Raw genomic sequence first — 182615 nt, 5'->3', positions numbered from 1 at the left:
CCGACATAACCGCCGTCCCACTGCGACCCCAGGGCGAAGGTCGCCGCTAAGCCGGCGCTTTCGCCGCTTGTCGAGGCGGCCGTGGTCATGACGGTGAGCGCTTCGGCGCCCACGGCGGCCGATGATGCCACTTCCCCGTCGGCCAATGTCGCTGCCGTGCTGCCGGCGGCCGCATCGACCGCAGCCGCCGGCCCGACCCCACTGGTACCCGCGCTCACGATGCGATGCACGTTGCCCTGCGCTTCCAGCGCCATCCGGTGCAGGCTCGAGGCGTTGCCGAACTCGGCACTCGCGAGCGACTGTGCGCCTCCGTTCAAGGCACGAACGAAGCGGGCGTGGAAAGCGGCCACCTCGCCGCTCACCGATTGATATTCCGCCGCGTACGAATTGAACAGACCAGCAATGGCCGTAGACACCTCATCGACGCCAGTCGCGAGAATCTCGGTAGTCAACGTTGCTGCCGCCGCGTTCGCGGCGCTGAGCGCCGAGCCGATCCCCGCGATGTTCTCCGCCGCCGCCGTCAGCGCTGAGGGTGTGGCGATGACATAGGACATACGCAATCCTCCGTTAGCTGTTATAACGAAACAATCTCGGTTCAATAACAAGATGGTTCGGAACGGTATCACGGTACGATAACGAAATTATCACTCGAACATTAAGAAAACTATCACGGAATTATCACGTAAGAGTTATACTGTAATTGGTCTCTTAGAGAACGCGCCCACGACGGGACAACGCGATGGGCAGTGTGAGTGCCGCGGTTACTTGCCGTAGCGGCGGTTGCGCATGCTGTAGTCGCGCAACGCGCGCAGGAAATCGACGCGGCGGAACGCCGGCCAGTGCGCCTCGGTGAACCACATCTCCGAATAGGCGCTCTGCCACAGCAGGAAGCCGGACAGCCGCTGCTCCCCCGAGGTTCGGATCACCAGGTCGGGATCCGGTTGTCCAGAGGTGTAGAGGTTCTCGGAGATCCCTTCGACGGTCACCGCCTCGATGAGTTCCTCGGCGGTGGCCCCGTTGGCCAGCTGCTTGCTCAGCAGCGCGCGGACCGCGCCGACGATCTCCTGGCGGCCGCCGTAGCCCACCGCGACGTTGACGTGGAACGACGCGTTCTGCGGCGTGGAATCCACCGCGTCACGCAACCGGCGAGCCGGCGCCTCACCCAGTAACTCCAAGTCGCCGACGGTCCGGACGCTCCAGTGGTTGGCCGGCGCACAGATTTCTTCCACCACGTCGGTGATGATCTCGATCAGCGCCGCCAGTTCTTCGGGATCGCGCTGCAGGTTCTCGGTGGAGAGCAGGTAGACGGTGGTCATCTCGATGCCGGCGTCCTGGCACCACCGCAACATCTCGGCGATCTTGGCCGCGCCCATCCGATAGCCGACGCTGACGTCTTCGTACCCCAGGCTCCGGGCCCACCGCCGGTTCCCGTCACACAACACCGCGATATGGCGCGGGAGTTCCGACCGCGAGGCGGCCAGACCCTGCCGCAACCGCAGCTCGTACAGCCGGTACAACGGCTCTTTGATCCGCGGCGGGATGATCTCCACGAAGATCCACAGTACTGTGACCGGCACCAAATTCCGGCTGCCTTTACCGGCAATATCACGCCGCGCCTGACGGGCTCCTCTCAGGTGATCCCGCTAACCTTGAACAGGTAGATCATCACCGAACCGACAAGGCGGGGCACAACGACAGATGAGCAGCGAGACCAGCACGCTCACCAGCACGGAACCTGAATGGGACGGTCCATCACCGGCCAACGCCGCCCACCACATCGTCGAGGGCGTCGCCAAAGTCTTGAACAAGCCGCGCTTCCGCGGCTGGATTCACGTGTACTCCGCGGCCGCCGCGGTTTTCGCGGGCGCTTCGCTGGTCGCGGTGTCCTGGGCGGTGGACTCCACCAAGGCCGGGCTGGCGACCATGCTCTACACGTTCGCCACCATCATCATGTTCACCGTCAGTGCCACCTATCACCGGGTCAACTGGAAGTCGGCCACCGCCCGGATGTGGATGAAGCGGGCGGATCACTCGATGATCTTCATCTTCATCGCCGGCAGCTACACGCCCTTCGCGTTGCTGGCCCTGCCCGGGCATGACGGCCACGTGGTCCTGGCGATCGTGTGGGGCGGCGCGCTGGCCGGGGTCACGCTCAAGATGCTGTGGCCGACCGCGCCGCGTTGGGTTGGTGTGCCGCTGTACATCCTGCTGGGCTGGGTCGCGGTCTGGTACACCGGGACGATTCTGCACAACGCCGGAGTTGCGGCGATGGTGTTGCTGTTTGTCGGTGGCGCTCTCTACAGCATCGGCGGTGTTCTCTACGCGCTGAAGTGGCCCGACCCGTGGCCGTCGACATTCGGGTATCACGAGTTCTTCCACGCGTGCACCGCAGTCGCGGCGATCTGCCACTACATCGCGATGTGGTTCGTCGTCTTCTGACCGACCGGCGCCGCCTAGAGTTGCGTGACGTCAGCCGATGACCAGTAAGCCTTCATCGCGGTGACTTTTCCGTCGGCGCCGAAAGCCATTGTCTCGATGGGCTCGATACGCATCTTGTTGCCGCCGGCGGTGATCGTCAACCGGAAGTGGAATGCCGCTTCGTGACCCGAGACGCGCAGCGTCACCAATTCGCATTCACGCTCGACGCCGGTGACGGAGGCATAGAAGCCGCGGATGGCGCGGGTGCCGATATGGACCTCGCCGCCGACCGGGTCTTCCAGAGTCGCGTCGTCGGCGTAGAAAGCCGCCAAATCGTCGGCGCTGCCGTCGGCAACCGTGGCTATGTAGCGGTTGACCGTGTCGGTGATCGCTTGAGTCCTGTCGGGGCTGTTCGGCATGTCAGGCACGCTACTACCCGGGGTCAGCCAGGGCGGTGGCGAGCTGATCGGCGCTGATCACGGGCAGGTCGCAGCGCCTGCCCCGGCAGACATAGGCGGCGTCCGCACCGGCCACCCGATCCCGTCCGGCCAGCAGCGCCGACGAGTCGACTGCGCCGCCGACGACGATCGCCCCGCCCGGTGCGAGCCGACGGGCTTCGGCCAGCAACGGCGAGGTCGGGCCCTGGCACGCGACCGCGATCTGCAGCGGCCCGCGCACCGCCGCCTCGGCCACTGCCAGCCAATGCCCGGCCGACCGGGGTGCGCGCGCGAGCAGCACCGAGTGCGCGGCCAGCGTGGAGCCGACCACCTCGAGATACCGCTCGGCCCGGTCTCCCTGCACCAGGTGGGCGGCGGTGAGCAGCGCCTCGGCGATCGACGATGCACCCGAGGGCGTGGCACCGTCCAGGGGGTCGGCCGGCCGCACCACTAGTTGCTCCGCATCGTCGGCGGTGTCGAACCACCGGCCGGGACGCTGCGGGTCGCCGAAATGCCGGACCGCGGTGTCCAGCAAGTCCGTCGCAGCGGCCAGCCAGGCTTCGTCCGGCTCGAGTTGATACAAGGCCAGCAGCCCGGTGGCCAGCATCGCGTAATCCTCCAGAATCGCCGCGCTGTCCCCTATCACCCCGCCGAGACTGGCACGCCGCAGGCGCCCGTCGACGACATGCAGGTTCAGCAGCGCGGTGGCGCAGCGCCGCGCGGCCTGCGCCAACTCTGGATCGCGCAGAGCCACACTGGCTTCGGCCAACGCGGTGATCGCCAGACCGTTCCAGGCAGTGACCACCTTGTCGTCGCGGCCCGGCTGCGCCCGGGTGAGCCGGGCCACCAGCAACGCAGCTCTGATCCGTTCCAGTCGTTGCGGGTCATCGGGGTCGCTGAGCAACTGCAGAACCGATGTCCCGTGCTCGAAGGTGCCCGTCGCGGTAACCCCGAAAACCGTTGCAGCCCAACGTCCGTCGTCGGCACCCAGCAGTTCGGTCAGCTGGGCCTGCGTCCAGACGTAGGTGGATCCCTCACGGCCGTCGGCATCGGCATCCAGCGACGACGTGAACATGTCACCGTCGGCCAGGTCGTCGAGCAGAAATCGCGCGGTCTGGGCAGTGACCCGACGGGCCAGCGGATCCCCGGTCCGGCGGGCCCAGTGCGCATAGAAGCGCAACAACAATGCGTTGTCGTACAGCATCTTCTCGAAATGCGGTACCACCCAGGCGTTGTCGACGCTGTAACGGGCGAAGCCACCGGCGAGTTGGTCGTAGATGCCGCCCCGGGCCATCGCACTGCCGGTATGCGAGGCGGCCCGCAACGCTCCGGATGATCCGGTGCGCTCGTAGTTGCGCAGCAGAGCTTCCAGCAACGCCGACGGTGGAAACTTCGGAGCGGTCCCGAATCCGCCGTGCACCGTGTCCCGATCGCGCAACACGGCGGCGACGGCGTCGTCGCATAATTCCGGTGCGACCTCCGGCCCCGCGCCCGGCAGCGCGGTCACCATCGACCGCAACTCGCCGGCGATGTGGTCCGAGGCGGCCTCGACCTCGTCACGGCGCGCCGTCCAGGTCTCCTGGATAGCCGAAAGTAATTGCAGGAAGACGTCTTTCGGGTAGTACGTGCCGCAGAAGAAGGGCCGCCCGTCGGGGGTGAGGAAACACGTCATCGGCCAGCCGCCCTGCCCGGTCAGCGCGACGGTGGCGTTCATATACACCGCGTCGATGTCGGGACGCTCCTCGCGATCGACCTTGACGCAGACGAAGCCTGCATTCATCACGGCCGCCACCGCGGCGTCCTCGAAGGACTCATGGGCCATCACGTGGCACCAGTGACAGGCGGCGTAGCCGATCGACAGCAGCACCGGCACATCGCGCGCGGCGGCGTCGGCGAGTGCCTGCTCGCTCCACTGCTGCCAGTGCACCGGGTTGTCGGCGTGCTGGCGCAGATACGGGCTGGCGGCCTCGCCGAGGTTGTTCGCGCCCGGCGGATCAGCCGGGCCCTCAGTGCTTTTCTCAGTCTTTTTCAAAGTCTTTTTCAAGGTCTTTTTTAAAGGCCGAGCCCGGAGGTCGAGCAGATCCGTTGTTGTCGGTGTCGGCTGCCGGGTGCTCGAGTGTGCCCACGGTCCCTTCGTCGGCGGCCTGATCGGGCTCGGGGTGCTGGGGATCGAATGATTCGGGCACCTTTTTCAGCTGCCTGTTCATCGACCGGACCAGGAACACCGTGGCGATGACGAGCAACACGACCACCACCAGCCCGAGGGGACTGGCCTTGCCGAAGTCGGGGCCGTTGTTCTTGGTCCCGCCCTCAGCAATCACGCTGAGCAGAAAGTGATTCACCGTTCCTCGATCCCCTCGAACAGATCGGTCTCGGGCAGCCGAGCCGGTACCCGCGAGCGGGCCAACTCGAACTCCTCGGTCGGCCAGAGCCGCTCCTGCCACGACAGGGGGGCGGCGAAGAACTCGGCATTCGGGTCAATCTGCGTGGCGTGGGCGATCAGTGCGTCGTCGCGCCGGCCGAAATACGCGGAGCACTCGACCCGGGTGGTCACCCGCTTCTCGAAGTGGTCGTGTTGGGGCAGCCAGTGCTCGAGCCACTTGCCGAACGGACCTTCCTGCCCGTGTTTGGCGAACTCGTCCTGCAGCAGCTGCATCCTCGCCCGCAGAAACCCGTGCACGTAGTACAGCTTGGACACCGCCCACGGCTCGCCGGCGCCGGGGAACCGGCGGTAGTCGCCGGCCGCTTCGTATGCGCTCACCGACACCTCATGGCAGCGGATGTGGTCGGGGTGCGGATAGCCGCCGTTCTCGTCGTAGGTGATCATCACGTGCGGCTTGAACTCCCGCACGACGCGCACCAGCGCTTCGGTGGATTCCTCCAGCGGCACCAGGGCAAAGCATCCTTCGGGCAGCGGCGGGGGCGGGTCGCCCTTGGGCAGACCCGAGTCGACGAAACCCAGCCAGTGGTGTTCGACGCCGAGAATCTCGGCTGCCTTGGCCATCTCGTCCCGCCGGATCTCATGGATGTGGCCGTGCACGTCCGGCAGGTCCATCGCCGGGTTGAGGATTTCGCCGCGCTCACCACCGGTCAACGTCACCACCATCACGCGATGACCCTCGTCGGCGTACCGCGCCAGCGTCGCGGCACCCTTGCTGGATTCGTCGTCGGGGTGGGCATGCACCGCCATCAACCGCAGTTTGCTCACGTGCTCCCTTGTGTTCGTTATTCCGGGTCCGTCTGTTGGCCGCCCACCGACCTTGTCGAGTGCCCCCTATACTTCCAGTTCTCCTGTACCCCACAACTCCCCAGGGCATGACTGAGCACTTCACCGAAGGTTCCTTCGCACGGCCCGAAGCACGCTACGGCCGCAATCGGCTGACCGGGAAATCGCGGCGCCGGGTGCTTGTCGGCCTGACGGTGCTGGTCGTGGCGGTGGGCGTCGGCATCGCCATCGCGGGTTACCGGCAGCTCGGCTCCGGACCGGTCAAGGGCACCCTGGCCGGATACCGGGTGATCGACGACGAAACGGCTTCAGTGACGATCAGCGTGCACCGCTCCGACCCGTCCCGTCCGGTGGCCTGCATCGTGCGAGTCAAGGGCAAGGACGGCAGCGAGTCGGGGCGGCGCGAGGTGCTCGTGCCCCCGGCCGACCAGGACACCGTGCAGGTGACGACGACGGTGAAATCGAGCAAGCCGCCGGCGATGGCGGACGTATACGGTTGCGGCACAGACGTGCCGGCCTACCTGCGGTCCCCGTAACCGCGCGTAAAACGCCGAACAGCGGATATGTCAGTCATTCGCCGTTTGCGCAGTGGTAACATAGGTCGATGCACGGTCCTGCTTGGGACCGTGTATTGCTGCATTAGAGGCCGTGAGAAGAACGGAGTGGCAGCACCCGGGGTGGGGACCCGCAGAAGCCTGACCAATCCTGCTGCACGCGACCACCGAACTACGCGAATACGCGGAACAACAAGTACAAGGAGCGCCACGAGATGACGGACACTCAGGTGACCTGGTTGACCCAGGAGTCACATGACCGACTCAAGGCCGAGCTCGACCAGTTGATCGCGAATCGTCCGGTCATCGCCGCCGAGATCAACGACCGCCGCGAAGAAGGCGACCTGCGCGAGAACGGCGGGTATCACGCCGCCCGCGAGGAGCAGGGCCAGCAAGAAGCCCGTATTCGCCAGCTGCAGGATCTGCTGAACAACGCCAAGGTCGGTGAAGCGCCCAAGCAGTCTGGCATCGCGCTGCCGGGTTCGGTGGTGAAGGTCTACTACAACGGCGACAAGGACGACACCGAAACCTTCCTGATCGCAACCCGTCAGGAAGGCGTCAACGACGGGAAACTCGAGGTCTACTCGCCCAATTCACCGTTGGGTGGTGCGCTGATCGACGCCAAGGTCGGCGAGACCCGCAGCTACAAGGTGCCCAACGGCAACACGGTCTCCGTCACGTTGGTCAGCGCGGAGCCGTACCACTCCTGACCTTCCGGTGCGGCGCGCCGCGCGACCGTGAATCGTGCGACGCGTGTGCGGCGCGTCGCGTCGCCTAATTCACACTCGAGCCGGAGGGCCGAGGGCCAGAGGGCCGCGCGCCGGAACGTCAGGCCAGCGCCTGCTCCAGGTCGGCCAGCAGGTCGTCGACATCCTCGATTCCGACCGACAACCGCACCAGGTCGTCAGGGACCTCCAACTGTGACCCGGCGGTGGAGGCGTGCGTCATAGCGCTGGGGTGCTCGATCAGCGATTCCACCCCGCCCAGCGACTCGGCCAGGATGAAGACGCGGGTCTGGGCGCACAGTTTCTCGGCGGCCGCGCGGCCGCCGCGCATCCGCACCGAGACCATGCCGCCGAAGCCGCGCATCTGCCGCGCCGCGATCTCGTGCCCGGGGTGGCCGGGCAGCCCCGGATACAGCACGGCGCTCACCGCCTGATGGCCGGCCAGGAACTCCGCCACCGCTGCGGCGTTCTCGCTGTGCCGCTGCATCCGCAGCACCAGGGTCTTGAGGCCACGAAGGGTGAGGTAGGCGTCGAACGGCCCGGGCACCGCGCCCGCGCCGTTCTGCAGAAAGGCGAAAGCCTGATCCAGTTCTTCGTCACCGGTGACTAGTGCGCCGCCGACGACGTCGGAGTGACCGCCGATGTACTTGGTGGTCGAGTGCAGCACCACGTCCGCACCCAGGGTCAACGGCTGCTGCAGAGCGGGCGAGGCAAAGGTGTTGTCCACCAACACTTTTGCTGAACTATCCGCGCCCAGCTGGGCGATTCCGCTGATATCGGCGATCGACAGCAACGGGTTGGTGGGCGTCTCGACCCAGATCAACCGGGTGCGGGGGGTGATCGCCTCGCGCACCGCGTCGAGGTCCGAAAGCGCCACCGGGGTGTAGTCGACGCCCCATTGGGTGAAGACCTTGTCGATCAGTCTGAAGGTGCCGCCGTAAGCGTCGTCGGGGATGACGACATGGTCGCCCGGGCGCAGCATGGCCCGCAGGGCGCAGTCGCTGGCGGCCATGCCGGAACTGAATGCCCGGCCATATCCGCCGTCCTCGACCGCCGCCAGCGAGGCCTCCAGGGCGGATCGGGTCGGGTTGCCGGTGCGGGCGTATTCGAATCCGCCGCGCAGACCGCCGACGCCGTCCTGCGCAAATGTGCTGCTGGCATAGATCGGGGTGTTCACGGCGCCGGTGGCCGGGTCCGGACGGTAGCCGGCGTGGATGGCTCTGGTGGCCAGCCCGGTGAATGTGTGGTCGTCGCTCATCGACCGCAAGCCTAATCACCGCAATAACGAACGCCACCCCGGCCGCACGACCGGGGTGGCATCTGTCAGCTCAGAGCGGCAGGCACACCGTCGTCATGATCTTGTCGGCCAGCGTCTGGCGTTTGCTGTCCCACAGCGGAAACAGGAATCCGACATAGCAGATGATCGCGTCCACGAAGTGCGCGAGCTGCCGGACCAGCGACATGCCGAAGCCGAGCGGCTCGCCGGTGACCTCGCTGACCACCTTGAACTTCACGATCGACTTGCCGATGCTCGACCCGGTGGTGCCCTGGCGGTAGCCGTAATTCCAGATCACGTAGGCCAGCACCAGCAGCGACGCCAGCCCTTGGGCCAGCACGCCGATGATCGAGCCCTGGGTATAGCAGTACTGCGCGACGTCGTACTGGTTGACGCTGGTGACGCACGACTCCTCTTGGGTGAGCATGTCGATCACCTGGGCGATGCCGAGGACGACGAAGATCGGCGCGTAGTCGATCAGGAACGCCAGCACGCGGGTCAGCCACGGCGTGTAGGACTCGGTCGGCAACTCCCGGACGGCCGGTCCCGGCGGCGGGGGCGCGTAACCGCCGGCCGACGGAGGTGGCGGCGGGTAGCCGCCGGCCGGTGGCGGCGGAGGAGGCGGCGGCGGTGCGGAGCCACCGACGGATCGCGCAAAGTCACCGCTGCCGCCCGGTGCGGGCGGAGGAGACGGCGGAAGATGCCCACCGGAGGGCGCGGCACCGGAGGAACCGGGCGGCGGGGGCGGCGGTGGGTAGGACCCGCCGGGCGGCGGCTGATCGGTCATTGGGCTACCTCCAGTGGCGACTTTTGCTGAACTAAGCGGGATACAGTACCGCAGCGCCGAGAGCCAGGTCACAGCACTAGCGTCGTCGCGTCCCCTCGGAAAGGAAGCCGAGCAGGTCGTAGCGGGTGATCACGCCGACGGGTTTGCCTTCCTCGACCACCATCAACGCGTCCTGGTCGCGCAGCGCCTTCCCGGCCACGCTGACCATCTCCCCGGCCCCGATCAACCGCAACGGCGGGCTCATGTGCTGCTTGACCGCGTCGGCCAGCTTCGCGCGCCCCTCGAACACCGCGGACAGCAGTTCTCGCTCCGAGACACTGCCGGCGACCTCCCCGGCCATCACCGGCGGCTCGGCTCCGACGACCGGCATCTGCGACACCCCATACTCGCGCAGGATTCCGATGGCGTCGCGCACCGTCTCCGCCGGGTGAGTGTGCACGAGGTCGGGCAACGCACCGGACTTGCGGCGCAGTACATCACCCACCGTGGACTCTTCGGCCGAGCCGTCCAACCGGCTACGCAGGAATCCGTAGGACGACATCCAGGCGTCGTTGAAGATCTTCGCCATGTAGCCGCGGCCGCCGTCGGGCAGCAGGACGACGATCAGTGCGTCCGGGCCGGCCTGCTCGGCCACCTTCAACGCGGCGACGACGGCCATCCCGCACGACCCGCCGACCAGCATCGCCTCCTCGCGCGCCAGCCGCCTGGTCATGTCGAAGGAGTCGGAGTCCGAGACGGCGATGATCTCGTCGGGCACCGTCGGGTCGTAGGCCGCCGGCCAGAAGTCCTCGCCGACGCCCTCGACCAGGTAGGGCCGACCGGTGCCACCGGAGTACACCGAACCTTCCGGGTCCGCGCCGATGATGCGCACCCGGCCGTCGGAGACCTCCTTGAGGTAGCGGCCCGCGCCGGTGATCGTCCCGCCGGTGCCAATGCCGGCCACGAAGTGGGTGACCTTGCCGTCGGTGTCCTGCCAGATCTCGGGTCCGGTGCTCGCGTAGTGACTGGCCGGGCCCTCGGGGTTGGAGTACTGATCGGGTTTCCAGGCGCCGTCGATCTCGCGAACCAGCCGGTCGGAGACGCTGTAGTAGCTGTCCGGGTCCTCGGGCGGTACGGCGGTCGGGCAGACGACGACCTCGGCGCCGTACGCCCGCAGCACATTCCGCTTGTCTTCGCCGACCTTGTCTGGGCATACGAACACGCATTTGTAGCCGCGGCGCTGGGCAACCAGGGCGAGTCCGACGCCGGTGTTTCCGGAGGTCGGTTCCACGATCGTGCCCCCAGGCCGCAGCGCCCCGCTGGCCTCCGCGGCGTCGATCATCCGCTCGGCGATCCGGTCCTTGGCGCTGCCGCCGGGGTTGAGGTACTCCACCTTGGCGGCCACGATGCCGGCCCCGTCGGGGACGACGGAGTTCAACCTAACCAGTGGTGTGCCGCCGATGAGTTCACTGAGGTGCTGCGCGATCCGCATGCGCCTATCGTCGCAGGCGGTATCCGACGGCGCACAACCACTTCGCCCGGGTTTACCCGGTGGCCTCGCGGATGTACTCGCCGATCTGGCGCAGCGAGCGGACCGCCTCGGGCAGCAGGGGTCCGGCGACCTGGAAGTCGTGCACCTGGCCCGGCCAGACCCGCACCTCCGCCGGTACGCCGGCCGCCGCCAGCCGGCTCGCCGCCAGCTGCGCGTCGTGCAACAACACCTCGGACCCGGACACGTGAATCAGGGTCCGCGGCAGACCCGGCTCGATGTGGTCAAGTGGCTCGTAAATCTCCTCCGGCTTACCGTTCACGATGTTTTTCGCGGCACAGCTAGCAACCAAAGCACCGAGAGCATCAAAGGCGCGCGAGGGGAACATTGCGTCCGTTTTTATATTCGGATGCGCTTGCTTGTCTTCCTTTGCCAGCTGCAGCAGCGGCGAGATGGCGACAAGCGCCGCAGGCTCCTCGCCTTCGCGCAGGAGTCGCTGCGCGAGAGACAGGGCGAGGTACCCGCCGGCGGAGTCGCCCGCCACCACGATCTGGTCTGGCTCATAACCCAGCAGTCGCAGCCAGCGGTACCCGTCGTGGCAATCGTCGAGTGCCATACCGATCGAATGCTTGGGCATCAGCCGGTAGTTGACGACGAGAACGGGTGCGTCAGCAAACTTTGACAGGGACTCGACCAACCGGCCGTGGGAGTTTGCTCCACAAGTCAGGAAGGCCCCGCCGTGCAGGTAGAGCACCACGCGCCGGGTGCCGTCGGCCGGCAGCACGCCCGCCGCCCGAACCAGTTGAGCCGACGCTTTCGGCAAGGCAACCTCGGCCCTGACGGTGCTGGTCGCCGGCAACAGAACGCGCGCGGCATGGTCGATCAGACCCCACGGCCACGGAAGATGCGGAACATAGCTGCCAGCCGCCAAAACCGGCCGGATTGTCACGCGAGACGCCAGCGTAGCTACCCTTGCCGCCAGGCTGGGACCCGCCTCGACGACCTCGACTGGAGCACCGTCGCTGATCGCAAACCTGCGAGCTTCGAGTCTACGAGCCTTCAGCGCGTCGCGTGGGCGAATGGCGACTCTGGGAGAGCCGGATACTTTACCGGGTGCAGTCATGCTCAACACTTCCTACGCCGTTGTAGTCCGATACAGCATGCGACGAAGAAGCTGAGCAGTTCGTTCAGCCGCTCTCGCAAACTTAGCTTGACAGTCCTTTACCCACTAAACTTCCAACTAATCTGTTTCGATACCACATCTGTTTCACACCGTAACCGGTTTGTTTGTCAGCTACCCGCGAAATGAACGCAACCGTCCTAAACTGATATCCGTGGGCGTGCATGTGCCGCGGCGTTCGACGATCGCTTTGGCCACAGCGGGTGCACTCGCCTCGACGGGCTCGGCCTATCTGGGCGCACGCAACCTGCTGGTTGGTCAGGCGATGCATGTGCGCACGGTGATACCCAAGTCCTGGGATCCCCCGCCCCGCGCAGACGGCGTCTACACCCGCGGCGGCGGCCAGGTCCAGCGCTGGCGGTACGGGACATCGTTCGATCTACACCTGATGATTTTCGGCGACTCGACGGCGACCGGCTACGGATGCGCCACCGCCGAGGAAGTGCCGGGCGTGGTCATCGCCCGCAGGCTCGCCGAGGAGACCGGTCTACGCATCAGGCTGAGCACCAAGGCCATCGTCGGCGCCACGTCGAAAGGTGTCCTGGGCCAGGTCGACGCGATGTTCGTGGCCGGGCCACCACCAGACGCGGCAGTGATCATCATCGGCGCCAACGACATCACCGCGCTGAACGGGATCGGACCGTCCGCGCAGCGACTGGGGACGTCGGTGCGCAAACTGCGCAACCGGGGCGCGGTCGTGGTGGTCGGTACCTGCCCCGACTTCGGGCTGATCACCGCTATTCCACAGCCGCTGCGTTCCGTGGCGCGTACCCGTGGCCTCCAACTCGCCCGCGCACAGGCTGCGGCGGTGAAGGCGGCCGGCGGTGTGCCGGTGCCGCTGGCGCATCTGCTGGCGCCCAAGTTCCGCGAGATGCCAGAGCTGATGTTCTCCTCCGATCGCTACCATCCCTCGGCGGCCGGTTATGCCGAAGCGGCCGAACAGTTGCTGCTGGCCATGCGTGCAGCGCTGAGCGCCAAGATTCCCACGCTGGCAGGTCCTCCCGCACTACCGGCAATCACCAATCACAGCCGGCGGACCATCGTGTCGAGGTTGTGGTCGCGCCCTGCGCAGCCCCACGCGACCGCCGCAGCCGCCTCCGGTTGAGGGCGCGTTAGGCTCGGCTTCGCAAACCCAATCGAGGAGTCGTCATGCCGGAAGCCGTCATCGTTTCAACTGCCCGCTCGCCGATCGGCCGCGCCATGAAGGGGTCGCTGATCAGCATGCGGCCCGACGATCTGGCCGCGCAGATGGTTCGCGCCGCGCTCGACAAGGTGCCCGCGCTCAACCCTCATCAGATCGACGACCTGATCATGGGCTGCGGCCAGCCCGGCGGTGAGTCCGGCTTCAACATCGCACGCGTGGTCGCCGTTGCGCTCGGCTACGACTTCCTGCCGGGGACGACAGTCAACCGTTACTGCTCGTCGTCGCTGCAGACCACCCGCATGGCGTTCCACGCGATCAAGGCCGGCGAGGGCGACGTCTTCGTCTCTGCGGGCGTGGAGACGGTGTCCCGGTTCGGCAAGGGCAATGCCGACGGCTGGCCGGACACCAAGAACCCGTTGTACGACGCCGCGCAGGAGCGCACCAACACCGCCGCCGCAGGCGGCGACGAGTGGCATGACCCGCGCGCCGACGGCAACGTCCCCGACATCTACATTGCGATGGGCCAGACCGCCGAGAACGTCGCACTGCTGACCGGCATTTCCCGGGAAGACCAGGACCACTGGGGGGTGCGCAGCCAGAATCGGGCCGAAGAGGCCATCAAGAGTGGCTTCTTCGAACGCGAGATCTCCCCGGTCACCCTTCCCGACGGCAGCATCGTCAGCACCGATGACGGCCCGCGGGCCGGCACCACCTACGAGAAGATCAGCGAGCTCAAGCCGGTCTTCCGGCCCAACGGCACGGTGACCGCGGGCAATGCCTGCCCGTTGAACGACGGTGCCGCGGCGGTGGTGATCACCAGCGACGTCAAGGCCAAGGAGTTGGGCCTAAAACCACTGGCGCGCATCGTGTCCACCGGCGTCAGCGGTCTCTCGCCGGAGATCATGGGGCTGGGCCCGATCGAGGCGACCAAGCAGGCACTGGCCCGCGCCGGAATGTCGGTGGGCGACATCGACCTGTTCGAGATCAACGAGGCCTTCGCGGTTCAGGTGCTGGGCTCGGCCCGGGAGCTGGGAATCGACGAAGACAAGCTGAATGTCTCCGGCGGCGCGATCGCGCTGGGGCACCCGTTCGGTATGACCGGCGCCCGGATCACCGCGACGCTGCTCAACAACCTGACCACCCATGACAAGACCTTCGGCCTGGAAACCATGTGTGTCGGCGGCGGCCAGGGCATGGCGATGGTGATCGAGCGGCTCAACTAGGCGTTTTGGCGTTGAGCCTGCGTTGACGGCGGCGGCCACTCGCACTTTGTCGCCGACACCGCAGAGCCAACAGCGGTGTCGGTGCCGGCCGTCACATGTCGGCGTGAACAGCGCGTGGCAGCCCTTTATCGGCAGTGAGGCGCTGGCCGACGGCGTCCTGACCCGGCATGAGCTGCGCACGTACTACCGCGCGATCATGCCGAACGTCTACCTGGACAAGCGGGCCGACCCGACGCTGCGACAGCGCACGCCGGCAGCGTGGCTATGGTCGCGGCGACAGGCGGTGATCGCCCCCGCAACCCCCACAAAGGAAAAGCCGGCACACCAGAGGCGTGCCGGCTTGCCCGTCTTGGGGATTAGTCGTTCTGCAGATAACTCAGCAGACGCAGGATCTCCAGGTAGAGCCAGACCAACGTGACGGTGAGGCCGAGGGCGATTCCCCAGGCGGCCTTCTCCGGCGCGCCCGCGCGAATCATCTGATCGGCCGCATCGAAGTCGATGAGGAAGCTGAAGGCTGCGATACCGATGCACACCAGGGAGAAGATGATCCCGATGGGGCCGGCACTGCGCAGGCCCAGACCCTCACCGCCACCGACGTTGAACATCGCCAGGACGAAGTTGCCCAGCATCAGCACCAGCACGCCGAACATGGCAGCGATCAACATCCGGGTGAACTTGGGGGTGACTCGGATGGCGCCGGTCTTGTAGACGACGAGCATGCCGAAGAACACACCCAGCGTGCCCAGTACCGCCTCCCCGATGAGCATGCCGGCATTCGCCGAACCCACCGAGAAGTTGGCCAGCATGAACGAGATGGCACCGAGGAACAAACCCTCGAGGGCGGCGTAGCTGAGCACGATCGCCGGGTTGTCCTGCTTGCGCCCGAACGTGGCGATGAGCACCAGCGCCAGTCCACCGAAGGCGCCGACCATGGTCAGCGGCATCGCCAGCTTGAGGTTGGTCGCGACCAGGAAGTAGGAGACGATGGCCGTGGTCGACAGCATGGCCAGCGTCAGGCCGGTCTTGGTGACGACATCGTCGATGGTCAGCGGACGCGAGACGCGAGCGTCACGACCCTGCTGGTAGGGGGCGTAGGGGTCGGCAGGGTAACCGGCCTGTACGCCGGGGCCGAATTGCGCGTATCCGCCCGCCTGCTTGGGCAGGGAACGAAATACCGGGTTGCTTGTCTCCCGCACCGTCGGATCCTCTCTCAAATTGCTATGGCTTCGAACGTGCGAACAACCGGTCAACGAGTGGTGGTCCGCCCGAGTTCCCAGCGGAGCTGCTGTTTTGTAGTCACTCCGGAACTCCTGTAGCTCGCCCGGATCACCTTAAACCTTAGACCCGGGAAGATCGGCGAGCGAGTCACGATCTAGATTGCTCGTCAAACTCATGGCCACGCTGAAGTGAACGGGTTCGTGAGCGGATTGCGGCGAGGGGAGACCAACGGATGACTGAGGCCGTCACCGGGGAATCCGACGAAGTCCTGACCCGCGTGGTCGACGGCGTCGGCTACGTGACCCTCAACCGGCCCAGGGCGATCAATTCGCTGAACCAGACGATGGTGGACTTGCTCAGCACCGTGCTCATCAGGTGGGGACGCGACGACGCGGTGCGTGCGGTGGTACTGACCGGGGCTGGGGAACGGGGACTGTGCGCCGGGGGCGACGTGGTGGCCGTCTACCACAGCGCGCGCAAGGACGGGGTCGACGCGCGGCGCTTCTGGCGTGACGAGTACCTGATGAACGGGTTGATCGGCCGGTTCGCCAAGCCCTACGTGGCAGTGATGGACGGCATCGTGATGGGCGGTGGCGTCGGCGTGAGCGCGCACGCCAACACCCGGGTGGTGACCGACACCTCCAAAGTCGCGATGCCCGAGGTCGGTATCGGGTTCATCCCGGACGTCGGCGGCGCCTACCTGCTGTCGCGCGCCCCGGGCAAGCTGGGCCTGCACGCCGCGCTCACCGGAGCGCCGTTCAGCGGCGCCGACGCCATCGCGCTGGGCTTCGCCGATCATTACGTGCCACACGGCGAACTCGACGCCTTCACCGCGGCGGTCGCCGCCCATGGCGTCGAAGGCGCGCTGGCCAGACACGCTATCGAACCACCACCGAGCGAGCTTGCCGCACAACGAGAGTGGATCGACGAGTGCTACGCGGCCGGCAGCGTCGTCGATATCGTTGCCGCGCTGCGCGGCCATGACAACGAAGCCGCCCACGACGCCGCCAAGCTGATCGGCACCCGTTCGCCCATCGCGCTGTCGGTCACTTTCGAGGCCGTGCGGCGCGCCGCTGAGCTCGAAACACTGGAAGATGTTCTGGTGCAAGACTATCGGGTGTCGTCGGCTTCGCTGCGCTCACACGATCTGGTGGAAGGCATCCGCGCGCAACTCGTCGACAAGGACCGCAGTCCGAAGTGGTCGCCCCCATCACTGGCCGAGGTCGCGGTCGCCGACGTCGCAGCGTATTTCGCGCCGGTCGACGACGACCTACAGTTCTAGGGACGCCGGAAAGGGAATAACCATGGCGTACGAAACGATTCTGCTGGAACGCGAGGAGCGGGTCGGCATCATCACACTGAACCGGCCCAAGGCGCTGAACGCGCTCAACAGCCAGGTGATGAGCGAAGTCACAAGTGCCGCTTCCGAATTGGATAACGACCCGGACATCGGGGCAATCATCATCACCGGTTCGACCAAGGCCTTCGCGGCCGGCGCCGACATCAAGGAGATGGCCGGGCTGACGTTCGCCGACGCTTTCGGCGCTGATTTCTTCGCCGCCTGGGGCAAGCTGGCCGCCGTACGCACCCCGACGATCGCTGCGGTTGCCGGATACGCCCTCGGCGGCGGCTGCGAGCTCGCGATGATGTGCGACCTGCTGATCGCCGCCGACACCGCGAAGTTCGGCCAGCCGGAGATCAAGCTCGGCGTGATTCCGGGGATGGGTGGCTCGCAACGGCTGACCCGGGCCATCGGCAAAGCCAAGGCGATGGACCTCATCCTGACCGGACGCACCATCGACGCGGCGGAGGCCGAACGCAGCGGCCTGGTCTCCCGGGTGGTACCGGCCGACGACTTGCTGACCGAGGCCAAGGCCGTCGCGACCACCATCTCGCAGATGTCGCTGCCGTCCGCGCAGATGGCCAAGGAAGCCGTCAACCGGGCCTTCGAATCGACGCTGGCCGAAGGACTGCTCTACGAGCGCCGGTTGTTCCACTCGACGTTCGCCACCGACGACCAGTCCGAGGGCATGGCGGCATTCATCGCGAAACGCCCACCCGACTTCACCCACCGATGACCACATCCGCGACGAGCGCGATCGGCGAACAACCGGACAGCGACAGCGACAGCGTCGCCGCCGTAGCAGAGGCCCCCTGGTGGCACCGGTATCGAGGCCGCTGGTGGGTCCGCCACTACACCTACACCGGAACCACGGTTGGCCTGATCTTCGTGTGGTTGTCGCTGACGCCGTCGCTGTTGCCTCGCGGTCCCCTGTTCCAGGGAGTGGTCAGTGGCTGTTCCGGCGCCATCGGGTACGGCCTGGGCGTGTTCTCCGTATGGCTCGTGCGGTACATGCGCTCGCAGAACACCAGTCCGCCGGCACCGCCGTGGGCCTGGCCGCCGCTGCTGGTGGTGGGCGCCATCGGTGTCGTTGTCATGGCGATCCGGTTCCACGTCTGGCAGGACAAGGTGCGCGACCTGATGGGCGTGGAGCACCTGGAGTGGTACGACTACCCGCTCACCGCGGCCTTGTCTATGGTCGTCCTGTTCTCGCTGGTGGAGTTCGGCCAGCTGATTCGGCGGCTGGTGATCGTGCTGGTGTCGCAGGTTGACCGCATCGCACCGTTCCGGGTCTCGGCGACCATCGTGGTGGTCGGCCTGACGGTACTGACGATCACCCTGCTCAACGGTGTCGTGCTCAAGTTCGCGATGCGATCCATGAACGGCAGTTTCGCCGCGGTCAACAACGAGATGGATCCAGACACCCGCGCGCCGCAAACCAGACTCCGCTCGGGCGGTCCGGAATCGCTGGTGTCCTGGGAGTCGCTGGGGCATCAGGGCCGGATCTTCGTCGAAGGCGGACCTTCGGTCAGCAGACTGACCAAGTTCAACGGAACCCCCGCCACCGAGCCGATCCGGGCCTACGCCGGCCTGAAATCAGCGGAAGACTTGGATGCGACGGCCGACCTGGCCGCACGCGAGCTGCTGCGCACCGGCGGACTGCAACGCGCGGTCGTCGCCGTGGCGACGACCACCGGAACCGGCTGGATCAACGAGGCCGAAGCGTCGGCGCTGGAGTACATGTACAACGGCAACACCGCGATCGTGAGCATGCAGTATTCGTTCCTGCCCAGCTGGCTGTCATTCCTGGTCGACAAGGAGAACGCCCGGCACGCCGGGCAGGCGCTGTTCGAGGCCGTCGACAAGCTGATCCGCCGGATGCCGGAGTTCAAGCGTCCCAAGCTCGTCGTCTTCGGCGAGAGCCTGGGATCGTTCGGCGGTGAGGCGCCGTTCATGAGCATCAACAATGTGCTCGCCCGCACCGACGGTGCCTTGTTCAGCGGGCCGACATTCAACAACACCATCTGGACCCAGCTCACCGCGAACCGCGACCAGGGCTCGCCGGAATGGTTGCCCATCTACGATGACGGGCGCAATGTCCGATTCGTCGCCCGCGCGGAGAATCTGGACCGCCCCAAAGCGGAGTGGGGCCGGCCGAGGGTGGTTTATCTGCAGCACGCCTCCGACCCGATCGCCTGGTGGACACCCGACCTGATCTTCAGCCGGCCCGACTGGCTACGCGAGAAGCGGGGCTATGACGTGGTGCCCGATATGCGCTGGTTTCCGCTAGTGACATTCCTGCAGGTGTCGGCCGACATGGCGGTTGCCGTCGACGTCCCGGACGGGCATGGTCACCGCTACGTCGCCAACTGCGCCGACGGATGGGCTGCGGTGCTGTCTCCGCCGGGCTGGACGCCGGACAAGACGGCCAAGCTGCGGCCGCTGTTGCATGCCGATTCGACGGCGGGCACCTCGGGATAACGCCTGCCGGAAGATTTGACGGAAACGCAAACTCCTCAGCCGACGTTGTGATCCACTTTTTCACACATCGGGTGTTGCGCACGCCGGTCGGGCCGACGGCGCGGTTGGGAGGTTGGTCCCATGTCATTCGTCTTCACGGTGCCGGATCTGGTGACACGGGCGGCGTCGGACGTGGCCGGTCTCGGTTCAACGCTCGGCGACGCCAATACCGCTGCTGCCGCCTCGACGACCCGCCTGCTCGCTGCGGCCGAAGATGAGGTGTCGGCGGCGATCGCGGCGCTGTTTTCCGCACATGGCCAGGGTTATCAGGCACTGAGTACTCATGCGGCCACGGTGCATGCCGAGTTCGTGCAAGCCTTGGCTGCCGGCGCGCAGGCGTACACCGGGGCCGAAGCCGCCAACGCGTCGCCGCTGAATCTGCTGCTCGATGCGATCAACGGCCCGGTGCAGACGCTGACGGGACGCCCGCTGATCGGCAATGGCGCCAACGGCGCTCCCGGCACGGGCCAGAACGGCGCTCCGGGTGGTTGGCTGTTGGGCGATGGCGGCTCCGGCGGATCCGGGGCGCCAGGTCTTGCTGGGGGCGCCGGAGGCGCCGCGGGTTTGCTGGGCTCCGGCGGCTCAGGCGGAGCCGGCGGCAGTTCGTCGACCGGCAGCGGTGGCGCCGGCGGGGCCGGCGGGGCCGGCGGATGGCTGTCGGGCAACAGCGGAGTCGGCGGCGCGGGCGGAGCCAGCACGATCGTCGGCGGCATAGGCGGCGCCGGCGGCGCGGGCGGTGCCGGCGGGCTGCTGGGCAGCGGCGGATTGGGGGGGGCCGGCGGGCACGGCGCTAGCGCCGGTGGTGCCGGTGGGGCCGGCGGAACCGCCGGCTTGCTGGCCGGCTTGGTCGGTGGGGGTGGCGGTCACGGTGGCACGGGCGGCGATGGCGGCCCCGGGGGTATCGGTGGAGTCGGCGGCAACGCCGGGCCTCTGTTCGGTCCGGGCGGCTCCGGCGGAACAGGCGGCGGCGGTGGCGGCACCGGCGGGGCCGGCGGTAACGCGGGGCTCCTGTATGGGGCGGGCGGCGCGGGCGGCGCGGGCGGCGTCGGTAACAGCGGCGGCATTGGGGGCGCCGGTGGCAATGCCGGTCTGTTCTTCTCCAACGGCGGTGCCGGTGGGGCGGGCGGATACGGGGTAACCGGCAACGGAGGCGCGGGCGGTGCCGGCGGGAACGCCGGATGGCTCGGCGACGGGGGCATCGGTGGGGCCGGCGGCTCCGGCGGAATCAGGGGCGTCAGCATCCCACCCACGGGCGTCGGTGGCGTGGGCGGGACCGGCGGCAAAGCCGGCGTGTTGTTCGGCAACGGTGGTGCCGGCGGTGCTGGTGGGGCAGGCGCGACGGCCGGTGGTCTCGGTGGTAACGGCGGCAGCAGCGTGCTGATCGGCAACGGGGGCAACGGTGGGATCGGCGGCGCGGCCCCGACATCCGGCGGCACTGGCGTCGGCGGAATCAGTGGGGCGCTGCTGGGTCTGGACGGATTCAACGCCCCGGCGAGCACTTCGCCGCTGCACAACCTGCAGCAACAGGCGCTCAATGCCATCAACGCGCCTATTCAGGCCGCGACCGGACGCCCGCTGATCGCAAACGGCGTGCCGGGAGCGGCAGGCAGCGGCACCGCGGGCACACCCGGCGGATGGCTACTCGGTGACGGCGGGGCAGGCGGGTCCGGCGCATCAACCGGGCTGAATGGCGGCGCAGGGGGCAGCGGTGGAGCCGCCGGGCTGTGGGGCGCGGGCGGGTCCGGCGGAGCCGGAGGCCTGGGGGCACCCGGTGGCCCGAACGGTGGATCCGGCGGGGCCGGCGGCGCTGGAGGGACCGGTGGGCTGCTTTCGGGTAACGGCGGCAGCGGCGGAATCGGTGGAACCGGCGGCCTGACCCCAGCCGGTACTGGTGGTGTGGGCGGAGCAGGAGGCGCCGGCGGAGCCGGCGGGTTACTCGGCGCCGGAGGAACCGGTGGCGGTGGCGGAGGCGGCGGGATCGCTGGAAACGCAGCGAGCACCGGCGGCGCGGGCGGCGCCGGCGGAGCCGGTGGCACTGGCGGCATGCTCGGCGGACTTGTGGGCGCCGGCGGCGGTGACGGCGGAGTTGGCGGGCTCGGCGGGCCCACCACCTTTGGCGGGGCCAGCGGTGTCGGAGGCGCCGGCGGAAACGGTGGCGACGCCGGCATGCTCGGCGGTCCCGGCGGATCCGGCGGATCCGGCGGGCAAGGCGGACCGGGTGGAGCCGCCAACGGGGGCACCGGCGGAGCCGGCGGCAACGGCGGAACCCTGTTCGGCAGCGGCGGTGTCGGCGGTAATGGCGGCACGTCAAGCAAAGGCGTCGGTGGCACGGGCGGTCATGGCGGCAATTCCGGCCTGTTGTTCTCCAGCGCGGGCGCCGGCGGTTTCGGCGGTACCAGCGTGAATGGCAACGGCGGGGCGGGCGGAACCGGCGGCAATGCCGGCTGGCTCGGCTGCGGCGGCTCCGGCGGCGCCGGCGGTATCGGCCCCAACGGCAACGGCGGCGCCGGAGGCGACGGCGGGACCGGCGGGCAGGTGCTCGGGACGGGTGGCACCGGTGGCGCCGGCGAAGACGGCGACCCGGCCGCCGGGAAAGGTGGGGCGGGTGGTCTAGGCGGGACCACCGTGCTGATCGGTACGGGTGGCAACGGCGGAAACGGCGGGACAGCCAACACCAAAGGCAGTCCCGGAGTCGGGGGTGCCGGCGGACTACTGCTGGGCCAGAACGGCTTCAACGGGTTGACGTAACGCGATCGGCCCGCACCGCGACGCCTTCAGTCAGATGCGCACGGGCCCGGTGTTTTGCAGTATCCGGTTCGTCTCGCCCAACACCCCGGCAGCGACCATCGCGTGATAGCCACCCACCACGTCTTTCGCGCGGCGCAACCCGAGATCCAGCAGCGCGGCCGCGGCCAGGCTGGAGGTGTAACCCTCCGAACAGAGGATCACCCATTCCACGTCGTCGCCGACGGCTTGCGGAAGCCGGGCGTCACTGGTCGGGTCGCAACGCCATTCCAGGACGTTGCGCTCGATCACCAACGCGCCGGGCACTTCTCCTTCGCGGGCACGCTGCGCCGCCGGTCTGATATCGACCAGCACGGCTCCCCGCCGCAGCGCCTCGGGCACCTGCGCTGCGGGCAATCGGTCATAACGCGAGCGGGCCGCCTCCAGGATCCGGTCGATTCTGCTCATCAGGGCCCCTCGGGTTGGTCGGTCAACTCGGTGCGCTGGCGGCGGAGTGTGTTTCGTTCGGTGACGTCGTAGTAGGACATCGCGGTCAATGGCGGTGAGTAGGCGTGCACGCTCAGGGTCGGCTGCACCGGGGCCGGCGAGGCGGCGGAAGCCGGTCGCGGCGCCCACACCACGTCGTGCACCCAGCCCAGCGGGAACCCGGCCTGGTCGCCGGCGTCGAGCCGGCGGCGACGCAATCGTCTTCCATCCCATCGGAATTCGTTGAGCGAACCGGACAGGACGGTCAGCGCGCCGAGCGAGCCGCCATGGTCGTGCAGTTCGGTGGCGTGCCCGGGAACCCAGCTGATCAGCCAGATATCGAGTTCCTCGTCACCGTGGATGCGGGTGAACCAGCGTTGCGTCTCGGGCACGCCGCCGACTGGCAGCAGGTGGTCGCACCGCCCGCTGAGGACGTCGTCCGCGGCTTGATCGGTGGCGTGCAGCAGATCGGGCACCCGCAGCCGGGTAGGTCCAGAGCTTGGGATGGCCGGCGCGGCGGAAAGCGTGGGGTACGGACGGGCAAACGCAGTAGGCACGGGAAGAACTCCAGGGTGTGAAACGGACAGGGCGAGCGGCGGCGCGTCAGGGCCGACAACACTCGCAGAATCCGAACCGTTCCATCACGACGACAGTGTTGCATAGATTGAGACTGTGCGCGGACGCCGACAGTGGGGAGTGCTGCTGAGCGCAGTGGCTTGTCTGTCCGCGCTAGCCGCCTGCTCACACGGCGGCGACAGCGGCAAGCCCGCTTCCTCGCCGGCCCGTTCGTCGACCGCCACCAGTTCGCTGCCGCCTGGCGCCATCGGCGTCTCCCCCGGCGGTGTGACCACCCGGGTCGATGCGCCCGCGGAGTCGACAGAGGAAGAGTATTTCCAGGCCTGCCATGCCGCGAAGGTGTGGATGGACGAGCACGGTGGTGCCGGCGAAACGCAGATTGAGCCGTACCTGGGGATGGTTCAGACCTCGGCGTCGGGCGTTGCGGGCAGCTGGAACAAGCGGTGGGCGGAGCTGGGGCCGCAGCGGCAGGCGGCGGTGATCGTCGCGGCGCAGGCGGCCGGCCGGGGCGAATGCGGTTGACGATCCACCCCATCACCGCGGATTGAAATCACCGGTACACAAAACTGTCAGCCGGTCCCGGCGGGTGAGCTCCCGGCAAGCAGAATGAGGGGATGTCCGGACCCATCCCCCTTCGCCCCCGCGACACCTCCCGCACCCGCGTCGCGTTGGCGCTGGGCAGCGGCGGCGCCCGCGGTTACGCCCATATCGGCGTCATTCAGGAGGTGCAGGAGCGGGGTTATGAAATCGTCGGCATCGCCGGATCCTCGATGGGCGCCCTGGTGGGCGGGGTGCACGCGGCCGGCCGCCTGGACGAGCTCGCCGAGTGGGCCAAGTCGCTCACCCAGCGCACGATCCTCCGGTTGCTCGACCCCTCGCTCACCGCGGCCGGAGTGTTGCGGGCGGAGAAGATTCTGGACGCGGTGCGCGAAATCCTCGGGCCGGTCACCATCGAGCAACTGGCGGTCCCCTACACCGCGGTTGCCACCGATCTGCTGGCCGGCAAGTCGGTGTGGTTCCAGCGAGGCCCGCTGGACGAGGCAATTCGCGCCTCCATCGCGATCCCCGGCATCATTGCCCCGCACGAGATGGGCGGGCGCCTGCTCGCCGACGGCGGCATCCTCGACCCGCTGCCGATGGCGCCGCTCGCGGCGATCAACGCCAACCTGACCATCGCCGTCAGCCTCAACGGCAGCGAACCAGGGGCCACCCGCGACGCCGAACCGGGCATGACCGCCGAGTGGGTGAACCGCATGATGCGCAGTACCACCGCGTTGCTGGACACCAATGCGGCGAAGTCGCTGCTGGATCGGCCGACGGCGCGCGCCGTCCTGAGCCGGTTCGGCGCGTCGATTCCGGAGTTGGACAGCTGGTCAAGCTCCTCCGATGTGGACGGCCTTGGAGGAGCACCGGAGGTGCCGAAGCTCGGCAGCTTCGAGGTGATGAACCGGACGATCGACATTGCCCAGTCGGCGCTGGCGCGCCACACGCTGGCGGCTTATCCGCCCGACCTGATGATCGAGGTGCCGCGCACCACTTGCCGCAGTCTGGAATTTCACCGCGCGGTCGAGGTGATCGCCGTCGGCCGCTCCCTTGCGACACGCGCCCTGGACGCCTTTGAGAATGGCGACACCGACGAGTCGCAGCCACCCGCGATCGAGGGCTGAACATTCCGTTCCGAGTCCCCGCGATCAGACCCCGAGAAAGCGAGCGACGGCCTCGGCTTCCCGACGGCCCTGCGCACGCCCGGCCTTCGCCGAGCCGATGCGACATCGGGGATCGAGCGGATTGACACCGAACGCCGCGACCGATTCCTCGTCGGCGAACACGCTGAACGTTTCACCTGCGAACGCCGCGATCTCGTCGGCAGGCCCGGGGCCGAACGGCGACGGCGTGTCGGCGCCCGCGGGTACCAGCACCACGGCCACGTCGCAGTCACCCGCAACGTCGACGTTGACCGCACTGTGCACGCCGCCGTCCATGTAGCGCCGTCCCCCGATCGTCACCGGCGGCCACGCACCCGGCACCGCGCAACTGGCGGCCACCGCATCGACCAGCCCCACTCCGGAATCGCGGTCGAAAACCACCACGTCGCCTGTCGCCGTGTCGATTGCCACGACCCGCAGGGCGCGGTCCGACCATTCGTGCGAGGGCAGGCGTTGCGCGATCACCGCGCGGCGCACGGGTTCCGCGACGGTCTCGGTGGCCAGTGCCACCGCACCGATTCGCTGTAGCCGCCCCCTGGTCTTGTCGAAGCCCGCGGTGCGCGGTTCGCGCAGCGCGTCCAGGAACAGCTCGGTGATCGCCGCTATGTCGACCCCGGGATCGATCTCAGCGGAGGCCGTCGCGACCTGCCGGTCGAACAGCGCCGCCAGGGAGTGGCCGCTGCTGATCTGGGCCGCGACCGTCGAGCCGGCAGATGTGCCGACCAGTACGTCTGATTCCACCAGCAACCGGGCCGCGACCGGCGACACATCGGCGATGCCACGCAGAATGCCTGTCTCCCAAGCGATTCCCGCGACCCCCCCGCCGGCCAGGACAAGCGCTCGTCTGGACGTCGTCATGGCTGGTTACTCTGCCAGGACCCGGCCTGCCTCACCGCGGACGGTGCCGGGTACCGGGCAGGGCATGTTGTGCTCGGAAGACCGGCTGACTCAGATCGTCCCGGCGTATCAGATGCCGGGGTGGGCCGGAAAGCGCCACGGTGCGGTGGATGTCCAGGTCCGCGTCCACGTAGACCAACTCACCAGGCTCGAGCAGGAGCCAGCGCGGGTCGTCGTCCATCGGTTCGGTGGCGAACACCACCGAGGACCGTTGGGCCAGTGTCTGGCACCGCGCGTGGATTCTGCTGGTGGTCATGTCGAACTCGGGCATCCCATCCACCCGCCGGTCCAACATGAATAGCTGATGGGTGTCCGGATAACGCAGTGCCCACATCTGGGTGCCCATGCTCAGCAGAATGTTGACCGCATAGACGGGCACGTGCTCGGCGAGCCAGTTGACTGCGTCCACGACGCCTGCCGACACGTCGCCTGCCCGGGCGCGGACACAGGCGGTGATGAGCGCGAAAATCCGCTCGGAATCGGTCTGGCCCAGCACCAGGTCGCGGGTTCCGAATTGGCGGAGCTTGTCGTCGAGGACGTCGAGGCCCTCGATCATCCCGTTGTGCGCGAAGATCCGGCCGTCCTGCAGAAACGGGTGGGTGTTGCGCACATCGAGCGAGCCCGTCGTCGCGTAGCGGACGTGGCCGACGAAGGTCGTGCCGTCCAGCCGATGGGCGTCCGTGGCGAACTCGGCGTCCTGCCAGGCCGCTATCGGCTCCTTGTGCAGCTGCGGCCGGCCTCGTTCATCGAAGACCCCGACACCGGTGCCGTCGGGGTTCTTGCGGCTCTGCTGTGCAAGGCTGTCCGGCGCGTCCAGCAACCAGAATGTTGCGGTGACGACTTCCGTCCCGGCATGCAAGCCGAATAGTCGACACATGGTCCAGCTCAGTCGGTCACCAGTTGCGCGGACAGTTTTTCCAGGACCACGCGCGCGTAGCCCTTCCACATCTTGGCGAACACGGGAAGCAAGGGCGCCGATGCCGACGACTTGGGGTGCAAGGTCCACTGCCAGCTCACCCGGGTCCCGGTGCCCGCCGGCGTGAACGACCAGATGCCGTCGACCGAGCGGACCAGCGTGGCCAGCGCTCCGCTGATGTCGGAGAGCGTGTAGCCGAATGAGCGCGGCGGGTCGACACTCGTCAGCGTCTCGCGAACGCGCCCGCCGCCGACCATCAGAAGTGTCCGGGTCTGGCCGGGGGCATCCCAGCCTCCCGTCTGATCCCGCACTTCCTTGATCGGAGGGATGATGCCGTACCACTGCGCACAGATGACCGGCAGCGATATCGGCAGCGTGCGGGCGAAGGCGTCTTCGACCGCGACGGGTATTGCGCGCGACTGCTCGACGACAACGGAATTTGCCATGGTTATCCTTTCGGGCGTTTCACCGCGACAGCCCGGGCGCAGCCCGGCCGGTGATGAGCGGCAGGTCGAAGAAGGTCTGGATACCCGCCGGCGCGGCGCAGGTCGCCGGGACAGCGTTGACGCAGTGCGCCGCGGTCGCCACGATGCCGGGGTTGCTGACGAGCCCGGCCGCCACGCTGTCCGGCTGCCATCCCTTGATGGTGGCGAAGGAGTTCGGGTTGCCCCGCACCTCGATCTCGTAACGCTCCCCCGCCGGGCCGAAAGACCAAGGGGGATCGAGGTTTTCCTCCCCCATCAGCCAGTTGACGGTGATCTGGACGACCGGGGTGTCACCGACGAGCGCCTCCCAGTGGAAGCGGCGCCCGGCCACCTGCCCTGACTCGATCACCCCGATCGGTGAGTCGATGGGTGCGGTCGCCACGGCCACCTCTTGCGTCGGACGGATCTCGGGGTTGGCGGCGAAGCCCAACTTGTCGACGCACAGCCGCACCGACTGGAAGAAACCTCCGTTCAGCAACTTCTGCATCGGCCCGGTGAGCGCGCTGTCCGGCGTGCCGCCGAAACCCATCACATAGCGCAGCACGTCCGGTGCGCCGTAGCTGCGTAGATCCGAGAACTCTTCGGCGCGAACGAAAGTGACGCCGGTGGACATGACCGACAGCAGTAGCGGGAACAGCTCCGTGGCCGCCCCGGGTCCGATGCCGGCTCCGTGCAGCGTGGCGTTGCCGGCCTGCGCGGCAACCTCGAGTGGAGCGGCCTCCTTGCCGGTCGGATAGAACCAGCCGAGCGGCGTGACGACGTTCTTGCCCGAGCGCAGCAGGGCGGCGACCTCCTCGACGCTGGGCAGCAAGGGCGCGTAGATCACCGCGTCGGCGTCCAGTGTCAGGATGTCGTCGATCTTGTCGGTAGCGGTGACGCCCAACGCCGATGAGCCGATGAGCTCGCCCACGTCCTTGCCGCTCTTGGCCGCCGTATGCACCCAACACCCGACGAGGTCGAGTTCTGGATGCTCTAGGACCCCTTTGATCGCGGCCACGCCGACCGATCCGGTTGCCCACTGCACCACCCGCAGGCTCATGGTGGTCCCCTCTCTCCCGCGAACAGACACAAACTCGCCCATTTATGCGCTCGGTAGTGCGAGTTTGCGACTGCTCGCGCCTATTCGTGTGCTTCTACGACGTCGTAGTCGCCGTCGGTGTAACGGGACCGGATGGTCTTCTTGTCGTACTTGCCGACGCTGGTGCGCGGGACCTCGTCGGCAAACGCCCAACGTTCGGGCAACCACCACCGAACAACTTTGTCGGACAAGAATTTCCGTAGCGCACCCGCGTCCAGGTCAGCCCCCTCCCGGGCGACGACGACCGCCAGCGGCCGTTCCTGCCAGCGCTCGTCGGGCACCCCGACGACGGCGGCCTCGACCACGTCGGGATGGCCGATCAGGCAGTTCTCCAACTCCACCGAGGAGATCCACTCCCCACCGGACTTGATGACGTCCTTGGCGCGGTCGGTCAACGTGATGAAGCCCTGTTCGTCGATGCGGCCGACGTCACCGGTGCGTAACCAGCCGGAGTCGAACTTGGACTCGTCGTGTCCGCGGTAGTAGGAACCCGTGATCCACGGCCCGCGCACTTCCACCTCGCCCACGGCTTTGCCGTCGTTGGGCAGCACCTTGCCCTCGTCGTCGACGATCCTGGTCTCCACCCCACAGACCGGTTGCCCCTGGGTCACCCGAAACGCCCAGTGCTGTTCGTCCGGGGTGCCCGGCGGCGGCCAGGCCATGGTGGCCAGCGGCGAGGTCTCCGTCATCCCCCACAGTTGCCGGATCTGGACGCCGTGTCGGTCCTCGAAGATGCGCATCAGCGATTCCGGAACGGCCGAGCCGCCACAGGCGACCATCTTCAGCGAAGACATGTCATGGCCGGGTTCCTTTTCCAGGTAGTGCATCACGTCGTTCCAGATGGTGGGCACCGCGCCGGCCCGGGTGGGACGCAGTGTCTCCACCATGTGGATCAGCGACCGGGCGTCCAGATGGCGGTCGGGTAGCACCAGGTCGGCGCCGGCCATCAATGCCGCGTACGGCAGGCCCCAGGCGTTGGCGTGGAACATCGGCACGATCGGTAGCACCCGGTCGCTGGAACCCACCCCGATACCGTTGACGGTGCAGGCCGCCATGGAGTGCAGGAAGCTCGAACGGTGGCTGTAGACAACGCCTTTGGGGTTGCCGGTGGTGCCGCTGGTGTAGCACATGGCGGCCGCTGAGTTCTCCTCGATTGCCGGCCAGTCGAATTCGGTCGACTCGCCGTCGATCAATTCGTGATAGCGCAGCACCGTCTTGCCGGCGTCCTGCAGCGCCCCGAAATCACCCTCGCCGACCGCGATCACGGTGTGCACGGTCTCGAGTTCGGGCAGCACCGGTCCGAGCAGCTTGGCCAGCGACACGTCGACCAGCACCACCTGGTCCTCGGCTTCATTGGCCACATAGGCGATCTGGTGAGGAAACAACCGGATGTTGAGGGTATGCAGCACTGCACCCATCGAGGGGACCGCCAGATAGGTCGCCAGGTGCTCGGCGTTGTTCCACATGAAGGTGGCGACCCGCTGGTCGCCGGTGACACCCAGGCCGCGTAGGGCATTGGCCAACCGGGCCGCCTGTTGACCCAGTTCGCGATAGCTGATGCGCCGGTAGCGGTCGCCGGTAGCCGTGATGACCTCGCGCTGCCCGTGCACACCGCAGCCGTGCCGCATTATCGCGGTGATCGTCAGCGGAAAGTCCTGCATTGTGCTGTACATCGATGTACCGCCTCACGCGTCTCGGCGCAGCACCGCCTGTCATTCCCCGTGGGCGAATGCTATCGCCGCCCCGAGCGGGAGGGAACGTCGGGCCGATGAGGTTCCGCGGTTAGACGAGTGCGGCGTCGTACTGCAGCAGATCGGGCACGAAGAGGTCCACCGAGCGCCTGCTTTCCAATGCGGCTTGCTCGTTGCGCGATGTGGTGCCGGCGCTGACCGGTGTCACCGCGACGCAGCCGGAATAGTCGGCGATGTATAGGTATCTGCCATCGGGGCTCTCAATCACGCAGGACGGTTGGCTCGCCGCATCGACGGCGTCGATGACGTCCTGGGTGAGCGTGCACAGCATGGTGACGCTGTCGTCGCTGACCAGGTAGGCCCGCTCACCGTCACCGCTGAGGGTGAGCCTGGTGACCAGCCCGGTGACCTCGGCGATCTTGCGGGTCCCGCTGATCTTGTTGGTGCGCGTGTCGACGACGTCGATCACCGCGGACTCGGGGCCGCTGCTGGCGACGAAAACAAGGCGGCCGTTGGGGCTGACGGCGACATCGCGGACGGGCAGCCCGATCTCGACGGTGCCGATCACGGCCGGGCGGGCGCTCTGGCGCGTCGCCTTGGCCGCCGACTTGGCGTTCTTGCGCCGCCAGCGTGAGCGTCCTGCGGACTCTTCCGGCGCCAGACCGGTGTCGATGACGACCAGCTGGCCGCCGGCGGGTCCGTTGACGCCGACATATAGGCGACCACCATCCGGACTGACCCGCAGGCACTCGGTGGTGGTCCCGGCGGCGGTGGCCAGCTCAACAACGTCGGTCACCTGCACCTGCCCGGAGGTGACCTTCAGGGCGGCCACGTCAGCACCTCGCGCACCGTTTCGGCTGACGTAGACGTGCTCGCCGTCCGAACTCACGGCCAGGTCGCTGACGCTGAGCGCCACCCGATGGGACGCGACGACGGTGTGGGTCGACAGGTCGATGACCTGGATCGCGTCGGAGGCCGGGGCCACGGTGCTGACGTAGGCATGATCGCGGCCGTCCAGGGCGATGGCGAATGGCTCCTCGACGCCCGCGATGGTGTCGACGACGCGGCAGGTCTGCATGTCGATGACCGAGACGGTGTCGCTGCCGTAGTTGGTCACGAGCAATCGGCGGCCGTCCGCGCTGGCCGCGATGCCGCTGATGGGGCCGTTCTTCACCGGTATCTGGATAGCCACCGGGCGCGCCTCGAACTCGCTGAACTCGGGAACATCCCGGCCCTCCACCTTGGTTTCGAAGCTCATGCTGGCACCGCCTTCGTTTGGTCGTCCGACTTTCCGGATAGGTGACAGCGTCACGCAACTGTGTGCGACCCTGACATCCGTCTCTGACATCTGACTAAGTGCAAATCCGCACCAAAAAGCGCTGATTCGACATGCTCGACAGCCATTCTAGCCGTGCAATTCATATCGAAAAGATTTCAATTTCGCGGGTGTTACCCACATCACGCGGAGACCTCAGTATACGCTCAGGATGTCGTTGAGCAATATGACACCATAGGCTGTATGGCAACTGCCGGAAGCGCTCTGAACAGTAACTATATCCGCCTCTGTTAACGATTTTCCGGCTGGCATCGAAAACCCCGAGATGAGAATTTCTTATTATTCGAGCCGCAACGAGGCGAATATCACATCGTCGATCACCGCGTGTCGCCGTGATTTATTTCGCAGATCTGTCCAGAGCGCCCGTTCCGATTTCTTCGCGGGCAATTCCGCCGCAGCGACGACCGGCGCTATGCGCCGGTGGCCGGATGGGTCTGGTCGCCGGCCGTCTCGGCGCCCGTCAGGGCCTGGCTGAGGACGCGCAGGATATCCCGGTCGGCCGGCGAGTAGTAGACGAATGTCCCTTCCCGGCGGGTCTTCACCAATCCGGCCAGACGCAGCTTAGCCAGATGCTGGCTGACCACGGTCGGCGCCACCTGGGCCAGATCGGCCAGGCACGCCACCGACGTCTCACCCTGCAACAACGCCCATAGGACCTTGACCCGGGTGGGGTCGCTCAGCATTCGGAAGGTTTCCGCCGCACGGGTCACCTGCTCCTCAGAAGGCATCGAGAAGCCGGCGATCGACGTATGCACGACTCCGATCATACCGGTGACCTGTGCAATTACGCATTCATCTGCTATCGCAGTTGCATATATTCACATACACGCAGCTATAGTGGCGACGTGCCTGCAACCGTGGTCCGCAACGCTCCCAGCGCGGCCGAACGGACGGCCGCCCGGCGCGGCCCCGCGGCCCTGCCTGAAGTCCGGTGGGCGCTCGTCGCCGGGGGGCTCTTCGCGGTCGGCTCGGCAGCCCTCCTCGCCGGTGCACCCGGTTGGCTCTTCTGGGGCCTGTATCTGGCCTGCTATGGCGCCGGCGGGTGGCAGCCGGGGGCTGCCGGCCTGCAGGCGCTGCGCCACAAGGTGTTGGACGTCGACCTGCTGATGGTTCTGGCGGCGGTCGGGGCTGCGGCCATCGGTCAGGTCTTCGACGGCGCTCTGCTGATAGTCATTTTCGCCACCTCCGGCGCGCTGGAGGCCGTGGCGACCCGCCGTACCGCGGACTCGGTGCGCGGACTGCTCGGGCTGGCACCCGAAACCGCCACGCGCGTCAACGACTCCGGCATTGAGGAAACGGTGGCCACGGCAAAGTTGACCGTCAACGACGTGCTGCTGATCCGGCCCGGCGAGCGGATCGGCGGCGACGGTGTGGTGCTCGAGGGTGCCAGCGAAGTCGATCAGGCCGGCATCACCGGGGAACCGTTGCCCGCCGACAAGACGGTTGGAGATGACGTCTTCGCCGGCACGTTCAACGGCACCGGCACCTTACGGGTGCGGGTCAGCCGGCCAAGTGCCGATACCGTGATCAGCCGCATTGCCGCCATGGTGGCCGAGGCCAGCGCGAGCAAGGCCCGCACCCAACTGTTCATCGAGAAGGTCGAGCAGCGCTACTCGGTGCTGATGGTCGCCACCACCGTCGCTTTGCTGGTAATTCCCCTGCTGGCGGGCGCCGAGCTGAGATCGGCGCTGCTGCGCGCGATGACGTTCATGATCGTGGCCTCACCGTGCGCGTTGGTGCTGTCCACCATGCCGCCGCTGTTGGCCGCGATCGCCAATGCCGGTCGCCACGGTGTGCTGGTCAAGTCCGCCGTGGTCCTCGAGAAACTCGCCGGCGTCACCCATGTTGCGTTCGACAAGACCGGCACTTTGACCAGGGGCACGCCGCAACTCACTCATATCCACGCCCAGGACGGGTGGACGGACACGGCGCTGCTGACGCTGGCCGCGTCGGCGGAGAACCCCTCCGAGCACCCCTTGGCCCGGGCCATCGTGGCCGCGGCCCGCCAAGCAGGTGTCGCGCTACAGCCGGCGGCCGAGTTCGCGTCCCGACCGGGACGGGGAATCCGCGCCCGCGTCGGCGACGACCTGGTCGAAGTGGGCAGCCCGGCGCACCTCGGCGATCGCCTCGACCGGATTGTGCAGCAGTGCGAACAGGCCGGTCACACCGCGGTGACCGTGGTGGTCAACGGCGCACCTGCCGGCGTGCTCGGGCTGACCGATCTCCCGCGCGACGAGGCCCCCGCCGCCGTCGCGGACCTCGAATGTCGAACCCGCACAAAACCTTTACTGCTGACCGGCGACAACCCCCGCGCCGCGGCGCGGCTCGCCGCCGAGGTCCGGATCACCGATGTCCACGCCCGGCTGCTGCCCGGAGACAAGGTCGACGTGGTGCGCGGCTTGGCGGCGGACGGGGCCAGGGTCTTGTTCGTCGGCGACGGTGTCAACGACGCACCCGCCATGGCCGCCGCCCATGTTTCGATCGCCATGGGCCGTTGCGGGTCCGACCTTGCCCTCGAGACGTCCGACGCGGTGATCACCGGTGACGACCTGGCGGCGCTGCCGAACCTCGTCGCGCTGGCCCGCCGGGCCCGGCGGGGGGTGGTCGCCAACCTGGTGATCGCCGCGGCGTTCATCGTCGCTCTGGTCACCTGGGATCTGGTGGGTCATCTTCCACTGCCTCTGGGAGTGGCGGGCCATGAAGGATCCACTGTCCTAGTCGGCCTCAACGGCCTGCGACTACTGCGGGCGAGCGCCTGGCGGGGCCGGCTCAACTGAATTGCGTACGCGGGCGAATCAGCGTGACGCCGTCAACGATAATGTCGAGTTTCTCGTTGTAAAACGCCACCAGGCCGGCGATCTGGGCGACGGCCGGCAGCGGATAGTGATAGGTCCACGCCAGATCGGGATGCACCGTCTGGCCGGCCCGCACCGACCAGTAACCCGAGGTCACTCCCTTGTAGGGGCACAGCGTCCGGGTCGCTGTGACTTCGAGATGCTCGAAGGCGACATCGGCAGGGTCGATGTAATACCTTGTGGGCAAACCTGTTTCGAAAAGCAGCACCGGTGACCGGGTATCGGCCAGCGCAACGCCGTCCAATTCCACCCGGACATGCCGGTGGGAGCGCAGCGCGTCGACCCGCGAGTAGGGATTTCGCGGGTGACCGTAGATCTGCTCGTCCTCTTCCAACCAGCGCAACGGATCCCAGTCGAATCGCACCAAACCCGCAACGGGGCTGCCGCTCTCGGCATCGAATACCCGCACGGCCGACGGGTAGGTCTGGTCCGCGCCCACCAGCGAGTGCAGCCGCGACGGCCCGAGCTGCACCCGCTGCGGATGGTTCTCGTCACGTAGGAATTCGCGGCGCACATCGCCCAGGGGAACGTAATAGGCCGGGTAGTAGGGGAATTCCCACACGTAGCGCGCCGCGGTGGTGTCGAAGACCAGTTCGGGACCGAGGTAGCCGCGCACCCGCCGCGGTGCGGGCTCGACCCGTCCCCGCGCCGCTGCCATCTGCGGATAATCGTGTTCAGTGCTCATGTCACTCCTACTGATCCCGGGAGTCCACCGCAGCAGTGCGCTCGCCGCACCGTTTCAGCTTGCCACTCTCGCGAGTACTGTCGAGCCGTGGCGGTTCGGCGAGAGAGCCCGACGCGCGGGCGGCGGCTGCGACTGGGCGAGGCTCTGGTCGAGCGCTTCGCCATGAGCAAGGTCGGCTACCAGTTCATGCGACACGCGGCTCCGCGGATCGACAAGGTGCTGATACCGCGGACCAGGGGCCGTTTGAGCACCGCAGGAATCGACAAGATCGGACTCGTCACCAGTACCGGAGCAAAGTCGGGGCAGCCGCGCACACACCCGTTGGCGCTGATCCCACACCCTGAGGGGTTGTTGGCCATCGGATCGAATTACGGGCGGCCGCAGCATCCAGCCTGGAGCGCTAACCTGCTGGCACATCCGGAGTGCACGGTCGAATTCACCGGTCCGTCAAAGCACTACCGGGCGGAGCTGCTCACCGGAGCCGCCCGGGACGCGGCCTGGGCCGGCGCCGTCGACTATTACGCCGGGTTCGAGGCCTACCGCACCAGCTGTGCGCCTCGGGAGATCAGGGTTTTCCTGCTGCGGCCCGTCGGCTAGGCGTCCTCAGCCGACTTTGATGGCGACCGTCATCTGCTCCGTCTTGGCGGGCAGCCGGTCGGTGTCGACCACCAGGATCTCGCCGCTGTCCTGGGATCCGTTGGGCGTGATCTTGGGCTTGAGCCGAAACGGTGGGGTGTCCGAAGCCAGTCCGGCCAGTCCGAAATCGCTGTCGTTGGCCAATATCAGCGTCTTGCCGCCATCGCGGGTGGCTAGGCCCTCAATCTTGTTGTGCCCGTAGAAGTCACCCTTGGGTGACAGCGAACGCAGCAACGCCGACACGTCCAGTTGCAGCGTCTTGGCGGCCGCCGTGATCCCGGCGGCCTTGAGCCTGGCCGTCGCGTCGGCGTCGGTGGCAACGCCGACGAAGGTCTCCAGCGGCATCTTGTTGATCTGCAAACCGCCGGCTTCGGCTTCATAGGTGGCACCGGGCACCGTTGAGCTCGGCCCGACATCGGTGGCCGCGGCGATGTCGGCGAGGTAGATCTTGGCGTCGCCATCCGGCGGGCTCTTGCTGTTTCGCTCGTCCACCAGGAACGTGGTGGCGCTCAGCGCGGTGATGTCGGAAATGCCGACCTTCGATTCCTGTGGATTGGCCAACGGGTACACGTATTCGTGCATGATGCTGCGGTTCACCAGGTTGACGGTCACGATGCGAGTGAACGGGACGGACCTGGCCGGGCCCGCCAGCCCCGGGGTCTGCAGCGCAGACTGCATGATCGCCACCAACGTGTTGCCGTCGGGCGTGATCGTCAGCCCCTCCAGGCCCTGATTGGGGCCACGCAGCGCAAGCTCGCGCGGCAGGGTGCCGTCGTACGGCGAAAGGCGTTCCAGTTCTTTGCCGTTGGCGTCGAAATGAATGATGTACGGACCGTACTCGTCGGACACCCAGAAGTTGCCGTCGAGCGTTGCGACCAGGCCCTCGGGATCCAGACCGTAATCCGAAGGCGGCAGCGGCGTGCCGTTCAGGTCGACCAGTGATTCACCGGTAGTCGCGTGCGGGTCGACGAGTCCCTCGAACGGATGGCCGTCCGGTCCCTGCAGCGTGATGGTCCGCTCCACCGTTGCTATGCCGTCGGCGAGCTTGAGCTTGGCGATGTTGGGGTGGTACTCGGGCACTGGGAGCACCTTTTCATTCGGTGCGCGGCCGTCCACGTTGGGGCCCCGGTCGGTCAGCCCGTAGATCTCGTCGCTGCTGCCGGGCACCGCGGCGATGCCGGATCCATGGGCGCTCGCCTTGATCTCCGCGCCGCCCATGGTTGCCAGGGGAAGCTGATCCTCGGAGTAGAGCTTGACGGCACGACTCACGGTGACCGGCAGTTCGTCACTGCCGCGAAAGCCGGCGTCGGGGGTGTAGACGACGGCTCCATTGGCCCCGTAGCTGAGCTTGCCGTGCGCGGGCTTTCCGAACGCGACCGGGGTGATGCCGCCGGTGGCGGCCAGCATCCGGTCCGGCGTGATCCTGAGCGGTTTGCCGGCCGACGCACTGAACTCGCCCTTGCCCGAGGCCGCGGGCAGCGACGGCTTGGCGCTGGACGCACAGCCCGCAACCGTGACCAGCACCGTGGCGAACACGGCGACGGTTCTGGTGGTGTATGCCATCCGCATTACTTAACAGCCCAAGTTGACATGCTGGTGTATACCAAACGAGCGCCGTTAATGCTTCTTGTCCCTCACCTTGTAGGTCGACGGCCACGATTTGCGCGAGTCGTCGCCGGTCAGCGGCGTACCCATGCCGCCCACCTTCACGCTGTAGGCTTCCTTGCCCGGCCCGACTTCGCGGTTGGCGTGCTCCTGAGCCAGGTAATACAGCTCGTCGATCGTGGCCTCGTCGTAGGCGACGAAGGAAGTCTCACGCGCGACGTCGTCGATGCCCGTGAGCATCCGGTCCGGCAGCAAGCGCGATGCCAGCGCCGCCGCGCCGAGCAGGGAGAACGGAACGACCCAGTAGCAGACGAACGACAGCGGGGTCTTGGTGTCCAGGATCGTGGCATTACCCTGCACCATCGGCGGGATGGCCGACGAGATCGTCATCCCGGCGAAGGCACCGACCCAGATCCAGGTCAATACCGTGGTGACGCGCCGGAACAGGTCGGTCTTGACGACGTCGGGCGGCTGCTCGGCGGCCGCGAACTCCCGCACGAACGGCTTGCCGATCAGCACCCCCACCAGCGCCACCAGGAATATCCCCAGGTTGCTGAGCGGCTGTATCCAGCGCGCCATGAACGCGTCACTGAGCGCGAAGGTCAACACCGTCAGCACCACAAACGTTGCGACAGCACCGATTTCCAGCGTCCGTCCCGGTTTGTCGGTGGTACGCCCGACGGCGTACACGGCAACGGCCATCAGCAGCGCGATCGATACGGCCGTCGCGAACGGGACGTTACCGACCAACACCCAGTAGACGATCCACGGCGCAAAGCCAAAAAGCATGCCCACGGGGGGTCAGTCTAGGTTCGGCTCACAGCGGGGCGGGGGGCGGATCAGTTGCGGTACCGATTTCTGGTCGGCGTCGGCCAGTCGTTGCCCGTTTCACCCATGCAGCCGACGATCATCGGCGACGGTCCGTTGTGCGCAACCTGTTTGCCGTCTGCCATTACCCGGCATTCGATGGTGGCACCCGACTCGAGAGTCGTCACCGTCACGCCGGCCATCACCACTGTCGGGCCGACGGTCACCTCGGTCGACCACGGCAGCGATACCTCTTGGATTTCCTCGTTGTTGTTCGTCCCGGTGTAGGACACACGCGCCGTCTTGGCCGTGCCCTCCACCTGATACGTCATCGTGACCGTCCGGTTCTGCCCCTTGTGCGAGGCCTTCATGACAACCACCACGGTGAACCCCAGTATCACGACGGCCAATAGGGCGACGCCTCCAACGATCCAGGGCCACAGCGGCTTCCGTTTGGGGGGCCCCGAGTATCCGTAGGGCGGCGGAGGATATCCCGGTGGCGGGTAGTTGTACATGATGGCTTCCCGAATCGATCGGCTGCGGCTACCCGTCCATAACACCAGGTTTTGCGGCTGTTGACCTGCGGTTGAGCAGATCAGTACTGCCGATAGCGGCGCGCCACGTGCTCCTGGCGGATCTCGATCTGCTCGGCGCGCTCGTCGGCGCTGACCGTTGCGGTGCCCGACGGCAATCTGCGTCGAAGGTCGGCCAGGGCGATCTTGTGCACCGCTGTGGTTGGCATCCGTTGCGGCGGTTTCGGGTAGGTCCAGCGCACGGTGAGAAAACCGGTGTGGTGGCCCACGGTGTCCAGCCAGTTCGGCACGCCCGGGTCGGTGTGCGCGATCACATAGCGCCGCACTCCGTCCGGGTCGGCTACCGTCTGGAAGCCGTTGAGGCTGGTGACGTGGTTGGCGTAATCCAGAGATTCGCCCCAGACGTTGGACAGGTGAAAGCCCAGATAGGCCGGTTCCACGGGTACACCGACCTCCACCAGGAGGGCCTCGTCCTCGTCGAGTTCGAAGACGCCGCCGGAGTAGACGTTGGTGTTCTGGCCGCCGCCGGATGCGAGATTGGCCGCCGCGGGCTCATTGAGCGCGTTGTGCGGCATGAAGGTGACGCCGTCGCCGTTCTTGTCGCCGTTGGACTCCAGCACGATGTCGTAGAACTCGTTCCAGAAGCGCATCTGGTGCTCCACGAGTGCGCCGACGCGCCGGACGGCGGTAGCGGTGCTGTCGGGATCGACGGGCGCGGGGTGCATGCCGCGGCGGCCGATCTGCACGATGCGCAGCTCAGGGGACACCTCGTTGGCCCAATCACCGAACAGCACCCGCACGATCAGGTACTGGGCGCTGTCCTCGCCGTCTTTCGCGGTGGCGATAAAATTGCCGGTGTGATCCGCGGGACGCTCTGGTGCGCAAAGGATTTCGAACCGCCCATCAGGATCGACGGCCAGATCGGTGCTGTCCAGCAGGCCGGTCACCACCCGCCCGCCGGGCGCCAACTCCATCAGGCTGCCGGTGTCGCCGGCATAGATGCTGTGCGCTTCGAACACGATGTACTGTGGCGCCACCGGACCGTTCACCCGGTCGCCGCCACCCCAGTGCCGATGGTCCGCGACGCGGCCCGTCACCCGGTAACTCTTGGTGCCGTCGATCCGCGCCGACAGATACAGCGCGTCGGCGTTGTCGATGGTGGCCTTGTCCTGCGGCTGGATTGCGCGCCGGAAGTACGGGAAGTCGGGGTCTTCCAGACACGCGCGTTCGATCGAGCTGAACAGGAACCCGAGCAGATAACGATGCCCCTCGGCCAACCCCTGCTCGGTCGGCGGCGGCGCGTGCAACGCCGGCGAATCGACGTAGTCGCGGGCCCGGTTCAGCGCGTCGATCATCTCCGTCCAGGCCGCCCGCAACGCCGCCCCAGTCTGTTCAGTTGACATTTATCCTGCCTTTTTCCTCGGCGTCCCAGCCGAATTCGTCGAAATACCGGGCCAGCCGCGTCTTGATCAGCGCGGGGTCCAGACCGAACTCGCCGAGACTGTAGCGGTGCGCCGTCTCGTGTCCGTGCCGGCGTCCGGCGGCTTCGAATTCGGCGGCCGCCTCGGGTCCCAGGTGGAGTCCCAGCTCGTCGTAGATGCGCCGCATCGTGCTGGTGGGAGCCGCCACCAGTTCGCGGTAATCGACCACGCAGGAGCGCACTTCGGGATGCGCGGCCAGCACGTCCAGCGGATGCGTGTAGGAGTGGATGGACTGGTCGGCGAGCACCTGCAGCGATTGATCGATAAGCCGTTCATCGCGGCCACGCAGGCGCCACTCGGTCTGCAACATCTTCAGCAGGCTCGGGATCGTCTCGTACGGATTACGCATCGGGACAATGAATCTCGCGTCGGGAAACGTCTCGATCAGGGCCTCGACCCGGCCGCAGAAGGTGGGGTTCTTGCTCAGATGGGTGCCGCCGCCGTTCAGCGCCAGTTGCCGGCGCACACACTCCCGGTAGAACGCCATGAGGCGCCGGCGCTTACGCGCGGGCCATCGATCCACGTGGTAGAAGTCGAGCTCGCCCATGTAGGGGAACATCACGATCCAGAACCCCGAACTCAGTGACCAGGTCAGGAAGAAGTCGTCTTCCTCGGGAACGAAGAAGCCGGTCTTGTGCATGTCGTCGGTCTCGGCGAACATCTTCTCTTCGGCGGCGTCGAGCCGGCGGCGCAGCGGTTTGCCGAACCTGGCATCAATACGCAGGATCAGGCGCAGTAGTCGTTTCTGCAGCAGCGACGGAAAGAACAGCTCGTACATCAACGCGTAGCTGAATTGCGGGTCGGCGGCCATCAGCCGGTGCAGGTATGTGGTGCCACTGCGGGCGTGTCCGACGCTGAATGTCGGCGCCCGGACTTCGGTGCGCCGCAATGACGGAAAGAGCACCGGGTCAAGTGCGAAGCAGATCGCATGCAGTGCCGCAACCGCCGGCACGGCGATCAGGAACGTCAGATACCGCTTGCGCGGCGTCGCCGGATCGTCGCGGAGCAACCGCAGCATGGTGGCGAAGTTGGACCAGTCGAAATAGAAGCGCGACCCGAGCATGAAATTCCCTCACCCGCATGACCTTTAGCCGGAGCGTAGGCCGATGTATTTGACATTGTCAAATACTTCTGAGTTAGGGTGCAGGCATGCAGGTGTTCGCCGCGATGGCCCCGGAGCTGCCGCTTTCTGAGGTCGGCGGATACGTCCGCGGGGTCGAACAGCTGGGTTTCGACGGCGTCCACATCGCCGAGACGATCCACGACTCACTGACCGTGGCCGCACTGGCGGCTGAGCACACCACCCGCCTGATCATCCGCACCGCGGTGACACTGGCTTTCGTCCGCAGCCCCACGCTGACCGCCTACTGCGCATGGGATCTGGCACAGCTGTCGGGCGGTCGTTTCGAATTGGGCCTGGGCAGCCAGATCAGACAGAACATCGAAGACCGGTTCGGCATGCCGTGGTCGGAGCCGCAACCGCGGATGCGCGAGTACGTCGAGGCATTACAGGCATTGTTCGCGGCCTTCGGCAGTGGCGGGGCGGTGAACTACACCGGCCAGACGTACCGGCTGACCCGGCTGCAGCCGTACTTCAACCCTGGACCCAGCGACATGGCGCCGCCACCCATTTGGCTGGGCGCGGTCAATGCGGGCATGTGCGAGTTGGCCGGCCGGTCGGCGCACGGCGTGGTCACCCATTCCACCAATTCGGATCCCGCTTACCTGCGCGACGTCGTGAAGCCGGCGCTACAACGCGGCGCCGCAGCGGCCGGCCGCAGCGGCGGCCCGTTGCTCGTCGTGTCGACGGCGATCGCCACCGGCGGCACCGACAACGAGGTGGACGCCGAGTGGGAAAGGCAACGCCGAATGCTCGCCTTCCTGCTCTCGACGCCCGCCTACGCCGGCGCGCTGAACAGGCGGGGCTGGACGTCGCTGCCGGATCGGCTGCGCGCCCTGACCCGTAGCCGACACTGGGATGAGCTACCCGGCGTCCTCGATGACACCATCCTGGACACGCTGGTGGTCCGCGGTCGCTATGACCAACTCCCGCAGTTACTTTGGGACAGGTACGGCGACATCGCCGACGGCGTGGTGCTGCCACCACCCACCGGCGCAGGCGAGCAACCACTGGCGCGTTGCATCCGGGAACTGCGCCAGGATCCGCGGTCAGTCGATTGACGTCACCGTGGTGTCGGCCAGGAAACGGGCCAGCAGCCGGTCGAACTGACGTAGGTCGGCGGCCGACCACTGCGCCAGGGCCCGCCGCAGGTGTTCACGTCGCACTTCCTGCAGAGCGCGCGCGGCCCGCTCACCGGCCGTCGTGGCATGCACCATCGTCTTACGCGCATCGGCTGGATCCGGTTGCCTGGCGACCATTCCGTCGTCCAGCAGGCTCTGCACCCGCCGAGCGGCCATGCCGAGATCCATGTGCGCCAGGCGGGCCAGCTGACCCATCGGCAACGGGCCCTCGTCAGCAAGCACCCGCAGCAACACGTACGACGGCTGCGACAGCTCGACGGCGGCGGCGCCGGCCTGGCGCTTGAACATCGCCCGGCTACCGCTCAGGCGCATGATCCGGGCCATGGTCGCACTGATCGAATCGAGCGTGTCGCGCTTACCTGCGGTGGCCACATCGCCACTTTACTTGACTAAGTCAAGCAAAGTGATTCCAAGAGCGCTGCGGTGAAGGGCCTTTGGAGAACGGACCAGCGCCTCAGCGCGAGTAGATGCAGTGCGCCGAGCCGCCGACCGGCTGTTCGGCCACCACGTGGCCGCCGACCGTGATGCGGCAGCCGGGGCTGGTGGTACCCGACCCGACGACCACGACCTGGAACAAGGTGACGTCCGGACCAGCCTGGATCGTCCGGCTCCACGGCAACGGCGCGTTGTACACGCGGTCGATCGCCGGGTCCGTGTCGATCGTCGTGGCGGTGCCCGTCCCCAACGCCTCGAAGATCACGGTGCTCGAGTCGGCGGAGGCCGGCGGAGCGGCCAGCCCGGACAGCGCGGTGATCGCCAGCGCCGAGAGAGTGGCTCGGGTGACAGGCTTCATTAGACCCCCATAGATTGGCACGGGTATTGATCGCCACATGTCACCGACCGCGAACCTTTACGAGCTGGCGTCTCCCTTTTCGATGGGACACCAATAGCCAGAACGGCGCGGATTCAAACCACAGATACGGCTGGCCGCTAGGCGACTGAGACGATGCGGGCGACCACCTTGCCACCACGGCTGACCTCGATGGTCTGCCCCGCCGCAACCCGATCGATGTAGCGGCCCGCGCGGTTTCGCAACTCGTCGAGCTCGATCGGCCGGCCCGCGTCTGCCGGAACCTCAGCCGAATCGCCGATTGCCGTTATCCGCGCCAGGATCCGGCCGCCGCGAACAACGTAGAGCGTCTCGCCGGACGCGACTCGATCGAAACACCGCCCGGCGCGCGTGCGCAGTTCGTCCAGCCCGACCCAAGACGGTTCCGCCGCGTCCACCGACCGGGCCGGGATCGGCGCCACCCGCCAGTCCCCGACCGGCTGGATCTGCGCCACCAACTTGCCGCGGCGCACCACATCGAGCGTCTCTCCGCCGGCAACCCGTTCGAGGTACGTGCAGGCATCACTCCGGAGTTGGCCCAGGCCAATGACTTCCGGCATTTTGCTCCGATCCTCACGCGCGACCGGCGCGGCTGCGGGTCACCGCCTCCATTATATGACTGTACGTGCGGTCAGTGTCAATCACTGGTGCGGGGAGAGCATGTCCCGCCACCCGTCGTCCCCGGTCCGGGTGGAGTTCTCGACGCTGTACCTGACGCCGTCGGGCCCGACGAGTTCCCCGCGCTGTGGGCTGTAGACGGCTACCGGCGGTTCATTTCCGGTGTAGACGCACGGGTTTGGCTGTTGGCCGTTGCACACCACCGTGCCCGTGCCCGGACGCGACAGCGGGTCGCTGACCGGTGGCGGCGTGCCGGGCACCCGGTCGGCCGGCGCCGGGTTCATGCCGTTGTTGACCGACGGCGCCGGGATCACCTGCCCCGGCTTGACCGGTTGGTCGCAACGGGCCGCGGCGGCCGGACAGGTCAGGATCTGGTTCGGGTCGCCGTACCAGGGGTTGGTGCCCAGGGGCTCGTACGGTTTGGAGTCGCGGCATTCGCGCGGCGTCGCGGCTCGTTTGCCGGGGACATCCACACACGGCAGGTTTCGTGCTCCGCGCACGGCGTTGGACGGAGTGTCCTGCGGGATCTTGCAATACGTCCCGGACGGCATCGGCGACAGGCTGGTATCCGCCGGAGACCGCCACTGCGGTGCCGGGAGGAAGCCCGTCAGACACGGCGGCGGCTGGTTGATCGTCAGGTGAGTGCCGAGCGAGGCGAAGCCCGGGAAAGCCGCCGTCACGGTCTGGCCTTCCGAAGCACCCTGCGGATAGGCGACCAGCAGTTGCTCGACGCCTTTGTGATAGCGCTTGAGCATTTCCAGCACGATCTCCAGATTCGCCAGCGTCTGCGGCAGCGACTCGCGCACGTCGTTGAACACCGCGTTAACCAGATCAGCGGTCGGGGTCGCCTGGGTCAGAATGCTTTGCACGTGCTGGTCGTTCGCGTCGGACTGGGCGGCCAGGACGTCCAGATTGCGCGACCAACGCCGGATCGCGTCACCCGAGTTGACCTGGCTGTCGATCAGCGGCCCGGAATTCTGAATGATGTCGTCGATATCGGTGATATTGGCTTTGAAGTCGCCGGCGATCGCTTGCGTCGCATCGACGAGCCGCTGTAGCGCCGGGCCCAATCCGCCTACGGCTTGCGCTGTTTCGTCGAGTAACGCCGGGATCTTGCCTGCGGGCAAGGCGGCCAGGCCCCGGTTGGCGGCATCCAGCGCCGGGCCGATCTCGGTTGGGACGTTGCCGTTGGTGATGGTCTGCCCGGGTGAGAAGTACTTGCCGGGGTTACCCGCGGACACCAGGTCCAGGTACTGTTCGCCGACCGCCGACATGGAGTGGACGTTCGCCGACGAGTCGATCGGGATCTTGAAGCGCTCGGAGATGCTCATCGTGACCATCGCGCCCTTCTCGGTGGGCTCGACGGAGGTGACCGTGCCGATGGTCTGGCCGCGATAGGTCACATTGGCCGTCCGGTACAGACCACCCGACGTCGGCAGGGTGGCGTGCAGGGTGTACTGACCGATCCCGACCGCGGTGGGAATCCGTAAGTAATACCACCCCAACGCGATTGCGGTGAACGCACTCAGCAGGACGAACAGGAGGATCTGGCGCCAGATGAAGCGGGTCAGCATTGCCGGTCCGCCCTCTCCACCAGTGGGCCGCCGGGCACATCGTTGGGGTTCGGCGTGTACCGGACGTCAGGAATCATCGTTTCCGGATCGCGCCCCCACGATTGCTCGAGCGCGCGCAGCGCGCCGGAGAACCCGGTCCCGGTGAGCACCGCATTGTCGACGGCGCTCATGGTCAGGTCGAGCGTCAGCGACAGGTTGAAGTAGTCGCCGCGGAAGGCCTTCGGCACCGAGTCGAGGTCGAACGGACGGACCAGCATCAGCTTGAGCGCACGGACCAGATACGGTGCGGCACGACCGAATTCGCGCAACGGGCACTGCAGCGCAACGAGATCTTGATGGAAGTCCCCCAGCGCCGGGGACAGGTACTGGTTGGCCACTCCGCCGAGCCGTCCTACCGAGTCGACCGCATTGATCAGCAAATTCTGCTTGTCGGCGAAATGTTTGAGCAACGGCGGGAATTCGGTCAGCACCCGGTCAATGACTTCCGAGCGCCCACCGACATATCGCAACAGCCGGTTGCTGGAATCGATTGCATGGGTGATGTCGTCGCGTTGCTCGTCGAGTCGGGCGGTGAACGTGTCCAGCCTTCCGAGGAAGCCGCGGATCTGGTCAGCCCGTCCGTGCAAGATGTTGTAGACCTCGTTCTGCAGGACTTCGATGTTCGGGATTCCGCCGCCTCGCAGGATCATGGCCAGACTGGCCAGCGTCTGCTCCGTCGTGGGGTAGGTCGACGAATTCTTGAGCGGAATGGTGTCCCCCGGTCGCAGCGGCTCGGGCGACGGGTCGGGTGGCGCGGTCAGCTCCAAGTGCTGCGAACCCAACAGGCTGGTCTGCCCGATCTTGGCGGTCGCGTTTCTGGGTAGCTTGACGGCCTTGTCCAGCCGAAGCGTCAGGGTGGCGACCCAGTTCTTCAGTGCGATCGCGCGCACCGTGCCGACGAAGACATCGGCCACCCGGATCCGGCTGTTGGTGTTGAGTGCCAGCGTATCGGCCATCTGCACGTAGACCGTGTAGGAGCCGGCACCCGTGCCGGGTCCGCCCGGCATCGGAATATTGGCCACCCCATGCCATTTCGAGCATGACGTCAGCGCCAGGGCAGTCACCGAGATCGCCAGCAGCTGCCGGGCCCGGTGCCGGATGCGGGCGCCTACCGCATTCACGAGCCCGCTCCTGTCGCGACGGCGGCCTCCGCGGGCAGCGGTGGCCCGGGGAGCGCGGGCGTCGGCGCGACCGGACCGGGGACCACCCCGGGCGCAGGTGGCGGCGGCGGGATCGGTACCTGCGGTGCCTGCAGACCGATGGGTGGCACAACCGGGTACTCGTCGTATGCGTTCGGCGGCCCCGGCGGGGTCTGCAATCCCGATTGCGGGGGTGCGATATCCGCTCCGCCCATCAGCTCGGCCAGGGATTCCGGTGTCAACAGGCCCCCCGTGATCGGTCCAACCTGGATGCCCTGCATGCCCGGCGCGACCACCCAGCCGGGTTGGGTGTTGCGGTGCGACAGCGGGGTGTCCGGTACCCAGATCCCCGGCACCGTCGTGTCTTTGTACCCGTTCGGCGGCTGCAACCGTGGCTCGGAGTAGGCGACCTGTTTGGGAAGCACCTCTGCCGTGCTGAACAGGTTCAGCCCGATCGGTAGGTAGTTGAACTTGATGGCATCGAGAACGGGCGCCAGGTATTGCGCACACAGCTCGGCCGAATCCTGGTAGCCCAACCGGCTACCGGCCTGAATCATGCTGCACATGAACTGCATTGGGTTCGCGAAGTTCGGTATCGCCGGAATGGACATGACCGCGCCGTGTGCCGGGTGGTAGATCTGACTGAGGTTCGTCTCCAGCGTCGGCAAGACGTGCAGGGCAGTTTCCAGACCATTCAACGGCTCGGGTTGAACCAGCGTGGTGGTCAAGGTGGCGAGGTTGTCGATGTCGTGGGTGAGCACTTCGCGGTTCTTGATCAGGAATGGGCGCAATGTGGTGAGCAGACCGTCGAATTGCTGCAGCGCATCGGCAAGCGCGCGGTCCGACCCGGTCAGCTTGTCGGTAAAGGTCGCCAGGTTGGTGTTCAGTGCGACGAACTGCTTGTCGTCCTTGTGCAGCGCGTTGACGAAGAGCGCGAGACTGCGCACCACCGCGAAGAAGTCGCCGCGGCCCTCGTTCAGGGCGGTCAGTGCCCGCGACAGGCTGTCCAGCGTGGTGTTGATCTGCTTACCCTTGCCTGCCAGCCCATCGGCGACGGACTCGACAAGGTCACCAAAGGGACCCTTTGGCTGTTGCGGTGTGGGACCGAGCTTGTCGATGACGTTGGCCACGCCGGCGCGGAGTTCGTCCCACTCCGTCGGCACCTGCGTGCGCTCGATCGGAATCACGGCGTTATCGCCCATCACGGGCCCGCCTTTATAGGGCGGTTCCAACTGAATGCTGCGCGATGCCACCAGGGTTGGGTTCACGATCACGGCGGAGGCGTTGGCGGGAACCTTGTACTTGTTGGCGTAGTGAAACGTCACCTTCATCTTGTCGCCGGCCGGCTCGATGGAGTCGATCGAGCCGACGCGGACGCCCATGATCTGGACCTTGTCGCCGGAATAGAGCGCGATCGCCGATGGCAGGTAGGCAACCACGGTGTTGTTGCTCATCTTCTGATACAGCTGCCAACCGAAGTACCCCGCGACCAGAGCCACGGTAACGGCCAGCGCGGTGATGGCCCTTCGGCCCCAGAGCCTGCGGGCAGCGACATTGGTGCTCAACTCTGACCTCCCGTCGTGCCCTCGGTGCGCGCTCCCGGCGGCGCGTTGGGCGGCAACGGGACCGGTGTGCCAGGCACGTCCGGCGGCGCCTCGCCCGGCCGCCCGGCGATCGGGATTCCCGGCGAAGGTGGCAGCCCGTTCGGGTTGGGCGGCGATGTCTGTACGTCAAGGGGGGCCGGGAAGCTGCCACCGAACGGTCCCGTGTCGACTCCCATGCACGGCAACGGATTCCACGGCCGCGGCAACGCGTCAGGGGCGGGGGTGTACGAACACGCCGTTCCCGGTGGGACGGCCGGTCCGGGGTGTTCCGGGGTGCCTTCCAGCACCTGGGGTGCGGGCGGCGGCGCGCCATTGGGGAACCGGGTGCCGTTGGGGTCGGGGAAGCGGAAGGCGGGCAGGCCGGCGCTGCGCCAGAACTCCTCCGGGTCCAATCCACGTTTCTTGAACGCGGCGTCGACAAACGGCTGCAGCATCCAGTACGGCAGCAGGTTGGACAGGACGATCTTGAAGAACGGTCCAGACGCAACCGACTCGCCCAGCCCTGCCGCGAATTGGCTTACAAAGGTCAGGGTTTGGGCGAGGTCGTCCTTGCGTTCGACCAGCACGTCGCTGAGAATACGCAGCTGCTCCAGTGCCGAATTCAGATTCGGGTTGTCGTTGATGAATCCCTTGATCTGTGCTGCGACTCCCGAAATGTTCTGCAGCAGAGTGTCGATCGCCTGACCGCGTTCGTTGAACGCCACCAGCAGTGTCTTGGCGTTGACCAACAACCGGTTGATCTGCTCACTGCGGTCACCGAGCACGCTGGCCACCTGGTTGGCCTGAGCGAGCAGGTGCTTGATCGCGTCGTCGCGTTTGCCGATGGTGTCGGAGAATTTTGCCACTCCGTCGAGAGCGGCACTCAGGTGCGGGTAGGTCTGATCGATTGTCTGCGACAGGACATTCAACGACTGTTTGACGGTGTCGATATCCCAACCGGTGGCCGCCCTGGTGATGTCGAAATTGGCGTCGTAGAGCTGATACGGCGTGGTGCCCTGGCTCAGCGGCAGCACGCCCCCGGGCCGCAATGCCCTGGCTCCCCGCGGCTCGATCTCGAGCACCTTCTTACCGAGGATGGTGTCCGTCTTGATCGCCAGCCGGCTTTCGGTGCCAATTGTGTTGCCGCCGATGGAGAATTTGACCAGAACACGGTCTCCGTCGACCTCAATGCCCTCCACCTTCCCGACAGGGACTCCGGTGATGCGGACCTTATCGTTCTTGTTCAACTGACCCGAGTCGGTGAACTCCCCGTAGAAGGCCGGCGCGGCAAACATCATCGGAACGCTGGTGAAACTCTGACCGACGAGGACGACGAGCAGCAACACGCCGACGCCCATCAGGCCGACGCGATTGCGGTTGAATTCGGTCAGTGTCCTCATGACGGAATGATCCTCATTGCGGCGTGCACCTACCTGTGGGCTGTTGCCAGATCCTGACCGTGCGGACCGGTCCGCCGCCTTGCAATCCGTTCCACCTGATCGAGAGGTCGCAGACGTAGAAGTTCACCCAGTCGCCGTAGAGACCGATGCTGCGTCCGATCAGGTTCAGAGCGGTCGGCGTCTTGTGGATGAGGTCACTGAGCTGTTCACGCTGATCGATGAGCGGCTGCTGGAAGGCCTGCAGGTAGTTGATCTCCTTGTGCAGCAGCATGCGGTTGTCCCCGAGTAGCTCGGCCACCGTGCCCGCGGCGTTGCTGATGTTGGCAAGTCCGGCGGCCAGCGAATCGGCGTGATTCTGCAACCCGGTGATCAATCGTTCGAAGCTGTCGATGGTTTCGTCGAACTCCTTGCGATGTCTGACCGTGGTGTCCAGCACGATGTTCAGGTTCTTGACCACCTCACCGATCGCCTGGTCACGTTCGGCGATGTGCGCGGTGAGTTGTGCGGTGTGGTCGAGGATGTCGTTGATGGTTCCGCCCTGGCCCTGGAAGACGGTGATGATGGCGGAGGCGATGCTGTTGACCTTGTCCGGTTCGAGAGCTTTGAACAGCGGCTTGAATCCACCGATCAGGGCGTCCAGGTCCAGCGCCGGTGAGGTCCGCGACCGCGGGATGAATCCCCCGGCCGGCAATACCCGATCGGCGCCGTCGCCCATGCCACGCTTGAGCTCGACGAAGCGATTGCCGAGTAGGTCGAGATAGCGGATTTGCGCAGTCGTCGACTGGTACAGCTGTACCGAGCGGTCGACCTCTAAGTCAACCATGACCCGGGTGCCGCCATCGACCAGCCGCACCGCTTTGACCTTGCCGACCTCCACTCCGGAGGCGCGCACGAACTGGCCGTCCTTCAGGCCGCTGCCGTTGCTGAACTCCGCTGAATACTGGTTGGTGCTGGTGAAGCGCATTTGGGCGAAGACCACGACGATCGACACGACGATCAGGGACAACACCAATGAAACGATGCCGAGTTTGATTGCGCTGCTTAGAGTTTTCATGGGTTGATCGTGTTGTCCCCGACTTGGCGGCCCCACACGTACTCCAGCGCGTACGGCGAACCGGTGTCTAAGTGGTTGTACGGCGCGAGACTGGCGCCGGTGTCCACCACCAGGCTCGGCGCCGGCCAGAAGTCATGGTTGATCGGCTGCCAGCAGCCCGGTGCGCCGCCCGGGCCTCCGCGAGCGTTCACCCGCGGCAGGTTTTCCGGATAGGTATAGGGATTGGGCGCACCACCCACCAGCCCGGCGGCCTGCAGCAGGCCTTGGGTGAGCAACGTGCCGGTGAGCCCGGGTAGTGTCAGGATGCCACCCAGCCCGGACGTCAGTTCGCTCATGGTCTGCAGGCTGTAACCGTTGCCGCCACCGGTCGTCGCATAAGCCAGGGGTTCCTCGTCACTGTAATTGCGGATGGTGCAGAAGATTTCGGGACTGTAGGTGTCGAACAGCTGGGCCGTGGGCAGCAGATCGGAAATGCCGCGCTGCAGATAGGGTCCGCCGCGGTCGAAGATGTCCGCTCCGGTGTTGCCCAGCCCGGCCGCGGCGAGCAGTGCCGAGTCGAGTTCGGCCTCCTGCCGGTGCAGCGTGCGCGCGGTGACCACGGCGTGGTTCAGCGCGTCGAAGAGATCCGGCGCGGCGCTGTTATAGGTGTCGGCCAGCGCGGCGATCTGCTGAATGTCATACCTTATCTGCGGCATTCGCGGATTGATGTCGTCAAGGATGGCGTTGCCGTTGATGATCGACTGCCCGAACTTGTCGCCCAGCCCGGTCAAGGCCTGCGCCGCCGCGGCCAGCGTCAGGTTCAACTTGACCGGATCGATCTTCTCCGAGATCGAGGTAATGGTCTCGAACAGCGTGTTGAACTCGGTGGTCACCGACCTCGCGTCGATCACTTGCTCCGATGAGATACGCTGCGGTGTAGGGTTTTTCGGTGATGACAGGGCAACATACTTGTTGCCGAAGACGGTGGTCGCCTTGATATTGGCGTCCACATTCGCCGGGATCAGCCGGAGGTAGTCCGGATCGACGTCCATGACGAACTTGGCCACCGGGACACCGTCGCGCTGGATCTCGGTAATGCTGGACACCCGGCCGATCTCCACCCCGTTGTAGGTGACCTTCGATCCCGGGTCCATCACCAGACCCGCCCTGGGGGCCACCAGCGTCAGGGGCGTCTTCGGCGTCAGCCGCCCCCGAAACTCAAGCCACACGAACGTCAAAACCACCGCGGCGACCAGCAGGAACGCCACGGCCGCAGTCTTGTATGGCGGGATGCGCGGGGGGTTCTCTTTCACCGGGTTTGTCATGGCGGCTACACGGTGAGGTTGAAGTTGGGGTTTTTGCCGTAGACCGCCATCGCGGTCAGGACGACCACGACAACGATGGTGATCAACGACAGTCGCATTGACCGCCCGACCGCTTCGCCGACGCCGACCGGACCGCCGTGGGCGGTGTAGCCGTAGTAAGAGTGGGTGGTCATCACGACCACGGCGACGAGAATCACTTCTGCGAACGACCAGCCCACGTCATTGAGGCGCAGGAACGTGTGAAAATAGTGGTTGTACGTGCCGGCGGATTGCCCGTAGAGGACAACGGTTGTCAGTTGCGCGGACAGGAATGCCAGGGTGATCGCCAACCCGTAGAGCGGAATGATGACGACCAGACCTGCCACCACTCGGGTGGACACCAGGTAGGGGATCGATCTGATGCTCATCACCTCCAGCGCGTCGATCTCTTCGCTGATGCGCATCGCGCCCAGTTCGGCGGTGGCGCCGGCACCGACCGTGGCGGCCAGGGCCTGTCCGGCGGCCACCGGCGCCACAAACCGCACGTTGACCATTGCCGCCAGAAATCCCGTGAACGCCTCGACCCCAATGTTGCCCAGCGACGCGAAGCCCTGGATGGCGACCAGTGAGCCTGCGGACAGGGTGATGAACCCGACGATGGCGGCGGTGCCTCCGACCACGGCCATCGCACCGGTGCCCATCCCCATCTGGGCTACCAGCCGCACCAACTCTTTGGGGTAGCGGCGCACTGCAAAGGGAATCTGCCCGATTGCGGTCACCGCGAACCAGATCATCTGCCCGATCACGAGAAGCGCCTTGACCGGCGCCTCCCCGTATCGACCTAGGTTGGCTCGTGGAGGCCTGAGATGAGTTGTGGCAGTGGCCATGTCAGCGCCCCGTCCCGAATCTGACGCCGATCGTGGTCAGCGCGGCGTTGACGGCGAAAAGCGCGATGAAACACAGCACCACGGTCTCGTTGACGGCGGTGCCCAGACCCTTGGACCCGCCGCGGACGATCAACCCGCGATAACACCCGACGAGGCCGGCGATCAGTCCGAACGTGGCCGCCTTGATATTGGCGATCACCACTTCGGGCAGACCCGTGAGGGCAGTCAGGGTGGAGAGATAGGCACCGCTCGAGACGTTCTGCAGGTACACGCTGAACAGGTAGCCCCCGCCCAGTCCGACGGCGATCACCAGGCCGTTGAGCAGCACGGCGACGATCGTCGAGGCAACGACGCGGGGCAGCACCAGCCGGTGGATCGGGTCGATGCCGAGGACTTCGAGCGCATCGATCTCCTCCCGGATGGTGCGCGCACCGAGGTCGGCGCAGATGGCGGTGCCCCCGGCACCGGCGACCACCAGCACCGTCACGATCGGGCCGAGCTGGGTGACCGCGCCGATCCCCGCGCCGGCCCCGGAGACGTCGGCTGCGCCGAACTCGGCCAGCAGGACGTTCAGCGTGAAGATCAGCAGCACGGTTTCGGGGATGGACACCGCAATGGTGGGCAGCAGCGACACCCGCATCAGAAACCAGCCGATCCAGATGAACTCGCGCCACTCGAACGGCCGCTTCAGGGCTTTGGCGGTCAGCACACACATCTTGAAGAAACCGCCGGCCACCTCGGTGCCCGGGCGGATCTTGCTGCCCACTCTGCCGGCCATGGTGTGCGAGGTAGTCATCGGCGAGAACTCCGTTGCGGTGCGGGGTGCGGTGACGTCGAGCGCCCAGCACAGGGGTCCGAGCCGGATCGGCAATAGCGGTATACATTGCAGCGCAACAGCTTCACCCGTGGATCGCCCTGTCGTCGCCGGTCGTTCGTGCGGCCCGGGTGCAACACGTAATGGTGCCGACCGGAAGCTCCGGTCCGCGCCCTTCGGCTCCATGCCGCCCACGATTGCGCCACGCGGCCACTATGGCATCAGACCGTACGTGCAGTCAACATATCCGGGAAGTGCCGTTGTTTCCGGCCCTTTGCGTCCACCGTCGGCGCAGCTCGGCTTTCGCGCGACTAATGCTGTTGAACAGGCAGTTTGGCGCGACCAATGGCGATTCGGGGATGGGTCGACCTCATGGCGGGGGCACACGGATCTACGCAGTGGAACTATACGTACAGTCAATCGTGATGCTCGACGGCGGCGCCACGGCCACAGCCGGTGTCCACTACCAGGAATCGGCTAGCACCAAAACCGTTCGAGCATGCAGGTTTCGGCGCTAGCAGGTCAGTTCCGGCCGCTGGTGACCACGGTCAGGCATTCCCGCACCACCGAAACGACGTCCGCGGACGGGCTCGCCCACTTGCTCAGTCCCAGTCGGTCCAGCAGGAGGCCGCCGAGGAACACATCCACGAAGGCGGCCCCCACCCGTTCCGGCGTCCGCGAGTCGTTGGGGTCGAACCACACCCACATCCACTCCAGCGATCCCCACAGTTGTAGCGCCGCCAAATCGACATCGACACTTCGGAATACGCCGCATTCCACCCCGTTGCGGATTTCGTCGATGGTGAGCGCCTGCAGTTGGTGGCGCAACTTGCGCACCTGCTGCATCGCCGGGTCCTCGGACAGCTGAAGCACCTCGCGCTGGCTCGCCACGGTCGCGTCGCGGGCCATCACCTGCAGCAGTGCGGAGGTGAAAATGATTGCGGCGATGCGTTCGTGCGGCGCGGACACGCGATCCCACACCATCCGCAAGATGTCGAGCTGGTTCTGTAGGTGGGTTTCTTCCAGCTCCCGCAGCATCTGCGCTTTGGTCCCGAAGTGATGAACGATGGTGCCCTTGGACATGCCCAGCTCATCGGCAATGTCGCCGATATTCGTTCTCTCGTAACCACGTTCGGCAACGTAGCGGACAAATGCGTCGAGGATCTCGCCGCGCCTGCCGGGCGATCTGGGCATTTAACACCTTCGGCTTAGACTAACCGTACGAACGGTCTATCATAACCATCGCCCGCTGAACATCCCCCAAACGACATCCTCGCCCGAATGAACTTTGGCGCGTGAACCGGCGCGCGCGCACCGCGCGACCGCACGGGCCGTCGGCCGCGACTAACGCTGGCAGTTCCGCTGGAACTGCCGGATCACAAGGCCTGCAGGGGCCTACTGCGGTTGGTGGTGTCCGGCGCGGTGACGACATACATGTTGGCACCGGGCGCCGCCTTGACTTCGCCGGTGGTGTACATGGTCATGAGTTCTCTGCCATCGGTATCGGCAACGCACACATAGGTATCGGTCTCTGGGTCGTAGTCGAAGCTGTCCCAGGCCAGCAGGAACGCGACGCAATTTCCGTCGCGGTCCGCGATGACAAGCTTGTGCGCGCCTGATTTCTTCAGTAGATCGGCATCCTGCGCGCGCCGTTGAGAGACCCCGTTCTTGTGCATCGGTACGCTGTTCAACATCTGTGTGCTCCCTTAGCCAGGTTGTCTCCGTCTGGCCCGGGCGTTGCACAAATCCCGACCTGGCGGTATATCGGACACTACCTCTGCGCACCTGGCGCTACCAGGGCATTATGGCCCTGGTAGAGGGGCCGTTGGTTGTAGCGGGCTTTAGCCGCCGTCAGCTCTTTGCCTCTCCGCGTCCGGTCCCGGGTTCGTGTGACGGCCCGACACCGCCGGCGGACGGCTGCGACTCACTGCTCTGCTCGGCGGGCTGCTCGTCGGCCGGGGACTTCGTCGGGCCCCCTGGCGTCCGGGCGGGGCTGGGTGATTTGTAGTCCGAGTCGGCGAGTGGTCCTTGAGCCCCACCGGCTGCACCGCCCGCCTGTTCGCTTCGCTGGCGCCCCTCGTAGGGAGGGATGGCGCTCCCGGTGTCCTGCGGAGCCAATTCCCCGGTGCCGCCGTGCACGTCGGCTGCGGTCGGGTCGCTCATCGGCGGGTTGGCGTCTTCGTCAACGGTTCCCACCGGGCGCTCGCCCCCGCCGGGTTCAGGCACACCTGTGTCACGAACGCCGCTGCGCAGTTCCGGGTCATCGAAGCGCTGCAGCCGGGTGCTTTGCGACTCTGATGTCTGAACCGGCCATGATTCCATCTCCTCGGGATGCCTCGTCGAACGGAAGCATCTAGCAGCGAATACCCGGCAAAGATCAGCGAAAAACGACCGCATGCGCATTTGCCGCGTTCAGGATCGGCACTCAATCCGAGGACTTGTCGGACTCCTTCGAGCCGTCGTCATCCTTATCGTCGTCATCGTCATCGTCGTCGTCGTCATCGGTGTTCTCGTGGTTGCCCGACTCTCTGGCCTCGTCGAGCTTGTCGGCGTACTTCGTCAACAGTCCGGCCAGTTGACGAGCTTCTTCGGGCGCCAAGGCGTCGTCGAACAATTGCTCATCGTTCTCCGATACACGCTCCACATAAACCGCGTCGTTCTCGATGCCGACATCCCACCGGCCCCCCTCTTGCTGAACCATCTGATGCCCCTCCGATCGTCGCCGATTCCAGCCGCGGCGCACCCGCGCTACAAGCTCCTTTACCCACTTCTCCGGCCGGGCAGTCGCCGATGTCCAGGTTGCGCCCCACCAGGGCGGCACATCCTCGAAGAACGTCGCGCACAGCGCAGACTCCGGGGCTACCCGGGCGGCGCCGCAGCCGCCGCGTCCTGCAGCACCTGCTGCAACTTGTCGAGCGGATCGCCCTCAGTCGGATCCAGCCGACGTGGCGGGATCTCCTGCCCGTCGGGTGTCACCGCGACCGGCAGCGGAAGCGGCGCCGGGGCCGGTGGGGGCGGTGCGGGCGGCGGGGCCGGCGGAGCCGCCGGCGGCCCGGCGTTCAGCGCATTCCGCTTGTCCACCAGGCGTTTTGCAGCGTCGCGACGGATGGCCTGCCGCTCGGAGTCCGGATCGCTGTTGCCCGCGAAGCAGTCCTGCGGCGCCTCGGCGACGACGGTCAGCGCGCTTGCATATCGCTCATCGGCCCGCGACCGGTCACCTTGCGCCGCGGCGCGGTCCCCCTGGTTTTCGCGGACCAGTTCGAGATTGACCCGCACCGGGCAGGAGGCGGCGCCATGGGTGTTGGCGAGCGCGGCGGTGAAATCCGCGTCGGCCTCTTCCAGCCGGCCCTCGAGCACGGCGCCGGTGCCTGCGGCGAACGGCGCCTTCTCCGGCTCCACCACGTTGGCCACGCCCAGCACCGCCGCGGCCGACCGCACGGCATTGCCGTCGCCGCGGGCGAAGGCTGCGACCGCCGAATTTCCCTCGGCGACAACCGATATCAGCTTGACCGCGGCCAGCAGCGCGACCAGGGTCAGCGGGGCCGAGTAGATCAGCAGCCGCCGTCGCAGCCGCAGCCGTTGCGGTCGCGGCGTCATGGCAGGTCCCGTCTGATGAGACGGCCGCGTCGGAACTCGCGGACCGAAAGGTAGATCTCGATGATCAGCAGGCCCGCCGCAAGCAGCGCGGGCAGCCAGTAGAGCTCGACAGGCTGGCCGACCTGCGCCCGGTTACCGGCGCCGCCGGGCCGGTCGGGCAGGTCCAATTGCAAGGGCTGACCGGGTTCTCGGTGCCGGTAGGGCACGCCCAGCTGCCCGGCCACCTTCCGCAGTTCGGCTTCGTTGATCGCGTCGACGCGTCCGTACCCCAGCACCTCGCCGCCGTCCACCGGCCCGACGTTGAAGTCGCCCTGCGGAACTCGCGACCCGGGCGCGCCGGACCCGAAGTACAACAGCACATTTCGAGTACCGGGATACTGCTGGGCAGCTTGCATGAGCTGATATCGCAGCACATTGTTCGCGGCGCCGGCATCGACGTCGAGTGCCGCATCCGGACCGCGGCGGGGCGAATCCAGCGCTGCGATGGTGGGACGCAGACTCCAGACGTCGTCGGACAGCGGCCAACTCAGCGTGGCCCGGGAGGCGAAGGCGACCAGCGCGTATCGCGCCACCGGGTACTGCTTGATCAACGCCGCGATGTCGTCGCGCATCCCGGCGATCCGCGATTGGCCGGCGCCGTAGTCCTCCGCACCCGAATCCACCGACCGGTCCACCACCAGAAAGACGTTGAGGTTCGCACCGGCCGCCGGTGTTGTCCCACCGCGGGGCTTGTCGTCGCGAAGTCCAGGACGGGTGGAGGCGGCGATCACCAGCAGCACCGCCAGGGTGACGCCACTCCAGCGCAGCACGGCGCGGGCACGCCGGCCACCTACTGGCGGTGACGACAGCAGCACCTGACGCAGCGCGACCAGGCGCGCGAGGACCAGCGCGCCGGCGACGACGGCGAGGATCGGCCAGGGCAGCACGGGCTGGAACGTCATCGGCGCAACCCCATCAGCGCCACCGAAAGCACGGTCGCCGACATCAACGCGATCGCCAGCGGCACTACCGGTACATCCGTGGAATCCGCTTTGGCGGCGGTGCCGTCCGCCAGGCGCACCGACCGGGTGTGCGTGCGAATGTCCTGTAGTGCAGCGGTAACCGATCCCGATCCCGGCACCAGGTACCGGCCTCCGGTCTGCTCGGTGAGGGCCAGCAACGAACCGCTCTTCGGGGACGGCGCCGTGTCGACCACATTGAGTTGTACCCCGGCGCGCCCGGCCAGCTCCCGCACGCTGCCGCCGGTGAACAGCGCGGCACGCTGATCCCCCGGCGGACGAAGATCCGAGGGCCCCAGATAAATCACCGAACGCCGGTGTTCGCCCCGTTCCTCGAAGTGCGGAAACCCCGAAATACACAGCGCCAGTATGTCTTCCACGCTTACCGCGTAGTCCGTATACGGCACCGCCGGAGCAAAGGACGCCGACTGCAATCGAGGCGCGCGGGCGAACTCACCAAATCGCGCCGCAGCGTACTGGTGATCGCGCGTCAGCGGCACCAAGCGGCGGTTCACCGACGTCAGACCGATACGCTGCGTCGGCGGCGACGAACCGGCCTGTTGCGCAAAGTAGTCGAGCAGATCGACCGTCGCGCGGTCCGGCAGCGGCTGCCCGACGCACAACATGATGTCCTCGGGGGATGCGGCGCCGAACTCTTCGCCGACCGCACTCGGGCGCGAGGCCGCCCACGTGGCCGCGCCGAACATGACCGTGAGTACCAGCAGGGTCACCACTGTCGACAGCGAACGCAGCCGGGCCACCTTGGCGTATTCGGGCAACCGGGTCAGCCGTGCGATGTTCGCCAGCGGCCGCAGCCGCCGGCGGGCGGCGGTCATCGGCAGCACCGCGGCCAGCACCACGGCGGCCACAAAAGAGCCGGATCCGACGGCCGCGACCGGCCACCACGTCAGGTCCACGAGCGGATCAACTTCTGCGCCATGGGACTCACGTCACCGACGGCCACGCTCGTCTCCGCATTGAACTGACCGTCGTCGAGCAGCGTCAGCAGGGGCGCGGCCGCACCGAGCTGACCCTCGGCCAGGGCGCCGAGATGCAGGTACTGGGCCTTCACACCGGTCGCCTGATTCAGGAAGCTGCGTACCGTCCGGCCGATCGCCGCACAGGCCGCCGGCGTGGACAACCGCCCGGCGCGGTGTTCCTCGGCGACGCGCTGCACGCGCCGGGCGAAGCGGTCGCGGATCACCCGAGCGTGCACCCGCCGCACGACGGGGATACGGCGTAACCGGTCCGATGGCAGCGTCCACACCAGAACACCTGCGTACCAGCCGATGACGGCGAGCACGAGTAGCACGGTCCACGCCGGCCACCAGGATGAGTAGGGCTGCGGACCGAACACGTGGTGCAGGAGGTCATCCGGCACGACCGGCCGCCTCGCTCAGTCCGACGAGTTCGCGCCGGATGTGGTCGCTGCCGGCGATCGTCGCGTGGGGGATCGCGCGACGGGTCAGGAACTTCGCCAGGCGATCGCGGCGGGCCTGCTCGGCGCGGCGGTAGGCCGCGACGACCCGCGGGCCCAGGTCGGCACCGTTGAGGACGAAACGCCCGGTGGCCACGTCGTACCCGTCGGTGTTGTCGGGCCCCACCGCCGGCATGTCCGACACCATCGCCCACAGCAGGTCGTGGCGACCGCGTAACCGGGCGAGCACCCCGCTGAGGCCTTCCTCGACGTCGGGTTCGTCCGAGACCACGACGATCAACATGCTGTGGCGGTAATGCGTTGCGACGTAATCGAGTTGGGCGGTGACGTCACTGGCGCCCGGGTCGGTCAGGGTGTGCTGGTACCAACGGTGCAGCAGTCCCTCGACGTGCGTCTCGCCGCGGCGCTGCGGAACGTTCACCGACCCTCGGCTGTCACCGAAGACCATGCCGATCTGATCGGAGCGCCGCAGGCCGATCAACCCCACCGCGCCCATGACGTGTGCGGCGACGTCGCGCTTGTATTCACCGCTGGGCGCGAGCGCGGACATGTTGCGGCCGGAATCGGCGACGAGCAGGATCTTGTGATGCTTCTCCGAGACGAACCGTTTGATCAGCACGCTGCCCGAGCGGGCAGAGGCCTTCCAGTCGATATCGCGGACGTCGTCGCCGGGCACGTAGGGGCGCAGGTCGTCGAATTCCATGCTGCGCGTATGCGATAACGCATAGCGGCCGCCGTCGAGCAGGCCGCGGGTATCGGTGCCGAAGTGCGCTTTGGCCCGGTTGAGGTGCTTGCCCATGAGACCCTGCCGGCACTCAGGGGACCCTGACGGCCCGCAGCGCGGCGTCGATCACCGTCTCGGGAGTGACGTTGGCGCTGGCCGCTTCGAACCCGAGGATCAGCCGGTGCCGCAGCACCCGGTGCGCGAGCTTGGCGATGTCCTCGGGAAGCACGTGGGCACGCCCGGATAGCACCGCCCGGGCGCGCGCGGCCTTGCAGAACGCGATGGTGGCGCGGGGGCTGGCACCGTACTCGACCAGCCGCGCGACCTGCTTGGGCAATGTCCGCGCCGGATGGCGGGTCACGTCCACCAATTGGCTGGCGTAGAGCATCAGAGCCCGGTCCATGTAGACGTGGCGCACCACGTCCTGCAGGCGCAACACGTCCTCCAGACTCACCACTGGGGCGGTGGGCTTAGCTGTGTCGTAGACGCCGGCGTCGATCCGGGCCATCACTTCCACTTCTTCATCGGGAGAGGGATAGGGCACGATCTCCTTGAGCAGGAAGCGGTCGGTCTGCGCCTCCGACAGCGGATACGTGCCCTCCTGGTCGACGGGATTCTGGGTGGCGATGACCAGGAACGGCTCGGCGAGCGGGTGCACCTGCCCGGCGATGGTGGTCTGGCGCTCCTCCATCGCCTCGAGCATCGCGCTCTGGGTCTTCGCACTCGACCGGTTGATCTCGTCGAGCAGCACGACGTTGGCGTGCACCGGACCGAGCTGGGTGACGAACGAGTTGGTCGCCGAGTCGTAGATCTGGGTGCCGATGATGTCGCTGGGCAGCAGGTCCGGGGTGCACTGGATGCGTTGGAAGCGCCCGTGGATCGACTCGGCGAGTACCTTGGCGGCCGTGGTCTTGGCCAGCCCCGGCACGCTTTCGAGCAGGATGTGGCCGCCGGCGAGCAAGCCGATCAGCAGCGACTCGCGCAGGTCGCGCTGCCCGACGATCTTGGCTTCGAAGGCCGCGGAAATGGCGTCGACCATCCGCCGGATGCCATCGAGGTCACGCTGGTCCGGTTGTCTGTGTGCTGTAGTCATATGCCCCGGGGGGATACCCGGGCGGTGAGTTTCCACACGTGCACCCAAGCACGGGTGCCCGCGCCCAGTCATCCGGGTGTCGCCGTCCGCCAGAGTCCAAAGGTCCCACACATTCGAGGTCCAAGGACGGCAGCGGTGTGACAGCACCATCCATATCGTGGGACTAATGATGGCCGAGTGGTCCGGCGGCGACCAACACGAGTTCTCGGCGGTTCCCGGGGGCGACGTCACGGCCTTGCCCGACTTGCTGCACGGCCGGCCCCGGGCGGGGGCCGACCGCGACCGCCGGCCGGTTTATGTCGACCTGCTGCCACCCTGCAACTCGGGATGCCCGGCCGGGGAGAACATCCAGGCCTGGCTCGCCCATGCCCGCGCCGGACGCCACGAGCAAGCATGGCATCAGCTGGTCGCCGACAACCCGTTCGCCGCGATCCACGGGCGGGTCTGCTACCACCCGTGCGAATCAGTCTGCAACAGAGCACATCTCGACTCGGCCGTCTCCATTCACGCGGTCGAGCGATTCCTCGGCGACAGCGCTCGCGAGCACGGATGGCGGTTCGAGCCGGCTCCGCCGCCCACCGGCAAGCGTGTCCTCGTCGTCGGCGCCGGCCCCAGCGGACTTTCCGCCGCCTACCATCTGACCCGGCTCGGTCATCACGTGGAGGTGCGCGACGCCGGCGCCGAACCGGGCGGAATGATGCGCTACGGAATCCCGGACTACCGCTTGCCCCGCGACGTGCTGGACGCCGAGATCGAACGGATCGCCGCGCTCGGGGTCCAGATGACATGCGGGCACCGGGTCGAAGACCTCTCCGCCGAGCGCGCGGCCGGAGGATTCGACGCCGTTTTCGTCGCCGTCGGCGCCCACCTGGCCAAACGGGTCGACATCCCGGCCACCGACGCAAAGACACTGCTGGACGCGGTGTCCTTCCTGCGTGGCGTCGCCTCCGGCGAACGACCCGACCTCGGCCGCCGCGTCGCCGTCTACGGGGGCGGCGACACCGCGGTGGACGCCGCCCGTGTCGCTCGCCGGTTAGGCGCCGAAGACGCCGTCATCATCTACCGTCGCACCGCCGACCAGATGCCGGCACACGAACACGAGGTCGAAGAGGCCGAACGCGAGGGTGTGCGGATCAACTGGCTGCGCACCATCACGGCGTTCGACGGACCCGAGTTGCAGGTGGAGCTGATGCGCTTGGACGACAACGGGCGCCCGGTGCCCACGGGCCGATTCGAGACGCTCGCCGCCGACACCGTGATCATGGCGCTGGGGCAGGAGACCGAATCGGCGTTCATGCGCAGCCTGCCCGGCGCGGAGTTCGACGACGACGGTTCCGTGCGGGTGTCCTCGTCACTGATGACCGGCTCCCCCGGCGTGTTCGCCGGCGGCGACATGGTGCCCGGCGAACGCACCGTGACCGTCGGCGTCGGTCACGGCAGGAAGGCGGCCCACCAGATCGACGCATGGCTGCGCGGCGGATCCGGACAGCGAGCGCCGAAGCATCCCGTCGCCGATTTCGATCAGCTGCACCTGTGGTACTTCGGCGACGCATCCCGGCGTGCGGAGCCGGAGCTCGCTCCCGAGCAACGCGTCCGCGGATTCGACGAAGTGGTCGGCGGCTTGTCGGCGCGGGCCGCCACGTTCGAGGCCGGCCGGTGCTTGTCGTGCGGCAACTGCTTCGAGTGCGACGGCTGTCTGGGGGCGTGTCCTGAGGATGCGGTGATCAAGCTCGGACCCGGCCAACGCTACCGCTTCGACTACGACCGGTGCACCGGCTGCGCGACCTGTTACGAGCAGTGCCCGGTGCACGCCATCGAGATGGTCCCGGAGCCCTGATGGCACGCTCGACGGTGGACGGCAACGAAGCGGCGGCATCGGTCGCCTACCGGCTCAACGAAGTGTGCTGCATCTACCCGATTACCCCGTCCTCGCCGATGGCCGAGTTGGCCGACGACTGGTCCAACCGACGGCGGACCAACGTCTGGGGCGCGGTGCCGACGGTGGTGGAGATGCAGAGCGAAGGCGGTGCGGCCGGCGCGCTGCACGGCGCCCTGCAAGGGGGCGCGTTGGCCACCACCTTCACCGCGTCGCAGGGCCTGTTGTTGATGATTCCGAACATGTACAAGATCGCCGGTGAACTGACCGCGGCGGTCATCCATGTCGCCGCGCGATCGATTGCCGCGCAGGGACTTTCGATCTTCGGCGACCATCAGGACGTGATGGCGGTGCGCCAGACCGGCTTCGCCCTGCTGTCGTCGGCGTCGGTGCAGGAAGCTCACGACCTGGCCCTGATCGCGCAAGCGGCGACGCTACGCACCCGGGTGCCCTTCGTGCATTTCTTCGACGGCTTCCGCACCTCCCACGAGCTGAACACCATCGAAACGCTGACCGACGACGACCTGCGGGCGCTGGTCCCCTACGAGTTGGTGCTGGCCCACCGCGACCGTGCGTTGTCGCCGGACCGGCCGTTCATTCGTGGCACCGCCCAAAATCCGGACATCTACTTTCAGGCGCGCGAGACCGTCAACCCGTTCTATGCCCGGGTGCCCGAAGTCGTCGACCAACTGCTGGCCGAACTCGGCGAGCGCACCGGCCGGCGGATGCGCACCGTCGAGTACACCGGACACCCGCAAGCCGAACGGGTCCTGGTGCTGATGGGATCGGGCGGCCAGACCGCAGCCGAAACCGTGGCCGCCCTGACCGAGCGTGGCGAGCGCGTCGGGGTGATCCAAATCCGTTTGTACCGGCCGTTTCCGGTCAAGACGCTGCTGTCGGCGCTGCCACCGACCGTCCGGGCGGTCGCGGTGCTGGACCGCACGAAGGAACCCGGGTCACTCGGCGAGCCGCTGTATCTGGATGTCGTCGCCGCCCTCTCGGAGGCCTACACCTGCGGTGAGCGCTCGACACTGCCGCTGGTATGCGGCGGGCGCTACGGGCTGTCGTCCAAGGAGTTCACGCCGGGAATGGTGGCCGGTGTCCTCGCCGAACTGGACCGCGAGCGACCGCGCACCCGTTTCACCGTCGGCATCGACGACGACGTCAGCGGCACCAGCATCGACTACGACCCGCAATTCGACATCGAGTCGCCCGCCGTCACCAGTGCCGTGTTCTTCGGCATGGGTTCGGACGGCACCGTCGGGGCCAACAAGAACACCATCAAGATCCTCAACTCCCAGGACGACATCTACGCGCAGGGATACTTCGTCTACGACTCCAAAAAGTCCGGTTCACAAACCGTTTCGCACCTGCGGTTCGGCCCGGAGCCGATTCGCGCGCCATATCTGGTGCAGCGGGCATCCTTCGTCGGCTGCCACCAGCAGCGGTTCCTCGACCAAGTCGACGTGCTGGCTCGCGCCGCCGAGGGCGCCGCGCTGCTGCTCAACAGCTCGCGCCCACACCAGCGGGTGTGGGACAGCCTGCCCGCACCGGTGCAGCAGCAGATCATCGACAAACACATCCGACTCTTTGTCGTCGACGCCGGCAAGATCGCCCGGGCGGCCGGGCTGGCCGGCCGGATCAACGTCATCCTGCAAACCTGCTTCTTCGCGATCGCCGACGTGCTGCCCATCGACACCGCGATCAGCAAGATCAACGATGCCGTCGCCAAATCCTATGCGGGACAGGGCGCTGACGTCGTAGCCCGTGAAGTCGACGCTGTCTCCCGCGCCGTCGCGGGACTGCACCGGGTCGAGGTGCCCGATACCGTCAGCTCTATCCGAGGGCTCCCTGCGCCGGTACCTTCCGGCGCGCCGGAGTTCGTGCGCACGGTGACCGCGGAGATGATCGCCGGGCGCGGCGATGCCCTACCGGTGAGCGCGCTGCCGGTGGACGGCAGCTATCCCAGCGGCACCGCGGCCTACGAGAAACGCAACGTCTCCGAGCTCGTCGCGGTGTGGGACCCAGATACCTGCATCCAATGCGGCAACTGCTCATTTGTCTGCCCGCACAGCGTCATTCGTACCACCTTTTACGATCGGGACCGGCTGACTGACGCGCCGCCGACGTTCGCCTCAGCCCCCCTGGAGGCAGTCGGCCTGCCCGACACCCGCTACACGTTGCAGGTCTACGCCGAGGACTGCACCGGGTGCAACCTGTGTGTGGAAGCGTGCCCGGCTGTGTTACCGGGCACGCCGATCACCAAGGCGATCAACCTGGCGCCGCGTGAACCGCTGGTCGCCGCCGCTCGGGAGAACGTCGCGTTCTTCGAAACGCTGCCGCTGCCGAACCGGTCGATGGTGGACTTCGGGACGGTGCGCGGCGCACAGTTCCTGCAGCCGCTGTTCGAGTTTCCCGGCGCCTGCGCGGGTTGCGGAGAAACCCCCTACTTGAAGTTGTTGTCCCAGCTGTTCGGTGACCGGTTGATGATCGCCAACGCGACCGGCTGCTCGTCGATATACGGGGGCAATCTGCCCACCACCCCCTGGACCACCAACGCCGAGGGCCGCGGACCCGCCTGGTCCAATTCGCTGTTCGAGGACAACGCCGAGTTCGGCCTGGGCATGCGGCTGGCCGCCGACGCCCACCTGAAGCAGGTTCGGGAACGGCTGGCCGAGCAGCGGGACGCCGTGGGTGCCGATCTGGTGGACGCCATCCTGAGCGCGCCGCAGCAGCGGGAATCAGAGTTGCACGCGCAGCGGCAGCGGGTGGCGGAGCTGGCCGGGCGGCTGGATCGTCTGGCACCGGCAGTTGGCGACGAATTGCGCAGCGTGATCGACCATTTGGTCCGCCGCAGCGTGTGGATCGTCGGGGGTGACGGCTGGGCCTACGACATCGGCGCGGGTGGCCTCGACCACGTCCTTGCCAGCGGCTCCAATGTCAACGTCCTGGTGCTTGACACCGAGGTCTATTCGAACACCGGCGGCCAGATGTCGAAAAGCACACCGCTGGGTGCGGTAGCCAAATTCGCCGCCGGCGGCAAGACGATGCCTCGCAAAGATCTCGCGCTGCAGGCGATCTCGTACGGCAACGTATACGTCTCCCGAGTCGCGTTCGGTGCCGACCCGCAGCAGACGTTGCTGGCCTTCCGAGAGGCCGAGGCATACGACGGCCCGTCGCTGGTGATCGCCTACAGCCATTGCATCGCGCACGGCTTCGAGCTGCGCAACGGGCTTGACCAGCAATACCGGGCGGTGGCCAGCGGGCACTGGCCGTTGATCCGGTACAACCCGGTATTGCGGGCCGCCGGCCGGCCTCCGTTCCTGCTGGATTCCCACCGCCCCCGCGTCACCCTCGGCGACTATCGCAACCGCGAGCTGCGCTACCGCAGCCTGCTCAACTCCGATCCGGACGAGGCCGAACGGCTGCTCGCGCTGGCCCAGGAGTCGGTCGATCAGCGGTGGGAGCTGTACGAGGACATGGCTTCTCGCCCCCCACACCGATTCGCGTCCAACACCAGGGAGGGCTGATGGACCTTTCCACGCACTACCTGGGAATGACATTGCGCAATCCGCTGGTGGCCTCGGCCTCGCCGTTGAGCCAAACACTGCACGGCGTGCGCGAACTCGCCGACGCCGGTGTGGGCGCGGTGGTGCTGTATTCGCTCTTCGAGGAACAGTTGCGGCGCGAAGCCGAGCACAACGAATTGATGGCCGCCCAGGGCAGCGAGACCTACCCCGAGTCCATCACCTACTTCCCGGCAACCGTCGACTCCGGTGCCCCCGGCCAGCGCTACCTGCGCCTGATCGAACGTGCCGCGGCCCAGGTCGACATCCCCGTGATCGGCAGCCTCAACGCGTCGACAGCCGGCAACTGGGCGCGCTACGCGAGTTCCATGCAGAATGCCGGCGCGTCGGCGATCGAACTCAACATCTACTATCTTCCCGGCGACACCGGCATGGACGCGACCGCCGTAGAGCAGCGTCACCTCGAGGTGCTGGCCGAGGTCAAAAGCGCGACAACGGTTCCTGTCGCCGTCAAACTCAGCCCCTACTTCAGTGCGACGGCCGACGTGGCGCACCGGCTGGATGCCGCGGGTGCAGACGGACTGGTGTTGTTCAACAGGTTCCTGCAGCCCGATATCGACCCCGAGACACTCAGCATGGTGCGCGGTGTCGCGCTGTCCACACCCGGTGACACCCGCTTGCCGCTGAACTGGATCGCGTTGCTGCACCGGCGGGTCCGCTGTTCGCTTGCGGCGAGCACCGGCGTCGAGCGCGCCGCCGATGTGGCCAAGTATCTGCTTGTGGGAGCGGACATAGTCCAGTCCGCGTCGGCGCTGCTGCGGCACGGTCCCAGGTACGCGGCCACGCTGTTGCAGGAATTGTCTGACTGGATGAACCGCAAGGGGTTTGAGTCGATCAATGACTTCAAGGGGCTGCTGGCGGCCCCCGAAGACACGGACTCCGAGGCTCGGGAACGTGCCGACTACGTCTGGGCAGTCCGCAAGGCCAACAGCGGTTTCTATGAAACTAAGTGAAATGGAGCAATAGATCATGAGCGGTTTCCACTACATTCGCTTCTTCGAAGAGATCGGCATCGAGGATGTGCCGCTTGTCGGGGGCAAGAACGCGTCGCTGGGTGAGATGTTCCAGCAGCTGTCGAACCAGGGCGTCCGCGTCCCGCATGGCTTCGCCATCACGGCCCAGGCCTATAGGCACGTGCTGGACACCGCAGGCGCCTGGGACGCGTTGCACGCCGAACTCGATGGACTCGACCCCGACGACGTCGCCGCGCTGGCCCGTAAAGGCAAACGCGCCCGTGAAATCGTCTATGGCGCAGGACTTCCCGACGATCTGGCAGCCGAGATCGTGGGCGCGTATCGCAAGCTGCAGGAAGAATATGGTGAGGACGTCAGCCTGGCGGTGCGCAGCTCAGCGACCGCTGAGGACCTGCCGACCGCGAGTTTCGCCGGCCAGCAGGAGACCTTCCTCAACATCACCGGTTCGGAAAGCCTGCTCGACGCCTGCCGGCGTTGCTTTGCCAGCCTGTTCACCGACCGGGCCATCCACTACCGCATCGACCAGGGCTTCGACCAGTTCATGGTCTCGCTGTCGATCGGCGTGATGAAGATGGTGCGCTCCGACCTGGCCTCCTCGGGCGTGATGTTCACCATCGACACGGAGTCGGGCTTCAACGACGTGGTGTTCATCACGGGCGCATACGGGCTCGGCGAGAACGTGGTTCAGGGCGCCGTCGACCCCGACGAATTCTACGTCCACAAACCGACGTACCTGGCCGGCCACCGCACCGTGCTGCGCCGCCTGATCGGAGACAAGGCCGTCAAGATGATCTTCGTCGAGGGCGGAACCAAACTGACGACCCGCAACGTCCCGACGCCCAAGGCCGATCGGACCCGCTTCTGCGTCACCGATGAGGACGTTCTCGAATTGGCCGGATACGCGTGCACCATCGAGCAGCACTACGGGCGGCCGATGGACATCGAGTGGGCCAAAGACGGTCTGGACGGAAAGCTTTACATCGTCCAGGCGCGACCCGAGACGGTGGCCTCCCAGCGCAACCTGACGACCGTGGAGAGCTACGTCCTGGAAGGCAAAGGCGAGGTGCTCACCGAGGGCCGCTCGGTCGGTGAGAAGGTGGCGTCGGGCGTCGCGAAGCTGATGGAGCACCTCGATCACCTGTCGGACTTCCAACCCGGTCAGGTGCTGGTCGCCGACATCACCACCCCGGACTGGGAGCCGGTCATGAAGACCGCGGCCGCCATCGTCACCAACCGCGGCGGCCGGACCTGCCACGCGGCGATCATCGCGCGCGAACTCGGCATCCCGGCCGTGGTCGGCACAGGAAACGCGACCACCAGCGTGCCGGATGGCCAGCCCGTCACGGTGTCATGCGTTGAAGGCGACACCGGTCGCGTGTACCGCGGCAAGGTGGCCTTCCATGTCGACAGCACAGAAGTGTCGGACCTGCAGCGGCCGCGCACCCAGATCATGCTCAACCTCGGCAACCCCGATCTGGCGTTCAAGACCACGTTCTTGCCGAATGACGGTGTGGGACTGGCCAGGATGGAGTTCATCGTCAGCGAATACATCAAAGTGCACCCGCTGGCCCTGCTTCATCCCGACAAGGTGGACGACGTGGAGGCACGCCGGACGATCGATCGGCTCACCCGCGGCTATGCAGACGGCGGCGAGTACTTCGTGCAGCGCCTGTCGGAAGGGATCGGCACCATCGCCGCCGCATTCTGGCCCAAGCCGGTCGTGGTGCGGATGTCGGACTTCAAGACGAACGAGTACGCCAGCCTGATCGGCGGTAGCGGCTTCGAGCCGACCGAGAGCAACCCGATGATCGGCTTCCGCGGCGCCTCGCGCTACGCGCACCCCGCTTACGCGGAGGGCTTCGCGCTGGAGTGCCGTGCGATGAAGCGGGTCCGCGACGAGATGGGGCTGTCCAACGTCATCATCATGCTTCCGTTCGTGCGCCGAGTGGCCGAGGCGGACCTGGTGCTCAAGACGATGGCCGAATACGGCCTGGAGCGCGGCCAGAACGGGCTCAAGGTGTACGCCATGTGCGAGATTCCCAACAACGTCATCCTGATCGACGAGTTCGCCAAACGCTTCGACGGCTTCTCCATCGGTTCCAACGACCTGACTCAGCTCACCCTGGGCGTCGACCGCGACAGCGAGATCGTGGCCTTCGACTACGACGAACGCGATGAGGGCGTCAAAGAGATGATTCGGTTGGCCATCGAGGGCTGTCGCCGCAACGGCATCCACTCCGGATTGTGCGGGCAGGCGCCCTCGGACTACCCGGATATGGCCGAATTCCTGGTCCGCGCCGGTATCGACTCGATCAGCCTGAATCCGGATGTCGTGGTGAAGACCACGCGCCAGATCCTCGAGCTGGAACAACCGGCGGTTCAGTCGGGATAGTCATGTGGTCCGCTATCGCCGGAGCGGGGTCGGCCGGCACGCGGCGACCGCGCCCGTTCAGCGCCGCGCTTCCTCATTGCTGGCGTTCTCGGCGCCGATAACGGGCAGTTGCGGCGCGCCCTGGCCACCCGAGACCTGCGGTCAGGCCAAGGGCATGTTGATAAAGCTATTCGACATCGACGCCGCGGGTGCGTTCGATCTGCTGACCAAGCTGTCACAGGACGCCAACATCCGGCTCGAGTTCATCGCCCGCAAGTTGATCGAGGCAGACCATCCGCCGAATCGGCCCTGAGTGCGCAGGGCGTTGCCGGCGGTTGATCACCCGCGCGCCGGGTATCCCAGACGGTGGCTCCACAGCGCGTTGCCGCGCTGCCGCCCGACCTCTGGAGATGCATGCGAATCTCGCCGCCGCGTGAAGTATTCGCCGCTGCCATGGTTGCCGTCCTGGTGCTAGCCGGGTGTTCGACCAACTCGCCGCAACGCCAATCGGCTCCCACCGCCGGACCTGCGCCGCCCGCACCGGCCTCGGGCACGCTGGTGTCCGTCGCGGTCGGCGTCCCGGCCGGCCTGGCCCAGGCGCCGCTCGACCGACCGCGCCAGGCACTGATTCCCGATGGCTGGACGATCTCGACGTGGGCGCGAATTCCGAAGGCGCGCTTGGAAACATGGACACCCGACGGCGCCCTGCTGGTGTCGGTCCCCAGCAGCGGGCAGATCGTCAAGCTGACACCCAAGCCCGGCGCGGCGCCGCAACAGTCGACGTTGCTCGGCGATCTCGACCAACCCCACGGCATGGCGTTCGCGGGCTCGACCTTGTACGTCGCCGAGAGCGACCAGATCGATGCCTACGACTACGCCGGCGGAAGGGCCGTCAACGGCCGGACCGTGGCGGCCGGGCTGCCCGACGCGCGCAGCCCCGAGCTGCACGGCGCCTACGCCCATGCGCTGAAGAGCGTGGCCGTCGGGCCCGACGATGCGGTGTACTTCTCCATCGGCTCGACCGGCAACATTTCGCCGCAGGACCGCACCGCGACACCGCCCAGGGCGACGATCATGCGCATCCCGCCCGGCGGCGGGCCGGCACAGCCGTTCGCAACCGGCGTGCGCAACGGAACCGGTCTCGCCGTCGCGCCAGACGGCTCGGTGTGGACGGCGGTCAACAACCGCGACAATGCCCCAGACCCGGAGGGCAGAGTCGACGTCGAGTACGTCAACGACCATCCGCCGGAGTCATTGGCAAGGCTCACGCCCGGGCGCGACTTGGGCTGGCCCTACTGCAATCCCGACGGTGGACCCGCACAATTGCCGTTCATCCGCGACATGTCGACCAACAAGGACGGGTCTGCGCTGGACTGCGCGACCCTGGCGCCGGTCGAGCAGAGCATGGGTGCGCACTCAGCGCCGCTGGGTCTGGCGTTCACCACCGGTGTGCTGCCGCCGCCCTATGCGGACGGCGCCCTGGTCGGCATCCACGGTTCGTGGAACCGCAAGCCGCCCCGCGCACCAGAGGTGTCGTTCTTCGCTTGGCGGGACGGCACTCTCGGCGATCAGCAGACTCTGGTCGGTGGATTCCAAGCCGACGACGGATCCCGCTGGGGCCGTCCGGTCGCCGCCGTGGTCGCCCCGGATGGCGCGGTGTACGTCACCGACGACGACGCCGGCGCCGTCTACCGGGTGGCCCCGCCGGGGCGCTAGCGCTTGCCGCTTTCGGGGAGTAGACCCGTGCTGCAAACTGCGCCCGTGCGCCGAAAAGGGTTGAGGTGTCGAAACGGGTCACCATTGCGGAGCACCTGCAGGTCGGCGAGAGCTTTTTCGAGTGCGTCTTGAGTCCGTTGTTTGACGGCGATTTCCCACTCGTCGGTTCGGAGACCGGAGGGCGGAGTGGTTTCTATCGGCGGCCCGAAGCGCAAATACATCCGCTGAGGTCGAGGAATGAACGTGGGTCCCAGTCCTCGAACCAGCGGTATGCCCACACCGGTCACGCCGTGCACACGTTCGCCGATGATCCGGCTCATTCGCTCCCAACCGCTGTCGCGTTCGACCAGGCTGAGATAGACGTCGTCGCCACCTACCAGTCCCACCGGAACTATCGGATAGTCGTGTGCGACGGCCAGACGGGCGAACCCGCTGCGGCCTTCCCAGCGCAGCTGATACTCCTCGCCTTTGAACTTCAACATGTCCCGGCCGCCACCGGGAAAGACGAGCAGGGTCTCGCCGTGGCGCATCAGCTCGGCGGCGGTGTCTTGATCACCGACCACAGCCCCGGCCGCCTGCAGCACATCTCGGGCCAGACCGCTGACGTCTGCGAGCGACCGGGTGGCCAGACCTCGCACCCGCACACCGAGCCGGCGATGCACGAAGTAAGGGACCAGGACGACTTCGGCCAAGCCGGATGACGTGTGGTTACCGACGAGAAGGAATCGCCCGTCGGCAGGCAAGTTCTCCATTCCGTCGACATAAATGCGACAGAAATCGACCACTGGGTCGAGCCGGTCGGCGACGGCGAAAATCACCTTTCGCAGCGCACGTACCCGGCTGGATTCGTCGATGAGGGACTCGAGATCCGCAGTGCGCGTGATCGTTTCCATCGCAATCTCCTTCGACTCGCACCGCCGATCGGTGGGCCAGGCGCGCGGCCCCGATGCGGGGGTACCGAACAAACTGACCAATTTGGTCGTTTGGTCAGTCTGGCTGAGCGTCCAGCTATAGTCAACCGCGTGAGCGCTTCCCTGGAGGGACTGCCCGAGCGACGCTCGGCGAAGGCGGCGAGGTTGCTTGCAGCGGCCGGCGAACTGCTCGTAGGCCGCGGCGCCAGAGGTTTCTCGGTCGCCGACGTCGCCGCACGTGCCCAGGTCGGCAAGGGAACCGTCTACCTGTACTGGCCGACGAAGGAAGACCTGCTCATCGGCCTCATCGGGCGCGGTTTTCTGGGCCTCCTGGACGACTTGATCAGCCGGATCGAAGCGGATCCCGACCTGGCCCGTCCGTCGCGCTTCTGCCCGGCGATGCTTCAGATCGCGACCAGTCAGCCTCTCCTTGCGGCATTGCAGCGCCATGACCAGCACCTCCTCGGCATACTGGCCGACCATCCCCGCACGGTGGCCCTGCGTGAGGCGCTCGGGCCGAGTGCCGTACTGCACGCCGTTCTTCCCATCTGGCGCCGTCACCGCCTGGCCCGCGACGACTGGGACGCAACCGACCAAGCCTTCGCCCTACATGCACTGATCACCGGCACCGCGCTGTCGCTGATCGGCCCCGGGGGCACGGCGGTGCCCTCCGACGACCCCATGGTGGTGTTGGGCGCAGCGGTCACGGCTCTGCTGGGAGCAGAGAAGGCCAATCAGAAGGAGATTCGCGCCGCCGCCGCCGATATCGTCGGCTTTCTGCGCGAGGGGCAGGCTGCCGCGCTGGGGCTGATAGGCCCGCCGAAGTGACCACCGGTCCTCGCCGGCCCGGCCGCTGAACTGCTGCTTGCTTGTGCCCGAGTCGGACTCGAAACGACACTTGGCGGATTTGAAGACGGGCGGGCCGCTTCCGGCGACCACTCGAAACGACTTGTCAATACGCGCATATTGTCTGCAACACAACGTTTTTGAGCGTTCCCGCTCCGACTCCGGTACGGGGGGTTGGGCGCGGTAGAAGCAGTTGGCTAGCGGCGCCGACCGCCGAGGCCTCGGGTGTCGACACCGAAGAAGTGCCCTTAATGGAATCTCAAGTCATCCGGATTGCGAAGAATGGCGTTCTGCCCCCGCTGGACTTCGGCGTCGCGATGTCGATGGCCTGTGCGGGTGGCGCTGGTCGCGGGTTGTGGTGATGGTGTCCAGCTAGACCTCAACGCGAGCGCCCATGATGACCGTCCATTCGAGAGGCAGGCTGAAATACTCGGCCGCGTCGGCTGTGATGTACGAGGTCGCGATGAACAGGCGCTTGCGCCATGCCGCCATGGTCGGCGCGGCACCCTTCAACAGCTCGAGCTTCGACAGGAAATACGACGCGGTGTCCAGGTCGATCCGGCCTTCTGTTCGCTTCGGGTCGAGCAGGCGAAGCGCGTTGGGCACGTTCGGGGTTTCCATGTAGCCGAACTTGGCCTCCACGTGGATGACTCCGTCTCCGGCGTACCCGAGGGGGTCGATGACGATCCGGTCAGCGTCCGCGACGCGTGGCACCGGCATTGTTTCGATGGACATGATGACGACGTGCTCGTGGATGACGCGGTTGTGCTCGACGTTGGCGCGCAACGCCAGCGGCGCAGTTTCCTTACGCTGGCCGGCAATCCGCTCGCCGAGACGCCACGAGTGGTCATCGACGCGGCGCGGTGCGATGAGCTGGCTGGCGACGTGCTGACACACGGCCGACTGAATCTGGTCGGTCTGCACTGCCGGCTCGGTGACACGCCCTCCGCGGCCGTGCCCGATGTCGTCGTCGCTGCAATCGCGCAGATGGCGCAGCTGAGCCATGAGCACGGCGTCCTTCTGTCACGTCTGAGCCTGGGCAAGGTCGCCGTGTCGGGGGGCCACGGCGACCCTCTCGCCATTCGCCGACTCGCTGAGGCGATCGACGACGCCGTCGAAGAAGGGTGCATCGGGTTCCGGTATCCGCGGCCGGCCCTGACCGTGTCGCCGCATCCCTCGGCGATCCCGGCGTCCTAGATCGTGAGCTGGCGGCGCCACCACAGGTGCGGCCCGGAGGAGATCGGGATCAAACCCGCCGCGATTCCGCCGTTCGGCAGGCGACGCCGGGGCAGGAGGCCCGCCGCGCAATTCACGGCCTTCGGCCACACTCAACAGCTCGCGAACGGTGATGGTGCAGGTGTCGACATCGACCTTTCGTCGCGACGAGCCTCTGCAGCGCCACGCGTCGGGTACGTCTCGCGCCGCGCTCGCAGCTGCCCGTAGGTAGGCCGAAGTCGTCGCGAGTCGACTCGCGCCATGCAACCGCGTACGTGCGAATCGGCTTGCCGTTGCGCTTCTGCTTGGTCTCGTGGGCTCGTACGTAGGCCATGTGGTCGTCGCTCCTCGCAAACTAGTGAATGGAAAATTTGTGCACACTACGCGGGGAGGGCAGCCCGCAGCGACACCCCTGTTTCCGGTATGGCCCCTCCTGACGCAGCCTCCAATTCAGCTGCAGCCGTAGCACTTTGATAGATGCGGCGAACCGTCGATGCTTGCTATGTCGGCCGGCCAGCAGGGCTGAGGATCGCCTCAGTCTCCAAGGCCCATTCAATGCGGCCGAAGCTCAGACCCGCGTTGCGTTCGAGCACGATGCGCCGCACCACGCCAGCCGTCGCAAGCCGTGGTCGGCCAATGCGCTCGCCGCGCGCCTCCTTGGCGGCAAGGCCTGCCTTGGTGCGCTCGCTGATGAGTTCGCGTTCGTACTCAGCGAAGTTGACGAGAGTCCGCGCCATCATGCGGCCCGCTGCGGTCGACAGGTCCAGGTTGATGTCGAGCACGACCAGCGACCAACCTGCGCTGGTGCTGCGTTGATTATGTTGGCGGCGTGGACGACTGAGCGGGCCAGACCTGTCGAGCTTCGCCACAATCAGGCCGTCGCCCTGGCCCGACGCCAGCAGCGTAGCGGCTGTCGGCCTGCTCGTCGGTGCTCACGCGCCAGCAGCCGAAGAACAGCCCGTTATCGGTCGACCCCATGTCGTTCGGAGTGGGGCGTAACCGGTCGTCTGGGCGAGGTGCTCTGGTCAAGCTCGCTCACGCAAGGGCCTACCGGCCCTACCGCGTTGTCCGGAGGACGGTTACAGTTCCGCGCACCTCGACGCGGGTCGAAGCTTTCGCCGCCCGGGGTGGAAGGGAGTTCGTCAGTATGCCGAGACGCCTGAGGTGTGGACGCATTCCGGGTGATGGCGTCGCCGCCGCCTCCCGCATCGGCCGCGCCGGCCGGTGGACGTTGGTACTCGCCGCATCGGCGCTGGCGGCCTGCAGTTCGTCAAACGAACCGACGCCGACGGCGGGCAGAGCGACGCCCACCCCGGGGTCAACTGCTCAAGCCCCGAGCAGCAAACGACCGGTCCCCTTGTTCTACACGAAAGCAGGCTCGCTGTACGTGAGCGAACCCGCCGGCGCCCCTGGCCGCAAACTGACCGACGGACCGGCAGACGCGCAACCGGCGCCCTCCCCCGACCTCGCGCACGTGGCATTCGTCCGGAAGACAACAGCCTCCGACTATGGCGGTGAGCTGTGGGTGCTCGACCTTTCGCCGCAACTGACACCCCTAGCGCCACCCCGGCGACTGGTGGACCCCGCCGGCCTTCCGCATGGCAGCGGCAGCCTTCCCCCAATGCTCGCCAGGCCCCGTTGGTCGCCGACCGGACAACATGTGGCCTTCGTCGACAACCCGACTGATGGGGCGGTAGAGGGAGGAATCCTGCTCGTCGCAACGGCCAACACAGGAGCAATCGCGCCCAGACCGCAGGCTGCATCCGAATTTGGCACCGCCTGGGCACCGTTCGCCGAACCCGCCTTCGCGTGGGCACCCGACGGCAGCCACATCGCCTGGTTGGACGAACGCAGCGACGTCAGGCCGACGAATGTCAACGCCCTGGCCGTCGGCGGCGAATCCATCCCTGTCGCCACCGGCACGAACGCCTCCTCGGTGATCTACGCGAGGGATGGCCGGACGATACTGTTCACCAACGGGGACACCTCAGATCCGGTCATGATCCCCAAGAACCCCTTCACCCTTCGCGCTGGTGGCGTCTACTCGGTCGCAGCCTCCGTGGAAACCGGTGCGACGCCGGCCGCCCCCACTCCGCTGTCCACCGCGCAGGGTTGGTCCTACCGCGACATAACGATCCTGGACTCCGGTGCGTTGGCCTTCACGGCGCAACAAGTCGGGCGATATGCCCCTTCTTCGAAGGTGATTCAGGTGCTCGACAAGGGTTCGACACTGCCGCGCACGACGGTCACCGACGTTCCGACCAAGTCGATTTGCCAGAGCACCCCACGCGGCGGAGGGGTTTGTTACGCCGGCCCAGAACCGGCGTGGGGTGCCGGCAACGTCCTTGCCTACCTGGATAATTCGCCGGAAACGCACCTGATCTTCACCGATGTCGAGGGGCGTGACCCAAAGCGGGTCGACAGCGGAGTGGACAGCTTTGCATTCCCGCCCATTCCCTGACGATCGGCAAAGCTTGCCGCCCCGTTGAACTCAACACAATCGGTCCCTTCGTGCCGGAAAAAGGGTCCTTAAGCCCTATCGGCGGCACAAATCGCGTCCTTATCGTCAGCGGTCGAGTAGTTACGGAAAGGCGGCCGCGGTTGTCGGGATCAGTATTCAGAGCCTTCGTCAGCACCGTGGTCGGGGTGACCGCGCTACAGCTCGCAGGCTGCACCAGTGTCAACCGTGGGGCCGCGCCAGCGGGGGCGCCCGAGTCACACAGCACACGTTTCGTTTCGACGACACCTTCTTCCGCGCAAGGCAGTCGGACGAGCTTGCCCGACCACTTCGAGATGCAGAACGGCGATCTGGTTTCCGACTGCCGTATCAACGCGGATTCCGTCACCTGCAGCGAAACTCTCAAGAACCTCAAGCCAACCCAGTCGTATACCGGCACGATGACCGGGACGGTGACCGGAATGACGGTGACCGGATCCGCCAGGTCGTACGCGACCTACCCAGACCCGCAGAGTCCCGAATGCACCGGCACCACCGAAATGACCGGACCCATCACCTATACCTTCCGCCCCGACGGAACGCTTTCGGCGCGTTGGGGCCCCTTCCAGCGGACAATCACCAACAGTTGTTTCACGTCACAGCCGGAACCCAATTCGGGTGAGGACCCGAACCGCGAACCGATATCTGAGTGGACCGCCACGTGGGCGCAGATCAAGTAGGTGCCCGAAGGATGAACGAGGCTGTTCGCCGTCGACTTCATCTTCTCGTCGCGGTCTGCGTGGCGCTGTCCGCGGTCGGCTGCACAATAGGCGACCAACACGGTCCTGGCGCCACGACGACCACGGGGTCACACCCACAACTCACCCGGTCGAATCTGCCCTACAACGACACCCCGAACGTCTCGGCGGCCGATGAGCAACGTTTCATCAACGGCACCAACTCTTTTGGGTTGGAGGTCTTCCGCCGAGTCACGGCAGATAGCAACAAGAATGTCGTTTTGTCTCCGCTGAGCCTCAGCGTCGCGATGTCGATGGCCTACGCGGGTGCCGCCGGTGACACCGCAGCCCAGATGAAATCCGTTCTGCACAACCAGTTCGGCGACGACACCTATTTCCGCGCGGTCAATCAGCTGCTGATCGCTCTGCGCTCCCGCAGCCGGGGTGGAATTTTCGCGGGTGATCCCCGCAGCATCGAGCTGTCACTGGTGGACGCCGCCTTTATGGCACGCGAGCTCACGATCCGCCCTCGATTCCTCGACATCCTCTCGACGCAGTACAACGCTGGAACACACGAGGCCGACTTCAAAGGCAACCCCGAGGGCGAGCGGCTCAACATCAACAAATTCGCCAGTGCGGCGACCAAGGACTTGATCACGGATCTGATCCCGAGAGTGGATCCCCCGCTCATTGACGAGAACTCTCGCGCTGTTCTGGTCAACGCCGCCTACCTCAAGGCAAGCTGGCGAAAGTCCTTCGACGCGAAGTTGACCGCCGATGGCGCCTTCCGCATCGCACCAGGGTCACCGGTCACCGTGCCGTTAATGCATGACCCGTTGCGGTCGATGGGCTACTTCGCCGGTCCGGATTTCCAGGCCGTGACGCTGCCATATATCGGCGACGATCTCAAGATGATGATCATCCTGCCGACCGAGGGCCGGCTGAAGGCGGTCCGCAATAGCCTGGACGAGATCTGGATTCGCAACGTTCTGGGCTCGCTCACAGATAGTTACGTCGACTTCAGCATGCCCAAGTTCCGGGTCACCTGGGGCAGCGAGGTCTTCGACCGAACGCTGATCGACATGGGCATGCCCACCGCGTTCGACGGCCAACGGGCCGACTTCTCCAACATGAGTGATGAGCGCCTCGCGATCTCCTCGGTCGTTCAGAAGGCGTACCTGGGGGTCGACGAACTGGGAACGGTAGCGGCGGCCACATCGGCGTTCACCGGCGGAGGAATGGGCCCAACACCCGAGACGATCGCCGTGGATATCGATCATCCGTTCCTGTTCGCCATAGTCGACAAGACGGGGGCCGTCTTGTTCACCGGACAGGTGACCGATCCTCGCTGATCACATCCGGGCGGTCGTCCCGCATGCCCTACCGATGCTCCAGTGGCCCAGTCGAACTCGAACCCACACTGAACGGCCTCACGCCGGGAAACCGCGGGTCACGTTCAGATGACCTTGGTCTCTATTCACCCCAAAGATCGATGCTTACCTTCGGCCTTTGTGACGGATCGTTTCTGTTTCGCCTGCGGTACTCCGCACCGGCCCGACGCACCCGTTCGGCCAACTGCAGTTCGCGGCCCTTTACACCACACCGTTCCCTGCTGGCAGCGGGCAGCTCCAGACGTTCTGGACGGTGTCCGGCGGCCGGATCGTCCCATCCGGCACTGGGCCCTAGGAACCTTCGCCATGCTGGGCACTCATCTCGTTCGCACCCGAGTCGGTTGTGGTCGTCGCCGCCATAAGCCCGCGCCGGGCGCCAGTCTGGCCGTTGCCATGGTGGTGCTCGCAAGTTGCACTCATGGCGGGAACGATCAACCCTCAACCACGACGAGCCGACAATTCACCCACCCCAGTGGCGCCGATGAGGTGGTGATCGAAGTCTCCCGCGGGGGCGGACTCGCGCCGCCCGTCGTGCGCGTCGGTGACTCGCTGCCCCGCGTGTGGATCTCTGGGGATGGCCACTACCTCCAGCAGGTCGCCCCGGAGACCGACACCCCGGCGCTGGTCAGACTGGAGGAACGCCGAATACCCGAAGCCACCCTGCAGAACCTGCTCACCGAGGCGAACAACGCCGGACTACTCGTCGACTCAACGGATTTCGGCAATCCTAGAATCTTCGATGCCGTCAACACCCGTCTTCTCGTCGTCACCGACGGTAAGCGACACGACGTGCTCGTACGCGCACTGGGGTATCCCGTCGCCGACCTCGACGCCGCCACCGTCGCCGCACGCGAGCGCGTCTCGCGCCTCATCGACCTGCTCGAGCATCCGGAGGGCGTCGCAGGTGCCGGCGCTCCGCGCACCTACACACCGACGGCAGTGGCGGTGTGGGTGCTCGGACCGGCAGCGGCCTCAACGGCCGCTCCCGCAGCAACGTGGCCGCTCGGCGACCTGGCCACGGTCGGCACGCCGACGGATTGGCCCGCTCCCGCGGCCCGGTGCCTTGTTGTGGCTGGCGACGACCTTCACGCCGTGGACGCCGCGGCGGCTGGGATGAGCCGGAGCGCGCCGTGGCGTTCCGGAAATGGTCTGTGGCAGATCGCAATGCGGCCGCTGCTGCCGAACGAACACACCTGCGCCGACGTCGGCAAGTAGGTGGGAACTGAGCTGCTTATGTCGTGCCCCCAGTCGGACTCGAACCGATTTCGAGCAGCTGGTGACCGTGTCCGAATGTCACTTAGCTGCGAAAATGCATCAGCGCAGATCACTGCATTTATCTGTAACTGTGGGCAGATTGTGGGCATGCGGTGGGCACATGTGGCGAAGAGCGGAGCGGCCCGGCTGAGCCGGGCGCTCATTCGTCGTTAGGGTCCTCGGTGGGGAATTTCAGCACACCGTCTTTGAGGCCCTTCATCATGACAAACGGCTTCATCAGCGGATCCCTGAATCGATAGCGGGTCTTTCGCCCATCCCCACGGGTGTCGAGAATGTAAAGAGGAGCGTCCGCGAACCGCTTTAGATGGCCTAAGTAGCTCGGTGTTGTCCTCGGCCGTCCAGAGAGGTCAGACAACGGCCCACTTATATCGACTGGCGCAAAAAAGCCTAATTCATCAATATCTGCCAAGGCACAGGCAAGTAGTGTCATTTCGAATCCAGCCGGCTTCGCCGAAGTCACAGCGTCCGTATATGCAACCTTGATGCTGTGCGCAGCCTCCTCAGTCGCCCTGACCAACGCTTCGAACACGTCCAATCGATCGACTCGGAACTTGTGATTCCTCAAAGCTAGTTCACCAATCGAACCCGCGAGCAGATGCGTGTAGTACGGAAAGCCTTGCGACAGCCTGACGATTGCCGACACAGCGCGTGGCTCCAGCGCGATTTCTACCCCGCTCAGCTCGGCGAACCGCTGGAATCCTCCAACGACGATGTCGGCCAACTCCTCCGGACTCATCCTTGGCATGTAGACCTGGCGCAGGCACCGATCGATCGAGGCGTGCCCCGCAAGCAACCCGGCGACGTTATCCGCGACGCCCACAATGAAGACCGTGGCCTTCACTAAGTCGTCGGACAACAGCTTGATCAGATCGGCGAACAGGACCGTGTCCTCCCAAGCGCCGATGCGGTCGAACTCGTCGAGGATTACAACAAGGGGCACGGAGTTGGCGACAACTCTGAGTGCACGAGCAACGACGTCAGGAGTGACGCTGTCACTCATTTCTATGATGTCCTCGTACTTGTCGACAGCAATCTCAAGGCTGGCCGCGACGCTCTGCTGCGCAAGGTCAACAAATGACTGCAGATGAGGTGTCAGCTTTTTCCAAACAGAGGCAAAGTTGTCCTCGTTACCGCAGGCCACGCGCGCAGCGATACCCGTACGGGCCGACGCTTGTTGAAACGCGTCGCGGGCCATATATGCGAGCGAAGTCTTTCCGACTCCTCGCTCCCCGTAGACGATTACATGCTGCCCAACTTGCTGAACGGCACTGACGACGCGACCGAGTTCCGCCGTGCGGCCCTTGAACATCGCGCGATCCTCTGTAGGCGCGGAGGGGCGGAAGATGGTATGCAGGATTGCTTCCAGGGCGGCGAGTGAGAGCGCGTCGTCTCCAAAAGGGAGTGTCACTCAACTATTCGACCATGCCCGTCGAATCTGCTTCAACTAATCGGCCACTAGTTTCAACTAGCGATCATCTACAGGCGGCGTCCTCCAACAAACGACCGCGCCCAGAATCGGATGTTCAAGTCAACCGCCTCGCGTCATCCGCGGTGCCGGTTCATACCGATCGCGGCAAGCGCATAGACATCAGCCGCGCAAAACAACTGGCTTTCGGAGGTTGCGGTCGAGGACGACGGGGCAGTTTCTGGCGCGCAGTGAGTGACGGATTGTCACTCACTTATCCCGCTCCGGCGCGTGGGGCACGGGGCTGACGGCGCAGTTCCCTAATATCGTTGCGGTGGCTGCCGAACGGACTCTCTTCGTCTTCTTGGATGAGTCCGGCGACATGATCTTTTCAGACAAGGGCAGTGATCATTTCGTACTGTCGGCGGTCTACACCGAGACGCCCTGCCATTCCGCGGCAGGACTGCAGGACCTGAAGTACGAGCTGCTCTCTGCTGGCAGCCGGGACCTGGAATTCCATGCAACCGAGAACAGCAGGGGAACCCGCCTGCGTGTAGCAGAGCAGATCCGGAGAATGCCGAATATCAAGGTCCATACCCTGTGGATCGATAAGCGCTACACCGCCCCCGCTCTTCAGGACCCTGTTGCGCTGTTCGCTCTGTTCGGGCGGGCGATGGGCAAGTGGATCGCGACCGTCGTCGCAAAAAACCATGACCAAGTCGTCATGGTGTTCGACTCAGTGCTGACCGGCAGGCAACAGGACGGATTCAAGGCTGCCGTAAAGCCGCAGCTCAAGCAGCTTTCGGTACCGTTTCGGCTCGTTTTTCACCCGGTGAAGTCAGACTTAAACGGTCAGATTGCTGACTACTTCTCGTGGGCCTGGTTCCGCCACATCGAAAGGGGCGATCCAGGGCCACGGAGTACCCTCACCGGCATCCCGTGGACAGAATTTCACCTGTTCCGGAACGGGCACACCCAGTACTGGAAAAAGTGACCACCCCGCCTACCTTGCGGAAAGCCCAGGGGCTCTTATCGGCGGGGTGGAACGTTTGATAAAAGGCTACCTCGCTAGCCGCACCTGCGCAGTGATCCATGTCACAGCGTATATCGTGTCTCACCAGAAAACTTGCTCTGAGCTGCACCTTCCCTGATCCTCCCTGCCAACTCCATAGCTCGATGACACCGGTCATTGCTCGGCAAATTTCTGCTTCAATTTAATTGCTGCACAACACAATTCGCGCATACCCCCACTATTTCCGTTGTCTCCCAACAGTTTTCGGCCGATCGCGGCTCAAATGAGGGGGGGTATACGACCCGTTCGGACCGTGTTTTTTTTATTTCCGCAGGTAGATAGATCGGGGGCGAGCGCTCGTCTCCCTTTGACTGTTTGCTAGAAAAACCATAACCGCAGGTCAGAGCCTATTTTAGCGTTAGCCACATTTGCGCAGGTCACGATAGGGGTGGGGGGTACCCCGAGGGTGTGGCCCGCCGCCGCGCATAGGGTAGGGGGGTACCCATCCATGCGACCATTCTTGACCCTCGGCCGCGCCATTCTTCCGGGTAATTCCGAGCAGGCAATTCGCGCGATTAATGCAAATTCGCCATTCTTTAATTACGTCATTCGGGTAACCGTAAGTCCGAGCGTACATGCCGGCCCTGGCTGCCCCCGTGTCCGCAGTCTCCCGCTCGTCGGCGGGCAGGTCTACCATGCCCACATGGCCGACCGGGACTCGGCGGATGATGACACTGCCGTGCGCGATGGGGACGTGGAGACGACGGTAGTGCCGGACGTCGCGCCGACAGAGGCGGCAGAGCTGGCGTGGTCGTCCGACGCCGAGGCTGTGGTGAGCAGCGAGAGCGAGATGGCAAGACCGCTGCCAGTCGCTCTGCGCTGGCTGTTGATCGTCGTCGCAGTCGGAGTTGTTGGTGTGGCCGGTGTTCTCGTCGGCCGTCAAACCGTGACAGCCTCAGCGCCAGTCACTGTCACGGTTACGCCCTCACCGATCGTCCCGGCCCCCACACCGGCGCCGACATCGAGAACGATGACCGCAGCCGAAGCCGATGACACCTTCCTGTCGGTGGCCAAGCATGCTGGCTTGATCATTGTGGAGCCGGCAGTAGCGATTGCCAGCGCCCGGAACTCGTGCAACTTCCTCCGCCAGGGACACACAGCGGAGGAACTCTATAACGCGTCGCGAGACCAGAATCCGACGTGGAGCCCGAAGCAGATCACGGGATATGTGGATGCAGTGATAATCGCCTACTGCCCGGAATTGGCGTACCGGGGTTACGGCTAGAACGATGACCGAGACCCGCCAGCAGCGCTGGATGGTCCAGGCTTCTCCTGGCTGGCTACGGGCACGACGTGCGCAATCATCGTCCTGGGGGTTGGGCACCAAGATTGCGCCGACCGCGACCAATCCGTTGGGGCCGGCCGCGCGGAGAGCGCCGTGTCAGAGATCTCCCCGCGCGACCGGCAGCTCATCCCCCGATCCATCCATCCGGAACTGGGCGCCAACCTGTTGGCGGTTCACCGTCGAGCGGGTCCCAACGCTGGATGACCCTGTGCTCATCGACGCACGTCACGTGGGCCGGCAGGTCGGGAGCAGGCCGCAGCGGATCAGACGCGGCACGCAGTTGAGCGCCGAGCGCGAGCAGGGCGGACCAGCGGCCCGTGCCATGTTCGCGCTGGGCCTCGCCGGGCACGACGAACGCGGTGACCAGCCTGCGCAGGTGCGCCCGGCGCGGATCGACGCAGAGCGTGAATTGCAGCCGGTCGCTGGCCCACTTGGCGGTGTTGGGCTCTGCTCCGCACAGCCTGGCAGCGGCGGCCAGGGTGATCGCCCGATGGTCCAACTCGGTTTCGTCGCTGCCGTTGAACGCCTTCACCGCGGCGTCGAACGCCTTGGCCGCGGCCGTGTATGCCTTTTCCGCTGGCCATAAGCGGTTCAGCTCGTGGTACACCCGGTCGGCCAACTGCTGCCGCAACTCGGCGTCGGCCGCCCCGGTAGCGGCCAGCTCGGCCAGCGCCGCGGCCCGCAGACCAGGAAGATCCCCGGCCCCAGATGTGATGTGCTGCAGCACCATGTCTAGGTGCGGTGTCGCCAGGTCGATGAAGGCGGCCCAGCGCTGGCGCACAGCCGACCATTGCGCGGGCGGGGTAAACACCGTCTCCACCGCGGCGGCGTCGGCCAGGTGGGCGGGCAACGGATCGCGGCGTCGGACCTCCAGATCGCTGAAACCGATCCAGCCAGGAATTGTGCTCATGTGCGTTGCCCTTCCAAGTGTTCCGTGACGGCGCTCTCTGGGATGAGCCACCGGCCACCTTCGCGCCTGCCGTCAAGCTGGCCGGCCCTACGTCGGGCGTGCCGCTCGGTCCATCCCGTTCGATCCGCTACCTGCCTTGTACTAAGCCAAGTTTCGCCTTCGGCCCGCGCAGCGGCGTCCGACTGCGGACCCGCGGACATCGCCTGAGCCAGAGCCACTTCCAGCGCCGACCACTCGGCCGGCACCGGCAGGTGCTCGCGGCGGCGCCGGCCGATGATGTGCTGGATCGCCAGCAGGGCGTGACGCAGGTAGTCGCCGTGCACGACCACTGCGGCACCGAGCACCACGGGGCCGGGCGATGTCACTGCGCACTCCGGTTTGATTTGCTGAGCCTAGTGGTCGGCAAACAGGAGTAGGTGGTGGTGCCGTTGTGCACAACGACGCCAGGCATGGGCCTGGTGGCTTCCTTGGCCACCGCTGGGCGCTCCGGCGCGTCCACGCATTCATCGCAGAGCTGCCCCTTGGCCACGAGCGGGAGGCTGACGTAGCAACGCTGGCAAACGCCTGGACGGGCTGGCGTCACGGGTTCCTCGCTTGTCGGGGTGATCGACGAGTGTGGTTCTTCGGCATTAGGTCCGTGGGTGTGTGAGCTGCGAACATTCGCCTGGACAATGTCTCCGGGTAGTTCACCCTGAACAAGCGGTTCACCATCTCTGAGCTGCGAATATTGGCCCTGAACTAGTTGTTCAACATGACCGGTTTGCTCAGGAGAGCTAGGTACACCCTGTACTTGGGGTACACCCTCTTTGAACTGCGGATATATGCCCTGTACCGGGGGTACACCCTGTACTTCTCTGTTGAGCCGGTACCGGGTGCCGCGGTCGACATGGATCTCGGCGATCAACCCCTCTGCGACTAGCTCTGCAGTGGCCGCCCCGAAGTGGTCTCGCAAATCCGCCTTGAGCTTCGAGCGGAGCTGATTGGCGGCCAACTCGGTGTCCCGCCCAAGCCAGCGGATCACTGCCGACTTCGCGCGCTGCAGCTTGTGATCGGAGACAAACTCCTCCCCGCGGGCACGCGCCATTGCCCGATCACGAATCTTTGCTCGATCCGCTTTCTGGGCCTCGGTAACGACCCACTCACGAGTCCGATCGGAGACCCCCATCACCGTCGCCGACATCTCCCAGTCCGCCTGGGAGACCACCGAGCGGTGATGCATGATCGCCAGCAGTGCGGCTACCTTGCAGCGGGTCAGCATCCAGTGCCCGTCCAGCGGATCGGCGTCTCCGCGCTGGCGGGCGATGTGGGCGGCGATGACGGTCTGCGTGATCTCGGGCGGTCCGTAGACGATCTCGACCACACCATCCGCGGCGGGCTTCCACAGCGGCAACCCCGTCTCCAGCGGCGCGGGATCTGGTGATTTGGTATCCGGCATCTCCGGGTCGGTGGTCGGTGACCACAGAAATCGCTGCGGGGTGCCGCCGGTGGTGTCATTGAAGATGACCCCGGTGTGACCGGGCTGCGCCCCGACCGACAGACAGCACCGGTAGGAGTGGGCCGGCACGATCCGACTGGTCGCCTTCGAGGCATTGGACTGGCCGAGTTGTTCGCCCATCGCCATCGACTTGAGCTGAGCGAGCAGGATAGAGCCCTGGCGCGCCGCGATCCCCGACAGCGTGTCGATCTCTGGGATGTTGAATATCGCCGCGGTCAACGCCTCGTTGTCCTCGTCGGGCTTGTCGGGCCGCTTAAAGGCGGCGGCGATGCCCTCACCGCTACCTATGGGCAGCTCGACTATCGACGCCGGCCAGGCCATCCGCCCGACCTTGTCACTGATGCCTTTGCCGCCGCCGGAGGCGCTGACGAAAGCCACCAACAGGTTGAGGCTGGCACGGCCGCCGATGACGCCGGGGAGCTGGACGTGCGGGCCGACACTGGCCGCGACCCGGAGCAGCACGGCGAAAAACACCGCCCATGGCGCTGCGTACCGAGCCCTGGCCCACCGGTAGATCTTCGCGAGCTGATCGCTTCCGGATTCAAGGAAGAACTGCTCGGTGTCGATCACGCTGACCTCCGGGGTATGTAGACCTCGCGGTGGCGGCCGATGGATCGCGCGGTGGTCGACCAGTCTGCCGATCCTGCAATGGCTTTCGATGCTTCGGCGCGCTGCTCTTGGGCGGTTTCGATCCGCAAAACTTGGTGTTCGCCGTCGATCGCTACAGCCAACAGCTTCCGTGGGTCACCGTCGGCAAGCGCGCACCACGAGGGTGTACCGGAGGCAGGTATCGGACCGTAGTTCGCCTGGGCTACAACGGCTTCAAGGAACTGGTGTACCGGCCACCAGGCGCGTTGTTGGGAGCGTGGAGCACCGGCCCGCTGGGGGCCGGCCTCCTTTGCGTTCGACGGTTCGGTCATCTACACAACCCCCTGGGTCGGCCAGCCAACCTGCCGTTGACCACGGCATAATCCAGCGTGGCGGCGTGGATTTCAGCCTCGGCGTATTCCTCCGCGGTCTGGCACCGATCACACAGCAACCCGGTGATCAGGCCGAACTCCACGACAACGTTCCAGTTCTCCATCGCGGCCAAGCTGCGGGCACGGCGGCCACAGCGGTCGCAGGGACGGAACCGTGCCCTCACCACGCACCCTCGATCTCGGCGACGGCCGATAGCAGATCGGCTGCCAGCTGCTGCGCCTCAACAAGCGTGAGTTGCACATCCACGTCAACGCTGAGGTGGCCGTTTTCGGTGGGCCGGTAGAGGTTCAACTTGACGGTGGGCAGCGCGTGCCACTCGCGGAACGCATAAACGGTGATACCCGGCGCGGCAAACAGCTCGTCGTCTTGCAGCGGCAGCGCTGGTGCGCCGTCCTCAAGGCCAAGGATGACCTTGCGCTGCGGCCCCCAACAGTTTTGATCGCCGCGGAGGGCGTAATGGGGGTGGCCGTCGCCGTCGGTGCACCACGGGGCGCACCGGATACTTTCCGGGCAGTCCTGCGCGTGGCCGCCGATACCAGAGCAGCACGTGCGGGTGGTGCTGTCGACCGGGAACTCTGCGGCCTGGTCGTCGGGGGTAGTGGGTTGTACATTGGACACGAACTATTTCCTTTCGCTTACTGAGGTGGAGGGACGGTTCCGAAGGCCTTCGGTTGGCAGACCGGGGGCCTTCAACATTTCTGTGTGGTCGTCTTCGACCAGGCCGCGATCATCGAGCGCATCTCGGTCGGCCTGGGACAGGTGGGGATGACTCATTAGGCGGCATCACCGCCAACTCGGTTGTCCGCCAGGAACTTCAGGACGTCCTCGCGAAGGTAGCGGACCCTTCCGCCAATTTTTACGTAGGGAACGCCCCGACGCCGGTAGCGATCCTGGGCCAGAGCCTCGGCGGTGGTCTGGAATACCACCGCGACCTGCTCGGGCTTTGCGATATGCGGCAGAACGTGCGTCGGCACCGTCTCTCCCATCTCGTCAATCAGGGGCGCCGCCCCGATATCAGGAATTTGCTTCGACACTGGTCGTAACCTCCAATGATAGTAGGTCTACCTCTAACAAATAGAGGTCTGGTATCAATCTTTATCACCCGACATCACGATGCGCAAGAGTTGCTTGCGCGCCTTCATCTTTTAGAGGTACAAAAGTCCCGTGGCGGGCAGGAAGCTAGAGCTGGGTGCAGTTGGCCGCATGGTCTCGGAGAATGTGCGGGCGCTCCGTCAGGCGGCGGGCCTCAACTACACCGAAGTGTCGAGCCGCCTCGTCAAATACGGCCGTGATATCCCAGCGTTGGCAGTCAGACGAATCGAGGAGGGCAACCGTCGCGTAGATGTCGATGATCTCGTGGCTTTGGCTCTGGCACTTGAAGTTTCGCCGATTACCTTACTAATGCCAGGCATGCCCGGCGCAGATGACCCAGGAACGACGGTCGCGGCGCCGCGGGCAGATGGTCTTTCCGCGGGCCGATGGTGGCTTTGGCTCAAGGCGGATGCGGCGCTCCCTGGATACGCGCATCCACAGAGGAGATTCTTTGTGGACGCTCGGCCTGAATGGGACCCGGGACCCGGCGACGCCAGGCTATGGATGGAGGGTAACGTCAATGGCGACGATTGAGCGCTACGAAACCGCCTCTGGAGCAATGCGATACAGAGTCCGTTACCGGACTCCCGATCGTCGCCAGACGGACAAGCGTGGTTTCAAGACGAAGCGTGACGCTGAGGCCTTCGCGCACACGGTCGAGGTCACGAAGATGCGGGGTGAGTACATTGCGCCTGCGCTCGGCAGGATCACAGTCGGCGAGCTGGGGCCGGGCTGGCTGTCGCGCCAGGAGGGCGTGACGAAGCCGTCGGCGTATCACTCGGTCGAGTCGGCATGGCGGGTACACGTGAAGCCGCGATGGTCGACAACCCAGATCGTCGACATCACCTACTCGGAAGTGCAGGCTTGGATCACAGAGCTGGCGACGCGACGCAAGGCCACGGTGGTGATCACCGTCTACTCAGTGCTGGCCCGAATCCTGGACGACGCCGTACGGGACCGCCGGCTCGCGGCCAATCCGGCGCGCGGCGTCAAACTCCCCGTGCGCGCCAGGCGCAAGAACATCTACCTGACCGCCGAGCAGCTGCACGCTCTCGCAGTGGAATCCGGGCGGTACCGCTCGCTAGTGCTGTTACTCGGCACGGCCGGCCTGAGGTGGGGTGAGGCGGCTGCACTGCGGGTGCGCGACGTCGATTTCCTCAAGCGCAAGATCGTTCTACACGAGAACGCGGTCAGCGTCGGCAGCAAGGTCCACGTCGGTACCCTCAAGTCCGGCAAGAACCGAACCATCGCGTTGCCTGCGTTCGTCGTCGTCGAGCTGGCGCAGACATGCGAAGGCAAGGAGCGTGACGAACTCCTGTGGCCGGCGCGGGCCGGCGGCTACCTCGGACCACCGTCCTCCCACGACTCCTGGCTGTCCGGTGCAGTCGATCGCTGCCGCAAGACGGACAAGACCTTCCCCCGGATTACAGCGCACGCGTTACGTCACACCGCGGCCTCGTTGGCCATCTCGTCGGGCGCCAATGTGAAGGTCGTTCAGCGCATGTTGGGGCACGCGTCGGCGGCCATGACGCTGGACGTGTATGCCGATCTTTTCGACGACGACCTCACTGCAGTTGCCAGCAAGTTAGACGAAAGTGTGGGCAAACTGTGGGCAATACCGGCCAGAGACGCCAAGTAGCAAACCAAAAAATCGCATCTACCAGCGCGTATTTCTGTGCAGCTTCTGTGCCCCCAGTCGGACTCGAACCGACACTTGGCGGATTTTAAGTCCGCTGCCTCTGCCAATTGGGCTATGGGGGCCCGGCGGCGAATCTAGCGTGCGGATGCCGCGGTCGTCGCCGCTGTACACCCCTAAGACGCTAACGTGCGCCCGCGACGCGATTTGACTAGGATCGCGCGCCTCGCGCCGGGGTGGTGTACCACCCCCCAAGGGTCAGATGACGCGGCCGTATCGCCCGCCAAAAGATCGTTAATACTGCGCGCGCCCGTGTTAAGAAGCCGTAAACGTCCGTCACCAGCGGTCTTTCGGCTACGACTGTGGAGCCGAGCATGGTTAGCGTTACGCCAACGCACAGGGGCCGGTACGGAAACACACAGGTTCGACCCGGGGAGTCAAGGTCGACACCTTTTCACAGGTAAGGAGCAACAAATGTCATTTCTGACAGCAGTGCCCGCAGAGTTGTCCGCAGCGGCGGCGCAACTCGGAGCGATCGGCAGTGCACTCGCGGCGCAGAACGCAGGTGCTGCTGCCCCGACCACCGCGATCGCACCCGCTGCCGCCGACCAGGTCTCGATCCTGCAGTCCGGCATCTTCACCGCGTACGGCGCGCTGTACCAGCAGATCGCCGCCGAAGCCCAGGCCATGCAGGAGCAATTCGTGCAGACCCTGGGGCTCAGCAGCGGTACCTACGAACAGTCCGAGGCCGCGAACGCTGCTGCGGCCGTGCTGGCTGACGGGGGTTCGGCCACGGCGGCCGCAACGGCGGCCCCGTCCCCGGTTGACAACTTCATCACCACGGTTGCGACGCTGTTGGGTGGCCCGCTTACCAGTGTTGGCGGCCAACCGTTCAGCCTTTCGGGCAACAGTGCCAACATCACCAGCTTCCAGATCGGTAACTTCGGCTCCGCGACCTCGAACCTGCTCGGTCTGACAAGCGGTGGCCTGTTCCCCGAGGGCTTCGGTGTCCCCGAAGAGATCGCTGCCGACGCGGCGATCGAAGGTGCGGCGATCGAGGGCGGGCTGACCGGCGCCGGCGCCGCCGTGGGCCCGGTGGCAGCCGGAGTCGGCACCTCTACTCTGGTCGGCTCGATGTCGGTCCCGCCGAGCTGGGCCGCCGGCACGACTCTGGTTTCCAGCACCACCCCGGCGCTCTCCGGCGCCGGCATCTCGGCGGCCCCGGCGGCCGCAGCCGGCGGCATCTACCCGGGCGTCCCCGGGCTTGCTTCGGCCGCACGCAACAGCGCGGGCTTCGGCGCACCGCGGTACGGCGTGAAGCCCATCGTCATGCCCAAGCTGACCGCCGTCTAAGCCACCCAAGCCACAGCGATCACCAACAAGCCAAGAGAAACGGGATAAGAATATGTCTTACGCAGCTTTCCCCCCCGAGATCAACTCCGGGCTCATGTACAGCGGGGCGGGCGCAGGACCGTTCATGGCCGCAGCGGCAGCCTGGAACAACCTCGCCTCGGAGCTGAGCACCACTGCGGCGCAGTACGAATCGATCATCACGTCACTGACCACGGAGCAGTGGACCGGTGCCGGGTCGGCGTCGGCGGCCGCAGCGGCTCAGCCTTACGTGGGCTGGTTGACGAGCACCGCGGCGGCCGCTGAACAGGCCGGTATCCAGGCCGCTGCATCCGCGGCCGCCTACGAGGCGGCGTTCACCGCGACGGTGCCCCCGCCGGTGATCGCGGCCAACAGGGCTTTGCTGGCCGCGCTTGTCGCCACCAACTTCCTGGGCATCAACACGCCCGCGATCATGGCGACCGAGGCCCAGTACATGGAGATGTGGGTCCAAGACGTCGTGGCGATGACCACCTACCAGGCCAGCGCCACGGCTGCCGCGGTACTGGAGCCGATCCTCCCGGCAACTCCCACCGCCAATCCCGGTGCCGCCGGTCTGCAAAGCGCTGCCGTTGCGGCGGCAGCCGCCGAAGGACCTGCCGCGTCGTTGGGCGACATCGTCAGCGGACTCCAAACGGAGCTGGGCAACCTCGCCCTGGGGACCTCATCAATCGGCACCGGCTTGTTCGAGGCCCTGCCGGTGCCGGTGCAGGAACTGCTCACCGCGCTGGACGGCTTCATAGGAACGCCGCTGATCTTCAACGGCATCCAGCAGGTCGGTGTCACGGCCGCGTGGTTCGTCTTTGCCGCCATCCCCAACGCGATCTTCGCCGGTCACACCATTGACGCCAACATCGCGGCGGCGGCCGCGGAGGCGGCGATCCCGGCCGCAATCGGGGCCGAAGGAGCTGCCGCGGGCCTGGCCGGCGAGGTGGGAGCCGCGGGCGCGGCGGCCAGCCTGGGCGAGGCGTCTCTCGTCGGCAGCCTGTCGGTGCCGTCCAGCTGGGCCGGTGCCCTCCCGGCGGCGGAGGCCGCCGCGGGAACCGCTGCGGCCGGCAGCGGCTGGACCGTCCCCGAGGAAGCCGCGGCACCGGGCATGATGGCCGGAATGCCGGGCATGGCCGCGGCTGCCAAGGGCGCCGGCGCCGCCGCCGGCCCGCGGTACGGGTTCCGGCCGATTGTCATGCCCAAGCAGGTCGTTGTGTGACGCAAGGAAAAAGGGGACAAGTCACTCGTTTTGGCCAGCAATCAGCCGCCAGGCCGTAGTCTCTAGCCCTGGACGGCAAGCAAGCACGATCGCAAGAGTTTTATCCGACACTTCGAGATAGGAGTTCAATCATGGCAACACGTTTCATGACCGACCCGCACGCGATGCGCGACATGGCGGGCCGTTTCGAGACCCACGCCCAGACCGTCGAGGACGAGGCCCGTCGCATGTGGGCTTCCTCGCAGAACATCTCCGGCGCCGGCTGGAGCGGTCTGGCCTCGGCCACCTCGCTGGACACCATGGGCCAGATGAACACCGCCTTCCGCAACATCGTGAACATGCTGCACGGCGTTCGCGACGGGCTGATCCGCGACGCGAACAACTACGAGCAGCAAGAGCAGGCCTCCCAGCAGATCCTCAGCAGCTAGCCCTACAGACCCGAATCAGGAGAAAACCGATATGACCATTAACTACCAGTTCGGGGATGTCGACGCCCACGGCGCACTCATCCGCGCGCAGGCCGCCAACCTCGAAGCCGAGCACCAGGCCATCGTCCGCGATGTGCTGGCTGCCGGCGACTTCTGGGGCGGCGCCGGCTCGGTGGCTTGCCAGGAGTTCATCGCCCAGTTGGGCCGCAACTTCCAGGTGATCTACGAGCAGGCCAACTCTCACGGCCAGAAGGTCCAGAGCGCCGGCAACAACATGGCGCAGACCGACAGCGCCGTCGGGTCCAGCTGGGCCTGAGCTGGGCCTGAATCGAGGCCTGAATCAACGACGTGGCCGCACACCATCCGGTGTGCGGCCACGTTGTTTTTCCGGTGCCCCACACCATGTGCCGATATTTGCCGGCGGCGCCGTCTCGGCCCCGAGTGCGACGCCGGACCGGCCGGTGCGCGAGGTATCGCCGGTGCGGCCGGACTGCCCGAATAGTCCACGCTGATGCGAATCGACCGCCCGCCGCCGTCGCTGTCGCGGCAAGCGGCAATGTTTCGACTGCATCGATCCTCCGGGCGCCGGTCATCCGAGCGCGCAACCTGCCGGCGCACGTCGAATTGACCGCGCCCATGCAGCAGGTCCAATAAATAAGCTGCACCACAACTGTTTTGACGGCGTTAAGCAGGTCGTGCCGCGGACGCCCGGCCGTGCCCGGCCGGTTCTGACCGGTGGTCGATTTCAGTCCTCCACTATCGTTGCATTTGAGAAGTCTATGAAGACTGTGACAGCTATATGTGCGATTGAAAGAATGAACGAATATGACTGCAATGCAGGGATACGCGCGTAGCCAACGTCCGCGACAGGCCATTTTAGGCCAGCTCCCCCGGATTAACCGGGCTGACGGTTCACCGATCCGAGTGTTGCTGGTCGACGACGAACCCGCCTTGACCAACCTGGTCAAGATGGCGCTGCACTACGAGGGTTGGGACGTCGAGATCGCCCACAACGGGCGCGAGGCCATCGCCAAGTTCGACAGCATCAATCCCGACGTGCTGGTGCTGGACATCATGCTGCCCGACGTGGACGGCCTGCAGATCCTGCAGCGGGTCCGGGAAGCCGAGTCGTACACGCCCACCCTGTTCCTCACCGCGCGCGACTCGGTGATGGACCGGGTCACCGGCCTCACCGCCGGCGCCGACGATTACATGACCAAGCCGTTCAGCCTCGAGGAGCTGGTTGCGCGATTGCGGGGGCTGCTGCGCCGTTCCAGCCATCTCGCCCCGCCCGCCGACGAGTCGCTCAAAGTGGGCGATCTCAAGTTGGACGCGGCCAGCCGCGAAGTCACCCGCGGCGGCACGCCGATATCGCTGTCGTCGACCGAGTTTGAACTGCTCCGGTTCTTGATGCGCAATCCACGGCGGGCGCTCAGCCGCACCGAGATCCTGGACCGGGTGTGGAACTACGACTTCGCCGGCCGCACCAGCATCGTCGACTTGTACATTTCCTATTTGAGAAAGAAGATCGACGCCGACCGAGAGCCGATGATCCACACCGTCCGTGGCATCGGGTACATGCTCCGACCACCGGAATGAGCCTGGGATGACCGGGGACCGCCACGTTCCGCGGTGGCTCCCCCGTTCGCTGCGCCGTCAGCTGTTACTGGGCGTTTTGTCTGTGGTGACGCTCGTTCTCGTCGCCGTCGGCGTCGTCTCCGTGCTGACCCTACGCAGCTATGTCACCGCGATGAACGACGCCGAGGTCGCCGAGTCGATGCACGCCTTCACCCACGCGTACGCCAGATACCGCAACGGTGAGCACACCTCGGTCCACAACACCATTCCGCCGATCTCCCAGGCGCTGCTGGAGTTCACCGGGCAGACGCCCGGAAACCTGATCGCGGTGGTCCGGGACGGCAAAGTCGTCGGTTCGGCAGTGTTCTCCGAAGACCAACCGAAGCCCGCACCGCCGGACGTCATCCGTGCGATCGAAGCGCAATCGTGGACTGACGGGCCGTCCCGAATCGAGAGCCTGGGCAGCCTCGGGCCGCACCAGGTCGACAGCCGCACCGCCGGATCCGACCGGCTGGTGGTCGGGGTTTCGCTGAGCATTGCCGACCGGATCATCGCCACCAAACAGTTCACCACCACGGCGCTGATCGCATCGGCGCTGGTGATCACCGCCGCACTGACGGCCTGGGTGGTGGGCTACGCCCTCCGCCCGCTCAGCCGGGTCGCGGCGACCGCTGCCGAAGTCGCCGCCATGCCACTGGCCGACGACGACCACCAGATCAGTGTTCGGGTCCGGCCGGAGGACACCGACCCGGACAATGAGGTCGGAATCGTCGGGCACACTCTGAACAAATTGCTCGACAACGTCGACAGCGCGCTGGCACATCGCGTCGAATCCGATTTGCGGATGCGGCAATTCATCACCGACGCCAGTCACGAACTGCGCACGCCGTTGGCAGCCATTCAGGGTTACGCCGAGCTGACCCGTCAGGACAGTTCGGCGCTGCCACCCACCACCGAATACGCCCTGGCGCGCATCGAATCCGAGGCGCGCCGCATGGCTTCGCTGGTCGACGAGCTGCTGCTGCTGTCCCGCCTGGGCGAAGGGCAGGACCTGCAGGCCGAAGACCTGGACTTCACCAATCTGGTGGTGAACGCGGTCAATGACGCGGCGGTCGCGGCCCCGACGCACAACTGGGCCAAAAATCTGCCCGAGCAGCCGGTGTGGGTCAACGGGGACCATGCCCGGCTGCATCAAGCCGTGAGCAACCTGCTCACCAACGCCTGGGTGCACACCTATCCGGACGTCACGGTCACGACAGGCATGACCTGTCATTACGTCAGTCCGCCCGACGGCCTGAAGGCCCCATACGTGGAGTTGACGGTCGCCGACGACGGTCCGGACATCGACCCCGACGTCCTGCCTCACCTCTTCGAGAGGTTCGTGCGCGCCGACAAGGCGAGGTCCAATGGTGCGGGCCACGGGCTGGGTCTGGCGATCGTCAACTCGATCGTCAAAGCCCACGGCGGCACAGTGTCCGCGGAATCCGCGAATGGGGAGACGGTCTTTCGGGTGCGGATCCCGATGATCGAACGGCCGCGCGCAAGCCCTCTCAGCCCGGAGGACCGCTGACTCACGAGCGTGACCACTCGTCCAAACGGCCGTAAGCCTCCCACCACACCGCCGAATGTTCAGCCACGGAGATGGCACCAGCCACCAGCCGGCGGTCGGCATCGGTGAGCATGTCGACCAACGCTCGCCATTGCGTATAGCGGCACAGCTCATGCACGTCACCGGTTCCGGGCATGAGCACGACCGTCATCGACCGCACTGGGACGCGCACAGGGCCACCCCCGACGAACAGCAGCGCGCCAATCGCCAGGTAGACAAATGATGCTGACACCAACACGGTGCCGGCTGACGCCAGCGAATCGCCGAGCACCATTTCGGCCAGCAACATGAGCGCTGCGCCGCCGATAGGCCAGCCTTGCCACAACCGGGCCAGAGTCCGATCCGCAGGACGGGTCCCGGGTGGGTAGACGGTCAATCGATAACGCCGGACGCCATACTGGCTGACCACGGCATCGAAAGATCCCCAGGGAGGCGGTGCCGCATCTTCTTTATCGAGCTGCGGCTGAACGGGTTCGATGACTCGGTGTCGCGTCTTCTGCATCGTGTTGGTGTACGCCGGTCCGACGACGGGCACCCGGTCTCAAACGGCATCTATACGCCGCAGCCGCAGATTTTTGCGAAACTTTTCCGTCTGGCCGCCCCAGCAGCCCGGTTCGCATCGTCTCTTCCATGACCCCCGTGCCCTTGGCGCCGGCGCCGACGCCATCAACCATTAGAGCGCGCGTCAAGAAACCGTAAAGGTGCCCGGCGGTGGCGTTAGGAAACCGTCAACCGTAGGTCCGTTCGGCCGGGGCCGGCCCTAGTTTTCAAGCTGGCTTTGTCCACCGAGGCTGCGCTGTGCCTCCTCGATGGGCTCTTGACGAAACGAATGCCCGAACGGAGTTCACCATGAGCGTGCTGGCATACATCGCCCTGACTGTGGCGGTGTTCGCCCTGCTCGGCCTGACGCAGAAGCTGGTCGAGCGGTTGTGAGCCAAAACATCGTCGGCTTGGTGCTGGCCGCCCTTATCGCGTTGTTCCTGGTCGGCGCGCTGCTGTTTCCGGAGAGGTTCTAGTGAGCACGACCGCGGCGGGGATCGTATTCCTCGCGGCTCTGGTGGCCGCACTGGTACTGGTGCACGCCCCCTTGGGCGACTATATGTACCGGGTCTACTCCACCGAGAAAGACTCGCGCGTCGAGGCGCTCATCTACCGCCTGATCGGTGTGGACGCACGGGCGGAACAGACGTGGGGCGCCTACGCGCGCAGCGTCCTGGCGTTCTCCTCGATCAGCATCCTGTTGCTGTTCGGGCTGCAGCTAGCGCAGGGCAAATTGCCGTTGCATCTGCATGATCCGGCCACGAAAATGACGCCTGCGCTGGCGTGGAACACCGCGGTCAGCTTCACCACCAACACCAACTGGCAGGCCTACTCCGGCGAAACCACGCAGGGCCATCTGGTGCAGATGGCCGGGCTGGCGGTGCAGAACTTCGTCTCGGCGGCCGTCGGCATGGCGGTGGCCATCGCGTTGGTGCGCGGCTTCGCCCGGAAACGGACGGGCGAGCTGGGCAACTTCTGGGTGGATCTGGTGCGCGGCACGTTGCGCATTCTGTTGCCCATCGCGGTCGCCGGGGCCGTCGTGCTCGTGGCAGGCGGGGCGATCCAGAACTTTCACCTGCACGACCAGGTGGTCTCCACGCTGGGCGGCGCCAAGCAAACGATCACCGGCGGCCCGGTCGCCAGCCAAGAGGTCATCAAAGAGCTGGGCACCAACGGCGGCGGGTTCTACAACGCGAACTCCGCGCACCCGTTCGAGAACCCGACCGGGTGGACCAACTGGCTGGAGATCTTTCTGATGACCGTGATCAGCTTCTCGCTGCCCCGCACGTTCGGGCGCATGGTGGGCAACAAGAAGCAGGGCTACGCGATCGCAGCGGTCATGGCGACGCTGGCCGGCATCAGCGTGTCGTTGATGATGTGGTTCCAACTGCAGCATCACGGCACCGTGCCGACTGCGCTCGGCGCGTCGGCCGAAGGTGTCGAGCAGCGCTTCGGGGTGGCTGACTCGGCGGTGTTCGCCGATGCCACCACGCTGACCTCCACCGGTGCCGTCGACTCGTTCCACGACTCTTACACCAGCCTCGGCGGGATGATGACGTTGTTCAACATGCAGCTCGGCGAGGTCGCGCCGGGCGGTACCGGCTCGGGACTCTACGGCATGCTGATCTTGGCGGTGATCACCGTCTTCGTCGCCGGGCTGATGGTTGGGCGCACCCCGGAATATCTGGGCAAGAAGCTCAATCCCCGCGAAATCAAGCTTGCCGCAAGCTATTTCCTGGTGACGCCGCTGATCGTGCTGACCGGCACCGCGATCGCCATGGCGCTGCCGGGCGAGCGCGCCGGGATGCTCAACAGCGGCCCGCACGGGCTGTCGGAGGTGCTGTACGCCTTCACCTCGGCGGCCAACAACAACGGCTCTGCCTTCGCCGGGCTCAGCGTCAATACCGATTGGTACAACACCGCTTTGGGGCTCGCCATGGTCTTTGGCAGGTTCCTGCCCATCATCCTGGTGCTGGCGCTGGCCGGCTCGCTGGCCAGACAAGGCGGCACGCCGGAATCGGTGGGCACCCTGCCCACCCATCGGCCACAGTTCGTCGGGATGGTCGCCGGTGTCACCCTGATCCTCGTTGCACTCTCTTTCCTGCCCATGCTCGCGCTTGGGCCACTCGCCGAAGGAATTCACTGATGACCGCGACTCGTAAGCGGCTCGCAGGTGGCTTGCTTGATCCGAGCATGTTGTGGAAGTCGGTTCCGCAGGCGCTGGCCAAACTCGATCCGCGCACGCTGTGGCGCAACCCGGTGATGTTCATCGTCGAAATCGGCGCCATCTGGGCGACCGTACTCGCGATCGCCGACCCGAGCTGGTTCGCCTGGTTGATCGTGGTCTGGCTGTGGCTGACGGTGCTGTTCGCCAACCTCGCCGAGGCGGTGGCCGAAGGCCGCGGCAAGGCCCAGGCCGAAACGCTGCGCAAGGCCAAGACCCAGACCCTGGCACGGCGCCTCAAGAGTTGGGCACCCGGCGCGCCACACGTCGAGGAAGAAGTCGCCGCCCCGCTGCTGCAACAGGGCGACATTGTGGTGATCGAGGCCGGGCAGGTGATACCGGGTGACGGTGACGTTGTGGAAGGCATTGCCTCCGTGGATGAGTCGGCGATCACCGGCGAGTCGGCACCGGTGATCCGGGAGTCGGGTGGCGACCGCTCTGCGGTCACCGGCGGCACCACCGTGCTGAGCGACCGGATCGTTGTGAGAATCACCCAGAAGCCCGGCGAAAGCTTCATCGACCGGATGATCGCGCTCGTCGAGGGCGCAAACCGGCAGAAGACACCCAACGAGATCGCGCTGAACATCCTGCTGGCCGCGTTGACGATCATCTTCGTGTTCGCTGTCGCGACCCTGCAGCCGCTGGCGATCTACTCGAAGCTGAACAATCCCGGTGTGCCGGATACTCAGGCGCTCAACGGAAGTGGTGTGACCGGCATCGTGATGGTGTCGCTGCTGGTATGCCTGATTCCCACCACCATCGGCGCGCTGCTGTCGGCCATCGGGATCGCAGGCATGGACCGGCTGGTGCAGCGCAACGTGCTGGCGATGTCCGGGCGTGCGGTCGAAGCCGCGGGCGACGTCAACACGCTGCTGCTGGACAAGACCGGCACGATCACCCTGGGCAACCGGCAAGCCGCCGCCTTCATCCCGGTCGACGGAGTCGCGGCTGCCGACTTGGCCGACGCCGCACAGTTGTCCAGCCTCGCCGACGAAACACCGGAGGGCCGCTCGGTGGTTGTGTTCGCCAAGGAACATTTCGGGTTGCGGGCACGCACGCCGGGCGAACTCGCGCACGCCCAGTGGGTGCCCTTCTCCGCCACGACGCGCATGTCGGGTGTCGACGTCGACGACCACCAGTTGCGCAAGGGCGCGGCGAGTTCGGTCGCGGAATGGGTGCGCGCACAGGGCGGCAAGGTGCCCGGCCAGCTCGGCGTGATCGTCGACGGCGTCTCCGCCGGTGGCGGCACGCCCCTGGTCGTCGGAGAGTGTCGTAACGGCGAGGCGGCCGTCCTGGGTGTCATCCACCTCAAGGACGTCGTCAAGCAGGGCATGCGCGAGCGGTTCGACGAGATGCGCCGGATGGGTATCCGGACCGTCATGATCACCGGCGACAACCCGTTGACCGCCAAGGCGATCGCCGACGAGGCCGGTGTCGACGACTTCCTTGCCGAAGCCACGCCCGAGGACAAGCTGGCGTTGATCAAACGCGAGCAGGCAGGCGGCAAACTGGTCGCGATGACCGGTGACGGCACCAACGACGCGCCGGCGCTGGCGCAGGCCGACGTAGGTGTGGCGATGAACACCGGCACATCTGCCGCCAAAGAGGCCGGGAACATGGTCGACCTCGACTCCGACCCCACCAAGCTGATCGAGATCGTCGAAATCGGCAAGCAGCTGTTGATCACCCGCGGCGCGTTGACCACTTTCTCCATCGCCAACGACATCGCCAAGTACTTCGCCATCATTCCGGCGATGTTCGTGACGCTGTTTCCGGGGCTAGACCTGTTGAACATCATGCGCTTGCACAGCCCGGAGTCGGCGATCCTGTCCGCGGTGATCTTCAACGCGATCATTATCGTCCTGCTGATCCCGTTGTCGTTGCGGGGCGTGCGCTATACCCCCAGCAGCGCGTCAAAACTGTTGAGCCGCAATCTCTATCGGTACGGACTGGGCGGCATCGTAGCTCCCTTCATCGGGATCAAGCTGATCGACCTGATCGTCCAATTCATCCCGGGGGTGTCCTGACATGAAGTTCTCCAACTTTCTCCGCATCCACTGGGCCGCGCTACGCGCGCTGCTGGTGCTCACCGCAGTCACCGGATTGGCCTATCCACTGGCGATCTGGCTGATCGCTCAGCTGCCGGGACTGCGCGACAAGGCCGAGGGATCGATCATCACCAACGACGGCAGGCCGGTCGGCAGCCGGCTTATCGGTCAAACGTTCACCGATTCACGCGGCAATCCGTTGCCGCAGTACTTCCAGAGCCGTCCCTCGGCGGGCAATTACGATCCGCTCTTGACGGGTGCGAGCAACCTCGGCCCGGAAAGCATGGCCTTGCTGAATCAGGTGTGTTCGCGCAGCGTCGCCGTGGCCAAACTGGAAGGCCTGCGACAAGAGGACGGGTTGCGCCCGTTCTGCACCGGTGGCGGCGTCGGCGCCGTGCTGTCTGTGATCGGCCCGCGCGATGCCCGCGGCGCCGTCGTCCACCCCACCCGGGTCATCAGCGTCAACGAGCCGTGCCAGACCACGGCGACGCCGTTTCTGGTCAGCTACGAGGGAGTTCGGGTGGAGTGTGCCACCGAAGGCGAGGACTACTCGATGGGTCAGATCGTGCCGATCCGCGGCGCGGCGCCGGCCGTCCCGGTCGTTCCGGCCGACGCCGTGACCGCCAGCGGCAGCGGGCTGGACCCGCACATTTCGGTTGCCTACGCCGACCTCCAGGTGGCGCGGGTGGCCAGGGTCCGGCGCGTCGGCCCCGATCAGATTCGCGCCGTGCTGGCGCAGTATCGCACCGATCGCGCTTTGGGCGTCGTCGGTGAGCCGTGCGTCAACGTGCTGGAACTCAACCTGGAACTCGACCACCGCTACCCGGTCACCGGGTAGGGCCACGGAGGGATGATGGTTGACGTGACCGACGTCAACCCTGCGGATTACCGCACCAAGCGCGGGGAGTTGCGCATCTACCTCGGCGCGGCACCCGGTGTGGGCAAGACCTACGCGATGCTCGGCGAGGCGCACCGGCGCTTGGAGCGCGGCACCGATGTCGTGGCGGCCGTGGTCGAGACCCACGGCCGAGCGAGAACGGCCGACCTGTTGGCCGGCATCGAGATCATTGCCCCACGATTCATCGAGTATCGCGGCGGCACCTTCCCCGAACTCGACGTTCCCGCGGTGCTGGCACGCCATCCGCAAGTGGTGTTGGTCGACGAGCTCGCCCACACCAACACGCCGGGCAGCAAGAACGCCAAGCGCTGGCAGGATGTCGAGGAGTTGCTCGATGCCGGCATCACGGTGATCTCCACGGTGAACATTCAGCATCTGGAGAGCCTCAATGACGTCGTCGCACAGATCACCGGCATCGAGCAGATGGAGACGATACCTGATTCGATCGTCCGCCAGGCGTCACAGGTCGAGCTCATCGACATCACCCCCGAAGCACTGCGCCGCAGGCTATCCCATGGCAACGTCTACGCACCGGAACGGATCGATGCGGCGCTGTCCAACTACTTCCGACGCGGAAACCTCACGGCGCTCAGGGAATTGGCATTGCTCTGGCTGGCCGACCAGGTGGACACGGCACTGGCCAAGTACCGCGCGGAGAACAAGATCACCGCGATGTGGGAGGCCCGTGAACGCGTCGTGGTAGCCGTTACCGGTGGTCCCGAGTCGGAGACGTTGGTGCGCAGGGCGTCTCGGATCGCCTCGAAATCCACTGCCGAGCTGATGGTCGTTCACGTTGTGCGCGGTGACGGACTCGCAGGCCTGTCGGAGAGCCGGATGGCCAAGATCCGCGACCTGGCGAACAGCCTCGATGCCTCGCTGCATACGGTTGTCGGTGACGATGTGCCCAGCGCGCTCCTGGATTTCGCCCGCGAGATGAACGCGACCCAGCTGGTGATCGGCACCTCACGGCGTCCGCGCTGGGCGCGGATCTTCGACGAGGGCATCGGTCTGGCCATCGTGGAGCATTCCGGCAAGATCGACGTCCACATGGTCACCCACGAGGAATCCAAGCGCGGCATTCGCACCGCATCGATATCGCGTCGCGAGCGGCGCGTTGTGTCGTGGCTCGCCGCGGTGCTCGTGCCATCGCTGATCTGCGGGGCCACGGTGGGGTGGCTGGACCGGTTCCTGGACAACGGTGGCGAAAGCGCCCTGTTCTTCGTCGGAGTGTTGCTGGTGGGTCTGCTGGGAGGCGTTGCACCGGCGGTGCTTTCGGCTGTGCTGTCCGGGCTGCTGCTCAACTACTTCCTGATCACTCCGCGGCACAGCTTCACCATCGCCGAGCCCAACAGCGCGGTCACCGAGCTGGTGTTGCTGATGATCGCGGTAGCCGTGGCGGTGCTGGTCGACGGGGCGGCCAAGCGCTCACGGGAAGCCCGGCGCGCAGCCCAGGAGGCCGAGCTGTTGACCCTGTTCGCCGGATCGGTGCTGCGCGGCGCCGACCTGGAAACCCTGTTGGAGCGGGTACGCGAGACATACTCGCAGCGTGCGGTCAGCATGTTGCGCGAGCAGACCGTCGACGGGCGCAGCCGCAGCCACGTCGTCGCGTCGGTGGGCAAAGAGGCTTGCACCACGGTCGATTCCGCGGATACCGCGATCGAGGTGGGTGACGACGAGTTCTGGATGTTGTTGGGCGGACGGCGGCTATCCGCCCGGGACCGCCGCGTGCTGCACGCGGTGGCGACACAGGCCGCGGGTCTGATCAGGCAAGGCGAACTGGCCGAAGAAGCCGGCCGCACCGAGGCGATCGTGCGGGCCGACGAGCTGCGCCGGTCGTTGCTTTCGGCGGTCAGCCACGATCTGCGAACTCCGTTGGCGGCGGCCAAGGTAGCGGTGTCGAGCCTGCGCGCCGGCGACGTCGCCTTCTCCCCGGAGGACACCGCCGAGCTGCTGGCCACCATCGAGGAATCCATCGACTCGTTGACGGCTTTGGTGGGCAATCTGCTGGATTCGTCGCGGCTGGCCGCGGGCGTGGTCCACCCCCAGTTGCAGCGGGTGTACTTGGAGGAAGCGGTACAGCGCGCGCTGATCAGTATCGGCACCGGAGCCACCGGGTTCTACCGGTCCGCGATCGACCGCGTCAAGGTCGATGTCGGCGACGCGGTGGTGATGGCCGACGCCGGCCTGCTGGAACGGGTGCTGGCCAACCTGATAGACAACGCGCTGCGTTATGCGCCCGAGTCGGTGGTCCGGGTGAATGCGGGCCGGGTCGGCAATCGGGTGCTGATCAACGTCATCGACGAGGGCCCGGGAATTCCACACGGAGCCGAGGAGCAGCTCTTCGAGGCCTTCCAGCGCCTCGGCGATCACGACAACACCACTGGCGTCGGCTTGGGGATGTCGGTGGCTCGAGGCTTCGTCGAGGCTATGGGCGGCACCATCCAGGCCGCTGACACACCGGGCAAGGGGCTCACGGTGGTGGTGGAATTGGCTGCGCCGCAGGAGAACTCATGACCCGGGTATTGGTGATCGACGACGAACCGCACATCCTGCGAGCACTGAAGATCAACCTCACCGTGCGAGGGTACGAGGTGGTCACCGCCTCGACCGGTGCGGGAGCGTTGCGCGCGGCCGCCGAGCATCCCCCCGACGTGGTGATACTCGACCTCGGCCTGCCCGACATCTCCGGCATCGACGTACTTGCGGGTTTGCGCGGATGGCTGTCCGCACCGGTGATCGTGTTGTCGGCTCGCAGCGATTCGTCGGACAAGGTGGAGGCCCTGGATGCCGGCGCCGACGACTATGTGACCAAACCATTTGGTATGGAAGAGTTTCTGGCCCGGCTGCGGGCGGCAGTGCGCCGCAACACGGCGTCCTCCGAGATCGACCAGCCGGTGATCGAGACCGATGCGTTCACCATCGATCTGGCGGCCAAGAAGGTGATCAAGGAAGGGGCGGAAGTGCATCTGACGCCGACCGAGTGGGGCATGCTCGAGGTACTGGCCCGCAATCGCGGCAAGCTGGTCGGCCGGGAGGAGCTGCTCAAGGAGGTGTGGGGTCCCGGGTATGCGACCGAAACCCATTATCTCCGCGTCTATTTGGCGCAGCTGCGGCGCAAGCTCGAGGACGACCCTTCGCACCCACGGCATTTGCTGACCGAATCAGGTATGGGTTACCGCTTCGAGGCGTGAGTCACAGCTTTCACCAGTCTCTGGCCAGCACCCTATGGTGGATTCGGCGCTCGGTCGGCCGGGCGCAGGACAGGTGCGGCACTGACGGAGCCCATGTGGTCACGCGATCGACAACACGATCCCGTCCAAGATGTCGTGTTCACTGACGATCAACTCCGAAATCCCGGCCTGCGAACTCAGTTCGCGCGCCAGTTCCTGAACCACGATCGCACCGCCACCGATCACGTCGACGCGGCCCTCATGCATCGGCCCCAGTGCGGCCCGCTCGGCCCGGGTCATGCGGATCAGCCGCTCACACACCGCCATCAAGTCATCCAGCGGCACCCGCGAAAGGTGAATTGCCGCGGCGTCATACGCCGACATGTCGTGCGCCAGCGCCGACAGGGTGGTCATTGTTCCGGCCAATCCGACCCAGGTCCGGGCCCCCGCTAGCGGAACCTCGCGCAGCGCGACGTCCAGGCGTTCCCGCACCACTGCCCGTGCCGCGGCAACCTCATGCAAGGAGGGCGGGTCGGAGTGCAGACATCGCTCGGTCAAGCGGACACAACCGATATCGGCCGAGTAGCTGGCCACGACCTCGTTCGCGGCCTTGCCGAGCACGATCTCGGTCGACCCGCCGCCGAGGTCGACCACCACAAAAGGCGCTCCGGCATTGTCCAGCTCGCCGACGGCCCCGCGGAAGGACAGCGAAGCCTCCTCAGCGCCGGTAATCACCTCGGCGACCGATCCCGGGATCACCGCTCCCAGCACATCAGCCGTCATCGCAAAGAAGACGTCGCGATTGGCCGCGTCCCGGGTCGCCGACGTGGCGACCATCCGTACCCGCGAGACACCATGCACCCCAAGCAGTTCGGCGTAGTCGACCAGGGCTGCCCGGGTTCGGGCGATCGCCTCCGGCACGAACTCACCGGTTGCGTCGACACCCTGACCCAACCGTACGATCCGCATCTCCCGATGCACATCGCGCAGCCACTCCCCCTCGATATCAGCGATCAGCAACCGAATCGAGTTGGTACCACAGTCTATACCCGCGAGACGAGTCAAAGCCATTGCCTCCCAACCAAAGCCGCTACCGGACCTGGCTCAGCGACCAGCAGCGCCAGCGCCTCGTCACCGAGCGGATTTACTCCGGGCCCCTTGGCCAAGGAGTGCGCGATCAGTACGTGCAGGCACTTGACCCGGTCTGGCATGCCGCCCCCGGAGAAGGTGGTACCCAGCGGTTCGATGGCGTCACGCTCGGCCAGATACGACTCGTGCGCGCGACGGTAGGCCGTGGCCAAATCCGGCTCCCGGACCAACCTTTCGGTCATCTCACGCATCAGCCCCGTTGTCTCCAATCGGCTCGCGGCCACGGTGAGCACCGGATGCGTCAGGTAGTACAGCGTCGGAAACGGAGTGCCGTCGGGCAGTTTCGGCGCGGTCTTCACCACCCCGGGTTCCCCGTTGAGGCATCGATAGGCGACGTCCAGCACCCCGCGGGGCTCCCGGCCCAGCTGGCGCGCCACCGCCTCCAGGTCGGCAGGGTCAACCACCGGGCGATGTCGGGTTGGGCGGCGACGTCCCTTGCGGCGGCTGCTCGGGTGCAGGGCTGGCCGAGGGCGGTAGGTGCGGCGCGTCGGCGATGGTGTGCCAGAGCGAGGTGTACCAGGGTTCGTTCTTGGCAGCAGCGCCCACCTCGGCTCCGGGCTGCGGGGTGACCGCCGCGCCGGGCGGCAACTGGACCTGGAAAGGAATATCCCCCGGTTTGACGAAACCAAGGCGCTCACGCGCCTGCGCGGCGATGTACGCCGGGTCAGCCAGCTGGCCCTTCCGCTGCTCCAATTCGGCGATCTGGCCGCGCAGCGCTGCCTCGGTCGCCGACAGTTGCGCCATCTCGGTGCGCTGGGAGAAATAGGTGCGCACCGGCCCGGCGATGGTCAGGGTCAGCACGCAAACCACCGCGGCCAGGATCGCGGCCCGCCGCGCGGTGAACCCCAGCCGCTGATCCGACCGTTGGTCAACGGATTCGGTGAACGACCGCTTGATGGGGTCGACGACATGCTCCTGCAACGAGCCCGTGGACCGGCTTTCGTCGGGCGTCGTCTGTGCGGGCTTGGAAACAGGTTTTGCGACGGGCTTGGACGAAGTGGAGCGTCGCGCCCGAGACGAGTCGCCCGGCTTCCCCGGCCGTGATGCCGGGGACCGACGTTTCGGATCGGGCTTGGGGGACAACTACTTCGGGTCCACCGCGAAGCGTGGGAACGCCAGGTCGCCGGCGTAGCGGGCCGCATCGCCCAGCGCCTCTTCGATCCGCAGCAGCTGGTTGTACTTAGCGACACGCTCGCTTCGCGCGGGCGCACCCGTCTTGATCTGGCCGCAGCCGACCGCGACCGCCAGATCGGCGATGGTGGTGTCCTCCGTCTCGCCGCTGCGGTGGCTCATCATCGTGCGGTACCCGCTGTGGTGCGCCAGGGCGACCGCGTCGAGCGTCTCGGTCAACGTTCCGATCTGATTCACCTTGACCAGCAGGGCGTTTGCGATGCCGCGTTCGATGCCTTCCTCGAGCCGCTCGGGGTTGGTGACGAACAGGTCGTCGCCGACGATCTGTACCCGATCGCCGATGGCGGCGGTCAATGCGGCCCAGCCGTCCCAGTCGTCTTCGGACAGCGGGTCTTCGATCGACACCAGCGGGTAGGCGCCGAGCAGGCCGGCGTAGAACTCCGTCATCTCCTCGGCGGTGCGGGTCGAGCCCTCGAAGCTGTATCCGGTGCCGTCGGTGTAGAACTCGGTGGCTGCCACGTCGAGGGCCAGCGCGACGTCGACACCCAACTTGAAACCGGCCGACTCGACGGCCCGGCTGATCAGATCCAGAGCCGCGGTGGTGCCGGCCACATCGGGGGCGAAGCCGCCCTCGTCGCCCAGCCCGGTCGATAGCCCTTCCTTCTTCAAGACCGCCTTGAGCGCGTGGTACACCTCCGCGCCCCAGCGCAGCGACTCGCTGAAACTCGGCGCGCCGATCGGCGCCACCATGAACTCCTGGACGTCCACACCGGTGTCGGCATGCGCGCCGCCGTTGACGATGTTCATCATCGGTACCGGCAGGATGTGCGCGTTCGGTCCGCCGAGGTACCGAAACAGCGGCAACGCCGCCGAATCCGCGGCCGCCTTGGCAACGGCCAGCGACACACCCAGGATCGCGTTGGCGCCCAGTCGCGACTTGTCCGGTGTGCCGTCGAGGTCCACCAGCGCCTGATCGACCAATCGCTGGTCGTCGGCGTTGAGCCCGATGACTGCGGGCCCGATCTCGTCGAGGACGGCCTGAACCGCCTTCTTCACCCCTTTGCCGCCGTACCGCTCGCCGCCGTCGCGCAGTTCAACCGCCTCGTGTTCGCCGGTCGATGCGCCCGAAGGCACCGCGGCGCGAGCGAAGGTTCCATCGATCAGCGCGACCTCGACCTCGATGGTCGGGTTGCCGCGGGAATCAAGGATCTCGCGAGCTCCGACCTGCTCGATAATCGGCACAGGGTTCTCCTTTGCGCTCTGGCTCCGTTCAGGCCCCGGCAGCAGCCTAAAGCCTTGGTCAGCGATCCATCTTTCTACAGCGGATGACCCGCCGCATAGGCGGTCGCCCAGTCCCGCACCGCCCGCGCGTACACCCCGGAGTTGTTGTAAGCCCGCAGCGCCGTGATCCAGCCGCGCGGCGTCGACAAATCCTTTCCGCGCCAACACAAATAGCCCGCGGCCGAGAGTGCGGCGTCGTCGATGTTGTCCGGGCTGGCGGTGCCGTCGTTGTTGGCGTCGACGCCGTACAGCCGCCATGTCTCGGAAATGAACTGCATCGGGCCCATCGCGCGCTCCACACCGTTGTCACCGTCGAGCAGGCCGCCGTCGTTGTCCACGATGCGCACGGTGTCACCGCTACCGTCGAGACGGACCCCGCGAATCGGGGGCCGGACGTCGCCGTTGGGGGCGATCGTCGCGCCCCGATAAGTGCCGTTATGGCTCTCCACCTGGCCGATGCCCGCCAGCGTCGTCCAGGCGATATGGCACTTCGGGTTCTCCACCTCGGCAACGCGTGCGGCGTAGGCATAGGCCTCCAGCGCGATGACCGGCATCTCCAGCGCGGGGGCCCGCTGCTGCGCCCACTCCCGCAACTGGTCGGCCGGTCGGCCAAGGGCGTGGGTATCCACCGGCGGCACCGGATCCCCCGCGGGCGGTGGCACGCCCTCCGGGATGAAGAGGCTGAGTTGCCAGGTGCAACTTGACGCCAACAGCATCGCGGTCGCCCCTATCACGGCGACCGCGCGCAACCAGCGTCTCGGCGACACAAACTCTCCCTGTCGATCTCCCTATCGGGGCCCCTCACCCGTTCCGGCCAACGCCATCGTCCCACGGGTTCGGTTCCTACCCCGCTCGCCGAGCCGTCCAGCACACAGATCCGCTTAGACTATTAGCCGAATAGCTGCAGCTTCTTCGAGTTGTTGAAATCGTGGCTAAAACGCTCAGCGGCGTCCCTTGCGCTTCTTCGGGCGCGACTTGGTGAACCCGGGCAGGTCCTCGGCGGCCTGGGATTCCTCCTCGAAGTCCCCCTCCGGCAAACTCGACTCGCCGGACGGCCAGTGTGCGCGCCACTCCTCCTCGGTGACGAAGCCCAACGGCGTCATATCGAGTTCTTCGGCGACGCTGTCACCGCGGCGGGTGGCGGCGATCGCCTTCTCGACACCGCGGACCAGTTCGACGAAGTCCAATACGGCTGCGCGCAGCGTGTTTTCCGCATCGATGTCGGCCGACAGCGTGATCGTGGTGAGCTCTTCGGGAATGAACTCGTCGGGCAGGCCGGCTTGGCGCACACGTTGAATCACCTTCTGAGCCAGCGCCAAAGCCGGCTGACCCGTGTGCACGTCGTCGAGCACCGAATTCCGCGACTTCTGCAACCGCTCCGAAGCCTTGGCCTCCTCCCACTGGGCCAGCTGATCCTGCAGCGAAATCGATTCGCCAGCAAGCACTCCCGGCACCCGGTTGCCGAGTTTTCGCATCAGCGCGTCGGCGACGTCGTCAATGGTGAACGGAAGCAGCGCCGCGTCTTCGGCAATGCGGGCGTGGAACAGCACCTGAAGCAACAGGTCGCCGAGCTCTTCGCGCAGTTGCTCGACATTGCCGCTGTGCACCGCGTCCAGCAGCTCATAGGTCTCCTCCAGCAGGTACCGGCGCAGCGAGTCATGAGTCTGTTCGCTCTCCCACGGGCCCGCGGTGCGCAGCTTGTCCATCATGGCGACGGCGTCGATCAATCGCTCGCCGCGCTGACGCTCCGGCGCCGCGATCAGCCGCGCACCAGCGGCCAGCCGGGCGGTGACGGCGGGATGGTTGGGATCCGACGACAACAACACCGGCGCATCTTCACCGGTGTGAGCCGGATGGGCGTCAGGCAGCGACCAGGGCACCGCAATCGGCATCTCCTCGGTGTACTGCACCGGCCCGGACAGCAACTCGATGGCCTCCACCGGCACCAGGGCCGGTCGTCGAGGATCGACCAGGACGACAATCATCGGGCCCGTCGCTCCTTCACCGGCGTGTTCGTCATACCAACATCTTGCTGCGGTTTCCCAGCCAGCGCAGTCACCAGATCGGCAACCATCTGCACCAGTTCGACGTCGCGGATGTGCCCGGCGCCGATACCGCCAGCGCGCGGGATGGGAACCTGCACCGTCGACGTCGTCGCCCGGTAGCGGCCGCCCGGGTACATCCGCGCCAGGCGAACCTGTGCGGAGTCCGGCAACGTCAACGGCGAAAGTCGCACCGAAGTCGCCGAAGCGGTGCTGACCTCGGTGATCCCGGAGGCCTTGCACAGCAACCGCAGCCGCGCCACGGCCACCAGCCGTTCGGCAGGCTCGGGCAGCGGACCGTACCGGTCGATCAGCTCTTCAATAACGGCGGCGATGTCGCTGTCGGAAGTGGCGGCGGCCAGCCGGCGGTAACCCTCCAACCGAAGCCGGTCGCTGGCGATGTAGTCCGGCGGCAGGTGCGCATCGACCGGCAGGTCGATGCGCACGTCCTTCGGCTCCTCCGGCGTGGTCACCGTCTGACCGTCCGCCGCGGCCCGGTAGGCCTCCACGGCCTCACCGACCAGCCGTACGTACAGATCGAACCCGACCCCGGCGACGTGCCCGGATTGCTCGACACCGAGCACGTTGCCGGCGCCGCGGATCTCGAGGTCCTTGAGCGCCACCGCCATGCCGGCCCCCAGCTCGTTGTTCTGGGCGATTGTCGCCAACCGGTCGTAGGCCGTCTCGGTCAGCGGCGCGTTCTGCGGGTAGAGGAAGTAGGCGTAGCCGCGCTCGCGGCTGCGGCCCACCCGGCCACGCAACTGATGCAGCTGGGAGAGGCCGAAGGTGTCAGCCCGTTCCACGATCAGCGTGTTGGCGTTGGAGATGTCCAGGCCGGTTTCCACGATCGTGGTGCAGACCAGGATGTCGTATTCGCGGTTCCAGAACCCCTGGACGGTTCGCTCCAGCAGTTCTTCGGGCATCTGTCCGTGTGCCACGACCACGCGGGCTTCGGGAACGAGCTCACGGACGTGGGCGGCCGCACGGTCGATCGAGCTGACCCGGTTGTGCACGTAGAAGGCCTGCCCGTCGCGCAGCAATTCGCGTCGCAGGGCGGCGGCGATCTGCTTGTCGTCGTGCGGGCCGACATAGGTCAGCACCGGGTAGCGTTCTTCGGGCGGGGTCAGGATCGTCGACATCTCGCGGATACCGGCCAGACTCATCTCCAGGGTGCGCGGTATCGGGGTGGCGCTCATGGTCAGCACGTCGACGTGGCTGCGCAGCGCCTTGATGTGTTCCTTGTGCTCGACCCCGAAGCGCTGTTCCTCGTCGACGATCACCAAGCCGAGGTCTTTCCAGCGCACCCCGGTCTGCAGCAGCCGGTGGGTGCCGATCACGATGTCGACCGATCCGTCGGCCATGCCCTCGATCACCTTGCGGGACTCCGCCGGATCGGTGAACCGGGACAAGCCCTTCACCGTCACCGGGAAGCCGGCCATCCGGTCGGTGAAAGTCTGCAGATGCTGGTCCGCCAGCAGCGTGGTCGGCACCAGCACGGCCACCTGCTTGCCGTCCTGCACCGCCTTGAACGCTGCCCGCACCCCGATCTCGGTCTTGCCGTAGCCGACGTCGCCGCAGATCACCCGGTCCATCGGGACCGGCTTCTCCATGTCCGACTTGACCTCGGTGATCGCGGTGAGCTGATCGATGGTCTCGGTGAAGCCGAATGCGTCCTCCATCTCAGCCTGCCAGGGCGTGTCGGGCGCGAAGGCATGTCCCGGGCTGGCCTGCCGTTTCGCGTACAACGCCACCAGCTCACCGGCGATCTCGCGCACGGCGCGGCGGGCCTTGGTCTTGGTGTTGGTCCAGTCGCTGCCGCCGAGTTTGCTCAGTGCCGGCGCTTGGCCTCCGACATAGCGTGACAACTGGTCCAGGGAGTCCATCGGCACATACAGCTTGTCTGTGTTCTGGCCGCCGCTGCCCCTTTTTGACGAGGCGTATTCCAGCACCAGGTACTCGCGGCGCGCGCCGCCGACCGTGCGTTCCACCATCTCCACAAACCGGCCGATGCCGTGCTGGTCGTGGACCATCAGGTCACCGGCGGTCAGCGCCAGCGGGTCGACGGTGTTGCGCCGCTTGGCCGCCAGCCGCTTGCCCTCGCCGGCGGCGGCCCGGCTGCCCGTGAGGTCGGCCTCGGTGATGACCACCAGGTTGGCACCCGGGACGACGACGCCTTCGTGCAGCGGACCGCGCAAGACGCCGACGACGCCGGGCTTGAGCGTCTGGCCCGGGTCCACCATGCCGGCGGGGATATCGGATTCGGCCAGTCGCTCGACCATGCGATGCGCGGTTCCGGTGCCGGGAGCCACCATGGCCGCGTATCCGCTGGTCGCCACGTGCGCGCGCAGCATCGCGAAGATGCCGTCTATGTCGTGTTGGTGCCCCCGCGCGGACGGGGCAGATCGGATCTCGAGTTCGACCGCCGACTCGTCGGAAAGCTGACTCAGCGTCCACCACGGATGCCCGGCCCCGCGGGCCGCCTCCCGCACCTCGTCGAGTTCGGCGAAGCCCGACCCGCCCAGTTGTTCGACGTCGACCGGGGCGTCGGTGCCCAGTGCCGCGACCGACCATGACGCTTCCAGGAACTCCCGGCCGGTCTTGATCAGGTCGGCGGCGCGGGTGCGCACCTTCTCCGGGTCGCAGACCAGCACCGGAGTTCCCTGGGCCAGCTGATCGGTGAGCAGCGCGTGGTCGTCCGGGCGGAGCACCGGCAACAGCGCCTCCATACCCTCGACCGGGATCCCCTCGGCCAACTTGGCCAGCATGTCGATGATGCTGCCGGTGACCGTGTTCTCGGATGCGGGATGCTGCCCGGCCAGTTCGGCCGCGCGGGCCCGGACATCCTCGGTGAGCAGCAGTTCGCGGCAGGCGACCGCGAGCAGCCTGTCGACATGGATCTCGGGAATAGAGCGCTGGTCGGCGACCGAGAACATCCGCATCTCGGTGACCTCGTCGCCCCAGAACTCGACCCGGACCGGATGCTCGGCGGTAGGGGCGAAGACGTCCAGGATGCCACCGCGCACGGCGAACTCGCCGCGCCGTCCGACCATGTCGACCCTGGTGTATGCGAGCTCGACGAGCCGCTTGACCACGTCCTCGAACGGCACTTCGTCGCCGACGGCGAGAGTCAGCGGTTCCTGCAGGCCGAGTTGTGGTGCCATGGGTTGCAGCAGGGAGCGGACCGCCGTTACCACGACCCGCAGCGGCGGCCCCAGCCGACTGTCGTCGGGATGGGCCAGCCGGCGCAGCACCATCATCCGAGTCCCGACGGTGTCGATGCCGGGCGAGAGCCGCTCGTGCGGCAGCGTTTCCCAGGACGGAAAGACCGCCGCCGCGTCGCCGAAGACGCCGCGCAGTTCGCTGGTCAGGTCGTCGGCTTCCCGCCCGGTCGCGGTGACCACCAACAACGCCCCATGCCGGGCCAACGCACTGGCCACGAAAAGGCGCGCGCCGGCAGGTCCGACCAGCGGCAATTCTTCGGGTCGATCGGAGGCACGCTCGATGAGCTGTTGAAATGTCGGCGCAGTGAGCGCCAATTCGACGAGCCCCGCGATCGGGGTGTCTGGGCTCGCAGTCCCCGGTGCGGTCATGGTGTGCCCCATTCTAGGGCGGGCAAAGTCGGCGATTCCCACCCCGGCTGGTGAGTTACCTCCCACCGGAAGTCGCCATTCGACCCTGCGCCCAGGGCGCTACCTACTCGAACTTTCGCGCCCAGACGCAGAGTCAACGGGCTGACGGACCGAGCTACCAGGGCATCGTCGCCCACGAGTAGAAGGCGCCGGTGCCGACGTCGTGGACGCCGTAGGAGTCCCAGTAGTAGTCGTGGCACACATTGCCGTCCCACGGCACCGGCCGGCCCGCCGGGTTGGGGTCACCGGGGCACCAGGTGGTGCAGGCCTGCAAACGCGGGCAGTTGCCCTGGTCGGCGTGGGCCGGCGGCGAAAGGGTCAAGCCCAGTGAAACCAGCAGGGTGATCGCGAGGCCGGTCAGACCAGTGGACAGCGCGGCAAACAGGGAACGCATTGATCAGCCTTTCGTTCGGGTTGATACACAAGTGCACACGGCTCGGGCTGCTACCAATCACAACAGCAGGCGCTTGCGAAGTTCTTGCATGCGTGCGCACCTACTCGTCCCGTAGCTGCGGATCGGCCTCCAGGTGGGTCAGGCCGTTCCACATCAGATTGACCAGGTGCGCGGCGACCACTTCCTTCTTCGGCTCCCGCGTGTCCAGCCACCACTGGGCCGTCATCGACACCGAGCCCACCAGCGCCTGGGCGTACAGCGGCGCCAGGTCGGGATCCAGTCCGCGGCGCGCAAAATCCCCGGCGAGGATCGAGCTGACCTGGCTGACGGCATCGTTGAGCAGGCTGGAATACGTGCCGGAGCTGATCGCGGCCGGCGAGTCGCGGATCATGATTCGGAACCCGTCGGTTCGCTCTTCGACGTAGGTGAGCAGGGCCAACGCCACCCGCTCCACCCGCACCCGGGACCGGTTGTTGGTCAGAGACGAGGTGATGCCGTCCAGCAGCGCCGACATCTCCCGGTCCACCACGACCGCGTACAACCCCTCCTTGCCGCCGAAATGCTCGTAGACGACGGGTTTGGACACGCTGGCGCGCTGGGCGATCTCCTCGATCGAGGTGCCCTCGTAGCCCCGTTCGGCAAACAGCGATCGGGCAATGCCGATGAGTTGGCGCCGGCGCTCGCTGCCGGTCATTCGGGCGCGCGGCGTGCGTGCTTCCTTGTCCGGGCCCTTATCCGGTTCAGCCACGTGCTCAGGGTATAGGGGTGTAGCCAGTGTGCACTGATGGATCTGCGGGTGCGTGCACGGCGGTGAAATCGCTATTGGGGCCGCAGTGGGCGCACAGCCAGCGCAGTAGACGCACACTCCACGCGGCAGACTAAAGTCTCAGGAGCAATCCGTCGTGGTGTAATCGGCAGCACCTCTGATTTTGGTTCAGATAGTTCAGGTTCGAGTCCTGGCGACGGAGCTTCGCTCATATGCCGCTGAAGCCGCTTTTTGCCGCGAGCGTGCCCTAAATGCCACTCTTAACGGCGTGTCGGCGTGCAGGTGCGCACGCTCGCCAGGCGAAACTTGAGGAGAGTTGATGAGTTCTCGTGGTGACACCGCGGTTCTGGTCCTCGCGGCCGGGCCCGGCACCCGGATGAGGTCGGACACGCCCAAGGTGCTGCACTCCCTCGGCGGGCGCAGCATGTTGTCGCACTCCCTCCACGCGATGACCAAGCTCGCGCCTCAACATCTCGTCGTTGTGCTGGGCCATGACCACCAGCGCATCTCGCCACTGGTCGCCGAACTGGCCGAGGATCTGGGCCGGACCATCGACGTCGCATTGCAGGACAAGCCCAGGGGCACCGGTGACGCGGTGTTGTGCGGCCTGTCCGCTCTGCCGGCGGACTACGCCGGCATCGTCGTCGTCGCGGCGGGCGACACCCCGCTGCTGGACGCCGATACTCTTGCCGACCTGATCGCCACACACAGCGCCGCCGGGCAGGGTCAGGGAGCCGCCGTCACCGTGCTCACCACCACGCTTGACGATCCGCACGGGTACGGCCGCATCCTGCGCACCCAGGACAACGAGGTCATGGCGATCGTCGAGCAGACCGACGCGACGCCCTCCCAGCGCGGGATCCGTGAGGTCAACACCGGCGTCTATGCCTTCGACGTCGGCCCACTCCGGTCCGCGCTGAGCAGATTGAGCTCCAACAACGCCCAGCAGGAGCTCTATCTCACCGACGTCGTCGCGATCCTGCGCCGCGACGGCCACACCGTCAGCGCCCAGCACATCGAAGACAGCGCCGTGGTTGCCGGCGTCAACAACCGGGTCCAGCTCGCCGAGCTGGGCGCCGAACTCAACCGCCGGATCGTGGCCACCCACCAACTGGCCGGTGTCACCGTGATCGACCCCGCATCGACCTGGATCGACGTGGACGTGACGATCGGTCGTGACACCGTCATCCACCCGGGCACTCAGCTGCTGGGCCGCACCCGCATCGGCGCTCACTGCGGGGTCGGGCCCGACACCACCCTGACCGACGTCAGCGTCGGTGACAACGCCACCATCTGCCGTACCCACGGCACGTCGGCGACCATCGGCGACGGCGCCACCGTCGGACCCTTCACATTCCTGCGGCCCGGAACCGTTCTCGGTGCACAGGGCAAACTCGGCGCCTTCGTGGAAACCAAGAACGCCACCATCGGCAGCGGAAGCAAGGTGCCGCACTTGAGCTACGTCGGCGACGCCGACATCGGCGAACACAGCAACATCGGCGCGTCCAGCGTGTTCGTCAACTACGACGGCACCACCAAGAGCCGCACCACCATCGGCTCGCATGTACGCACCGGCTCGGACACCATGTTCGTCGCCCCGGTGACCGTCGGCGACGGCGCCTACACCGGCGCCGGAACCGTGGTGCGCGAGGACGTCCCACCGGGTGCGCTGGCGGTGTCGGCCGGCCCGCAGCGCAACATCGAGAACTGGGTTCAGCGCAAGCGGCCGGGCACCCCCTCCGCGGAGGCCGCTGATCGCGCCACCCGCAACCTCGAAGCCGATGAGACACCGTGATTTCGTTTCTCGGTAACCCCGCTACGATGAGGCGTTCCTTTACTTTCGATCCCGACACGGCGAGGGCAGCCCGGTGAGCCACGACTGGACCGATAACCGCAAAAATCTGATGCTCTTCAGCGGCCGGGCCCACCCGGAACTGGCCGAGCAGGTAGCCAAAGAACTCGACGTCCACGTCACCGCGCAGACGGCGCGCGACTTCGCCAACGGCGAGATCTTCGTGCGCTTCCAGGAATCGGTCCGCGGCTGCGATGCGTTCGTGCTGCAGTCATGCCCGATGCCGGTGAACCAGTGGCTGATGGAACAGCTGATCATGATCGACGCGCTCAAGCGGGGTAGCGCCAAGCGGATCACCGCGGTCATGCCGTTCTACCCGTATGCCCGCCAGGACAAGAAGCACCGCGGCCGCGAGCCGATCTCGGCACGTCTGGTCGCCGACCTGCTCAAGACCGCCGGTGCGGACCGGATCGTGACCGTCGACCTGCACACCGATCAGATCCAGGGCTTTTTCGACGGACCCGTGGACCACATGCGGGGGCAGAACCTGTTGACCGGCTACATCCGGGACAACTATCCCGACAGCAACATGGTCGTGGTCTCCCCCGACTCCGGACGGGTGCGCATCGCCGAGAAGTGGGCCGACGCGCTGGGCGGCGTGCCGCTGGCCTTCATCCACAAGACCCGCGACCCGCGGGTGCCCAACCAGGTGGTGTCCAACCGCGTGGTCGGTGAGGTGCAGGGACGCACCTGTGTGCTGATCGACGACATGATCGATACCGGCGGCACCATCGCCGGGGCAGTCAAGCTGTTGCACAACGACGGCGCCAAGGACGTGATAATCGCGGCCACCCACGGAGTGCTGTCCGACCCGGCGGCCGAGCGCCTGGCGGGTTGCGGTGCGCGCGAGGTGATCGTGACCAACACCCTGCCCATCGGTGAGGAGAAGCGATTCCCGCAGCTCACCGTTCTGTCCATTGCGCCGCTGCTGGCCAGCACCATCCGTGCCGTCTTCGAGAACGGCTCCGTCACGGGACTGTTCGACGGAGACGCCTAGATGACGGGTACCGGGGGCAAGACCGTCATCTATCACAACCCCAAGTGCAGCACGTCGCGCAAGACGCTGGAGTTGTTGCGGGACAACGGTTTTGAACCAGAGGTGGTCCAGTATTTGAAGACACCACCAGCGCGGGACGAGTTGGTGCACATGATCAGGGATGCGGGCATCGAGGTGCGTGCGGCGGTGCGCAAACGCGAACCGCTCTACGCTGAACTCGACCTCGCCGATGCCGGCGACGACGAACTGCTGAATGCCATGGTTGACCACCCCATCCTGATCGAGCGGCCCTTCGTGATCACACCGAAGGGCACCAGGCTGGCCCGTCCGATCGACGCCGTGCGCGAGATCCTGTGACGGCCAAGACGATACGTGTCTGCGCGGCTGCCATGGTGGGGGCCGCGCTGACATGGTCGACGGCCGCCTGCGGACCCAAGACCGCCGACTACCAGTCGATCTGGACCACGCCGTCGACGGCCAACACCTCACCCACGCCCGCCGAACCTCTGGTCCCGCTGTCGAAGTATCTGGAGAACGAAGGCGTGCTCGGCGACGCGGTACTGCCGACGGACCTGACCGACCTGGTCGTCTCGATCCCCACACCGCCAGGCTGGAAACCGCGCGCCGTCGACTCCAAGAGCGCAACGAAAGCGGTGATGATCTCCAAGGGCGACAGCTATCCGGCGGCCATGCTGATGGTGTTCAAGCTGCGGGGAGACTTCAATCCTGCCGAGGCGATCAAGCACGCCAACGCCGACCTTCCGGACAGCTTCCACCAGTTGGACGCCTCCACTGCCGACTACAACGGCTTCCCGTCGTCCATGGTCCAGGGCACCTATGAACTCAAGGGTGCCCGGATGCGCAGTTGGAACCGAGTCGTCATCCCCACCGCGGCGCCGCCGGGCAACCAGCGGTACCTGGTGCAGCTGATCATCACGAGCCTGGCCGAACAGGCCGTCTCGGAGAGCAACGACGTGGAGGCGATCATCCGCGGATTCGTGGTGGCCAAGAAGTAGCCGCGCCGCCGTGTCGCACCGAGGCGGGAGTCGGACGGCCTGCGTCAGCTACGCCAGGAACCGCCGAAACGATCGGTCGACTCCGCGACGCGACTGAGCACGACGTCCACGGTCTGGGCGTGCGGCGCGTCGGTGAAGACTTCGGCGAGTGCGCCGATTGCGTTGCCGACCAACGGTTCCCAGTTCGCCGCCCAGCCCAGGATCACGTCCTTGTTGACGGCCCGACCGGCAACTGCGTACTTCGCCAGCGCAGCGCTCCATGCTTGGCTGCGGGTGGTGTCCACACGGGACTCTTGCAGCAGCGCTGCCGTGAGGCCGTCACCGTTCGCCGCGGCGAGGCTTGCCAGCGCCTCCTTGAACAGGGCATCCAGGGCCGGCTTCACCACCAGGTTCAGCGCGACGAACGCCTCGCCCCAGTCATAAGCCAGCAGCAACCGCTCCAGCGCTTCCCGCGCCGGTTGCCATACCTCGTCGAACTCCCAGACCCGTCGCGTGGTTTCGGAGTTGGCGAGTTCGGCTCCGTGCTGCAGCGACAGCGACTTGGCGCGGTAGGCGATCCACTGCAGTGCACGCAGTTCGTCGGCCGCCTGAAAGAAGGCCGCGTTGGTGATGTAAGCGCTGGGGGCCAGCTGGCCTAGGTAGAGCGCGGAGAGTTGCAGCACGTGGTGCACGAAGCGAGCCGGCACATAGATCCGTCCCAACACCGCCACCCAGGAAGGATCCAGACCGGCATCGTGGTCGAGCGCCTCGTAATGGTCGACGACGCCCTCGGCATACACCTCACGATCGTGCTGCAAAGCGACGTAACGGCGATAGTTCAGCGCGGCGGGATCGCGGAAGCCCTCCCAGTCGTCGGTCTGCAGCGGCGAGCCTTCACGGTGTTTGAGGTACCACTGGTTGATGGCGCTGTGTGGGTCGAGATCGAACGGGGCAGGTTGGCGGTTGTAGTGGTAATGGAAGCGACCGGTCACCACCTCGTACTCGGTGGGCTTGCGACGTGTGTCGCCCAGTACGCTCCAGGTCTTCAGCCGGCGCGGTGCCGCGGTGGTCATGGTCAGTCCTCCCGTTCCAGGTACCAATGCAATTCGTTGTCTCCGACATAGCGCATCCGGCCGGCAAAGCCCGCAATGGCGGGCTCCAGGGAGGCCAGTGGAATAGGTTCTCCCGCAGCATCTTCCAGACTGGTCCGGGTCACTCGAAGAAACCACGGCGCGTGTATCCGCACATAACCCGCCTGGTCGTCAACGGTGACGTCGGCGTCGGGATTGTCGACGGCGATGGCCTCGGTCAAGGCGCTGACGATGTCGGGGTCGAACCCGCGCACGATGGGCCCGACCAGCTTGCCGTCGGCGGCGGTCATGCGTCGTCTCCGACCAGTACGGCGATCTGATCGGCCTCCCGGCGGACCTGGTAGCTGCGTAGCCGGCAGGTGTCGGGGTTGACTCCGGCGCCGGTGGCCAGGTCGAATTCCCAGCTGTGCGCGGAGCAGGTCAGCACCTGGTCGACGACTTCGCCGTCGGCCAGCGGGAATCCGGCGTGCGGGCAACTGCCGTCGTAGGCCCGTATCTCCCCATTTCGCAAGTGCGCCAACAGGATCGGCTGGTCACCGGCATAAAACTCCCCGACCTCGCCCTCCCACAGTTCGTCTATGGTGGCGACCGGCGTCCAGACAGTGACGCTAGGCATAGTAGGCCTCCACATGATCGAGCGGCCCCACTCCCGAGGCACCGATCAGCGCACCTGGGTCGAGGGCGATGCCGTTGTGGCGCAGCCGGATCGGTGCGTCGCGTTGGGCGACGCGGCGGCCCACCACGTGGTGGGCGATTTGTTGCCCGACCGATTCGACGGTGTCGCCGTCGTCGACGGGAATGAGCAGTTCGAGGATGTCGCCCTCGAACAGCGCGGTCAGCGGTAGCAATGCCATGATGATCTCCTAGCGCTTCTCGGCCCAGGCGTAGTTGTCGGCGTCCTGCCCCTGCTCTTCGGCAGGCAACCCGAAGTACTCCAAGACGGTGCCGAGGTCAGGCGGGCTGATCTCACCCGAGAGCACGCGGTCGATCAGCGACTGGTGGCCGGCGAAGCGCTCCGGGCGCTGGGTGAAGATCCACTTGCACGGCTCAGAGCAGAACAGATATCGGCGGCCGTTGTGTTCGTGGCTCAGCGGCGCAGGGTCGGTGTGCGCGCCGACGATGACGCCGGCGGCACGAACGATCGGCAGCTGGCAAAGATTGCAGGTGATCGGCAGCGTTTCCGGCAGCGTCGCAGCGATGTCACCGTTGCGGACGTTCTCGGTGATGACATCCCAGTGCCGCCCGAAATCGCGGTTCCAGCCGGGGTATTTCTCTTCCAGCCAGAGACGTTCTTCGGGTGACACCCCGGCGTCGGGGTTCCACCACACGGTGGGCCGGTAGTTCCACACCCCGAGATGAATCGCGTGGTGGTACCACGTCAGCTCGTTGATGAATTCTTCCCAGTACCAGGGATGTTCGAGCCCGAAGTCGCGGAACTGGTCGGCGAACTGGGTGACCACCCAGTCTTCGATGAACTCCTTGAAGCTCATCCGACGACTCTCCAGCGGGGTGTAATAGTCCATCGACAGACCGGTCAACAGCGCGAATATCCGCCAGGACCGCCAGAACATGTGATCGATGAGGAACTGTCCCCACTCCTTCTCCCCGTTCTCGATGAGCACCTTGATGGTCGGCTCACCTTGCTGGGCATGCCGGGCCTCGTCCGTTTGAATCGAAGAGATGAGCGCGCCGAATTCGAGGTCGCCGACGTCGATGGCGTCCGCGGCCATGCCCAGGAACTGCAGATTGGTGAAACCGGTTTCCAGCGTGAAGGTCAACTGCAGCGCGATCGAGGTCGCATCGTTGGCCACGAACATGTCGTCGAACAAATAGCGCACTGCCAGCACGATCCAGTTGTTGGTGTGGAACGCCTTGAGCGCCCAGTCGCCCCGGGGTTCCTTGTCGAGCAGACCGTACGGGAAGAACGCTTGGATCTGACCGTGCCGGACCTCGTCGAGGGTGCCGAAGGTAGCGGTATTGCGCCACGCGGCGGACCGGCCGAACCGTCCCATCCGAGCCTCCCCGATCGAAGCGAGGTACTCGGGCATGGTGATCGCGCCGTAGTGAGCGACGATGACGGATCTCCAACCAGGGTCCAACTGCGAGAACAGCTTTGAACGTCCAATGGTGTTCTTCAGGGAATAGGTGGTGGTGTCCTTGGTGACCTGGTTGTGCACGTATTCGCGGTAGCCGATCTTGTACGGCTCGTCCCACTTCAGCCAGGCTTCGGTGGAGACGCGGTGGGATCCCGACAGTTCTTCCGGGAACACCTCGTCCTCGGTGACGTAACGAAAGTTCCAGTTGGTGTCGCGGGCCAGGTCATACCAGTCACTGCGAGAAAGTTTGGGCATGGCGTATTCCTGATCGGTCGTGGAGCCGGTCGTGGGCTGCCGGCTCGACGGTGTGCGCATCTGCGCTGATGCTCCCCTGCAGTGTGGGAGAATTACCGAGGAATCCTAACTATTAGGATCACGTTGATTTTCTGTCGCAGGCTTGGGTTGGCGGCGGCAGTACCATCCAGCGAGGTGGCCCAGCGAGCAGACGCCAGGAGACGAAGGTGACAATGGCCCCGCCGCGGGGAGGCGGCTTCGGCCGCGCCGCAATCACGGAAGAAGCGGTCCGCTGAGAGCCGACGGGGATCGCCATCCCAGCCTGGACGCGAAGATCGTCGCGGCCCTCGACCGCGTCGGCGGCGCCTTGCAGGTGCTGTCCCGCAGGGTTGCGGAAGCACATGACCTGTCGAGCACCCAGATGCGGGTACTGGGCTGGCTACATACGGGTCCGCCGCCACAGGCCCGAAGCAGCGTGCTCGCAAGGGAACTCGACGTCGCCGATCCAACAATCAGTGATGCGATCGGCGCGCTGATCCGCAAAGGCCTGGTCGAACGTCGCCGCGATCCCGCCGACGGCCGAAGCCATCATCTGATACTCACTGCGGCAGGCAGGGCTCTTGCCCCCAGCGTTTACCGATGGAGCGCACGGGCCGAGATCGCGATCTCGAAGATGGAGCGCGAGGAAGGTGAACGCGTGTTGGACGGCCTGCTGCACATTTTGGCCAGGTTGCATGCGGCCGAGCTGCTTCCGGTGACCAGAGCCTGCACCACCTGTGTGTTGTTAGAGGTCACCGCAGCCGAGCCGAGGGCCTACCGCTGCGGCTACTACGGACTTCCCATGCAGACGTCAGACCTGCGGGTGGACTGCGCGGACCATCTGGCCGCCGACGGGTGATCGTTCGGATCAGTTGCGCTGCAACACTTCCTGCAACAGCTGCACCCGTACGATTCGCGGTGAGATGACAGCCGCGCGCCAATATCCTTGTTGCCCAATTCCTTCAGCCGCCAGGCGCGCCACGTCGAGTTCCGTCGGCGTCAAAGACGCGCAGCGTCCAGGTCACCACAGGCCAGTGCGGCCTCGGCGAACGGGGTGATACCGCCGCTGTTCGACGGTTGTTGGGCCGGCCTACCTAGAGTGGTCGACCATGGGCAACTGGACAGCGGCCGACCTACCCTCATTCGCCGGCCGCACCGTCGTCGTCACCGGCGCCAACAGTGGGCTCGGTGAGGTGACGGCCCGCGAGCTGGCTGGCCGCGGCGCCAAGGTCATCATGGCCGTTCGAAACACCGCCAAGGGCGAGAATGCGGCGCGGAAGATCAGTGGACTGGTGGAGGTCCGCGCACTCGAACTGCAGGACCTGTCGTCCGTCCGGCAGTTCGCCGACACGGTCGACCGCGCCGACATCCTGATCAACAACGCCGGCGTCATGGCCGTCCCCTACGCGGTGACCGCCGACGGATTCGAGAGTCAGATCGGCACCAATCATCTCGGCCACTTCGCGTTGACCAACCTGTTGCTGCCCCGGCTGTCCGACCGGGTGGTGACGGTGTCCTCGATGGCGCACTGGCCGGGCCGGATCGACCTGGCCGACATTAACCACCAGACCCGCCGCTACTCGCCGTTTCTCGCCTACAGCCAGTCCAAATTGGCCAACCTGCTGTTCACCAGCGAGCTGCAACGACGCCTCGACGCGGTCGGTTCGCCGCTGCGCGCCCTGGCCGCTCACCCTGGCTACTCGCGCACCAACCTGCAGGGCGCCTCCGGGCACAAACTCAGCGATGCCGTGATGTCGACAGCCACCCGCATCGTCGCGACTGATGCTGACTACGGGGCCCGGCAAACGTTGTACGCCGCGTCCGCGGACCTGCCCGGAGACAGCTTCGTCGGCCCCCGCTTCGGCTACCTTGGCCGGACGCAGCCGATCGCCCGAAGCCGGCGGGCCCGCGATATGCAGGCCGCCGGCGCGCTGTGGGAATTATCGGAGCAGCTCACCGGCACCGAATTTCCGCTCTGAGCCGCCGGTGCGATACCCTGACTCGGCGTCACGGCGAGGGTGGCTGGCCACAGGACCAGCACCGTTATCGACGGAGACCGGCATTCTGTCGCGATCCCTGGCCGTGCCCTACACACAGGAGCGACAACATGGCTAAAGCTGCAGTCAACCAACTGACCGCCACGGTGCGTACCGAGACCGGCAAGGGCGCATCCCGCCGGGCCCGCCGCGAAGGCAAGATTCCCGCCGTCCTCTACGGCCACGGCGCCGACCCGCAACACCTCGAGTTGCCCGGGCATGACTTCGCGGCAGTGCTGCGCCACTCGGGCACCAACGCCGTGCTCACCCTGAACATCGCCGGCAAGGAACAATTCGCGCTGACCAAAGCGCTGGAGATCCACCCGATCCGCCGCACCATCCAGCACGCCGACCTGCTTGTCGTGAAGCGCGGGGAAAAGGTCACCGTCGAGGTGAGCGTTGTGATCGAGGGCGAGGCCGGACCCGACACCCTGGTCACCCAGGAGACCAACGCGATCGAGGTCGAGGCCGAGGCACTGTCGATTCCCGAGCAGTTGACCGTGTCCATCGAGGGCGCCGCCGCCGGCACCCAGTTCACCGCCGGCCAGGTCGAGCTGCCTCGCGGCACCACCCTGGTCTCCGACCCCGAACTGCTCGTGGTCAACGTGGTGCAGGCGCCGACGGCCGAGGACCTCGCCGAAGAGGGTGCCGGCGAGGAAGGCGAGGCCGCCACAGACGAGGGCGAAGCCGGCGAGGAGGCCGGCGAGGCCTCCGACGAGTCCGAGTAGCGCAACATGGCCGAACCCCTTCTGGTGGTCGGCCTGGGCAACCCGGGCGAGAACTACGCCCGCACCCGGCACAACGTCGGGTTCATGGTTGCCGACCTCCTCGCCGCCCGGCTGGGTGCGAAGTTCAAGGCGCACAAGCGTTCCGGCGCCGAGATAAGCACCGGCCGGTTGAGCGGGCGCTCGGTGGTGCTGGCCAAGCCACGCTGCTACATGAACGAGTCGGGGCGCCAGGTCGGGCCACTGGCCAAGTTCTATTCGGTGCCGCCGGCCGACATCGTGGTGCTGCACGACGAACTCGACCTCGACTTCGGGCGCATCCGGCTCAAGCTGGGCGGCGGCGAAGGTGGTCACAACGGGTTGCGCTCGGTGGCTGCCGCCCTGGGCACCAAGGAGTTTCAGCGCGTCCGGATCGGTATCGGCCGTCCGCCCGGGCGCAAAGATCCTGCGGCCTTCGTGCTCGAGCCCTTCAATGCCACCGAGCGCGCGGAGGTGCCGACCATCTGCGAGCAGGCGGCCGACGCCACCGAATTGCTCCTCGAACTGGGCCTCGAGCCCGCGCAGAATCGCGTGCACGCGTGGTAGGCCCTCCCCCACCCGGTCCGTGACCCCGGCCCGGATGCGCAGAATGGGAGATATGCGGTGCTCCGTATACCCGTCGTTGGCGACCGCGCTGTTGCTGGCGACAGCGGGTTGTGCGCCACCGCCGACCCCACCGGCGGCCCGGCTCTCCGATCTGTGCTCGACGCTGCCGGTCGCTGACGTTCAGGCCACCTACCGGCGCCTGACACCCACGATGTGGGTGACAAAGCGTCTGGACGACTCCAAGTTCCACACGGCAGGCATGGCGTCGTGTCATTACGGCCCCAAGGACGACCTAGGCGGCGTCGCACTGAGCGTTCCGATCGGCGGGCCGGTTGCCGAAGTCGCGGACCTCATCGGCGGCAGCCGCGCCCGTGTCCAAGAGGTCGCCGTCGATTCCGAGAGAGCGTTCTTTCTGCGCTCGGAGTCGGAGGCGGTGTCGGCGATTGCCGTGGATCACGGCTCGACGCAGTTCGTCGTCACCTGGACACCACTGCTGGGTGCACCGAACGAGATGGCCACCCAACAACAGGTGATCGCCCTGGCCAAGACCGTGGCCAACCAGCTACCGACGGATTTCGTTCTGCCCCAACAGGACATCGCCGCCGAGTGCGCCGGTGTGCAGGCCGCCGAGCAGATCGTGGGCGGACAAGTGTTGATGGCACGCGGGAGCGCCGACGGCGACACACTGCATTGCGACTACCTCGGTCGCACAGGCATTCTCAGAGCGAGCGCCACCAGGGAAGCGGACCGATTCGTCGATGACCAGCTTCGGATTCTGCGGGGCAGCCCGCAGCACCTCATCGACCCGCCGGTCGACGACAACGTCGCGCTGATGGTGCTCAGCGGCAGCAGCATGTACCTCGAGGGCTATCTGACCGGTTGCTGCTCGCTGAGATTCGAACACCGGGCCATCAACGACACACTGGACTACAGCGGCGAATTCACCGCGGCCCAGCGTCAGTTGGTCACCACCTTCGTCGCGGCGGCGCGCAACTGGTCACGCCGCCATTGACGCCGCGTGCCTCTACCCGCGCGCCCGCCCCTACCCACGCGCCCGCCCCTACCCGCGCGCCCGCCCCTACCCGCGCGAGCAGACACAAAATCGCGTGATCAAGGCAACAAAACGTGCGATTTTGCGTCTGCTCGCGCTACTAGTGCAAGCGCTACTAGTGCTCGCGCTACTAGTGCAAGCGCTACTGGTGCAAGCGCTACTACTGCTTGCCGGCCGCGGCATCGACTGTGGCGCGGATGGTCTCGGACATTTTCTTCCCCGAGTCGGCAAGGGCCGGATCGACCGCGGCGAACTCCGGCGCCGGATCGAAATAGCTGATGTGAGCCGGGCCGCCGCGGCCGTTCACCCATACGTGCACGCGCACCGGAACCACCGCACCGATCGCCTGGGTGGTGCCGAAAAGCGTCTTGCCCAGCTGTGGATCACCCAGGAAGAAACTGTGCGCGTGTTGCGATTGCAGGCCGATCGCCTTCAGCCTCGACTCCTCGTTCAAGTCGCCGAGGACGACCAGGCCGTGCTTGTCGGCGGCATCGTGCAGGGCGCCGATCGTCGCCTCGAACTCACCGCTCGCGGTGAGGGTGACCAAGTTTGTTTCGACTGTGGTCGTGGTGGCCGGACCGCCGGCGGCGCCTTCGGCGATGGTACGGATTGCTTGCGACATCTGCTGTCCGGCATCGCTGAGCGCCGGATCGATGGCGGTGAACTCCGATGCCGGATCGAGATAACTGATGTGGGCCGGTCCCTGAACGTCGACCCAGACATGCAACCGGACCGGAACCACAACCCCGATGGCGTTGGTGGCCTCGAAGAACGTCTTGCCCAGCTGCGGGTTGCCGACGAACAAACTGGCCGCGCCTGGCAACTGCAGCCCGTCCGCGGCCAGCTCGGCGTCCTGGTTCACCTCGCCGACGATCATCATGCCGCGGTCGGCGGCCGCCTTGTTCAACGCATCGACCGTTGCCTCGAAGTCCCGGTTAGCGACGTAGCTGAAGTACTTCGTCGAGACGCGGCGGGTCCCGTCTAGCGGTCCGGAACTCGTCGGTGCCGCGGTGGGATCCATGCTGCGGCCGTCGTGGCAACCGGCAAGCGTGGCGGCCCCGATACACACACCCACGACGACCTGCGCCAAAAACGCTCGCGATGCCAACAACATCGGTGCTGCTCCCTTGACTCGACGGATCGACGTCCCATGAGAATTCACCATGACCGGCTTAGTTCTCAATAGCTGTCGGCCATGTCCTCCGTCGCGAGCAGGAGCTAGGTGACCAGGGTGACCGAATTCGACCGACGCAGCTTGCCCGACGGCGTCTTGGGAATGGTGCCGGGTCCCAGGACGACGACGTTGCGGGGCCGTACGTCGACCTCCTTGACGACCTCGTGTGCCACCTGGTGCTCAATGCGGCGCACTTCGGCCGGGTCCTCGAAAGCGTTCGACTCGACGGCGACGGCGAACGACTCGCGGGAATGCCCGGCGTCCAGCCGCACTGCCACCGCACAGCCCGGGCGGACACCCTCGACGCGCCCCGCGGCCCGCTCGATGTCGGTCGGGTAGATGTTGCGGCCGGCCATGATGATGACGTCCTTGACCCGTCCGCAGACCACGACGTGGCCCTCGTCGGTCAGGTAGCCGAGGTCGCCGGTGTCATACCAGCCATGCTCGTCCTGAGCCGGGATGAAGCCACCCATCGTGATGTAGCCCGGCGTGAGCGACTCGCCACGCAGCTCGATGACACCGACGCCGCGGGCCGCCATCACGTTGCCGTTCTCGTCGACGACGCGGGCCTCGAGATCCTTCAGCAGCGGCCCGAGTGTGGCCAGCCGGCGGGTATTGCCCTTGGTGGCGGGCACGGCCCGGCGCAGCGCGGCCATCAGGTCGGCGTCGACCTCATCGACAACCAGACCCGAGTTGCACTTGGAGAAGGACACGGCCAGGGTGGTCTCGGCCATGCCGTAGGCCGGCAGGATCGCCGACGACCGCAGGCCGAACGGCTTCCCCGCGTCCAGCAGGTCCTCGACGTCGGCGGGCTCGACAGGCTCAGCGCCGGACAGGGCGAAGCGCAGCGTCGACAGGTCGAAGTCGCCCGGCTTGGCGTTGCGGCGCAACCGCTTGGCCAGCAGCGCGTAAGCGAAGTTGGGCGCCGCGGTCATGGTGCCCTTGTACTTGTCGATGAGCTTGGCCCACAGCAGCGTGTCGCGCAGGAAGTCCATCGGCGTGACCTTCACCAGCTCGGCGCCGAAGTACATCGGAATGGTGAGGAAGCCGACCATGCCCATGTCGTGGAAGCAGGGCAGCCAACTGACCATCACGTCCTTGTCGACGTCGTACTCGGCGCCGATGAACATCGCCTCGGCATTGGAGTAGATGTTGCGGTGGGTGATCTGGACGGCTTTCGGGGATCCGGTGGATCCGGAGGTCAACTGCATCAGCGCCAGGTCGTCCTCACCGACCTCGATCGGGTCGATCGGCTCCGAGGCCAGCAGGTCGGCGACGGTGAGGACTTTGATGCCCTTCTCCTGCAGCACCGGGATGGCCACCGTGAAGGGCTCAGAGACGATGACGGCCTTCGCCTCGATCATGCCGATGACGGTCATCGTGTCCTCGGCCCACACGGCCAGGTCGGTGCGCGGGGTGGGCTGGTGCAACATGGTCAGGCTGGCCCCGCGCATCCAGAGGCCCTGGGCTGTCGGGGCGATCTCGACCGGGTAGCCCGCCAGAACGCCGACGGCGTCGCCGAGACCGACACCGGCGGCGGCAAGGCCACCCGCGATGCGCCGGGCGCGCTCGTGGACCTCGCCCCAGGTGTGCCGAACAGGTTCGTGGGGTTCACCGGTGACCATGCCCGTCGTCGCGGTGCGGGCATTGCGGAACATCTTCTCGGTAAACCTGCTCACGCAAACCTCCTCGGTACTAGCGCTGTCCCCAAGGTCCGAACATTCATGTTGCACTCGCCACATCACGCTCAGAGGCAGGCGCGCGCACACGTTGGACAGCGTTTAGGTCTCGATTTAGTGGAGAGGTGCGACCCGACTCTGGGCTACCGGTACTCGCCACCGCGGCTTATCTTAAGCAACTCTTAAGTAACTGCCAAACCCTTGCGCCATTTGAGTTCGATGTCACAGTCGGGTTGGCCGCGGCCCCGGATTCAGGCGCCGGGAGTCGCGGGCGCCGGCACCACCCGCGCACCTGGCACCGGTCCGGTGGCGACGCGAACGGTACGGCATACGCCCGCCCCGGACAGCTGGGTCCCGACATCAACTGCAGACTCCGCCGAGTCGCACAGAAACGCACACGTCGGACCCGAACCGGACACGATGCCGGCCAGCGCGCCCGCCTCCACCCCGGCCCGCAGGGCCCGCCGCAACGCGGGGTCCAGGCTCACCGCGGCGGCTTGCATCTCGTTGCCCAGCAGCGGCGCCAGCTGCTTGGGGTCGCCGGACGCCAGGGCGGCCAGCACCGGCCCCGGCTCCTCGAGGCGGGGCGGATCACCGACGTCGCGGAGCCGGTCCAATTCGGCATACACCGCCGGGGTCAGCAATCCGCTGTCGGCGAAGGCCAGCACCCAGTGAAACGTGTTCCGGGACAGCACCGTAGCCAGTTCCTCGCCGCGGCCGGTCCCCAGCGCGGTGCCGCCGTGCAGCGCGAACGGCACGTCGCTGCCCAGCTGCGCGGCCAGCAGCCGCAGGTCACGCCGCGGCAGGTTGAGTTCCCACAGGGAGTTCATCGCCACCAACACCGCCGCCGCGTCGGCGCTGCCGCCCGCCATGCCGCCGGCCAGCGGAATCGACTTGTCGATCAGGATCGACACGTCGGGCGCGCGGCCCACGTGATCGGCCATCAGCTCAGCGGCCCGCCAGGCGAGGTTGCGTTCATCGGTGGGCAGCTTGTCGGCACCCTCGCCGACGTGCTCCAGCGAGAGCACATCAGCGTTGCGGACCGTCACCTCGTCGAACAGCGACACGGCGTGGAACACCGTCGTCAGCTCGTGGTAGCCGTCCTCGCGGCGGTCACCGACGGCAAGGTAGAGGTTTACCTTTCCCGGCACCCGAACGGTGGTAGACCCGGTGGGCACCCATAGCTCGGCGGTGTTGCCGTCAGATGCGGACACCGCAGCAGACTATCGCTGCCGACCACCGACCACACGCAGCGGCACCGTGCCGGCCGGCCTCAGCCGGTGGACGCAGCCGCGGAATCCGGCGGTGCGCCGGTACCGAGGTCCCGTTCGCCGGACCGCTGCAGCAGCCGGACGAAGTCCTCGATCGAGAGCGTCTCGCCCCGACGGGAGGGGTCGATACTGGCCGCCAGCAGCCGATTGGCGGACTCGTTGCCGGATCCGGCCCACTCCACGAACGCGTTGCGGGACGTCTTGCGCCGCTGCGCGAAAGCGATGTCGACCAGCTCGAAGACCTGCGTGCGGAAAGCATTGCCGGTGGGCCAGGGCGACGTCTCGTAGCGGTCGATGCGCACCAGCCCGGAGTGGACGCGCGGAATAGGCCAGAACACCGTCGGCGACACCGTCCCGCAGCGGCGCACCCGGCCGTAGAAGTTCGCCTTGACGCTGGGCACCCCGTATTCCTTGCCGCCCGGCACGGCGGCGAGCCGTTCGGCGACCTCGGCCTGCACCATCACGGTCACGGTACGAATGGAGGCGAATTCGGCCAGCAGATGCAACAGCGCGGGAACCGCGACGTTGTATGGCAGGTTGGCCACCACCGCGGTCGGCTGGACGGCCAGGTCTTCGCTGCGCAGTGTCAGGACATCGCGATTCAGCACGGTCAGCCGCTGGGCTTCGCTGTCGGAGTGCTCGGCCACCGTCTGCGGCAGGCGGTCGGCCAGTACCGGGTCGATCTCAACGGCCGCCACGGTCGCGCCGCGGTCCAGCAGCGCCAGCGTCAGCGATCCAAGCCCCGGCCCGACCTCGAGGACGACGTCGGACTTGCCCACTCCGGAAACCGTGACTATCCGGCGTACCGTGTTGGCGTCGTGCACGAAGTTCTGGCCAAACGATTTCCGCGGGCGGAAATCAAGCTCCCTGGCCAAACGCCGGATTTCGGTGCGTCCCAGCAACCGAATCGTCAGTGCGCACCTACTCGTCCACTGCACACCGGCCAGGCGCCCCAGCCCTGACGTTGCCGGGTCACTTCGGCGATAGCGATCTGCTCCTCGCGGGTGGCCATGTCGGCGCGGGGCGCATAGCGCAGCCCGCCGTTGGCTTCCCAGGTGCCCTGGTCGAACTGCACGCCGCCGTAGAAACCGTTTCCGGTGTTGATCGCCCAGTTTCCACCGGCCTCGCAGCCTGCCAGCGAGTCCCAGACGGTTCCGTCACTGACCGGCGGCACCTCGGTGCCCGGTTTCGCGCCGACCCGCACCACGGCTTCGCGCGGTGGGGTCACCACCACGTTCGCGATCGGGAGCCGGCCGGTCTCCACGCCGTTGATCTCGGCCACGGAGAAGATCACGTCCTGGGTGCCTGGGCTGCCGGGATCTTCCACAACCTCGCGGCTCATGTTCATCTCGGGGTCCTCGATGCGGCGCGCGGGGGGCGGCAGCGGCATCCGCTCGGTGACCCGTTCGATGCGGTTGCGGGTGACCTGGATCTGCATGCCCTCGCTGATCGGTGTCGTCGGCGCCGGGAAGACCTGATCGCTGTCCTGCAGCGGTGCCCCGGCTGCGCTGAGTAGCGCGGCGACATTCGGTGCCGGCAGGTGCACGGTACGGACCACTCCGCCGTCGTCGATCTGCACAGTCTTGGCGCTGACGACCGGCAGGGCCATGCCTGCCAGCGGAACGCGACTGGCGCGCGACGCGGCAGCGGGGGCGGTGTCGGTCATGGCCAGCTGCGCCAGCGCCTCGTCCACGGTCGATGCCGTAGTCCACACCTGCCGGGAATTCTGGCCGTCCAGCGTGATCTCCAGCGGCCTGCTGCGCCGCAGCACGATGGTTGCCGCGTCACCGACCGCGACGTCACCGGCAGGGTACAAATCATCGCGTGCCTCGACGGCGAACCCGTTCTCTCGGACGATGTCGATCACCCGCGACCTCATGGTCTGCACCCGAATGGAGGTGCCGTCCACGGTCAACGTAACGGTCTTGGATGCCGAGACGGCGTATCCGCCGGCGCCGGCCAACACCAACAACAAGGCGCCAACCAGAAGGCGCAACGCAGGCGATTCGGTCCGATGAAGTTTAGTAAGCAAATTCAATGTCAATCCCTGCATATCCCATGTCTGTTCCGACCTACAACGAGCCTTACGCAGCAACAACGCAGCAAAAGTTCCGAGACGAGCCACCGACCATATTCAGCTGAAATGACAAATGGGCCCCAGAGGCCCACCCGTTCGATCACAAGACGGTAACGGGCGGACCATTGCAGGGCAACTCCTGCGCGCCCAGGTCGGGATTCTTCCGCGCCTAAATCTTCGGGGGCGGATCCAGTCGATAGGCCCGGCGAGCATTGCTGGTAGTGATTTCCGCTAATTCTTCCGGCCGGCGATTCAGCAGCTCAGCGAGGGCGCGAACGGTGTAAGGCAGGCAATAGGACTCGTTTGCCGCGCCCCGGTACGGGTGCGGAGTCAGAAAAGGTGCGTCAGTTTCGACCAATATCTGCCCCAGCGGAATCAGCGGAACGGCTTCGCGCAGGTGGCGGGCGTTTCGGAAGCTGACGGTGCCCGACAGGCTCAGCAACCATCCCGCCGAAGAGCAGGTGCGAGCCATCTCACTGTCCGACGAAAAACAGTGGAAGATCACAGTCTCGGGAGCACCCTCGGCTCGCAGGACGTCCAGCACCTCCCGGTCCGCCTCGCGGTTATGGATCATCAACGGCTTACCGATCCGCTTGGCGAGGTCGATATGCCAGGCGAAGGCCTCGCGCTGCACGTCCGGCGGGGCGCAACCGTCGAGCCGGCCGGGCCAATACATGTCCATGCCCGTCTCGCCGACCGCCACCACCCGGGGGTGGGCCGCGAGTTCTTCGATCCGGGCGCGGGCGACCCCGGTCAGCGCGTTGGTGCGCGTCGGGTGCAGTGCCACCGCCCCGTAGACCCGGGGATCCCACTCGACAGCCTGGGTCACCCAGTGCGCCGATTGCATGTCATCGGCGATGGTGACGACGGCGGTCACCCCGACCGCGGCGGCACGGTCGACCAGGGCGCGAACCCCGTCCGCGTCGGAGACGCCGCAGGCGTCGAGATGGGTGTGCGCGTCGACCAACGGCGTAAGCGGCTCCGGCGCGGGCGGTGCTTTTCGTATGGCGCTCACCCGCCCACGATATGCACACGCGGGCTACGGACCCGCCCGATTAGGGTGGAGCCGCAATGAACCAACACCAGGACGAGCAGAAGCCGTACTACGTCACGACCGCGATCGCCTATCCCAACGGCGCACCACACATGGGTCACGCGTACGAATACATCGCGACCGATGCGATCGCCCGCTTCAAGCGGCTCGACGGTTTCGACGTGCGCTTCCTGACCGGGACCGACGAACACGGCCTCAAGGTCGCCCAGGCGGCCGCGGCGGTGGGCTTACCGACCGCCGAGTTGGCCCGGAGCAATTCCGATGTGTTTCAACGCATGCAGGAGAAGCTCAACATCTCCTTCGACCGGTTCATCCGGACCACCGACCCCGACCACCACGAGGCGTCCCAAGAGATTTGGCGCCGCATGGAGGCGACCGGCGACATCTACCTCGACAACTACGCGGGCTGGTACTCGGTGCGCGACGAGCGGTTCTTCGTCGAGTCGGAGACTCGACTGCTCGAGGACGGCAGCCGGATCGCGGTCGAGACCGGGACCCCGGTGACCTGGACCGAGGAGCAGACCTACTTCTTCCGGCTGTCGGCGTATGCCGACAAGCTGCTGGCCCACTACGAAGCGCATCCCGAGTTCATTGCGCCGGAGACCCGCCGCAACGAGGTGATCAGCTTCGTCTCCGGCGGGCTGGACAATCTGTCGATATCTCGCACCTCGTTCGACTGGGGCGTGCAGGTACCCGAGCAACCCGACCACATCATGTACGTCTGGGTCGATGCGCTGACCAACTATCTGACCGGGGCCGGCTATCCCGACACCGGCTCGGAGTTGTTCCGTCGCTACTGGCCCGCCGACTTGCACATGATCGGCAAGGACATCATCAGATTCCACGCCGTGTACTGGCCGGCCTTCCTGATGTCCGCCGGAATCGATTTGCCGCGAAGGGTTTTCGCGCACGGCTTTCTGCACAACCGGGGCGAGAAGATGAGCAAGTCGGTGGGCAACATCGTCGACCCGGTGGCACTGGTCGACACCTTCGGGGTGGACCAGGTTCGCTACTTCCTGTTGCGCGAGATCCCTTTCGGGCAAGACGGCAGTTACAGCGACGAGTCGATCGTCACGCGGATCAATACCGACCTGGCCAACGAGCTGGGAAATCTGGCGCAGCGGTCGCTGTCGATGGTCGCCAAGAACCTGGGCGGGGTGGTGCCCGAGCCCGGGAAGTTCGTCGACGCGGACCTCGAGTTGCTGGTGACGGCCGACGGACTACTGGATCGCGTGCGTGGCCATTTCGATTCGCAGGCAATGCATCTGGCACTGGAAGCGATCTGGTTGATGCTCGGCGATGCGAACAGGTACTTCTCCGCACAGCAACCGTGGGTGTTGCGCAAGGGCGAGTCGGAGGCAGACCAGGACCGGTTCCGGACCACGCTCTACGTGACGTGCGAGGTGGTTCGTATCGCGGCGTTGCTGGTGAGTCCCGTCATGCCGGATTCGGCGGGCAAGATGCTGGACCTGCTCGGGCAATCCGGTGAGCAGCGGACGTTCGCCGCCGTCGGGGTTCGGCTGGTGCCTGGCACGGCGTTGCCGACACCGTCCGGAGTGTTCCCGCGGTATCAGCACCCCGAAGCCGAGTGAGCGGAACGAAGTGACGGGAACGAGGCGAGCATCCCAACCCGAAGCCGAGTGAGCGGAACGAAGTGACGGGAACGAGGCGAGCATCCCAACCCGAAGCCGAGTGAGCGGAACGAAGTGACGGGGCCACATCACGAAGCTGGATTCGGGTTTTGGTGGCTAGCGGTGTGAGGCTGCGCTCATCAATGGGCCATAATCGGCAAGTGGAGCGAAGACGGAATCGGCAACCCAGCCAATCGCCGATGACCACCTTGAAGCAATTGCCTGCATTGGTGGTGCTCGAGCGCATCCCGGTTCCCGTCCTGGCCATCGCAGACGATGGCAGCATTTTGTTCACCAACACCGCGTTCGCACAGATGGTGGGTTGCGATCCGGAAGAGGTGCTGGCGCTTCGTTTCCACGAGATCTTCCACCAGGCACCGGAGTCGGAATCCTCGTTGCTCTCGTTCGTCCACGCCCTGGCCAACATGGTGGTCGAGCTGGCCCACAAAGACGGCTCGGTGGTGCGCGCGTTGATGAGCAGATCGGCGGTCAGGCGCGCCGACGACAAATTTGCTCTCGCGGCTTTCCAGGACCTCACCGAGCAGCTGTGGGAAGAAGAGCGCTAGCGACGAAGGCGATGGACGACCGGGCTTTTTTGAATTCAATTAGACTAGCCGTCTAGCTATAGGACATTCTCGATACTTGCAGTATGGTTTTTCGGGTGATAAGGACTCGCAACGACTTGGAGTCGTACCTCGAGGCGGACTTGCATGCTCAAGGACTTGAGCGCTGGCGGCATCGCTACCGGATCATGCACCGCGCGCCGTACTTCCAGCGCATGCTGCGCAAGACTGAGTATTGGACGAACACAGCCCGGACGCCGGCCGGCCGACTCGTCGCGGCATACCTGCGACTACGGCTGAAGTTTCTGGGAGAGAAACTCGGCTTCGGTATCCCGCTCAACGCATTCGGGCCCGGGCTATCCGTCGCTCATGTGGGCTGGGTACACGTACACCACCGGGCCAAGATCGGTGCCAACTGCCGTATCCACCAAGGGGTGACGATCGGCGAAGGTCGGCCGGGCGAGTACCCCACCATCGGCGACGACGTCTTCATCTATCCGGGTGCCATGGTGCTGGGCGCCGACGTGGGCAGCTGCGTGGGCATCTTCGCGGGCGCAGTGGTGACCAAAGCAGTGCCCGACGACGTCGACGTCGCCGGCGTTCCGGCCCGAATCGTCAAGGACCGCCGGCACAGAGCCGTCAGCGCATAGCAGCCTAGGTGCTCTCTGCAACGTTCGACGCTGCACCGGCCGGCGCGCTGGGCCGGGCGTGGCGCAGGGTTTCGCGGGCAAGAAACTGCCGGAAGTAGGGCAACGATGCATCTGCCGCGACGCCCGGGAGCACCATCAGCCATATCTGACTCAATTGGGCATTGAGCTGGTCGAGCATGCCTTCACTTTGACGACTTCGCGCCATCGCGAAGGAGAACAACCGGGTTCCGAACAACGCGCCGACGATCGACTCGGCGAGCGACTCCGGGTCGACGTCTTCGCGCAGATCGCCCTCGGCAATGCCCTCACGCGCCTGCGCCGCCATCTCTGCCAGCCAGGCCGAACAGCAGCGCGCAACCGCATCATTGAAACCACTCAGGGCCCCGATGAGATGCTCGGCCGCTCGCGCCGTCTTGTCCATGCTCAGCACGTTGGCGACCGCGAAGGTGCCATGGATCATGTTCTCCAGGGCGGGCGACGCCGACCCACAGACATTGCGAAAAGCGCCGACGATGATCTCGCCGCCTTCGTCGATAATGTCCGACGCGAGAGCCTCTTTGGAATCGAAGTGATGGTAGAGGGCGCCCTTGGTCATTCCGGTTCGCTCGATGATGGTGCCCCACCCGGCAGCCGAGTAGCCGACCTCACCGAAAACGTCGATAGCCGCGTCCAGTATCTTTCGCCGAGTTACCTCAGAGCGAACCTGGCGCGCCATCGACCATGCCTCCCCAGTGATGTCAATCCGGTTCAGGCTCCGGACCTCGGCGCCTTGTTCTTGCTGGTCAGCGGGATAAGCCTAGCAGTAGCCGGGACATATCCCTCAGCTCGTGCGTGCCATCCTGCCGCGGCGAGTCAACCAACACTCGCCTGGGCGGGGGCGGCCTTGATTGCCAGCGCAGTACGCCTCCGAAGGAACTGCGCGAAGTAGTCGGTCCGGTCCGGTTGCAGGACAGCCGCCAGGATGAGCACCCAATTCCTTTCCAGGTCGAGCAGGAAACTCCGCGGGTCGTCCAGGTCACTGGTTTGCCGTAACCCCAGATACATCGACACGATCAACCGCCCGATGTCGCGTGGCTCCCATCGTGGTGCCATGTCGCCTTCGGCGATCCCACGTTCGGCCACGCTGGCCAGGGCGTCGATCCAGCCACCCAGCAGATTGGCCTGCAGTCCCTCGGTGCGTCCCACCGACTCGATGAGGTGCAGTGCGGCCCTGGCCACGTCCTTCGAGATGTCCTGCACCGCAATCAGATAGCAGAAGTCGATCAGGGTTTCCAGACCGGAGAGATGGCGCGACAGCAGCTCTTCCACGGCTGCCCGGCCGCCGGAGGTGTGTTGTTCGATGATGGCGACCGCGAGGGCGTGCTTGGAACGGAAGTGGAAGTACATCGCGCCCTTGGTCAGCTCGGCCTCGGCGAGGATGTCGTCCAGCCCGACGTCGTGGTAGGCGCGCCGGGCGAATTGGTGGGCTGCGGCCCGCAAAATTTGTTGCCGCGTGCTGTCCGCTCGTCCGTCGGCCGATTCAGTCGACATCTAGCCGAGGGACTCTTCTGGGCGTGCCGAATGGTGGCCAGCAGCGTTGAACACAGCGATCACCTTCACCATTGCGATGCCTTCCTCCACCGGGTGGCCAGTCCATCGGGCGGTGAGCCGTCCACCGGGGGTGTGTCTCAGGCGGCACTTGGACGCCACCTGTGAGGTTATCAAGTTCCCGTCGACCTGCAGCGTTCCACGCCCGACACGACTGCAACAGAGGCGAAGTAATACTCCGAGACGGTTTCTCACTATTTACGCGTTCAAAAAGTATGTAGAATGGGTACATACCGATCTGCGGGTTTGTGGGGGGCTGCAATCGGGTCTGGACATCCAGTTCGAGCCCAGTGTGATGACCGCATCCCTCACCTCCGCTGCACAGTCGATCGTCCGCGTAAGGAGAGCCATATGTCGTTCGTCAGCACGCAGCCGGGAGCCATGGCTGCCGCAGCCAGCACCTTGCAGGGCATCGGCTACTCCGTCGGGGCGGTGAGCGCAGGGTCGGCGGAACCGACGACCGCTGTCGCTCCGGCCGCCGCGGACGAAGTGTCAACGCTGACGGCGGTGCAGTTCGCCGCTCATGGCCGGCTTTACCAGGCAGTGAACGCGCAGGCTGCCGCTATCCACCAGATGTTCGTCGACGTCATGCAGGCAAGTGCCGAGTCGTATGCCGTCACCGAAGCGGCCAACGCGGCTGCGGCCGGCTGACGCAGGGGGGTATGAACAGTGGATTTCGGCGCACTACCACCGGAGATCAATTCCGCGCGGATGTACACCGGCGCAGGGGCGGGGCCGCTCATCACGGCGTCCGTCGCCTGGGATGAACTCGCTGCGGAACTGGCGGCAGCCGCGTCCGCCTACTCGTCGGTGATCACCGGCCTGACCAGCGGGCCCTGGCTCGGTCCGGCAGCGCTGGCCGCCGCCGCAGCCGCCGCGCCGTACGCGGCATGGATGGGCGCGACGTCAGCGCAGGCGCAGCAGGCCGCCGGGCAGGCCAGGGCCGCAGTCGGCGCCTACGAAGCCGCGTACGCGATGACAGTCCCCCCAGCGGTGATCGCCGCCAACCGGGCGCTGCTCGCAGCACTGGTCGCGACCAACTTCTTCGGCCAGAACTCGCCCGCAATCGCGGCCACCGAGGCGCACTACAGCGAGATGTGGGCGCAGGACGCCGCAGCCATGTACGGCTATGCGGCCGGTTCGGCGTCGGCCTCGGCGCTCACGCCGTTCGAAGCGCCGCCGCAGATCACCGACCCGGCCGGAGCTGCGGCGCAGGCCACCGCGGTCTCCGAGGCTACCGGCGAGGCCGCTGCGACGCAGTCGACGCTGGCCTCACTGGTCAGCGCCGTGCCGGGCACGCTGCAGGGCATGGCGACGCCCGCCTCGCTCGGGACCGCCGGGCCGGCCGCCGCCGGCATGGTCCCGGTTGGCACTTCCAGCGGTGAGATCGCCAACTACATGAACATCGCCGTCATGCCTCTGTTTGCGCTGAGCAGCCTGTTGGGCATTGCCCAGACGATGCAGGGCATGGCCGCGACGGCCGCCACCCAGGTAGGCGAGGCGGCAGTCGAAGCGGCTGAAGCGGCCGCCGGCGCGGCCGCCGCGGGTGCAGAAGCGGCGGGCGGCGCCGCCGTGGGCGCAATGGGCCAGGCGGCCAGCCTGGGATCACTGTCGGTGCCGCCGGCATGGACCAGCGTGATCCCGACCGCGCACCTCACCGGCATCAGTTCAGCCCTGCCGGGCGCTACTTCCGGCGCTGCGGGCAATCTGCCGCCCAGTTTGTTGGGCGGGATGCCGAGAGGGGCGGCGGCCCCTGGCCCGGCGGCGGGGCCACGTTACGGGCTGGTTCCCACGGTGATGGCACAGCCCCCGTCCGCCGGGTACGGCGCGTGATGCGACGCAAGGTACGCGAGCTTCGCGACATGAGACCAGCTGTCCGATTCGTCAGCCCACTAGGGCAGTTAGGTTTCACATGCGCTTCATTTGGTAACTATTAGTTCACACTATGCGCCGATCCCATCCGATTAGTATGTAATAATGAAGGTCGGCAGGTGAAGGGGTCTCGATAACCGACACCGGTCGGAGGACCACGGCGACGAGAGTTTGCGCAGGGGAACCGCACGCTACTCGGCCGCAGTCCTACACAACCTGAAGGGGGCAGGAAAAATGAAGGTCGTACTGTTCTGCGGCGGTTACGGCATGCGGATGCGCAGCGCCGCCGGTGATCTCATCCCCAAACCGCTTCAGATGGTTGGGCCGCGACCGCTGCTGTGGCACGTGATGCGCTACTACGCGCACTACGGTCACACCGAGTTCATCCTGTGCCTCGGCTACGGCCAGTCGCTGGTCAAAGAGTTCTTCGTCAACTATCGCGAAACGGAGTCCAACGACTTCGTGATGCGAGGCGGCCAGGTGGAACTGCTGGACTCGGACATGTCGAACTGGACCATCACCTTCGTCGACACCGGCCTCGAGTCGCCGATCGGCGAGCGACTGCGCCGGGTCCGCAAGTACCTGGGTGACGACGAATACTTCCTCGCCAACTACGCCGACGTGCTGACCGATGCGCCCCTGGACACCATGATCGAACGGTTCCACGCGAGCCGGGCGGCAGCGTCGATGCTCGTCGTACCACCGCAGTCGTCGTTCCACTGTGTTGACGTCAGCACTGGCGGAGACATCAAAGAGATTGCCCCGATCGCCAAGTTCCCGATCTGGGTCAACGGCGGATACTTCGTGTTGCGTCAGGACGTGATCGACCTGATTCCCGAGAACGGCGATCTGGTAGGCGACGCCTGCATGACACTGGCCGGCACGGGACGGTTGCTGGGCTACCAGCACGACGGCTTCTGGAAGCCGGCCGACACGTTCAAGGAGCGCGCCGAACTCGACGCCGACTACAACCGCGGGATCCGCCCGTGGGCGGTTTGGGAGGCCTCAGCCGGTTTGGCGGAAGCGTCCGCATGATTCCGCTGACTGTCGGCGGCGTCCGCTCCGTCGCAGTGCTCGGCGCCCACTGCGACGACATCGTCATCGGCGCCGGGGCCACCTTGATGCAGCTCGAACGCAACAACCCGGGCCTCGTGATTCACGCCCTTGTTTTCACCGGTGCGGGCACCGTGCGCGAGATCGAGGAGAAGAGCGCCTTCGCAGCGTTCTTCCCGCAGGCCGACGTGCGCTTGACGGTGGCCGACCTACCCGACGGGCACCTTCCCGAACACTGGGGCTCGGTCAAGGGACACCTCGCCGAGTTCCGGCGCAGCTGCGACCCGGATCTGGTACTGGGTCCCCAGCGCAACGACTATCACCAGGATCACCGCCTGCTGGCAGAGCTGATCCCCACCGAGTTCCGGGCCCACCTCGTGCTCGGCTACGAAATCCTCAAGTGGGAGTCCGACCTGCCGAATCCCACTGTCTACGTTCCGGTTACGGCTGACGTCGCGGCCCATAAGGTACGGCTCCTGGCGGAGTGCTACCCGTCGCAGGCTGGACGGGACTGGTTCGACGACGAGACCTTCCTCGGTTTGATGCGGGTCCGCGGCGTGCAGAGCCGGACTCGCTACGCCGAGGGCTTCGTGATGGAGAAGGCCGTGCTGAGTCCGGGGATATCCAGATGAACGCCTTAGCAGCGAATTTCGCGCCTTCGGAGAACCGCCGTCGCCGGTCACACCGCCACGTCCGCCACGTCCGCCCGAGCGGAAAGCAGACGGGGTAAGCGCGATCATGGTCCAGAACACGCAGGCACCCGTGCGCATGGTGGTCAGCGGAAACATCGTCGAGCGCTGCGAGATCCAGGACGTGCTGTCGATCGTCGACTCACACCTGCGCTCATCCTCCGGTCGCGGTTTGGCGTTGGGTTCAGTGAACCTGGACCACCTGCACCACTTCCGCGTCGCCGGTTCCGCGCCCGGCGGGCTGGTGGAATGGCTGTTGCTGGCCGACGGCATGCCGATCGCCTGGCGCGGCAGATTGCTTACCGCACGACCGTGGCCGCGCGTCACCGGGGCCGACTTGCTACCGGCCGTGCTCGCGCTGGCAGAGGCGAACGGCCGGCGGGTCGGCTTCTTCGGCGGCAGCCCACAGACGCACCGACTGCTGGCCGAACACCTGCGGTCACACTATCCGGACCTGGTGATCTCCGGCATGTGGGCGCCCTTCCCCGACGACATCGAATCACGTTCGCAAGCCTTGTGTTCCGCGATCCGAACGGCGCGCACCGACCTCTTGATCGTCAGCCTGGGCAAACCACGCCAGGAGCACTGGGTGGACGAGCACGGACATGCCACCGGCGCCCGCGTCTTCCTGCCCTTCGGCGGTGCCATCGACTTCCTGGCCGGCCGGACCAGCCGTGCTCCGCACTGGATGCAGCGGTCGGGGCTGGAATGGCTGTACCGGTTGACCCGGGAACCGCGCCGACTCGCTCGGCGCTACCTGCTGCAGGGTCCCGTCTCACTACTGCGTGCCGCACGTGCCCAGCTCATCTGCTATCCCGGCATCCACTACGTCGGCACATCCGCCCAAGAATGCGGTGAAATGTCCGGCGCGCCAACCGAAGCGATGTCGGCATGACCGAGGTAACGGCCAGTGCGACCGCCACGTTGCACGCGAAGACCGGCCCTTCGCGCCTCACCGCACTGCCCGCCCCGGTTTCGCACCCGAGCATGGTTCCGCGCTGGCAACAACAGTATTCGGCACGGCTTCGAATCACCGACTCGCTGATCGTTTGCGCGGCAATAATGCTCGCGCAGTTCGTCCGATTCGGTGACTCACCGAACATGTCGGGTTACCCGGGCCCGGTGATGACGCTGTTCTCCTGCCTGTTCGCCCTGCTGTGGCTCACCTCGATCTCGGTGTTTCACACCCGGTCTCCCAGGATCATCGGCGCCGGAATCGACGAGTACCGGCGGCTGGCCAGCGCGTCGTTCTCGGTCTTCGGCATCATCGCGATGGCCACGTTGCTGGCCAAGATCGACCTGGCCCGCGGCTACTTGGCGGTCGCGCTTCCGGTGGGCACTCTCGGTCTGGTGGGCAGCCGCAATTTGTGGCGCAAGTACGTGTGGCGCAAGCGCGCCATGGGCCAATACCAGACCATGGTGCTGGCGATCGGCGACCGCCCCGGAGTCACGCACCTTGCCTACGAACTGATCCGCAACCCGAAAGAGGGTTACGTCGTTGTCGGAGTGTGCATTCCGGGTTACGGTCCACCGCGCGACGAAATGCTCCAAGTGCGGGGGCGGGAGATTCCGGTACTCGGTGACGAGAGCAGCGCCGTCGCGGCAGTCGGCAAGTGCGGCGCCGACACCGTGGCGGTGACCCGCACCGAACATTTCGGAGTGCACGGGATCCGCGACCTGATGTGGCAGCTGGAGACGATGGACGTGGACCTCGTCGTGTCGCCGGGCGTGATGGATGTCGCGGGCGCCCGGCTGACCGTGCGGCCCATAGCGGGATTCCCCCTGCTACACGTCGAGAAGCCGCAGTACGAGGGAACCAAGCGCCTGCAGAAGCGCGCCTTCGACTTCTGCTTCGCGCTGGCCGCGTTGCTGGTGACCGCACCGCTGCTCGTTGCCGCCGCCGCAGCGATCAAATTGACCGGCAAAGGCCCAGTCTTCTACCGTGCCGAACGCATCGGCTTGGACGGCAAGCCCTTCACCATGCTGAAGTTTCGCACCATGGTCGACGGCGCCGACCAGCTGATCGAGCGCCTGCTGCCGCTCAATCAGGGTGCCGGCGGACTGCTTTTCAAGATCCATCAGGACCCGCGCGTGACATCCGTGGGCAAGATTCTGCGCCGGTACAGCATCGACGAACTTCCGCAGTTCATCAACGTCCTCAAGCGCGACATGAGCGTCGTGGGCCCACGGCCACCACTGCGCCGGGAAGTGGAGAACTACGACGGCGAAGTCATGCGGCGGCTGCTGGTGAAGCCCGGCGTCACCGGCCTCTGGCAGGTAAGCGGCCGATCAGACCTGTCCTGGGAGGACTCGATCCGACTCGATCTCTCGTATGTCGACAACTGGTCGATGGCCGGCGACCTGGTGATCATCGCCAGGACCCTCAAGGCCGTACTGGCCAGCGACGGAGCCTACTGATGCGGGACGGCACGGTGATCGAGCCGCCGGCACGGGACTCGACGGACCCGCCGCACGTACTTCCGTCGCGGATCGCGCACGCGTTCTCGGTCCAGTTGATCTGCCGAGTCCTGGGGATGCTGGCTTCGGTGGTGTCGGTGTCGATGACTGCCCGCTATCTGGGTCCCGGCCGGTACGGCCAGTTGATGGTCGCGGTCGCCTTCGTCGGGATGTGGACCGCCATGACCGACCTGGGCATCAATACGGTGATCGTGCGCCGCGTCACCTCCGGCCGAGGTGCGCTGGAGCGTCTGGTGCGCGTCAATAGCGGTCTGTCCCTTGTGTATTGCGTTCCGCTGGCGGCGCTGGCCGCCGTCACCGGCTGGCTGATTTACCGCGACGCCGACGTGCGCGTCATGCTGGTGGTGTTGTCCGGGCAACTGCTGATGCTGACGGTGCGCACCCGGTTCGAGCCGGTATTCCTGTCGACCGTGCGGTTCTCCGCGGTGGCGGTGTCCGATGTCGCCGGTCGCCTCGGCACGTTGGGGATGGTCAGCTGGCTGGTGGCAACGCACGCGAGCATCATCTGGTTCGCGGTCGTGCAGCTCGTACCTCCGTTGGTGCAACTGACGATTCAGGGTGCCGCCGCACGCCGGCACGTCTCGCTGCGCCCGGTGTTCTCCACCCGGGAATCCATCGACCTGCTGCGCGAGAGCCTGCCGCTGATGGGCGTGGCCGTGGTCGGAATCCTGTACTGGCGCGCCGACGGAGTCATGCTGTCGCTGTTGAACACTCATGCCGAGGTCGGCGTCTACGGGCTGGCCTACACCGTGGCCTTCAACACCGAGGCGCTGTCCATCTTCTTCCAGAAGTCGACGCTGTCGACTGCCACCGGGCTGTACTCGCGTGACGTCGGCGCCTATGTCGCATTCTTGCGTCGCAGCGTCGAATTGATGAGCTTCCTGGCGTTTCCGGTCGCCGTCGTCGGTACGTTGCTGGCGGGTCCCCTCATCGAATTGTTCGGCGACTCAGCCTTTGTCAGTCGCGGAGCGCCGACCCTGGCGTTACTGCTCATCGCCGCCTCGTTGCGGTTTGTGACCGGCACCCTCGGACAAGGCCTGTTCGCCTGCCACGAACAGCGATTCTTCTTCCGCTTGTCTGTCGCCGCGCTTGCCCTCAACGTGCTGCTCAATCTCTGCCTGGACGGCCGATTCGGAGCCGTCGGTGCCGGCATCTCGCTGGTGTGCACGGAGCTGATCGGGTTGAGGTTCGCAAGCTGGCGCCTGGGCAGGCACTGCGGATACCGCACACCGGTGCGCTTCCTGCTCCACCTGCTGATCCCGACGTCGGCCAGCGCCCTGGTGGCACTGCTGCTTTCGGGCCAACACGTGGTGATCACGCTCGGCGCCGCCGCGGCGACGTATCTGGCCGTCAACATCGTGGCCGGTCCCGTCAACTGGTCGACCCTGACCTCGCTCTTCCGGACAAAGGTAACGGCATGACTACCCACTTGGACCGCGCCCACACAAATCGCCCGACGGATGCGCTGCGGCCGCACCGCCCGTTGTCCGCGCTGATCGTGACCTACAAGAGTCACGAGCTGCTGGAACAGTGCCTGGCCAGCGTCGCCGAGCACGCACCGGAGCTACCGGTGTACGTCTACGAGAACAGTGGTGACGATTACCCGGGCCGCGAGGAGTTGGCCGCACGTCACCCCGACGTGCACTGGGTGCTGGGTCCGGTGAATCTCGGCTTCGGAGCGGCCTTCAACGCGTTGGCCAAGCACACGCCCGACGACACCGACTTCTTGCTGCTCAACGCCGATACCAGGCTGACGGGGCCGCTGACCCGGACCAGGCAGTTGATTCGCCAACCCGGCGTCGCCGCCGTGTCGCCGTTGATTCGAGACCCCGGAGCGCCGGGGCCGCTGCTGTGGGACATCGCCACCCGGCACCGGACTCTGATCCGGTCAGTCGTGGCAGCGGCAGGTTATTCCGACCGGTTGCGAGGGACACCGTTCTCCCACCTCTATCGCGAGCAGCCGGCCGAATCGCAGAGCATCGACGGCTATATGGCCGGCATCTGCCTGGCGATCAACCGTACGGCCTGGGACGAGATCGGCGGCTTCGACGAGGAGTTCTTCCTGTACGGCGAGGAGACCGACTGGCAGGAGCGCGCCAGCGCCGCGGGCTGGTGCATACTGCTGGCCGACGAACTCAACGCCGACCACGGCAACCCCGCGGCCGGCAACGCCGCCCGTGAATCCGTCTGGACACACGGTGCGGAAGTCTCCACCGTGGAGCGTTTCCGCAACCGTGACTTGTTGCGCTCCAACATCGCACTGCTGCTGGAACGCCAGGACTCGGTGCACCACGCCGACGCCTTCCTGGCGGCAACCTCACTTCTGGACCGGGTGCAGCGATCAAAACGCGGTGCCCGCAAACACGCCATTGCGGCCCGCCGCACCGATAAACCCTCGATCGTCATCACCACCAACCGCCTGGTTTACGGCGGCGCCGAGCGCCAGAAAGCTTTGCTGGCAACGGAATTGGATCGCCGTGGGTATCCGGTAACCGTCGTGTGCATGCAGCGGTTCGGGCCGTTGCTCAAGGAGATTCCGCACAGTGTACGCGTGGTGCGCCAGCCCTGGTGGGCTCCGATGATCGACCTTCCCGACGGTCCGGCGGTGCTGATCAGCGGTGACACCAACACCGAGACGGGCTTCGCCACCCTCTGGAAAGCCGCGGGAAGCGCGACTCAAGCTGACCGGCGCTGGCTGGTTGCCCCACACGTGCCGCCGGAGGCCGACCGCTCGATCTATTCGCGGCCATTGACCGCCGCGATGCGTCGCGCCGATGGCTTCGTCGTTCTGTCACAACGGCATTGGGACATGCTGGCAACGCAGCACAGAATCGGGGGGCGGTACTTTGTCGCGCCTAACGGGGTGACCGTTCCCGGCGAGCCCACTCCACGGGTCCGCACCGCCGGTGCAGCACCACACCTGGTGATGCTGTCGCGCATCGTGGAGCACAAGAACCCCCACCTGTTGATCGAGGCACTCAGTGGTCTGGCGGATCTGCCTTGGCGGCTCTCGATCTTCGGGGACGGTCCGGACCGGGCGACACTGCAGGCCCGCACACCGGAGGCCTTGAGAGACAGGGTCGAGTGGCGCGGCTGGTCCGCCGGGCCCGGCCCGGCGCTGGCCGAGGCCGACCTGCTGTGCGTGCCGAGCCGATCTGAGGCGTTTCCGATGGTGATTGTCGAAGCCATGTCACGCGGGGTCCCGGTGGCCGCATCCGGCGTCTGCGCGGTTCCGGAGATGCTGGACTTCGGCAAGGCCGGCTTTGTCGTCGAACCGGTTTCGGTAGCGGCGTGGCGACACGAGTTGGCCGAAATCCTCTCCCACCCGCAGGCTCTGCCGGAGGTCGGTCGGCGCGGCTTCGAACGAATGCAGAGCCACTACACCGTGGCGGCGATGACCGATGCCTACCTCGAGGCGATCGGCGCGGTGATGTAAGGAACCCGCCTACCTGAACCAACGACAGATCCGACGAATCGAGAATCAGATGAAATGCCGCTTGTGCGACTCGAACCGAATGCTGAGCGTCCTTGATCTTGGAGCGACTCCGCCTTGCGAGAAAATCCTCTCCGCGACCGAACTCGACCTGCCCGAACAGACCTACCCGCTGCACCTGCGGCTGTGTGAGGACTGCCTGCTGCTGCAGATCCCCGCACTCATCACGCCGGAGGAAACGTTCACCGAATACGCTTACTACTCCTCGTATTCCGACAGCTGGGTGCAGCACGCGAAGGCGTTCGTCGATCAGGCGACCAAACGCCTGGCGCTCGGCCCCGATTCGTTCGTGGTGGAAGTCGCCAGCAATGACGGCTATCTACTGCAGCACGCGGTCGCCCGGGACATCCCGTGCCTGGGCATCGAACCGTCACTCAACGTCAGCGCCGCCGCCACCAGCCGCGGCGTGCCCACGGTGTCGGAATTCCTCAATCAGAAGCTCGCGCGCCGGGTGCGCGCCCAGCACGGTCCGGCAAACCTGGTGGTGGCCAACAACGTCTATGCCCACATACCGGATCTACGGGGTTTCACGCAGTCCCTGCGCGGACTCCTCGCCGACGACGGCTGGCTGAGCATCGAGGTGCATCACGCGCTGAATCTGGTGTGCCTCGGCCAGTTCGACACGATTTATCACGAGCATTTCCAGTACTACACGGTGTTCTCGGCGCAGAATGCGCTCGCCAGCGCCGGCCTGGCCGTGGTCGACGTCGAACTGTTAGCCACCCATGGCGGTTCGATCCGGCTGTGGGCCCGGCCCATAGAGGTTGCCGGACCGCCCACCGAGCGGGTCGACAAGATCCTGCGCATCGAAGAGGCCGCGGGCCTGCACCGTCCGGACGGCTACCTGCAATTGCGGCACCGTACCGAGAAGATCCGCCACGACCTGTTGCGGTTCCTGCTGCAGTGTCGGGCCGAAGGCAAACGCGTCGTCGGTTACGGCGCGCCGGGCAAAGGCAACACCCTGCTCAACTACTGCGGGATCCGTACCGATCTGCTCGAGTACACCGTTGACCGAAATCCCTATAAACACGGCCACTTCACTCCGGGTACCCGAATCCCGATTCACGACCCGGAGCTCATCGCGAAGGACCGTCCGGACGTGGTGCTCGTACTGCCCTGGAACCTGGAAACCGAGCTCACCGATCAGCTCAGCTATGTCGCCGATTGGGGCGGGCAGATCGTCTATCCGCTTCCCAGCCTGCATTGGGCGACGAACGTGGCTGCGCAAGGTGCCGCAGTCGGGTGAGCCGTTGCCGAGGGTGTGGTGATGCCGAGCTGACCCGGGTCCTCGACCTGGGTAATACTCCTGCGGCCGAACAGTTCCCACTGATCACCGAACCCCTCAGCCCGCAGGAGACGATGCACGCCCTGGCAATGGACCTGTGCGGCTGCTGCGGCCTCGCGCAACTCGCCGGCCGTGACCACCTGGACGACTTCCTCGGCGCCGAGGAGCAGCAGAGCATCGAGCCGCAAGCGATGCGAGACCAGGCCGCCGACGCGGTGCAGAAACTCGCAGACGCCGGATGGCTGCGCGGTCACACCGTCCGTGAGTTCGGCAGCCCGCACGGTGGAACGTGGCTGCCGTTGTTCGCCGACCGCGGTTACCGCCAGGCCGACGTCGCCGATGTAGTGCTCGACTCATTCGGCTTGATGCATGACGCCGACCAGCGGTATGCGCTCGAGCTCCGCGCCAAGTCCACCGCACCCGGCGGAGTCTTGCTGGTCCAGATCCCGTCACTGATGGCGATGGTCAGCCTGGGACAATGGAATCTTCTGCGCCATAGCCATTTTGGTTACCACTCCCTCACCGCTTTGACCAATCTGCTGGCTGCGGCGGGGATGAGCGTCGCCACCGTATGGGAATTCGAGCTTCTCGGCGGGACCATTTTGGTTGCCGCCGTGCATGGCCACGTGCAGCGAGACGAGCGGGCCGAAGACATCTTGAAGCGCGAGCGCGATTTCGGCGCAACGAAGCCGTACGTTCTCCGCAGAATGCAGCGCGCGGTCGACCTCCACATCGCGCAGCTGCGTCAGTGGCTGCAGGCACAGGCCGACCGGCAGCTCTCGGTTTACGCCTACTGCGCCGGATCACGTGTGCCCGGTTTGTTCAATGCCGCGGGGATAGACCGACGACTCATCAAAGCCATCGCCGACGCCTCACCCGACAAGCAGGGCCGCCGGATCCCCGGCACCGACATCGAGATCATTTCTCCCGAACAACTCGTCGCCGCTCAGCCTGATTGCGTCTTACTGACGCTGCCCTATCTCTATGACGAAGTTCGCCGGGCCTACCCGGAATTGGACGGGCGCTGGTGGGTCGACAACGGCACGTCCGTCAGTCAGACGCCGACATGAGACACCCACGGATTCTTTGGCTTTCACCGTGGCTGCGCCCGCTGGCGCGCGTTCAGGTGGAGGCGCTGCGCCGCGTAGGTGCCGACGTGCTGTTGGTGACCTCCGACCAGCACCCGGAGTCAGATACCGCCCGCGACTACGAGCTGGTGCTCGATCCGCGATTTCGTACCGCCGGCAGCTGGCGGCCGACTTTCACCGCGTGGCGCAAACTTCGTGATTACCGGCCGGATGTGGTGATCACGGAGCTGGTGCGCGATCCCCGATGGATCGCGCTCGCCGGCCGTGTCCCCCGGCTCCAGCTGGTACACGACGACCGCCCCCACGATGCGGCCGAACGGCGGCCTGCCTACGAGCTTGCGGTCTTCGACCGGTGGGGTGCCCGCTCGGCGGCCACCGTCACCTACAGCCGCTACGTCGCGGACCGCGTCACCGCCCGCAGGGATGTGGCCGGCACGCCCGTGCACGTCGTCCCGCTCCCCAGCGACCTGGACCCGGCTCTGGTCACCGCACCGGTCGGGACGCCCAACCGCCGGGATTTCGTGATGATCGGGCGGCTCAACCCGTACAAGAACGTTGACGTGGTGCTACGGGCCTGGCAACGGCACGTCGACGGAAAGAGTTGGCGCGGTGACCGACTGGTGTTGATCGGCGACGGGTCAGTGCCTGGCGATCAGCTGCCCCGCCACACCGAATGGCGGTCGGGAAGGTATCGCTACGCCGATGTGCTGAGCACGCTGGCCGCGGCAAAGGGGTCGCTGGCTCACTACCGGCGCGCATCGCAAAGCGGGGTGCAGGTCCTGTCGATGCAGCTGGGCGTGATGCCGATCGTGTCCGACCGCGGCGGGTTGCCCGAATATCAACCGCCGCAGTGCGGTCCGGTCGGGGTGGACGACATCAGCGGCCTGGCAGCCACCTTCGACGAGCTGGCCGATCCTGCCGCAGCGGTCCGGCTCGGTGCCGTCGCGGCCCGGCACTACGCGCAGCGGTTCACCGCCGAGCATGCAGCCGATCGCCTGTTGGACGTGATCGGCAGCGTTTACCTGTCCTCGTCGTCATCATCGGGTTTCAGTGGTCTTCCGGGATGGTGCACGCAGTTGGTGCGGGGCCGCCCGAAGTCCAGGTGTTTGGGTGGGTGCCATTCGGTGACGCCGTAGGTGTTTCGGCGGGTGGCGTATTTGTGGAGTTCGACCAGTCTGTTGTCCGGTCCGCAGGCCAGGGTGATTTCCTCGATGTGGGTGCGGCGCTTGGTCATCCAGCCTTCCAAGTGATGCACCTGGGTCCAGTAGCCGGGCACGGTGCAGCCGGGGCGGGTGCAGCCACCGTCGCGGGCCAGCAGGGCCAGGCGTTGTTCGGGGGACGCTAGCCGTTTGCCGTGGTAGAGGGCCAGGGTTTTGTCTTTGTCGAAGACCGCTAGATAGTGGTGCGCCGGGGAGGCCAGCCGGATGACGTCGGACATGGGCAGCAGGGTGCCCCCGGCGGTCAACGCTCGTCCGGCGCCAGCTTCGAGTTCGGCCAGGGTGGTGGTGACGATGATGGTGGTCGGCAACCCGTGGTGTTGGCCTAAGTCTTTGGAGCCCAGCAGCATCCGCAGTCCGGCGGCGATGGCGTCGTGGCTGCGTTGGGCATGGTTGCGGGTGTCGCGGTCGACGGCGTCGGCCGGTGCCTTGCCCGCGGTGACGGTGTGCTCGTCGTCGGGGTTGCACATGCCCGGGGCGCCCAGTTTGGCCACCACGGGCTCGAGGGTGGCGCGGAATTCGGGGGTGATCAGCCCGCGGATCTCCGACATCCCGTCGGGTTGTTGGGCGCCGAGGGTGATGCCGCGTGTGCGGGCGCGCTGCTCGTCGGCGAAGTCGCCGTCGGGCATCAGGTAGTTCATGAGAAGCTTTGCGTAATAGGCCAATTCATCGGGCCGGTATCCGGCGGCGACTTTGCCGGCCAGGTCGGCTTCGGCTTTGTCCCGGGTGGCCCCGTCGACGGTGTTGGGAAGCTTCTTGAAGAACTTGCGGATCAACGTCACGTGTCCGTCCCCGACGAGGCCGCGGCGTTGTGCGCCGGCCGTGGCCGGCAGCAGCGGCGCCAACGGTTCTCCGCTCAGCGCGCGGCGTGGCCCGAGGTCGGCGGCGTCGGCGATGCGGCGGTCCGCCTCGCTCTTGGCGATCCGCAACCGATCGGCCAGCGCCTGACCTGGAGTGCCGCCCAGATCCGCCGGAGTGGCCTGTGCCGCAAGCTGATTGATCAAAAGATGTCCGGCCACCGGGATGCGCCGGCGCTGTACCTCCAACTCACCCAGCGTCGTCATCACCTCGGGGACGCTCAACGTATCCGCGGTCAGCTCCAACAGCCGCGACACCGACCGGCGAAGCGCGTCCAACGCCTCCGCCCAGTCGTCACGCGTGCTGCAACTCACACCCCAATTCTATTGAGGGGCACTGACAACAGCTGATAGCCGCTCAGAGCGAATACCTCTGCACCGACAACCGGCCGCGTCAACGCCTCAGCCGCCAAACCCTGATACCAGCTCCGGTGACCGCACAGCACAGAAATCGTGCACGTAACCCTTCGGCATGGCGAAGGGATGGAACTCCCCGGAATTCGCCCGCGAATTCAAAAAGGACATCTGGTCACGCTCCACGTCGAATTCGGCTATCGGCCGCAACGCCGACTCGCCGACATAGAACAGGTGATAGCCCAGGTCCTCGATCTGACGGAATACATCACCGATCGGCACCGAAAGGTGGCGCTGTTCGATCTCGATCAGCATCGCAGGGCGGCAACGCCGCAACACGTTCGCGCCACCGCGCAGCACCGACATCTCGTGGCCTTCGACGTCGATCTTGACGAAGTCGACGTCGACGGCGGCCCCCAGCACGTCGTCGAGTTGCATCAACGGCACCTCGATCTTTCGGATGTCCACGCCTTGCCCGGCGAACCCGTGGGCCAGGCTCCCCTGTGCCGTCACCTGCCGGTGGTGGTGTTCTGGGACGACCAGGTGCGCGGTGCCGGACTCGTCGGAGACCGCGGCCTGACTGAAGTGCACGTGGGGGCGCGCCCGGTCGAGCTTGCGCAGCATCGGAGCATTGTCCGGGTGGGGCTCAAAGCTGTAGAGCTGCCCGGATCTTCCGACGCGACGGGCCAGGTGAAAGCTGAACAGGCCCCAGCTCGCGCCCACGTCCACAACGGTCGCGCCGGCGGGAGCGAAGTGATCCGCCACCGCCATGGCCGGGTCCTGGGTCAGCCGCCGGCGCCACAACACCTCGGTCGCCGCCGTCATCGCGGATAGGCCGAGCACCCTGCCGACATTGCGCACCGTCACATACCGGGCCGCCAAATTGGCCGCTTCGCTTTGCAGCAGCACATCTTTCATCGGCGAACCGCCTTCCGGTCGGGCCTGATCCAGCCACAGCTGCGCCAACCGCTGATACCAGCGGTCCAGCCCGAAGTCGAGGGCGCGGACACGTGCGGCCGCGCCGAGATCGGCTCGCAGAGCGTCGTCCTTGAGTAGTTCGTTGAGCGCGTCGGCGATCTGCTCGGGACGGCCCGGCCCGACCACCAATCCGGTCACCCGGTCGGTAATCGCCTCGTCGATGCTGCCCACCAGCGTCGTCACCGGCGCCAGCCCGTGGGCCATCGCTTCCAGCAACGCCATCGGCAGGCCCTCGTCATGGCTGGGCAAGACGAAAATATGCGCGGCGCAGAGCAACTCGTCGCGTGCTGCCGGATCAAGCCAGCCCGCAACATGAATGGTGTCACCCAGACCGGCCGCGGCAACCGCCGCACGCACCTCGTCGACTTCGCCGTCACCTGCCAAAGTCACCCGGAGCCGGCGACGGATGTCCTCGTCGAGGGCTGCGACCGCGTTGACCAGGTCGTAACTCCCCTTGCGCACTCCGAGCCGTCCGAGCGAAACCGCATGTACCCGTTGGACATCGGCATGCTCCACCGGGGCAGCCGGAATCGGGACGGCATTGTTCAGCACCGCGATCCGCTCGGCGGGCAGCCGCAGCCGACTGGCGTATTCCGCGATGTGCCGGGTCCCCAACACCAGCCACTGATCGGCCACCAGTAAGCGTCGGACCACGCGCTGCGCCGGCGGCGCCAGCCCGTCGAACCAGCCGGCGAAGTCGTAACTGTGCGCGTGCACCACGGTCGGCACTTTCGTCCACCGTGCCACCGCCATCGGCAGCGCCTTGCGCACCACGCTGCCGCCGTGTGCCAGGTGCACGTGCAACACGTCGACCCGCCGGCGCGCCACCAGCCAGGCGGCACGCAGCATTCCCGAACCGCCGACCCAGAGCCGAAACCACAGCGGCCCTTCGATATACGTCGGCACCGTGATGACGCAGGCATCGGGGTGCGCGGCCATCAGGGCGATCACGGTCGCCATGCCGCCACGGCTGGCCGCCTGGGCGGGCGCGGGGCCGACCACCAACACCCGCGTCACCGGGCCACCCCGGCCAGCGCCGGTTCTTTGTCGTCGGCAACCTCGCCGCCGCCGCGGCGCCCCAGGGTTGCGAACGCCATCGCGGACCCCAGCGTGATGCCGAGTGTCATCGCGTTGGTCGGTTCCTCCGGTAACGGGTCGATGATGCACATCACCAGCAGACCGGTGCTGACCGCCGCGCTGATCTTGGCCGGAACCGACGCGCTGCGCAGCGCCCGCACCAGCGGGGTCAGCGCGAACACCGCAAAAGCGGCCATGCCGATCGCGCCGGACTTGGCCAGCCACCACAGGTAGAAGTTGTGGGCGTAGGTGGTGCCCAGCGACTGGGTGAACTCGTTGGGATCGTCGCCACCGAACGGCAGTTGGTAGGCGTAACCCAACCCGTGGCCGAACATAGGTGCTTCCGCGATCGCCTCGTTGAGATGCCGGTCTTCGGCGAATCTGGCCAGCGTCGAGGGGTCCTCGGTGAGCGCGGTACCGGCCGACCTGCCGAGCACCCGGTGGCTGAAGCCGGTGATCTGGTGGGCCAACCACACCCCGGCCGACGAATCGCCGAGCAGAAAAAGCGCGCCGGGAACCGTCACCGCCAGAATCCCCGCGGCCGTGATCGCCAGCCTCGCCGCCCGGCGCACCGACGACCAGCCCATCCCTGCAAAGAACGCGACGATGGCAGCGACCCCGACCGAGATGATGGTGTTGCGGGTGAAGGCGAGCACCGCAACCACCAATGCCGGCGGACCCAGCAGCAGGTAGGTGGCCGGTTTCACGCGGCCGAGGATCTGTGCGGCCACCAGTGCGCTCAACACTGCGATGGCCGGTATCAGGGCGGAGGTGATGATCCGGTTGGCGTCGTCACCGGTATCCATCTGCAGGCTCTCGGTGCGGCCGGCCAGCCGGATGCCGCCGGAGGAACCCAGGACAGCCATCCCGGCCGAGAACCACAGCGTGAACGCGATCGCGTGCATCGACAACATGATGTAGTCGCCGTAGACCACCACCAGCGCCAGCACGAAGCCGGCGAGCATCTCCAGCAGGAACGTCGTTTCACGCACCACGATGGCGGTGTTGTGGCCCATCGAAAAGCCCACCGCGGCAGAGTAAATCACGAACAGCCCAAACATGCCCGGGAGCAGGTAGTCAGACATGCGCAGCCGCACCAGGGGCAGCACGAAGCAGATGGCCAGCACCAAGACCACGTGCGAGGCGTAGATCGACACCGGGCCGATCACCTTGCCCACGTGCAATCCCTGCGGCAGGGCGGCACATCCCAGAAAGATCGCCAGCCCGATCATCAGTTCCGGCTTGGCCCAATACACGATCAGGAAAAAGGTCAGACCCACCAGCAGGATGCCCTGCGTCGTGTTGCGCACGGACAACGCGCCGTATCCGAAACACCCGAACATGAAGAGCGCCAACATGACCGCGGCCATCGCCAGACGATGGCGACTCCGCAGGTAACGAATCACGCCGGTCCACCGACCTTGGCGCGGTACGTCTTGGTGGAAGCCCTGGTGTGCCGGGCAATCCGGGCGTCGGTCAACACGGTCCCCACCACATTGGCGCCGGCCGCGCGCAATGCCGCCAGCGCATCGGCGAGTTCGTCCTCCGTGGTGCGTCCGGCCCGCAGCACCAGCACCGTCGCGTCCACCGCGCCGCCGAGCAGGCCGGAGTCCGCCGTCGCCAGCACCGGCGGACCGTCGACCACTGTCCTCTCGAAAGTCTTTGCCACGTCAGCCAATACCTTGTCCAGAACTTCTGGTACATAGGCGCTGGTCGGCAAAGTCTCCCGGCGGACCGAGCGGGCCGCCAGGACGAACAGCTTGGGTATCGAGGTGGGTTTGGTCGCTTCGGTCGCGATCTCAGGGTTGGACAGCGCGTTCGACAAACCCTCGCCCGATTCGACTTTCAGCAATCCGGCGATCACCGGTCGGCGGGTGTCGCCCTCGATCAGCAGCACGTCCTCGCCGAGTTCGGCGAAGGCCCGGGACAGGTTGACGGCCGTCGTCGTCGTGCCCTCGCCACCGAAGGGCGCCGTCAGCAGCACGCGGCTGGCTCCGGGGCCCATCGCCCGGAGTAAGCGGGCACGCAGGCCCCGCACCGCGTCGTCGAACGAGATGTCGGTGCCGAAGCGCGGGGCGCTGCCCCGGTGTCCGGGCAACTCGGCCAATGTGGGCAGCCCCGAAAGGGTTTCCAGCTTCGCACGGTCGCGCACCGTACGGTCGGCGGCCTCGCGGGTCAGTGCCACGCCGGTGCCCAGCAGCAACCCGGCCACCAGGCCCATCGCCATGTTGCGCACCGGTACCGGCTTGACCGGCTTGTCGGGCACCCCAGGCTGCTCGACGACTGTCGCCCTTGCCACGGGCAGCGGAGTGCCCGCAGGGTTCGATGACGCGGTCTGGGCGGGATCCAACGGCGTCGCCGATGCAACCGGCGTCTCGCTGGGTTGGGTGGTGGGTGGCTCCCCGTCCGTGGCCGGCGCCGCCGGCGTGGGCGTGACGGTCGTCGTCGCCGTCGCGGGCGTGCCCGGCGCCTTCGGGCCGGCGCCGAGTGAGCCGACCATGATGGTGAACTCGTCGGCGACTGCCTTGGCCAGGGTCGCCGCTCGCTGCGGATCGGTGTCGGTGACCGTGACGGTGAACAGGGTGGTCTTCGGAGCGAAGGTCACCTTGGTCTGGTTGGCCAGCGCATCGGCGCTGACCGGAAGATGGAACCGGTTGACTGCGCGGTCGGCCACGGCGTGACCGCCGGCTATCGCGGCGTACGACGAGAGCCGCTCCTGGGCGGCCTGGGTGCCCTGATAGACCTGCATGAGGTCGGTCTCACCGGAGAACGAGATCAGCACCGTCGCCGACGATTCGTAGCTCCTGGTCTGAAAAGCCGTAATGGCGGCCGCGCCGGCCAGGCAGGCCAGGACCGCGCCCACGAACAGCTTCCAGTGCAGCAGGAGGGTCCGGACGAACGTTCGGAAATCCATCAATGCCTCTCTAGGCGCCGGTAGGCGTTTTTCTAACCGTGCAGCGTCACCAAAAGAGGACCAAACGACGTCCCCCCAAACAGTAATTTACCTACTTTTGGTACGGTAAACAAACTGACAGCAATCTAGTGGTATGAGCTTGCTGTGCGGCGTCACGTCCTACCGGTCGGCGCCAGCACTTCGCGAGGCACATCGAGTGTGGCGATCGGATAGAACCCGGCGTCATCGCGACCGTCGCGGGCCAGTTGCATGGGCGGGTAGTTGACCGGATGCGAGCCGTTCGGCTTGTGCTGTTGCCATTCGACCGCGGCGCGCAGCGTGTAGTGGCCGGGCGCCAGGCCCTTGAGCTCGATGTGGACGGTCTCGGTGCCCGACGCCGGCGGCGGTTGGTTGATGCTGCGGTCCCCGGACGAGTCGGGGACCAGACCCCTCAGGTCGACGGTGGCGGGCAGGGTCCGCACCGTCTGCCCGGCGAAGTCGACCAGCCGGTAGCTCGCCACCCACTTCTCGGTGGCAGCGGCCGCCCCGTAGTTGGTCCAGTTGACGGAGATGGACGCGACCTGGTCCTGCAGCGACTGCGAACCCGCCCGGGCATCCACCGAGTACCGGTAGCCGGCGACGGCGTTGGCCTGCGCCCACAGCACGTACAGCTTGGGATCCATCGGCGACGTCGCGTCCTGGTCCGGGAAGTTGACGCTCGACGTCATCGAGACGTGGTACCGGATCACGTCGTGCAAGCCCTTGTCGTAATAGGACTGAGGCGTGGTTCCATTGGGCAGCTGGCACCACTCGGTGATCACCGGCGCCTTGCCCAGGCGATCTTTCAGTGCGCCCACCACCGGGTCGGAAGTCTGCACGTAGTGCCCGGACTCGGCCCAGACCGGCAGTGGGGCATAGACACCCAGGCAGTCCGAACGAATGCCGACCGGTGCGGCCAGCTTCCTGGTGACGTCGTCAGCGAGCAACTCGCGCATGATCTCGGGGTTGTTCGGTGTGGCCACCAGTTGCGTGTGCGGAAAGGCGTTGACGTTGGCCGCGACCAACTGCTGGATCGCCGCCTTGGTGATGTTCTGGTCCCGGTACTGGCTGTAGTAGCCCAGCGCTCGTTCGCTTTCCTCGGGCCCGGGTCCCGGCGCGTTGAGCGAGTCCCGCAGGTAGGCGACGTGATTTTCGCTGAAGTCGCCGTAGCCGGAGAACTCGAAGACGCTGAGCCGCTCGTCGTTGTCGTAGCGGCGCCCCAGCGCGGCCAGCAGCTGCCCGAAGTCGTTGAGATAGGTGGGGTCGTTGAAATTCGGCACCACCTGCTCCGGCGCGTTGCCCGCAGCGGGATAGGTGGTGCTGACGCCGGGCTTGGCCCGTTCCCAGTCGGGAATCTCGATGTTGGTGTTGTTCGGGTAGGTGGCGTTGCAGCACGAGTTGTAGGACTGCACCCGCAGCGTCAGCCGCATCCGGCGCTCGGCCAGCTTGTTCAGCGCGTCGTCGATGACGCTGAAGTCGAACTTGCGGTCATCGGGCGCGTCCGCCGGAAGCATGGCGGGATCGGCGGGCTGCAATTGGCGCCAGGTCACCCGCAGGCTCGCGTCATACGACGCGGGCCAGGCCGGATAGCGTTGCTGGGCAGGCTCACCCTGCGGGAAGAGCGGCTCCATCAGGTCTTCGTACTGTCCGCGCAGCGGGTTGGAAATCTCCTGGGCGGCCGGCGGGATGGCCGGGCTGACCATCGCGGCCAGCGGACCGGGGTCGGTGTGGTTGCGGCTGCAGGCACCGATGACCAGGGCCGCGCCGGCGGCCAGCGCCGCTACGCACACGACGGCGACAAGCGTGATTTTCCTAATCTTTCGAACCATTCTGTTGCGTGAGCTAGATCGCGCCGAGCGTCAACGCCTCACGGTCGGCGAGGAACGGCATCGGCATCCAGCGAGCGGCCAGCAACGCCTCCATGGCGTTGCCCGGAACGGGGCGGGACAGCAGGAATCCCTGCGCCCGGTGACAACCATGCTGCATCAGTGTCAGTGCGGCAGCTGGAGTTTCAACACCCTCGGCGACGAGTTGCAGCCCGAACGCCTCGGCCAGGCCGATGATGGCCCGAACGATGGCGAGGTCACCGGCGTTGGTGCCCAGGTCGCGAACGAACCCGGTGTCGATCTTGAGCATGTCCACCGGCAGCGACTTCAGGTGCGACAGCACGGCGTATCCGGTGCCGAAGTCGTCGATGGCGATCTGTACCCCGACCTCTTTGAGTTCGTGCAGAGTCTTGCGGGTGGCCTCGATGTCGTGCACCACGGCGCGCTCGGTGATCTCGAGGCAGACCGAGCCGCCGTCGATGCCGAACTCCTCGATGGTGTCGGCGACGGTACGGACGAAGCCGCGGGTGATCAGCTGAACCGGTGAGACGTTGATGCGCAGGATCGCGCTCTGCCCCACGCCGTTGGCCCGCCAGCGGCTGAATTCCGCGCAGGCGCTGCGCATCACCCAGCGGCCGAGTTCACCCGCGAGGTTGGTCGATTCGGCCACCCCGATGAACGAATCCGGCAGCAGCAGACCCCAGATCGGGTGCCGCCACCGGACCAGTGCCTCAGCCGCCACGATCGCCCCGGTCCACAAGTCGACCTCGGGCAGATAGTGCAGCAGCAGCGCTTCGCTGTCGATATCGCCCTGCAGATGCAGCTCGATGTCGTTGCGGAATGCGCTCTTGAGGGACATGTCGTCGGTGGACAGGGCCACCTGGTTGCCTCCAGCACGCTTGGCCGTCAGCACCGCTTCGTCGGCCCGCCGCAGCAGGTCGGTGCTGTTGTCCCGACCGGGCATACCAACGGCCAGCCCAATGCTCACCGTGCGGGTGATCTGGTGCCCGCCGATGGCCAGGCGCTCACGCAACATCGTGCCCAAACGCCGGGCGAACGATTCGGCGGCGGCGCTCGACATCGTCTGGTCCGGGATGACGACGAACTCGTCGCCCCCGAGGCGGGCGATCATGCTCTGGCTACCGGCGCACACCCGCAGCCGTTGCGCGAAGACGCGGATGAACCAGTCCCCCGCGGTGTGGCCGAGGTAGTCGTTGATGGACTTGAGCCGGTCGAGGTCCAAGTACAGGACCGCAATCGGCCCGGGATTTCCCGCGGCCAGCCGGTCGGACAGGTGCGCTACCAGCGCCCGCCGGTTGTACAGGCCGGTCAGGTCGTCGTGCTCGGCCAGGTAGCGAAGTTTCTCCTCGGCGGCGATCCTGGCCTGCAGCTGGGCGAACAGCGCCGCGACCGCCTCGAGGGTGTTGATCTCTTCTTGTTTCCATTTGCGGGCGCCGAACTTGACGAAGCCGAGCACTCCGGTCGTCATGTCGCCGGACACCAACGGCGCGGCCGCCACGGACGGCGATGCGGCCTGTTTGGCGCCACCCACCCACCGCAACGATCGATTGCTCTGGTCGGGCCGGATCACGACCGGCTTCCGCCCGTGCTCGCATTGGGCGAGCACCGGGTCGGCACTGGTGAAGTGCACGACGCCGTGCGGGTCCGGGTCCGGAACGTTGGCGCGGGGAGGCCACTCGGCCACCAGGACCGAGGCGCGGATGTCATGGTCGTGGTGACGCAGGAAACTGGCGTCCACGTCGAACTGCTCGACGAGCTGAGCGAGGACCCGTTCGCTCACCTGCGTAGCGGTGGACGCGGTCGCCTCCATGAGCTGGGTGGCCACGGAGGTCACGACGAGGTCCAAGCTGCGTGGCAACGGGTCCTCCGATGTTGTGCACGTGTTCAACGACTGCGTCAATTATGGATGACCAACCCGGTCGGCGATCGTTATTCGCGACCGCCGTTCTCGAATGCCCGACGATGGACATCGAAGTGGCCGACAGCCCGGACCGGCGCAGGTCACGGATGGATTTCCGGTTACCTGAGACTAGCATGCGGGCCCCTTTTCGTTCCGCGCTCAAAACCACCTGACCTGCGCGGTCGCCTCCGGCCGGGCGGCCGTTTTCGGCTAGGGTCGGGGAGATGTCTGTCGCACGGTCAGCCAAACGGTTGCTCGCGCCGGCGGCCAAAACCGTCGCGCCGCACATGTTCTGGAAGCGCAAGTTCCATATCCTGCGACGTCTGGGGGAATCCCGTCCGGATGTGGCGCTGGTGGCCTCGTTGTGCGACCCCGATCGGGTGTCGCTGGACATCGGCGCCGACGTGGGCGAGTTCGCTATCGCAATGCTGCCGGTATCCAGATCGGTGATCGCATTCGAACCCCGCCCGGCCCAGGCCCGCGACCTCGCATCGATGTTCACCGCCGCCCGGGCCGCGGTGCGGATCGAGGCGGTCGCGCTTTCCGACGAGACCGGAGTGACCGCGATGCGGGTGGTTGCGACCGACCCCGGGCGCAGCACCATCGACGACGACAATGTCCTGGACACGGCGGTCGGCGGCCGGGTGGCAACAATCGATGTGCCGATGAAGCGTCTGGACGAGCTGCGGTTGGACAACGTCGGCCTGGTCAAGATCGACGTCGAGGGCCACGAGCTGGCCGTCCTGCGCGGCGCCGTCAACACCCTGCGGCGCAACCGGCCGACCATCGTGGTGGAGGCCGAGGAGCGCCACCACGCCAACGCGGTTGCCGACATCACCGCGCTGCTCGGTGAACTGGGCTTCCGCGGTTACTTCACCGTCGACGGCCGGCGCCGGCCCATTGAGGAATTCGACCCCGCCAGGCACCAGAATCCCGCCAACATCGGCGGTGCCGCGGAGGACTGGGCGCCGCGCGGCGTCTACGTCAACAACTTCGTCTTCGAGCCGACGGGCAGCCCGGCCACCTGAAGGTGAGACAGCTCACAATCACGGCTCCCGCTGTCACAGCCGGCCCGCCGCCGGTGTCTGGAGGGTGTAATCGCACACCGAAAAGGAGACAACGATGTCTGAGCAACCGAAGATGTCCCGGCCGTCCGCCGGCCGAAGGGTGCACGTCGTCGTGCTGGGCGGCGGGTACGCCGGGACGATGGCGGCCAACCATCTCCGCCTGCGTGCCGATGTGGACATCACCATGGTCAACCCGCGCCCGCACTTCGTCGAGCGGATCCGGCTGCACCAGCTGGCCGCCGGCACCGGCACCGCCACCGCCGACTACGGAACGCTGCTGGGCAACGGCATCGAGCTGGTAGTCGACAGCGCCGACCACATCGACGCCGCGGCGCGGCGGGTGCTGCTGGCCTCGGGCGCCGCGCTGGACTACGACTACCTGATCTATGCCATCGGCAGCACCGGCGCCACGCCCGTCGCGGTGCCCGGTGCGGTCGAGTACGCGCACGTGCTCGCGGAACTGGAAGGTGCGCAGAAGCTCCGCTACGCACTGGCCGATCTGGACCCCGCAGCCGCCGTAACCGTCGTCGGTGGCGGCTTGACCGGCATCGAAGCCGCCGGTGAACTCGGTGAGCAGGGCCGCGCGGTGACACTGGTCTGCGGCGGCATCCTGGGACCCTCGCTCAGCGGCCCGGGTCGGCGTTCGGTGGCCAAGCAGCTACGCAAGCTCGGCGTGCAAGTCCTCGAATCCGCAAGCGTCGCCGAGGTTCGCTGGGATTCGGTATTGCTCGCTGACGACACCGTGCTGCCCAGCGCCATCACGGTGTGGACGGCGGGATTCGGCGTTCCGGAGCTGGCCGCCCGCAGCGGGCTGCGCACCGACTCACTGGGCCGGCTGCTCACCGACGAAACGCTGACCAGCATCAGCGACGACCGCATCGTCGCCGCCGGGGACGCCGCGGCGCCCTCCAACCAGCCGTTGCGGATGAGCTGCCAGGCGGCCATCCCGCTGGCCGCCCAGGCCGCCAACACGGTGTTGTCCCGCATCGCCGGAACCGCTCCGGCGCTGCTGAACCAGGCGTTCACCGGACAGTGCATCAGCGTCGGCCGCAGCTACGGCACCATCCAATTGGCCCGCACCGACGACACGCCGGTGAACCTGTACCTCGGTGGCCGCACGGCGGCGTCGATCAAGGAGCTGGTCTGCAAGGGCACGCTGTGGGGCCTGCGCAAGGAAGCCGCGAGGCCCGGCTGGTACCGCTGGCTCAAGGGCGGCAACCGGCCGGCGCAGCTGCCCGCCGACCAGCAGGCCGCGCTGCGGTGACCAGCGCATCGGACAGTAGCGGGCACGCGGAACGCTTCACCCTGCTGCGCCCGCTGCTGTTCACCATCGCCTACGAAATCCTGGGCTCGGCGACCGAAGCCGACGACGTGCTGCAGGACAGCTACCTGCGCTGGGCCGACGTGGATCTGACGACCGTACGCGACACCAAGTCCTACCTCGCTCAATTGGTGACCCGCCAGGCGCTCAACGCCCTGCGGGCACAGGCGCGCCGCCGCGAGGAGTACGTGGGGCCCTGGCTACCCGAGCCGCTGCTGCTGCATGACCAGGACGCATCGGCTGACGTGGTGCTGGCGGAGTCGGTTTCGATGGCCATGTTGGTGTTGCTGGAGACCCTCAGCCCCGAGGAACGGGCGGTGTTCGTGCTGCGCGAGGTGTTCGGGTTCGACTACCACGAGATCGCCGAGGCGGTGGGCAAGCCGGCCCCGACGGTCCGGCAGGTCGCTCACCGTGCACGAAACCACGTCCACGCCCGGCGCAAGAGGTTCGACGGTGTGGATCACGAACGCAACGCCCAGGTCACCCGGCAATTCCTGATCACCGCGGCCGGCGGCGACGTGCAGGCACTGCTGTCGATGCTGGCTCCGGACGCCGTGTGGACGGCCGACAGCGGCGGCAAGGCCACCGCGGCCCGCAAGCCGATCGTCGGTGCGCAGCGCGTGGCCAAGGCCATCGCCGGGCTGATGCACAAGCATTGGGCCAAGATGCGGGTGGAAATGGTGACCTGCAACAGTGCGCCGGCGGTGTTGATCTACCAGGGCGACCAGCTCGAAGGGGTGATCATCGTCGACGTCGTCGACGACAAGATCACGAACTTCTACGCGATGCGCAACCCCGATAAGTTGGCCGCGCTGGCCGGCACCCGGCAGATCAGTCGGGGCTGACCTCGGCCCTGGCGTGCGAGGATTCACCGTTCTGTCAAGCTAGGGCGGTGCGAATCGACCGGCTCGGCGATCTGGGCGGCGCGCCGCAGGTGCTGCGCGCGGTCGGCCGCGCCACCGATCGGCTCGGTCTGCCTCCGCCGGCCGCACTCACCGGCGAGTGGTTCGGTGCGCTGGCCGTGATCGCGCCGAGCGTGTCGGCGCAGCGGGTCGCCACCGGCGACGTGTTCTCCGCGTCGCCGGTCGGCGCGGCCTCGGTGACAACTGCCGAGGTCGGCCCCATAGGCGGCGGCTGGATCGGCTTTCTGGCCTACCCCGATGCCGGCGCCGACGGCCTGCCCCACCGGATTCCCGAGGCCGCCGGCGGCTGGACGGATTGCGTGCTGCGCCGTGATCGGGACGGCGTGTGGTGGTTCGAGAGCCTTTCCGGCGAACGCCCGCCCGACTGGCTGGCCGATGCGTTGGCAGTAACCCCCAGAACGGCACCAATGTGCCAGATCGATTGGGTGAGCGGAGATCGTCCAGCACACCGCGCGGGTGTGCTGGCCTGTCTGGAGGCGATCGCCGCCGGTGAGGTCTACCAGGCGTGTGTCTGCACCCGTTTCACCGGGACGGTGCGTGGATCCTCGTTGGATTTCTTCACCGAAGGCGTCGCCCGGACTGCCCCGGCCCGGGCGGCGTACGTCGCGGGACCCTGGGGCGCGGTGGCGTCGCTGTCTCCCGAACTCTTTCTGCGCCGCCGTGGTGACGTGGTGACATCCAGCCCGATCAAGGGCACGCTGCCGCTGGACGCCTGGCCGTCCGCACTGCGGGCATCACCCAAAGAAGTGGCCGAGAACATCATGATCGTCGATCTGGTTCGCAATGACCTTGGGCGAGTTGCTGTTACCGGCACCGTGCGGGTGCCGGAGCTGTTGGTGGTCCGGCGCGCGCCCGGGGTCTGGCATCTGGTGTCGACCGTTTCGGCCCAAGTGCCGGCGGAACTGCCGATGTCGCAGCTGCTGGATGCCACGTTCCCGCCGGCTTCTGTCACCGGGACTCCCAAAATCCGCGCCCGGCAACTTATTTCGCAATGGGAACGCAGTCGCCGGGGAATATACTGTGGCACAGTGGGAATGGCGTCGCCGGTGGCAGGGTGCGAACTCAATGTCGCTATCCGCACCGTCGAATTCGACGCACTCGGCAGCGCCGTGCTCGGGGTGGGCGGCGGCATCACCGCCGATTCGGATCCGGACGCCGAATGGGCCGAGTGCCTGCACAAGGCGGCTCCGGTGGTGGGTCTGCCGACTTCGCTCACCACCAGCCGGGTGAGTTAGCTCAGCAAATTTACAACGCCCGAACTGACGGGTGTCGATTTTTCCGAACGGCCACATGAATCGTTCGGTGAGCATAAGCTGCTGCCATCGACGTGTGATCTCTGCATGTCAGACGCGAGCGGGTGCGGAAGGGACTGTCATGAGAGTTGCCATCGTTGGCGCTGCGGCTGCCGCCGTGTTGGGTGGTGCGCTGGCGGTGGCGCCCTTGACGGTTTCCAACCAGAGCAGGACGTCGCCCGGCGGCACCTGCAGCGCAGGTCAGCAGTGCGACAAACTGGCTTCGGTCCTGATGCCGGAGACGGGGAAGCCATCCGCGGCGGCGCCCACGGGCATCCCGTCGGCCATTGAGCCGCCGGAGCCAGTCTCACCGGCGGTGGCGCCGCGACCGGCCGAGCCCGCGGCGTACGTGCCGCCCAATCCGTCACCGGCCGGATCCCCGCTGTCGCCGGGCGGAATCAACAGTGTCAGCCCGCCGCCCAATGCGCTGCCCCCGGGCTTCGATCCGAATGCGGCGGCGCTTCCGGGCATCGGCGGCGTGCCCGGGGTCGGCATCCCCGGCATACCGGACCTGTATGGCGTAGCCGGCGGCGTGGCCGGCCTGGCCAGCGTGCCGTACGGGGTGAACGCCGCGTCAGCCGTGGTCAACGGCGTCCTGGGCGTCGGAAACACCGTCGCCAGTGTCGTTTCCACGAGCGCACTGGCCGTGACCTACGTGGTGTTGGCCTACAACGCTCTGAATTCCTCGGGCATCCTGCCCGCGGCACAATCAGGGCTCAACTCGATCGGCTCGATGCTGTTGCCGTCGGCCGCTGCGGCGCTGCCGGCAGCGGCTCTGCCGGCGCTGAGCCTGCCAGGTCTGCCGGGCCTGAACATCCCCGGCCTGCCGGGTCTGTCGCCGGCGGGTCTGATCGGGTTGGCCGCGGCCGGTGGCCTGCCCGGTCTGAGCCTGCCGGGGCTGCCGGACATCTCGCCGGCGAGCCTGATGGCGCTGGCCTCCGCGGGACTGCCCGGGCTGCCGGGCGTGTCCCCGACGGACCTGCTCGCGCTGGCTGCCGCCGGCGGTATCCCGGGGCTGCCGAGCCTGCCGGGGGTGAACCCCGCGGCGCTGGTTTCCGCGCTGCCGGCACTGGCCGCCGGAATTCCGGGTCTGCCGCCGATACCGGGCCTGGACCCGGCGATGCTGGCGGCCGCGCTGCCGGCCTTGACCGGCGGTATCCCGGGCGTCGATCCCGCGATGCTGGCGGCGGTGTTGCCGTCACTCCTCGGCGGTGCACCGGCCCTGCCCGGCATCGACCCGGCCACGGTGCTCGCCGCACTGCCGGCGATGGCCGCCGCGGCCGGCATTCCCGCCGGATTGCCGGCCCTGCCGGTGGGTTTGCCGGGTTTGCCGGGCCTGCCGGCCCTCCCTCCCCCGCCACCGCTGCCCGCCTTGCCGGGCATACCGCACCCGCCGCTGTGCCCGATACCGGGCGGGCCCTGCATCTGAGGTCCTGAATCGGGCCCCGGCTACTCTTCGGCCGACTCGTCGGCTTCCCGCCGCGAGATGAGGACGGCTTCGTAGAGCTGCCGCGCCCGCACATCCGGGTATCCGGCGGCTACGTGGCTACACGCATCCTTGATGCGGATGCCACCGGCGACCAGGTTCTCCACCTCGGCGACCAGGTCGTTGACCAGCGTCGAGAGGTCGGCGCGCGGCGTGGCACCGGCCAGCACCACGGTGACCTCGCCGAGCACGCCACCGGCCGCCCAGGCCGCCAGCTCGTCCAGCGACCCGCGCACCACTTCCTCGTGAACTTTGGTCAGTTCCCGGCAGATCGCAGCCTGCCGACCACCGCCGAGCTGCTCGACCGCGTCGCGCAGGCAGGCGGACAACCGGCGCGGGGATTCGAAGAACACGCAGGTCCGCCGCTCTTCGGCCAGGGAGGCCAGCCAAGTCCGGCGCGCTGAGCCTTTGCGGGGGGCGAAGCCTTCGAAGCAGAACTTCTCCGCGGGCAGACCGGAGACCACCAGCGCGGTCGTCACCGCCGATGGCCCCGGCAGGCACTGCACCGGCAGGCCGGCCGCGATGCAAGCCGTAACCAGGCGGTAGCCCGGATCGCTGATGATCGGCATGCCGGCATCGCTGACCACCAGCACGGTGGCGCCCGAGCCGATCGCCTCGACGAGCGTGCCCACCCGCGTGCTCTCGACCCGGTCGAACAGGCTGAGCACCCGTCCGCCGATGGCGACGTCGAGCGCCTTGGCCAAGTTGCGCACCCGGCGCGTGTCCTCCGCGGCCACCACATCGGCTTCGGCTAGCGCTTCGATCAGGCGTGGCGAGGCATCGGACGGTTGCCCCAACGGGGTCGCACCCAGCAACAGGCGCCCAGTGGTCATGACGGACAGCCTACGATCGACGTGATGACCGCCCCGCCCCAAGAATCCTCCGTCAGCGAGGCCGGCCTTGACGAGGGCCACCAGGAGCGCGCCGCACGTCCCGAGACACCCGTCGTCAGCCCTGGGCCGCTGGCGCCCGTCGCCGACTTCGGCCCGGTGGACCGGCTGCGGGGCTGGACCGTCACCGGCGTCATAGCCCTGCTCGCCATACTCACCCGGTTTCTGAACCTGGGCTCACCAACCGATTCGGGCACACCGATCTTCGACGAGAAGCACTACGCCCCGCAGGCGTGGCAGACCCTGCACAACCACTGGGTGGAAGACAATCCGGGCTTCGGCTTGGTGGTACACCCACCCGTCGGCAAGCAGCTGATCGCGATCGGCGAGGCGCTGTTCGGCTACACCGGCTGGGGCTGGCGGTTCAGCGGCGCGCTGTTGGGTGTGGTGCTGGTGGTGCTGGTCACCCGGATCGTGCGGCGAATCAGCCGTTCGAGTCTGGTGGGCGGCATCGCCGGGCTATTGCTGATCTGCGACGGCGTCAGCTTCGTGACCGCGCGAACCGCGTTGCTGGACGGGTTTCTGACGTTCTTCGTCGTAGCGGCGTTCGGCGCGCTGATCGTCGACCGGGACCAGGTCCGCGCGCGGATGCACAACGCCTTCCTGGCGGGGCGCGGCGCCGAGACGGTCTGGGGCCCGCGGCTGGGTGTGCGGTGGTGGCGCTTCGGCGCCGGAGTGCTGCTGGGCCTGGCGTTCGGGACCAAGTGGTCCGGCCTGTACTTCATGGCGTTCTTCGGCGTCATGTCGCTGGCTTTCGACGTGGCCGCCCGCCGCCAGTACCAGGTACCGCGGCCGTGGCTGGGGACCCTGCGGCGCGACCTCGTCCCGTCGGCGTACGCCCTGGTGCTCATTCCCTTCGGGGTGTATCTGGCCAGCTATGCGGGCTGGTTTGCCTCCGAAACGGCGATCGACCGCCATCAGGTAGGCCAGACGATCGGACCCGACAGCGTGGTGCCGCTGCCCGACGCCGTTCGGTCGCTGTGGTACTACACCGCGAAGGCGTTCCATTTCCACGCGACTTTGACCAACTCGGCAGGCAACTACCACCCCTGGGAATCCAAGCCGTGGAGCTGGCCGATGTCGTTGCGGCCGGTGTTGTATGCCATCGACCAGAACAACGTTCCCGGTTGTGGGGCGCAGTCCTGCGTCAAGGCCGTGATGCTGGTCGGCACCCCGGCACTGTGGTGGCTGGCGGTTCCGGTGCTGCTCTACACCTCCTGGCGCATGGTGGTGCGCCGTGATTGGCGCTATGCGGCCGTCTGGGTCGGTTATTGCGCCGGATGGCTGCCCTGGTTCGCCGAGATCGACCGGCAGATGTACTTCTTCTATGCAGCGACCATGGGGCCGTTCCTGGTGATGGCGATCGCCCTCATCCTCGGCGACATCCTGCACCAACGGCGCCAGAACAAGGAGCGGCGCACGTTGGGGCTCATTTTCGTCTGCTGCTATGTGTCGCTGGTGGTGACGAACTTCGCCTGGCTGTTCCCGGTGCTGACCGGTCTGCCCATTTCTCAGCAGACCTGGGACATGGAGATCTGGTTGCCCAGCTGGCGCTAGCTCTTTCTGGCGCCGAGCTTGCCGTAGCGGTCGCTGTTGGGCCGCCGACCACAACCACGACGGCAACTTCGCTGAGTTCACGATGGGAATCCGCGGGCTGCGAGCGCGTTACGTACCCGCGTCAGGATGCGATCGCGCCGGTCTTCCTTGACCACCCTGATGACCCGCCAGCCGAGATCTTCGAGCATCTCCCACCGCCTGATGTCTTTGACGTATTGCGGGCGGTCGGTGCGGTGCTGATCGCCGTCGTACTCGACCGCGACCATCGGCCCTTCCCATCCCAGATCCAGGCAGGCCCGATAACCTGCCGCGTCCCGAACTTCAATCTGGGTGACGGGTCGGGGTAAACCGCCGTCGATGAGCAACAACCTCAGCCAGGTTTCCCGCGGGGACTGCGCGCCACCATCCATCAGAAACAACGCATTTCGGCACAAGCGGATACCCCTGGCTCCCTTGTACCGGGTCAGCAGTGGTTGCACGTCGGCCTCGGCCAGCCGGGTTGCGGCGGCCAGCGCGTCGAGATGAGTGACCGCCACGTTGCGGGGCTGATGCCGGCCCATATCGAAAGCCGTTCGTACCGGGGTCGTCACGGGTAGGCCGGACAGCCCTGTGACTTCGTCGGCGCTGATTCGATCCCGGCGAATGATCACCCCGGGCGGTGGGTGATGCAGCGGGCCCAACAACTCCACCGCGGTGAAGTCATCGATCCACCTGGCACCGTGCAGGGCCGCGGCGGCACGTCCCGTGATGATGCCCCGGCGGCCGGACCACAGCCACGCCGCCTCGGCGTTGTCCCGCAACGACCTCGGTGCGTTCTTGGGCAGGTACACGTCATGGTGGATCCTGCGGTAATTCCATCGCAATTGGCCGCGGGTCAGGGCACCACCCGCCAACGCTTCGCTGCCGCGAAAGACTTGCGCCACGCGCGGAATGATGCAGCCGTCGCCCGCCCATGCCCAGCCAGATTGCCGTAGCCGCTGTGGATAACCCGCTCCGACGGACCGCGCCCGTCGACATTGCCGTAGCGGCTGTGAAACGACCTGAAACCGCAACCCTCGCGGCCATCTCGACGCCAACCCGAAGCTAGACCGGGCCCCGCGACGCCGGGCAGCACATGCACCGGGGCCCCCCGCGGCCGGTGCCCAACTCGGAGCCGGCGATGGTCAGAACCTCGATGCCGGCTTCCTGCAACCGGGTGTTGGTCGCGACGTTGCGTTCATAGGCGACGACCACGCCGGGCGCCAGCGCGAGTGTGTTGTTGCCGTCATCCCACTGTTCGCGTTCGGCGACCGCACGATCGCCGCCGGTGTCGATCACCCGCAACTTCTCGATGCCGATTGCGGCGGCCGCCGCCTCCGCGAACGGTTCGGCGTCGGTGATCGCCACGCCGTCCGCCGTACGCCGCAGGGTGAATGCCGAGAGCGTGTCGACGATGTTGGCGTACATCACCACCGCGTCGACGTCGACCATCGTGCAGACGGTGTCCAGATGCATCTGTGCCCTCTTCTGAGCGATCGGGACAGCGAGCACCGTATGCGCCAGATCGTCATCGAAAAGACTGCGCGCCAAGGCCTCTGCCCCGGCGGGGGTGGTCCGCTCGCCCACTCCCACCGCTAACACACCAGGGGCGAGCAACAGCACGTCCCCGCCCTCCACGGGCGCGGTGCGCGACTCGTAAGCCCGCCGCACACCCGTGAACCGCGGGTGGTGGGCGTAGATGATGTCGGTAAGCGACGACTCACGCCTGCGCGCCCGCAGGGCCAGCGACGGGATCACCACCCGGGGCCCGATCCAGATCGACGAGTCCCGGGTGAACACCAGGTTCGGCAGCGGTTCGATCACGAAATCGGCGCCCTGATGCATGCGCAGCACCAGCGACACCTCGGTGCGCGTGCTGGACGGCAACTCGTCGAACGTCATGCCGGCCGTGAGCAGCTCAGCCAGGGAACCCGGTTCCAGACGCCGCAGATAGGACGAAAGGTGTTGTGCCAGAGTGGTTCCGAGCCGCGCCGCATCGACTGCGGCAGCCACGCCCTGCATTCGCGCCGCTCCGCTGTGCTGCATCGCCTCGGTCAGCAGCTGCGACAGCAGCAGCACTTCGACACCGCGGCTGCGCAACAGCTCGGCGAACTGATCGTGCTCTTCCTGGGCGCGCGACACCCAGGGCAGGCCGTCGAACAGCAACTGGTCGGTGTTGCCGGGATTGAGCCGGCGCAGCTCCGCGCCGGGGCGGTGCAGGATGGCGACCCGTAGCGCGCCCACTTCAGAGTTCACACCCAGCTCGACGTCCACAGCTCAAACGGTAGCCGCGCACACCGCGTCGGGCGCGTCACACGCTGATCCATCGAACTGGTGTGCGATAGACTCGGATCCGTGGCGATCGCGGCTCAGGGCTCGCTATTCGAGCACAACGAACGCAGACAACTCGGCGACGGCGCCTTCATCGACATCCGCGCAAACTGGTTGGGCGGTGGGGCGACAGACGGCCTGAGCCTGCTCGAGGCGCTGCTGCAAACGGTGCCGTGGCGGGCCGAACGCCGGCAGATGTACGACCGGGTGGTCGACGTTCCCCGGCTGGTGAGTTTTCACGATCTCACTGTGGAAGATCCGCCGCACCCAGCGCTGGCACGGCTGCGTCGGCGGCTCAACGACATCTACGGCGGCGAGTTGGGCGAGCCCTTCACCACCGTCGGATTGTGCTGCTATCGCGACGGATCGGACAGCGTGGCCTGGCACGGTGACACCATCGGCCGCAGCAGCACCGAGGACACCATGGTCGCGATCGTCAGCCTGGGTGCCACACGCACGTTTGCCATGAGACGGCGCGGCGGCGGCCCGTCCCTGCGGTTGCCGCTGGCGCACGGCGATCTGCTGGTGATGGGTGGATCGTGCCAACGCACCTGGGAGCATTCGGTTCCGAAGACCACGACGGCGGGCGGTCCCCGGGTGAGCATCCAGTTCCGCCCTCGCGGCGTACGTTAGCTCCGCACCGCGGCAACCGCCTTGACCAGCAGGTCGCGGGCCCGCTGCGTGTCGACCTTGGCCACCGGCTGCCCGGGAACCACCAGTGGGTTGGCGATCACGATCACCTGGTAGTCGCCGAATTGCGCGACGTAGTCGTAGAGCTCCCCGGTGCGCGGCGCCCCGTCCACCAGTGCCTGCAGCACCCGGTGTACGGCCTGGGTGTGCACGCCGTCGATGTGCGGGGCGTCGATCACCTCGATGGCACCGCGCAACTGGGCACCGGAGAATCCGACTTTGGCGCACTCCTTGCCGGGGTCATGCACCGGCAGCGCCTTGGAGGTCTCGACCGCGATCGCCACGAAACGGTTGCCGTTGCCTTCGGCGGAGACGGCGGCCATGTTGCCCTGCAGTCCCTCCGGCATATCCGGCCCGACCGCTGCCTTGGCGCAGCTCGCCGGGTCGAACAGGAGCCCGTCGGGCAGCTTGCGGGCGGCGAAAAACTGCGGGTCGATGGCCCTGGGAGTGATGTCGGTGACCTTGAACTCGGGCCCGAAGCTTGACTTCAGGTCGGCGATTTTGGCGATGTCACCCTTGGCGGGCTGCGAAGAATCAGGTCCCGGGGAGCATCCGACGAGCAGGCACGCCGAACCGAGTGCGAGCACCACCTTGAACATCGTGGCCAATCTACCCAAACCCGGGTGCTCAGCCGCGCAACGTCGAGACCGTTTTGACCAGTAGATCGGCGGCGAACTGCGACGGCAGTGGCGGCAGGATCGATCCAGGGTCGGTGGTGAGGGTGGTGAACGCGTAGTAGCCGCCGAGGTAGGCGACGAAGGTGTATGCCCGTGAATCGATTTCACTGCCCGACTCGACGGCCGCCCGGATGTCGGCGACCATCCCCAGGGTTTGCGCACCCTCCACCTGCGGCGCGTCGGACAGACCCACACTCACCACGGTGCGCCCGGCCGTCAGGTCCCAGTGCGCACAGGCAGCGACGACGTCAGGGGCCAGTGCATTCGGCGCGGCCACGACCACCGCGTCGACGATTCCGCCCGAACCGGAACCGGACACCCCCTGCGCGGGCTGGTCGCGGCCGCCCACCGGGTCGGCCAGGGCCATGCATTCCGGCGGGTCGGCCGCCGGTTCCCCGCCCAAACCCCAGATGGCCCGCGGTGAGGCGGCGCGGGCGATGTTGGACACCTCGTAGCCGGGCGGCAGCTCACGCCCTACCCGCCGAATGTTGGCGGGATTGATCGCGGCGATCGGCCCCGGCGAAGACGGCGCGGCACCCGGATACGAGGGCGCCGGCGGGGTCGGTGCGGCGCAGGCCGCCAGCAGCAGGGTCGGCAACCCGCCAAACCAGAACGGCCGCATGTCCGTTCCTATCACGCCGAGCGGGCCACACCGCCGATCAACTCACCACCTCGATCACCTGCCGGGCGACCTGCCTGATCTGTTCCTCCAGCGCCCGGCCGAATCCCAGCTCGTGTGGCACGTCGATCACGGTGGTGATGACTCCGACGTCTTCGCGCTGCCAGATGGCGCCGTGCCGGTCCATGATGGTGCGCATCGGCAGGTTGTCGGAAAGCATTCGCGCAGAGAATCTTTCGATACCATCGACGCGGGCGGCCACGGAGAGCGCGCCGACGAGGAAGGTTCCGATGCCGCGTCCCTGGTAGGCGTCGGCCACGGTGAACGCAATCTCGGCGACCGTCGGATCGTTCTCGTCGCGCACGAAGCGTGCATCGGCGACGGGGTCGCTGCCGTCGACCATGACCCAGACGAAGTGGTCGACGTAGTCCACCTCGGCCAGGTAATGCATCATCGCCGAACTCGGTACCCGCGCCGACATGAAGCGACGGTAGATCGTCTCGCTGGAGAAATGGACGTGTCCATGCACGGTGCGTTCGCTGTCGCCGGGCAGGACGGGACGCAGCATCAGCTGGCTGCCGTCGCGCATCTGCACCGGGACCGGAGTGATGAAGGCAGCCAGGCGTTGGCGGACCGTGCGTAGCAACCGGTCCATGGTCCCGGGGATGTGCACCATCATCATCAGGGCTTCTTTGCCGCCGATCCAGCCGGTCAGCGGTTCCACCGTGGTGACGGTGGCAGTGCGCGGGATATCCCGCAGCAACGCGATTTCCCCGACGATCATGCCGGGCACCAACTGTTCGACGATCACCGTTTCGTCGTCCCCGACATGCATCACCTCGGCGCTGCCCGAGCTGATCAGCAGAAACGAGACGGCCTGCTCCCCTTGGCGCATCAGCGTCTGCCCGGCCGGGGCACGCAGCGGCGACAGGCAGGATGCCAGCGGTAGCAGGTCCTCGACCGGACATCCGGCGAAGATGTCCATACCCGCGAGTTCTTCGGCCCCCACGCCGCCCAATTCGGCCATCCCGTCCACGCATACCCACTGGGTCCGATCCGACCCAGGTTATGGCGTTCCCGGGCGCCCCTGCAAGAAGCGGGCGTTCGCGCGCACTAGCCTGACAACAGGTCGGCACCAAGAAGTTGGACTCCCGAAATGGACCCGAGATGATCGACAACCAGGACCGAGTCGAACTGACTCGCAGCCTGCTCACCAAGCCCGCGACGCTGCGGCACGGCTACCTCGATGTGCTGGGCGAAGCGACGGCCGCCCCGGTCCCGACGTTTGCTCAACGCGCCATGAACAGCCCGTTGGTCGCAACCGTCTACGAAGGTCTGTGGCGGCCGACTTCTTTCTACCTGGCCAGCGGTGTCACCCAAGTGGCCGAGGAGCGCCGCGCCGCGGCTGCGCTACACCTGCGCAGCGCCAAGAGACTGCTCGACGTGGCTTGCGGGCCAGGCAATTTCACCGGGCCGCTGGCCGAACAACTGTCCACCGGAAGCCTCGCGGTCGGATTCGACATCTCCGAGCCGATGCTGACCCGGGCCGTGCAGGACAACAGCGGACCGCGGACCTGCTACGTCCGCGGGGATGCCCGCGAGTTGCCGTTCGGCGACGAAACCTTCGACGCAGTTTGCTGTTTCGGTGCGTTGTACCTGATACCCGAGCCGTTCAAAGTCGCTCACGAGATGATTCGGGTACTCCAGCCCGGGGGCCGCATCGCCATCCTCACCAGCTACGCCGGCCAGCCACCACCGCTCAACCTTGCCCTCAACACCACGGCCCGCCTGATCGGACTCACCATGTTCGACCGAGACGCATTCGTCGACCTGTTCACCGCGGCCGGCCTGGTCGACGTCGAGCAACAGACACAGCGCGCGCTGCAGTTCGTCACGGGAACCAAGCCGGCGTAGTTACGACGCGGCGGCCTCGCAGACGCCGAACAGCCGGACGACCGGGGTACCGGCTTCGTACTCCAGAACCCACGGTCGACCCGCGTCGGCTCGCGAGGTCAGGGTGATCATCACCGGCTGCCCGCTACGCTGCGACGTCTGAATACATTCGACCTGGAAGAGGCGGAACTTGCCGTGCTCGCGGATGGCCAGTGAATAACCGGGTTCAACGGATTCGACGGGTACCTTCTGCAGGTAGTACTTGGTGCTCATCCCAACGAGGCTAGGGCCGGGTCACGACACAATCCCGCGCCAAAACACGGTCTTAGCAATTGTTCAGCGGATTTTTGGAACATCATCAGGGTTCGCGCCGCGCACCGCCGACGGCACACCATCGGTGACGATTTGCCCGCTATCGTTCTTCCCCGGGCCGACCCAGTAGGTTTGGCTCATGGTCGATTTCTGGGGTTCGCGGTGAGCGTCGCCGGGTTCGTTCTTGGCCTGATCGCCACCGTGCTCGCCGTCGCGTCGCTCGGCTGGCAGCTGGTCAGCCATCGATCGCAACAGCCGCGTCCCAAACTCACCCCGGTCGTCGGCCGGCTGACACCCGATGGCCTGGTGACCAACGACGCCAGCTCCGAGGTCCGCGAGTCGTTGATCGCCATCGCAGCACAACTCGAGGACGTTCCGCTGATCATCGGGGTGAAGGTGGTCAATGCCGGCCGGGCGCCATTTCACGTCGCCGGCTGGGCGATCCGGTCCGATCCGGACGGGACGTCTCTGGTGCCGGTCGAAAAACCCATCGCCGGGGCAGACGTTCCCCACGAAATCCCGCCGCAGGGCAGCGCCGTCTTCCTTACCGAATTGCAGCATGCGCATCGTTTCGCCGCGCCCGCCGGGCGAGTCGACGCTGCGGCGGGTACGGCAGCACCGACACCGCGGATTGTGCTGACCGTTTCGTCGGGCACGCGCACCTACCGCACCAAACCGGTTGCGCCCGAGCTGTTCTCACTCGACAGCGAGGGACCCTAGCCGCTGCGCAAGGTGACGTGCGGGCTTTCGCCGTAGTTTTCTCGGTAGTAGACGGCGAAACGGCCCAGATGTCCGAATCCCCACCGCCGCGCGATGCCGCCCACGGTCATGCTCTCGTGATCGCCGGTAACAAGGTCGAGGTGGGCCTGATGGAGACGAACGCGTCGGCCGTACTCCATGGGGGTGCAGTCACGATGCTTGCGGAACATGTATTGCAGCGCGCGCGGAGTGACGTAGACGGCGGCGGCGATGTCGGGTAGCGAGATGTCCACGTCGATGTTGTCTTCGATGAACGCTATCGCGCGTCGCAGCAGCGCCGGGGTGCTGTCGCGCCGGTCCCGGGCGACGGGTTCCAGCACCGCGGTGTTCGGGAAGGCAGCGAGCATGCTCGCCGCGATATAACGCTCCGCCGTGCCGGCGACGAGCGCGTGCTGCCCTGTACCCGAATCCACCGCCACCGCTTCCCGCACGTGGTCCAGCGCGGCGCCCAGTCGCGCGCCGGCCGCGCGGGACACCGGCACCGAGCCGGTGAGTCGCACCGATTCCCCGGGATCCTGCAGATCGGCCGCGACGTGATTGAGCATGGCCCGGTCCACGGCGAACACGTCCAGCTTGGCCCGGTGGCACATCCCGATCAGGGAATCCCCGGCGACGGCGCCGAACGCCCCGACCTGCGCGGCGCCGATTCTTTCGGAGACGCCACGGTCGATACGCGCATCGATGCAGCCGGAATGGATGCGAGCGAGCAGGATCCGCTCGGGGGGAGCCATGGCGTAACTGAACGTGTAGTCGAATTCCGCGACGTCGACGGTCATCGAGCCGACCGTCGAACGCTCTATCCGGCAATGGGCCGAAGCACCCTCTTCAGCTACGGCCATGCGGATCCGGCTGAAGTTTGCGCTGACGACTTCCTCGGCTTTAGCGAGGTCGGTGGTGTCGAGTAAGACAGTGAACATCGCGCGGGCTTTCCACAAGAGACATTTACCGCGGCATCGTGTTGAACCGACGGCGTCCATTATCCATTACCCGAGAGGCGGATCCAGATGCAGCCGGCTTCTCCCCATTGACGACCGTCATTGACGATCGTCAGCCAGTTGACGTACGGTACACAACATGGGGGCACGACCGGAGTCCACTGTGGCCGTCCCGACGACGGGCAACGCCCGTGAGGCCCGGCGGCGCGAAACTCGAGCTCGATTGTTCGACGCCGCTCTGGCCGAGATTTCGGCGCGCGGCATGGCCGGGGCCGACGTGAGTGCCATCGCCGCGTCGGCAGGCGTGGTGAGGGGGACGTTCTATTTTCACTTCCCCACCAAGGAGCACGTGCTCGCCGAGCTGGAACACAACGAGGAACTCCGGATCGTCAGTGAGCTCGGGGAGATTGCAGGTGATCTGGAATCGGTACTATCCCGACTCGTCGATCATGTCCTGGGTGCCGAAATTCGTTTAGGCACTACGGTTTTCCGCGACATGCTGGGCCTGCACTTCTCCTCGACGCGTCCGGTCGCGGATGAGCCGGCACAGCACCCGCTGCTGGGTTTTCTGGTGAGCGTGATCGCCAATGCCCAGGACGCCGGGGAAGTGTCGTCGGCCGTGGATGCCGGTGAACTAGGCACCTTCTTTCTCACCGGACTTTTCGCGTTGTTGGCCACCGGCACACACGATGCTGCGCAGCTAAACCGTTATGTGACAACGATTGTCAAGGGGATGGAGAAAAGATGAGTCGAACCGGCATCGAGGGCTATCGAGATTTTCTTGCCCGGCGCGACGGCGAGGCCGACCTGCTCAACAGAAAACTCGCGAAACGAGAGCAGTTTTTCACGGACCTGGAAGCCGACCCGGTGCGGTCGGCACACCCTGCGGACCGCGCGACTTTCCTGCGCAATCTGCGCCGCCGGCGACCCGAACCCGGGCTGGACCGCACGATGCTCTTCCTGCTGGCCACCGCCAAGCTGAATCAGGCCGAACGCTTCGGCGTCGGACTCGGCGAAACCTACGGGCGCAACAGCGACGAGAACCTGCCCCCCGAAAACGTCTACCTCGAACTCGAAGAGCACTACCACACCCGACTGCTGGCATACGCGTTGGACGTCTTCGACCTGACCTTCCGAGTTGTCCCGCCGCCTTTCGTGATGCGCCAGTTCGTCAAGACCGGCGTCTTCCTCCCCGAACGGCTCGGCTTCATGTTCGTCGGCGCTGCGGAGATGGCGGGCTGCATCATGTTCGACGAGCTGCGCCGGGTCGGCGTCGCACTGTTTGCCGACGAACCCGAGGTGGCCGAACGAATCGGACTGCTCTACAGCGAGATCCTCACCGACGAGATCGGTCACGTCGGCTACTGCGCCTCGCGCTGCACGTCCGGGGAGCGGGCGATCATGCGCCGCATCTACCCGTTGATCGGCCGCCTGTTCGCCCGCCAGACCGCCGAGATCAGTCTGCTGATCGACCCGAAGACGCTGCACGCACGACTCGACCGGCCATTCGACGTAGAGGAGTTGACGGCCGGGTTGGATAACGAGACGTACCTGGTGGCGCATCCGTGACCTGTTTGCCGCGGGTCAACCTGTTGGCTCATAAGGTGTGACCAAAGTCCCTAATGCACGGGAGGTGTGTCACCGGATCGTCGCGAGGCGGGCGGTGATTGCAGCGGGCGGGTTTATTCTCTCGAAATGGTCTTGAGGGGTTCTTCTCGCACGTGGGCCGCCCGCTCGCCCGCCACCGGCCAAGCTCGTCACGAGCAGTCTTGGCGAACACTGAGTCGGAACGATTGTCCGGCGAGGCCCGCACCGCCGCGGAGGCCTCCGGCCACTTCTTAAATGTCCGCCTGGGCGTAGACGTTCTTGTGGATCGTTTCGCAGATGTCCTCGAGGGGAAGGTCGTTCGCGTCATGCCCGAAGGGGCTTTCGATCTCGACGCCGATTTCCTCGATGCCGAAGAATGTGTAGGCGATGATCAGGACGTCGACGACGGTCGTCCAGCCGAACGTGTCGACCATGGCGAAGGGGAGCGTGAAGCAATAGAGCACGAGCGCCCGACGCAGGTGAACGGCGTAGGCGAAGGGCATCGGCGTTCTGTGAATTCGTTCGCAGCCGCCGAGGTAGTCGACCAGCAGCTGAATGTTCTGGTCCATCGACGTGAGCATGATGTCGGAGATCAGGCCGCGCTCGTGCGCCTCCCGTAGGCAATCGGACATGTTGCCGGCGACCGCGAGAGCGGGATGCTCGGCGTCGATCGCCTCCTGCGCCTCAGCGGGCGGAAGTTCGGCGATTTGCGGCCCGAGGCCTTTGGTACCGCGCAGGCGGTGCATGGCCGCCCAGGCAAAGGCGGCTGTCCACCGGGTGAGTCGAGCGACCAGCGCCGGATCCCCCGTGATGTACACGCTGGCGCTGCGGACGAGGTTCCGTGTTTCATTCACGATCCCTCCCCATAGTTTGCGCCCCTCCCAGAAACGGTCATAGCTGGAGCTGGTGCGGAAAACCAGAAGGAGACCAAGGGCGAGGCCCATGAGAGTGTGCAACTGGATCGGCATGCCGACCGGCGCGACATAGTTGTGAAAGGCGACAACCGCCGCCGACCAAGCGACGCATAGGGAGACTCGACCGATGATCTCCCGGACCAGCGAGCCGCGGATGTCAAAAAAATGGTCGAGCCATTTGTGTGAATCGTATTGAATCATGACTTATTTCGCGTAGTTGGGTCAGACGGGCTCAGCAGGGCGGGGTTCTCCGTGAAAGTTTCCACGGTGACGGCTAGTGCGCGATCCCACGCGGATCATGCCCTGCCGCACCGCCGCCGGATGGTTCCAGATTTTGCTCTCGTGTGCAACACTTCGTGTCCAGAAGCGAGCGCGGTCGCGCCCGTGGCTGGCGTGGTGGGGCTATGCCCCCCGTGCGCAAGGTGCGTGGCGCTGTTGGTGCAGAAGCTCACTGCCTGGGGTTGAGTAGGCCGGGGATGACGAAGTCACGAAAAACTGTCCGCCGGTCAGCAGCGGCGTCGTTCGAGTCTGTCATGTGTTCCATCAGCAGCATCTGTGCGATGCGTACTAACCAATCGGCGGCGGCGTCGGGGTCGAGGTCTTCGCGTAATTCGCCGTTTTCCTTGGCGGTAATGGCATGTGGTCGCAACACGTCGCGGATGCGGTCTCGGAAGACACTTGATGCTGCTGCCGATACGGGTCATCTGCAGGCTCGCTGGAGAAAACAACATGGGTGACACCTGGGCAGGACCCTTGATGAGTCGTGTCATAGGTGACAGTCATGGCGCGTGTCCG

Annotated in this window: 172 protein-coding genes, 2 tRNA genes and 3 pseudogenes; 79 read left to right on the top strand and 98 right to left on the bottom strand. The window is 66.3% G+C overall.

Features of this window, described 5'->3' with window-relative positions; all coding sequences use genetic code 11:
• Window positions 1-554 (bottom strand): PE family protein (locus AC5Y7D_RS17850; RefSeq protein ID WP_499926272.1); only part of this gene is annotated, 554 nt, incomplete at its 3' end.
• A 207-nt stretch (window positions 555-761) separates the two neighbouring features.
• Window positions 762-1550 carry a (2Z,6E)-farnesyl diphosphate synthase gene (locus AC5Y7D_RS17845; protein ID WP_499926293.1) on the bottom strand — a complete coding sequence of 263 codons (789 nt, stop codon included), beginning with the start codon at window positions 1548-1550 and terminating at the stop codon, window positions 762-764.
• Between the two features lie 148 nt (window positions 1551-1698).
• On the opposite strand from AC5Y7D_RS17845, the gene trhA reads away from it, so the two are divergent.
• Window positions 1699-2439, top strand: a complete 741-nt coding sequence (gene trhA / locus AC5Y7D_RS17840; RefSeq protein ID WP_499926270.1) for a PAQR family membrane homeostasis protein TrhA — start codon at window positions 1699-1701, stop codon at window positions 2437-2439.
• Between the two features lie 14 nt (window positions 2440-2453).
• Here the strand turns inward: trhA and AC5Y7D_RS17835 are convergent, their stop codons facing one another.
• Genes AC5Y7D_RS17835 through mca form a run of 4 tightly spaced genes read right to left on the bottom strand, consistent with a single transcriptional unit; the run spans window position 2454 to window position 6063 of the window.
• On the bottom strand, window positions 2454-2837 hold the full coding sequence (locus AC5Y7D_RS17835) for a nuclear transport factor 2 family protein (RefSeq protein WP_499926268.1): 384 nt from the start codon (window positions 2835-2837) through the stop codon (window positions 2454-2456).
• A 13-nt stretch (window positions 2838-2850) separates the two neighbouring features.
• Window positions 2851-4887 (bottom strand): thioredoxin domain-containing protein, encoded by a 2037-nt coding sequence (locus tag AC5Y7D_RS17830; RefSeq protein ID WP_499926267.1) that lies wholly within the window; start codon window positions 4885-4887, stop codon window positions 2851-2853.
• Window positions 4874-5197 carry a hypothetical protein gene (locus AC5Y7D_RS17825; protein ID WP_499926265.1) on the bottom strand — a complete coding sequence of 108 codons (324 nt, stop codon included), beginning with the start codon at window positions 5195-5197 and terminating at the stop codon, window positions 4874-4876. Before AC5Y7D_RS17825 ends, AC5Y7D_RS17830 begins: the two co-directional genes overlap by 14 nt.
• Window positions 5194-6063: a mycothiol conjugate amidase Mca gene (gene mca / locus AC5Y7D_RS17820; protein WP_499926263.1), complete on the bottom strand. Its 870-nt coding sequence runs from the start codon at window positions 6061-6063 to the stop codon at window positions 5194-5196. Before mca ends, AC5Y7D_RS17825 begins: the two co-directional genes overlap by 4 nt.
• Window positions 6064-6170: 107 nt before the next feature.
• On the opposite strand from mca, the gene AC5Y7D_RS17815 reads away from it, so the two are divergent.
• Together AC5Y7D_RS17815 and greA are read left to right on the top strand one after the other, a co-directional pair.
• Window positions 6171-6617 carry a DUF4307 domain-containing protein gene (locus AC5Y7D_RS17815; RefSeq protein ID WP_499926261.1) on the top strand — a complete coding sequence of 149 codons (447 nt, stop codon included), beginning with the start codon at window positions 6171-6173 and terminating at the stop codon, window positions 6615-6617.
• A 233-nt stretch (window positions 6618-6850) separates the two neighbouring features.
• Entirely contained in the window at window positions 6851-7345 is a 495-nt protein-coding gene (greA, locus tag AC5Y7D_RS17810) for a transcription elongation factor GreA (RefSeq protein ID WP_499926259.1), read from the top strand.
• A gap of 118 nt (window positions 7346-7463) precedes the next feature.
• Here greA and AC5Y7D_RS17805 read toward each other — a convergent pair whose 3' ends face one another.
• From AC5Y7D_RS17805 to AC5Y7D_RS17790, 4 genes are all read right to left on the bottom strand, one after another.
• Window positions 7464-8618 (bottom strand): cystathionine gamma-synthase, encoded by a 1155-nt coding sequence (locus tag AC5Y7D_RS17805; RefSeq protein ID WP_499926257.1) that lies wholly within the window; start codon window positions 8616-8618, stop codon window positions 7464-7466.
• A gap of 70 nt (window positions 8619-8688) precedes the next feature.
• On the bottom strand, window positions 8689-9423 hold the full coding sequence (locus AC5Y7D_RS17800; protein WP_499926255.1) for an RDD family protein: 735 nt from the start codon (window positions 9421-9423) through the stop codon (window positions 8689-8691).
• A 76-nt stretch (window positions 9424-9499) separates the two neighbouring features.
• Window positions 9500-10894 (bottom strand): cystathionine beta-synthase, encoded by a 1395-nt coding sequence (locus AC5Y7D_RS17795; protein WP_499926254.1) that lies wholly within the window; start codon window positions 10892-10894, stop codon window positions 9500-9502.
• 52 nt (window positions 10895-10946) lie between these two features.
• Window positions 10947-12014 carry an alpha/beta hydrolase gene (locus tag AC5Y7D_RS17790; RefSeq protein ID WP_499926253.1) on the bottom strand — a complete coding sequence of 356 codons (1068 nt, stop codon included), beginning with the start codon at window positions 12012-12014 and terminating at the stop codon, window positions 10947-10949.
• Between the two features lie 223 nt (window positions 12015-12237).
• Between AC5Y7D_RS17790 and AC5Y7D_RS17785 the strand changes: the two genes are divergently transcribed.
• The 3 genes and pseudogenes from AC5Y7D_RS17785 to AC5Y7D_RS17775 form a co-directional block, all read left to right on the top strand.
• Window positions 12238-13176: an SGNH/GDSL hydrolase family protein gene (locus tag AC5Y7D_RS17785; RefSeq protein WP_499926291.1), complete on the top strand. Its 939-nt coding sequence runs from the start codon at window positions 12238-12240 to the stop codon at window positions 13174-13176.
• Window positions 13177-13220: 44 nt separating this feature from the next.
• Entirely contained in the window at window positions 13221-14438 is a 1218-nt protein-coding gene (locus AC5Y7D_RS17780) for an acetyl-CoA C-acetyltransferase (RefSeq protein ID WP_499926252.1), read from the top strand.
• A gap of 103 nt (window positions 14439-14541) precedes the next feature.
• Window positions 14542-14739, top strand: a pseudogene (locus AC5Y7D_RS17775) (hypothetical protein); the annotation flags it as partial.
• Between the two features lie 55 nt (window positions 14740-14794).
• Here the strand turns inward: AC5Y7D_RS17775 and AC5Y7D_RS17770 are convergent.
• On the bottom strand, window positions 14795-15634 hold the full coding sequence (locus AC5Y7D_RS17770; protein ID WP_499926250.1) for a Bax inhibitor-1/YccA family protein: 840 nt from the start codon (window positions 15632-15634) through the stop codon (window positions 14795-14797).
• Window positions 15635-15888: 254 nt separating this feature from the next.
• Here AC5Y7D_RS17770 and AC5Y7D_RS17765 point away from each other — a divergent pair, with 254 nt between their 5' ends.
• From AC5Y7D_RS17765 to AC5Y7D_RS17750, 4 genes are all read left to right on the top strand, one after another.
• Entirely contained in the window at window positions 15889-16938 is a 1050-nt protein-coding gene (locus AC5Y7D_RS17765; RefSeq protein ID WP_499926248.1) for an enoyl-CoA hydratase/isomerase family protein, read from the top strand.
• 22 nt (window positions 16939-16960) lie between these two features.
• Window positions 16961-17734: an enoyl-CoA hydratase gene (locus tag AC5Y7D_RS17760; protein WP_499926246.1), complete on the top strand. Its 774-nt coding sequence runs from the start codon at window positions 16961-16963 to the stop codon at window positions 17732-17734.
• Window positions 17731-19479, top strand: a complete 1749-nt coding sequence (locus tag AC5Y7D_RS17755; RefSeq protein ID WP_499926244.1) for an alpha/beta hydrolase — start codon at window positions 17731-17733, stop codon at window positions 19477-19479. Before AC5Y7D_RS17760 ends, AC5Y7D_RS17755 begins: the two co-directional genes overlap by 4 nt.
• A gap of 120 nt (window positions 19480-19599) precedes the next feature.
• On the top strand, window positions 19600-22266 hold the full coding sequence (locus tag AC5Y7D_RS17750; RefSeq protein ID WP_499926242.1) for a PE family protein: 2667 nt from the start codon (window positions 19600-19602) through the stop codon (window positions 22264-22266).
• Window positions 22267-22296: 30 nt separating this feature from the next.
• Here the strand turns inward: AC5Y7D_RS17750 and AC5Y7D_RS17745 are convergent, their stop codons facing one another.
• The gene (locus AC5Y7D_RS17745; RefSeq protein WP_499926241.1) at window positions 22297-22710 is read right to left on the bottom strand and encodes a rhodanese-like domain-containing protein; all 414 of its coding nucleotides are present in this window, start codon (window positions 22708-22710) and stop codon (window positions 22297-22299) included.
• Window positions 22710-23285, bottom strand: a complete 576-nt coding sequence (locus tag AC5Y7D_RS17740; RefSeq protein WP_499926239.1) for a cysteine dioxygenase — start codon at window positions 23283-23285, stop codon at window positions 22710-22712. Before AC5Y7D_RS17740 ends, AC5Y7D_RS17745 begins: the two co-directional genes overlap by 1 nt.
• Window positions 23286-23400: 115 nt before the next feature.
• Between AC5Y7D_RS17740 and AC5Y7D_RS17735 the strand changes: the two genes are divergently transcribed.
• Both AC5Y7D_RS17735 and AC5Y7D_RS17730 read left to right on the top strand, forming a co-directional pair.
• A complete protein-coding gene (locus AC5Y7D_RS17735; protein ID WP_499926237.1) occupies window positions 23401-23826 on the top strand; it encodes a lipoprotein LpqV in 426 nt (141 codons plus the stop codon).
• Window positions 23827-23918: 92 nt separating this feature from the next.
• Window positions 23919-24971, top strand: a complete 1053-nt coding sequence (locus AC5Y7D_RS17730; protein ID WP_499926236.1) for a patatin-like phospholipase family protein — start codon at window positions 23919-23921, stop codon at window positions 24969-24971.
• A 24-nt stretch (window positions 24972-24995) separates the two neighbouring features.
• Here the strand turns inward: AC5Y7D_RS17730 and AC5Y7D_RS17725 are convergent, their stop codons facing one another.
• From AC5Y7D_RS17725 to AC5Y7D_RS17695, 7 genes are all read right to left on the bottom strand, one after another.
• On the bottom strand, window positions 24996-25868 hold the full coding sequence (locus AC5Y7D_RS17725; RefSeq protein ID WP_499926234.1) for a patatin-like phospholipase family protein: 873 nt from the start codon (window positions 25866-25868) through the stop codon (window positions 24996-24998).
• 31 nt (window positions 25869-25899) lie between these two features.
• Window positions 25900-26784 (bottom strand): class II glutamine amidotransferase, encoded by an 885-nt coding sequence (locus AC5Y7D_RS17720; RefSeq protein WP_499926232.1) that lies wholly within the window; start codon window positions 26782-26784, stop codon window positions 25900-25902.
• 8 nt (window positions 26785-26792) lie between these two features.
• Window positions 26793-27269 carry an SRPBCC family protein gene (locus AC5Y7D_RS17715; protein WP_499926230.1) on the bottom strand — a complete coding sequence of 159 codons (477 nt, stop codon included), beginning with the start codon at window positions 27267-27269 and terminating at the stop codon, window positions 26793-26795.
• 19 nt (window positions 27270-27288) lie between these two features.
• A complete protein-coding gene (locus AC5Y7D_RS17710; protein WP_499926228.1) occupies window positions 27289-28347 on the bottom strand; it encodes an NAD(P)H-dependent amine dehydrogenase family protein in 1059 nt (352 codons plus the stop codon).
• Between the two features lie 80 nt (window positions 28348-28427).
• Window positions 28428-30059: a fatty acid--CoA ligase gene (locus tag AC5Y7D_RS17705; protein WP_499926226.1), complete on the bottom strand. Its 1632-nt coding sequence runs from the start codon at window positions 30057-30059 to the stop codon at window positions 28428-28430.
• 109 nt (window positions 30060-30168) lie between these two features.
• Window positions 30169-31335 (bottom strand): YncE family protein, encoded by a 1167-nt coding sequence (locus AC5Y7D_RS17700; protein ID WP_499926224.1) that lies wholly within the window; start codon window positions 31333-31335, stop codon window positions 30169-30171.
• A gap of 488 nt (window positions 31336-31823) precedes the next feature.
• Window positions 31824-32180, bottom strand: coding sequence for an ArsR/SmtB family transcription factor (locus AC5Y7D_RS17695; RefSeq protein WP_499926222.1), 357 nt, complete (start codon window positions 32178-32180; stop codon window positions 31824-31826).
• Window positions 32181-32258: 78 nt separating this feature from the next.
• Between AC5Y7D_RS17695 and AC5Y7D_RS17690 the strand changes: the two genes are divergently transcribed.
• Window positions 32259-34190 (top strand): heavy metal translocating P-type ATPase, encoded by a 1932-nt coding sequence (locus AC5Y7D_RS17690; RefSeq protein ID WP_499926220.1) that lies wholly within the window; start codon window positions 32259-32261, stop codon window positions 34188-34190.
• On the opposite strand, the gene AC5Y7D_RS17685 is transcribed toward AC5Y7D_RS17690, so the two are convergent.
• Complete coding sequence (locus AC5Y7D_RS17685; RefSeq protein ID WP_499926218.1) at window positions 34183-34953, bottom strand: DUF427 domain-containing protein; 771 nt, start codon at window positions 34951-34953, stop codon at window positions 34183-34185. The two genes, AC5Y7D_RS17690 and AC5Y7D_RS17685, sit on opposite strands and share 8 nt — an antisense overlap.
• Before the next feature lie 87 nt (window positions 34954-35040).
• Here AC5Y7D_RS17685 and AC5Y7D_RS17680 point away from each other — a divergent pair, with 87 nt between their 5' ends.
• On the top strand, window positions 35041-35550 hold the full coding sequence (locus AC5Y7D_RS17680) for a nitroreductase family deazaflavin-dependent oxidoreductase (RefSeq protein WP_499926216.1): 510 nt from the start codon (window positions 35041-35043) through the stop codon (window positions 35548-35550).
• Between the two features lie 6 nt (window positions 35551-35556).
• On the opposite strand, the gene AC5Y7D_RS17675 is transcribed toward AC5Y7D_RS17680, so the two are convergent.
• The 5 genes from AC5Y7D_RS17675 to AC5Y7D_RS17655 all read right to left on the bottom strand — a co-directional run bounded on the left by AC5Y7D_RS17675 (window position 35557) and on the right by AC5Y7D_RS17655 (window position 41078).
• Window positions 35557-37152 (bottom strand): esterase-like activity of phytase family protein, encoded by a 1596-nt coding sequence (locus AC5Y7D_RS17675; RefSeq protein ID WP_499926215.1) that lies wholly within the window; start codon window positions 37150-37152, stop codon window positions 35557-35559.
• Window positions 37153-37206: 54 nt separating this feature from the next.
• The gene (locus AC5Y7D_RS17670; protein ID WP_499926213.1) at window positions 37207-37989 is read right to left on the bottom strand and encodes a hypothetical protein; all 783 of its coding nucleotides are present in this window, start codon (window positions 37987-37989) and stop codon (window positions 37207-37209) included.
• Between the two features lie 44 nt (window positions 37990-38033).
• Window positions 38034-38516, bottom strand: coding sequence for an MmpS family transport accessory protein (locus AC5Y7D_RS17665; protein ID WP_499926211.1), 483 nt, complete (start codon window positions 38514-38516; stop codon window positions 38034-38036).
• Between the two features lie 80 nt (window positions 38517-38596).
• The gene (locus AC5Y7D_RS17660; protein ID WP_499926209.1) at window positions 38597-39937 is read right to left on the bottom strand and encodes a hypothetical protein; all 1341 of its coding nucleotides are present in this window, start codon (window positions 39935-39937) and stop codon (window positions 38597-38599) included.
• Window positions 39927-41078 carry a sulfotransferase family protein gene (locus tag AC5Y7D_RS17655; RefSeq protein WP_499926207.1) on the bottom strand — a complete coding sequence of 384 codons (1152 nt, stop codon included), beginning with the start codon at window positions 41076-41078 and terminating at the stop codon, window positions 39927-39929. Before AC5Y7D_RS17655 ends, AC5Y7D_RS17660 begins: the two co-directional genes overlap by 11 nt.
• An 86-nt stretch (window positions 41079-41164) precedes the next feature.
• On the opposite strand from AC5Y7D_RS17655, the gene AC5Y7D_RS17650 reads away from it, so the two are divergent.
• Complete coding sequence (locus AC5Y7D_RS17650) at window positions 41165-42196, top strand: TIGR03617 family F420-dependent LLM class oxidoreductase (RefSeq protein WP_499926206.1); 1032 nt, start codon at window positions 41165-41167, stop codon at window positions 42194-42196.
• Here AC5Y7D_RS17650 and AC5Y7D_RS17645 read toward each other — a convergent pair.
• From AC5Y7D_RS17645 to AC5Y7D_RS17545, 21 genes are all read right to left on the bottom strand, one after another.
• The gene (locus tag AC5Y7D_RS17645; protein WP_499926204.1) at window positions 42185-42649 is read right to left on the bottom strand and encodes a MarR family winged helix-turn-helix transcriptional regulator; all 465 of its coding nucleotides are present in this window, start codon (window positions 42647-42649) and stop codon (window positions 42185-42187) included. The genes AC5Y7D_RS17650 and AC5Y7D_RS17645 overlap by 12 nt on opposite strands.
• 82 nt (window positions 42650-42731) lie before the next feature.
• On the bottom strand, window positions 42732-43070 hold the full coding sequence (locus tag AC5Y7D_RS17640) for an MmpS family transport accessory protein (RefSeq protein ID WP_499926203.1): 339 nt from the start codon (window positions 43068-43070) through the stop codon (window positions 42732-42734).
• A 137-nt stretch (window positions 43071-43207) separates the two neighbouring features.
• Window positions 43208-43666 carry a type II toxin-antitoxin system prevent-host-death family antitoxin gene (locus AC5Y7D_RS17635; RefSeq protein ID WP_499926201.1) on the bottom strand — a complete coding sequence of 153 codons (459 nt, stop codon included), beginning with the start codon at window positions 43664-43666 and terminating at the stop codon, window positions 43208-43210.
• A gap of 81 nt (window positions 43667-43747) precedes the next feature.
• The gene (locus AC5Y7D_RS17630) at window positions 43748-45298 is read right to left on the bottom strand and encodes an MCE family protein (protein WP_499926199.1); all 1551 of its coding nucleotides are present in this window, start codon (window positions 45296-45298) and stop codon (window positions 43748-43750) included.
• Complete coding sequence (locus AC5Y7D_RS17625; RefSeq protein ID WP_499926198.1) at window positions 45292-46458, bottom strand: virulence factor Mce family protein; 1167 nt, start codon at window positions 46456-46458, stop codon at window positions 45292-45294. The genes AC5Y7D_RS17630 and AC5Y7D_RS17625 overlap by 7 nt, the downstream gene beginning before the upstream one ends.
• On the bottom strand, window positions 46455-48041 hold the full coding sequence (locus AC5Y7D_RS17620; RefSeq protein WP_499926196.1) for a virulence factor Mce family protein: 1587 nt from the start codon (window positions 48039-48041) through the stop codon (window positions 46455-46457). Before AC5Y7D_RS17620 ends, AC5Y7D_RS17625 begins: the two co-directional genes overlap by 4 nt.
• Complete coding sequence (locus AC5Y7D_RS17615; protein WP_499926194.1) at window positions 48038-49459, bottom strand: virulence factor Mce family protein; 1422 nt, start codon at window positions 49457-49459, stop codon at window positions 48038-48040. The genes AC5Y7D_RS17620 and AC5Y7D_RS17615 overlap by 4 nt, the downstream gene beginning before the upstream one ends.
• Window positions 49460-49472: 13 nt before the next feature.
• Window positions 49473-50513: an MCE family protein gene (locus AC5Y7D_RS17610; protein ID WP_499926192.1), complete on the bottom strand. Its 1041-nt coding sequence runs from the start codon at window positions 50511-50513 to the stop codon at window positions 49473-49475.
• Window positions 50510-51817, bottom strand: a complete 1308-nt coding sequence (locus AC5Y7D_RS17605) for an MCE family protein (protein ID WP_499926190.1) — start codon at window positions 51815-51817, stop codon at window positions 50510-50512. The genes AC5Y7D_RS17610 and AC5Y7D_RS17605 overlap by 4 nt, the downstream gene beginning before the upstream one ends.
• A 5-nt stretch (window positions 51818-51822) precedes the next feature.
• Window positions 51823-52683 (bottom strand): MlaE family ABC transporter permease, encoded by an 861-nt coding sequence (locus tag AC5Y7D_RS17600; RefSeq protein ID WP_499926188.1) that lies wholly within the window; start codon window positions 52681-52683, stop codon window positions 51823-51825.
• 1 nt (window position 52684) lies between these two features.
• On the bottom strand, window positions 52685-53479 hold the full coding sequence (locus AC5Y7D_RS17595; RefSeq protein WP_499926186.1) for an MlaE family ABC transporter permease: 795 nt from the start codon (window positions 53477-53479) through the stop codon (window positions 52685-52687).
• 540 nt (window positions 53480-54019) lie between these two features.
• Window positions 54020-54691: a TetR/AcrR family transcriptional regulator gene (locus tag AC5Y7D_RS17590; RefSeq protein ID WP_499926184.1), complete on the bottom strand. Its 672-nt coding sequence runs from the start codon at window positions 54689-54691 to the stop codon at window positions 54020-54022.
• Between the two features lie 182 nt (window positions 54692-54873).
• Window positions 54874-55191 carry a hypothetical protein gene (locus AC5Y7D_RS17585; protein WP_499926182.1) on the bottom strand — a complete coding sequence of 106 codons (318 nt, stop codon included), beginning with the start codon at window positions 55189-55191 and terminating at the stop codon, window positions 54874-54876.
• Between the two features lie 157 nt (window positions 55192-55348).
• Window positions 55349-55819 carry a hypothetical protein gene (locus AC5Y7D_RS17580; RefSeq protein ID WP_499926180.1) on the bottom strand — a complete coding sequence of 157 codons (471 nt, stop codon included), beginning with the start codon at window positions 55817-55819 and terminating at the stop codon, window positions 55349-55351.
• Between the two features lie 103 nt (window positions 55820-55922).
• The gene (locus AC5Y7D_RS17575) at window positions 55923-56198 is read right to left on the bottom strand and encodes a hypothetical protein (protein ID WP_499926178.1); all 276 of its coding nucleotides are present in this window, start codon (window positions 56196-56198) and stop codon (window positions 55923-55925) included.
• 158 nt (window positions 56199-56356) lie between these two features.
• The gene (locus AC5Y7D_RS17570) at window positions 56357-57094 is read right to left on the bottom strand and encodes a hypothetical protein (protein WP_499926177.1); all 738 of its coding nucleotides are present in this window, start codon (window positions 57092-57094) and stop codon (window positions 56357-56359) included.
• A complete protein-coding gene (locus tag AC5Y7D_RS17565; protein WP_499926176.1) occupies window positions 57091-58035 on the bottom strand; it encodes a vWA domain-containing protein in 945 nt (314 codons plus the stop codon). Before AC5Y7D_RS17565 ends, AC5Y7D_RS17570 begins: the two co-directional genes overlap by 4 nt.
• Window positions 58032-59009, bottom strand: a complete 978-nt coding sequence (locus AC5Y7D_RS17560; RefSeq protein WP_499926175.1) for a hypothetical protein — start codon at window positions 59007-59009, stop codon at window positions 58032-58034. The genes AC5Y7D_RS17565 and AC5Y7D_RS17560 overlap by 4 nt, the downstream gene beginning before the upstream one ends.
• The gene (locus tag AC5Y7D_RS17555; protein WP_499926173.1) at window positions 59000-59473 is read right to left on the bottom strand and encodes a hypothetical protein; all 474 of its coding nucleotides are present in this window, start codon (window positions 59471-59473) and stop codon (window positions 59000-59002) included. Before AC5Y7D_RS17555 ends, AC5Y7D_RS17560 begins: the two co-directional genes overlap by 10 nt.
• Window positions 59463-60329, bottom strand: coding sequence for a DUF58 domain-containing protein (locus tag AC5Y7D_RS17550; RefSeq protein WP_499926171.1), 867 nt, complete (start codon window positions 60327-60329; stop codon window positions 59463-59465). The genes AC5Y7D_RS17555 and AC5Y7D_RS17550 overlap by 11 nt, the downstream gene beginning before the upstream one ends.
• A gap of 16 nt (window positions 60330-60345) precedes the next feature.
• On the bottom strand, window positions 60346-61347 hold the full coding sequence (locus AC5Y7D_RS17545; protein ID WP_499926169.1) for an AAA family ATPase: 1002 nt from the start codon (window positions 61345-61347) through the stop codon (window positions 60346-60348).
• A gap of 166 nt (window positions 61348-61513) precedes the next feature.
• Between AC5Y7D_RS17545 and AC5Y7D_RS17540 the strand changes: the two genes are divergently transcribed.
• The 6 genes from AC5Y7D_RS17540 (at window position 61514) to AC5Y7D_RS17515 (ending at window position 71871) form a co-directional block, all read left to right on the top strand.
• A complete protein-coding gene (locus AC5Y7D_RS17540) occupies window positions 61514-63184 on the top strand; it encodes an NAD(P)-binding protein (protein WP_499926290.1) in 1671 nt (556 codons plus the stop codon).
• Window positions 63184-66753, top strand: a complete 3570-nt coding sequence (nifJ, locus tag AC5Y7D_RS17535; RefSeq protein WP_499926167.1) for a pyruvate:ferredoxin (flavodoxin) oxidoreductase — start codon at window positions 63184-63186, stop codon at window positions 66751-66753. The genes AC5Y7D_RS17540 and nifJ overlap by 1 nt, the downstream gene beginning before the upstream one ends.
• On the top strand, window positions 66753-67763 hold the full coding sequence (locus AC5Y7D_RS17530) for a dihydroorotate dehydrogenase-like protein (RefSeq protein WP_499926165.1): 1011 nt from the start codon (window positions 66753-66755) through the stop codon (window positions 67761-67763). The genes nifJ and AC5Y7D_RS17530 overlap by 1 nt, the downstream gene beginning before the upstream one ends.
• 16 nt (window positions 67764-67779) lie before the next feature.
• The gene (gene ppsA, locus AC5Y7D_RS17525; protein WP_499926163.1) at window positions 67780-70176 is read left to right on the top strand and encodes a phosphoenolpyruvate synthase; all 2397 of its coding nucleotides are present in this window, start codon (window positions 67780-67782) and stop codon (window positions 70174-70176) included.
• 4 nt (window positions 70177-70180) lie between these two features.
• Entirely contained in the window at window positions 70181-70468 is a 288-nt protein-coding gene (locus AC5Y7D_RS17520) for an ANTAR domain-containing protein (protein WP_499926161.1), read from the top strand.
• Window positions 70469-70569: 101 nt separating this feature from the next.
• Entirely contained in the window at window positions 70570-71871 is a 1302-nt protein-coding gene (locus AC5Y7D_RS17515) for a PQQ-dependent sugar dehydrogenase (protein WP_499926159.1), read from the top strand.
• Here AC5Y7D_RS17515 and AC5Y7D_RS17510 read toward each other — a convergent pair.
• Window positions 71868-72764 carry a lysophospholipid acyltransferase family protein gene (locus AC5Y7D_RS17510; protein ID WP_499926157.1) on the bottom strand — a complete coding sequence of 299 codons (897 nt, stop codon included), beginning with the start codon at window positions 72762-72764 and terminating at the stop codon, window positions 71868-71870. The genes AC5Y7D_RS17515 and AC5Y7D_RS17510 overlap by 4 nt on opposite strands.
• Window positions 72765-72893: 129 nt before the next feature.
• Here AC5Y7D_RS17510 and AC5Y7D_RS17505 point away from each other — a divergent pair, with 129 nt between their 5' ends.
• Window positions 72894-73610 (top strand): TetR/AcrR family transcriptional regulator, encoded by a 717-nt coding sequence (locus AC5Y7D_RS17505; protein ID WP_499926155.1) that lies wholly within the window; start codon window positions 72894-72896, stop codon window positions 73608-73610.
• Window positions 73611-74000: 390 nt separating this feature from the next.
• Here the strand turns inward: AC5Y7D_RS17505 and AC5Y7D_RS17500 are convergent.
• Window positions 74001-74435, bottom strand: a pseudogene (locus tag AC5Y7D_RS17500) (KUP/HAK/KT family potassium transporter); the annotation flags it as partial.
• A 180-nt stretch (window positions 74436-74615) separates the two neighbouring features.
• Here AC5Y7D_RS17500 and AC5Y7D_RS17495 point away from each other — a divergent pair.
• Complete coding sequence (locus tag AC5Y7D_RS17495; RefSeq protein WP_499926153.1) at window positions 74616-74825, top strand: hypothetical protein; 210 nt, start codon at window positions 74616-74618, stop codon at window positions 74823-74825.
• A 518-nt stretch (window positions 74826-75343) separates the two neighbouring features.
• Here AC5Y7D_RS17495 and AC5Y7D_RS17490 read toward each other — a convergent pair.
• Window positions 75344-75742 (bottom strand): recombinase family protein, encoded by a 399-nt coding sequence (locus AC5Y7D_RS17490; protein ID WP_499926288.1) that lies wholly within the window; start codon window positions 75740-75742, stop codon window positions 75344-75346.
• Window positions 75743-76230: 488 nt separating this feature from the next.
• Between AC5Y7D_RS17490 and AC5Y7D_RS17485 the strand changes: the two genes are divergently transcribed.
• The 4 genes from AC5Y7D_RS17485 to AC5Y7D_RS17470 all read left to right on the top strand — a co-directional run bounded on the left by AC5Y7D_RS17485 (window position 76231) and on the right by AC5Y7D_RS17470 (window position 80623).
• Window positions 76231-77304: a hypothetical protein gene (locus tag AC5Y7D_RS17485; RefSeq protein ID WP_499926151.1), complete on the top strand. Its 1074-nt coding sequence runs from the start codon at window positions 76231-76233 to the stop codon at window positions 77302-77304.
• Between the two features lie 185 nt (window positions 77305-77489).
• Window positions 77490-78020, top strand: a complete 531-nt coding sequence (locus AC5Y7D_RS17480) for a hypothetical protein (RefSeq protein WP_499926149.1) — start codon at window positions 77490-77492, stop codon at window positions 78018-78020.
• Window positions 78021-78031: 11 nt separating this feature from the next.
• On the top strand, window positions 78032-79369 hold the full coding sequence (locus tag AC5Y7D_RS17475) for a serpin family protein (protein ID WP_499926147.1): 1338 nt from the start codon (window positions 78032-78034) through the stop codon (window positions 79367-79369).
• Window positions 79370-79801: 432 nt separating this feature from the next.
• Complete coding sequence (locus tag AC5Y7D_RS17470) at window positions 79802-80623, top strand: hypothetical protein (protein WP_499926146.1); 822 nt, start codon at window positions 79802-79804, stop codon at window positions 80621-80623.
• A 199-nt stretch (window positions 80624-80822) separates the two neighbouring features.
• On the opposite strand, the gene AC5Y7D_RS17465 is transcribed toward AC5Y7D_RS17470, so the two are convergent.
• Window positions 80823-82091: an AAA family ATPase gene (locus tag AC5Y7D_RS17465; RefSeq protein WP_499926144.1), complete on the bottom strand. Its 1269-nt coding sequence runs from the start codon at window positions 82089-82091 to the stop codon at window positions 80823-80825.
• Between the two features lie 331 nt (window positions 82092-82422).
• Between AC5Y7D_RS17465 and AC5Y7D_RS17460 the strand changes: the two genes are divergently transcribed.
• Both AC5Y7D_RS17460 and AC5Y7D_RS17455 read left to right on the top strand, forming a co-directional pair.
• Window positions 82423-83082 carry a DUF3800 domain-containing protein gene (locus tag AC5Y7D_RS17460; RefSeq protein ID WP_499926142.1) on the top strand — a complete coding sequence of 220 codons (660 nt, stop codon included), beginning with the start codon at window positions 82423-82425 and terminating at the stop codon, window positions 83080-83082.
• A 721-nt stretch (window positions 83083-83803) separates the two neighbouring features.
• Entirely contained in the window at window positions 83804-84385 is a 582-nt protein-coding gene (locus AC5Y7D_RS17455) for a DUF732 domain-containing protein (RefSeq protein WP_499926140.1), read from the top strand.
• A 184-nt stretch (window positions 84386-84569) separates the two neighbouring features.
• Here AC5Y7D_RS17455 and AC5Y7D_RS17450 read toward each other — a convergent pair whose 3' ends face one another.
• The 7 genes from AC5Y7D_RS17450 to AC5Y7D_RS17420 form a co-directional block, all read right to left on the bottom strand.
• Window positions 84570-85355, bottom strand: coding sequence for a hypothetical protein (locus AC5Y7D_RS17450; protein WP_499926139.1), 786 nt, complete (start codon window positions 85353-85355; stop codon window positions 84570-84572).
• Window positions 85352-85720, bottom strand: a complete 369-nt coding sequence (locus AC5Y7D_RS17445; RefSeq protein ID WP_499926137.1) for a helix-turn-helix domain-containing protein — start codon at window positions 85718-85720, stop codon at window positions 85352-85354. Before AC5Y7D_RS17445 ends, AC5Y7D_RS17450 begins: the two co-directional genes overlap by 4 nt.
• Window positions 85717-87420, bottom strand: a complete 1704-nt coding sequence (locus tag AC5Y7D_RS17440; protein WP_499926135.1) for a hypothetical protein — start codon at window positions 87418-87420, stop codon at window positions 85717-85719. The genes AC5Y7D_RS17445 and AC5Y7D_RS17440 overlap by 4 nt, the downstream gene beginning before the upstream one ends.
• Window positions 87417-87770, bottom strand: coding sequence for a DUF2742 domain-containing protein (locus AC5Y7D_RS17435; protein ID WP_499926134.1), 354 nt, complete (start codon window positions 87768-87770; stop codon window positions 87417-87419). Before AC5Y7D_RS17435 ends, AC5Y7D_RS17440 begins: the two co-directional genes overlap by 4 nt.
• Window positions 87767-87934 carry a hypothetical protein gene (locus tag AC5Y7D_RS17430; RefSeq protein ID WP_499926132.1) on the bottom strand — a complete coding sequence of 56 codons (168 nt, stop codon included), beginning with the start codon at window positions 87932-87934 and terminating at the stop codon, window positions 87767-87769. The genes AC5Y7D_RS17435 and AC5Y7D_RS17430 overlap by 4 nt, the downstream gene beginning before the upstream one ends.
• 56 nt (window positions 87935-87990) lie before the next feature.
• A complete protein-coding gene (locus AC5Y7D_RS17425) occupies window positions 87991-88449 on the bottom strand; it encodes a DUF6907 domain-containing protein (RefSeq protein ID WP_499926130.1) in 459 nt (152 codons plus the stop codon).
• 155 nt (window positions 88450-88604) lie between these two features.
• Window positions 88605-88865 (bottom strand): helix-turn-helix domain-containing protein, encoded by a 261-nt coding sequence (locus AC5Y7D_RS17420; protein WP_499926129.1) that lies wholly within the window; start codon window positions 88863-88865, stop codon window positions 88605-88607.
• A 130-nt stretch (window positions 88866-88995) separates the two neighbouring features.
• Here AC5Y7D_RS17420 and AC5Y7D_RS17415 point away from each other — a divergent pair, with 130 nt between their 5' ends.
• Window positions 88996-89457, top strand: coding sequence for a helix-turn-helix domain-containing protein (locus tag AC5Y7D_RS17415; protein ID WP_499926295.1), 462 nt, complete (start codon window positions 88996-88998; stop codon window positions 89455-89457).
• Complete coding sequence (locus AC5Y7D_RS17410; protein ID WP_499926286.1) at window positions 89444-90562, top strand: site-specific integrase; 1119 nt, start codon at window positions 89444-89446, stop codon at window positions 90560-90562. The genes AC5Y7D_RS17415 and AC5Y7D_RS17410 overlap by 14 nt, the downstream gene beginning before the upstream one ends.
• A gap of 48 nt (window positions 90563-90610) precedes the next feature.
• On the opposite strand, the gene AC5Y7D_RS17405 is transcribed toward AC5Y7D_RS17410, so the two are convergent.
• Window positions 90611-90684 (bottom strand) — tRNA-Leu (locus AC5Y7D_RS17405).
• 349 nt (window positions 90685-91033) lie between these two features.
• Between AC5Y7D_RS17405 and AC5Y7D_RS17400 the strand changes: the two genes are divergently transcribed.
• From AC5Y7D_RS17400 to AC5Y7D_RS17375, 6 genes are all read left to right on the top strand, one after another.
• Window positions 91034-91912 carry a PPE family protein, SVP subgroup gene (locus AC5Y7D_RS17400; protein WP_499926127.1) on the top strand — a complete coding sequence of 293 codons (879 nt, stop codon included), beginning with the start codon at window positions 91034-91036 and terminating at the stop codon, window positions 91910-91912.
• A 52-nt stretch (window positions 91913-91964) separates the two neighbouring features.
• Entirely contained in the window at window positions 91965-93155 is a 1191-nt protein-coding gene (locus AC5Y7D_RS17395; protein WP_499926125.1) for a PPE family protein, read from the top strand.
• A 131-nt stretch (window positions 93156-93286) separates the two neighbouring features.
• Window positions 93287-93583: a WXG100 family type VII secretion target gene (locus AC5Y7D_RS17390; protein WP_065132169.1), complete on the top strand. Its 297-nt coding sequence runs from the start codon at window positions 93287-93289 to the stop codon at window positions 93581-93583.
• A gap of 31 nt (window positions 93584-93614) precedes the next feature.
• Complete coding sequence (locus tag AC5Y7D_RS17385; RefSeq protein WP_205874453.1) at window positions 93615-93899, top strand: WXG100 family type VII secretion target; 285 nt, start codon at window positions 93615-93617, stop codon at window positions 93897-93899.
• A 509-nt stretch (window positions 93900-94408) separates the two neighbouring features.
• A complete protein-coding gene (locus AC5Y7D_RS17380; protein ID WP_499926123.1) occupies window positions 94409-95182 on the top strand; it encodes a response regulator transcription factor in 774 nt (257 codons plus the stop codon).
• A gap of 7 nt (window positions 95183-95189) precedes the next feature.
• Window positions 95190-96731, top strand: coding sequence for a sensor histidine kinase (locus AC5Y7D_RS17375; RefSeq protein ID WP_499926121.1), 1542 nt, complete (start codon window positions 95190-95192; stop codon window positions 96729-96731).
• A 1-nt stretch (window position 96732) separates the two neighbouring features.
• Here AC5Y7D_RS17375 and AC5Y7D_RS17370 read toward each other — a convergent pair whose 3' ends face one another.
• Window positions 96733-97272 (bottom strand): DUF6611 family protein, encoded by a 540-nt coding sequence (locus AC5Y7D_RS17370; RefSeq protein ID WP_499926119.1) that lies wholly within the window; start codon window positions 97270-97272, stop codon window positions 96733-96735.
• A 296-nt stretch (window positions 97273-97568) separates the two neighbouring features.
• On the opposite strand from AC5Y7D_RS17370, the gene AC5Y7D_RS17365 reads away from it, so the two are divergent.
• Genes AC5Y7D_RS17365 through AC5Y7D_RS17335 form a run of 7 tightly spaced genes read left to right on the top strand, consistent with a single transcriptional unit; the run spans window position 97569 to window position 105671 of the window.
• Window positions 97569-97703 (top strand): hypothetical protein, encoded by a 135-nt coding sequence (locus tag AC5Y7D_RS17365; RefSeq protein WP_499926117.1) that lies wholly within the window; start codon window positions 97569-97571, stop codon window positions 97701-97703.
• Window positions 97700-97786 (top strand): potassium-transporting ATPase subunit F, encoded by an 87-nt coding sequence (locus AC5Y7D_RS17360; protein ID WP_499926284.1) that lies wholly within the window; start codon window positions 97700-97702, stop codon window positions 97784-97786. Before AC5Y7D_RS17365 ends, AC5Y7D_RS17360 begins: the two co-directional genes overlap by 4 nt.
• Window positions 97786-99456 (top strand): potassium-transporting ATPase subunit KdpA, encoded by a 1671-nt coding sequence (gene kdpA, locus AC5Y7D_RS17355; protein ID WP_499926115.1) that lies wholly within the window; start codon window positions 97786-97788, stop codon window positions 99454-99456. The genes AC5Y7D_RS17360 and kdpA overlap by 1 nt, the downstream gene beginning before the upstream one ends.
• A complete protein-coding gene (gene kdpB, locus AC5Y7D_RS17350; protein ID WP_499926113.1) occupies window positions 99456-101561 on the top strand; it encodes a potassium-transporting ATPase subunit KdpB in 2106 nt (701 codons plus the stop codon). Before kdpA ends, kdpB begins: the two co-directional genes overlap by 1 nt.
• Window position 101562: 1 nt before the next feature.
• Complete coding sequence (locus tag AC5Y7D_RS17345; protein ID WP_499926111.1) at window positions 101563-102420, top strand: potassium-transporting ATPase subunit C; 858 nt, start codon at window positions 101563-101565, stop codon at window positions 102418-102420.
• A gap of 12 nt (window positions 102421-102432) precedes the next feature.
• Window positions 102433-104994, top strand: coding sequence for a DUF4118 domain-containing protein (locus tag AC5Y7D_RS17340; protein WP_499926109.1), 2562 nt, complete (start codon window positions 102433-102435; stop codon window positions 104992-104994).
• Complete coding sequence (locus tag AC5Y7D_RS17335) at window positions 104991-105671, top strand: response regulator (RefSeq protein WP_499926107.1); 681 nt, start codon at window positions 104991-104993, stop codon at window positions 105669-105671. Before AC5Y7D_RS17340 ends, AC5Y7D_RS17335 begins: the two co-directional genes overlap by 4 nt.
• A gap of 99 nt (window positions 105672-105770) precedes the next feature.
• Here AC5Y7D_RS17335 and AC5Y7D_RS17330 read toward each other — a convergent pair whose 3' ends face one another.
• The 9 genes from AC5Y7D_RS17330 to AC5Y7D_RS17290 all read right to left on the bottom strand — a co-directional run bounded on the left by AC5Y7D_RS17330 (window position 105771) and on the right by AC5Y7D_RS17290 (window position 115970).
• Window positions 105771-106721: a Ppx/GppA phosphatase family protein gene (locus tag AC5Y7D_RS17330; RefSeq protein WP_499926106.1), complete on the bottom strand. Its 951-nt coding sequence runs from the start codon at window positions 106719-106721 to the stop codon at window positions 105771-105773.
• Entirely contained in the window at window positions 106712-107203 is a 492-nt protein-coding gene (locus tag AC5Y7D_RS17325; RefSeq protein WP_499926105.1) for a DUF501 domain-containing protein, read from the bottom strand. Before AC5Y7D_RS17325 ends, AC5Y7D_RS17330 begins: the two co-directional genes overlap by 10 nt.
• On the bottom strand, window positions 107196-107882 hold the full coding sequence (locus tag AC5Y7D_RS17320; protein WP_499926103.1) for an FtsB family cell division protein: 687 nt from the start codon (window positions 107880-107882) through the stop codon (window positions 107196-107198). Before AC5Y7D_RS17320 ends, AC5Y7D_RS17325 begins: the two co-directional genes overlap by 8 nt.
• Window positions 107883-109172, bottom strand: coding sequence for a phosphopyruvate hydratase (gene eno, locus AC5Y7D_RS17315; RefSeq protein WP_499926101.1), 1290 nt, complete (start codon window positions 109170-109172; stop codon window positions 107883-107885).
• A 74-nt stretch (window positions 109173-109246) separates the two neighbouring features.
• On the bottom strand, window positions 109247-109978 hold the full coding sequence (locus tag AC5Y7D_RS17310) for a lytic transglycosylase domain-containing protein (RefSeq protein ID WP_499926100.1): 732 nt from the start codon (window positions 109976-109978) through the stop codon (window positions 109247-109249).
• Window positions 109979-110152: 174 nt separating this feature from the next.
• On the bottom strand, window positions 110153-111196 hold the full coding sequence (locus AC5Y7D_RS17305; protein WP_499926098.1) for a nucleoside triphosphate pyrophosphohydrolase: 1044 nt from the start codon (window positions 111194-111196) through the stop codon (window positions 110153-110155).
• Window positions 111193-114843 (bottom strand): transcription-repair coupling factor, encoded by a 3651-nt coding sequence (mfd, locus tag AC5Y7D_RS17300; RefSeq protein ID WP_499926096.1) that lies wholly within the window; start codon window positions 114841-114843, stop codon window positions 111193-111195. Before mfd ends, AC5Y7D_RS17305 begins: the two co-directional genes overlap by 4 nt.
• Before the next feature lie 154 nt (window positions 114844-114997).
• Window positions 114998-115276, bottom strand: coding sequence for a hypothetical protein (locus AC5Y7D_RS17295; protein WP_499926094.1), 279 nt, complete (start codon window positions 115274-115276; stop codon window positions 114998-115000).
• 100 nt (window positions 115277-115376) lie between these two features.
• Window positions 115377-115970, bottom strand: a complete 594-nt coding sequence (locus tag AC5Y7D_RS17290; RefSeq protein WP_499926282.1) for a TetR/AcrR family transcriptional regulator — start codon at window positions 115968-115970, stop codon at window positions 115377-115379.
• A 202-nt stretch (window positions 115971-116172) separates the two neighbouring features.
• On the opposite strand from AC5Y7D_RS17290, the gene AC5Y7D_RS17285 reads away from it, so the two are divergent.
• From AC5Y7D_RS17285 to AC5Y7D_RS17265, 5 genes are all read left to right on the top strand, one after another.
• Window positions 116173-116244: transfer RNA gene (locus tag AC5Y7D_RS17285), tRNA-Gln, on the top strand.
• 117 nt (window positions 116245-116361) lie between these two features.
• Window positions 116362-117837 (top strand): bifunctional UDP-N-acetylglucosamine diphosphorylase/glucosamine-1-phosphate N-acetyltransferase GlmU, encoded by a 1476-nt coding sequence (glmU, locus tag AC5Y7D_RS17280; protein ID WP_499926092.1) that lies wholly within the window; start codon window positions 116362-116364, stop codon window positions 117835-117837.
• 73 nt (window positions 117838-117910) lie between these two features.
• A complete protein-coding gene (locus AC5Y7D_RS17275) occupies window positions 117911-118891 on the top strand; it encodes a ribose-phosphate diphosphokinase (RefSeq protein WP_499926090.1) in 981 nt (326 codons plus the stop codon).
• Complete coding sequence (gene arsC, locus AC5Y7D_RS17270; protein WP_499926089.1) at window positions 118892-119248, top strand: arsenate reductase (glutaredoxin); 357 nt, start codon at window positions 118892-118894, stop codon at window positions 119246-119248.
• A gap of 32 nt (window positions 119249-119280) precedes the next feature.
• Window positions 119281-119907, top strand: a complete 627-nt coding sequence (locus tag AC5Y7D_RS17265; protein ID WP_499926280.1) for an LpqN/LpqT family lipoprotein — start codon at window positions 119281-119283, stop codon at window positions 119905-119907.
• Between the two features lie 44 nt (window positions 119908-119951).
• On the opposite strand, the gene AC5Y7D_RS17260 is transcribed toward AC5Y7D_RS17265, so the two are convergent.
• From AC5Y7D_RS17260 to AC5Y7D_RS17240, 5 genes are read right to left on the bottom strand one after another with little or no spacing between them, the layout of a single operon-like run.
• Window positions 119952-120959, bottom strand: a complete 1008-nt coding sequence (locus tag AC5Y7D_RS17260) for an aromatic/alkene monooxygenase hydroxylase subunit beta (RefSeq protein WP_499926087.1) — start codon at window positions 120957-120959, stop codon at window positions 119952-119954.
• 2 nt (window positions 120960-120961) lie between these two features.
• Entirely contained in the window at window positions 120962-121267 is a 306-nt protein-coding gene (locus AC5Y7D_RS17255) for an MmoB/DmpM family protein (RefSeq protein ID WP_499926085.1), read from the bottom strand.
• A complete protein-coding gene (locus AC5Y7D_RS17250) occupies window positions 121264-121593 on the bottom strand; it encodes a Rieske 2Fe-2S domain-containing protein (RefSeq protein ID WP_499926083.1) in 330 nt (109 codons plus the stop codon). The genes AC5Y7D_RS17255 and AC5Y7D_RS17250 overlap by 4 nt, the downstream gene beginning before the upstream one ends.
• The gene (locus tag AC5Y7D_RS17245; protein WP_499926081.1) at window positions 121586-121831 is read right to left on the bottom strand and encodes a toluene-4-monooxygenase system B family protein; all 246 of its coding nucleotides are present in this window, start codon (window positions 121829-121831) and stop codon (window positions 121586-121588) included. The genes AC5Y7D_RS17250 and AC5Y7D_RS17245 overlap by 8 nt, the downstream gene beginning before the upstream one ends.
• A gap of 9 nt (window positions 121832-121840) precedes the next feature.
• Entirely contained in the window at window positions 121841-123328 is a 1488-nt protein-coding gene (locus AC5Y7D_RS17240) for an aromatic/alkene/methane monooxygenase hydroxylase/oxygenase subunit alpha (RefSeq protein ID WP_499926079.1), read from the bottom strand.
• Between the two features lie 352 nt (window positions 123329-123680).
• Between AC5Y7D_RS17240 and AC5Y7D_RS17235 the strand changes: the two genes are divergently transcribed.
• The 5 genes from AC5Y7D_RS17235 to AC5Y7D_RS17215 all read left to right on the top strand — a co-directional run bounded on the left by AC5Y7D_RS17235 (window position 123681) and on the right by AC5Y7D_RS17215 (window position 127704).
• Window positions 123681-124205: a MarR family winged helix-turn-helix transcriptional regulator gene (locus AC5Y7D_RS17235; protein WP_499926278.1), complete on the top strand. Its 525-nt coding sequence runs from the start codon at window positions 123681-123683 to the stop codon at window positions 124203-124205.
• 250 nt (window positions 124206-124455) lie between these two features.
• On the top strand, window positions 124456-125325 hold the full coding sequence (locus AC5Y7D_RS17230; protein WP_499926078.1) for an oxidoreductase: 870 nt from the start codon (window positions 124456-124458) through the stop codon (window positions 125323-125325).
• A 128-nt stretch (window positions 125326-125453) separates the two neighbouring features.
• Window positions 125454-126110, top strand: coding sequence for a 50S ribosomal protein L25/general stress protein Ctc (locus tag AC5Y7D_RS17225; protein WP_499926076.1), 657 nt, complete (start codon window positions 125454-125456; stop codon window positions 126108-126110).
• Between the two features lie 6 nt (window positions 126111-126116).
• Window positions 126117-126692: an aminoacyl-tRNA hydrolase gene (gene pth, locus AC5Y7D_RS17220; protein ID WP_499926074.1), complete on the top strand. Its 576-nt coding sequence runs from the start codon at window positions 126117-126119 to the stop codon at window positions 126690-126692.
• Window positions 126693-126744: 52 nt separating this feature from the next.
• Window positions 126745-127704: a hypothetical protein gene (locus tag AC5Y7D_RS17215; protein WP_499926072.1), complete on the top strand. Its 960-nt coding sequence runs from the start codon at window positions 126745-126747 to the stop codon at window positions 127702-127704.
• A gap of 199 nt (window positions 127705-127903) precedes the next feature.
• On the opposite strand, the gene AC5Y7D_RS17210 is transcribed toward AC5Y7D_RS17215, so the two are convergent.
• The 6 genes from AC5Y7D_RS17210 to AC5Y7D_RS17185 form a co-directional block, all read right to left on the bottom strand.
• Complete coding sequence (locus AC5Y7D_RS17210; protein WP_499926070.1) at window positions 127904-128857, bottom strand: DUF302 domain-containing protein; 954 nt, start codon at window positions 128855-128857, stop codon at window positions 127904-127906.
• 104 nt (window positions 128858-128961) lie between these two features.
• Window positions 128962-130596: a fatty acyl-AMP ligase gene (locus AC5Y7D_RS17205; RefSeq protein ID WP_499926069.1), complete on the bottom strand. Its 1635-nt coding sequence runs from the start codon at window positions 130594-130596 to the stop codon at window positions 128962-128964.
• 251 nt (window positions 130597-130847) lie between these two features.
• Complete coding sequence (locus AC5Y7D_RS17200) at window positions 130848-131810, bottom strand: 4-(cytidine 5'-diphospho)-2-C-methyl-D-erythritol kinase (RefSeq protein WP_499926067.1); 963 nt, start codon at window positions 131808-131810, stop codon at window positions 130848-130850.
• Window positions 131811-131869: 59 nt separating this feature from the next.
• On the bottom strand, window positions 131870-132814 hold the full coding sequence (rsmA, locus tag AC5Y7D_RS17195; RefSeq protein WP_499926276.1) for a 16S rRNA (adenine(1518)-N(6)/adenine(1519)-N(6))-dimethyltransferase RsmA: 945 nt from the start codon (window positions 132812-132814) through the stop codon (window positions 131870-131872).
• Complete coding sequence (locus AC5Y7D_RS17190; RefSeq protein WP_499926065.1) at window positions 132778-133905, bottom strand: resuscitation-promoting factor; 1128 nt, start codon at window positions 133903-133905, stop codon at window positions 132778-132780. Before AC5Y7D_RS17190 ends, rsmA begins: the two co-directional genes overlap by 37 nt.
• 208 nt (window positions 133906-134113) lie before the next feature.
• On the bottom strand, window positions 134114-134959 hold the full coding sequence (locus AC5Y7D_RS17185) for a TatD family hydrolase (protein ID WP_499926063.1): 846 nt from the start codon (window positions 134957-134959) through the stop codon (window positions 134114-134116).
• A 56-nt stretch (window positions 134960-135015) separates the two neighbouring features.
• On the opposite strand from AC5Y7D_RS17185, the gene metG reads away from it, so the two are divergent.
• From metG to AC5Y7D_RS17170, 3 genes are all read left to right on the top strand, one after another.
• A complete protein-coding gene (metG, locus tag AC5Y7D_RS17180; protein WP_499926061.1) occupies window positions 135016-136590 on the top strand; it encodes a methionine--tRNA ligase in 1575 nt (524 codons plus the stop codon).
• Window positions 136591-136829: 239 nt separating this feature from the next.
• Window positions 136830-137195: a PAS domain S-box protein gene (locus tag AC5Y7D_RS17175; protein ID WP_499926059.1), complete on the top strand. Its 366-nt coding sequence runs from the start codon at window positions 136830-136832 to the stop codon at window positions 137193-137195.
• A gap of 95 nt (window positions 137196-137290) precedes the next feature.
• Complete coding sequence (locus AC5Y7D_RS17170; RefSeq protein WP_499926057.1) at window positions 137291-137842, top strand: LbetaH domain-containing protein; 552 nt, start codon at window positions 137291-137293, stop codon at window positions 137840-137842.
• Window positions 137843-137846: 4 nt separating this feature from the next.
• Here AC5Y7D_RS17170 and AC5Y7D_RS17165 read toward each other — a convergent pair whose 3' ends face one another.
• Entirely contained in the window at window positions 137847-138557 is a 711-nt protein-coding gene (locus AC5Y7D_RS17165) for a TetR family transcriptional regulator (RefSeq protein WP_499926055.1), read from the bottom strand.
• A gap of 137 nt (window positions 138558-138694) precedes the next feature.
• Window positions 138695-139372 (bottom strand): TetR family transcriptional regulator, encoded by a 678-nt coding sequence (locus AC5Y7D_RS17160; protein ID WP_499926053.1) that lies wholly within the window; start codon window positions 139370-139372, stop codon window positions 138695-138697.
• 408 nt (window positions 139373-139780) lie between these two features.
• Here AC5Y7D_RS17160 and AC5Y7D_RS17155 point away from each other — a divergent pair, with 408 nt between their 5' ends.
• The 11 genes and pseudogenes from AC5Y7D_RS17155 to AC5Y7D_RS17105 form a co-directional block, all read left to right on the top strand.
• On the top strand, window positions 139781-140080 hold the full coding sequence (locus AC5Y7D_RS17155; RefSeq protein WP_499926051.1) for a PE family protein: 300 nt from the start codon (window positions 139781-139783) through the stop codon (window positions 140078-140080).
• 60 nt (window positions 140081-140140) lie between these two features.
• Entirely contained in the window at window positions 140141-141262 is a 1122-nt protein-coding gene (locus AC5Y7D_RS17150; RefSeq protein WP_499926274.1) for a PPE family protein, SVP subgroup, read from the top strand.
• A gap of 273 nt (window positions 141263-141535) precedes the next feature.
• Window positions 141536-142336, top strand: coding sequence for a glycosyltransferase family protein (locus tag AC5Y7D_RS17145; RefSeq protein WP_499926049.1), 801 nt, complete (start codon window positions 141536-141538; stop codon window positions 142334-142336).
• Complete coding sequence (locus AC5Y7D_RS17140; RefSeq protein WP_499926047.1) at window positions 142333-142986, top strand: PIG-L deacetylase family protein; 654 nt, start codon at window positions 142333-142335, stop codon at window positions 142984-142986. Before AC5Y7D_RS17145 ends, AC5Y7D_RS17140 begins: the two co-directional genes overlap by 4 nt.
• 106 nt (window positions 142987-143092) lie before the next feature.
• On the top strand, window positions 143093-143938 hold the full coding sequence (locus AC5Y7D_RS17135; RefSeq protein WP_499926045.1) for a WecB/TagA/CpsF family glycosyltransferase: 846 nt from the start codon (window positions 143093-143095) through the stop codon (window positions 143936-143938).
• A complete protein-coding gene (locus AC5Y7D_RS17130; RefSeq protein ID WP_499926043.1) occupies window positions 143935-145461 on the top strand; it encodes a sugar transferase in 1527 nt (508 codons plus the stop codon). Before AC5Y7D_RS17135 ends, AC5Y7D_RS17130 begins: the two co-directional genes overlap by 4 nt.
• Entirely contained in the window at window positions 145461-146942 is a 1482-nt protein-coding gene (locus AC5Y7D_RS17125) for an oligosaccharide flippase family protein (RefSeq protein ID WP_499926041.1), read from the top strand. The genes AC5Y7D_RS17130 and AC5Y7D_RS17125 overlap by 1 nt, the downstream gene beginning before the upstream one ends.
• Complete coding sequence (locus AC5Y7D_RS17120) at window positions 146939-148957, top strand: glycosyltransferase (RefSeq protein ID WP_499926039.1); 2019 nt, start codon at window positions 146939-146941, stop codon at window positions 148955-148957. Before AC5Y7D_RS17125 ends, AC5Y7D_RS17120 begins: the two co-directional genes overlap by 4 nt.
• Window positions 148958-149006: 49 nt before the next feature.
• Window positions 149007-150260, top strand: coding sequence for a methyltransferase domain-containing protein (locus AC5Y7D_RS17115; RefSeq protein ID WP_499926037.1), 1254 nt, complete (start codon window positions 149007-149009; stop codon window positions 150258-150260).
• Window positions 150257-151369: a transferase gene (locus tag AC5Y7D_RS17110; RefSeq protein ID WP_499926035.1), complete on the top strand. Its 1113-nt coding sequence runs from the start codon at window positions 150257-150259 to the stop codon at window positions 151367-151369. The genes AC5Y7D_RS17115 and AC5Y7D_RS17110 overlap by 4 nt, the downstream gene beginning before the upstream one ends.
• Window positions 151366-152406: pseudogene (locus tag AC5Y7D_RS17105) on the top strand (glycosyltransferase family 4 protein); the annotation flags it as partial. The gene AC5Y7D_RS17110 and the pseudogene AC5Y7D_RS17105, both read left to right, overlap by 4 nt.
• On the opposite strand, the gene AC5Y7D_RS17100 reads toward AC5Y7D_RS17105, so the two are convergent.
• The 6 genes from AC5Y7D_RS17100 to AC5Y7D_RS17075 all read right to left on the bottom strand — a co-directional run bounded on the left by AC5Y7D_RS17100 (window position 152406) and on the right by AC5Y7D_RS17075 (window position 162507).
• Window positions 152406-153776 carry an HNH endonuclease signature motif containing protein gene (locus AC5Y7D_RS17100; protein WP_499926033.1) on the bottom strand — a complete coding sequence of 457 codons (1371 nt, stop codon included), beginning with the start codon at window positions 153774-153776 and terminating at the stop codon, window positions 152406-152408. The pseudogene AC5Y7D_RS17105 and the gene AC5Y7D_RS17100 sit on opposite strands and share 1 nt — an antisense overlap.
• An 87-nt stretch (window positions 153777-153863) precedes the next feature.
• Entirely contained in the window at window positions 153864-155810 is a 1947-nt protein-coding gene (locus AC5Y7D_RS17095) for an FkbM family methyltransferase (RefSeq protein WP_499926031.1), read from the bottom strand.
• A complete protein-coding gene (locus tag AC5Y7D_RS17090) occupies window positions 155807-157276 on the bottom strand; it encodes an O-antigen ligase family protein (protein ID WP_499926029.1) in 1470 nt (489 codons plus the stop codon). Before AC5Y7D_RS17090 ends, AC5Y7D_RS17095 begins: the two co-directional genes overlap by 4 nt.
• Window positions 157273-158784, bottom strand: a complete 1512-nt coding sequence (locus AC5Y7D_RS17085) for a tyrosine-protein kinase domain-containing protein (RefSeq protein WP_499926027.1) — start codon at window positions 158782-158784, stop codon at window positions 157273-157275. Before AC5Y7D_RS17085 ends, AC5Y7D_RS17090 begins: the two co-directional genes overlap by 4 nt.
• 152 nt (window positions 158785-158936) lie before the next feature.
• Window positions 158937-160631 (bottom strand): hypothetical protein, encoded by a 1695-nt coding sequence (locus AC5Y7D_RS17080; RefSeq protein WP_499926025.1) that lies wholly within the window; start codon window positions 160629-160631, stop codon window positions 158937-158939.
• A 13-nt stretch (window positions 160632-160644) separates the two neighbouring features.
• Window positions 160645-162507, bottom strand: a complete 1863-nt coding sequence (locus tag AC5Y7D_RS17075; protein WP_499926023.1) for a putative bifunctional diguanylate cyclase/phosphodiesterase — start codon at window positions 162505-162507, stop codon at window positions 160645-160647.
• Between the two features lie 266 nt (window positions 162508-162773).
• On the opposite strand from AC5Y7D_RS17075, the gene AC5Y7D_RS17070 reads away from it, so the two are divergent.
• From AC5Y7D_RS17070 to AC5Y7D_RS17050, 5 genes are all read left to right on the top strand, one after another.
• The gene (locus AC5Y7D_RS17070) at window positions 162774-163577 is read left to right on the top strand and encodes an FkbM family methyltransferase (RefSeq protein WP_499926021.1); all 804 of its coding nucleotides are present in this window, start codon (window positions 162774-162776) and stop codon (window positions 163575-163577) included.
• A gap of 94 nt (window positions 163578-163671) precedes the next feature.
• Window positions 163672-164880, top strand: a complete 1209-nt coding sequence (locus tag AC5Y7D_RS17065; RefSeq protein ID WP_499926019.1) for an NAD(P)/FAD-dependent oxidoreductase — start codon at window positions 163672-163674, stop codon at window positions 164878-164880.
• Window positions 164877-165782, top strand: a complete 906-nt coding sequence (locus AC5Y7D_RS17060; protein ID WP_499926017.1) for an RNA polymerase sigma-70 factor — start codon at window positions 164877-164879, stop codon at window positions 165780-165782. Before AC5Y7D_RS17065 ends, AC5Y7D_RS17060 begins: the two co-directional genes overlap by 4 nt.
• Before the next feature lie 47 nt (window positions 165783-165829).
• Window positions 165830-167095 (top strand): aminodeoxychorismate synthase component I, encoded by a 1266-nt coding sequence (locus AC5Y7D_RS17055; RefSeq protein WP_499926015.1) that lies wholly within the window; start codon window positions 165830-165832, stop codon window positions 167093-167095.
• 139 nt (window positions 167096-167234) lie between these two features.
• Complete coding sequence (locus tag AC5Y7D_RS17050) at window positions 167235-168581, top strand: hypothetical protein (protein ID WP_499926013.1); 1347 nt, start codon at window positions 167235-167237, stop codon at window positions 168579-168581.
• A gap of 20 nt (window positions 168582-168601) precedes the next feature.
• Here the strand turns inward: AC5Y7D_RS17050 and rsmI are convergent, their stop codons facing one another.
• A complete protein-coding gene (rsmI, locus tag AC5Y7D_RS17045; protein ID WP_499926011.1) occupies window positions 168602-169471 on the bottom strand; it encodes a 16S rRNA (cytidine(1402)-2'-O)-methyltransferase in 870 nt (289 codons plus the stop codon).
• Window positions 169472-169495: 24 nt separating this feature from the next.
• Between rsmI and AC5Y7D_RS17040 the strand changes: the two genes are divergently transcribed.
• Window positions 169496-171085, top strand: coding sequence for a dolichyl-phosphate-mannose--protein mannosyltransferase (locus AC5Y7D_RS17040; RefSeq protein ID WP_499926009.1), 1590 nt, complete (start codon window positions 169496-169498; stop codon window positions 171083-171085).
• Between the two features lie 77 nt (window positions 171086-171162).
• Here the strand turns inward: AC5Y7D_RS17040 and AC5Y7D_RS17035 are convergent, their stop codons facing one another.
• Both AC5Y7D_RS17035 and arcA read right to left on the bottom strand, forming a co-directional pair.
• A complete protein-coding gene (locus AC5Y7D_RS17035; RefSeq protein WP_499926008.1) occupies window positions 171163-172008 on the bottom strand; it encodes an endonuclease domain-containing protein in 846 nt (281 codons plus the stop codon).
• 160 nt (window positions 172009-172168) lie between these two features.
• Window positions 172169-173377 (bottom strand): arginine deiminase, encoded by a 1209-nt coding sequence (gene arcA / locus AC5Y7D_RS17030; protein WP_499926007.1) that lies wholly within the window; start codon window positions 173375-173377, stop codon window positions 172169-172171.
• An 81-nt stretch (window positions 173378-173458) separates the two neighbouring features.
• Here arcA and AC5Y7D_RS17025 point away from each other — a divergent pair, with 81 nt between their 5' ends.
• A complete protein-coding gene (locus tag AC5Y7D_RS17025; RefSeq protein ID WP_499926006.1) occupies window positions 173459-174067 on the top strand; it encodes an alpha-ketoglutarate-dependent dioxygenase AlkB in 609 nt (202 codons plus the stop codon).
• Here the strand turns inward: AC5Y7D_RS17025 and AC5Y7D_RS17020 are convergent.
• Genes AC5Y7D_RS17020 through pat form a run of 3 tightly spaced genes read right to left on the bottom strand, consistent with a single transcriptional unit; the run spans window position 174064 to window position 176456 of the window.
• A complete protein-coding gene (locus AC5Y7D_RS17020) occupies window positions 174064-174723 on the bottom strand; it encodes a DUF5642 family protein (protein WP_499926005.1) in 660 nt (219 codons plus the stop codon). The two genes, AC5Y7D_RS17025 and AC5Y7D_RS17020, sit on opposite strands and share 4 nt — an antisense overlap.
• A 28-nt stretch (window positions 174724-174751) precedes the next feature.
• The gene (locus tag AC5Y7D_RS17015; protein ID WP_499926003.1) at window positions 174752-175423 is read right to left on the bottom strand and encodes a DUF5642 family protein; all 672 of its coding nucleotides are present in this window, start codon (window positions 175421-175423) and stop codon (window positions 174752-174754) included.
• Window positions 175424-175460: 37 nt separating this feature from the next.
• Complete coding sequence (gene pat / locus AC5Y7D_RS17010) at window positions 175461-176456, bottom strand: acetyltransferase Pat (RefSeq protein WP_499926001.1); 996 nt, start codon at window positions 176454-176456, stop codon at window positions 175461-175463.
• Window positions 176457-176587: 131 nt separating this feature from the next.
• On the opposite strand from pat, the gene AC5Y7D_RS17005 reads away from it, so the two are divergent.
• Window positions 176588-177334, top strand: a complete 747-nt coding sequence (locus AC5Y7D_RS17005; RefSeq protein ID WP_499925999.1) for a class I SAM-dependent methyltransferase — start codon at window positions 176588-176590, stop codon at window positions 177332-177334.
• Here AC5Y7D_RS17005 and AC5Y7D_RS17000 read toward each other — a convergent pair whose 3' ends face one another.
• The gene (locus AC5Y7D_RS17000; RefSeq protein ID WP_499925997.1) at window positions 177335-177586 is read right to left on the bottom strand and encodes a hypothetical protein; all 252 of its coding nucleotides are present in this window, start codon (window positions 177584-177586) and stop codon (window positions 177335-177337) included.
• 201 nt (window positions 177587-177787) lie between these two features.
• Between AC5Y7D_RS17000 and AC5Y7D_RS16995 the strand changes: the two genes are divergently transcribed.
• Window positions 177788-178345 (top strand): hypothetical protein, encoded by a 558-nt coding sequence (locus tag AC5Y7D_RS16995; RefSeq protein WP_499925996.1) that lies wholly within the window; start codon window positions 177788-177790, stop codon window positions 178343-178345.
• Here AC5Y7D_RS16995 and AC5Y7D_RS16990 read toward each other — a convergent pair.
• Window positions 178342-179301 carry a helix-turn-helix transcriptional regulator gene (locus AC5Y7D_RS16990; protein ID WP_499925994.1) on the bottom strand — a complete coding sequence of 320 codons (960 nt, stop codon included), beginning with the start codon at window positions 179299-179301 and terminating at the stop codon, window positions 178342-178344. The genes AC5Y7D_RS16995 and AC5Y7D_RS16990 overlap by 4 nt on opposite strands.
• Window positions 179302-179482: 181 nt before the next feature.
• Here AC5Y7D_RS16990 and AC5Y7D_RS16985 point away from each other — a divergent pair, with 181 nt between their 5' ends.
• On the top strand, window positions 179483-180067 hold the full coding sequence (locus AC5Y7D_RS16985; protein ID WP_499925992.1) for a TetR family transcriptional regulator: 585 nt from the start codon (window positions 179483-179485) through the stop codon (window positions 180065-180067).
• The gene (locus AC5Y7D_RS16980) at window positions 180064-180888 is read left to right on the top strand and encodes a hypothetical protein (protein ID WP_499925990.1); all 825 of its coding nucleotides are present in this window, start codon (window positions 180064-180066) and stop codon (window positions 180886-180888) included. Before AC5Y7D_RS16985 ends, AC5Y7D_RS16980 begins: the two co-directional genes overlap by 4 nt.
• 269 nt (window positions 180889-181157) lie before the next feature.
• Here AC5Y7D_RS16980 and AC5Y7D_RS16975 read toward each other — a convergent pair whose 3' ends face one another.
• Together AC5Y7D_RS16975 and AC5Y7D_RS16970 are read right to left on the bottom strand one after the other, a co-directional pair.
• Window positions 181158-182021, bottom strand: a complete 864-nt coding sequence (locus tag AC5Y7D_RS16975; protein WP_499925988.1) for a bestrophin family protein — start codon at window positions 182019-182021, stop codon at window positions 181158-181160.
• 247 nt (window positions 182022-182268) lie between these two features.
• Window positions 182269-182472 carry a hypothetical protein gene (locus tag AC5Y7D_RS16970; RefSeq protein ID WP_499925986.1) on the bottom strand — a complete coding sequence of 68 codons (204 nt, stop codon included), beginning with the start codon at window positions 182470-182472 and terminating at the stop codon, window positions 182269-182271.
• Window positions 182473-182615 lie beyond the last annotated feature (143 nt).

It is taken from the genome of Mycobacterium sp. NGS49, from assembly GCF_059812565.1.
The sequence above is the reverse complement of the archived record's forward strand: the minus strand, read 5'-3'. Positions and strand labels throughout refer to the sequence as shown.

Excerpts from the sequence above, each read along its gene's own strand:
- trhA (WP_499926270.1), top strand. The coding sequence starts at position 1,699 with ATGAGCAGCGAGACCAGCACGCTCACCAGCACGGAACCTGAATGGGAC.
- AC5Y7D_RS17835 (WP_499926268.1), bottom strand. The coding sequence starts at position 2,837 with ATGCCGAACAGCCCCGACAGGACTCAAGCGATCACCGACACGGTCAAC.
- AC5Y7D_RS17815 (WP_499926261.1), top strand. The coding sequence starts at position 6,171 with ATGACTGAGCACTTCACCGAAGGTTCCTTCGCACGGCCCGAAGCACGC.
- greA (WP_499926259.1), top strand. The coding sequence starts at position 6,851 with ATGACGGACACTCAGGTGACCTGGTTGACCCAGGAGTCACATGACCGA.
- AC5Y7D_RS17805 (WP_499926257.1), bottom strand. The coding sequence starts at position 8,618 with ATGAGCGACGACCACACATTCACCGGGCTGGCCACCAGAGCCATCCAC.
- AC5Y7D_RS17800 (WP_499926255.1), bottom strand. The coding sequence starts at position 9,423 with ATGACCGATCAGCCGCCGCCCGGCGGGTCCTACCCACCGCCGCCCCCG.
- AC5Y7D_RS17795 (WP_499926254.1), bottom strand. The coding sequence starts at position 10,894 with ATGCGGATCGCGCAGCACCTCAGTGAACTCATCGGCGGCACACCACTG.
- AC5Y7D_RS17790 (WP_499926253.1), bottom strand. The coding sequence starts at position 12,014 with ATGACTGCACCCGGTAAAGTATCCGGCTCTCCCAGAGTCGCCATTCGC.
- AC5Y7D_RS17780 (WP_499926252.1), top strand. The coding sequence starts at position 13,221 with ATGCCGGAAGCCGTCATCGTTTCAACTGCCCGCTCGCCGATCGGCCGC.
- AC5Y7D_RS17765 (WP_499926248.1), top strand. The coding sequence starts at position 15,889 with ATGACTGAGGCCGTCACCGGGGAATCCGACGAAGTCCTGACCCGCGTG.
- AC5Y7D_RS17760 (WP_499926246.1), top strand. The coding sequence starts at position 16,961 with ATGGCGTACGAAACGATTCTGCTGGAACGCGAGGAGCGGGTCGGCATC.
- AC5Y7D_RS17755 (WP_499926244.1), top strand. The coding sequence starts at position 17,731 with ATGACCACATCCGCGACGAGCGCGATCGGCGAACAACCGGACAGCGAC.
- AC5Y7D_RS17750 (WP_499926242.1), top strand. The coding sequence starts at position 19,600 with ATGTCATTCGTCTTCACGGTGCCGGATCTGGTGACACGGGCGGCGTCG.
- AC5Y7D_RS17745 (WP_499926241.1), bottom strand. The coding sequence starts at position 22,710 with ATGAGCAGAATCGACCGGATCCTGGAGGCGGCCCGCTCGCGTTATGAC.
- AC5Y7D_RS17730 (WP_499926236.1), top strand. The coding sequence starts at position 23,919 with ATGTCCGGACCCATCCCCCTTCGCCCCCGCGACACCTCCCGCACCCGC.
- AC5Y7D_RS17725 (WP_499926234.1), bottom strand. The coding sequence starts at position 25,868 with ATGACGACGTCCAGACGAGCGCTTGTCCTGGCCGGCGGGGGGGTCGCG.
- AC5Y7D_RS17720 (WP_499926232.1), bottom strand. The coding sequence starts at position 26,784 with ATGTGTCGACTATTCGGCTTGCATGCCGGGACGGAAGTCGTCACCGCA.
- AC5Y7D_RS17715 (WP_499926230.1), bottom strand. The coding sequence starts at position 27,269 with ATGGCAAATTCCGTTGTCGTCGAGCAGTCGCGCGCAATACCCGTCGCG.
- AC5Y7D_RS17710 (WP_499926228.1), bottom strand. The coding sequence starts at position 28,347 with ATGAGCCTGCGGGTGGTGCAGTGGGCAACCGGATCGGTCGGCGTGGCC.
- AC5Y7D_RS17705 (WP_499926226.1), bottom strand. The coding sequence starts at position 30,059 with ATGTACAGCACAATGCAGGACTTTCCGCTGACGATCACCGCGATAATG.
- AC5Y7D_RS17700 (WP_499926224.1), bottom strand. The coding sequence starts at position 31,335 with ATGAGCTTCGAAACCAAGGTGGAGGGCCGGGATGTTCCCGAGTTCAGC.
- AC5Y7D_RS17695 (WP_499926222.1), bottom strand. The coding sequence starts at position 32,180 with ATGATCGGAGTCGTGCATACGTCGATCGCCGGCTTCTCGATGCCTTCT.
- AC5Y7D_RS17685 (WP_499926218.1), bottom strand. The coding sequence starts at position 34,953 with ATGAGCACTGAACACGATTATCCGCAGATGGCAGCGGCGCGGGGACGG.
- AC5Y7D_RS17675 (WP_499926215.1), bottom strand. The coding sequence starts at position 37,152 with ATGGCATACACCACCAGAACCGTCGCCGTGTTCGCCACGGTGCTGGTC.
- AC5Y7D_RS17665 (WP_499926211.1), bottom strand. The coding sequence starts at position 38,516 with ATGTACAACTACCCGCCACCGGGATATCCTCCGCCGCCCTACGGATAC.
- AC5Y7D_RS17660 (WP_499926209.1), bottom strand. The coding sequence starts at position 39,937 with ATGTCAACTGAACAGACTGGGGCGGCGTTGCGGGCGGCCTGGACGGAG.
- AC5Y7D_RS17655 (WP_499926207.1), bottom strand. The coding sequence starts at position 41,078 with ATGCTCGGGTCGCGCTTCTATTTCGACTGGTCCAACTTCGCCACCATG.
- AC5Y7D_RS17650 (WP_499926206.1), top strand. The coding sequence starts at position 41,165 with ATGCAGGTGTTCGCCGCGATGGCCCCGGAGCTGCCGCTTTCTGAGGTC.
- AC5Y7D_RS17640 (WP_499926203.1), bottom strand. The coding sequence starts at position 43,070 with ATGAAGCCTGTCACCCGAGCCACTCTCTCGGCGCTGGCGATCACCGCG.
- AC5Y7D_RS17635 (WP_499926201.1), bottom strand. The coding sequence starts at position 43,666 with ATGCCGGAAGTCATTGGCCTGGGCCAACTCCGGAGTGATGCCTGCACG.
- AC5Y7D_RS17630 (WP_499926199.1), bottom strand. The coding sequence starts at position 45,298 with ATGCTGACCCGCTTCATCTGGCGCCAGATCCTCCTGTTCGTCCTGCTG.
- AC5Y7D_RS17615 (WP_499926194.1), bottom strand. The coding sequence starts at position 49,459 with ATGAGGACACTGACCGAATTCAACCGCAATCGCGTCGGCCTGATGGGC.
- AC5Y7D_RS17610 (WP_499926192.1), bottom strand. The coding sequence starts at position 50,513 with ATGAAAACTCTAAGCAGCGCAATCAAACTCGGCATCGTTTCATTGGTG.
- AC5Y7D_RS17605 (WP_499926190.1), bottom strand. The coding sequence starts at position 51,817 with ATGACAAACCCGGTGAAAGAGAACCCCCCGCGCATCCCGCCATACAAG.
- AC5Y7D_RS17600 (WP_499926188.1), bottom strand. The coding sequence starts at position 52,683 with ATGGCCACTGCCACAACTCATCTCAGGCCTCCACGAGCCAACCTAGGT.
- AC5Y7D_RS17595 (WP_499926186.1), bottom strand. The coding sequence starts at position 53,479 with ATGACTACCTCGCACACCATGGCCGGCAGAGTGGGCAGCAAGATCCGC.
- AC5Y7D_RS17590 (WP_499926184.1), bottom strand. The coding sequence starts at position 54,691 with ATGCCCAGATCGCCCGGCAGGCGCGGCGAGATCCTCGACGCATTTGTC.
- AC5Y7D_RS17585 (WP_499926182.1), bottom strand. The coding sequence starts at position 55,191 with ATGTTGAACAGCGTACCGATGCACAAGAACGGGGTCTCTCAACGGCGC.
- AC5Y7D_RS17580 (WP_499926180.1), bottom strand. The coding sequence starts at position 55,819 with ATGGAATCATGGCCGGTTCAGACATCAGAGTCGCAAAGCACCCGGCTG.
- AC5Y7D_RS17575 (WP_499926178.1), bottom strand. The coding sequence starts at position 56,198 with ATGGTTCAGCAAGAGGGGGGCCGGTGGGATGTCGGCATCGAGAACGAC.
- AC5Y7D_RS17570 (WP_499926177.1), bottom strand. The coding sequence starts at position 57,094 with ATGACGCCGCGACCGCAACGGCTGCGGCTGCGACGGCGGCTGCTGATC.
- AC5Y7D_RS17565 (WP_499926176.1), bottom strand. The coding sequence starts at position 58,035 with ATGACGTTCCAGCCCGTGCTGCCCTGGCCGATCCTCGCCGTCGTCGCC.
- AC5Y7D_RS17550 (WP_499926171.1), bottom strand. The coding sequence starts at position 60,329 with ATGGGCAAGCACCTCAACCGGGCCAAAGCGCACTTCGGCACCGATACC.
- AC5Y7D_RS17545 (WP_499926169.1), bottom strand. The coding sequence starts at position 61,347 with ATGACTACAGCACACAGACAACCGGACCAGCGTGACCTCGATGGCATC.
- AC5Y7D_RS17540 (WP_499926290.1), top strand. The coding sequence starts at position 61,514 with ATGATGGCCGAGTGGTCCGGCGGCGACCAACACGAGTTCTCGGCGGTT.
- nifJ (WP_499926167.1), top strand. The coding sequence starts at position 63,184 with ATGGCACGCTCGACGGTGGACGGCAACGAAGCGGCGGCATCGGTCGCC.
- AC5Y7D_RS17530 (WP_499926165.1), top strand. The coding sequence starts at position 66,753 with ATGGACCTTTCCACGCACTACCTGGGAATGACATTGCGCAATCCGCTG.
- ppsA (WP_499926163.1), top strand. The coding sequence starts at position 67,780 with ATGAGCGGTTTCCACTACATTCGCTTCTTCGAAGAGATCGGCATCGAG.
- AC5Y7D_RS17515 (WP_499926159.1), top strand. The coding sequence starts at position 70,570 with ATGCGAATCTCGCCGCCGCGTGAAGTATTCGCCGCTGCCATGGTTGCC.
- AC5Y7D_RS17510 (WP_499926157.1), bottom strand. The coding sequence starts at position 72,764 with ATGGAAACGATCACGCGCACTGCGGATCTCGAGTCCCTCATCGACGAA.
- AC5Y7D_RS17495 (WP_499926153.1), top strand. The coding sequence starts at position 74,616 with ATGGCGCAGCTGAGCCATGAGCACGGCGTCCTTCTGTCACGTCTGAGC.
- AC5Y7D_RS17475 (WP_499926147.1), top strand. The coding sequence starts at position 78,032 with ATGAACGAGGCTGTTCGCCGTCGACTTCATCTTCTCGTCGCGGTCTGC.
- AC5Y7D_RS17470 (WP_499926146.1), top strand. The coding sequence starts at position 79,802 with ATGGTGGTGCTCGCAAGTTGCACTCATGGCGGGAACGATCAACCCTCA.
- AC5Y7D_RS17455 (WP_499926140.1), top strand. The coding sequence starts at position 83,804 with ATGGCCGACCGGGACTCGGCGGATGATGACACTGCCGTGCGCGATGGG.
- AC5Y7D_RS17450 (WP_499926139.1), bottom strand. The coding sequence starts at position 85,355 with ATGAGCACAATTCCTGGCTGGATCGGTTTCAGCGATCTGGAGGTCCGA.
- AC5Y7D_RS17435 (WP_499926134.1), bottom strand. The coding sequence starts at position 87,770 with ATGACCGAACCGTCGAACGCAAAGGAGGCCGGCCCCCAGCGGGCCGGT.
- AC5Y7D_RS17430 (WP_499926132.1), bottom strand. The coding sequence starts at position 87,934 with ATGGAGAACTGGAACGTTGTCGTGGAGTTCGGCCTGATCACCGGGTTG.
- AC5Y7D_RS17410 (WP_499926286.1), top strand. The coding sequence starts at position 89,444 with ATGGCGACGATTGAGCGCTACGAAACCGCCTCTGGAGCAATGCGATAC.
- AC5Y7D_RS17400 (WP_499926127.1), top strand. The coding sequence starts at position 91,034 with ATGTCATTTCTGACAGCAGTGCCCGCAGAGTTGTCCGCAGCGGCGGCG.
- AC5Y7D_RS17395 (WP_499926125.1), top strand. The coding sequence starts at position 91,965 with ATGTCTTACGCAGCTTTCCCCCCCGAGATCAACTCCGGGCTCATGTAC.
- AC5Y7D_RS17390 (WP_065132169.1), top strand. The coding sequence starts at position 93,287 with ATGGCAACACGTTTCATGACCGACCCGCACGCGATGCGCGACATGGCG.
- AC5Y7D_RS17385 (WP_205874453.1), top strand. The coding sequence starts at position 93,615 with ATGACCATTAACTACCAGTTCGGGGATGTCGACGCCCACGGCGCACTC.
- AC5Y7D_RS17380 (WP_499926123.1), top strand. The coding sequence starts at position 94,409 with ATGACTGCAATGCAGGGATACGCGCGTAGCCAACGTCCGCGACAGGCC.
- AC5Y7D_RS17375 (WP_499926121.1), top strand. The coding sequence starts at position 95,190 with ATGACCGGGGACCGCCACGTTCCGCGGTGGCTCCCCCGTTCGCTGCGC.
- AC5Y7D_RS17370 (WP_499926119.1), bottom strand. The coding sequence starts at position 97,272 with ATGCAGAAGACGCGACACCGAGTCATCGAACCCGTTCAGCCGCAGCTC.
- kdpB (WP_499926113.1), top strand. The coding sequence starts at position 99,456 with ATGACCGCGACTCGTAAGCGGCTCGCAGGTGGCTTGCTTGATCCGAGC.
- AC5Y7D_RS17345 (WP_499926111.1), top strand. The coding sequence starts at position 101,563 with ATGAAGTTCTCCAACTTTCTCCGCATCCACTGGGCCGCGCTACGCGCG.
- AC5Y7D_RS17340 (WP_499926109.1), top strand. The coding sequence starts at position 102,433 with ATGATGGTTGACGTGACCGACGTCAACCCTGCGGATTACCGCACCAAG.
- AC5Y7D_RS17335 (WP_499926107.1), top strand. The coding sequence starts at position 104,991 with ATGACCCGGGTATTGGTGATCGACGACGAACCGCACATCCTGCGAGCA.
- AC5Y7D_RS17330 (WP_499926106.1), bottom strand. The coding sequence starts at position 106,721 with ATGGCTTTGACTCGTCTCGCGGGTATAGACTGTGGTACCAACTCGATT.
- AC5Y7D_RS17305 (WP_499926098.1), bottom strand. The coding sequence starts at position 111,196 with ATGATTGTCGTCCTGGTCGATCCTCGACGACCGGCCCTGGTGCCGGTG.
- mfd (WP_499926096.1), bottom strand. The coding sequence starts at position 114,843 with ATGACCGCACCGGGGACTGCGAGCCCAGACACCCCGATCGCGGGGCTC.
- AC5Y7D_RS17295 (WP_499926094.1), bottom strand. The coding sequence starts at position 115,276 with ATGCGTTCCCTGTTTGCCGCGCTGTCCACTGGTCTGACCGGCCTCGCG.
- AC5Y7D_RS17290 (WP_499926282.1), bottom strand. The coding sequence starts at position 115,970 with ATGACCGGCAGCGAGCGCCGGCGCCAACTCATCGGCATTGCCCGATCG.
- glmU (WP_499926092.1), top strand. The coding sequence starts at position 116,362 with ATGAGTTCTCGTGGTGACACCGCGGTTCTGGTCCTCGCGGCCGGGCCC.
- arsC (WP_499926089.1), top strand. The coding sequence starts at position 118,892 with ATGACGGGTACCGGGGGCAAGACCGTCATCTATCACAACCCCAAGTGC.
- AC5Y7D_RS17265 (WP_499926280.1), top strand. The coding sequence starts at position 119,281 with ATGGTGGGGGCCGCGCTGACATGGTCGACGGCCGCCTGCGGACCCAAG.
- AC5Y7D_RS17260 (WP_499926087.1), bottom strand. The coding sequence starts at position 120,959 with ATGACCACCGCGGCACCGCGCCGGCTGAAGACCTGGAGCGTACTGGGC.
- AC5Y7D_RS17255 (WP_499926085.1), bottom strand. The coding sequence starts at position 121,267 with ATGACCGCCGCCGACGGCAAGCTGGTCGGGCCCATCGTGCGCGGGTTC.
- AC5Y7D_RS17250 (WP_499926083.1), bottom strand. The coding sequence starts at position 121,593 with ATGCCTAGCGTCACTGTCTGGACGCCGGTCGCCACCATAGACGAACTG.
- AC5Y7D_RS17245 (WP_499926081.1), bottom strand. The coding sequence starts at position 121,831 with ATGGCATTGCTACCGCTGACCGCGCTGTTCGAGGGCGACATCCTCGAA.
- AC5Y7D_RS17240 (WP_499926079.1), bottom strand. The coding sequence starts at position 123,328 with ATGCCCAAACTTTCTCGCAGTGACTGGTATGACCTGGCCCGCGACACC.
- AC5Y7D_RS17230 (WP_499926078.1), top strand. The coding sequence starts at position 124,456 with ATGGGCAACTGGACAGCGGCCGACCTACCCTCATTCGCCGGCCGCACC.
- AC5Y7D_RS17225 (WP_499926076.1), top strand. The coding sequence starts at position 125,454 with ATGGCTAAAGCTGCAGTCAACCAACTGACCGCCACGGTGCGTACCGAG.
- pth (WP_499926074.1), top strand. The coding sequence starts at position 126,117 with ATGGCCGAACCCCTTCTGGTGGTCGGCCTGGGCAACCCGGGCGAGAAC.
- AC5Y7D_RS17215 (WP_499926072.1), top strand. The coding sequence starts at position 126,745 with ATGCGGTGCTCCGTATACCCGTCGTTGGCGACCGCGCTGTTGCTGGCG.
- AC5Y7D_RS17210 (WP_499926070.1), bottom strand. The coding sequence starts at position 128,857 with ATGTTGTTGGCATCGCGAGCGTTTTTGGCGCAGGTCGTCGTGGGTGTG.
- metG (WP_499926061.1), top strand. The coding sequence starts at position 135,016 with ATGAACCAACACCAGGACGAGCAGAAGCCGTACTACGTCACGACCGCG.
- AC5Y7D_RS17175 (WP_499926059.1), top strand. The coding sequence starts at position 136,830 with ATGACCACCTTGAAGCAATTGCCTGCATTGGTGGTGCTCGAGCGCATC.
- AC5Y7D_RS17165 (WP_499926055.1), bottom strand. The coding sequence starts at position 138,557 with ATGGCGCGCCAGGTTCGCTCTGAGGTAACTCGGCGAAAGATACTGGAC.
- AC5Y7D_RS17160 (WP_499926053.1), bottom strand. The coding sequence starts at position 139,372 with ATGTCGACTGAATCGGCCGACGGACGAGCGGACAGCACGCGGCAACAA.
- AC5Y7D_RS17155 (WP_499926051.1), top strand. The coding sequence starts at position 139,781 with ATGTCGTTCGTCAGCACGCAGCCGGGAGCCATGGCTGCCGCAGCCAGC.
- AC5Y7D_RS17150 (WP_499926274.1), top strand. The coding sequence starts at position 140,141 with ATGTACACCGGCGCAGGGGCGGGGCCGCTCATCACGGCGTCCGTCGCC.
- AC5Y7D_RS17145 (WP_499926049.1), top strand. The coding sequence starts at position 141,536 with ATGAAGGTCGTACTGTTCTGCGGCGGTTACGGCATGCGGATGCGCAGC.
- AC5Y7D_RS17140 (WP_499926047.1), top strand. The coding sequence starts at position 142,333 with ATGATTCCGCTGACTGTCGGCGGCGTCCGCTCCGTCGCAGTGCTCGGC.
- AC5Y7D_RS17135 (WP_499926045.1), top strand. The coding sequence starts at position 143,093 with ATGGTCCAGAACACGCAGGCACCCGTGCGCATGGTGGTCAGCGGAAAC.
- AC5Y7D_RS17130 (WP_499926043.1), top strand. The coding sequence starts at position 143,935 with ATGACCGAGGTAACGGCCAGTGCGACCGCCACGTTGCACGCGAAGACC.
- AC5Y7D_RS17125 (WP_499926041.1), top strand. The coding sequence starts at position 145,461 with ATGCGGGACGGCACGGTGATCGAGCCGCCGGCACGGGACTCGACGGAC.
- AC5Y7D_RS17120 (WP_499926039.1), top strand. The coding sequence starts at position 146,939 with ATGACTACCCACTTGGACCGCGCCCACACAAATCGCCCGACGGATGCG.
- AC5Y7D_RS17115 (WP_499926037.1), top strand. The coding sequence starts at position 149,007 with ATGAAATGCCGCTTGTGCGACTCGAACCGAATGCTGAGCGTCCTTGAT.
- AC5Y7D_RS17085 (WP_499926027.1), bottom strand. The coding sequence starts at position 158,784 with ATGGATTTCCGAACGTTCGTCCGGACCCTCCTGCTGCACTGGAAGCTG.
- AC5Y7D_RS17080 (WP_499926025.1), bottom strand. The coding sequence starts at position 160,631 with ATGGTTCGAAAGATTAGGAAAATCACGCTTGTCGCCGTCGTGTGCGTA.
- AC5Y7D_RS17070 (WP_499926021.1), top strand. The coding sequence starts at position 162,774 with ATGTCTGTCGCACGGTCAGCCAAACGGTTGCTCGCGCCGGCGGCCAAA.
- AC5Y7D_RS17065 (WP_499926019.1), top strand. The coding sequence starts at position 163,672 with ATGTCTGAGCAACCGAAGATGTCCCGGCCGTCCGCCGGCCGAAGGGTG.
- AC5Y7D_RS17050 (WP_499926013.1), top strand. The coding sequence starts at position 167,235 with ATGAGAGTTGCCATCGTTGGCGCTGCGGCTGCCGCCGTGTTGGGTGGT.
- rsmI (WP_499926011.1), bottom strand. The coding sequence starts at position 169,471 with ATGACCACTGGGCGCCTGTTGCTGGGTGCGACCCCGTTGGGGCAACCG.
- AC5Y7D_RS17040 (WP_499926009.1), top strand. The coding sequence starts at position 169,496 with ATGACCGCCCCGCCCCAAGAATCCTCCGTCAGCGAGGCCGGCCTTGAC.
- AC5Y7D_RS17020 (WP_499926005.1), bottom strand. The coding sequence starts at position 174,723 with ATGTTCAAGGTGGTGCTCGCACTCGGTTCGGCGTGCCTGCTCGTCGGA.
- AC5Y7D_RS17015 (WP_499926003.1), bottom strand. The coding sequence starts at position 175,423 with ATGCGGCCGTTCTGGTTTGGCGGGTTGCCGACCCTGCTGCTGGCGGCC.
- AC5Y7D_RS17005 (WP_499925999.1), top strand. The coding sequence starts at position 176,588 with ATGATCGACAACCAGGACCGAGTCGAACTGACTCGCAGCCTGCTCACC.
- AC5Y7D_RS17000 (WP_499925997.1), bottom strand. The coding sequence starts at position 177,586 with ATGAGCACCAAGTACTACCTGCAGAAGGTACCCGTCGAATCCGTTGAA.
- AC5Y7D_RS16990 (WP_499925994.1), bottom strand. The coding sequence starts at position 179,301 with ATGTTCACTGTCTTACTCGACACCACCGACCTCGCTAAAGCCGAGGAA.
- AC5Y7D_RS16980 (WP_499925990.1), top strand. The coding sequence starts at position 180,064 with ATGAGTCGAACCGGCATCGAGGGCTATCGAGATTTTCTTGCCCGGCGC.
- AC5Y7D_RS16975 (WP_499925988.1), bottom strand. The coding sequence starts at position 182,021 with ATGATTCAATACGATTCACACAAATGGCTCGACCATTTTTTTGACATC.